This window comes from Gluconobacter kondonii, from assembly GCF_002723995.1.
GTDB classification, from domain to species: domain Bacteria; phylum Pseudomonadota; class Alphaproteobacteria; order Acetobacterales; family Acetobacteraceae; genus Gluconobacter; species Gluconobacter kondonii.
This window is the reverse complement of the sequence record NZ_BEWP01000006.1, coordinates 1-222669: the sequence shown is the minus strand read 5'-3', so window position 1 is coordinate 222669 and position 222669 is coordinate 1. Positions and strand designations below refer to the sequence as shown.

General features: G+C 57.6%; 248 protein-coding genes and 4 tRNA genes (1 of these 252 only partly in view). 140 read left to right on the top strand and 112 right to left on the bottom strand.

What is annotated here, in order from left to right; translation table 11 throughout:
• From rocF to GKO01_RS09015, 4 genes are all read right to left on the bottom strand, one after another.
• A protein-coding gene (gene rocF, locus GKO01_RS09030; RefSeq protein WP_099286786.1) for an arginase crosses the window boundary here: on the bottom strand, positions 1 to 909 show its 5' portion. 15 nt of this gene lie to the left of the window's left edge; the window shows 909 of its 924 coding nt (coding positions 1–909); its start codon is at positions 907 to 909; its stop codon lies beyond the left edge, outside the window.
• Positions 910 to 1072: 163 nt separating this feature from the next.
• Positions 1073 to 1978: a delta(1)-pyrroline-2-carboxylate reductase family protein gene (locus tag GKO01_RS09025; protein WP_099286785.1), complete on the bottom strand. Its 906-nt coding sequence runs from the start codon at positions 1976 to 1978 to the stop codon at positions 1073 to 1075.
• Between the two features lie 37 nt (positions 1979 to 2015).
• Positions 2016 to 2369: a RidA family protein gene (locus GKO01_RS09020; RefSeq protein WP_099286784.1), complete on the bottom strand. Its 354-nt coding sequence runs from the start codon at positions 2367 to 2369 to the stop codon at positions 2016 to 2018.
• 33 nt (positions 2370 to 2402) lie between these two features.
• Complete coding sequence (locus GKO01_RS09015; RefSeq protein WP_218017430.1) at positions 2403 to 3278, bottom strand: D-amino-acid transaminase; 876 nt, start codon at positions 3276 to 3278, stop codon at positions 2403 to 2405.
• Positions 3279 to 3478: 200 nt separating this feature from the next.
• On the opposite strand from GKO01_RS09015, the gene GKO01_RS09010 reads away from it, so the two are divergent.
• The 6 genes from GKO01_RS09010 (at position 3479) to GKO01_RS08990 (ending at position 8065) form a co-directional block, all read left to right on the top strand.
• Positions 3479 to 3766, top strand: a complete 288-nt coding sequence (locus GKO01_RS09010; protein ID WP_099286782.1) for a hypothetical protein — start codon at positions 3479 to 3481, stop codon at positions 3764 to 3766.
• 26 nt (positions 3767 to 3792) lie between these two features.
• Positions 3793 to 4943 (top strand): IS3 family transposase gene (locus GKO01_RS09005; protein WP_099286781.1). Its coding sequence is split into 2 segments (ribosomal slippage): positions 3793 to 4051 and positions 4051 to 4943, totalling 1152 coding nucleotides; the frame shifts between segments, so codons are not numbered across the junction.
• Positions 4879 to 5118 carry a helix-turn-helix domain-containing protein gene (locus tag GKO01_RS16535; RefSeq protein WP_369690478.1) on the top strand — a complete coding sequence of 80 codons (240 nt, stop codon included), beginning with the start codon at positions 4879 to 4881 and terminating at the stop codon, positions 5116 to 5118. The genes GKO01_RS09005 and GKO01_RS16535 overlap by 65 nt, the downstream gene beginning before the upstream one ends.
• 547 nt (positions 5119 to 5665) lie before the next feature.
• The gene (locus tag GKO01_RS09000; protein ID WP_145994750.1) at positions 5666 to 6523 is read left to right on the top strand and encodes a phosphoribosyltransferase-like protein; all 858 of its coding nucleotides are present in this window, start codon (positions 5666 to 5668) and stop codon (positions 6521 to 6523) included.
• Positions 6524 to 6525: 2 nt separating this feature from the next.
• Positions 6526 to 6873 carry a hypothetical protein gene (locus GKO01_RS08995; RefSeq protein ID WP_099286779.1) on the top strand — a complete coding sequence of 116 codons (348 nt, stop codon included), beginning with the start codon at positions 6526 to 6528 and terminating at the stop codon, positions 6871 to 6873.
• A 154-nt stretch (positions 6874 to 7027) separates the two neighbouring features.
• On the top strand, positions 7028 to 8065 hold the full coding sequence (locus tag GKO01_RS08990) for a reverse transcriptase family protein (RefSeq protein ID WP_099286778.1): 1038 nt from the start codon (positions 7028 to 7030) through the stop codon (positions 8063 to 8065).
• A 103-nt stretch (positions 8066 to 8168) separates the two neighbouring features.
• Here the strand turns inward: GKO01_RS08990 and GKO01_RS08985 are convergent, their stop codons facing one another.
• From GKO01_RS08985 to GKO01_RS08930, 12 genes are all read right to left on the bottom strand, one after another.
• Complete coding sequence (locus GKO01_RS08985) at positions 8169 to 9029, bottom strand: HNH endonuclease (protein ID WP_099286777.1); 861 nt, start codon at positions 9027 to 9029, stop codon at positions 8169 to 8171.
• A 45-nt stretch (positions 9030 to 9074) separates the two neighbouring features.
• Positions 9075 to 11858 carry a MobF family relaxase gene (mobF, locus tag GKO01_RS08980; RefSeq protein ID WP_099286776.1) on the bottom strand — a complete coding sequence of 928 codons (2784 nt, stop codon included), beginning with the start codon at positions 11856 to 11858 and terminating at the stop codon, positions 9075 to 9077.
• The gene (locus GKO01_RS08975; RefSeq protein WP_244901395.1) at positions 11858 to 13753 is read right to left on the bottom strand and encodes a type IV secretion system DNA-binding domain-containing protein; all 1896 of its coding nucleotides are present in this window, start codon (positions 13751 to 13753) and stop codon (positions 11858 to 11860) included. The genes mobF and GKO01_RS08975 overlap by 1 nt, the downstream gene beginning before the upstream one ends.
• Positions 13750 to 14115 (bottom strand): hypothetical protein, encoded by a 366-nt coding sequence (locus GKO01_RS08970; RefSeq protein ID WP_244901394.1) that lies wholly within the window; start codon positions 14113 to 14115, stop codon positions 13750 to 13752. The genes GKO01_RS08975 and GKO01_RS08970 overlap by 4 nt, the downstream gene beginning before the upstream one ends.
• A 207-nt stretch (positions 14116 to 14322) precedes the next feature.
• On the bottom strand, positions 14323 to 14904 hold the full coding sequence (locus GKO01_RS08965; protein WP_099286775.1) for a hypothetical protein: 582 nt from the start codon (positions 14902 to 14904) through the stop codon (positions 14323 to 14325).
• Between the two features lie 106 nt (positions 14905 to 15010).
• Positions 15011 to 15205: a helix-turn-helix transcriptional regulator gene (locus tag GKO01_RS08960; protein ID WP_244901393.1), complete on the bottom strand. Its 195-nt coding sequence runs from the start codon at positions 15203 to 15205 to the stop codon at positions 15011 to 15013.
• Positions 15206 to 15340: 135 nt separating this feature from the next.
• Positions 15341 to 16456, bottom strand: a complete 1116-nt coding sequence (locus GKO01_RS08955) for a hypothetical protein (RefSeq protein WP_145994749.1) — start codon at positions 16454 to 16456, stop codon at positions 15341 to 15343.
• Complete coding sequence (locus tag GKO01_RS08950) at positions 16449 to 17588, bottom strand: tyrosine-type recombinase/integrase (protein ID WP_099286772.1); 1140 nt, start codon at positions 17586 to 17588, stop codon at positions 16449 to 16451. The genes GKO01_RS08955 and GKO01_RS08950 overlap by 8 nt, the downstream gene beginning before the upstream one ends.
• A gap of 136 nt (positions 17589 to 17724) precedes the next feature.
• Positions 17725 to 17815, bottom strand: a tRNA-Ser gene (locus GKO01_RS08945).
• A gap of 18 nt (positions 17816 to 17833) precedes the next feature.
• Positions 17834 to 18490 carry a phosphoribosylanthranilate isomerase gene (locus GKO01_RS08940; protein ID WP_099286771.1) on the bottom strand — a complete coding sequence of 219 codons (657 nt, stop codon included), beginning with the start codon at positions 18488 to 18490 and terminating at the stop codon, positions 17834 to 17836.
• On the bottom strand, positions 18487 to 19197 hold the full coding sequence (gene pyrF / locus GKO01_RS08935) for an orotidine-5'-phosphate decarboxylase (protein ID WP_099286770.1): 711 nt from the start codon (positions 19195 to 19197) through the stop codon (positions 18487 to 18489). Before pyrF ends, GKO01_RS08940 begins: the two co-directional genes overlap by 4 nt.
• An 8-nt stretch (positions 19198 to 19205) precedes the next feature.
• A complete protein-coding gene (locus GKO01_RS08930; protein ID WP_099286769.1) occupies positions 19206 to 19538 on the bottom strand; it encodes a LapA family protein in 333 nt (110 codons plus the stop codon).
• Positions 19539 to 19867: 329 nt separating this feature from the next.
• On the opposite strand from GKO01_RS08930, the gene GKO01_RS08925 reads away from it, so the two are divergent.
• The gene (locus tag GKO01_RS08925; protein ID WP_099286768.1) at positions 19868 to 20389 is read left to right on the top strand and encodes a protein-export chaperone SecB; all 522 of its coding nucleotides are present in this window, start codon (positions 19868 to 19870) and stop codon (positions 20387 to 20389) included.
• Between the two features lie 107 nt (positions 20390 to 20496).
• On the opposite strand, the gene GKO01_RS16285 is transcribed toward GKO01_RS08925, so the two are convergent.
• Positions 20497 to 20970 carry a hypothetical protein gene (locus GKO01_RS16285; protein WP_244901392.1) on the bottom strand — a complete coding sequence of 158 codons (474 nt, stop codon included), beginning with the start codon at positions 20968 to 20970 and terminating at the stop codon, positions 20497 to 20499.
• Between the two features lie 12 nt (positions 20971 to 20982).
• Here GKO01_RS16285 and GKO01_RS08920 point away from each other — a divergent pair, with 12 nt between their 5' ends.
• From GKO01_RS08920 to GKO01_RS08905, 4 genes are read left to right on the top strand one after another with little or no spacing between them, the layout of a single operon-like run.
• Complete coding sequence (locus GKO01_RS08920) at positions 20983 to 23535, top strand: glycosyltransferase (RefSeq protein ID WP_244901391.1); 2553 nt, start codon at positions 20983 to 20985, stop codon at positions 23533 to 23535.
• A 59-nt stretch (positions 23536 to 23594) separates the two neighbouring features.
• A complete protein-coding gene (locus tag GKO01_RS08915) occupies positions 23595 to 25019 on the top strand; it encodes a M20/M25/M40 family metallo-hydrolase (RefSeq protein WP_167383456.1) in 1425 nt (474 codons plus the stop codon).
• Positions 25019 to 26026, top strand: coding sequence for a 4-hydroxythreonine-4-phosphate dehydrogenase PdxA (gene pdxA / locus GKO01_RS08910; RefSeq protein ID WP_167383455.1), 1008 nt, complete (start codon positions 25019 to 25021; stop codon positions 26024 to 26026). Before GKO01_RS08915 ends, pdxA begins: the two co-directional genes overlap by 1 nt.
• Complete coding sequence (locus tag GKO01_RS08905; protein ID WP_099286765.1) at positions 26023 to 26721, top strand: pyridoxine 5'-phosphate synthase; 699 nt, start codon at positions 26023 to 26025, stop codon at positions 26719 to 26721. The genes pdxA and GKO01_RS08905 overlap by 4 nt, the downstream gene beginning before the upstream one ends.
• A gap of 44 nt (positions 26722 to 26765) precedes the next feature.
• Here GKO01_RS08905 and GKO01_RS08900 read toward each other — a convergent pair whose 3' ends face one another.
• On the bottom strand, positions 26766 to 27365 hold the full coding sequence (locus GKO01_RS08900) for a hypothetical protein (RefSeq protein ID WP_174694273.1): 600 nt from the start codon (positions 27363 to 27365) through the stop codon (positions 26766 to 26768).
• A gap of 188 nt (positions 27366 to 27553) precedes the next feature.
• Here GKO01_RS08900 and GKO01_RS08895 point away from each other — a divergent pair, with 188 nt between their 5' ends.
• Positions 27554 to 27778, top strand: a complete 225-nt coding sequence (locus GKO01_RS08895; protein WP_099286764.1) for a DUF3126 family protein — start codon at positions 27554 to 27556, stop codon at positions 27776 to 27778.
• 4 nt (positions 27779 to 27782) lie between these two features.
• Here the strand turns inward: GKO01_RS08895 and GKO01_RS08890 are convergent, their stop codons facing one another.
• A complete protein-coding gene (locus GKO01_RS08890) occupies positions 27783 to 28280 on the bottom strand; it encodes a DUF2939 domain-containing protein (protein WP_244901390.1) in 498 nt (165 codons plus the stop codon).
• Positions 28281 to 28406: 126 nt separating this feature from the next.
• Between GKO01_RS08890 and GKO01_RS08885 the strand changes: the two genes are divergently transcribed.
• The 4 genes from GKO01_RS08885 (at position 28407) to pyk (ending at position 32019) form a co-directional block, all read left to right on the top strand.
• A complete protein-coding gene (locus GKO01_RS08885) occupies positions 28407 to 29177 on the top strand; it encodes a HesA/MoeB/ThiF family protein (RefSeq protein ID WP_099286762.1) in 771 nt (256 codons plus the stop codon).
• Entirely contained in the window at positions 29174 to 29551 is a 378-nt protein-coding gene (locus GKO01_RS08880) for a DsrE family protein (RefSeq protein ID WP_099286761.1), read from the top strand. Before GKO01_RS08885 ends, GKO01_RS08880 begins: the two co-directional genes overlap by 4 nt.
• A 91-nt stretch (positions 29552 to 29642) precedes the next feature.
• Positions 29643 to 30563, top strand: coding sequence for an SH3 domain-containing protein (locus GKO01_RS08875; protein ID WP_373319089.1), 921 nt, complete (start codon positions 29643 to 29645; stop codon positions 30561 to 30563).
• A 25-nt stretch (positions 30564 to 30588) separates the two neighbouring features.
• Positions 30589 to 32019 (top strand): pyruvate kinase, encoded by a 1431-nt coding sequence (gene pyk, locus GKO01_RS08870; protein ID WP_099286759.1) that lies wholly within the window; start codon positions 30589 to 30591, stop codon positions 32017 to 32019.
• A gap of 58 nt (positions 32020 to 32077) precedes the next feature.
• On the opposite strand, the gene GKO01_RS08865 is transcribed toward pyk, so the two are convergent.
• Together GKO01_RS08865 and GKO01_RS08860 are read right to left on the bottom strand one after the other, a co-directional pair.
• The gene (locus GKO01_RS08865; RefSeq protein ID WP_099286758.1) at positions 32078 to 32959 is read right to left on the bottom strand and encodes a prephenate dehydrogenase/arogenate dehydrogenase family protein; all 882 of its coding nucleotides are present in this window, start codon (positions 32957 to 32959) and stop codon (positions 32078 to 32080) included.
• Entirely contained in the window at positions 32956 to 34107 is a 1152-nt protein-coding gene (locus GKO01_RS08860; protein WP_099286800.1) for an HpnL family protein, read from the bottom strand. Before GKO01_RS08860 ends, GKO01_RS08865 begins: the two co-directional genes overlap by 4 nt.
• A gap of 134 nt (positions 34108 to 34241) precedes the next feature.
• Here GKO01_RS08860 and hpnA point away from each other — a divergent pair, with 134 nt between their 5' ends.
• Genes hpnA through hpnC form a run of 3 tightly spaced genes read left to right on the top strand, consistent with a single transcriptional unit; the run spans position 34242 to position 37239 of the window.
• Positions 34242 to 35237, top strand: coding sequence for a hopanoid-associated sugar epimerase (gene hpnA, locus GKO01_RS08855; RefSeq protein WP_099286757.1), 996 nt, complete (start codon positions 34242 to 34244; stop codon positions 35235 to 35237).
• Positions 35237 to 36379 (top strand): glycosyltransferase, encoded by a 1143-nt coding sequence (locus tag GKO01_RS08850; RefSeq protein WP_099286756.1) that lies wholly within the window; start codon positions 35237 to 35239, stop codon positions 36377 to 36379. Before hpnA ends, GKO01_RS08850 begins: the two co-directional genes overlap by 1 nt.
• Positions 36376 to 37239, top strand: a complete 864-nt coding sequence (hpnC, locus tag GKO01_RS08845; protein ID WP_099286755.1) for a squalene synthase HpnC — start codon at positions 36376 to 36378, stop codon at positions 37237 to 37239. Before GKO01_RS08850 ends, hpnC begins: the two co-directional genes overlap by 4 nt.
• Positions 37240 to 37268: 29 nt before the next feature.
• Here hpnC and GKO01_RS08840 read toward each other — a convergent pair whose 3' ends face one another.
• Positions 37269 to 38438: a pyridoxal phosphate-dependent aminotransferase gene (locus GKO01_RS08840; protein WP_099286754.1), complete on the bottom strand. Its 1170-nt coding sequence runs from the start codon at positions 38436 to 38438 to the stop codon at positions 37269 to 37271.
• Between the two features lie 80 nt (positions 38439 to 38518).
• Positions 38519 to 38977 (bottom strand): cupin domain-containing protein, encoded by a 459-nt coding sequence (locus GKO01_RS08835; protein WP_099286753.1) that lies wholly within the window; start codon positions 38975 to 38977, stop codon positions 38519 to 38521.
• 136 nt (positions 38978 to 39113) lie between these two features.
• Here GKO01_RS08835 and hpnD point away from each other — a divergent pair, with 136 nt between their 5' ends.
• From hpnD to GKO01_RS08815, 4 genes are all read left to right on the top strand, one after another.
• Positions 39114 to 39989, top strand: a complete 876-nt coding sequence (gene hpnD / locus GKO01_RS08830; RefSeq protein ID WP_099286752.1) for a presqualene diphosphate synthase HpnD — start codon at positions 39114 to 39116, stop codon at positions 39987 to 39989.
• A gap of 3 nt (positions 39990 to 39992) precedes the next feature.
• The gene (gene hpnE, locus GKO01_RS08825) at positions 39993 to 41288 is read left to right on the top strand and encodes a hydroxysqualene dehydroxylase HpnE (RefSeq protein ID WP_099286751.1); all 1296 of its coding nucleotides are present in this window, start codon (positions 39993 to 39995) and stop codon (positions 41286 to 41288) included.
• Positions 41289 to 41361: 73 nt separating this feature from the next.
• Positions 41362 to 43356 carry a squalene--hopene cyclase gene (gene shc / locus GKO01_RS08820; RefSeq protein WP_099286750.1) on the top strand — a complete coding sequence of 665 codons (1995 nt, stop codon included), beginning with the start codon at positions 41362 to 41364 and terminating at the stop codon, positions 43354 to 43356.
• On the top strand, positions 43356 to 43988 hold the full coding sequence (locus GKO01_RS08815; protein WP_099286749.1) for a phosphorylase family protein: 633 nt from the start codon (positions 43356 to 43358) through the stop codon (positions 43986 to 43988). The genes shc and GKO01_RS08815 overlap by 1 nt, the downstream gene beginning before the upstream one ends.
• Here the strand turns inward: GKO01_RS08815 and GKO01_RS08810 are convergent.
• From GKO01_RS08810 to GKO01_RS08800, 3 genes are all read right to left on the bottom strand, one after another.
• Complete coding sequence (locus GKO01_RS08810; protein ID WP_099286748.1) at positions 43956 to 45317, bottom strand: sodium:solute symporter family transporter; 1362 nt, start codon at positions 45315 to 45317, stop codon at positions 43956 to 43958. The two genes, GKO01_RS08815 and GKO01_RS08810, sit on opposite strands and share 33 nt — an antisense overlap.
• Positions 45318 to 45400: 83 nt before the next feature.
• Entirely contained in the window at positions 45401 to 46207 is an 807-nt protein-coding gene (locus tag GKO01_RS08805) for an RlmE family RNA methyltransferase (protein ID WP_099286747.1), read from the bottom strand.
• Entirely contained in the window at positions 46204 to 47325 is a 1122-nt protein-coding gene (locus GKO01_RS08800; protein WP_099286746.1) for a Ppx/GppA phosphatase family protein, read from the bottom strand. Before GKO01_RS08800 ends, GKO01_RS08805 begins: the two co-directional genes overlap by 4 nt.
• A 157-nt stretch (positions 47326 to 47482) precedes the next feature.
• On the opposite strand from GKO01_RS08800, the gene GKO01_RS08795 reads away from it, so the two are divergent.
• From GKO01_RS08795 to GKO01_RS08785, 3 genes are all read left to right on the top strand, one after another.
• Positions 47483 to 47556, top strand: a tRNA-Gln gene (locus tag GKO01_RS08795).
• A 153-nt stretch (positions 47557 to 47709) separates the two neighbouring features.
• Complete coding sequence (guaB, locus tag GKO01_RS08790) at positions 47710 to 49203, top strand: IMP dehydrogenase (protein ID WP_099286745.1); 1494 nt, start codon at positions 47710 to 47712, stop codon at positions 49201 to 49203.
• Positions 49204 to 49259: 56 nt separating this feature from the next.
• On the top strand, positions 49260 to 50621 hold the full coding sequence (locus tag GKO01_RS08785) for an RsmB/NOP family class I SAM-dependent RNA methyltransferase (RefSeq protein ID WP_099286744.1): 1362 nt from the start codon (positions 49260 to 49262) through the stop codon (positions 50619 to 50621).
• Here the strand turns inward: GKO01_RS08785 and GKO01_RS08780 are convergent.
• Positions 50587 to 51111, bottom strand: a complete 525-nt coding sequence (locus tag GKO01_RS08780; RefSeq protein WP_099286743.1) for a GNAT family N-acetyltransferase — start codon at positions 51109 to 51111, stop codon at positions 50587 to 50589. The genes GKO01_RS08785 and GKO01_RS08780 overlap by 35 nt on opposite strands.
• Before the next feature lie 92 nt (positions 51112 to 51203).
• Here GKO01_RS08780 and GKO01_RS08775 point away from each other — a divergent pair, with 92 nt between their 5' ends.
• Together GKO01_RS08775 and GKO01_RS08770 are read left to right on the top strand one after the other, a co-directional pair.
• Positions 51204 to 53006 carry a cation:proton antiporter gene (locus GKO01_RS08775; RefSeq protein WP_099286742.1) on the top strand — a complete coding sequence of 601 codons (1803 nt, stop codon included), beginning with the start codon at positions 51204 to 51206 and terminating at the stop codon, positions 53004 to 53006.
• Between the two features lie 153 nt (positions 53007 to 53159).
• The gene (locus tag GKO01_RS08770) at positions 53160 to 54119 is read left to right on the top strand and encodes a glycosyltransferase family 8 protein (protein ID WP_167383454.1); all 960 of its coding nucleotides are present in this window, start codon (positions 53160 to 53162) and stop codon (positions 54117 to 54119) included.
• 23 nt (positions 54120 to 54142) lie between these two features.
• Here the strand turns inward: GKO01_RS08770 and GKO01_RS08765 are convergent, their stop codons facing one another.
• On the bottom strand, positions 54143 to 54655 hold the full coding sequence (locus tag GKO01_RS08765; protein ID WP_099286799.1) for a L,D-transpeptidase family protein: 513 nt from the start codon (positions 54653 to 54655) through the stop codon (positions 54143 to 54145).
• Positions 54656 to 54818: 163 nt separating this feature from the next.
• Here GKO01_RS08765 and GKO01_RS08760 point away from each other — a divergent pair, with 163 nt between their 5' ends.
• Positions 54819 to 55553 (top strand): response regulator transcription factor, encoded by a 735-nt coding sequence (locus tag GKO01_RS08760; protein WP_099286798.1) that lies wholly within the window; start codon positions 54819 to 54821, stop codon positions 55551 to 55553.
• Between the two features lie 23 nt (positions 55554 to 55576).
• Here GKO01_RS08760 and xth read toward each other — a convergent pair whose 3' ends face one another.
• The gene (gene xth / locus GKO01_RS08755) at positions 55577 to 56374 is read right to left on the bottom strand and encodes an exodeoxyribonuclease III (RefSeq protein ID WP_174694272.1); all 798 of its coding nucleotides are present in this window, start codon (positions 56372 to 56374) and stop codon (positions 55577 to 55579) included.
• 81 nt (positions 56375 to 56455) lie between these two features.
• On the opposite strand from xth, the gene GKO01_RS08750 reads away from it, so the two are divergent.
• The 4 genes from GKO01_RS08750 to GKO01_RS08735 all read left to right on the top strand — a co-directional run bounded on the left by GKO01_RS08750 (position 56456) and on the right by GKO01_RS08735 (position 61120).
• Complete coding sequence (locus GKO01_RS08750; RefSeq protein ID WP_099286739.1) at positions 56456 to 57463, top strand: dipeptidase; 1008 nt, start codon at positions 56456 to 56458, stop codon at positions 57461 to 57463.
• Between the two features lie 315 nt (positions 57464 to 57778).
• Positions 57779 to 59716, top strand: a complete 1938-nt coding sequence (gene uvrC, locus GKO01_RS08745; RefSeq protein WP_099286738.1) for an excinuclease ABC subunit UvrC — start codon at positions 57779 to 57781, stop codon at positions 59714 to 59716.
• A gap of 90 nt (positions 59717 to 59806) precedes the next feature.
• Complete coding sequence (gene pgsA, locus GKO01_RS08740; RefSeq protein WP_099286737.1) at positions 59807 to 60409, top strand: CDP-diacylglycerol--glycerol-3-phosphate 3-phosphatidyltransferase; 603 nt, start codon at positions 59807 to 59809, stop codon at positions 60407 to 60409.
• A 102-nt stretch (positions 60410 to 60511) separates the two neighbouring features.
• Positions 60512 to 61120 carry a hypothetical protein gene (locus GKO01_RS08735; RefSeq protein ID WP_099286736.1) on the top strand — a complete coding sequence of 203 codons (609 nt, stop codon included), beginning with the start codon at positions 60512 to 60514 and terminating at the stop codon, positions 61118 to 61120.
• Between the two features lie 56 nt (positions 61121 to 61176).
• Here the strand turns inward: GKO01_RS08735 and lexA are convergent, their stop codons facing one another.
• Positions 61177 to 61896, bottom strand: coding sequence for a transcriptional repressor LexA (lexA, locus tag GKO01_RS08730; protein ID WP_099286735.1), 720 nt, complete (start codon positions 61894 to 61896; stop codon positions 61177 to 61179).
• 303 nt (positions 61897 to 62199) lie between these two features.
• Between lexA and rpmG the strand changes: the two genes are divergently transcribed.
• A complete protein-coding gene (gene rpmG / locus GKO01_RS08725) occupies positions 62200 to 62367 on the top strand; it encodes a 50S ribosomal protein L33 (RefSeq protein WP_011253780.1) in 168 nt (55 codons plus the stop codon).
• A gap of 83 nt (positions 62368 to 62450) precedes the next feature.
• Here the strand turns inward: rpmG and GKO01_RS08720 are convergent, their stop codons facing one another.
• Both GKO01_RS08720 and eno read right to left on the bottom strand, forming a co-directional pair.
• On the bottom strand, positions 62451 to 62780 hold the full coding sequence (locus GKO01_RS08720) for an FtsB family cell division protein (protein ID WP_099286734.1): 330 nt from the start codon (positions 62778 to 62780) through the stop codon (positions 62451 to 62453).
• A gap of 137 nt (positions 62781 to 62917) precedes the next feature.
• Positions 62918 to 64198 (bottom strand): phosphopyruvate hydratase, encoded by a 1281-nt coding sequence (gene eno, locus GKO01_RS08715; protein ID WP_099286733.1) that lies wholly within the window; start codon positions 64196 to 64198, stop codon positions 62918 to 62920.
• Positions 64199 to 64299: 101 nt separating this feature from the next.
• Here eno and GKO01_RS08710 point away from each other — a divergent pair, with 101 nt between their 5' ends.
• A complete protein-coding gene (locus GKO01_RS08710; protein WP_244901388.1) occupies positions 64300 to 64776 on the top strand; it encodes a DUF3429 domain-containing protein in 477 nt (158 codons plus the stop codon).
• Here GKO01_RS08710 and kdsA read toward each other — a convergent pair.
• The 4 genes from kdsA to tpiA form a co-directional block, all read right to left on the bottom strand.
• Positions 64773 to 65597 (bottom strand): 3-deoxy-8-phosphooctulonate synthase, encoded by an 825-nt coding sequence (kdsA, locus tag GKO01_RS08705; protein WP_099286731.1) that lies wholly within the window; start codon positions 65595 to 65597, stop codon positions 64773 to 64775. The two genes, GKO01_RS08710 and kdsA, sit on opposite strands and share 4 nt — an antisense overlap.
• Positions 65594 to 67225, bottom strand: a complete 1632-nt coding sequence (locus GKO01_RS08700) for a CTP synthase (RefSeq protein WP_099286730.1) — start codon at positions 67223 to 67225, stop codon at positions 65594 to 65596. The genes kdsA and GKO01_RS08700 overlap by 4 nt, the downstream gene beginning before the upstream one ends.
• 103 nt (positions 67226 to 67328) lie before the next feature.
• Positions 67329 to 67652, bottom strand: coding sequence for a preprotein translocase subunit SecG (secG, locus tag GKO01_RS08695; protein ID WP_099286729.1), 324 nt, complete (start codon positions 67650 to 67652; stop codon positions 67329 to 67331).
• On the bottom strand, positions 67649 to 68449 hold the full coding sequence (tpiA, locus tag GKO01_RS08690; protein ID WP_099286728.1) for a triose-phosphate isomerase: 801 nt from the start codon (positions 68447 to 68449) through the stop codon (positions 67649 to 67651). Before tpiA ends, secG begins: the two co-directional genes overlap by 4 nt.
• A 190-nt stretch (positions 68450 to 68639) precedes the next feature.
• Here tpiA and GKO01_RS08685 point away from each other — a divergent pair, with 190 nt between their 5' ends.
• The 12 genes from GKO01_RS08685 to GKO01_RS08630 all read left to right on the top strand — a co-directional run bounded on the left by GKO01_RS08685 (position 68640) and on the right by GKO01_RS08630 (position 81684).
• Positions 68640 to 70589, top strand: coding sequence for a peptidyl-prolyl cis-trans isomerase (locus GKO01_RS08685; protein ID WP_099286727.1), 1950 nt, complete (start codon positions 68640 to 68642; stop codon positions 70587 to 70589).
• On the top strand, positions 70589 to 72001 hold the full coding sequence (gene trpE / locus GKO01_RS08680; protein WP_099286726.1) for an anthranilate synthase component I: 1413 nt from the start codon (positions 70589 to 70591) through the stop codon (positions 71999 to 72001). The genes GKO01_RS08685 and trpE overlap by 1 nt, the downstream gene beginning before the upstream one ends.
• 61 nt (positions 72002 to 72062) lie before the next feature.
• Positions 72063 to 72659 carry an anthranilate synthase component II gene (locus GKO01_RS08675; RefSeq protein WP_099286797.1) on the top strand — a complete coding sequence of 199 codons (597 nt, stop codon included), beginning with the start codon at positions 72063 to 72065 and terminating at the stop codon, positions 72657 to 72659.
• The gene (gene trpD / locus GKO01_RS08670) at positions 72656 to 73747 is read left to right on the top strand and encodes an anthranilate phosphoribosyltransferase (protein WP_099286725.1); all 1092 of its coding nucleotides are present in this window, start codon (positions 72656 to 72658) and stop codon (positions 73745 to 73747) included. The genes GKO01_RS08675 and trpD overlap by 4 nt, the downstream gene beginning before the upstream one ends.
• On the top strand, positions 73744 to 74670 hold the full coding sequence (trpC, locus tag GKO01_RS08665; RefSeq protein ID WP_099286724.1) for an indole-3-glycerol phosphate synthase TrpC: 927 nt from the start codon (positions 73744 to 73746) through the stop codon (positions 74668 to 74670). The genes trpD and trpC overlap by 4 nt, the downstream gene beginning before the upstream one ends.
• Positions 74671 to 74823: 153 nt before the next feature.
• On the top strand, positions 74824 to 75828 hold the full coding sequence (gene pdhA, locus GKO01_RS08660) for a pyruvate dehydrogenase (acetyl-transferring) E1 component subunit alpha (protein ID WP_099286723.1): 1005 nt from the start codon (positions 74824 to 74826) through the stop codon (positions 75826 to 75828).
• A 3-nt stretch (positions 75829 to 75831) separates the two neighbouring features.
• Positions 75832 to 77199 carry a pyruvate dehydrogenase complex E1 component subunit beta gene (locus tag GKO01_RS08655; RefSeq protein ID WP_099286722.1) on the top strand — a complete coding sequence of 456 codons (1368 nt, stop codon included), beginning with the start codon at positions 75832 to 75834 and terminating at the stop codon, positions 77197 to 77199.
• 5 nt (positions 77200 to 77204) lie between these two features.
• Positions 77205 to 78434: a pyruvate dehydrogenase complex dihydrolipoamide acetyltransferase gene (locus GKO01_RS08650; RefSeq protein ID WP_099286721.1), complete on the top strand. Its 1230-nt coding sequence runs from the start codon at positions 77205 to 77207 to the stop codon at positions 78432 to 78434.
• 3 nt (positions 78435 to 78437) lie between these two features.
• A complete protein-coding gene (lpdA, locus tag GKO01_RS08645; protein ID WP_099286720.1) occupies positions 78438 to 79844 on the top strand; it encodes a dihydrolipoyl dehydrogenase in 1407 nt (468 codons plus the stop codon).
• A 5-nt stretch (positions 79845 to 79849) separates the two neighbouring features.
• On the top strand, positions 79850 to 80818 hold the full coding sequence (gene lipA / locus GKO01_RS08640) for a lipoyl synthase (protein ID WP_099286719.1): 969 nt from the start codon (positions 79850 to 79852) through the stop codon (positions 80816 to 80818).
• On the top strand, positions 80818 to 81297 hold the full coding sequence (locus tag GKO01_RS08635) for a type II toxin-antitoxin system RatA family toxin (RefSeq protein WP_099286718.1): 480 nt from the start codon (positions 80818 to 80820) through the stop codon (positions 81295 to 81297). Before lipA ends, GKO01_RS08635 begins: the two co-directional genes overlap by 1 nt.
• Positions 81298 to 81381: 84 nt before the next feature.
• On the top strand, positions 81382 to 81684 hold the full coding sequence (locus GKO01_RS08630) for a hypothetical protein (protein WP_099286717.1): 303 nt from the start codon (positions 81382 to 81384) through the stop codon (positions 81682 to 81684).
• A 78-nt stretch (positions 81685 to 81762) separates the two neighbouring features.
• On the opposite strand, the gene GKO01_RS08625 is transcribed toward GKO01_RS08630, so the two are convergent.
• Genes GKO01_RS08625 through GKO01_RS08615 form a run of 3 tightly spaced genes read right to left on the bottom strand, consistent with a single transcriptional unit; the run spans position 81763 to position 84713 of the window.
• On the bottom strand, positions 81763 to 82248 hold the full coding sequence (locus GKO01_RS08625; RefSeq protein WP_099286716.1) for a CinA family protein: 486 nt from the start codon (positions 82246 to 82248) through the stop codon (positions 81763 to 81765).
• On the bottom strand, positions 82238 to 84127 hold the full coding sequence (locus GKO01_RS08620; RefSeq protein WP_099286715.1) for a lytic transglycosylase domain-containing protein: 1890 nt from the start codon (positions 84125 to 84127) through the stop codon (positions 82238 to 82240). Before GKO01_RS08620 ends, GKO01_RS08625 begins: the two co-directional genes overlap by 11 nt.
• On the bottom strand, positions 84111 to 84713 hold the full coding sequence (locus tag GKO01_RS08615) for a YjbE family putative metal transport protein (protein WP_099286714.1): 603 nt from the start codon (positions 84711 to 84713) through the stop codon (positions 84111 to 84113). The genes GKO01_RS08620 and GKO01_RS08615 overlap by 17 nt, the downstream gene beginning before the upstream one ends.
• 91 nt (positions 84714 to 84804) lie before the next feature.
• On the opposite strand from GKO01_RS08615, the gene purB reads away from it, so the two are divergent.
• The 9 genes from purB (at position 84805) to GKO01_RS08570 (ending at position 91777) form a co-directional block, all read left to right on the top strand.
• Positions 84805 to 86136, top strand: a complete 1332-nt coding sequence (gene purB / locus GKO01_RS08610; protein WP_099286713.1) for an adenylosuccinate lyase — start codon at positions 84805 to 84807, stop codon at positions 86134 to 86136.
• A gap of 145 nt (positions 86137 to 86281) precedes the next feature.
• The gene (purC, locus tag GKO01_RS08605; RefSeq protein ID WP_099286712.1) at positions 86282 to 87046 is read left to right on the top strand and encodes a phosphoribosylaminoimidazolesuccinocarboxamide synthase; all 765 of its coding nucleotides are present in this window, start codon (positions 86282 to 86284) and stop codon (positions 87044 to 87046) included.
• Positions 87043 to 87285 (top strand): phosphoribosylformylglycinamidine synthase subunit PurS, encoded by a 243-nt coding sequence (gene purS, locus GKO01_RS08600; RefSeq protein WP_099286711.1) that lies wholly within the window; start codon positions 87043 to 87045, stop codon positions 87283 to 87285. The genes purC and purS overlap by 4 nt, the downstream gene beginning before the upstream one ends.
• On the top strand, positions 87282 to 87686 hold the full coding sequence (locus tag GKO01_RS08595) for a Rap1a/Tai family immunity protein (protein ID WP_099286710.1): 405 nt from the start codon (positions 87282 to 87284) through the stop codon (positions 87684 to 87686). Before purS ends, GKO01_RS08595 begins: the two co-directional genes overlap by 4 nt.
• Positions 87683 to 88384, top strand: a complete 702-nt coding sequence (purQ, locus tag GKO01_RS08590) for a phosphoribosylformylglycinamidine synthase subunit PurQ (RefSeq protein WP_099286709.1) — start codon at positions 87683 to 87685, stop codon at positions 88382 to 88384. Before GKO01_RS08595 ends, purQ begins: the two co-directional genes overlap by 4 nt.
• Positions 88381 to 90585: a phosphoribosylformylglycinamidine synthase subunit PurL gene (gene purL / locus GKO01_RS08585; protein WP_099286708.1), complete on the top strand. Its 2205-nt coding sequence runs from the start codon at positions 88381 to 88383 to the stop codon at positions 90583 to 90585. The genes purQ and purL overlap by 4 nt, the downstream gene beginning before the upstream one ends.
• A gap of 5 nt (positions 90586 to 90590) precedes the next feature.
• Positions 90591 to 90821, top strand: a complete 231-nt coding sequence (locus tag GKO01_RS08580; protein WP_062032111.1) for a BolA/IbaG family iron-sulfur metabolism protein — start codon at positions 90591 to 90593, stop codon at positions 90819 to 90821.
• Between the two features lie 87 nt (positions 90822 to 90908).
• Positions 90909 to 91244: a Grx4 family monothiol glutaredoxin gene (grxD, locus tag GKO01_RS08575; protein WP_099286707.1), complete on the top strand. Its 336-nt coding sequence runs from the start codon at positions 90909 to 90911 to the stop codon at positions 91242 to 91244.
• 206 nt (positions 91245 to 91450) lie between these two features.
• Positions 91451 to 91777: a hypothetical protein gene (locus GKO01_RS08570; protein WP_099286706.1), complete on the top strand. Its 327-nt coding sequence runs from the start codon at positions 91451 to 91453 to the stop codon at positions 91775 to 91777.
• Positions 91778 to 91781: 4 nt separating this feature from the next.
• On the opposite strand, the gene GKO01_RS08565 is transcribed toward GKO01_RS08570, so the two are convergent.
• From GKO01_RS08565 to GKO01_RS08555, 3 genes are read right to left on the bottom strand one after another with little or no spacing between them, the layout of a single operon-like run.
• Positions 91782 to 92093 (bottom strand): YraN family protein, encoded by a 312-nt coding sequence (locus tag GKO01_RS08565; RefSeq protein WP_099286705.1) that lies wholly within the window; start codon positions 92091 to 92093, stop codon positions 91782 to 91784.
• A gap of 56 nt (positions 92094 to 92149) precedes the next feature.
• Positions 92150 to 93160, bottom strand: coding sequence for a porphobilinogen synthase (gene hemB / locus GKO01_RS08560; RefSeq protein WP_099286704.1), 1011 nt, complete (start codon positions 93158 to 93160; stop codon positions 92150 to 92152).
• Between the two features lie 10 nt (positions 93161 to 93170).
• Positions 93171 to 94607, bottom strand: coding sequence for an amino acid permease (locus tag GKO01_RS08555; protein WP_099286703.1), 1437 nt, complete (start codon positions 94605 to 94607; stop codon positions 93171 to 93173).
• A 92-nt stretch (positions 94608 to 94699) separates the two neighbouring features.
• Between GKO01_RS08555 and glyA the strand changes: the two genes are divergently transcribed.
• The gene (gene glyA / locus GKO01_RS08550) at positions 94700 to 96004 is read left to right on the top strand and encodes a serine hydroxymethyltransferase (RefSeq protein WP_099286702.1); all 1305 of its coding nucleotides are present in this window, start codon (positions 94700 to 94702) and stop codon (positions 96002 to 96004) included.
• Here glyA and GKO01_RS08545 read toward each other — a convergent pair.
• A complete protein-coding gene (locus GKO01_RS08545) occupies positions 96001 to 97143 on the bottom strand; it encodes a M14 family metallopeptidase (protein ID WP_244901386.1) in 1143 nt (380 codons plus the stop codon). The two genes, glyA and GKO01_RS08545, sit on opposite strands and share 4 nt — an antisense overlap.
• A 207-nt stretch (positions 97144 to 97350) precedes the next feature.
• Here GKO01_RS08545 and GKO01_RS08540 point away from each other — a divergent pair, with 207 nt between their 5' ends.
• Entirely contained in the window at positions 97351 to 98544 is a 1194-nt protein-coding gene (locus GKO01_RS08540; RefSeq protein ID WP_099286700.1) for a glycosyltransferase family 4 protein, read from the top strand.
• Entirely contained in the window at positions 98541 to 99629 is a 1089-nt protein-coding gene (locus GKO01_RS08535) for a glycosyltransferase family 4 protein (RefSeq protein ID WP_099286699.1), read from the top strand. Before GKO01_RS08540 ends, GKO01_RS08535 begins: the two co-directional genes overlap by 4 nt.
• Here the strand turns inward: GKO01_RS08535 and GKO01_RS08530 are convergent.
• Positions 99626 to 100807, bottom strand: coding sequence for a DEAD/DEAH box helicase (locus GKO01_RS08530; RefSeq protein ID WP_099286698.1), 1182 nt, complete (start codon positions 100805 to 100807; stop codon positions 99626 to 99628). The two genes, GKO01_RS08535 and GKO01_RS08530, sit on opposite strands and share 4 nt — an antisense overlap.
• A 62-nt stretch (positions 100808 to 100869) precedes the next feature.
• On the opposite strand from GKO01_RS08530, the gene GKO01_RS08525 reads away from it, so the two are divergent.
• The 3 genes from GKO01_RS08525 to GKO01_RS08515 all read left to right on the top strand — a co-directional run bounded on the left by GKO01_RS08525 (position 100870) and on the right by GKO01_RS08515 (position 103873).
• Positions 100870 to 101802: a mitochondrial fission ELM1 family protein gene (locus GKO01_RS08525; protein ID WP_099286697.1), complete on the top strand. Its 933-nt coding sequence runs from the start codon at positions 100870 to 100872 to the stop codon at positions 101800 to 101802.
• Positions 101803 to 101815: 13 nt separating this feature from the next.
• Complete coding sequence (locus GKO01_RS08520; protein ID WP_099286696.1) at positions 101816 to 103702, top strand: hypothetical protein; 1887 nt, start codon at positions 101816 to 101818, stop codon at positions 103700 to 103702.
• Between the two features lie 96 nt (positions 103703 to 103798).
• Positions 103799 to 103873 (top strand) — tRNA-Val (locus GKO01_RS08515).
• Positions 103874 to 104112: 239 nt separating this feature from the next.
• Here GKO01_RS08515 and GKO01_RS08510 read toward each other — a convergent pair.
• From GKO01_RS08510 to GKO01_RS08485, 6 genes are all read right to left on the bottom strand, one after another.
• Positions 104113 to 104718 (bottom strand): hypothetical protein, encoded by a 606-nt coding sequence (locus GKO01_RS08510; protein ID WP_174694270.1) that lies wholly within the window; start codon positions 104716 to 104718, stop codon positions 104113 to 104115.
• Positions 104715 to 105464 carry a C1 family peptidase gene (locus GKO01_RS08505; RefSeq protein WP_099286695.1) on the bottom strand — a complete coding sequence of 250 codons (750 nt, stop codon included), beginning with the start codon at positions 105462 to 105464 and terminating at the stop codon, positions 104715 to 104717. Before GKO01_RS08505 ends, GKO01_RS08510 begins: the two co-directional genes overlap by 4 nt.
• A 73-nt stretch (positions 105465 to 105537) precedes the next feature.
• Complete coding sequence (locus tag GKO01_RS08500; protein ID WP_099286694.1) at positions 105538 to 106038, bottom strand: hypothetical protein; 501 nt, start codon at positions 106036 to 106038, stop codon at positions 105538 to 105540.
• 84 nt (positions 106039 to 106122) lie between these two features.
• Positions 106123 to 106458, bottom strand: coding sequence for a hypothetical protein (locus tag GKO01_RS08495; protein WP_099286693.1), 336 nt, complete (start codon positions 106456 to 106458; stop codon positions 106123 to 106125).
• A gap of 64 nt (positions 106459 to 106522) precedes the next feature.
• On the bottom strand, positions 106523 to 108232 hold the full coding sequence (locus GKO01_RS08490; protein ID WP_099286692.1) for an autotransporter outer membrane beta-barrel domain-containing protein: 1710 nt from the start codon (positions 108230 to 108232) through the stop codon (positions 106523 to 106525).
• Positions 108232 to 108735 carry a lysozyme gene (locus tag GKO01_RS08485; RefSeq protein ID WP_099286691.1) on the bottom strand — a complete coding sequence of 168 codons (504 nt, stop codon included), beginning with the start codon at positions 108733 to 108735 and terminating at the stop codon, positions 108232 to 108234. The genes GKO01_RS08490 and GKO01_RS08485 overlap by 1 nt, the downstream gene beginning before the upstream one ends.
• A gap of 285 nt (positions 108736 to 109020) precedes the next feature.
• On the opposite strand from GKO01_RS08485, the gene GKO01_RS08480 reads away from it, so the two are divergent.
• Positions 109021 to 109692 (top strand): hypothetical protein, encoded by a 672-nt coding sequence (locus GKO01_RS08480; RefSeq protein WP_145994748.1) that lies wholly within the window; start codon positions 109021 to 109023, stop codon positions 109690 to 109692.
• Positions 109685 to 110740, top strand: a complete 1056-nt coding sequence (locus GKO01_RS08475) for a hypothetical protein (protein ID WP_145994747.1) — start codon at positions 109685 to 109687, stop codon at positions 110738 to 110740. The genes GKO01_RS08480 and GKO01_RS08475 overlap by 8 nt, the downstream gene beginning before the upstream one ends.
• 352 nt (positions 110741 to 111092) lie before the next feature.
• Here the strand turns inward: GKO01_RS08475 and GKO01_RS08470 are convergent, their stop codons facing one another.
• The 18 genes from GKO01_RS08470 to GKO01_RS08385 form a co-directional block, all read right to left on the bottom strand.
• Positions 111093 to 111422 (bottom strand): hypothetical protein, encoded by a 330-nt coding sequence (locus GKO01_RS08470; protein WP_099286688.1) that lies wholly within the window; start codon positions 111420 to 111422, stop codon positions 111093 to 111095.
• Positions 111423 to 111489: 67 nt separating this feature from the next.
• Positions 111490 to 112572: a hypothetical protein gene (locus tag GKO01_RS08465; protein ID WP_145994746.1), complete on the bottom strand. Its 1083-nt coding sequence runs from the start codon at positions 112570 to 112572 to the stop codon at positions 111490 to 111492.
• The gene (locus GKO01_RS08460; RefSeq protein ID WP_099286686.1) at positions 112569 to 113324 is read right to left on the bottom strand and encodes a hypothetical protein; all 756 of its coding nucleotides are present in this window, start codon (positions 113322 to 113324) and stop codon (positions 112569 to 112571) included. Before GKO01_RS08460 ends, GKO01_RS08465 begins: the two co-directional genes overlap by 4 nt.
• 6 nt (positions 113325 to 113330) lie before the next feature.
• Complete coding sequence (locus tag GKO01_RS08455) at positions 113331 to 115007, bottom strand: hypothetical protein (RefSeq protein WP_099286685.1); 1677 nt, start codon at positions 115005 to 115007, stop codon at positions 113331 to 113333.
• 1 nt (position 115008) lies between these two features.
• Entirely contained in the window at positions 115009 to 119679 is a 4671-nt protein-coding gene (locus tag GKO01_RS08450; RefSeq protein WP_099286684.1) for a phage tail length tape measure family protein, read from the bottom strand.
• Positions 119680 to 119691: 12 nt separating this feature from the next.
• A complete protein-coding gene (locus GKO01_RS08445) occupies positions 119692 to 120336 on the bottom strand; it encodes a hypothetical protein (RefSeq protein ID WP_099286683.1) in 645 nt (214 codons plus the stop codon).
• A gap of 1 nt (position 120337) precedes the next feature.
• The gene (locus GKO01_RS08440; protein WP_099286682.1) at positions 120338 to 120532 is read right to left on the bottom strand and encodes a hypothetical protein; all 195 of its coding nucleotides are present in this window, start codon (positions 120530 to 120532) and stop codon (positions 120338 to 120340) included.
• Positions 120533 to 120714: 182 nt separating this feature from the next.
• Positions 120715 to 121152: a hypothetical protein gene (locus tag GKO01_RS08435; protein WP_099286681.1), complete on the bottom strand. Its 438-nt coding sequence runs from the start codon at positions 121150 to 121152 to the stop codon at positions 120715 to 120717.
• Positions 121153 to 121203: 51 nt separating this feature from the next.
• Positions 121204 to 122172, bottom strand: a complete 969-nt coding sequence (locus tag GKO01_RS08430; RefSeq protein WP_244901385.1) for a phage tail tube protein — start codon at positions 122170 to 122172, stop codon at positions 121204 to 121206.
• A gap of 48 nt (positions 122173 to 122220) precedes the next feature.
• The gene (locus tag GKO01_RS08425) at positions 122221 to 122643 is read right to left on the bottom strand and encodes a hypothetical protein (protein ID WP_099286680.1); all 423 of its coding nucleotides are present in this window, start codon (positions 122641 to 122643) and stop codon (positions 122221 to 122223) included.
• Positions 122640 to 122912 carry a hypothetical protein gene (locus GKO01_RS08420; RefSeq protein ID WP_306417186.1) on the bottom strand — a complete coding sequence of 91 codons (273 nt, stop codon included), beginning with the start codon at positions 122910 to 122912 and terminating at the stop codon, positions 122640 to 122642. The genes GKO01_RS08425 and GKO01_RS08420 overlap by 4 nt, the downstream gene beginning before the upstream one ends.
• A gap of 53 nt (positions 122913 to 122965) precedes the next feature.
• Entirely contained in the window at positions 122966 to 123616 is a 651-nt protein-coding gene (locus GKO01_RS08415) for a hypothetical protein (RefSeq protein ID WP_099286678.1), read from the bottom strand.
• A 21-nt stretch (positions 123617 to 123637) separates the two neighbouring features.
• The gene (locus GKO01_RS08410) at positions 123638 to 124882 is read right to left on the bottom strand and encodes a phage major capsid protein (protein ID WP_099286677.1); all 1245 of its coding nucleotides are present in this window, start codon (positions 124880 to 124882) and stop codon (positions 123638 to 123640) included.
• A 104-nt stretch (positions 124883 to 124986) separates the two neighbouring features.
• Entirely contained in the window at positions 124987 to 125721 is a 735-nt protein-coding gene (locus GKO01_RS08405) for a head maturation protease, ClpP-related (RefSeq protein WP_099286676.1), read from the bottom strand.
• Complete coding sequence (locus GKO01_RS08400) at positions 125718 to 127043, bottom strand: phage portal protein (protein WP_099286675.1); 1326 nt, start codon at positions 127041 to 127043, stop codon at positions 125718 to 125720. The genes GKO01_RS08405 and GKO01_RS08400 overlap by 4 nt, the downstream gene beginning before the upstream one ends.
• A complete protein-coding gene (locus GKO01_RS08395; protein WP_244901384.1) occupies positions 127031 to 128746 on the bottom strand; it encodes a terminase large subunit in 1716 nt (571 codons plus the stop codon). Before GKO01_RS08395 ends, GKO01_RS08400 begins: the two co-directional genes overlap by 13 nt.
• A gap of 43 nt (positions 128747 to 128789) precedes the next feature.
• A complete protein-coding gene (locus GKO01_RS08390) occupies positions 128790 to 129389 on the bottom strand; it encodes a terminase (protein WP_099286673.1) in 600 nt (199 codons plus the stop codon).
• 188 nt (positions 129390 to 129577) lie between these two features.
• Positions 129578 to 129892: an HNH endonuclease gene (locus GKO01_RS08385; RefSeq protein WP_099286672.1), complete on the bottom strand. Its 315-nt coding sequence runs from the start codon at positions 129890 to 129892 to the stop codon at positions 129578 to 129580.
• A 72-nt stretch (positions 129893 to 129964) separates the two neighbouring features.
• Here GKO01_RS08385 and GKO01_RS08380 point away from each other — a divergent pair, with 72 nt between their 5' ends.
• Genes GKO01_RS08380 through GKO01_RS08370 form a run of 3 tightly spaced genes read left to right on the top strand, consistent with a single transcriptional unit; the run spans position 129965 to position 130769 of the window.
• A complete protein-coding gene (locus tag GKO01_RS08380; protein ID WP_099286671.1) occupies positions 129965 to 130237 on the top strand; it encodes a BrnT family toxin in 273 nt (90 codons plus the stop codon).
• Complete coding sequence (locus GKO01_RS08375) at positions 130197 to 130454, top strand: BrnA antitoxin family protein (RefSeq protein ID WP_099286670.1); 258 nt, start codon at positions 130197 to 130199, stop codon at positions 130452 to 130454. The genes GKO01_RS08380 and GKO01_RS08375 overlap by 41 nt, the downstream gene beginning before the upstream one ends.
• 9 nt (positions 130455 to 130463) lie before the next feature.
• Entirely contained in the window at positions 130464 to 130769 is a 306-nt protein-coding gene (locus tag GKO01_RS08370; protein ID WP_099286669.1) for a type II toxin-antitoxin system HicB family antitoxin, read from the top strand.
• Positions 130770 to 130828: 59 nt separating this feature from the next.
• Here the strand turns inward: GKO01_RS08370 and GKO01_RS08365 are convergent, their stop codons facing one another.
• The 8 genes from GKO01_RS08365 to GKO01_RS08330 all read right to left on the bottom strand — a co-directional run bounded on the left by GKO01_RS08365 (position 130829) and on the right by GKO01_RS08330 (position 136527).
• Positions 130829 to 131440, bottom strand: coding sequence for a DUF3164 family protein (locus tag GKO01_RS08365; protein ID WP_099286668.1), 612 nt, complete (start codon positions 131438 to 131440; stop codon positions 130829 to 130831).
• Complete coding sequence (locus GKO01_RS08360) at positions 131437 to 131634, bottom strand: hypothetical protein (RefSeq protein WP_099286667.1); 198 nt, start codon at positions 131632 to 131634, stop codon at positions 131437 to 131439. Before GKO01_RS08360 ends, GKO01_RS08365 begins: the two co-directional genes overlap by 4 nt.
• Positions 131635 to 131676: 42 nt before the next feature.
• Positions 131677 to 132528 carry a tyrosine-type recombinase/integrase gene (locus GKO01_RS08355; protein WP_099286666.1) on the bottom strand — a complete coding sequence of 284 codons (852 nt, stop codon included), beginning with the start codon at positions 132526 to 132528 and terminating at the stop codon, positions 131677 to 131679.
• A 228-nt stretch (positions 132529 to 132756) separates the two neighbouring features.
• A complete protein-coding gene (locus GKO01_RS08350; RefSeq protein ID WP_167383452.1) occupies positions 132757 to 133770 on the bottom strand; it encodes a CatB-related O-acetyltransferase in 1014 nt (337 codons plus the stop codon).
• Between the two features lie 385 nt (positions 133771 to 134155).
• Complete coding sequence (locus GKO01_RS08345; protein WP_167383451.1) at positions 134156 to 134656, bottom strand: hypothetical protein; 501 nt, start codon at positions 134654 to 134656, stop codon at positions 134156 to 134158.
• Between the two features lie 13 nt (positions 134657 to 134669).
• Entirely contained in the window at positions 134670 to 134882 is a 213-nt protein-coding gene (locus tag GKO01_RS08340; RefSeq protein ID WP_099286664.1) for a hypothetical protein, read from the bottom strand.
• The gene (locus GKO01_RS08335) at positions 134879 to 136081 is read right to left on the bottom strand and encodes a hypothetical protein (protein WP_099286663.1); all 1203 of its coding nucleotides are present in this window, start codon (positions 136079 to 136081) and stop codon (positions 134879 to 134881) included. The genes GKO01_RS08340 and GKO01_RS08335 overlap by 4 nt, the downstream gene beginning before the upstream one ends.
• Positions 136078 to 136527 carry a hypothetical protein gene (locus GKO01_RS08330; protein ID WP_228118374.1) on the bottom strand — a complete coding sequence of 150 codons (450 nt, stop codon included), beginning with the start codon at positions 136525 to 136527 and terminating at the stop codon, positions 136078 to 136080. The genes GKO01_RS08335 and GKO01_RS08330 overlap by 4 nt, the downstream gene beginning before the upstream one ends.
• Before the next feature lie 64 nt (positions 136528 to 136591).
• Here GKO01_RS08330 and GKO01_RS08325 point away from each other — a divergent pair, with 64 nt between their 5' ends.
• Positions 136592 to 136843: a hypothetical protein gene (locus GKO01_RS08325; RefSeq protein WP_099286661.1), complete on the top strand. Its 252-nt coding sequence runs from the start codon at positions 136592 to 136594 to the stop codon at positions 136841 to 136843.
• Positions 136844 to 136930: 87 nt separating this feature from the next.
• On the opposite strand, the gene GKO01_RS16530 is transcribed toward GKO01_RS08325, so the two are convergent.
• On the bottom strand, positions 136931 to 137170 hold the full coding sequence (locus GKO01_RS16530; protein ID WP_099286660.1) for a helix-turn-helix domain-containing protein: 240 nt from the start codon (positions 137168 to 137170) through the stop codon (positions 136931 to 136933).
• On the opposite strand from GKO01_RS16530, the gene GKO01_RS08315 reads away from it, so the two are divergent.
• From GKO01_RS08315 to GKO01_RS08290, 7 genes are all read left to right on the top strand, one after another.
• On the top strand, positions 137169 to 137612 hold the full coding sequence (locus tag GKO01_RS08315; protein ID WP_167383450.1) for a helix-turn-helix domain-containing protein: 444 nt from the start codon (positions 137169 to 137171) through the stop codon (positions 137610 to 137612). The genes GKO01_RS16530 and GKO01_RS08315 overlap by 2 nt on opposite strands.
• 87 nt (positions 137613 to 137699) lie before the next feature.
• Entirely contained in the window at positions 137700 to 138164 is a 465-nt protein-coding gene (locus GKO01_RS08310; protein ID WP_244901383.1) for a hypothetical protein, read from the top strand.
• Between the two features lie 123 nt (positions 138165 to 138287).
• The gene (locus GKO01_RS08305) at positions 138288 to 138536 is read left to right on the top strand and encodes a hypothetical protein (RefSeq protein ID WP_167383449.1); all 249 of its coding nucleotides are present in this window, start codon (positions 138288 to 138290) and stop codon (positions 138534 to 138536) included.
• Positions 138533 to 138709, top strand: coding sequence for a hypothetical protein (locus GKO01_RS15955; RefSeq protein ID WP_167383448.1), 177 nt, complete (start codon positions 138533 to 138535; stop codon positions 138707 to 138709). Before GKO01_RS08305 ends, GKO01_RS15955 begins: the two co-directional genes overlap by 4 nt.
• Positions 138710 to 138899: 190 nt before the next feature.
• A complete protein-coding gene (locus tag GKO01_RS08300; RefSeq protein WP_099286658.1) occupies positions 138900 to 140027 on the top strand; it encodes a tyrosine-type recombinase/integrase in 1128 nt (375 codons plus the stop codon).
• Positions 140028 to 140423: 396 nt separating this feature from the next.
• On the top strand, positions 140424 to 141335 hold the full coding sequence (locus GKO01_RS08295; RefSeq protein WP_099286657.1) for a hypothetical protein: 912 nt from the start codon (positions 140424 to 140426) through the stop codon (positions 141333 to 141335).
• An 8-nt stretch (positions 141336 to 141343) separates the two neighbouring features.
• Positions 141344 to 141862, top strand: coding sequence for a hypothetical protein (locus tag GKO01_RS08290; protein ID WP_218017429.1), 519 nt, complete (start codon positions 141344 to 141346; stop codon positions 141860 to 141862).
• 3 nt (positions 141863 to 141865) lie between these two features.
• On the opposite strand, the gene GKO01_RS08285 is transcribed toward GKO01_RS08290, so the two are convergent.
• The 9 genes from GKO01_RS08285 to GKO01_RS16525 form a co-directional block, all read right to left on the bottom strand.
• On the bottom strand, positions 141866 to 142975 hold the full coding sequence (locus tag GKO01_RS08285) for a tyrosine-type recombinase/integrase (RefSeq protein WP_099286656.1): 1110 nt from the start codon (positions 142973 to 142975) through the stop codon (positions 141866 to 141868).
• 318 nt (positions 142976 to 143293) lie between these two features.
• Positions 143294 to 143848, bottom strand: coding sequence for a hypothetical protein (locus tag GKO01_RS08280; protein ID WP_099286655.1), 555 nt, complete (start codon positions 143846 to 143848; stop codon positions 143294 to 143296).
• On the bottom strand, positions 143845 to 144057 hold the full coding sequence (locus GKO01_RS08275) for a hypothetical protein (RefSeq protein ID WP_099286654.1): 213 nt from the start codon (positions 144055 to 144057) through the stop codon (positions 143845 to 143847). The genes GKO01_RS08280 and GKO01_RS08275 overlap by 4 nt, the downstream gene beginning before the upstream one ends.
• Positions 144054 to 144734 (bottom strand): hypothetical protein, encoded by a 681-nt coding sequence (locus GKO01_RS08270; protein ID WP_099286653.1) that lies wholly within the window; start codon positions 144732 to 144734, stop codon positions 144054 to 144056. The genes GKO01_RS08275 and GKO01_RS08270 overlap by 4 nt, the downstream gene beginning before the upstream one ends.
• Position 144735: 1 nt before the next feature.
• Positions 144736 to 145206: a helix-turn-helix domain-containing protein gene (locus GKO01_RS08265; protein WP_099286652.1), complete on the bottom strand. Its 471-nt coding sequence runs from the start codon at positions 145204 to 145206 to the stop codon at positions 144736 to 144738.
• Positions 145203 to 145436: a hypothetical protein gene (locus GKO01_RS08260; protein ID WP_062108528.1), complete on the bottom strand. Its 234-nt coding sequence runs from the start codon at positions 145434 to 145436 to the stop codon at positions 145203 to 145205. The genes GKO01_RS08265 and GKO01_RS08260 overlap by 4 nt, the downstream gene beginning before the upstream one ends.
• Positions 145436 to 145861 (bottom strand): hypothetical protein, encoded by a 426-nt coding sequence (locus GKO01_RS08255; protein WP_099286651.1) that lies wholly within the window; start codon positions 145859 to 145861, stop codon positions 145436 to 145438. The genes GKO01_RS08260 and GKO01_RS08255 overlap by 1 nt, the downstream gene beginning before the upstream one ends.
• Entirely contained in the window at positions 145858 to 146148 is a 291-nt protein-coding gene (locus tag GKO01_RS08250) for a hypothetical protein (RefSeq protein ID WP_099286650.1), read from the bottom strand. Before GKO01_RS08250 ends, GKO01_RS08255 begins: the two co-directional genes overlap by 4 nt.
• Before the next feature lie 93 nt (positions 146149 to 146241).
• Positions 146242 to 146553, bottom strand: a complete 312-nt coding sequence (locus tag GKO01_RS16525) for a helix-turn-helix domain-containing protein (RefSeq protein WP_369690479.1) — start codon at positions 146551 to 146553, stop codon at positions 146242 to 146244.
• A 59-nt stretch (positions 146554 to 146612) separates the two neighbouring features.
• Here GKO01_RS16525 and GKO01_RS16520 point away from each other — a divergent pair, with 59 nt between their 5' ends.
• From GKO01_RS16520 to GKO01_RS08230, 3 genes are all read left to right on the top strand, one after another.
• A complete protein-coding gene (locus GKO01_RS16520) occupies positions 146613 to 146873 on the top strand; it encodes a YdaS family helix-turn-helix protein (RefSeq protein ID WP_099286648.1) in 261 nt (86 codons plus the stop codon).
• A complete protein-coding gene (locus tag GKO01_RS15780; protein ID WP_145994745.1) occupies positions 146870 to 147520 on the top strand; it encodes a hypothetical protein in 651 nt (216 codons plus the stop codon). Before GKO01_RS16520 ends, GKO01_RS15780 begins: the two co-directional genes overlap by 4 nt.
• A gap of 65 nt (positions 147521 to 147585) precedes the next feature.
• Complete coding sequence (locus tag GKO01_RS08230) at positions 147586 to 147990, top strand: hypothetical protein (protein WP_145994744.1); 405 nt, start codon at positions 147586 to 147588, stop codon at positions 147988 to 147990.
• Here GKO01_RS08230 and GKO01_RS08225 read toward each other — a convergent pair.
• Entirely contained in the window at positions 147965 to 148210 is a 246-nt protein-coding gene (locus GKO01_RS08225; RefSeq protein WP_145994743.1) for a hypothetical protein, read from the bottom strand. The genes GKO01_RS08230 and GKO01_RS08225 overlap by 26 nt on opposite strands.
• A gap of 209 nt (positions 148211 to 148419) precedes the next feature.
• On the opposite strand from GKO01_RS08225, the gene GKO01_RS08220 reads away from it, so the two are divergent.
• From GKO01_RS08220 to GKO01_RS08030, 38 genes are all read left to right on the top strand, one after another.
• The gene (locus GKO01_RS08220; protein ID WP_099286644.1) at positions 148420 to 148749 is read left to right on the top strand and encodes a hypothetical protein; all 330 of its coding nucleotides are present in this window, start codon (positions 148420 to 148422) and stop codon (positions 148747 to 148749) included.
• Positions 148746 to 148937, top strand: coding sequence for a hypothetical protein (locus tag GKO01_RS08215; protein WP_062108512.1), 192 nt, complete (start codon positions 148746 to 148748; stop codon positions 148935 to 148937). The genes GKO01_RS08220 and GKO01_RS08215 overlap by 4 nt, the downstream gene beginning before the upstream one ends.
• Positions 148938 to 148941: 4 nt before the next feature.
• Entirely contained in the window at positions 148942 to 149184 is a 243-nt protein-coding gene (locus GKO01_RS08210; RefSeq protein ID WP_145994742.1) for a hypothetical protein, read from the top strand.
• Positions 149177 to 149455, top strand: a complete 279-nt coding sequence (locus tag GKO01_RS08205) for a hypothetical protein (RefSeq protein ID WP_099286642.1) — start codon at positions 149177 to 149179, stop codon at positions 149453 to 149455. The genes GKO01_RS08210 and GKO01_RS08205 overlap by 8 nt, the downstream gene beginning before the upstream one ends.
• Positions 149448 to 149897, top strand: coding sequence for a helix-turn-helix domain-containing protein (locus tag GKO01_RS08200; protein ID WP_099286641.1), 450 nt, complete (start codon positions 149448 to 149450; stop codon positions 149895 to 149897). Before GKO01_RS08205 ends, GKO01_RS08200 begins: the two co-directional genes overlap by 8 nt.
• Positions 149894 to 151444, top strand: a complete 1551-nt coding sequence (locus tag GKO01_RS08195) for a DnaB-like helicase C-terminal domain-containing protein (RefSeq protein WP_099286640.1) — start codon at positions 149894 to 149896, stop codon at positions 151442 to 151444. The genes GKO01_RS08200 and GKO01_RS08195 overlap by 4 nt, the downstream gene beginning before the upstream one ends.
• The gene (locus GKO01_RS08190) at positions 151444 to 151725 is read left to right on the top strand and encodes a hypothetical protein (RefSeq protein ID WP_228125654.1); all 282 of its coding nucleotides are present in this window, start codon (positions 151444 to 151446) and stop codon (positions 151723 to 151725) included. Before GKO01_RS08195 ends, GKO01_RS08190 begins: the two co-directional genes overlap by 1 nt.
• 51 nt (positions 151726 to 151776) lie before the next feature.
• Complete coding sequence (locus tag GKO01_RS08185; protein ID WP_099286639.1) at positions 151777 to 152721, top strand: hypothetical protein; 945 nt, start codon at positions 151777 to 151779, stop codon at positions 152719 to 152721.
• The gene (locus tag GKO01_RS08180; protein WP_099286638.1) at positions 152718 to 153191 is read left to right on the top strand and encodes a DUF6362 family protein; all 474 of its coding nucleotides are present in this window, start codon (positions 152718 to 152720) and stop codon (positions 153189 to 153191) included. The genes GKO01_RS08185 and GKO01_RS08180 overlap by 4 nt, the downstream gene beginning before the upstream one ends.
• 239 nt (positions 153192 to 153430) lie before the next feature.
• Complete coding sequence (locus GKO01_RS08175; RefSeq protein ID WP_099286793.1) at positions 153431 to 154033, top strand: DNA packaging protein; 603 nt, start codon at positions 153431 to 153433, stop codon at positions 154031 to 154033.
• Complete coding sequence (locus GKO01_RS08170; RefSeq protein ID WP_099286637.1) at positions 154008 to 156161, top strand: phage terminase large subunit family protein; 2154 nt, start codon at positions 154008 to 154010, stop codon at positions 156159 to 156161. The genes GKO01_RS08175 and GKO01_RS08170 overlap by 26 nt, the downstream gene beginning before the upstream one ends.
• A 10-nt stretch (positions 156162 to 156171) precedes the next feature.
• On the top strand, positions 156172 to 156924 hold the full coding sequence (locus GKO01_RS08165; protein WP_099286636.1) for a hypothetical protein: 753 nt from the start codon (positions 156172 to 156174) through the stop codon (positions 156922 to 156924).
• Positions 156921 to 157208 (top strand): gpW family head-tail joining protein, encoded by a 288-nt coding sequence (gene gpW, locus GKO01_RS08160; RefSeq protein ID WP_099286635.1) that lies wholly within the window; start codon positions 156921 to 156923, stop codon positions 157206 to 157208. Before GKO01_RS08165 ends, gpW begins: the two co-directional genes overlap by 4 nt.
• Positions 157209 to 157249: 41 nt before the next feature.
• Positions 157250 to 158893, top strand: coding sequence for a phage portal protein (locus GKO01_RS08155; protein ID WP_244901382.1), 1644 nt, complete (start codon positions 157250 to 157252; stop codon positions 158891 to 158893).
• Complete coding sequence (locus GKO01_RS08150; protein WP_099286633.1) at positions 158890 to 159687, top strand: S49 family peptidase; 798 nt, start codon at positions 158890 to 158892, stop codon at positions 159685 to 159687. Before GKO01_RS08155 ends, GKO01_RS08150 begins: the two co-directional genes overlap by 4 nt.
• Before the next feature lie 51 nt (positions 159688 to 159738).
• Positions 159739 to 160416: a hypothetical protein gene (locus tag GKO01_RS15950; protein ID WP_167383446.1), complete on the top strand. Its 678-nt coding sequence runs from the start codon at positions 159739 to 159741 to the stop codon at positions 160414 to 160416.
• A gap of 5 nt (positions 160417 to 160421) precedes the next feature.
• Positions 160422 to 160844: a head decoration protein gene (locus tag GKO01_RS08135; protein WP_099286631.1), complete on the top strand. Its 423-nt coding sequence runs from the start codon at positions 160422 to 160424 to the stop codon at positions 160842 to 160844.
• An 11-nt stretch (positions 160845 to 160855) separates the two neighbouring features.
• Positions 160856 to 161935: a major capsid protein gene (locus GKO01_RS08130; protein WP_099286630.1), complete on the top strand. Its 1080-nt coding sequence runs from the start codon at positions 160856 to 160858 to the stop codon at positions 161933 to 161935.
• A gap of 2 nt (positions 161936 to 161937) precedes the next feature.
• Positions 161938 to 162252, top strand: coding sequence for a hypothetical protein (locus tag GKO01_RS08125; protein WP_099286629.1), 315 nt, complete (start codon positions 161938 to 161940; stop codon positions 162250 to 162252).
• A 24-nt stretch (positions 162253 to 162276) separates the two neighbouring features.
• Positions 162277 to 162642 carry a head-tail joining protein gene (locus GKO01_RS08120; protein WP_099286628.1) on the top strand — a complete coding sequence of 122 codons (366 nt, stop codon included), beginning with the start codon at positions 162277 to 162279 and terminating at the stop codon, positions 162640 to 162642.
• Positions 162617 to 163138 carry a hypothetical protein gene (locus tag GKO01_RS15945; RefSeq protein ID WP_099286627.1) on the top strand — a complete coding sequence of 174 codons (522 nt, stop codon included), beginning with the start codon at positions 162617 to 162619 and terminating at the stop codon, positions 163136 to 163138. The genes GKO01_RS08120 and GKO01_RS15945 overlap by 26 nt, the downstream gene beginning before the upstream one ends.
• Before the next feature lie 8 nt (positions 163139 to 163146).
• Positions 163147 to 163362, top strand: coding sequence for a DUF2635 domain-containing protein (locus GKO01_RS08110; RefSeq protein WP_099286626.1), 216 nt, complete (start codon positions 163147 to 163149; stop codon positions 163360 to 163362).
• Positions 163359 to 164837, top strand: a complete 1479-nt coding sequence (locus tag GKO01_RS08105; protein WP_099286625.1) for a phage tail sheath subtilisin-like domain-containing protein — start codon at positions 163359 to 163361, stop codon at positions 164835 to 164837. The genes GKO01_RS08110 and GKO01_RS08105 overlap by 4 nt, the downstream gene beginning before the upstream one ends.
• Positions 164838 to 164846: 9 nt before the next feature.
• A complete protein-coding gene (locus tag GKO01_RS08100; protein WP_099286624.1) occupies positions 164847 to 165233 on the top strand; it encodes a phage tail tube protein in 387 nt (128 codons plus the stop codon).
• 8 nt (positions 165234 to 165241) lie between these two features.
• Positions 165242 to 165916 (top strand): phage tail assembly protein, encoded by a 675-nt coding sequence (locus GKO01_RS08095; RefSeq protein WP_244901381.1) that lies wholly within the window; start codon positions 165242 to 165244, stop codon positions 165914 to 165916.
• A 120-nt stretch (positions 165917 to 166036) separates the two neighbouring features.
• Positions 166037 to 167899, top strand: a complete 1863-nt coding sequence (locus tag GKO01_RS08090; protein WP_099286622.1) for a phage tail tip lysozyme — start codon at positions 166037 to 166039, stop codon at positions 167897 to 167899.
• 27 nt (positions 167900 to 167926) lie between these two features.
• Positions 167927 to 169225 carry a DNA circularization protein gene (locus tag GKO01_RS08085; protein WP_099286621.1) on the top strand — a complete coding sequence of 433 codons (1299 nt, stop codon included), beginning with the start codon at positions 167927 to 167929 and terminating at the stop codon, positions 169223 to 169225.
• Positions 169222 to 170409 (top strand): phage baseplate assembly protein, encoded by a 1188-nt coding sequence (locus tag GKO01_RS08080; RefSeq protein WP_099286620.1) that lies wholly within the window; start codon positions 169222 to 169224, stop codon positions 170407 to 170409. The genes GKO01_RS08085 and GKO01_RS08080 overlap by 4 nt, the downstream gene beginning before the upstream one ends.
• Positions 170410 to 170418: 9 nt before the next feature.
• Positions 170419 to 170931 carry a phage baseplate assembly protein domain-containing protein gene (locus GKO01_RS08075; protein ID WP_099286619.1) on the top strand — a complete coding sequence of 171 codons (513 nt, stop codon included), beginning with the start codon at positions 170419 to 170421 and terminating at the stop codon, positions 170929 to 170931.
• 8 nt (positions 170932 to 170939) lie between these two features.
• Entirely contained in the window at positions 170940 to 171443 is a 504-nt protein-coding gene (locus GKO01_RS08070; protein ID WP_099286618.1) for a phage GP46 family protein, read from the top strand.
• Positions 171443 to 172558, top strand: coding sequence for a baseplate J/gp47 family protein (locus GKO01_RS08065; protein ID WP_099286617.1), 1116 nt, complete (start codon positions 171443 to 171445; stop codon positions 172556 to 172558). Before GKO01_RS08070 ends, GKO01_RS08065 begins: the two co-directional genes overlap by 1 nt.
• A 2-nt stretch (positions 172559 to 172560) precedes the next feature.
• On the top strand, positions 172561 to 173196 hold the full coding sequence (locus tag GKO01_RS08060; RefSeq protein ID WP_099286616.1) for a YmfQ family protein: 636 nt from the start codon (positions 172561 to 172563) through the stop codon (positions 173194 to 173196).
• Between the two features lie 15 nt (positions 173197 to 173211).
• A complete protein-coding gene (locus GKO01_RS08055) occupies positions 173212 to 174105 on the top strand; it encodes a hypothetical protein (protein ID WP_099286615.1) in 894 nt (297 codons plus the stop codon).
• A gap of 9 nt (positions 174106 to 174114) precedes the next feature.
• Positions 174115 to 174441: a hypothetical protein gene (locus tag GKO01_RS08050; protein WP_099286614.1), complete on the top strand. Its 327-nt coding sequence runs from the start codon at positions 174115 to 174117 to the stop codon at positions 174439 to 174441.
• On the top strand, positions 174438 to 174887 hold the full coding sequence (locus GKO01_RS08045; protein ID WP_099286613.1) for a hypothetical protein: 450 nt from the start codon (positions 174438 to 174440) through the stop codon (positions 174885 to 174887). The genes GKO01_RS08050 and GKO01_RS08045 overlap by 4 nt, the downstream gene beginning before the upstream one ends.
• 5 nt (positions 174888 to 174892) lie before the next feature.
• The gene (locus GKO01_RS08040; RefSeq protein ID WP_099286612.1) at positions 174893 to 175303 is read left to right on the top strand and encodes a hypothetical protein; all 411 of its coding nucleotides are present in this window, start codon (positions 174893 to 174895) and stop codon (positions 175301 to 175303) included.
• Positions 175300 to 177666 (top strand): autotransporter outer membrane beta-barrel domain-containing protein, encoded by a 2367-nt coding sequence (locus tag GKO01_RS08035; RefSeq protein ID WP_099286611.1) that lies wholly within the window; start codon positions 175300 to 175302, stop codon positions 177664 to 177666. The genes GKO01_RS08040 and GKO01_RS08035 overlap by 4 nt, the downstream gene beginning before the upstream one ends.
• A gap of 96 nt (positions 177667 to 177762) precedes the next feature.
• A complete protein-coding gene (locus GKO01_RS08030) occupies positions 177763 to 178101 on the top strand; it encodes a hypothetical protein (RefSeq protein WP_145994740.1) in 339 nt (112 codons plus the stop codon).
• A 58-nt stretch (positions 178102 to 178159) separates the two neighbouring features.
• Here GKO01_RS08030 and GKO01_RS08025 read toward each other — a convergent pair whose 3' ends face one another.
• A complete protein-coding gene (locus GKO01_RS08025) occupies positions 178160 to 178441 on the bottom strand; it encodes a type V toxin-antitoxin system endoribonuclease antitoxin GhoS (protein ID WP_099286609.1) in 282 nt (93 codons plus the stop codon).
• A 199-nt stretch (positions 178442 to 178640) separates the two neighbouring features.
• Here GKO01_RS08025 and GKO01_RS08020 point away from each other — a divergent pair, with 199 nt between their 5' ends.
• The 6 genes from GKO01_RS08020 (at position 178641) to GKO01_RS07995 (ending at position 183317) form a co-directional block, all read left to right on the top strand.
• Positions 178641 to 179144, top strand: a complete 504-nt coding sequence (locus GKO01_RS08020) for a lysozyme (protein ID WP_099286608.1) — start codon at positions 178641 to 178643, stop codon at positions 179142 to 179144.
• A gap of 50 nt (positions 179145 to 179194) precedes the next feature.
• The gene (locus tag GKO01_RS08015; RefSeq protein ID WP_099286607.1) at positions 179195 to 179530 is read left to right on the top strand and encodes a hypothetical protein; all 336 of its coding nucleotides are present in this window, start codon (positions 179195 to 179197) and stop codon (positions 179528 to 179530) included.
• An 83-nt stretch (positions 179531 to 179613) separates the two neighbouring features.
• On the top strand, positions 179614 to 180114 hold the full coding sequence (locus GKO01_RS08010; RefSeq protein WP_099286606.1) for a hypothetical protein: 501 nt from the start codon (positions 179614 to 179616) through the stop codon (positions 180112 to 180114).
• 72 nt (positions 180115 to 180186) lie between these two features.
• Positions 180187 to 180936 (top strand): C1 family peptidase, encoded by a 750-nt coding sequence (locus tag GKO01_RS08005; protein ID WP_099286605.1) that lies wholly within the window; start codon positions 180187 to 180189, stop codon positions 180934 to 180936.
• Positions 180933 to 181532: a hypothetical protein gene (locus GKO01_RS08000; protein WP_174694269.1), complete on the top strand. Its 600-nt coding sequence runs from the start codon at positions 180933 to 180935 to the stop codon at positions 181530 to 181532. The genes GKO01_RS08005 and GKO01_RS08000 overlap by 4 nt, the downstream gene beginning before the upstream one ends.
• Before the next feature lie 153 nt (positions 181533 to 181685).
• Positions 181686 to 183317: an ATP-dependent nuclease gene (locus GKO01_RS07995; RefSeq protein WP_145994739.1), complete on the top strand. Its 1632-nt coding sequence runs from the start codon at positions 181686 to 181688 to the stop codon at positions 183315 to 183317.
• Between the two features lie 120 nt (positions 183318 to 183437).
• On the opposite strand, the gene GKO01_RS07990 is transcribed toward GKO01_RS07995, so the two are convergent.
• Complete coding sequence (locus GKO01_RS07990) at positions 183438 to 184697, bottom strand: Y-family DNA polymerase (RefSeq protein ID WP_099286603.1); 1260 nt, start codon at positions 184695 to 184697, stop codon at positions 183438 to 183440.
• A complete protein-coding gene (locus tag GKO01_RS07985) occupies positions 184697 to 185077 on the bottom strand; it encodes a LexA family protein (RefSeq protein WP_099286602.1) in 381 nt (126 codons plus the stop codon). Before GKO01_RS07985 ends, GKO01_RS07990 begins: the two co-directional genes overlap by 1 nt.
• Before the next feature lie 326 nt (positions 185078 to 185403).
• On the opposite strand from GKO01_RS07985, the gene GKO01_RS07980 reads away from it, so the two are divergent.
• Positions 185404 to 186009, top strand: a complete 606-nt coding sequence (locus GKO01_RS07980; RefSeq protein WP_099286601.1) for a nucleoside 2-deoxyribosyltransferase — start codon at positions 185404 to 185406, stop codon at positions 186007 to 186009.
• A gap of 9 nt (positions 186010 to 186018) precedes the next feature.
• On the opposite strand, the gene GKO01_RS07975 is transcribed toward GKO01_RS07980, so the two are convergent.
• The 6 genes from GKO01_RS07975 to gatC all read right to left on the bottom strand — a co-directional run bounded on the left by GKO01_RS07975 (position 186019) and on the right by gatC (position 190966).
• Positions 186019 to 186327, bottom strand: a complete 309-nt coding sequence (locus tag GKO01_RS07975) for a hypothetical protein (RefSeq protein ID WP_099286600.1) — start codon at positions 186325 to 186327, stop codon at positions 186019 to 186021.
• A 154-nt stretch (positions 186328 to 186481) separates the two neighbouring features.
• Positions 186482 to 187324 carry an SDR family NAD(P)-dependent oxidoreductase gene (locus tag GKO01_RS07970; protein ID WP_099286599.1) on the bottom strand — a complete coding sequence of 281 codons (843 nt, stop codon included), beginning with the start codon at positions 187322 to 187324 and terminating at the stop codon, positions 186482 to 186484.
• 231 nt (positions 187325 to 187555) lie between these two features.
• Positions 187556 to 187647, bottom strand: a tRNA-Ser gene (locus GKO01_RS07965).
• Between the two features lie 90 nt (positions 187648 to 187737).
• Positions 187738 to 189195, bottom strand: a complete 1458-nt coding sequence (gene gatB / locus GKO01_RS07960) for an Asp-tRNA(Asn)/Glu-tRNA(Gln) amidotransferase subunit GatB (protein WP_099286598.1) — start codon at positions 189193 to 189195, stop codon at positions 187738 to 187740.
• Complete coding sequence (gene gatA, locus GKO01_RS07955; RefSeq protein ID WP_099286597.1) at positions 189192 to 190679, bottom strand: Asp-tRNA(Asn)/Glu-tRNA(Gln) amidotransferase subunit GatA; 1488 nt, start codon at positions 190677 to 190679, stop codon at positions 189192 to 189194. Before gatA ends, gatB begins: the two co-directional genes overlap by 4 nt.
• Positions 190679 to 190966 (bottom strand): Asp-tRNA(Asn)/Glu-tRNA(Gln) amidotransferase subunit GatC, encoded by a 288-nt coding sequence (gatC, locus tag GKO01_RS07950; RefSeq protein WP_099286596.1) that lies wholly within the window; start codon positions 190964 to 190966, stop codon positions 190679 to 190681. Before gatC ends, gatA begins: the two co-directional genes overlap by 1 nt.
• A 69-nt stretch (positions 190967 to 191035) precedes the next feature.
• Between gatC and ruvX the strand changes: the two genes are divergently transcribed.
• On the top strand, positions 191036 to 191518 hold the full coding sequence (ruvX, locus tag GKO01_RS07945; RefSeq protein ID WP_099286595.1) for a Holliday junction resolvase RuvX: 483 nt from the start codon (positions 191036 to 191038) through the stop codon (positions 191516 to 191518).
• 349 nt (positions 191519 to 191867) lie between these two features.
• Here ruvX and GKO01_RS07940 read toward each other — a convergent pair whose 3' ends face one another.
• Genes GKO01_RS07940 through GKO01_RS07920 form a run of 5 tightly spaced genes read right to left on the bottom strand, consistent with a single transcriptional unit; the run spans position 191868 to position 198204 of the window.
• Positions 191868 to 192704 carry a lytic transglycosylase domain-containing protein gene (locus GKO01_RS07940; protein WP_099286594.1) on the bottom strand — a complete coding sequence of 279 codons (837 nt, stop codon included), beginning with the start codon at positions 192702 to 192704 and terminating at the stop codon, positions 191868 to 191870.
• A 49-nt stretch (positions 192705 to 192753) separates the two neighbouring features.
• A complete protein-coding gene (locus tag GKO01_RS07935) occupies positions 192754 to 194535 on the bottom strand; it encodes an aminopeptidase P family protein (RefSeq protein WP_099286593.1) in 1782 nt (593 codons plus the stop codon).
• On the bottom strand, positions 194532 to 195077 hold the full coding sequence (locus GKO01_RS07930) for a GNAT family N-acetyltransferase (RefSeq protein ID WP_099286592.1): 546 nt from the start codon (positions 195075 to 195077) through the stop codon (positions 194532 to 194534). The genes GKO01_RS07935 and GKO01_RS07930 overlap by 4 nt, the downstream gene beginning before the upstream one ends.
• Entirely contained in the window at positions 195077 to 195982 is a 906-nt protein-coding gene (locus GKO01_RS07925; protein ID WP_099286591.1) for a 50S ribosomal protein L11 methyltransferase, read from the bottom strand. The genes GKO01_RS07930 and GKO01_RS07925 overlap by 1 nt, the downstream gene beginning before the upstream one ends.
• Positions 195982 to 198204, bottom strand: a complete 2223-nt coding sequence (locus tag GKO01_RS07920) for an ATP-dependent helicase (RefSeq protein ID WP_099286590.1) — start codon at positions 198202 to 198204, stop codon at positions 195982 to 195984. Before GKO01_RS07920 ends, GKO01_RS07925 begins: the two co-directional genes overlap by 1 nt.
• A 27-nt stretch (positions 198205 to 198231) precedes the next feature.
• On the opposite strand from GKO01_RS07920, the gene GKO01_RS07915 reads away from it, so the two are divergent.
• On the top strand, positions 198232 to 198921 hold the full coding sequence (locus GKO01_RS07915) for a JAB domain-containing protein (protein ID WP_099286589.1): 690 nt from the start codon (positions 198232 to 198234) through the stop codon (positions 198919 to 198921).
• A 1-nt stretch (position 198922) separates the two neighbouring features.
• Positions 198923 to 199669: a RadC family protein gene (gene radC, locus GKO01_RS07910; protein WP_244901380.1), complete on the top strand. Its 747-nt coding sequence runs from the start codon at positions 198923 to 198925 to the stop codon at positions 199667 to 199669.
• Positions 199670 to 199673: 4 nt separating this feature from the next.
• Here radC and GKO01_RS07905 read toward each other — a convergent pair whose 3' ends face one another.
• The 6 genes from GKO01_RS07905 to rpmE all read right to left on the bottom strand — a co-directional run bounded on the left by GKO01_RS07905 (position 199674) and on the right by rpmE (position 203280).
• Positions 199674 to 200798, bottom strand: coding sequence for a 5-(carboxyamino)imidazole ribonucleotide synthase (locus GKO01_RS07905; RefSeq protein ID WP_099286588.1), 1125 nt, complete (start codon positions 200796 to 200798; stop codon positions 199674 to 199676).
• Positions 200795 to 201319: a 5-(carboxyamino)imidazole ribonucleotide mutase gene (gene purE, locus GKO01_RS07900; protein WP_099286587.1), complete on the bottom strand. Its 525-nt coding sequence runs from the start codon at positions 201317 to 201319 to the stop codon at positions 200795 to 200797. The genes GKO01_RS07905 and purE overlap by 4 nt, the downstream gene beginning before the upstream one ends.
• Positions 201320 to 201520 carry a YdcH family protein gene (locus GKO01_RS07895; protein ID WP_099286586.1) on the bottom strand — a complete coding sequence of 67 codons (201 nt, stop codon included), beginning with the start codon at positions 201518 to 201520 and terminating at the stop codon, positions 201320 to 201322.
• Positions 201521 to 201639: 119 nt separating this feature from the next.
• Complete coding sequence (locus GKO01_RS07890) at positions 201640 to 202224, bottom strand: DUF1013 domain-containing protein (RefSeq protein WP_099286585.1); 585 nt, start codon at positions 202222 to 202224, stop codon at positions 201640 to 201642.
• Positions 202225 to 202437: 213 nt separating this feature from the next.
• Positions 202438 to 202896 carry an Hsp20 family protein gene (locus tag GKO01_RS07885; RefSeq protein WP_244901379.1) on the bottom strand — a complete coding sequence of 153 codons (459 nt, stop codon included), beginning with the start codon at positions 202894 to 202896 and terminating at the stop codon, positions 202438 to 202440.
• A 156-nt stretch (positions 202897 to 203052) separates the two neighbouring features.
• Positions 203053 to 203280, bottom strand: coding sequence for a 50S ribosomal protein L31 (rpmE, locus tag GKO01_RS07880; RefSeq protein WP_062028708.1), 228 nt, complete (start codon positions 203278 to 203280; stop codon positions 203053 to 203055).
• A gap of 189 nt (positions 203281 to 203469) precedes the next feature.
• Here rpmE and mscL point away from each other — a divergent pair, with 189 nt between their 5' ends.
• On the top strand, positions 203470 to 203928 hold the full coding sequence (gene mscL, locus GKO01_RS07875; RefSeq protein ID WP_099286584.1) for a large-conductance mechanosensitive channel protein MscL: 459 nt from the start codon (positions 203470 to 203472) through the stop codon (positions 203926 to 203928).
• A complete protein-coding gene (locus GKO01_RS07870) occupies positions 203928 to 204320 on the top strand; it encodes a hypothetical protein (RefSeq protein WP_099286583.1) in 393 nt (130 codons plus the stop codon). The genes mscL and GKO01_RS07870 overlap by 1 nt, the downstream gene beginning before the upstream one ends.
• A gap of 37 nt (positions 204321 to 204357) precedes the next feature.
• Here GKO01_RS07870 and secF read toward each other — a convergent pair whose 3' ends face one another.
• Both secF and secD read right to left on the bottom strand, forming a co-directional pair.
• Complete coding sequence (secF, locus tag GKO01_RS07865; RefSeq protein ID WP_099286582.1) at positions 204358 to 205296, bottom strand: protein translocase subunit SecF; 939 nt, start codon at positions 205294 to 205296, stop codon at positions 204358 to 204360.
• Between the two features lie 5 nt (positions 205297 to 205301).
• Positions 205302 to 206843, bottom strand: a complete 1542-nt coding sequence (gene secD / locus GKO01_RS07860) for a protein translocase subunit SecD (RefSeq protein WP_099286790.1) — start codon at positions 206841 to 206843, stop codon at positions 205302 to 205304.
• 159 nt (positions 206844 to 207002) lie between these two features.
• On the opposite strand from secD, the gene GKO01_RS07855 reads away from it, so the two are divergent.
• The gene (locus tag GKO01_RS07855; RefSeq protein WP_099286581.1) at positions 207003 to 207998 is read left to right on the top strand and encodes a Gfo/Idh/MocA family protein; all 996 of its coding nucleotides are present in this window, start codon (positions 207003 to 207005) and stop codon (positions 207996 to 207998) included.
• A 15-nt stretch (positions 207999 to 208013) separates the two neighbouring features.
• Here GKO01_RS07855 and GKO01_RS07850 read toward each other — a convergent pair whose 3' ends face one another.
• Positions 208014 to 209822: an ABC-F family ATP-binding cassette domain-containing protein gene (locus tag GKO01_RS07850; protein ID WP_099286580.1), complete on the bottom strand. Its 1809-nt coding sequence runs from the start codon at positions 209820 to 209822 to the stop codon at positions 208014 to 208016.
• Positions 209823 to 209882: 60 nt separating this feature from the next.
• Entirely contained in the window at positions 209883 to 210623 is a 741-nt protein-coding gene (locus tag GKO01_RS07845; protein WP_099286579.1) for a response regulator, read from the bottom strand.
• Positions 210624 to 210842: 219 nt separating this feature from the next.
• On the opposite strand from GKO01_RS07845, the gene GKO01_RS07840 reads away from it, so the two are divergent.
• The 8 genes from GKO01_RS07840 to recQ all read left to right on the top strand — a co-directional run bounded on the left by GKO01_RS07840 (position 210843) and on the right by recQ (position 220070).
• Positions 210843 to 211364: a sigma-70 family RNA polymerase sigma factor gene (locus tag GKO01_RS07840; protein ID WP_244901396.1), complete on the top strand. Its 522-nt coding sequence runs from the start codon at positions 210843 to 210845 to the stop codon at positions 211362 to 211364.
• Between the two features lie 102 nt (positions 211365 to 211466).
• Positions 211467 to 212042 (top strand): sigma-70 family RNA polymerase sigma factor, encoded by a 576-nt coding sequence (locus GKO01_RS07835; protein WP_099286578.1) that lies wholly within the window; start codon positions 211467 to 211469, stop codon positions 212040 to 212042.
• A gap of 167 nt (positions 212043 to 212209) precedes the next feature.
• Positions 212210 to 212383 (top strand): NepR family anti-sigma factor, encoded by a 174-nt coding sequence (locus tag GKO01_RS15940; RefSeq protein WP_167383445.1) that lies wholly within the window; start codon positions 212210 to 212212, stop codon positions 212381 to 212383.
• Complete coding sequence (locus tag GKO01_RS07830; RefSeq protein WP_244901378.1) at positions 212380 to 214254, top strand: sensor histidine kinase; 1875 nt, start codon at positions 212380 to 212382, stop codon at positions 214252 to 214254. The genes GKO01_RS15940 and GKO01_RS07830 overlap by 4 nt, the downstream gene beginning before the upstream one ends.
• 112 nt (positions 214255 to 214366) lie before the next feature.
• Entirely contained in the window at positions 214367 to 216052 is a 1686-nt protein-coding gene (cydD, locus tag GKO01_RS07825) for a thiol reductant ABC exporter subunit CydD (RefSeq protein WP_099286577.1), read from the top strand.
• The gene (gene cydC / locus GKO01_RS07820; protein WP_099286576.1) at positions 216049 to 217725 is read left to right on the top strand and encodes a thiol reductant ABC exporter subunit CydC; all 1677 of its coding nucleotides are present in this window, start codon (positions 216049 to 216051) and stop codon (positions 217723 to 217725) included. Before cydD ends, cydC begins: the two co-directional genes overlap by 4 nt.
• A 55-nt stretch (positions 217726 to 217780) precedes the next feature.
• A complete protein-coding gene (locus GKO01_RS07815; RefSeq protein WP_099286575.1) occupies positions 217781 to 218188 on the top strand; it encodes an OmpA family protein in 408 nt (135 codons plus the stop codon).
• Positions 218189 to 218201: 13 nt separating this feature from the next.
• Positions 218202 to 220070, top strand: coding sequence for a DNA helicase RecQ (gene recQ / locus GKO01_RS07810; RefSeq protein WP_099286574.1), 1869 nt, complete (start codon positions 218202 to 218204; stop codon positions 220068 to 220070).
• Positions 220071 to 220074: 4 nt separating this feature from the next.
• Here the strand turns inward: recQ and GKO01_RS07805 are convergent, their stop codons facing one another.
• A complete protein-coding gene (locus tag GKO01_RS07805) occupies positions 220075 to 220566 on the bottom strand; it encodes a copper chaperone PCu(A)C (protein WP_099286573.1) in 492 nt (163 codons plus the stop codon).
• 122 nt (positions 220567 to 220688) lie between these two features.
• On the opposite strand from GKO01_RS07805, the gene nrdR reads away from it, so the two are divergent.
• From nrdR to thiL, 3 genes are read left to right on the top strand one after another with little or no spacing between them, the layout of a single operon-like run.
• Positions 220689 to 221189: a transcriptional regulator NrdR gene (gene nrdR / locus GKO01_RS07800; protein ID WP_099286572.1), complete on the top strand. Its 501-nt coding sequence runs from the start codon at positions 220689 to 220691 to the stop codon at positions 221187 to 221189.
• The gene (gene nusB, locus GKO01_RS07795; protein WP_099286571.1) at positions 221186 to 221671 is read left to right on the top strand and encodes a transcription antitermination factor NusB; all 486 of its coding nucleotides are present in this window, start codon (positions 221186 to 221188) and stop codon (positions 221669 to 221671) included. The genes nrdR and nusB overlap by 4 nt, the downstream gene beginning before the upstream one ends.
• Positions 221672 to 221674: 3 nt before the next feature.
• Entirely contained in the window at positions 221675 to 222652 is a 978-nt protein-coding gene (thiL, locus tag GKO01_RS07790; RefSeq protein WP_099286570.1) for a thiamine-phosphate kinase, read from the top strand.
• Positions 222653 to 222669: the final 17 nt, after the last annotated feature.

Sequence of the window (222669 nt, the reverse complement as noted above, 5' to 3'; positions counted from 1 at the left end):
TTTGCGTTCGAGAACACGGCGTCCAAAGAGACTGGCAGTCAGATCGGTCATAAGCAATGCAGTTTTGGCGCGCACATCAAGAAAGGGATTGAGTTCTGCCAGATCCAATGATGTCACGAGGCCGCTATCGTGAAGCATCTCCATGATAAGATGCGCCTCACGGAATGTTGCGCCACCGCAAACAGTTGTTCCGACGGCAGGAGCAATATCCGGGTCCAGAAAATCCACATCCAGACTGACATGTAATCGACCATTAGCTGCTCGGACCCGTTCCAGAAAGCTGTTGAGTGGCGCAACAATTCCCTGTTCATCAATCGCGCGCATATCGAAGACCGTAATGCCGATTTCCGAGACATGGCGTTTTTCCGCCTGATCGACTGAGCGAATACCCATCATACATATATTACGAGGATCCACAGGAGCAAGTGGTGGTGGAAAGCCCTCGAAACCCGTTTGGCCAGTGAAATAAGCAACAGGCGTGCCGTGCAGATTTCCACTGGTCGTTGTGTGAAGAGTATGCAGATCTGTATGTGCATCCAACCACAGGACGAACTGGGGGCACCCCAGATCCTGTGAATGACGGGCAACGCCGGAGACTGTTCCCGCGGACATGGAGTGATCGCCACCGAGGAAAATCGGGAAGTCACAGGCTCGGGCCATTTCGTATGCCCGCTCGCTGAGACTTTTTGTCCAGGCGATGATTGCATCCAGATTTCGCACGGCGGGGTTGGAATGACTTATGTCCGGCATTTCTGTCGGCACGGCATCTCCGACATCCGTTACCGCCCATCCCAGACCTCGCAGGATTTCTGGCAGTTCGGCTATGCGAAAAGCTGTCGGACCCATGATGCATCCTCTTTCGGATGTTCCACTTTGTGTGGGAACTCCGAGGATATGGCATGTTTTCACCTCAGCTCCTTTCAGGTAAACGGCTTACTGATCACATAAGATTCTGTATTCGGTTATCCGGTATCTTTCTAGTGAAGCTTCTTGTGAATGACGCATCCCATGCAAAATGTAACGGTCGTCATTGATGTCGGGAATCCTGAGCTCGACAGCAAAATCAAATGGGTTAATGCTTCTGACCCTGCAACAAGGATTTTGAGGCAAGTCTACAGGCTGCGAGATCCCACGCAGCACACCCGACGCTTTTGAAAAAGATCGGTTGTACTTCAGGCGGCCTGTTTTGAAGGAAATCCGCCAGAGATCTGACTTCGGACCAGTTCTTTCCGGCCTGTAGAATATCTCCTGCTTCGTGTGGTGCGCCAATAGGATCATCGACGACGCAAAGGCTTTTCAAGACGATTTCGGGACCGATCTCGATCATGTCTGGGCGATACGCTCCCACGCCAATAACCAGCGTTTTCGATGAAGCACTTGCATCAAACAGAATGTTACGGCTGCTGGTTACGGTAATGACGGCGTCGTACTGATACGCAGTATCCTGTTCGACCTCGATCCGTAAAGCAGGGTAGGGGCCTTCAACCAGAAAACCTATGCGCTTCTTGTTCCTTCCTCGTATTGAAACTGACAGACCCGGATAGAGTTCATTCAAGGCTTCAAGATGAACGGCAGCCTGAGCCCCGGTTCCAATGAGTAGAACGTGGTGGAGGTTTGCAGGACGCAAGCAGGACAGTCCCAGCAGTGAAACTGCGGCGGTACGGCGTTCGGTCGCGGTAATGCCGTCCATGGCAAACAGAAATCGTCCGTCTGCTCCGTCCAGGCACGTTACCTGTCCCTGGAGTGTTGGCAGGTCTGTATTCTCCGGGAAAATAGTCAATAGTTTGTGGGCGATCAGATCCGGGCTACAGGCCACCATCGACAGCACGGTTCCGCGTTGATCGGCCGTTGGAACGACGAGGCGTTCCGGGCAGATGATTGTCCCGTCCCGGTATTCTGTGATGGCTGCCCTGAGCGCTGTGATCAGCGGCTGAAAGGGCAGAGCCTGTCGTGTTTCATCGGCTGAAAGAATGCGCATGGAAGCTCCGGGACGGTGTCAGGGAATCAGAATTTTTTCAGGATCCGAGGCGTGCAACCAGAGTCATTTCGACTTTCCAGGCCGGGTCCGCCAGACGTGCCTCTACCGTGGCACGGGCAGGCTTGGCACCTTGATCGAGCCATGCGTCCCATGCCTTGTTCATCTCGCCAATCTCGGAAATATCCGTCAGAAAGATCTGTACAGAGACGATGTCGCTTTTCCGGCTTCCGGCTTGTGCCAGAAGGCTATCAATCTGATGGAGGACGTTGGCAGTCTGCCCTTCCGTGTCCAAAGTTTCGTCGGTTGTCACCTGACCCGCGAAATGGATCATGCCATTGCAGATGACGGCGCCGCTGAGGCGCTCATGAGGATCCAGACGTGTGATCGACATTGCTGATGGTCCTTGTTCTTGGAGAAGGAAATTTCAGGAAATGATTGCGGGCTGCGTCATGATGTCCTGCAAATAGGCGTCATACAGACTGCGAAATACCGGACCGGGAGCACCGCCACCGACACTCACACCATCCATTTCGATAACGGGAACGGCGATCGTCGAGGCGCTCGTGTAAAAGGCTTCTGTCGCACTCAGAACTTCCGCCTTTGAAAATGGCCGCTCCACGATTGTCAGACCATGACGTTTGGCAATTTCAATGATCGTCCGGCGCGTAATGCCCGGCAGGATATCCTGGGAAAGATTGCGCGTAATCAGTTCGTTGCTCGCACTGACGATGAATGCAGTTGAGGAAGCGCCTTCGGTAATCTCGTCGCCATCCAGCATCCATGCTTCGTTGACCCCAGCCTGCTTCACGGCGTGCTTGGCCATGACCTGCGCCAGAAGCGATGTGGACTTGATGTCCCGCCGCGCCCAGCGCAGATCGGGCACGGTGATGATCCGCCCACCGGTTTCGATGAGCGGATTGGACTGGACCCGTGAGAATTGTGGAAACATCACAACGGTCGGTTCAAGGCCTTCGGCATATTGGAAAGCCCGCTCCGCCACGCCGCGACTGACCTGAATATAGATCAGCCCGTTGCGCAGTTCATTGCGCCGCATGAGTTCGGTTTCAATCTCGGTCCATGCTGCAATGCTGAACGGATTGGCAATCCCGATCTCCGCCAGAGAGCGCTCCAGACGCTGGAGATGGTGGTCGTTATCCACAAGACGCCCCTCGATGACAGCCGTCACTTCATAGACGCCATCACCGAAAAGAAATCCGCGATCCATGACAGGAATGACGGCATCCCGAAGAGGAACGAATTCCCCCCGTACGAACCCGATACGGTTGTCGACAGTCGACACGATCCCTCCATTGCAAGCCGGTCTGTTGAGATCCTGTATAAAAGAAGTTTCCTGCACTGGCATATCGGATATCCGGATCTGCTATTCACCAGTGTGATACTGCCCAGCAACTGGCGATAGAGCAGACACTGGACGTACCAGCGCATGCCATGGAGTATTTTTCGACCCGATATCACTCGTAGAACAGGCAGGCGATCCTTATGGAGCATTTTGATCTCATTCTGAAAAACGGGACTGTCGTTACTTCATCGCAGGAACGTGCCGATATCGGCTGTCGAAACGGCAGGATCGTCGCCATCGGAAATCTCGGCCGCGCAGAGGCAACCGAAGTCATCGATTGTACCGGCCTGCACGTATTGCCGGGTGTCATTGACCCCCATGTCCATCTGCGCGAACCGGGCAATCCCAGCGTCGAGACCATCCATGACGGAACGAAAGGTGCCATTCTTGGTGACGTGCTCCCCGGAAATGTCACCATTTTAAAGTAGAGTCCGATCGAGAAGGATACGGACGAATGAAACGCAGTCGTTTTACGGAAGAGCAGATCATAGGGGTGCTGAAGGAACAGGAGGCTGGGCTCAAGGTCTCTGATCTTTGCCGCAGACACGGGATCAGTGATGCGACGTTTTACAAATGGAAGACCCGCTATGGTGGCCTTGAAATATCGGAAGCCAAACGGTTGAAGGCATTGGAAGATGAAAACAGTCGTCTGAAGCGTCTCCTGGCGGATGCGATGCTGGATAATGCGGCGTTGAAGGAAATTGTTGGAAAAAAGTGGTGACGCCTGTCGCAAAGCGGCAGGCGGTCCTACACCTTCAAAAGGGTCTGGAACTGAGTGAGCGTCGCGCCTGTGCCCTTGTTGGTCTTGCCAGGCGTGTTGCGCGGTATGTTTCCACCCGGGCAGATGATGCCGCCCTGCGCCAGCGCCTGCGGGATCTGGCGAGCCAGAGACGCCGCTTTGGCTATCGCCGCCTGGGTTATCTTCTGGCTTGGGAAGGGTTTAGCCCCAATCACAAGAAGCTGTTCCGCCTTTACAAGGAGGAAGGGCTGAAAGTCCGCCATCGGGGTGGCCGCAAGAGGGCACTGGGGACGCGTTCTCCCATGACCATCCCTCAGGAACCCGGGCAGCGCTGGAGCCTGGATTTTGTCTCGGATGCCCTGATCTGTGGCCGCCGGTTCCGCATTCTAGCTGTTATCGACGATTTCAGTCGCAAGAACCTGACATTGGTTGCCGACACGTCATTATCAGGTGGACGGGTGGCGCGGGAACTGACGGTCCTGGTAGAACGATATGGCAAACCCTTCATGATTGTCAGCGACAACGGTACGGAGTTCACATCCCATGCCATCCTGAAATGGGCGGATGAGATGAAGATTGAATGGCACTATATCGCCCCCGGTAAACCGCAGCAGAACGGCTTTGTCGAAAGTTTCAACGGCCGGCTGAGGGATGAATGCCTCAACGAAACGCTGTTCACCTCCCTCAGCCATGCCCGACAGGTTCTGGCTGACTGGCGGGAAGACTACAACACGGTGCGTCCCCATTCCCAGCTGGGTGGCAGGACACCGGATCAGGTCGCCAGACAAGTGTCTCGGGGGCATGCCCCCGAGACACTTGTCATCCCACCAACCCCAAGCCATAAAAAACGAAAACTCTCCTTTTGAGTGGATACAAAAAGGGGGGCACGTCAGCAGGAAAGCCGATTGGGACAGGATTGAGCAGGTGTTCAATCTCAACCGTCAGGGCATCTCTAATACTGAAATCGGTAAGCGTCTCGGGATATCACGCTCTTACGTCTGGAAAGTGATTCGCAGGCAAGGAGAGCTTTTTGCTTCTTGATAGGTGTGGGTTGCTTTCTCCAAAAGACTACTCCAAAATCGTTCTCCAACCCATAATCTTGGGTTGATAAAACATAACGATTTCAAGGAGTTATCTAATGCACTGGCGGAGAGAGTGTCTTCCGCAAATATTATATAATACATTGATAATAATTCATTTTATTTAAGATTTTAATTTTAATCCCACATAAAATACCTACCAAGAGATCCTTAATAAGAGCAATACGGTATGCCTCCTAACGCCTTCATATCTGCCGGTCCAGTAACCAATCCGCTTTTCAAAAAGCAGTCATTCCTTATACAAATCCGTGTAAATAGTGACCGTCATGAAGGTAAGGTCGGGTTCCACTCGAACCCAGAAGAGATGAGACCCGCTTCAGCCTAAGCTGTTAATTAATAAATTTTTTCCAAAGAAAAATCAGAACCTGATGTGACGCAGGCGAAAGATCTATCGTTCTGAAAGTTCCTAGTATATAATCTTTGCATTTAAGAGATGGGGTTAAGGAGAGCGACGACAATGTATATTTTGAGCGGCAGATGTGCATCTGATGACTAATGCAGCTCAGACGCCGACTCCCTTTCCTCGAGGAGTATTTGAGGCGTCTATGAATTTGCTGGAAAAGCAGTTGTGGCTTTTTAAGAAGGCGCCGGAATTTACAGCCCTTCTTGCTGAATGTCCCAGCGACCAGCATCGGCAGATGATTATTGATCTGCTTGCGCGGACAACCTATGTTTCCGCGGTACAATATTTTGATATTATCGATCAGATGCGCGAACATGTGGAAACAGTTTGGAAACTGACACCTGCCGAGACTCTGTTCGTCAGCTCGAACAATAAGCATCATATTGACAGTTCGAAAGAGGTACTGAACCAACTCAAATCGAGCGCTTGGAAGAACTCAGCGTGGAATAGGCAACAATTCCACGTCGCGTTCTCGAGCGCGATAAACGCCGCCAAGGATGGTTATACCCTTGTGATCACAGATGACTTTGTTGGGTCTGGCGGCAGCATGCTTAAGGCATTGGATTGGTTCGTGAGAGAATCTAATAAGAAGAACATATCAATAGACTTGCGCGTCCTGACGGCTGGCGGTTGCCAAGAAGGTATCTCGAATATCCGCAGCAACGGATATACAGTAGAGTGCATGCTCACGATAAAAAAAGGGCTATCCGATTACCTGTCGGGTCAATCGCTTTCCGACGCGCTCAGTCAGATGACGGACCTCGAGAATGCTTTGGCGAAAATTAGTATAAATAGTTTCTGCAATTACCGGCTTGGTTGGGGGCAGCAGGAAGCTATCTACGTACGGCAAGGTGGTAACACACCTAATAACGTGTTCCCAATATTCTGGTGGAGGCGACTGAAACACGGTAAGGTCCGCGGCTCCATCATGCACCGGACCTGATCATGCGCTCTTCGATCAGAGAACTAGCGCGCGTCATATATTTTTCTGAGGGTGAGGTCGATTTATATAAGCTCCACTTGGAGTATCGGCTTTCGCCGTTCGAGGTGTCATTTGCTGCCCGATTTTTTGTAAAAGTTGGCATCGCAGAGCTCGATGGTATCAGTTTGGTGTTGCGCACGAGTGCCAAAGAATGGCTTTTCGAACGTCGTCAACGGTTCTTTATGCAGGCGAAGCGGCCGTGGGCAAATGACTTAAGGGATGGGGTTGATCCGTCAGAGCCTTATCTACCAGAACTTTCTCGTGTGGACCGGGATTTTTTCTATCGCAAGTTGCGTCATTTGGAGCTGTGAGTTATAAAATGAATAGCGATGGTGTGGTTAGACAAAGAGGCGGGTTCGCCTCGGTTGCAAAGGGCTTCGTTAGGCGCTCGGTAATCGTTCGATTACCGAAACGCGCTTTCAGCGCTCTTAGAACTACATATAATAGTAGTTCTAGCAAATCTCTATGATCGATAGTATCCGCACCATCGCGTCAAACTTCCGCATTGACGTGAATGATTGGAGGTCTTTTTTTGAGATCCATGGCGGTCGTCAGAAGCGTCTGATTGCGGGGTACCTCGCTTTTGTCGAGGAAATGGCGACGCACGGCTTGCCGCCAATTTTCGAAGGTCGGCATCTGCGAAAGCTCCTCGGCGCAACGCAAGCTGAATTCGGTAGTATGACCAGTAATCCGGAAAGCCACTACCGGTCCTTCACCATTCCGAAACGCAATGGTGGTGAACGAACAATTCTCACTCCCACCCCGCTTTTGCTTTACTGTCAACGGTGGATTGACTTGTTTATCCTCCGCAAAATTCCAGTACACGATGCCGCGCATGGTTATATCGCCGGCCGGTCTAATATTTCTAATGCGAAAATTCACTTGGGCAGCGCCCAACTCCTTTCGGTGGATATTTCCAATTTTTTTGAGAATGTAAATGCTGGGAAGGTTGCTTATGTCTTTCAATCGGCGGGCTACCCTCCAGCCGTTGTCTTCTTGCTCACGAGACTGTGCACCTACAAGGGACATTTACCGCAGGGAGCTGCATCCAGTCCGCAGCTCAGCAACCTCGTGATGCGAGGTTTTGACGAAACGCTCCAATCTTATGCAAACGTACGAGGACTTCGTTATTCTCGCTATGTTGATGACATTGTTTTGTCCGGGCGACATATTGGACCAAACGATGTCAATGCTGTGGAGGAAGCGCTTAAGCAAGTCGGTCTAGCCCTCAACCCAAAAAAAATCCATTTCCAGCGCGGTCGAAAAAAAATTGTCACTGGAATCTCAATCGGTTCAGGTCGACTGCTTTTGCCACGCGAGTTACGTCGGCGCTATAGGAATGAAACATTTTTGACGTTGAAGAATATTACCGCTGCTACCGAAAGAGATCCTATTGCGTTGGAACGGCACCTCGGACAACTTGCGTATTGGACAAATATCGAACCCGGAAATGAGCGTGCTCTGCATTTGCTCAAACAGGTCCGGAGCGTGTCGACTTGCTAAAACCGGATCTAGAGCCCTTTTGGAAATTCGTTATCTGACGCTAAATCATTCTTACCGAGCGCGTATGGTGTCAGAAAATAGCAAATTTCCGTTATTCTCATGGCTATATGGCGTTCTTCTCTCTACCCATTTTTGCCTCGCTAGCCTTTTCAAAAGGGGCTCTTACTCGCTCGAGTAATTTGTTGTTTAAGATCGCCTGATCCGCTCCAAAATGAGCCTGTCGGTGGCAATTGGGGCAAAGTGCGGCAACCGATGCTGGGTGATCCGGACCGCCATCACTGAGTTTGTGGATGTGGTGAGCTTCTAGATAAGGCTGCCCTGAGGACGTCAAAAACGGAGCCGGACTTCTGCAAGCCTCACACAACCCCGCAGCACGGGCCAAAACGTAGTCTCGCACGGCCTTGCTGCGTGCTCTGACATTCGCAAGCGCGACACGTGAGCTTGCCGCTGTGGGGGCAAGAGCCGCTTTCAATGCTCGTCTTTTCAGTTCTGCTAAAGGCAGATCGGTCGGAGCCTCTGCCGCAAGATCTTCAGCCTCGATGGAGAGCCCGTTCTGAGGCACCAACGTAAAGACAATCGCCTGCCGCGGTTGGCCGTTCATATCGGGCTGCTGTTCCATTTCCCAACCACCACAGACATAGAGTCCTTCAAACCGAACTGGGCCGCCTTTCTTGGTTTGCTGAAACAACAACAGGTCTTTGCCATTCTGCACATGGTCGCAGATGGCTCGATTTCCCGAGATCATCTGCATATCGCCAAGCTGGCCTTGCCCCGTATATCGGAAGCTCCCATCCGCCTCGAAAACGTCTTGGTAGCCGACATGGCCGGCACCATGCCCAGTAAAAATGAAGATCCCAGGTGCGTTAGCAGGCGTTGAGATACCGCCCTGTTGTTGCCCACCAAAGCGCGCATGAATGTCATTGCGACGATGATAGGATCGATGAAGTTCGAACGGCCAAAGCATGGCTCAATTGGTTCCATAAGATTGCAGCAGGCACAATGGCGTGCCTCACAGAGCGAGACTGGCGTCCTGAGCCTTTTCTCGCGCCTTGTGCTCTCCCACCTGCATATCGGCTCCGCGTTCCTTAAGCGCACGAGCCGCCATTCCTGCACGCTCCTGGAGCCCAACTTGCATCTTCGAGCGGTTATCCGTGTAAAGCACGCTCTCAGCCTTGGCCCGCGAAAGGGCCACATAGAAGCTCTTCTGCTCCAAAAGATGCGTGGCCGAGCTCTCGGCGTTGGCAAACACCCGATCTGCCGTTCGTCCTTGAGCTGCAAACGCGGTGGACACATAAGCATGAGAGAGATGTCGGTCTCGTGTGCTCTCCAGGACGATCGTCTCAATCCGATTTCCTTGGAGTTTGACGCGGGCAAAGCCTTGGGCTGCATCGATTGCGACCACCTCTCCAAGCTGCCCATTCACGCGCTTCGCCGCTTTATCGTTCCGCGTAAACTGCACCCGATCCCCAACGCGAAGCTCTAGCGCTTCCTCGCGATAGACTTGGGCCTGCGCCGCCCCCCATTGCTTCGGATGCCAGGCAAGCTCTCGCCCGCGCTCATCCTGAAGCATGAGCACATTCCTGGCCTCATCGATTTGAATGACCCGATACGCGCCATGCCGAGAGACGCCCTTATCGGCGTAATCCTTCGCAAAGCGCACAATATCGCCGAGCTCATAACTCTCCGCCCGCTTGGCCTCCGCTTTGGTGAGGTCCTTGGACACGAACTTCGTCGCGTTGAGAGCCTCAGCGCCAAGCTGACCGCGTTCGATGAGTTTGTTCCGAATATCCTGGGTCAGAGCATCCCGTCCTTCGCGTGAGGGCTCAATGACCAATGTTTTCTGGCGCTCCTCGGTGCTGAGAGCGGCATAGTCCGCAGCAATCTGCGCAAAGCGGGCTTCACGACCGGCAATCTCCACCACACGCCCGCCGCCACGATCCAGGGCCTCCAAAGCCTTTTTGGCGTTCCCCTCCAAGCTGGCCTCAACGGCAGCCTTTGTGTGCTCATTGGTCTGGCGCAAGATCGTTGTCAGCTTAGCCGTTTCCATGCCCGCTTCTTGGAGTTGCTCAAAGGCGGCTCCGGCTTCAATGGAGCCAAGCTGCTTGATATCGCCTACCAAAAGCACCCGCGCCCGATGGCTCTGGGCGGTGCTCATGAGCTTCGCCATGTCCTTGGCAGAGACAAGCGACGCTTCATCGACAATCCAGAGCTGACGCTGCGAGCTGGGGCGCCCTGGTGCCAGAAGATGACGCGCCAAAGTATCGGCTCGACTGTCGAGCGCATTCCCCAGCACCTGCGCGGCTGAGGCGGTCGGGGCCAGGGCTGTGACGCGATAGCCTTGCGCTTCCGCGCTTTTCGCAACAGTCGCCAAGACCGTCGATGTCTTGGCCGTGCCTGCATAGCCTTGGAGGCCAACGATCTGATTGCTGTTTGTGAGGATCTGCGCGGTCGCGGCACGCTGCTCCTCATTCCAGACGTACCCTTTGAGAGCTGAGCGCTGCTCAGCCTGAGCCACGGTTTTGCCCGCCTCAAGGGGTGAGAGGATGGGCGCAACTTTGTGCCGTCCGTTCTCTTCCAACCGCAAGAGCGTCATCTCATGGGCGATATTGGCCGACGTCGTCATGCCCTCAAAAGCCGCACCCCGATAATCAAGATAGGCCCGCCTTTCCAGGCTGCCAGCCGTCTCAGCCCGCGTGATCGCCTCGGCAATGTCGGTCTGACTGACCGCACCAAGCGCAAAGCGTCCTGCCGCCTCATGCAGCGCTGTCGTGGCAAAGACAGAATTGCGCTCGCCCAGCATCGCCGCCCCTTGAGCAACAACCTGATCCGCTAACAGCTCCCGGCCAAACGTGTTAGGGCTCTCTTGGCCGGCTTGCGCCGCAAGGCGCCCCTGAGCCTCTGCCACAAGCTGACGGCGCTTTTCCTCTGTCAGTCCGGCTGAGTCTGCGGCCTCTCTCCAAGCCTGCACGAGTTCAGCCTGGGGCACGGCCTCTTTGGCTTGGCGAGTATCCAGCGTGATCGTCTGTTTTTCGGCGGCACTCGCCTGAGCGCGCGACTTCCCACGCTCCGCCAGCTGCGCCTCGATCGCCTGCGCTCTTTGACTGAATGTCTCCAAGCTCTCAGGAGAGAGACCGGCAATCTCAAAGCTCGAATCTTTGCCTTTGGTGATCTCGTAGCCCAGCTGTGTCACCTCATGCGCTAACTCTTGGCGATAAAGCGCACCCAGCTGCTTTTGGAGTTGATACAGAGCCCGTGGTTCCAAGCTCCGCCAATGGCCGTCTTGGTCCTGGGTCATGTTCAAAATGACGTTGTGGCTATGGAGCTGCGGATCGAGCGCGCGGCTGGTCCCGTGTCGGAAGCTTGCAATCACAAGGTTCTGCGTGACCTCACGGCGGACCTCGCCATCTTCCCGAATGCGGGTTGCCGCCAAATGCTGCTCGGCAAGGGCCAGTGTGCGCTGTACCGCTGCCTCATGGGCTTCAATCAGACGACGATCGCCTGCTACTTCCGCCATGACCGATACCGACTTCGGCGCACTAAAAGTGAGATCCCATCCAGGGCGATGGCTCCATTCTCCATCGCGCTGTGTGCCCAGACGCTGATCCGCAGAAATCTGTCCGTGGAGGAGGCGTGTAAACGCCTCCTGATCGACCTCACCAGAGAGGCCGAGTTCGGCCGCACCTTTGCCCAACCAGACAGAGGGCGCATGGCCGTCCTCCGAATAATAGTCGTCGGCCTCATAATAGGCGCTGGCTTGCGCCGCATTGGTCAGCCCGGAAACGGTCGCCACCATCAGACTGGCCCCCGATCACGTGCGGGTTTGGGTGGAACGGCTGATGTCGGTTTTTGCGCCGTCTTGGATGGCGTTTTCTCAAGGGCGGCGTCTTCACGTACAGCATTCTGCCTGTCTTGTTTGCCCCAGAATGTTTTGGCGGGGTCGATCGCTTCAAAAGCTGCGGCTTTTGGAGCGCCACGGGCCGAAATGTGGTCTGTGCTGAGTGCGATTTGAGCCACTGGCAAGCCATCCGGGAGGAGCAGATAACCGCGTCCTGGAGGGAGGCGGAACTGGCTCTCCATCACAGCAGGCCGGACTTCCCGCCGAGAGCTCACGGTGATTTGGGGTTTGCGGGTCTTGGTATCCATCACGCCCGAGACAGTTTGGATCTCCACCTCGACCTTGCCGATCGTGCCAGAGGCGCGCTCGCGGCTTTCCGTATCTGAAAGCTGAAGAAACAGCTTCGTGTTACAGTTACCCAAAATGGCCTGGGCATCTTGCTCGCCGTAACGGCTGCGCATCTGACCGATGCTCTGAAAGGTCAGAATGACCGCCGCCCCGAACTGTCGGCCTTGCGGCAAGAGGCGCGTCATATTGTCAACGCGAGGAAGATCAGGGAATTCGTCGAGCACAAACCACAGGCGCCGCGTGTTTGAGGGTGGTAACGCTAGAGTGGCGGAGGCCGCGCATTCGAGCCAAAGCGCCATGAGCGGTTTGACGGCCTCGAAGTAATCTTCCTTGCGCGGCACAAAGACCCACGGGGCGCGTGTTCCGTTTTTGTGCTGATCCAAGATTTTGAAGAAGGCAGCAAAAGAGAAGCTCTTCGCGCCCGGTTCCGGCTCGGCCCGCAGGAACATCAGCAGATTGACGGCCTTGGCGAGCATGAAGAGCACGCTGGCTGTGGCGCGTTCTGCATCTTGGGCAAAGGTGCGTGCTGAGGAGGTATGCGCCAGCCATCGGCCCAGCTCCTCGCTCGTCATATATTGCAGGGCCTCAATCAGCGCGGTCGGTGTTCCGCGTTGTTCTTCCCAAAGCTGGCGCAAGATATTGGCGACCAGGATGCGCGCTGTCTCCAACCAGACATCCCGATCCCGGTCACCAGTTTCATTGATCAGATAGCGCGCAAGCCGCGCTGCATCCGCCGGATGCTGGATCTCGTCGAAGAGATTCCAATAAGCTCCGCGGGCATCAAAGGGGCTGAGAATGATGTCGCCCCGCACGGGGTTATAATACTGAGCGACGAAGGTGCCGGAGATGTCATAGACAATCGCAGGCTCGCCACGGGCTTCGATGCCGTCGAGAATCTGACGCATGGCTGTGGTCTTGCCGGACCCCGTCGAGCCATCCAGCTCAAAATGGCGGGTTTCAAAACCGCGCGGGATCGGCACTGATCCGATGAAGAGTGGCGCAGGGTCATCAGGGTTGGCCGTGGCCTTGGCGAGCGTTTGGGCTGAGACCAGTTGCGTTCCGCTGATATAGCGGTCTGCTAGCTCAGCAGCGGCTTTGCGCTGTCGTTTGTCTTTGGTGAGCCAAAGACCCGCAATTGCGGCACCGCAACCCAGGATCAGGCCGATTGCGACGCGCTCAAAAAGGCCAAACATGCGCCCCCGGAGCCAAGGCTCGCTCAGAACCTCCTGCGCGGCGGTGTCGTAGGTTTTGCCTTCAATACTTACGTGCATGGGCACGTCTTTGCCCGTCATCGCCATGACGGGGCGTTGCGCCTCTGCATAGAGAAAAGGACCTGCCAGGCGCAGCGTCTCCTGTGGTGTCGTGGCAAGACCTGCCAGCAGGCCAGTCACGAGGGCCGCGAAGAGGACGATGAGTAGAGCCTGACGCGCACGGGCGCCGCTCTCGGAGCGTCGAAGGGCGCGCAAAGCTTGAGCATGAGCGCGTTGGTCGAGATCATTGCTCATGAGGCGTCTCCGGCATGAGAAAGCTGGCGCTGAAAGGCGGCCATGATGTCATCGCTGAGTTGGGTGTCATCGACACGGGCCGGTGCGGCGGCGCGGGCATAGACATAGGCTGCACAGGCCACATAGAGCGTGCGTTCTGTGAGACGCTCGACATGGGCAACGCGGGCGCTGAGCGCTCCCAGTTCTTGCGCGACCTCGTTGAGGAGCGGGGTTTGGCCGCGCTCTTCGATCACGCTCGCGAGTCCGCTACGCACGCAGAGCTGTAAGAGCGCATAAGGGGTCAGTTCACGAGCTGCCGCGTGCTTGCGTAGAGCCTGATCGAGCGCCCTTGGCAGGCGCAGAGTGTGCTGGACCGTGCTCATGGCTGCACCTGCCCGTGTAGGCCATCCGCACTCTCGAAAAAATTAGGCGCGCCAAGGTGTCGACCAGAACCGCTGGATGTGTAGGCGGATCGCACGCGCTGAAAAGCGCAGCCCCAAGCCGCAGGCCAGTGCGTGGGGTGTGTTCTTCTTTCTGTGGCCCGAGACGAAGTCTCGGGTCGGTCGAACGGGAGAGAGACAGACTGTCGTTTAGACATGCTGACCTCCTCTGGATGAGGAGGTCGAACGGCGCCGTTTCTGTGTTTTGGCGGGTGTAGGCCGTGTCTCTAATGAGTCTGGATGAAACACTGAGGCCGTATCGTCAAGAAGCGCGTCGAGATCGACTGTTGGGCCTGGCGGATGGCGAGGCTCAGGGGCAGGCTCGCGCTCTTGATACTCCGCGACCCAATCGACGATCGTGCTTTCGATGGCGATCTGGATCTGTTGGTCCAGGTCGTACGCGTCTTCTGGCGGGAGGCGAACATCGAAGCCGGGTGTCTCAATGATTGCGCCTGTCGGGCGGTAGGCTTTGCCGTGCTCCAGCAACGGACCAGAGATGACACAGGTCGATGTGGAGCCATGATAATAGGCCAGAGGGGGCATGTCGTAGCGAAACCAATGCGACGTGGCGCAGCGGTAGCTCTCGCCAATTTTGTCATCAGTGATGAGCTTCTCGATGATGGGGCCAACCCCCCGTAGAATACGGGCTGGCGCTTTGACCGAGAGGGTCTGGTCAGAGGCGGGCGATAGCCAGGACTGAAGGCGTGCAAAAGCACTCAGGAACACGGGCATGCGAGATCCTTTTCGCGTTCGAGGACGCAAATTCGTGGAAGGGTGAGAATGTTCGAGAGGTCTGAGGCGGTGTGGCGCTTAACGACGCAGGCGCCGCCTCAGACCGCTAGCGGTAGGATTGGGTCGGGAGGCTCTTGAGCCAGTGCTCAATGTCGCCAGAGCGCCATCGGACGCGGCCTCCGCCAACCATGATCGGGAGCGGGATTTGGGAGCGCTTCATCAGGCGGTAAATGCTCGACCGGCTGCGATAGCCCGTCATACGGAGCACATCATCAATCGTGAGAAGAAGAGTGTTTGGCATCAAACTGTCCATGTGTGTGCAATCCCATTTCAAGTTGCACCACCACGTTGGACGCGTTGAAACCAAACGATAATGTCGTTGATGAATTATGATTAAGGATGACTATTTTTGAAAAAAATGAGGTTCTTAAGAACCTCATTTTTTTTGCGACGGTGTGGAAAAATAAGGCCGGATATCTTTTGTGCCTCTTTTTCCGAGAAGCAGGTTAGTGAGAGTTGTGCGGCCAAAACCGTGAATTTCACGGGTCTTCATCTGAAGCTTGTTTCTGATCTCATCCTCGATACGTTCCTTTATTTTTTCGAGTGTGCCTCTGGCACCGCCTCGTCTTAACTCGCGTCTCGCGGCAGTGAGCGCCGTTTTATAAATTGTTGACTTATGAGGCGGTATCTCGCCCAGAAGGAACGCGTCTAGACATGTTTCGAACGATGGCTCATCGCCTTGGCAGAGCCAATCGTAATCGGGATTCTTATTGCGATTAGGTTCTTCTTGAGAAATGAGAGGCTGGTCGTCGTTGTGGCTTGGATTGACGCTATCTTGGGTGAGTTCTGCTACGTGGTCTTCAGTAGGCAACTGTCGTGAGGTCTCTGAGGCGCCACTTTCAGCATTCCTGATTGTTTCGGGTTGAATGAGTTCAGGTTGCCTTAAAACGTATACTGGTCTCTCAAACCCCGTCCCAAAACGAGAGACTGAAACATATGACCAAAGTTTCTTGCGTTGCGAAGCAAGCAGGGGAGAATATCGATTACGATAAAAATCAGGAGAGATCCTCTTATCGAGACAGATATTGTTTTTTGAGATTTTGGTATCGAGCGAAACCTTGCCGGGTAACGCACGATAGAAACTTTCCAGCTGGCCACTAAGTAAATCGTCAAAAATCTCAGAGAGATAATTTTCCAAAGGATCAGCCGGGGTGAATTTATTCTCGTTTGTGCCATGGTTTTGATAAAAATGTATGAATGGTATTATTCCGATCGCTGCTAAAATGCTTGCAGGTAACAATAAAAGACTAATGGCATGATAAATTTTATGCTGAGTGTTTATCGTTGAAAAAACACCAGAAGAAGAAATTATAAAAACAATTATACATGCAACAAAAACTGTAGAGGATAAATTATTCAGCCTCTTGGCTCGATAGAAAATAGGTTTTATATCCTTCTCAATATCGTTTTCGCTTTTTTGGCTTTTGTCGGTAATATATTGATTGAGTGTTACTGCTTCTAACTCGTGTATCTTGTTGAGCATATTAGACACAGTACTGCCCCCACGCATCCATCATCACCCGCCGTTTCTCCAACAGGTTTCCTCGGCGATAAGCGGCTTCGACCTTGTTCCCAATCGCATGGGCCAAGGCCATTTCGGCGATATCACCATCAAAGGTGGTTTCTTCTGCCACCCAGTCCCGGAACGACGATCGAAAGCCATGTGGGACGGCTTCGATTTTGGCGTCTCGACAGATTTTAGTTAGCGTCATGTCTGATAAGGGCTTCGCACCTCGCTGTCCTGGAAAGACGAGAGGGCTCCGTGCCTCCCGATAAGTCGCAGCTTTACGCAGTAGGGCAAGTGTGGGTGGTGAGAGAGGGATGACATGCTCTCGACCAGCTTTCATACGTTCCGCCGGTATCGTCCAGAGGGCAGTCTCAAAGTCGATCTCATCCCACGTTGCGCCCCGGACCTCGCCAGAGCGTGTTGCCGTGAGGATTAGCACCGAAAGAGCCAAGCGACCGATCGAATCACTGTCTTGGAGGTAAGCGAGAAATTGCGGCACGTTTGCATAGGGTAACGCTGCGTGATGAACGGGCTTGGCTTTGATCCGAGGCAGAGACTTGTCCATGGCGGCCAAAGGGAGCGGCAGGGTTCGGTAGCCTTTGCCGATAGCCCAATCGACGACGCTACCAATGCGCTGACGGACCCGGCGCGCGGTTTCCGGCTTCTCCGACCAAATGGGGGCGACAACATCGCGCGCGTGGTGCCCCTCGAGTTCGGCGATCGAAAGATCGCCAATGATTGGAAACGCATAGCGTTCAAGGGTAGAAAGCCACTGAGCGCGGTGCTTCTGATTTTTCCAGCTCGCTTTGTTCTCAGCAAAGACCAGAGAGACGGCTTCTCGAAATGTGGGAATGCCTGCTTCTTTGCGGCGCTCAGAGACTGGGTCGATTCCGACCTCGACCTGCATCCGTGTTTTTACGGCGCGCTCTCTTGCAAGCGCTAAGGGCACCTTTTTGATGCTGCCTAAGCCGATATCCCGCCGTTTGCCGTTCTTCTGAACCCGGCAAACCCAGGACTTGCTTCCCGAGGCGGTCACAACAAGATAGAGCCCGTCTCCATCTCCGTAGCGTCCAGGCTCTTTGGTGGCTTTCACAGAGGTCGCTGATAACCGGCCCATCTATTCCCACACTCCATACCACGCGTGATGTGGGATAGAGTGCAATTCAGTGAGTCCGGATGCAACACCAAATGTGAAGATATCCGCAGAAATCCGCCATTTTTGGGACTATTTAAAACTGGATTGTAAGGGTGGCTGGCGGAGAGAGTGGGATTCGAACCCACGGTACGCTATTAACGTACACACGCTTTCCAAGCGTGCGCCTTAAGCCGCTCGGCCATCTCTCCTGTCGAGCGAGGCGGTGTTTACGAAAGGTTTGACGTCAGATCAAGCCCCTTTCGGGCATTTGCTACAAATTTTTCAATCAGTTCAGCAGATTTATAGCCCGGGGAGGATTCAACCCCTGAGGAAACGTCTACTGCCGGGGCCTGACTTTCCTGAATTGCGTTTCGGACATTCTGAGGGGTCAGACCGCCTGCAAGCATCCAGAATGAAGGGGAAGCCCAGTTTTGCGTTAAGGACCAGTCAAAGGTTCGACCAAGCCCTCCCGGACGGCTGTCCTGTGCCTGTTTCGGGGCTTCGATAACATATCCTGACATTTGTGGATCTGTCGGTAAGTCAGCACGTGAGGCGATGCCACAGGCCCGCCAGACAGGACGTCCAAAGCGGGACTGAATTTCGAGCGCGCGGTCAGCAGTATCGTAAATCTGCAGGATATCCAGCGGAACTGCCTTCAGAACCTGTTCTATCGATCTGTCATCTGCTTTGACAAAGAGGCCAACCCGAAGGGGGCCGTTTTCCTGCGCGGATGGTGCGCTATCGTGCAGCCGTGATGCCTGATCGGCCATCACGACTCTGGGGGAGGTTTCGCAGAACACGAACCCGACCCAGTCCACTCTCAGGCGGGCACAGAGCGCCATCGTCTGAACGTCCCGGATGCCGCAGATCTTGACGCCCGTCATACGCTGGCAAGGTCTTCCATGATCGCTCTGGCAGCCTGAACAGGATTGGTGGCTTTCGTGATGGGCCTGCCGACAACGATCCAATCTGCGCCCGCCTTAGCAGCCTGAACAGGGGTCATGATCCGTTTCTGATCGTCAGCCGCGCTGCCAGCAGGACGAATGCCAGGAACGACCAGAATGGGATCGTCACCCAGAGCATCGCGCAGAGGGGCTATTTCATGTGCAGAGCAGATCAGACCATCTGCGCCGGCCTGAACAGCCAGTTTCCCAAGCCTGAGCACCTGCTCCTGAGGCGTTGCATTCACACCGGTCTCAAGCAGCCCTTCAGCATTCATGCTGGTCAGGACAGTAACTGCCAGCAGTTTGGGGCGCTGCGTCTGTTCGGGAAAGGCAGCTTCAAGAGCTTCTCTGGATCGCGAAATCATTTCCGTGCCGCCACTGGCATGGATGGTCGTCAGGGTCGGCTTCAGCGGGGCGAGGGCGGCAAGACCCGATGCAACTGTATGGGGAATATCGTGCAGTTTCAGATCCAGAAACAGTCGATGCCCCTTGGACACCGTTTTCACGGCATCCAGTCCGCAGGCATAAGTAAATTCAAGCCCCAGTTTGATGGCGTCGACGTCATTTTTCAGACTGTCTGCCCAATGCTGGGCCTGAGTACGCGAAGCGGTATCAAGAGCTACGATCAGTCGTGTGCGGCGCGACATGCTGGAAGTCAGACCTTTGTTTCTGGAGAAGCAACGGAAGAGGAGAGGGGAGATGTCGGGTTTTGCAGGCGGTCGAGACGCTGGTGAAGTTCCACAAGCTGGCTCTCCAGCGTGCGGACATGCTGCTCGGCCCGACGTGCACGTGAACGCTGCTGCATGTCACCGATCAGGCCGATCAGGAACCCGAACAGAAGCGCCACCACGCCAACCCCCAAAACCAGCGTACCAATCGACACATGCCAGCCGAAGGAAACCAGCCAAATGGGTTCCAGATCCGTATTGCTCAAGGCAAAAACGATCAGGACCGCAAGAAGAATAACGAGGATGAGCAATCTGAGCATGAACATGGTCCTATCGTGCTGTCTGCAGCGCAACAAGTCGTGCGGACAAGAAGAATGTTTTCCTGTCAGCACTGACGCAGGATGGCGATATCATTCCCAACGTATCGCAGAAGATCCATCACTGCACGAGTGAGGAAATAGAGCATGTCATTTTTTCCGAAAAACCGGATTTTCGACCAGAAACCGAGATATTGGACAACAGGCACATCTCAAACTGTCCCGCTGGTCAAAGCTGAAACATCGTGACAGAGTGCCGCGCGCCACATTTGATTGCATTTCAATGCAATACGAAATGGACGGGGTTAATGACCGCATGAGGAAGCAAACCAATGGATCAGACATACACCGATACCGTGACGGGCAGCCCTGCCAGCCTTGATGTATCAGATTCCCTGCCTTCTTCCTCATCACTGATCGTCGGATCGCAATATCTGCGTACTTTGTTAATCGACATTCAGAACACCCCAGATGTCTACCGCGATCTTCCATCTCAACCCCATATCGGCATGACAGTGGACGTTACGGGGCGGCAGCTTGGGGATCAGCCGACGTTTGAAGTCAGCCTGGCCATCCGGGCGCAGGGCCTCGAGAGCGCACCGGCGCAGGACGCACCAGCACCTAAAGTGCTATACGAAATCAGTCTGGCTTATGCTGGCCTTTTCGGGCTCACAGGCCGCATCCCACAAGAGGCGGTTGAGCCCCTGTTACTGGTTGAGGCGCCACGTTTCCTGTTTCCACCTGCACGAAGCGTCATGCTCAATATTATCCGCGAGGCCGGGTTTCCGTCTCCGAACATCCAGCCCATAGATTTTCATGCTCTTTGGCAGAGCCGGCGCGCTCAACAGCGATAAAAAGCAAAGTCATGGCTTAGGTGCTCAAAAGGTGGTTCCGGAGGATATCAGTGTCAACGAAAGATCATATTCTTGAATCCCCGGCTTTTGCGGGTGACCGACCACCTTTATGGGCCGCATTTGACGCGGAATGGTATCGTACGCGCTATGGACAGCGGCTTCGGCAGGAAGCCCGAGAAGAAGAGAGCGCATCCGAACTTGATCTGAGTGACGAGGGCCTCGAGCGCCACTGGAAAACCCGCGGAGCCAGAGCGGGACTTTCTCCTAACCGCTTCTTCGACGAAGAATGGTATCTTCGTCAGAACCCGGATGTCCGGGAAGGGATCCGTCTGGGGATTTTTGACAGCGGCTTCCTTCATTACTGCGAAAGCGGTTTTCGGAGCCGCTCTCCCCACTGGCTGTTTTCCGAAGAAAATTATTTCAGCTGCAATCCTGACCTGAGCCCTCATGTTCTCACAGCACAGGGCTTTTGTAATGGTTATGACCATTACCTTGCGATAGGCGATCAGGAGCACCGCAAATCTCACGCTTTTTTTGATCCTGAAGTTTTCCGCGCAGCCAGTATGGCCGAGCGGCAACATTATGATTTCAGCATGGGGGACTTCTTCCAGTTCATCAGATTTTCATCTGCTGGCCGCCGACGGAGTTCATGGTATTTTGATCCCAAATGGTATCTGGACCATTACCCCGACGTGGTCGAAGATCTGAAAAACAACAGGTATCAGAGCCCGCTTCATCATTACCTGACCAATGGAAATCCGACAGCTTACGATCCCAATCCATGGTTCAGCGAAGCCTTCTATGCCGCACAGTATCCTGATGTCAGCGCCGTTGTGGAACAAGGGCGCTTCCGCAACAGCTATGAACACTTCATCCGCTTTGGTATCTCAGAAAAACGTCAGCCTCAGGCGGATGTCGATCTCGCAGACTTCTTGAGACAAAGCGGGATGCAACGCATGTTGCGTCAGCCCAATATCCCCGACACCTTTGCGCTATGGATTCAGTCACAGGGCAGCCCTGTTCAGGACGAAACCGTAGAAGCATCAGAAGAACAGTGTCAATTACTTGATCTTCAGCGAGCCCAGACGCTTATTCCGTCAATGGTTCGTGCGCCATTGAATTTTCAACCTATAACAATCCCTGATATAACAGTTATCCTGCCTGTTTCGAATCAGTTTCAGGAAACGCTTTCTACTCTTGCAGCGCTTCACGCCAATAATGACCGTAGTCTGCAGGTTATTCTGATTGATTCAGGTTCCACGGATGAAACCTCAGAAATCGAGAGATTCGTTCGCGGCATCCATATTATCCGCCCCCCTTACCGTACCACCCACGCAGAACAGCTGGGGCTTGGTCTCGAACTGGCACGGGCCGAGATCGTCCTGCTGCTTTCCGCCGGGACCCAGCCATTTCCCGGATCTTTGAAAATTGCTCTTGAAGCCTTTACAGATCCGCAGGTCTGGGCCGTTGGTGGACAGTCTCTGGGATTGAACGGCAAAGTCCGGGAGGCTGGAAGCATCGTGTGGAGAAATGCGAGCTTTACGCCTTTCGGCAGTGGAATGCGGGCGAACGAACCTGAGATCGCATTCCGGCGATGGGTGGATGGTTTCACCGGCGGACTCCTGTTTTGCCGGCGCTCTGCTTTGCGGGAGCATAATCGCCTGACACTGGAGTGCATCGGTCCGGAAGCGGAGATGTTGGCGATCTGCCTTTCCTTGCGTCAGGCAGGCGGTAAAATCCTCTACGACCCGGACGTGATCGACAGATCAGCTTCTGAGCCGGCAATTGCGCCAGATCTTCGGGCTCGCAACGAAGCCTGGCTGAAACGTCGTTTTGCAGGATTGCTCTCCCGACAGATGTTGCCTGGAAGCAGCATCATGCGAGCCCGCTCCACGGTCGAAACATCGGGCATACTGTTCCTGTGCCAGCAATTGCCCCATACTATACTGGGCACTACCTACCTGCGTCATCGGGATATGATGATCGGCCTGAGCCAGCTCGGGTATCAGGTGACTGTTTTCCCCCTGGACGGCACGCTTCATGACTGTGTTGCAACAGCGCTTGATTTTCCGCCTGATATCGAACTGATGGATGACTGTGATCTGTCGGAATTACCGGGTTTTCTAAAAGATCGGGCAGAATGCTTCGACACTGTCTGGGTGGGCGGGACACAAACCCTTCAGCAAGTCGCGCTGATTTTGCAACAGCATTCCCGATCATTGCCAAAACTTGGAATAGTGGTGGATGTGCATGCAAGTCCTGCCAGAGAATCTCATCTCCGCAGACGTGTAGGAGCCGTCAACAACCATGAACTGTTTCTCGATGACCTGGAACTCGATACTGATCAGGTCTGGCTGGCACAGGCTGTTGTTGTCGGCAACGAAGACGAAAAAACGGATCTGGAAGCTCTCGGTCTGACCAATATCCGTGTTATCGGGTCGCCCCCAATTCCCCCCACACTCTCCCCGCCCTTTGAAGAACGTTCAGGTATTCTTCTGGCTCTTCCTGTTCACGCCAGCGGAGATTCAGTTCATGATGGCCTGCATTTTTTCATCCATGATGTTCTTTCAAAACTGGACCGGGATCTTCCGCCTGAAGCAACAGTTCTGCTGGCAGGCTACCGATCTGATCTGATCGATCTCTCTGCCTATACAAGATATCGTCGACTGGAAGCCTTTATGGAAAACAGCGATCTGGCCACTCTCTACAGATCCCGGCGTATTCTTGTAGAACCAGCCCGTGTCCTGACATCAGCCCCGCGCGAAATTCTGGACGCCGCCGCCGCCGGACTGCCAGCAGTTCTCTCGGAGACAGTCTGCCACACCTTGGGGCTGGAAGACGGAAAGACCTGTCTGTCAGGTGGATTTTGTGATCCCGAAAGGTTCGCTCAGGCCGTAATACGATTATATACAGACAGAGACCTGTGGAACACGATCAGCCGGCAGGCACAGGCCAGAATGGAGGAGGACGCGATCCATTCGACCTTTTATGATGACTTGAAGGGCATTATTTCCGTTGCCGCAGGAGACACGCCTTTGGCAGCTTCGACCGTACCACTGCGGCCGCATAAAAATTATGAACCACAAACGGCCTTCGCTCCTGCGCCGATCCGGTTGCAGCCGCGCCGCCTCACCACCACGTCCTGAAGAGACGGCCCGTCTGTACCGCTCTGAAAAGATCAATAAGCCTGAACATGGAACACAAGATGACTGCCTATTCCGAAAAACTTGATGCCGTTCTCCAGAATGTCGACACCCATCTGGAGGCGTCGGTATCACGTCTTTTCGAGATCCTGCGTATTCCGAGCATTTCAACCCAGCCCACACATGCCGCCGATTGCCGCAAGGCCGCCAACTGGATGCAGAACGAACTCGAAAAGCTGGGCATGACGGCGGATGTTCGCGACGTTCATTGGGCAGCCCCCGGTCATCCGATGGTTGTCGGGCATGATCAAGGCTCAGCCGAAGGCGACAGTCGCCCGCATGTTCTGTTCTATGGACACTATGATGTTCAGCCGACAGATCCGGAATCGCTCTGGACGGCACCTCCCTTCGAGCCACGCCTGATCGAAGAACCATCGGGCCGCAAGGTGATCGTTGCCCGTGGCGCCAGCGACGACAAAGGACAGGTCATGACCTTCCTTGAAGCGTGCCGGGCATGGAAGCAGGTTACGGGATCACTGCCAGTCCGGGTTAGCGTTCTGCTGGAAGGCGAAGAGGAGTGTGGGGGTGCCAACCTATTCCCATTCCTCAAGGAAAACGCTGCAGAACTGAAAGCAGATGTCGCGCTCGTCTGTGATACGTCCATGGCCGACCGGCAAACACCGGGTATCACCACGTCCCTGCGCGGCATGATGGCTGATGAAGTGGTCATCCAGTGCGCCAGCCATGACCTTCATTCCGGGCTGTACGGCAATGCAGCCGCCAACCCGATTACCGTTCTGTGTCAGGCTCTGGCCACATTACGGAACGCGGATGGCAGCGTGACGCTTGCAGGGTTCTATGACGGTATTCAGGATCCGGCTCCCGCAACACGCGCGCAGTGGAGCAAACTCTTTCCAGACGACAGTTCTCTGCTTGACGAAGCGGGTCTGTCGGTGGCCGCTGGCGAAAAGAACTATAGTGCGATCGAGCAGACATGGTGCCGTCCGAGCTGCGAAATCAACGGGATTTCGGGGGGCTATGAAGGCGAGGGCTTCAAGACCGTCCTGCCTGCCAAAGCCATGGCAAAAGTCTCGTTCCGTCTGGTGCCGGGTCAGAACCCGGACCGCATCCGTGAGGCTTTTCGCGCGCATATCCGAGCAGCCCTGCCAGCAGACGCCCGTGTGACCTTTACGGCGCATGGTGGCTCTCCGGGCTTCGAGGTTTCCCGTGACAGCCGTTTCCTGACACCGGCGCTTCAGGCCCTGAGCGATGAGTGGGGCGTTCCGGCCGCCATGGTCGGATCGGGTGGCTCCATTCCCGTGGCTGGAGAAGTCCGGGATGCTCTGGGGCTGGATGCGCTCATGATCGGCTTTGCCCAGAATGACGATCGGATCCATTCTCCGAACGAACAATACGGGCTGGACTCCTTCCACAAAGGAATCCGTTCCTGGGTTCGGGTGCTCGCCGCTCTCGCTGAAGCAGGCTGATGATGCCCCCCTCCAGACCATTGGCACTGACGCTGGGAGATCCTGCGGGTATCGGCCCGCAGCTTGCGGCGGAAGCATGGCGCAGGTTGCGGCATTCAGGGGAGGGGGCGTTCTTCTGGCTGGGCGATCCGCATCTGGTCGAGGCCGCAGTGCCCGTCACTCTGATCGAAACGCCGGAAGAAGCAGGCGCGGTTTTCGCCGACAGCCTGCCCATCCTGCCAGTTCTCTGTGAAGCCGACGTGATTCCGGGCCAGCCCGATCCGCGTAATGCCGCAGCCACGATCAGCAGCATCCGTCTGGCCGTTGAATACGCACTTGCGGCCCGGGCTGGCGGCGTCGTCACCAACCCAATCGCCAAACATGTTCTGGCGACGGCAGGTTTTCCGTATCCGGGGCATACGGAGTTTCTGGCAGCACTCTGTGGAATGACAGGGGAGGAGATCATGATGCTCGTCTCGCCCCAACTCAGGGTCGTGCCGGTAACGGTGCATGTTTCGCTGCGAAAGGCGCTGGAAACGCTGACGACCGATCGCATCGTGAGCATAGCGGAAACGGCATATACAGCCCTGAAACGCGATTTCGGAATTGAAGCTCCGCGTCTGGCAATTGCGGGGCTCAACCCTCATGCCGGGGAACAGGGGTTGATGGGCGAGGAGGAAATCACGATCATCCGCCCTGCAATCGAGCGCCTGCGCGCACGAGGGATCGACTGTCAGGGACCGTTCCCCCCGGATACGATGTTCAGCGCCACGGCCCGACCAAACTATGATGCCGCCATCTGCATGTACCACGATCAGGCTCTCATCCCGCTCAAAACGATCGATATGGCCGAAGGCGTTAATGTGACGCTGGGGCTGCCCATTATCCGCACATCGCCCGATCACGGCACCGCCTTCGATATCGCGGGCCCTGTAACGGAGACATGCCGCGCCGACGTCTCAAGTCTTCTGGCCGCCATCCGTCTGGCAGACGGGATGAGCGCCTATCGGGAAGGAAAAAGATCATGATCCGTCTTGGTGTAAACATCGACCACGTCGCCACGTTGCGGAATGCCAGAGGCGGCACGTTTCCCGATCCTATCGCCGCAGCGGAACTGGCGATTGTCTCAGGAGCGGACGGAATCACGGCGCATCTGCGGGAAGACCGTCGCCATATCCGCGACGCTGACATGCCGCGTCTGAAGGCACTTTCCGCGCCACTGAACTTCGAAATGGCCGCGACGGACGAAATGGTCCGGCTCGCCTGTGAACTGCGTCCGCATGCCTGCTGTCTGGTCCCGGAAAAACGGCAGGAAGTCACAACCGAAGGCGGGCTTGATGTCGTCGGGCAGCGTGAAGCCCTGAGTTCCAAAATCAACCGCCTGAAAGACGCAGGAATACGGGTTTCCCTGTTCATCGATCCCGATACGCGACAAATCGAGACGGCAGCAGCTTTGGGAGCGCCCGTCGTGGAGCTTCATACGGGCGCCTATGCGCTGGGAGGCTCGCATGAGCTGGAACGTCTGCAAAAAGCCGCACATACGGCTTTAACCTGTGGGCTGGAACTTCATGCAGGGCACGGGCTGACCTACGACAACGTCGAAGCCATTGCCGCCCTGAAAGGTCTTGCCGAACTCAATATCGGCCATTTCCTGATCGGACAGGCCATTTTCGACGGCCTGGGACCAGCCGTGCAGAAAATGAAGCGTCTCATAAACTCCTGAACAACAAAGGGCCGGGACAAACTCTGTCCCGGCCCTTTTTTAACTCACTTGACCGGCTGAATAACCGGCTGGGTGTCGTCCTTGCTGAACTTCGGAACGTATTTGCCGGACTGATCGGAATAGGTGGCCGTAGCGCTCTGGGGCGGTGTGCGCGGCGGATGGAAAGCCGACACTGGACCGAACGGCCCCGCATTTACACGGCGCATCGTCGATTCACGCTGACGAGCACAGCCTCGCGTAATGATGGAGCAGATACCATCCGTTCCGATATATTCATCGTCATTGCCGGTATAATGAACTTCCGAAACCCGATCATGATCCACGCGGACCAGCATCCGGCAGGTCGTGCCACCGCCACCCAGAGCGGACTGGTAAATGCTGATTGCGGACTGGACGGGAATGAAGCCGGAATCAGCAGGCATGGTCGGCAGCGCCATGCTTCCGTCATACTGCCAGAGCTCGGTCGTATCGTTCAGCTTCTTCGTGCTGGCTGGAATACCAGCGCAGGACTGAAGATCGTAGCTGGTCATCCCGATCATTTCGTACTGCGCCTTATGGGCGTTCCGGGAGTCAAAATATCCACATCCCGAAAGGGCGGCGGTGGAAGTCAGGGCAACGATTATTCGGAGGAAAACCGGGCGCATCATGTCTCCTTTGCGCGGAAGGGGAAACAGACTGCGGACCCTGAACGATTCATGGCGAACAGGACACAATCACATGTGAAGTGCCCGATTTCTACAACAGCATCCCTGAGGGGGATAGAGGAGGCGGGTTCCTTTGTACGTGTCGATGGGTTACAGGGCAGTTCCCTTGCAGCACAGGAATGCCACCAATGGCCGATATGACCCCATCCGAGGTGACACGCCTCCAGACCACGCTCCAGCGCCTGCTGGGCTCTCCGAAACTGACCGTCAACAAGCCCAGCCGCAAGGGCATGAGCGTTGAACTGGCTGTATCGGGAGAAGTGATCGGAACGGTTCACCGTGACGAAGACGAAGGCGAAGTTTCCTACGCCATTCACATCACGGTTCTGGAAGAAGACCTTCCCGCAGCCTGAAACGTCAGGCTGCGTGTGCCGGAGCAGGCATCTCGAATCGCGTGATCTTCCAGCCCCAGTGCTCGAATTTCATATGCAGGACGAATGGTGTCTGCCCCGGCTGATCCAGACTGGCCTCGAACTTTCCCGCACTTACGAAATGGGCATGCACGCTATGCCAGACCCCGAGCCAGCCGGAGGTTGATACGTCATGCGGCATAACCTGGTGGGCTGTGCTCATCAGCGTCGCAGGCGTTAGATGTGTGTCAATTGCGTTGGACACGACCTGTCCGGCAAAGGAACTCCCAAAACCAGGCAGGTCATCATCGGCAGGAACGGCCGGTGTGAATTGTTCCTTAAGACAATGGCTCAGCGACGACCAGTCCACATGCGGCGCCAGACGTGACGCATTGTTGCCGTGCAAGGCCCGATCAATGTCCCACAGGGCAAGATAAGGGGATACGGCATAGGCGGCCAGAACGGCACCGGCCGTAACGCCCAGACCTTGCCATGCACGGGGCATGGCTCTGCGAAATCCTTTTCTCATGACATTTCCCTGCCTCGGGTCCCGCTAATGCAACCCCACGGTGACGGACGATTATCACGCTAACGTCTTTCAAGAGCGAAAGTCAGCAATTATCATCGTTCCATGGACATGAATTTTTCCGACCAGGAACTGGAACGGTATTCCCGCCACATCCTGCTGCCTCAGGTGGGCGCGACCGGACAGGCGCAGCTTCGACAGACTTCCGTGCTCGTCGTCGGCGCAGGTGGCCTCGGAGCGCCGCTGCTCCAGCAGCTTGCGGCTTCGGGCATTGGGCATATCGGGATTATGGATCATGACCATCTGGAACTCAGCAACTTCCAGCGGCAGGTTCTTTACGGAACAGACGATCTTGGACTGCTTAAGGTCGAAGCCGCAGTCCGACGCCTGAAAGCGCTCAATCCACTGGTCAAAATCAGTCCCTACGCGGTTCGCGCAACGGAGGCGACGCTGGACGATCTTGTACCGCAATACGATCTCATCTGTGACGGCACCGATAATTTTCCAACCCGGCTTGCAGTTTCCGATGCCTGCGTCCGGCACGGTCGCTCTCTGGTTTCTGGCGCTGTACAAGGATTTTCGGGGCAACTCGCCGTCTTTCGGTCTCAGAAGGGCGGTCCCTGTTATCGCTGTCTGTTCCCCGAAGCCGAACAGACAGCGGCACCGGACTGCGGAATGTCGGGTGTGCTGGGCGCCGCCACAGGCGTTATGGGAAGTCTGATGGCCGTCGAAGTCATGCGTGAAATCATCGGCCTCGAAGGGCGTGACGAAACGCGGGTGAGTATGTGGGACGCGCTGTCGGGAACGATGACCGGTTTTACGCTCAGACGCGATCCCCGCTGTCCGGCACATCATGAGGACACCGTCAAACCATGAGCCGTCCCCTGTTTCTGACGCTGGCAGATGATTCGTGGCAACGCGCCCATTATGCGATGGTGGTCGCGGCAGGGGCGCTCTCGCTCGGGCGTGACGTCACAATTTTCGCAGGCGGACGCAGCGTGCTGGCCCTGACGCTGGATTGGTCAGGGCTTCAGGGCTTCATCACTGATAACGTGCTTGAGACCCGGGGAATTGCAGGGTTCGGCGAATTGCGAGCGGCGGTGCTCGATTTTGGCGCTACTGTCATGGCCTGCGAAACCGGTCTGACGATGGCAGGGCTGGTTCCGGAAGAGCTTTTGGAAGGCGTGATGGTGAAAGGAATTGTCAGCTTTCTCGAACTGGCGGGAGACAATCCGCTCCTTGCGCTGTAAGTTTTCCTTAAAGATTACGGGTTCAGGATGTCTTTCCCGTTTTGATGACTTGCCCAAACCGTCGGCCCTTGGCAGGGATGCGCTCATGAGAATGTCAGTCTTCCTTTCGCGTTCCGCCACAGGCCCATCCGCTTTTCTGCGTGTGCTTCTGGCTGGTACGATCCTGCTTGCCGCTCACGGCGCGCAGGCGGCCCACCATCATAAGAAACATACAGAAAGCGCCGCAAAACCCGCGGAAAAACACGCTTCTGCGAAAAAACACCACAAGGCCGACGCAGCAAAGCCGACATCTCCGGCGCCGCATCACAAAGCAGCCCATCATGCTGCCCTGAAACATGCGGCTCCCGTAGTCGCCGGGGCGGCTGTGGCAGGAGCTGCGGCTTCAACGGCAGCCACCCCGGATCAGGCTGTGCCTCCAGCAGTTCCTCCCGCGCCCGAAAATGCGGACAAAGGCAGCAATACCGGTCTGCCCCTGCCGCGCTACGCCGCGCTTCGGGCCGACAAGGTCTATATGCGTCGCGGCCCCGGAGATCGTTATCCCATCGACTGGGTCTATCATCGACGCGGGCTTCCCGTTCAGATCGAGCGTGAGTTCGATGTCTGGCGGCTCGTGGAGGACTCCGACGGTCAGAAGGGCTGGGTTCATCAGGCAACGCTGTATGGAAGCCGCACATTCGTGATTCCAGGCCTCCCTCCCGAAGGTGTGAAAGCCCAGACGGGCGAGGCAAGCGCGCAGGAAGGCGACCATATCGGCAAGGCTGATGCCCGGATCCTCGCCCGTGTAGCAACGCAGGAGGAGGCGAGGGCACATAAAAATGATGTGCTTCTCATGAGCCATCCGGAGGAAGATAGCACTGTGGTTGCGGTTCTGGAGCAGGGAACGGTGGGCAACATCAAGCTGTGCCCGCAGAACTCCCAATGGTGCCATGTTAGCGTGAAGGGCTACGACGGCTGGCTGCCACGCCGTCTTTTCTGGGGCCTGCTCCCGGGCGAGACGATTCAACCCAACTGATTTTTTCCGATCGAGGACGCCGTATATGACATCGAGTTCCCATCACCGCCGCACGCGGATCGTCGCCACACTGGGGCCGGCTTCATCGTCCCCCGAGATGATCCTTTCTCTGGCGCAGGCCGGTGTGAATGTCTTCCGGCTCAATTTCTCCCATGGCGCGCATGAAGATCATGGCGAGCGTCATGCCGCCATTCGTGCCGCCGAAGAGAAGGTCGGCCATCCGCTGGCGATCCTTGCAGATCTTCAGGGCCCCAAACTGCGCGTTGGCGTGTTTGAAAACGGCCCGGTGATTCTGGAGGAAGGCAAGCCGTTCCGTCTGGATCTGGACCGCACGCCGGGCACAATTTCGCGGGTTTGCCTGCCACATCCGGAAATCATTTCCGCCGCAAAGCAGGGAAGTCATCTTCTGCTGGATGATGGCAAGCTCAAGCTCCGTGTCGTGACGGTTGGGGAAGGCTTTCTGGAAACCGTCGTAGTGGTCGGAGGCAAGTTGTCTGAACGCAAGGGCGTCAATGTCCCTGATGTGACACTTCCCATTCCAGCACTGACCGAAAAAGACCGTCGCGACTTTGATTTCGCCCTGTCGCTAGGCGTTGATTTCGTGGCTCTGTCTTTTGTGCAACGCCCGGAAGACGTTCAGGAAGCCCGCGATATTGCGAACGGTCGCGCAGCAATCGTCACAAAGCTCGAAAAACCTCAGGCGATGGAAGATCTGGAAGCCATCGTGCATCTTTCGGATGCGATCATGGTGGCGCGTGGCGATCTCGGCGTGGAGCTGCCGCCGGAGGAAGTTCCAGTTGCACAGAAGCGTGCGGTTGCCGAAGCGCGCAAACAGTGTCGTCCGGTCATCGTGGCAACACAGATGCTCGAAAGCATGATTGAAAGTCCGACCCCGACACGGGCCGAGGTCTCCGACGTATCCAACGCTGTCTATGATGGTGCGGACGCGGTCATGCTATCTGCGGAAAGCGCTGCCGGCAAATACCCGCTCGAAGCCGTGTCAATGATGGTGCGGATCGCCGAGCGGGTCGAGCAGGATCATGAATGGCGGCTCCGCATGGACCGTCTGCGCCCCACGCCGGACGAGACCGTTCAATGCGCAATCGTTCAGGCGGCCTGGCAGGTCAGTCGTACGCTTCATGCCGGTGTGATTGCGTCCCATACCCGTGGTGGTGGCGGCGCAATGCGCATGGCACGTGAGCGGCCGCATTGTCCGATCATTGCCCTGACGCCGGAACTCGACGTCGCACGTCGCCTCTGCATCGTGTGGGGGACATTCCCGCATGTCGTGGATCGCGAACAGACAGCTCATGGCATTGAGGATCTGGCTGGCCCTGCCGCAGAACTCGCTCGCAGCATGAACTTCTGCAAACCCGGCGACCGGGTTCTGGTTCTGGCTGGACTGCCTTACGGCCATTCCGGCAGCACGAATACCCTGCGTGTTGTCACCGCCTGAAGAAACAACCTGCTGCCGGGACATAGCCCGGCAGCAGGTTCATACATCTTAAAAAATCTCAGGCCTGACGGTTTTCGATCAGAGTTCGGCGGATCGTGCGCCCACGTTCGATCTTGCTGGTTATGGTCGCCTCGTCGCCATTGCGGATCGCATCCGCCATGGCCTGCGTATCGGCTACGAACCTGTCGAGCGTGCCCAGAAGCGCCTCACGATTGGCGAGGAAAATATCCCGCCACATAACAGGATCTGACGCCGCGATCCGGGTAAAATCCCGAAATCCCGAAGCCGCATAATCCAGCACCGCTGCGCGGATTTCGTCCGACAGATTGTCGGCCGTATCGCAGATCGTGAAGGCCAGAAGATGCGGAAGGTGACTCACCATGGCGCAGATCTGATCGTGCTGTTCGTCAGACAGGGTTTTCGTTCGGGCGCCACAAAGGTTCCAGAGCGCTTCAATCTTGGAAATACCTACCGGATCGGCTCCGTCAGGAGGGACAAGCAGTGCCCAACGGTCCTCAAACAGGGTTGCAAAACCGGCATCCGGCCCCGAATGCTCCGTTCCAGCCATGGGATGACCCGGCACATAGGACACACCTTGGGGGAGGATCGCGTGAATCTTCGGTCCAAGTTGTCCCCGCACAGAAGCGACATCCGTGAGAATACTTCCGGGCTTCATGTATGGAAGAACCTGTCGTGCGACGTTTTCCACCGCACCAACAGGAACACAGATCATGACGCACTCCGCCTGAGCGAAAACGGCAGGATCAGACGTCGTGATGTCCGCGATATCCAGTTCACGAACCCGTTCAAGCACTCGAGGGTTTGAATCCGCTGCGATCAGTGTTCCGGCAATTGCATGTGTTTCTTTGGCTCGACGAAGAACAGAAGAGCCAATCAGCCCCGGTCCAACGACACAAAGGGATCCGAAAAGTGGTGTCATAGTCCGCGGGGTGCCGTTGCGAAGGAAGTGTCCTCGGACGTCTTTCCGTCACGGGACGCCCCCTCATTCTTGATGTTGCCCGCAATGGCTGTCACCGCCGGGGAGATAACTTTCTTGCGACGAGACCCAGGTGTGGAGCGTTCATGACGAAGACGCCGCATCTCAACGAACTGCCAGATCAGCAGAACCGGAATACCAATCAAAATATCCCGTCCGCGCCGCAGGAGCGAAAGGCTGAGAGACACTTCCGCATCCACGCCAAAAATCATCCCAAGCGCGACATAAGCGGCTTCCTGAACCCCCAGCGCGCCAGGAACCAGAAAACCTGCCGACATAATGCCACAGACTACACCTTCAATGGCGACGGACGAGAAAAATCCGATATGCGCGCCCAGAAGCTGAAGTCCCAGCCACGTCATGGCAGCACTGCCTGTCCAGCATATCAGATGACAAAGTGCGCCCAAAGAAATCCGGTCCGGACGGCTCCAGAGTTCTTCCAAGCGAGACTGGAAAGCAGCGGTATTTCCGATCAGCGAGTCACGCCATTCGGCAGCGATGTGCCGCCCCAGAAATGTCGCAACCTTACTGACCGTCGCTCCACCGCGCTGCTGGGTCCAGATGAAACCGGCAATTCCGAGGCTAAGCAGCGCCATTCCGCCAATGAGCGGCCAGACAAATCTTGCAGCGTCGTGATGGCCGATAAGGCAAAGCAGGGCGATCAGCACGAAGGCAATCTGCCCCAGAACTTCTGTTGTGATGTCCACCAGATTGGCGGCGACAGCTTCTGGCCAGTGCAGTTCTTCGCCCTGTTCAGTTCTTGGGTCCACACCTGCCATTGTTGCACGAACACCAATGACCATTCCGCCAAGCTGGGAGAACGGCAGACAGGCTCCAGCACTGTCACGAACAAGGCGTGCGGCCATCAGGCGTTTGACGCTGAGAATGGGAACGGCTGCATGCCAGGCAATCCCCAAGCCCACATCCACCACAAGCTGACAGGCCGCAAGGAGCAGGAAGCCGCCAAGCCCGACTTTGGAGAGCGCTTCCATGACAGGATGGATACCGGCTCTGGCCGCAATGAAGGTGAACAGGGCCACCCCGAGAAGGGAAAGGAGAACAGGGAGAGTTTTTTTCAACGTCTTCGTCACATGCCGTTTGCACACGATCTATCGCAGGTATCGTTAATATTCCACCCTCACAGACGCTTTCCCCGAAAAGCCGGGAGGATTATGCTGTCATAAATTGCAACCATCTGCTGATGAACCAAGGAGACACTGCCACCATGAACGATGTCACACTCGTGACGGGGGCTACCGGGTTTGTCGGCTCTGCCGTCGCCCGCGTCCTTGAAGAACGCGGACACCGCCTGAGGCTTTTCGTCCGCCCGACATCCGACCGTTCAAATATTGCGGAGCTTGACGCGGAAATCGTTGTCGGAGATCTCGCCGATCCGGACACGCTCGCTCCAGCACTGAAAAACGTTAAAACCCTTTTCCACGTCGCTGCCGATTACCGACTCTGGGTTCCGGATCCGGAAATCATGATGAAGGCCAATGTGGAGGGGACACGCAATCTGATGCTGGCCGCTCTGGAGGCCGGGGTAGAAAAAATCATCTACTGTTCCTCAGTGGCTGCACTCGGCCTGTGCAAAAATGGCGAATCAGCTGACGAGAACACCCCTGTTACGGAAAGTCAGGTCATCGGGATCTACAAGCTTTCGAAATATCGTGCGGAACAGGAAGTCCTGCGGCTGATCCGCGAGAAGAACCTGCCTGCGATTATCGTTAATCCGTCGACCCCCGTTGGCCCCCGGGACATCAGGCCGACACCGACGGGCCAGATGGTTCTCGACTGTGCCAGCGGAAACATGCCGGCCTATGTCGAGACGGGTCTAAACATCGTGCATGTCGATGATGTCGCGGAAGGACATGCTCTGGCTCTGGAACGGGGCAAGATCGGCGAGAAATACATCCTTGGCGGCGAGAACATCATGCTGGGAGATCTTTTCCGCATGGTCAGTCAGATTGCCGGGGTGAAGCCGCCGGGAATCAAACTCAAGCAGTCCTGGCTCTATCCCGTGGCCCTTGTCTCCGAATGGCTGGCACGCGGGTTCGGCATTGAACCGCGGGTGACGCGTGAAACACTGGCCATGTCCAAGAAACTGATGTTCTTCTCATCCGACAAGGCCAAGAGAGAACTCGGATACACCCCGCGCCCGGCCCGCGATGCCGTGACAGATGCGATCGTCTGGTTCCGTCAGCATGGGCGGATGAAATAATGCTGTTCGGAAGCGCACTGACCAGCCTGGGAGCCTGGATCTATCTTTCGCTGTTTCATGGAAATTTCTGGCAGAAAGGCCCCATTCTTGAGCCAAAATCCACCCCAGATGCAGCTCCGGATGTGGCCATCGTTATTCCCGCACGGGACGAAGCCGAGTCCATCGCAGCCTGCCTGACGTCTCTTCTGGAACAGGATTATGATGGTAAGCTGTCCATTATCCTGATCGATGACGAGAGCACGGATGGAACGGCCGATATTGCTCGCTCCCTGCCTGATCCGCATGAGCGCCTGACGGTCATCACAGGCGCTAAACGTCCCGCAGGATGGAGCGGCAAGCTCTGGGCCGTCCATCAGGGAGAACAGGAAGCGCTGACGCGGATCGGCCCCTATGGATACGTCCTCCTGACCGATGCCGACATCATGCACGCGCCAGAGCATCTGGCCTCTCTGGTCGCCAAGGCACGGGAAGACGATCTGGATCTTGTCTCGGAAATGGTGGCGCTGAACTGCGAAAGTAATGCGGAGCGCTTTCTGGTCCCGGCGTTCGTCTATTTCTTTGCCATGCTCTACCCGTTTTCGCGGATCGCCAGCGAACGCTCTCGCATTGCCGGGGCTGCGGGAGGAACTATTCTCCTGCGCCGCCGGGCCTTGGAGCGGATCGGCGGAATTAAGGCACTGCGCGGGGCCTTGATCGACGACTGCACTCTGGCCGCTCATGTCAAACGGTCCGGTGGACGGCTCTATCTGGGACACAGTGCGCTGGCATGGTCGATCAGGCCATATCGCGGCATGAAGGATGTCTGGCACATGATTGCCCGCACGGCCTATGTGCAACTTCGGCACTCGCCGCTCCTTCTGTTTGCGACAATTTTGGGAATGGCCATGATATGGCTGCTTCCAATCGGGCTAACACTGTTTGGCAAGGGACGGGAACGGCGGATCGGACTTCTGACCTATCTCCTGTCGTGCCTGACCTTTGTCCCCACACTCCGCCGTTTCGGCCTGCCGCTGTGGCGTGCCATTCCTCTTCCACTTGTTGCGGCTTTTTACATGGCAGCAACCATCGGATCGGCCATCGATCACCATCGTGGCGTTGGTGTGCGGTGGAAAAATCGTTCCTACACGGATGAAGCATCGTGACAGACACCATCTGGGGGACGAAAGACGTCACCTCCGCCAAAGGCAAATCCGACGAAAATTTTCCCGTTGGATCATTTCTGATCGCCCCGCGTCTGCGACCTTACGTTCACAACTACTATAATTTCGCGCGTGTCGCGGATGATATGGTGGACACGACTGAGCTGACGCCTCCCGAAAAGATTGCACGCCTCAAGGGCATGGCAGCCGTTATCCGAGGCGAAATCACAGCCCCTCAGCGCGCCGACGCACAAACAGCAGTCAAACTTCGCGACGTCCTTCTCCAGACGGGTGTGCCGCTGGAAACGGCAACGGATCTTCTCGAAGCGTTCTGCATGGATGCCGAAAAGAACCGCTACGAAAGCTGGGACGAACTGCTGCATTACTGCAAATATTCCGCCAACCCTGTAGGGCGCTTTCTGCTCCTGCTACACGGCGAGGCGGAAGAAACGCTCGCGCCATCCGATGCGCTCTGTTCCGCACTTCAGGTCATCAATCATCTTCAGGATGTCGCGGGCGATCTGAAGGATCTGGACCGGTGCTATGTCCCGCTACCCTGGCTGGAAGAAGAAGGCGTCTGTCTGGATGACCTGCGCCTGGTCCGCAGCAAGCCGGGGGTGCGTCGCGTGTTCAATCGGATGCTGGATGGTGTGGATGTTCTTAACAGGAACGCAAGGACCCTGCCGCTGCTCGTTCGGGATCGCCGGATGCGACTGGAAGCTGCTGTGATTGTGGAATTATGCCACATCCTGACGGCACGTCTGCGTCGTCAGGACCCGCTTCTGGAACGCGTGGCCCTGACAAAAGCAGATGGGGCAAAGGCCCTGTTCCGAGCCCTGTGCTATTTCCCTGCCGTCGGTTGAATCGCAACGGCAGGGTTATCTGGACCAGATCAGGTGTAAATCTGGTCCAGTGCGGTACAGAAGGTCTTCATTTCATCCATGGAGCCAACCGTAATCCGCGAAGCATTTGGCCAGATAGGCCATGAGCGACCGATCAGAACATTCTGCTTCAGGAAGGCATCCTGAATGGGTTTTGCAGGCTTCTTCCAGTCGATGATGAACATGTTTGCATCAGACGGAATGAAATGAATGCCCCGCTTGCGAAGATGCTGGAACGTCATGTTGCGCGCCGCAATCATCTCCTCCTTGCGGGCCGCGATCGCGGACTTCATGGTGAGGCTCATCGTGCCACAGGCCATGGCCGGAACCGGAAGCATCGAAGTGGCGCTTTTCCCATCATAGCGCATCATGCTCTCATGAAGATCGGGCCTTGCAAATGACAGGCCAAGGCGCATTCCAGCCATAGCGAACATTTTCGAGAAAGTCCTGAGAACGACGACATCCTTGTTGTTGGCCACCAATTCCACAGCACTCGGGGCATTCGCAAAATGGATGTAAGCCTCATCCACCAGTACAATCGAACCCTTGGGCTTGTTCTCAACCAGCCACGCGATATCTCGCAGCGGCGTCAGAGTGCCCGTCGGATTGTTCGGAGAACAAATATAGTAGACGCCTGCATTGGGATCAGCCGCCAGCATGGCCCGGACATCCGTCTTGTATCCGTTTTTCGCCGTCAGTGGCACACGGGCCAGAGGAATTTTCAACCAGTCCGCAGCGACCCATCCAGCTTCATAGCTGGGGTCAGCCGTCACAAGCCCGCGGGTGGGCGAACAGAACGTGACGATGGCACGGGCGAGGGGATCGGACGAACCACACCACGTCATGACGTGGGTCTGGGGAAGTCCTTCGACATCGGAAACCGTCTTGATAAGGTCATCACGCATGTGACCGGTCGGATCGTAGCGATTGCTCTGAAAAACCGAGGATGCGCCAGCCTGTGCAGCTTCCGGGAAGGGACCAGTCCAGCATTCATTGCTACCAAGACGGGTAACGCCCTCGAAATTGATCCCCGACGGAAGAATATCCGCGCGGGCTGAGTTTGTCAGGGCCTTTACGGTCGCACCTGCGGCCAGAAGTGTAGCAATTCGCCCAAAGCTGCGCCGGGAATATCCCCGGGCAAGAAGGTCGCTACGGGCGGCAGAAGAGAGGGGACTGGTCATTGTGGGCCATACTCCAGACTAGGTCCGGAACATGTTAGTTCCGAAACGTTTTCCCTGTCAAAGCACACCCGAAGATATTTTCAGTATTCTTTCTGCTGGCCGGGCAGAGGGATGGACGTCGGCTTTCCGGGCGACCCCGCATAGGTCAGCAGAAGAACCGTCTGGCCGTCGCCCGTGACGCCACGATGAACATCATTGACCGATTCCGCAAAGGCTTCGCCTTGATGGAACGTCCGCTTTTTGCCGCTTTGCCGATCCTCGATCGTGAGCGTTCCTTCTAGGACATAACCCGCATTCGGATACGGATGAACATGCCAGGGAAGGGCGGAATGCGCAGGAATGGTCAGCTTAATCATACTGAGCATCGGTCGCGTGGTCGGGTAGCGGTCGTAGGGCGTGCCATTCCAGGAATGATCGTCCGCAAGGAGATGCTCCGCGTGCCCGCTGGCCGTTGTGGGAGGCGTTGTCTGGGCAGAGGCGAGGGGAGCGATCAGCACTGCGGCGAGAAAGGCGGCGTTTTTCATAGAGAGAAGGCGCATGACGAAAGACTCCTTTTCAGGTGTTGCCTTTTGGCATCACATTAACACAGGGCGGCCCTTTCGGTTCAGGTCATCTTTGTCTCGCCGGGATTTGGGTCTAGAACCCTGATCTTCTGAAACGAGACAGGGGACAGACATGGTTTTCAGCAGGATGCGCGCTTCTTCAGGTCTTCCCTGCGCGCAGGCCGATCTGGATCATGTCGAAAGGATCGTCACCGCCTCGGGAACATCCTTTGCCCGTGGAATGCGTATCCTTCCGGCGGATCGCCGTCAGGCGATGTTCGCGGTATATGCGTTCTGTCGTCAGGTGGACGATATCGCCGATGGCGATGCGGGCGTTGCAGATCCTATGGCCGCTCTTCAGGACTGGCATCGTCGCGTTGACGGCCTCTATGAAGGGATCGCAACGGATGCACTCGACCGAGTTCTGATCGTGGCGATCCACCGTTACCAGCTTCAGCCTCAGGATTTTCACGACGTCATTGACGGCATGGCCATGGATTGTGGAGCGCCGATCGTCGCACCGGACGAGGCGACGCTGGATCTGTACTGCGATCGTGTGGCGTCGGCTGTCGGGCGCCTGTCGGTCTGCGTGTTCGGAGATTCTTCCGACAATGCGCGGCGCGTTGCCTATCATCTGGGGCGCGCGCTTCAGCTGACGAATATTCTGCGCGATATCGCCGAAGATGCGGGCCGCGACCGGCTGTATCTTCCATCCGAACTCCTGACCCGGTTCGATGTCCCGAAAAATCCTCACGAAGCGCTTTACGCTCACGGTCTAGATCAGGTGGGGCGCATCCTCGCCCAGCGTGCGCGGGACCATTTTCGGGAAGCGCGGAAGGCCATGCAACTGTGCGACAGCACCGCAATGCGTCCGGCACGCATGATGGCCGCGTCCTACGCGCCCATCCTGTCGGCCCTGCAAAAGCGCGGCTGGAAAACACCCGACATCGCCCCGAAAGTCTCCAAACCATTGAGACAGCTTCGTACCCTCGCAGCGTATGTGAAGTAACCGATGAGCCACGTCCACATCATTGGCGGTGGTCTGGCAGGCCTCTCCGCCGCAATCGAACTGGCGGCGCAGGCCCGCGTCACCGTTTACGAAGCAGGCCCGGCCTGCGGCGGCCGGGCGCGTTCCTTTCACGACCGCTCCCTCGACGCCCGGATCGATAACGGCAACCATCTGATCCTGTCATCGAACGATCTGACCTTCCGTTATCTGGACATTATCGGTTCGCGTCATACCCTGACTGGGCCGGGACTGCCGATCTTCCCCTATTACGATCTGGAAGACAGCCTCGCTTGGACGCTGCGCCTGTCGAAGGGAAAGCTCCCTTTCTGGGCGCTTCCGGGCGGCCGGCGCGTTCCGGGCATGAAACTGTCCGAACTGGCCTCTCTCGGACGTTTCCTGCGCGCAGGAGACAGAACGACCGTAGAGAGCTGCCTCAGTTCCGGCCAACTGAGTCGCAGACTGCTGATCCCGTTCGCCATCTCGGTTCTCAATACAGACATCCATACAGGCAGCGCCAAACTCCTTGGCAACGTGATCCGTAAGTCTCTTGCCAAGGGAGGCATGGCCTGCTGTCCGTGGTTTCCAGCCGTCGGTCTGTCCGAAACCCTGATCGACCCAGCAATAGCCTATCTCAAACGCTTTCATGGCGACGTGCGCACAGGCGTCCGTGTGAGTGCCATCGAACAGCAGAACGGTCGCGCCACGGCATTGGAAACCGGGGAAGGGCGGATTGAACTCGGCCCTGAAGATCAGATCATTCTGGCCGTTCCGGGGCCAGTAGCACAGTCCCTGCTACCAGGACTGACAGCGCCTGACGCCTTTGAAAGCATTGCCAACGCACATTTCCGTCTGCCTGCAAAAGTTCAGGCCCGGGGCGTTGTGGCGCAGGCCGGTTTCGTAGGACTGGTCGGGGGCATTTCGGAATGGATCTTCCTGAAAGGGGATATCCTCTCCGTGACCGTCAGCGCAGCCAACCGCTACGCAGATCGCAGCAACAACGAACTGCTGGCCACGATCTGGTCAGAGATCCGACGTGCGCTCGATCCCGTTCTGTCGCAGCCGCTGCCGGTCGCCATCCCACCGTCGCGTTTGGTATGGGAAAAGCGGGCGACGTTTGCTGCAACGCCGGAACAGAACCTCCTGCGTCCGGGAGCCAGAACCGACCTCGTCAATCTGGCACTGGCCGGAGACTGGACGGAGACCGGACTGCCCTCCACGATCGAAGGCTCCATCCAGTCCGGACTTCAGGCCGTCGCTGCTCTGGGCTTCCGGTCAGCCGTAGAAAACACAGGATCGTGATGAGCGGTCGTCCTGTCATGATTGTAACACAGCTCCCGCCTTTGAGGACTGCCTGTGTCGGAAGAGCCGAACAATGCTGATCTATTCTGATATTCTGGAAAAGGAGGATCGCGTGAGCGAAACCTTGTCCCGTCAATCGGTCGAACCCGATGAGATCAACCATGCCATCGAAAGCGCACAGGACGCGCTGGGCGGGAAACAGAAATCAGACGGTCACTGGGTTTACGAACTCGAAGCAGATGCGACGATCCCAGCAGAATATGTCCTGCTCGAACACTATCTCGACCGGATCGATCCGGAAAAACAGACCAAGATCGGCGTCTATCTGCGCCGGATTCAAGGCGAACACGGGGGGTGGCCACTCTATCACGATGGCGGCTTCGATCTATCGGCGAGCGTAAAAGCTTACTTCGCGCTCAAAGCGATCGGGGATGACATCAATGCGCCCCACATGCGTATTGCCCGAGAGGCCATTCTCGATCACGGCGGAGCCGCACGCACCAACGTGTTCACGCGGATCCAGCTTGCCTTGTTCGGGGAGGTCCCCTGGAATGCAACGCCTGTCATGCCCGTTGAGCTGATGCTCCTGCCACGCAAGGCGTTCTTCTCGGTCTGGAACATGTCCTACTGGTCCCGGGCTGTGATCGCACCGCTGCTGATCCTCAATGCGCTTCGTCCCAAAGCCATCAATCCGCATGGCATCCATGTGCAGGAACTCTTCGTCAAACCGCCTTCCGAAGTCACAGACTGGATCCGCGGCCCGTACCGCTCGGTCTGGGGGCGGTTTTTCAAACATCTTGATTCCGCCCTGCGCCCCGTCCTGCCGCTCATTCCACAGAGCGTGCACAACAAAGCCCTGAAAGCCGCTAGCGATTTCATCGAGCCGCGTCTGAGCAGGGGAGGGCTGGGTGCCATCTATCCCGCGATGGCGAATGTCGTGATGATGTATCGCGCGCAGGGCGTCCCCGATAGCGACCCACGCGCCCAAACCGCATGGGAGGCCGTGCAGGACCTGCTGGTGGATCATGGCGACGAAATTTATTGCCAGCCCTGCGTCTCGCCGGTTTGGGATACCGGCCTGTCCGGTCTTGCGATGATCGAAGCCGCTTCTGGCCCCGCTGGCACCAAGCATGAAGAAACGCTCGCTTCCCTGAAAAAGAGCGCCGAATGGCTTCGGGAACGCCAGATCCTGAACGTCAAGGGCGACTGGGCCATCAACACACCGGACCTGCGTCCTGGTGGCTGGGCGTTCCAGTACGAAAATGACTACTACCCGGACGTCGATGATACCGCCGTCGTCGGAATGCTGCTGCATCGTGTTGATCCCGAAGGCAGCCGCGAGGCGATCGCACGTGCGCGGGAATGGATCATTGGCATGCAGAGCACCAATGGTGGCTGGGGTGCGTTCGATATCGACAACGATCTCGAACTGCTCAACCACATCCCGTTCTCTGATCATGGCGCGCTTCTGGACCCGCCGACGGCCGACGTTTCGGCCCGCTGCATTTCTTTTCTGGCCCAGCTTGGCGATCCGGACGACCGTCCTGTCATTCTCAAGGCACTGGAGTATCTGCGCTCCGAGCAGGAGCCGGAAGGCAGCTGGTTCGGTCGTTGGGGCACCAACTACATCTATGGCACATGGTCTGTCCTGTGCGCGCTGAACGTCGCTGGTGTGCCGCATGACGATCCGATGGTTTTGCGCGCTGTAAACTGGCTCGAAGGCGTCCAGCGTCCTGATGGCGGCTGGGGTGAAGACTGTGCGACCTATGAAGGGGGCACTGCGGGCGAATACAACAAGAGTCTGCCCTCCCAGACGGCCTGGGCTGTTCTGGCCCTCATGGCCGTCGGGCGCCGCGAGAGCGACGCCGTCAAGCGCGGTGTTGCGTATCTGGTCACTCAACAGAACGACAAGGGGGAGTGGCAGGAAGACGCCTATAATGCCGTTGGTTTCCCGAAAGTCTTTTACCTGCGCTACCACGGCTATAAGCAGTTCTTCCCGCTGACCGCACTGGCCCGCTACCGTAACCTCGGCGCAAGTAACAGCGGCAAGGTGGAGTACGGGTTCTGATGCTGGGCATTCTCGCAGGCCTGAAACAGGAAGCCCGTCTGATCCGGCGTTTTCTGCCGGATGCTCCTCTTGCCCTTAGCCATGCGACGCCTGAGGGCGCACGACAGGGCGTAGAGCGCCTGCTTCGCGCGGGCGTTACAGAACTCCTGTCTTTCGGCTGTGCGGGAAGTCTTTCGCCAGAAGCGCCTCCCGGTACGGTCATCGTGGCCGATCATGTGCATCATGAGAACCGAAATATTCCCTGCGATCCCGCTCTGAGCCAAATGTTTGGCTCTGCCTTCGCACGCCGGGGCGGCATTCTGCATAGCGATGCGCTGGTTGAATTCGCCTCTGAAAAGGCACGCTATTTTACCGAAACGCACTGTCTTGCAGTGGATATGGAAAGCGGCGTCGTGGCACAGAGCGGCCTTCCGTTTGCCGTCCTCAGGGTTGTTTGCGACGACGCCACACAGGACCTGCCTCCCGCTGTGAAGACCAGCGTCAAGGAAGGTGCGGTGTATATCCCCGGACTGATCGGCTCGCTTGTCCGGCATCCGTTGCAGATCGGCGGTTTGATCCGCCTCGGCAAAGAAGCGGCCCTCGCGCAGCGCGCGATGGCATCATTTCTTCAGGCCAATCCGCCGCAGACCTGAAAACACCTTCGCTCCAGCGAAAGTGGCCGTCACTCCCGCAGGAACGAGCCAGGGAAAAGCGATGGCATGTCCTTCGATCCTGACGAAAGACATGAGACCCAGCGCGCCAACCGCCGAGACAAAGCCGAAAATTGCCGCCTTCTCATCCCGCGAGCGACCGATCATCGCCAACAGGAATACCCCAAGCGTCGCACCATAGCTGTAGGATGCAATGGAAAGTCCAAAAACGACTGCCGATCCATTGGGCCGCGAAAACAGCAACGCGGTCAGTACAAGAAGGCCGGCCCAGATAACCGTCAGACCCCGCAGGGAAAATTTCGCGTGCGACAGGAAATCGGCCTTGGTCGCAGCCGCCATGGCATTCATCGCGCTCGACAGAGATCCCATGGTCGCAGCCAGGATACCCGCAACCAGCAAACCGCTCAGAACAGGAGGCAGCGTCAGGATGAACTGCGGAAACAGAGCGTCCGGCCTCGCACCCTGACCCGGCATGAGATCACGCAACGCAACCCCGATGCATGATAGCAGAGCGAACAGCAGCCCCACGATAAAGACACTGCCGATCATGGCAGCCCGTGCGCCGTTCAGTGTTTTTGCCGCAAGACAGCGTTGCAGCATCAACTGGTCTGTCCCATGCGATGCCAGAGCCAGAATAGCTCCTCCGATCACAGCACCAGCTATGGAAAACGGATCCGTAAAAGGTGGCATCCCATGGCTGAAAACAGGCGCCCAGTAAAAGGGTGCCACGCCTGCACGAGACCAGATCACGGCCAGACAGGCGATGCTCCCGCCCAGATAAAGTCCCAGTTGCAGGCTGTCAGACCAGACAACCGCCCTCAACCCACCTGCCACGGTATAAGCCAGCGTCAACAAAACAATCAGAACTAACAGAAGCAGATCTGGGACGGCGTAGCCCATGCTGACAAACAGCATCGATACGGGAAGCATTCCAGCGTAAAGCCGAACACCTTCGGCAACGAGACGGGTTGCAAGGAATGTTCCTGAAAGAACTTTCTGAAGTTTTGTGCCAAATCTCTGACCGATATAGCGATAGATCGACGTTGCACCGCGTTCGTGTAACGGCAGGAACCAGATCGCAACCGCGATACGTCCGACGAGATAACCCGCAGCCAGACCAACGAAAACATACCCTTTAAGGTAAGCAACCCCCGGAACGCTGACGATGGTCAGGGTAGATGTTTCGGTCGCGACAAGGGAAAGACAGATCGCCCAGGGAGGAAGATCCTTGCGCGGCTGGCGGGCCAGCGTAATCGAAATGACGGGCAGCAGGCAGAGATACAGGAGAATAACAAACAGGCTTGCAGTCATCAGAAATTATTGCTTTTTCGGAATAGTGTTCCCGTAAGAAAAGGGAGGCAAATACCTCCCTTTTCTCATTCCTGCTCCGGCCATCAGGAAGGGTCGGTCACGCCTGTCAGGCGTTCAGGACGAAACCCCGTTGCCACAACATAAAGCTCGCTTGATTCCTTGCGCGAGGCAGGGGGTTTGACATGCCTTACACTGGCAAAGGCAGTTTTCATTGTCGCCAGCATGTCTTTTTCCGAACCGCCCTGAAAAACCTTGGCGATAAAGCTGCCACCTTCGGCCAGAACCTGAAACGCAAAATCCAACGCGCCCTCTGCAAGGCCCATGATCCGCATATGATCTGTCGCAGCATGACCAGTCGTGTTGGGCGCCATGTCGGACATGACCAGATCAGCAGGACCGCCCAGCATCTCTTTCAGCCGATCAGGCATCTCGGGATCCGTGAAGTCTCCCTCAATGATCTCTGCTCCGGCAACAGGATCAACCGGAAGCAGATCAAGCCCGACCACATGCTTTGCCCCCCGCTTGACCGCAACCTGCGTCCAGCCGCCCGGAGCAGCACCCAGATCGATGATGCGGGTTCCTTCTTCAATCAGCTTGAAGCGGTCGTCGATCTCAATCAGCTTGAAAGCCGCACGAGACCGCCAACCCTGCTTGCGGGCTGCCGCGACATAGGGATCGTTGAGCTGACGGTTCAGCCAGCGCTGCTGGGCCGTCGTCCGTCCACGGGCCGTTTTGAGCGAAACGGTCTTGTTGCGAGCCGTTTTTGACGTTGCGGAATCACGTGTTGCGTCGTTTTCACCGGGATTGGAGGCACTTTTCAGAGCCTTTCCCGGAATACGCTTCGGTCCCGTATCCTTACTGGAACCGGAACGGGATCTTGGCGGCTTCATAGTGTGGCATATGTCCCGAATGGGCCCCTTGAACGGGGCGTGGCATGACGACTGGTCGTGTGACGTCCCTTGCCGGAACGCTGACCATGATCGCGGGCCATACGCAGCAACATCCCATCGCGCAACCCCCGGTCTGCAATCGTGACGTCTTCGACCGGCCATAAACGATGGATGGCTTCGAAGATTGCGCAGCCCGGCAAGACGAACTTCATGCGCTCAGATCCCACGCAGGGATGATCCGCCAGTTCTTCATTGTTGAGACGCCGCAAACTTCCAATAGCATCCACCATGCTCGACCCCGGAAGCGTCAGTCCATCAATCGCCGCACGATTATAGCGGGGCAGGGAGAGGGCCACTCCGGCCAGAGTTGTTACGGTTCCAGACGTCCCGATCAGACGCGTCTTTCCGTGCGTAACCTCACGCCGGATGCGATGTACGTTCTCAAAGCCATTCAGATACTCCTGAACATGGCTGACCATCGTCTCATAAGAAGGGCCATGACCTTCACCGAACATTTCCTGAAGCGTAATCACGCCAACAGGAACACTCGTCGTGCCAATGAGTGTCTGCGTCTGCCGTTCGGGGTCAATCCGCACCCATGCGACTTCAGTGGACCCACCGCCGATATCGAAAAGAACGCCCCGATCGGCGCGAACGGGTCGATGTTCCGGCTGACGGAAAAGGGGAGAACAACTCTCAAGAGCCAGCTCCGCTTCTTCACGGGCCGTGATAATGTCGATCGTCAGACCCGTCTCATGCTGAACACGCGCCAGAAACTCGCGCCCATTGACAGCCTGACGACAAGCTTCCGTCGCAACCGCACGAACATGGACCAGAGGCCACTGCCTCATACGCTCCGCACAGACCCGCAGGGCATCGAGCGCGCGCTTCATGGAATCTTCAGCAAGCCGCCCGCTGGCACGCAGACCTTCCCCAAGTCGGACAGACCGGTTGAAACTGTCCACGACGCGAAAACCGGTCGGCGTTCCCGCAGCAATCATGAGGCGGCAGTTATTGGTACCAAGATCAATGGCGCCAAAGAACGGACCCGTACGTCTTGCAGACGCATGAACAGGCATCGGGCCTGACAGGTTGTGATCCGTTCCGTACCTCATCATGTATTTCGGCTCCCGCTTGCCCGTGATCTGGGACCTTGGAAAAGCAGCATGGCGCCCGGGGGACCCTGCTCGCAAGAAAAATATGTGTTTTTTCAAAAAAATGTCCTGATCGCTCTTGCGCCCCACGGGGTCGGTTGATAAACACCCTCTCACCGCTTGGGAGATAGTTTAGCGGTAGAACTACCGGCTCTGACCCGGTCAGCCCTGGTTCGAATCCAGGTCTCCCAGCCAAGAAAACCCTCAGAAAATACCGCAAAAAAGAGACTTCCCCTCGGGGGGTAAAGTGCTCTATGAGGACCCGCCAACGGCCGGTCGGCCTTCTGGCCTCCGGTTCACACACATCGCGTCTTTCACGACGCATGACGTAACGGGGGCACGCGGCTCATGACTTCATCTTCCCACACAACAAATCTGAATGAGCGCATCCGCGAGGCGCTGGCTTTCGACGATGTTCTCGTCGAACCGGCAGAATCGTCGGTCCTTCCAGCCCAGACCTCGACGCGCACACGCCTGACACGCTCCATCGAGTTGAACATCCCCTTGATGTCTTCCGCAATGGACACCGTGACTGAAGACGGCATGGCCATCGCCATGGCGCAGCAGGGCGGCATGGGCGTTATTCACAAGAACCTCTCGATTGAAGAGCAGGCCGAGCAGGTCCGTCGCGTCAAGCGCTTCGAATCAGGCATGGTCGTCAATCCCGTCACGGTCGGCCCCGACCAGACGCTGGCAGAAGTGCAGGCCATCATGGCGCGTCACGGCGTCTCCGGCCTTCCGGTTATTGAAGACGGCAGCGGCGTTCTGGTCGGTATCCTGACGAACCGCGACATGCGCTTCACGACCGATCCAAACACCCGCGTCCGTGACCTGATGACGCACGAGAACCTCGTGACGGTCCTCAACGGCGCAGCACCGGACGAAGCCCGCACACTTCTGCACCGCCACCGCATCGAAAAACTGCTGGTGGTTGACGAAGCACAGCGCTGCATCGGACTGATCACCGTCAAAGACATGGACAAGGCCATTGCCCATCCGTTGGCCATCAAGGACTCGCAGGGACGCCTGCGCTGCGCCGCTGCTGTCGGTGTGGGCGAAGACGGCTTCCGCCGCGCCGCCGCACTCGCTGAAGCTGGTGTGGATGTCATCGTCGTAGATACGGCCCACGGCCATTCACACGGCGTTCTGAGTGCCGTCGAAACCCTCAAGAGCCGTCATGGCGGGTTGCAGGTCATTGCGGGCAACGTTGCCACCCCACAGGCCGCCCGCGCCCTGATCGCCGCCGGTGCCGACTGCGTGAAGATCGGTATTGGACCGGGCTCCATCTGCACCACGCGCGTCGTCGCCGGTGTGGGTGTGCCGCAGTTCTCGGCTGTTATGGAAACAGCCGCAGCCTGTCATGAACTGGACATCCCGGCCATTGCGGACGGTGGCGTTCGGACGTCCGGCGATATCGTGAAGGCTCTGGGTGCAGGTGCTGATGTAGTTATGGTTGGCTCACTTCTGGCGGGCACCGACGAGAGCCCGGGTGAGACGTTCCTGTATCAAGGCCGCTCGTATAAGGCCTATCGCGGCATGGGATCGCTCGGCGCCATGGCCCGCGGTTCCGCAGACCGGTATTTCCAGGCGGAAGTCCGCGATACACTCAAGCTGGTCCCGGAAGGCATTGAAGGTCAGGTTCCCTACAAGGGGGGCATGTCCGCCGTCATTCACCAACTCGTCGGTGGTCTGAAAGCAGGGATGGGTTATACGGGATCGGCCACGATTGCCGATCTTCAGGTCCGCACCATGTTCCGTCGCATCACGAATGCAGGCCTGCGTGAGAGCCATGTCCATGACGTGACGATCACCCGCGAAGCCCCGAACTACCGCCGGGACTGAACCTCCCTGCATCAAAGTCTCTCGCATTGAGAGGCTAAACGGGCTACGGGGGCGCTATGACCCCCGCAGCCCGTCTTTCAGGCGCCATCGATCTGCTCTGTGCGATCCAGAATGCGCCCCGCCGTCCCGCCGACGCCACAGCCAACGCCTTTTTCCGCGAACGCCGTTATATTGGTGGCGGAGACCGTCGGGCCATTTCCACGATCGTCTGGGATGTCCTGCGTGGCTGGAGACGGCTGCAATGGAATCTCAGAGATATTTCCGGCGATATTTCCCCACGACTGATCTGTGCGGCATCGCTCCTGCTTGGCGGAGAGACGATGGAGAATGTCCGTCGGCTTTTCTCCGGGGAGCGTTACGCGCAGAACCCTCTGACCTCCCGTGAGGATGTGGCCCTCAAGGGCTTGGAGGGAAAAGAACTTTCCACCCAGAAGCAGCCGTTGGCCGTGCGGCTTGAATACCCGGACTGGCTGGACAGCGCGCTCCGGGAAACGTTTGGCAACCGGCTGCCAGACGAAATGGAAGCGATGTTGGGTACGCCGACGCTCGACCTTCGCGTCAACCTGCTCAAGGGAAGCCGCGAGCAGGCCGCGCGGGAACTGCGTCGCGAATCGCTTCCGGCAGAAATGACGAAACTGTCTCCGTGGGGTCTGCGTCTTGATGGGCGCCAGCCCGTCACGGCAACACAAGCCTTTAAAGACGGTCTGGTTGAAATTCAGGACGAAGGCAGTCAGCTTGTGGTCGCGGCCGCCGATGCGCGTGGTGAGCACCGAGTTCTGGATTATTGCGCTGGGGCAGGCGGTAAAACGCTGGCACTGGCGATGACCATGGAAAACCGTGGACATATCGTGGCCTGTGACGTGCATGAAAAACGTCTGGATGGGGCGGTCAAGCGGCTGCGTCGTGCAGGCGTTCATAACGTAGAACGGCACCTTCTCGTATCCGGAGACAAATGGGCGAAGCGTCGGGCTGGCAGCTTTGATCGCGTGCTTGTCGATGCGCCTTGCTCGGGAACCGGGACATGGCGGCGCAACCCGGATGCACGTCTGCGCCTGACGCCCGAAGACATTCAGGAACTCGTCATCAAACAGGCGCAGATCCTTGATCGTGCAGCATCTTTGGTGAAGCCAGGCGGACGTATGATCTATGCGACGTGCTCGCTTCTGGCCTGTGAGAACGGCCAACAGATCGACGCCTTCCTCAAGCGTCGCGATGACTTCAGACGCCTGCCGAAGGAGCAGATGTCCGAACTTCTGCCCGCCGAGCTGCGGAGCAAGGCCCAGTTCTCGCTGACGCCGTTGCGGGATAGCACGGACGGATTCTTCGCCTGCGTTCTCGAACGCGTCGTAACGGAAGCGAAAACGCAAGAGGAAGACGTGGCCATTACGCTCCCGGTGACAGAAGATCCTTCCACATAACAAGAGCGTCCACATATCCTTCCGAAGGGTGATCGAAGGCGCCTGGCAGCGTTCCGATCACCCGAAACCCCAGTGATTTCCACAGATCTACGGCACGCAGATTGGTACTGACGACGAAATTGAACTGCATGGCGCGAAAGCCGAGTTTCGTCGCTTCAGCAAGCGCTTCTTCGGCCATTGCCCGACCAGCACCGAAACCGGGACGTGCAACGAATCCCGCATTGGCGATGTGACTTCCACCGCCTTTCTGGTTGGCCTGAAGATAGAATGTGCCCACGATTTCATGATCGTGGGTCTGAGCGACATAAACGCGATGCTCAACAGCCATCCAGTATGCCAGAGTCTGCTGCCGCCCCCAGTGTCGGGGCAGTGCGTAAGTTTCGCCTTTACGCAATACAGGAGACAGAAGACGCCAGATTCCTTCCCGATCCAGAGACTGGGCGGGACGAATCAGGAGGTTGCTTCCGGTTTGAGCTGAAGACGATGGCATAACAGGGCTTTCTTCCGTGTTTTAGGTGCGCGACGGCATTTGAGGTATGATAACGCTTCATATCCATCATGCGGAGCCCGTGCCGAACATCCATGCAGTATGACATTCTTATCGGCATTGCCTCGACTTTTGGCGCGGGAATGCTGGCCCAGTGGGTCGCCTGGCGCTTTCGGCTTCCGGCCATTGTCCTTCTCTTCTCGCTGGGTCTGATTTTTGGGCCGGGGCTGGGTATTCTTCATCCTTCCGAAACGATGGGATGGATGTTCCGGCCTCTGGTGTCACTGCTGGTGGCGCTTGTCGTGTTCGAAGGCGGCATGGCGCTCGATTTCCGCCAGTTGCGCGAAGCCGGGGAGGGGGTCGCACGCCTGACGATGCTCGCACTGCCCATCAACTGGGTGCTGGGCTCTCTGGCGGCGCATTATGTCGCGCATCTGGAATGGGGCACCTCCATGCTGTTCGGGGCGATCGTCGTCGTGACGGGCCCGACGGTGGTGCTGCCACTTTTGCGAAGTGCCAAACTGCAACCGCGTGTAGCGGCGTTCCTGCGGTGGGAAGCCATCGTCAACGATCCGTTAGGCGCCATTCTGGCCGCAGTCGTGCTTCAGCTCATGCTTCTGCGGGCAGACGTTCATGCGGGTGTCTTCTTCACCCACACACTACCTGATCTGCTGGGCGCAATTGCCGTCGCGCTCTCTGCGGGCATCCTGCCAGCCTATCTGATCCGGTATCTGTTCACCCGCGATCTGATGCCGGAAATTCTCAAGACGCCCATGCTGATTTCGATGGCACTGGTCGTTTTCTCGTTATGCAACCTCGAAATGGGTGGCGCGGGGCTGATGGCGGTCACGATCTTTGGAATGGCGCTGGCGAACCTCCAGATCCCCGGTTTGACAGAACTGCGACGCATGAAGGAATCGCTGGTCGTTCTGGTCGTATCAGTGCTGTTCATCATGCTGACCGCAGATCTGCACCGGGACGTTCTGGCGCAACTTTCAATCCCGATTTTCGCATTGACCGTTGTGGTTCTGTTTGTCGTGCGTCCTTTGGGTATTTTCCTTTCAACTCTCGGCACGAGCATGCCGTGGAAGGAAAAATTGTTTGTCGGATGGATTGCCCCACGCGGTATCGTCGCTGCTGCTGTGGCAGGTGAGGCCGGGGTCAGTCTTAAAGAAGCAGGGTATCAGTCTGCTGACCTGATCATGCCTGCAGTATTCGCGGTCATCGCGGTCACGATGATCCTGCACGGCTTTTCGCTTGGCCCCCTTGCACGACGCCTCAAACTCACGCTCTCCAACGATCCGGCCATCGCAATTCTGGGAGCGAGCGGCTGGTCCATCAACCTTGCATCCTGCCTGCGCAAAGCAGGGGTGCCGGTCTTGCTGGTGGATAATCGATCCAGCGCACTTCTGCCTGCAACCCGGCAGGATATTCCGGTACTGCGCGCGGAACTCCTGTCACAACACGGACAGGAGTCTCTTGAGGAGCGCCCTGCCGATTATCTGATCGCAACAACAGCTGACGGCATTTATAACGGTATGGTCTGCGGGCATCTGGCCCCGACCATGGGGCGACAGCGCGTCTATCAGATCAGTCCCGGCGTAGCGCGGCTGGATTTCTATCATGGCCTGTCACGCGATGCGCGTGGCAAGGTTCTGGGCGAACCGGCGTGGAATTATACGCTGTTCGATACGCTATTCGATCAAGGCTGGCGTTTCAGCGCCAGAGAAGCAACCGAAGAGAGCGCATCAATGTTCGGGAATGACGAAAACAGGCTTGATATTCTTGTAGTGCGTCGTGACGGAGGCATCCTGATCCGCTCGGCTGAAGACAATGACAAAGCCGTGCCCCAACCGGGAGACTACATGATCTCTATGGCCCCACCAGAGGCGGTATAAATATTGAACAACCAATGTAATATTCTGGCATGACGGCTATAAAATGAAAGACAAACTCTAAAAATAACGTCTAATTCTTTATATAGAACTTCCTCTTTTTCCTCTTCCCTTGCTTACATGGCGCCGCCATCATATAGAAAACGGAGAACTCGCATGGACGTACAGACTTGCGTTTGTTATTGCACTGATCGCTCATATCTTTTTCCAACTCTTGTTAGTGCACTTCAGGCGCGCGCTCATGCAACACCGCAAGTTACAGACATTATCATTGTCTGTTTTGACGTTGATGCAGCGACGATTTCCATCGCTCAATCAATATGCAATAAAAACAATATTATTCTCTTCTCAAAATCCGGGGCAGACATAGACAACACGCCCGCTATGCTCGGAAGACTGTATCTTGATGAGATTTTACCTGAAAATTATAAAAATATCCTTTATATCGATGGCGATACACAGATCAAATCATCGCTGAACGAATTTCTGTCCTGCACTCCGCCTGAAGGACGCTTTTTCGCTTCAGCCGATCCTATGGTCTTCCTGCTTGAAGATCATTCAAAAGAAGGGGAAGCAGTCCGGAAGCATTTTCAGGAAATCGGCCTCACTCCTGAGCAATCCAGGCAATATTTCAATACAGGAGTTCTCTACTTCAATCGCTCAGCCTGGGCTGTTATCGCGGAGAAGGCGCGGACAATTATTCGGTCTCAGAACACAATGTCCAGATTTCCGGATCAGGATATTCTTAATATTGTCGGCATTGAACGTGCGCTGCCGATGTCGCTATCGTGGAATTTTCCCGTCTTTCTACACAATGCCCGGCTTGAGAGCACGATTCAACCCAAAATTGTCCACTATATGTCCCAGCCAAAGCCATGGGACGGGATCTTTCAGCCATGGCAGGCAAGTGACTATGCGCCATACCCGGCATTTGTTGCGGCTTATCCCGAATTTTCCGGACTTTGGAAAAGAAGTTCGCTCTCTCGAAAGTTAAGATATTTCGCGCAACAGCATTACAAACGCTTCTGCGAGACCCGGAAATGGGGGCATGGTGCTGTGCATGCCCTTGTTCTGGATTACGAAGCCAAATGCCGTAATGACGCGAAACAGGTTTAACGACTATAATTTTAATAGGACCCTCAAGATGGCTCTTCGACTGTAATATGCGATAAACCGGCTTCAAGAAGCGCACGGAGGTCCTTTTCCTCAACGGCAATACAGCCCTCCGTGTATCCACTGACAGGCGGTAGGTGCAGGAAAATCGCCGATCCGCATCCCGACTTGGCTGGCGCATCATTCCACCCCAGAACGATACAGAGATCGTAAACATGATCGTCACGCCACAGGTTTTCGCATGAGGCGGGATGAGGGAGCGTTACGGCGCAATTATAGTCGGAATGGGCGGGATCGTCGCACCAGCCATCATTAGGAGCAATAGGCTCGATAGGGAGGCCTGCTGTGCAGACCGGACGCGATAGACGGTCCGCACGGTAGAAAACGCGCCGAAGTGGCAGCCCCCCGACGGGAGTACGAAGGTCTCCTTCCCTTTTGTCAAGAGACAGGCCGCGTTGTCCGATCAAAGCCGGAATGATTTTCCCCTGAAAGTGAAGAAAAGCGCGGTCTCCAGCGGTTCTCAAAATAGCTTTAGCCATAATGCTGTTTCCTTTTCCGGCTGTACTTGCCATAGTCTGATGCGAAAGCATGCTGCTTTCTTCCCGTTTACCGGGAATGGTAAGTCCGGATGTGCAAGTTACGAACACCGAATTTTTGCGGATGTATCGTTTCTTCCGTCGCGAGAGAACGAGACAGGTTATTATGGCAGGTCCACGCCCCATCCTGGTTGTTGACGATGATGATACGCTCCGTCGTCTTCTGGCGGAGCAGCTTCAGCACGGCGGCGAACTGGAAGCGGTTGAGGCGACGTCCGTTGCCGCAGCACGCGAACTCCTCGCCAAGCCTGGTGCCCGGTATGACGCCATGCTGCTGGACATTACCCTTCCCGATGGTGACGGACGCGATTTCTGCGCGGAACTGCGACGCGCCGGCGTCCGCATGCCAATCATCATCCTGACAGGCTCCGACGACGAACACGACGTGGTGCGCGGCCTTGATGCAGGGGCCAACGACTACGTTGCCAAGCCCTTCCGGATTGGTGAGCTTCTGGCCCGTCTACGCGCCCAGTTGCGGATTTTCGAGAACAGCGAAGACGCCGTATTTGAAATCGGCCCTTATGCGTTCCGCCCGTCCGCAAAACTGCTGCTCGAAACCGCTCGAAACCGCCGGATCCGTCTGACGGAGAAGGAAGCGGCGATCCTGAAATATCTCTATCGTGCAGGTCAGCGTCCGGTGGCACGTCAGGTTCTTCTGAACGAGGTCTGGGGTTATAACGCCGCCGTCACCACCCATACGCTTGAGACGCATATCTATCGCCTGCGTCAGAAAATTGAGCCCGATCCGACACGCACGTCGCTTCTGATTACAGAAGGCGGCGGATACCGTCTTGATCCTGAAGGACGTGGCGTTATTGGCTCCGACAGCCTGTCAGCCTGAAGGCTGACAGGAGCGGTGAGGGGTCAGGCTGGATCGAAGTCCAGCACGACCGGGACGTGATCGGAGGGGCTTTCCCAGTCCCGTACGTCCTGTAAGACCCTGATATCCCGCAGGCCCGGCATAAGATCGGGCGTCATCCAGACATGATCCAGCCGCCGTCCGCGGTTGGATTTTTTCCAGTCCTTGTTGCGGTATGACCACCATGTGTAGAGCTTTTCCGGCTCCGGTGTGATCTTCCGCATGGCATCCTGAAATCCTGTCGCCATCCAGGCCTTCAGACGTTCGATTTCGGGCGGTGTGTGGCTAACGATTTTCAGGAGCTGTTTGTGGCTCCAGACGTCATGTTCCAGCGGCGCGATATTGAGGTCTCCGACCAGAATGCTGCGGGCAGGGGGCATATTGCTGAACCAGCCCGTGGCTTCATCCACAAAAGCGAGTTTGTGGGCGAATTTTTCATTTTCCACCGGATCAGGGATATCGCCTCCTGCCGGCACATAGAAATCATGCAGCAGGATCGGGCCGGCGGCGGTCGCAATGCTTGCTGCGATATGCCGACAATCGGAGCGGGTGCACCAGTCGGGCGTGCCCGCCACACTCTGCAGCGGGTGTCGCGACAGGATCGCCACACCATTATAGCTCTTCATGCCTTTATAGACCTGATGAGGCAGGCCCATTTCAGCCAGAGCCTGAGCGGGAAAGAGCGGATCCGGGACTTTCGTTTCCTGTAGACAGACGATGTCCGGGGCTTCCTGTTCGACGATCTGCTTCAGCAGAGGCAGTCTGAGTCGAAGGGAATTGATGTTCCAGGTGATGAGACGCATGAAGACTGGATCGACCGGATCAGGTGTTTTGACAAGCACCCTCTTGCACACAAAGCTTTCCCGTCCGATCTAGAACGAACCATGACTGATCTGCACAACACGCTCCTGACGCTTGATTCCCATATCGATATTCCCTGGCCGGACCGGCAGGATGCCTGGGCGGAAGATACGCCGAGGCAGGTAAATGTCCCCAAGACACGCAAAGGTGGCCTGAAAGCCGTATGCCTTGCAGCCTATATTCCGCAGGGTTCGCGTGATGAGGCGGGACATGCCGAAGCCTGGGAGCGGGTTCAGGGCATGCTGGATGTCATTTCCGGGATCGAAGGACGTCAGGGCGATCACAGCGCACGCGTCTGCCGAACGGCTGCGGATGTGCGTGCAGCCTATGAAGCAGGCGACCTTGCCGTCATTCCGGCGATCGAAAACGGCCATGGGCTGGGCGGTCAGCCAGAGCGTATCGCGGAACTCGCTCGTCGTTATGGTGTGCGCTACATGACGCTGACCCATAACGGGCATAATGCGCTGGCGGATGCTGCCATTCCGCGCAAGGATCTGGTGGACAGCGAAACGCTTCACGGCGGACTGTCAGATCTCGGGCGTGAGGCAATCGCACACATGAATCGCTCCGGCGTTCTGGTGGACGTCTCCCATGCCGCAAAATCGACCATGATGAAGGCCAGTGAAGTCTCCGCCACACCGATTTTCGCAAGCCACTCCTGTGCCCGCGCCCTGTGCGATCACCCGCGCAATCTGGACGATGAGCAGCTTGATCGCCTGAAAGAAACGGGCGGCCTGATTCAGGTGACGGCGATGGGGTCATTCCTGAAGAAAGGTGGCGGCGGGACGGTCGAAGATCTGGTGCGCCACGTTTCGTATATTGCGAACCGGATCGGTGTCGAACATGTGGGCATCTCCTCGGACTTCGATGGCGGCGGCGGCATTCCGGGTTGGAAAGATGCAACCGAAACCGCAAATGTGACGCATGCCCTTCAGGCGGCCGGGTTCAGTGATGCGGACATTTCTGCCATCTGGGGTGGTAACATGCTGCGCCTTCTGGAAACGGCTGAAAAAGCCGCAATAGCATTCTGAAACTAGCATTGAAAACTCGTTTCGACAGACCGACAAAGAACAGAACATGATCATAGTGGACAAAACAGACGCCGCTTCGTCCACCATGATCTGTTGCGGCACCTAAAAGCCTCCTGCCGATCCTTTCCTTCCTTCCAGAAATGCTTCTTGGAATGCAGAAGGAAAGTAAGAAGCGATTGTTTTCAATGACTTACAAAATATGATTAAAAATTAGGCAATCCGAAGGCAGGTCTGGCAAACCGTGGCTTTCATGATTCTGTCACAGACCAGCCCACAGACTTTTCCACAGGTTCAGTGGATGACTGAAGAAGCCCGATGACCGACCTTCCTCCCCAGAACTCCAACCGGCCCGACGACCATGACGAACCCACTGTTTCTTCGGAAAAAAGACAAGGTGTGGAGGCGATCCGCGAGGCCCTGAAGACCATTCCCTACAGCCCTGGCGTGTATCGCATGCTGAGTGCGAAAGGGGAGGTGCTGTATGTCGGCAAGGCGCTGAGCCTGAAAAAACGCGTCTCATCCTATACCCGCATCAACCAACTCCCGGAGCGGCTGCGGCGTATGGTGTCGATGACGGTTTCAATGGAAATTGTCATTACGAAAACAGAAGCGGACGCCCTGCTTCTGGAAGCGAACTACATCAAGCGCATGAAGCCGCGCTTCAACATCCTGCTGCGCGACGACAAGAGCTATCCGTGGTTGATGCTGACTGAAAGCCACGAGTTTCCGCAAATCACCAAACAGCGCGGCAAACCCGTAAAAGGCGCGACCTACTGGGGCCCGTTTGCCAATGCCTGGGCCGTCAACCAGACGCTCAATCTGGTACAGCGCAGCTTTCTGCTCCGCTCCTGTTCGGATGCCGTGCTGAACAGCAGAACGCGGCCGTGCCTGCTGTACCAGATCAAACGCTGTTCGGCGCCTTGTGTGGACCGTATCTCCGGACCTGATTATGCGAAACTGGTTGACGAGGCCCGGCAGTTCCTTTCGGGACACAGCACGGACCTGCAACAGCGTCTGGCTGCCGAGATGGAGCAGGCCTCGCAGGACATGGATTACGAGCGGGCTGCGTCGATCCGAGACAGGATCCGGGGCTTCGCCAGCATTCAGGGCTCCAGCACCGTTAACCCTGCGTCGATCAATGACGCCGATATCATGACTATCTGGCAGGAAGCCGGTCAGAGCTGCATTCAGGTCTTCTTCATCCGGGGCAGCCGCAATAACGGCAATCGGGCATTCTATCCGGCTCATGCAGAGGAAGAGACCGCAGCGGATGTGCTGTCGGCATTTATGATCCAGTTCTACGACAACAAACCGCCCCCGCCCACAATTCTGGTGAACTGCGAGATTCCTGAACTGAATCTGGTCGAAGAGGCGCTCAGCATCCGACGCGGACAGAAGGTCGAAATTCTCAGACCACAACGGGGGGAGAAAAAGGACGTCGTCGAGCATGCCGCGCTGAACGCCCGGGAGGCGCTGGAGCGCAAGCTGGCCGAGAATACCGGACAGCGCAAACTCCTCGAAGGGGTTGCGGAGGTCTTCGGTCTTCCGGAAACGCCACAGCGCATCGAGACCTACGACAATTCCCACATCATGGGGCAGGCGCCTTATGGTGTAATGGTCGTCGGCGGCCCTGAAGGCTTCAACAAACGCGCTTACCGCAAATACGGTATCAAGGGTCCGATCGCGCCGGGAGATGATTTCGGCATGATGCGTGAAGTCATGGAACGCCGGTTCGGGAAACGACCGGAAAACGGAGAGCGGCCGGAGGACTGGCCGGATCTGCTTCTTATCGACGGCGGTCTTGGACAGTTCAATGCCGTGCGGAAGGTATTGGCCGATATCGGCGTCACCGGAATTCCGATCGTGGCCATCGCCAAAGGGCCGGATCGGGATGCCGGACGGGAGTGGTTCTTCACTGAGACGAAAGCGCCCTTCCAACTCCCTCCGAGAGATCCAGTTCTCTATTATCTGCAAAGACTGCGTGACGAAGCCCACAGATTCGCGATCACCACACACCGGACAGGACGCTCGAAGGGCTTACGCAGCTCCGAACTGGATAATGTGCCGGGAATCGGAGCCGCGCGGAAAAAGGCTCTTCTCAATTATTTCGGCTCGGCAAAATCGGTCAGACAGGCGAGTCTTGAGGAGCTGGAAAATGCGCCCGGCATAAGTTCGAGCACGGCAACTGCCATATACGGGCATTTCCATCCCGAATGGGTCCAGAAAGCCTCAACCGATCATCGCAGCCCCTGAGACCCGTTCGACGATTTACACGAAAAATACATCTTTCGCGGACACATTGGCGCATACCGGTATGAGGGAAACTGTTCTAGACTGATCGTGATGCTGACAGATCTGCCAAACATTCTGACACTGCTGCGTATCGCGTCCATTCCCGTACTGGTCGTGCTGCTCTCCGTGCATTCACCGACCGCGAATGTGATCGCCTGCGTGGTCTATACGGCTGCCTGCATCACAGACTATCTGGACGGCGCACTGGCCCGTCGCTGGCAACAGCTGTCCGAGCTGGGTCGGATGATGGACCCAATCGCGGACAAGCTGCTAGTCGGATCACTTCTGCTGGCTCTGGCAGGACTGACGCAACTGCCTGTCTATTCGCTCTATGCAGCGATCATCATCATGATCCGGGAAATTCTGGTCAGCGGCCTGCGGGAATATATGGCGTCCCAGCGCGAAACACTGCCATCGACCCGGCTGGCGAAATGGAAGACCGGCATCCAGATGGTGGCAATCGGTTTTCTGATCGGTGGCGATGGAGCCGCAGGAATGCTGGGACTTTCCTTCCTGCCGGCAACGCTGATTGGCGGGATCCTCCTCTGGTTCTCAGTCATTCCGACCGTGATCAGCGGTTGGGGCTATCTGACCGCAGGTCTCACTCGCATAATGGCTGGCCAATCCCGCAAATCGTCCAAAATCAGCTTCTGACGTCACAAGTCGAAAGAATTGTAGCGTTCTTCGACTGTCTTCATCTGGCGCTCCGTTACAAGGACCGCTAAAGGTCATGGATTGACCTCGTGGGAGTAAGAAATGCGGAAGACCGCTCTGCTGGCACTACCTCTCGCTCTGAGCGGCTGTTCAGGCATGGGCAAGTATATCCGCGACACGATGGTCTGGACGGCGCTCGATAATCCGAACGGCCCTCATGGAGACAGCGAGAATATTCATCGCGCCCGTGGTGAAAAATATTCTGAAACTCCCATTTTTCCTGAAAGCGGCAATATCTGGCCCGGAGCTCCACAACCGCTCCCGACGCTTAAGGATGTCGAAAACCCCAACAGTACGTTCAGTCATGCTTTGGGAGATCCGGCGACCTACTTTGGCGGTGCTGCGCTCGACGAGAGCTTCATGGGTGGAATCGCTGGTAAGGGGGCTCTTGGAGCGTCCGGTCCGCAGCTCATGCAGGGCCAGAGCCTATCAGTCGGTGAGGGTGCCGATACGCATCAAGGTGTGTCCCGGGACCATACCCACCTTATTCCGACACTTCCTTCATCAGTTCCCGATAGTGCGGCCCGCTTTCTGAACAAAAGCCCCAGCAAGGCCATCATCATTCCTAATGGAGATGGCACCAGCACGGTTATCGGCCCGGACGGAAGTGTGAAGGTCATTCATGGAACGACCTTACCCCCCACCAAATAAGGATTTGCTGATAGGCCGTAACCGCATCAGCATCCTATTACTCCAGACGCCTATCTTTAATACTGACGAAAAAGGGCGATCAGCCGTCCCTGAATGTTCACACGCTCTGCTGGAAAAATGCGCGTTTCGTAATCCCGGTTCGCAGCTTCCAGTGCAATCATTGATCCGCGACGGCGCAGCTTTTTGAGCGTCACTTCCTGCCCGTCAATGAGAGCAACAATAATCTGTCCATTTTCGGCCGTCTCACGTCGCCGGATAATGGCGATGTCTCCATCCAAGATTCCAGCCTCGATCATCGAATCGCCAGCTACGGTAAGGGCGTAATGCTCTCCGGTGCCCAGAAGCGAAATGGGGACTTCGATCCTGTCGCTGTCGTCCTGCATGGCTTCAATCGGCAGACCCGCTGCGATACGTCCATAAAGAGGAATGCTGACGGTCTGACGATCATTAGCAACACTGGCTTCGGAGAAGGCTCCATCAAGGCCAGTCTCACCCTGGCTCAGAACAGCCGGGACGAAACCTGTTTCGGAGGCGAGAGCGGCGACAGGAGCTTCCGTACCCATATGGGGCAGACGCAGTACCTCGAGCGCTCGTGCGCGATGATGGTGACGACGAAGAAAGCCACGCTCTTCCAAAGCGGAGATCAGACGATGAATGCCCGATTTGGAACGCAGCTCGAGAGCATCTTTCATCTCATCGAAAGAGGGCGAATATCCCGTGCGGCGGAGATGATCGTCGATATACAGCAAAAGCTGGTGCTGCTTACGGGTCAGCATACAGGCGCTCCCATGCGCCTCGGCGGAGGCAGGTCAGAACAGGACACAGAATGACGGGCATCCTGCATTTGTTCCTTATAGGTTCCCACCTGTTGCCCTTCAAGCAAAGAGACGCACCGACAGAGTTATGCAGCAAGAATTTTTAAGCTTCAAACTCCTTGAAACTACAGGAAAACCGCTAAATCGTGCGCAAAGGTCTTGACCTACGGGCCACAAATCAGCATGGTGCGCCAAATCTAGAGATCAACATGCTGCATCGACACCTTCGAGCGGCATAAGTTATGGCGAAAGCCCGAGGGTATCATGGGAAAGAGCAACGTTATTCAGATCCGGCTCGTTTCGTCAGCTGAAACCGGCTACTTCTACGTCACGAAGAAGAATGCCCGTTCTGCTACGGGAAAGATGGAAGTACGCAAGTACGATCCGGTCGCACGCAAGCACGTCGTGTTCCGCGAAGCCAAGATCAAGTAAGACTGCTCCAACAGTCTTCATAAAAAAAGCGGCCTTCGGGCCGCTTTTTTTATGCTCCGAGAGCTGTTCGTTTTAACTACTGCTTAGAACAGCTTGTCATGCGGTCCGTAGGGAACAACCAGATCGCCGCTGCGCGTCAGGTTCATCGTGGCACGGGCACGCTCATCCAGCATGTCAGCGTCCAGCGCTTTCTCCTTGAGAGCAACAACACGGCGACGCCAGACATTCTGCTCATCATCAGCGTCCTGCCGGGCCTGAAGCGCATCCTTTTGAAGCTGGGTCTGCTCCTGATAAGCGTGAATCCCGTGCGCTCCATGCAGAGCGTTCCAGCCGAAATAGGCGGTAAGCGACAGGAAAAAAGCCGGAGGAGCTACGGCGCGGACACCACGCTTGATAAGTCGGATCAGTGTCACGTCGTGCAAACTCCGTTCTGAGAGACTGTATCAGTCTATATCAGTCATTTGTGACCAGACAATGAATGATACGGACATCAATCATATTCAGGCACAAAAAGGCCTCATTCCGGGGAGGAATGAGGCCTGGCTCAGTCTCAGGAGCTTCTGAGAATGTTGCGACCGGCATAACGGGCCGCACTGCCGAGCTGCTGCTCGATGCGAATAAGCTGATTGTACTTGGCCGTACGGTCAGAGCGGGAGAGGGAACCCGTCTTGATCTGACCGCAATTCGTGGCGACCGCGAGATCAGCAATGACGGAGTCTTCCGTCTCGCCCGAACGGTGGCTCATGACGCAGGCATAGCCAGCCTTGTGGGCGGTTTCCACAGCTTCCAGAGTCTCGGTCAGCGTGCCGATCTGGTTGACCTTCACGAGCAGGGCGTTACCGGTTCCAGCCTTGATGCCACGACGCAGACGCTCGGGATTGGTGACGAACAGATCGTCTCCGACCAGCTGGAGCTTCTTGCCCAAACGGGTCGTCAGCTCAGCCCAGCCTTCCCAGTCATCTTCCGCCAGACCGTCTTCGATGGAGACGATCGGATAGCGGTTGGCCAGATCTTCAAGGTAGGAAATCATGCCCGACGCATCAAATTCCTTGCCTTCACCCTTCAGATTGTAGCGTCCGTCGGCATAGAATTCGGTGGCGGCGCAGTCGAGAGCGAAGGTCACGTCCTCACCCAGGCGGTAGCCAGCAGCCTCCACAGATTTTGCAATAAAACCAAGAGCTTCATCCGCAGACTTCAGGTTCGGTGCGAAACCGCCTTCATCGCCGACATTGGTGTTATGACCGGCTTCGGACAGACCTTTCTTCAGGCGTGCGAAGATTTCGGAGCCCATACGGATGGCATCCGCGATCGTCGGCGCGCCGACCGGCTGGATCATGAACTCCTGAATGTCGATCGGATTGTCGGCATGCTCGCCACCATTGACGATGTTCATCATCGGCACGGGAAGAAGGTGGGAATAGGCGCCACCGACATAGCGGTACAGCGGCAGTTCCAGTTCCTCGGCGGTCGCCTTGGCAACAGCAAGCGAGACGCCGAGAATGGCATTGGCGCCCAGACGGGACTTGTTGGACGTTCCGTCCAGATCGATCATCGCATTGTCGATAGCGATCTGATCTTCGGATTCGGCTCCCTGAAGCACTTCAAGGATGTCGTTCTCGACGTGACTACAGGCCTTCAGGACGCCTTTGCCGCCATAACGGGACTTGTCACCATCACGCAGTTCCACGGCTTCATGTGCGCCTGTGGAAGCACCGGACGGGACGGCTGCACGGCCGCGGGCACCGGAGGACAGCTCGACTTCGACCTCGACAGTGGGATTGCCGCGGCTGTCCAGGATTTCGCGGGCGATGATATCAACGATAGCGCTCAATGGAAGCTCTCCTGGGATGCGTGAACCGGGTTGGCTCGTGACCGTTCTGAATGGAACAGCTATTTCAAGTCTCAAAATCACGCCGTGAGGTCAACGACGACATGCGCCTTCCTTTTCCCATTTTCGTGCTTGGCATTGCCGGACTGATCCCCTTCATGACGCTTGGAGGGTGGATCTTCCTTGCTGGACTGTTTACGCAGCTGCCGCACCTGAAGATCATTCTGCTGGCTTATGGTGCCTGCATCCTGTCATTTCTGGGGGCCGTACACTGGGGGCTGGCCATGGAACGGCCGGACATCATTACGGTCGGCGGCACGTCACAGCAGGACCGGCAGCGCCTTGTGCTGGGTGTCTGCCCTGCGCTCTGGGCATGGCTTGCCCTCTGCATCGGTGTTCTCGGTCATATCCGGGCCGGGTTCGGGCTGGAAATCATCGGTTTTGTCGGGACGTTCCTGGTGGAACGAGAGGCCTGGAGGAAGGGTGCGCTTCCCCCAGGTTATCTGCCGCTGAGAGCCGGACTGACGGCTATTGCGGTACTGAGCCTGTTTCTGGCTGCTCTGGCACCGTCCGGGAGTTAGGCCGGAAAAGATTTCGCCAGAGAATCAAAGGCTTTCAGGCGCGTCAGCAGACTGCGCATTTCATGAAGCGGCACCATGGTCGGACCATCGCTTGGAGCATGGTCCGGATCCTGATGTGTCTCAATGAAAACAGCCGCCACACCAATGGAGAGGGCTGCACGAGCGAGGGGTTCTACGAATTCACGCTGGCCACCCGTTGACGCTCCGAGGCCACCCGGCTGCTGCACGGAATGCGTCGCATCGAACACGACAGGATAGCCCGTCTGCGCCATGATCGGCAGACCGCGCATATCGCTGACAAGCGTGTTGTAGCCGAAGCTCGTTCCACGATCGCAGAGCGTGATGCGCTTATTGCCGGTCGAAGCAATCTTGGCCGCGACGTTCGCCATGTCCCACGGTGCGAGGAACTGGCCCTTCTTGATGTTGATGGCACGACCGGTTTCCCCAGCCGCCAGTAACAAGTCCGTCTGGCGGCACAGGAATGCTGGGATCTGCAGAACATCCACGGCCTGAGCGGCAGGTGCGCACTGCTCGGCAGTATGCACATCCGTCAGGACGGGAACGCCGAATCGTTCACGAATGCTGGCAAGGATCTCCAGACCGGCATCCATGCCCACACCACGCGCAGCATTGACAGAACTCCGATTGGCTTTGTCGAAGCTGCTTTTATAGATCAGCCCGATTCCGAGTTCGCGGCAGATGGCGGAGATGGCATCGGCCATCTCCGTTGCATGCTCGCGGGATTCGATCTGGCAGGGGCCAGCGATCAGCGTGAAAGGCTGATCCTGACCGACCGTGAGGTCTCCAATCCGGAAGCTCACTTGCTGTGAGCCTCCTTGACGGCGGCTCCAATAAAGCCCGCGAACAGGGGATGCGGGTCGAAGGGTTTGGACAGCAGTTCCGGATGGTACTGCACGGCCACGAACCATGCGTGATCCGGGTATTCGACCACTTCCGGCAGCACGCCGTCAGGCGAGAGGCCAGAGAACCGCAGACCTGTCTTTTCCAGACGATCCTTGTAATGCGCGTTGACTTCCCAGCGATGACGATGGCGCTCGCGGATTTCCGTACGGCCATAAATCTCGGCCACACGGGAACCCGGAACCAGCTTTGCCGGATAGGCACCAAGACGCATCGTGCCGCCCAGATCGCCGCCTTCACGACGACGGAGCAGCTCGCCCCCACGCGCCCATTCCGTCATCAGACCAACCACAGGCTCGTCCGTCGGACCGAATTCGGTGGAGGACGCTTTGGGGAGACCCGCAAGTGAGCGCGCGCACTCGACCACAGCCATCTGCATGCCAAAGCAGATCCCGAGGAACGGAATGTTGTTCTCGCGGGCATAACGAACGGCCTGAATCTTGCCCTCGGCACCGCGTTCACCAAAGCCGCCGGGAACAAGGATCGCGTCTGCATCCTTCAGGCGCTCGGCGATATTGCCATTCTTTTCGAACTCTTCCGATTCGATCCAGTCGAGATTGACCTTCACATGGTTGGCGATACCACCATGCAGCAGGGCTTCAGCGAGCGATTTATAGCTATCGAGCAGAGCTGTGTACTTACCGACAACAGCCACACGGACTTCGGCTTCGGGTTCGCGAATCGCATGAACGATTTTTTCCCAACGCGAGAGGTCCGGCTTGCTGGCATAGGGCAGGCCGAAATAGCGCAGGACTTCCTGATCCATTCCCTCGTTGTGGTAGGAAATGGGGCACGCATAGATCGTGTCCACATCGAGCGCCGCAATGACAGCTTCCGGGCGGACATTACAGAAATTGGCGATCTTGCGACGCTCGTTGTCCGGAATGGGACGGTCCGAGCGGCACAGGAGCATCTGCGGCTGGATACCGACATTCTGCAGTTCCTTGACGGAATGCTGCGTCGGCTTGGTCTTGAGTTCGCCCGCTGCCGGAATATAGGGCAGAAGGGTCAGATGCACGCACATGGTCTGGGCATGGCCCAGATCATTGCGGAGCTGACGGATGGCTTCAAGGAAGGGCAGACTCTCGATATCGCCAACCGTGCCGCCGATCTCCACCAGCACGAAATCGTAATCGTCCGTGCCCGTGACCACCACGTCCTTAATGGCGTCCGTGATATGCGGAATGACCTGCACAGTCCCGCCCAGATAGTCGCCGCGACGTTCGCGCGCGATCACATCCGAATAGATCCGCCCTGTCGTGGTATTATCAGCCCGGGAGGCATGAACGCCCGTGAAGCGCTCATAATGACCGAGATCGAGGTCGGTTTCCGCCCCGTCATCGGTAATGAACACCTCGCCGTGCTGATACGGGCTCATGGTGCCCGGATCCACGTTGAGATAGGGGTCCAGTTTGCGCATGCGGACCTTGTATCCGCGCGCCTGGAGGAGAGCAGCGAGGGCCGCGGAAGCGATGCCCTTGCCGAGAGAAGATACCACACCGCCGGTGATGAATACGAAACGCGTCATGGGCGGTCTTCATACACTGCCGACATGGGGCAGGGGAAGCGAAGAGACGCGTCTGTGTGAAAGATCCCCGTTAAAAAATCTGAACGGGGATTTTCAGGGGCGGTCAGTGAGCGGGCGTGGACGCCGGAGCAGCAGGCGTTGCCGGTGCTGTAGCGGCGGGCGGCTGGGCCAGAATGTCACGCGAGCCGACGCCCGAGGAAGCGCCACGGTTCATGACGGCCAGCACCAGACACAGCAGCATGAAAATTCCGGCAAGAACCGACGTGGCCCGCGTAAGAAGCGTCGCCGTTCCACGACCGCTCATGAACGAGCCCATCCCCTGGCCGCTGCCGATGCCGAGGCCACCGCCTTCGCTACGCTGGATGAGGATCACCCCGATCAGCGCCAGTGTGACCAGCAGGTTGAGAGCAAGCAGAAGAGTGGTCATGAACGATAGGGTCCGGACAATGGTTGGGCAGACAGGCGGACGGAAGCTGATTCGGCAATGCGCAGAAAGCTCTTCGCTTCCAGACTGGCACTGCCCACCAGCACCCCTCCGAGCGACCCGATGGAAAAAATGGTCGGCGCCTGAGCCGGTGTTACGGAGCCGCCATACAGGATCGGGACACGAATGTCATCCATCTTGAGACGCGACTGCAACAGTCCGTGAAGCAAAGAAAGGGTCCGTTCAAGCTCCTCAATCGGCGGAACGGAGCCGCTTCCGATGGCCCAGACCGGCTCATAGGCCAGTACGCCATTGAAATTGTCCGTCAACGACCCTTCGACCTGCGTTGCCAGAACGGTGGTCGTCCGCCCTTCGAGGCGCTCCTCCATTGTCTCGCCGATACAGACGATGGGAATAAGCCCGGCAGCCTCGGCCGCTTCGACCTTCCGGCGGATCAATGCATCGGTTTCGCCATGGGCCTGACGACGCTCGGAATGACCGAGGATGACATACTGCACCCCCAGATCGGACAGCATATCCGCCGAGATATCGCCGGTATGTGGACCGGACGAAGTCGTATGGCAGTCCTGCGCACCAAGGTGCAGTAGCGTATCCGGGCCTGCGGCATTGATGATGCCGTGAACGCTCGCAAGCTGGGTGAAGGGCGGGCAAAGGACGAGCCGCACATCATCGGGAAGGGCCTCTGCGCCCTCGGCGACGGCACGGGCCAGACGGGTGGACTGCTCGCGCAGCCCGTGCATCTTCCAGTTACCAACGACAAGTCTTGGGGATGGGATCACTCTTCCTCCTTCGTGGCGATAGCCGCGGGATAACCGCTCAATCGGGGCTTAAGGACCGGACGGGGGCTAAAAGGATGCTTTCCGTTCCGGTCTGCTTCTGGTCAAGCCGTTCTCACGACATTATGGTGCGGCAAGTTTAGCGGGCCTACCGTGTCCGCACCATCCCGTCATCCGGATCTGCCCTGACCCCATGATTATCTCGCTCCGCCACCTGTTTGTTGACTCCTGGATTGGCCGTGCCGCCGCTCTTCTGATCTTTCTGGCCTTTATCGGCTGGGGCGTGGGAGATGTTTACTCCAATCTGGGCGCGACAGGGTCCAACGAAATCGTGCGCATCTATGATCGCAGCATCACTCCGGACGATTTCAGCCGAGCACTTTCAGCCCAGCTTCCGGCCGTCGCCAAGCAGATCGGACTTGCCGATCCCTCCAAGCTACCCAAGAGCGAAGTGGAGCAGATCGCCCGACAGACGCTTCAAAATCTCGTGATGCAGAACGAGATTCAGCTTGCGGCCGAGCGCGCGGGCATGATGGTGCCCGACGATCTGGTGCGACAGGACATCTTCGCGATCCCCGCTTTCCATGACGCGGCCGGAAAATTTGACCGAAGCATCTTCAACGACCGTCTGACCCGGATGGGCCTGACAGAAGGCAAGCTGATTCAGGTCATCCGCGAAGACATCGCGTCCCGCGGCCTGCTGCAGGGGATCGGTCAGGCCGTAGTCGCCCCCCCGTCGCTGACGGAACGCATGTTGTCTTTCGATGCGAACCAGCGCGTTTTTGATATGGTGGAAATCCCGTTTGCGAGCGGCACCGTGACGGCAGCCCCCACAGACGAGCAGCTTCACCGCTTCTATGACAACCATCCGCAGATGTTCCGCACGACGGAATACCGTCATGCCAAAATGGTCGTCATGACGGCGGACAGCGTTGCCAAGACAATCGAGGTTCCGGACGACGTTCTTCACCGCCTGTATGATTTTCAGGCACGTACCTATGATATGCCCGAGACCCGGACGCTTCAGGTCCTGACCTTCACGGATCAGGCGAAAGCCGCTGCGGCAGCGACCGCATGGAAAGGCGGACTGTCTTGGGACGACATCCAGAAGAAGTTCCCCGAAGCCGCTGCCGTTGCCCTGCCATCGGTTAGGCAGAGCGATATTCCCAACCCCGAACTCGCCAAGGCCGCTTTCGCTGCACAGCCTGACCGCATTTCCGGCCCGGAAAAGACCGGAATGGGATGGGTCGTTTTCAACATCACGGCTGTGGTGGCGCCTCACAAAACGACATTCGAGCAGGCAAAAGGCGATCTGAAAAAGCAGGTCCAGACGCAGGAATCTGCCGAGGCTCTTCAGGCACGCCAGAAGCAGTTTCAGGACGCGGTTGCCGGTTCTTCGACGCTGGAACAGATCCCGGGCGATCTCGGCGCGGTTCCGGCTGCGGGAACGCTGGACTCCAATGGCATGACGCAGAACGGTCTGCCCGCGCCCATTCCGGGCGATGAGGCTCTGCGTCAGGCCATCGTTCATCAGGTCTTCACGCAGTCCAAAGGTGCCCAACCGACGGTCGTGAATGGCCCGAATGGCACGTTCTTTTCAGTACTGGTTGACGAGGTCCACCCCGGAACCCTCAAGCCATTCGACAGCGTGCGCGATCAAGTCGTTCAGGCGTGGACGGCAGAACAGAAGCGCCGCGCCGCCAATCTGCGCGCAACAGCCCTGTTCGGTACCGCAAAGTCCGGCACGCTTCGCAAGGCCATGGACGGACAGCCGGAAGCTTCGGCCCTGCGTCAGGACGTGAGCGTCTCGCGTGTTCATCCCGATCAAAGCCTGCCCCAGAACATCCTGCGCGGGATCTTTGATCTCAAGCCGGGTACGACCGGGATGTTTGAAAGTCCGGATGCGTTCTGGCTCGTTAACGTGACGGCCGATCGCCCTGCCTCGGCAGAAGACCTGAAATCCCTCGGCACCCGTCTTGTGGCCGATTATCGTCAGTCCATGCAGTCCGATATTCCGATGGTCCTGAGTGCTGCGATGGAAAAGGCTTTTCCGCCCTCGCATATCAATATGGCGCTCTACAATCAGGTCGTAGCGGCCGCGGCTCCGGCCAGCGCACCCGCAGCAGAAAACGGGGCACACTGATGGGCATCGTCTACAGCATTGAGGCCGCCGATCTCCTGACGCCCGTTTCGGCGTTTCTCAGGCTGTCGAACCTGTCGGATGATCCGTATCGGCTTCTGTTTGAAAGCGTCGAAGGTGGTGCTGCACGCGGGCGTTATTCTGTCATAGCTCTACTGCCGGATCTGGTCTGGAAGTCCCGGGACGGGAAGGTCACGCTCGACGGCAAGTCCATCGACGGGGTTCCGCTCGAGACGCTCAAGACCATCGTGGACGACAGCCAGATGGATCTTCCGAGCGGAATGCCTCCCATGATCGGGGGCGTGTTCGGCGTGCTGGGCTACGACATGGTGCGTCAGATGGAGCGTCTGCCGAATGTTCCGGTCAACGATCTGGAACTACCGGAAGGGATCATGATCCGTCCGCGCCTGTTCGCAGTCTTTGATTCCGTGCGGGACGAACTGACGCTGGCCGTGCCGGTCCGTGGAGACACGACGGACGCGGAAGCTCACGCGCTTCTGGACAGGGCACGCGCTGCTCTGGCCGCTCCGTTAGGAGACGCGCGCGAGACACTGCCTGCCGGTACGGAACTGGCAGCGCCCATCTCCAACATGACGCAGCAGCAGTTCGAAGACCATGTCCGCAAGGCGCAGGACTATATTGCGGCGGGAGATGCCTTCCAGATCGTGCCGAGCCAGCGCTTCACGACACCATTCCCCCTCTCACCGCTCTCGCTCTATCGCAGCCTGCGGCGAGTCAATCCGGCGCCGTTCCTGTTCGTAATGGAGCTTGAGGATTACGCTCTCGTGGGTTCCTCGCCGGAAATTCTGGTTCGACTGCGGGATGGCGAAGTCACGGTTCGGCCGCTGGCAGGCACCCGCCCGCGCGGTGCAGACCGCGATGAGGATCTGGCTCTGGAAAAAGAGCTTCTGGCCGACCGCAAGGAACTGGCCGAGCATCTGATGCTAATCGATCTGGGACGCAATGACGTAGGCCGCGTCTCGAAGCTTGGGACCGTCGCGGTGCCGGAGCAGTTCGTCGTGGAGCGCTACAGCCATGTGATGCATATTTCCTCGACCGTCACGGGTCAGATCAAGGATGGCAACACGGCGATGGACGCGCTTGTGGCCGCGTTCCCTGCAGGAACCCTGACAGGCGCGCCCAAGATCCGCGCCATGGAGATCATCGACGAACTGGAGCCGACACGACGCGGGCCGTATTCCGGCTGCGTCGGATATTTCGGCGCGGACGGCGAGATGGACACTTGCATCGGGCTGCGCATGGCCGTTCTCAAGGACGGTAACATGTATGTGCAGGCCGGATGCGGCGTGGTGGCAGACAGTGATCCCAACGCCGAATTCCGGGAAACCCAGGCCAAGGCCCGTGCCCTTTTCCGCGCCGCTGAAATCGCGGTTGCGACTGCGGCTAAAGCCTAACGGAGGGCCGAAACACGATGTGTTGTTTGACGAAAAGAGACGCGAAGGTCATTCTGTCGCCATGATCCTTCTCATCGACAATTACGACAGCTTCACGTTCAACATCGTGCATCATCTGGGCGCGCTTGGAACAGCATGTGATGTGCGTCGCAACGATGCGCTGAGCGTTGAAGAGGCTCTGGCGCTTGATCCGGCTGCTATCGTAATTTCACCCGGTCCCGGTGCCCCTGCGGAAGCAGGGATCTGCTGTGATCTGATCCGCGCGGCCGCGGGACGTGTGCCGGTTTTCGGTGTCTGCCTTGGTCATCAGGCCATCGGGCAAGTCTTCGGTGCAGAAGTCGTGCGGGCGCCCGTGCCGATGCACGGCAAGATCAGCGCCGTTCACCATGACGGAACGGGGGTTTTTGCCGGATTGCCCGATCCGGTAGATGTGGTGCGTTATCACAGCTTGACGCTTCAGCCCGACAGCATTCCCGAGACTCTGGTCGTCAATGCGCGGACGGAAGATGGGGTCATCATGGGTGTGCGCCATCGCGACTATCCCATACATGGCGTACAGTTCCATCCTGAGAGCATCGCTTCCGTCGCCGGACGCGAACTCCTGGCTAATTTCCTGACGATTGCCGGGATTCCGGTCGTGACCTCGCAGGCCGCCTGACGGTGGGAATTGAGTTTACAACGCTTTTGCACAAAGCTGCTTCGGGACAGGTTCTCAGCAATCAGGAGGCAGAGACTGCTTTCCACGCCATCATGGCAGGGACAGTTGATCCGGTTCATCTCTCGGCTTTTCTGACGGCTCTGAAACTCCGTGGAGAAACTCTGGCCGAACTGACGGGTGCCGTGAAAGCCGTCCGGCATCACATGACGCTCCTGCCGGATGTTCCGGCTGGGGCGATTGATGTGTGTGGAACCGGCGGGGATGGCCTGAAGACGCTGAACGTCTCGACGGCTGTGGCCTTCGTGCTGGCCGGTCTGGGCGTTCCCGTCGCCAAACACGGCAACCGCGCGCTCTCGTCAGCCACGGGTGCAACGGATGTTCTGGAGGTTTTGGGAATTCCGCCTACCGATGATCTGGCCCTGCAAGGCAGGCGTCTGCGCGAAGACGGTCTGGTCTTTCTGGCAGCCCCCCAGCATCATCCTGCGATGCGTCATGCGGCGCCGGTGCGTAAGACGCTGGGTTTTCGGACATTATTCAATCTGCTCGGACCACTCTGCAATCCCGCTCAGGTGCGCCATCAGCTGATCGGCGTGTTTGATGGACGCTGGTGCGAGCCGGTTGCAAAAGCCCTTGGCGCATTGGGGAGCCTGTCCGTCTGGGTTGTGCATGGCGCGACCCCGGAAGGTGGCAGTGACGAACTGACCCTCGCTGGCCCCTCTCAGGTCTCAGCATGGGAGAAAGACGCTCTTTTTTCGTTTGAGATCGAACCGGATATGGCAAGCCTGCAGGCAGCTCCGATCTCCGCCATCCGGGGCGGTGATGCCCAGACCAACGCGACCGCACTGCTTTCCCTACTGGAAGGCGCCGGCGGTGCTTACCGTGATACAGTTCTTCTCAACGCCGCCGCGGCCCTGCATGTGGCAGGACGCGGCAATATCGTGAAGGGCGGGACGATTGACGTTCCGGCTTTCCGTCGCAATGTAGGTCTGGCGGCAGAGTCCATCGACCGTGGGCTCGCCCGCGCCGCGCTTGAGCGGGCGCGTCTGTCAGCTCATTCCATTACTTCCACAGACGCAGGACGATCATGACATTCATGCACCATCGACCGGCGATGACATATTCGCCCGAGGGAACAGAACAGTTTCCGGACCCGGAAGTTCCGGAAACGACGACCCCTCCGATCAAAAATCCGGAAGCGGAAACCGCTGCCGACCGGAGTGATGTTCTGGCACGCATCTGCGCGCGTACGCGGGTGGACATCGAACAGCGCTCGCAGATCATGTCTCTCAAGGATATCACGGCGCGGGCGCGGGAAGTCACCACCCCCACACGGGGGTTCGGGCAGGCGCTTCAGCATCTGACGGCAGACCGTCAGGTCGGGCTGATTGCCGAAATCAAGAAGGCATCTCCTTCCGCAGGGATCCTGCGTCCGGACTACGATCCAGTGAAGATCGCGCAGGACTATCAGGCCGCCGGCGCCACCTGCCTGTCCGTTCTGACGGAAGGCTCGTGCTTTCATGGCAGCACGGAAGATATCCGCGTTGTTCGCGAAGCCTGCAGTCTGCCGATTTTGCGCAAGGACTTCATCCTTGACCCCTGGCAGGTTCATGAGAGCCGTCTGATCGGGGCGGACTGCATTCTGCTGATCATGGCGGTTCTGACGGAAACGCAGGCTGCCGAACTGATCGCAATTGCGCGCGGACTGGACATGGATGTCCTGCTGGAAGTCCATGATGAAGCCGAACTGAACCGGGCGCTGGCACTTGATACGTTCCTGATCGGGATCAACAACCGTAACCTGCGCACTCTGAAAACCGATATCCAGACGACGATCGATCTGGCGCCGATGGTGCCGCCGGATCGTCTGGTCGTCTCTGAAAGTGGCATCCGGACGCAGGATGACATGATGAAGGTTGGTGCAGTTGGCGCGAGCGCCGTGCTGGTCGGTGAGAGCCTGCTGCGTGAGCCCGATCCGGGCGTGGCGGCACGTCGACTGCTCGGTTTCATTTGATCTCCGGCCGCCTTTCGGGGCGGTCAGAGCCGTTTTTTCACGGCATATCCCCCAGATCGGGGCATTCCGCGCAAGCGGAACGTGGTCTGGCCTTTGGTGGCTTCTGCCGCTAAGAGCATGCGGGATTTTATGCATTTCCATCAGGAGACCGTCATGGACGAGACACCGTCCGCTTCAGGCCGGAGCAACGGTCCGGCCCTTTCGCCGGAGACCATGAAGCGCGCTTACAGGGACATGCTTCTTGTCCGGCGTTTCGAGGAAAAAGCCGGACAGCTTTACGGCATGGGTCTGATCGGCGGCTTCTGCCATCTCTATATCGGGCAGGAAGCCGTTGTGGTCGGGATCGGCCTCAACATGAAGCAGGGCGACAAGTCCATCACGTCCTATCGTGACCACGGACAGATGCTCGTGGCGGGTATGACGCCGCGCGGTGTCATGGCGGAACTGACGGGCCGGTCCGGCGGGTATTCCCGCGGCAAGGGCGGCTCCATGCACATGTTCTCCCGTGAAAAGGAGTTCTATGGCGGTCATGGTATCGTCGGCGCGCAGGTCGCACTGGGCACGGGTCTGGCTTTCGCGAACAAGTATCGCGGTACGGATGAAGTCTCGATCGTGTATTTCGGCGAAGGCGCATCGGCACAGGGCCAGGTCTATGAGAGCTTCAATCTCGCGGCCCTGCACAAGCTGCCCTGCATCTATGTGATCGAGAACAACCGCTACGGCATGGGCACGTCCATTGAGCGCGCCTCGGCTTCCAAAGATCTGTCGCGCAATGGCGAGCCTTGGGGCATTGCCAGCCGCAAGGTCGACGGCATGGACATTTTCGCAGTTCATGAAGCCGCGCAGGAAGCTGTGGAATACTGCCGTGCGGGTAAGGGGCCGTTCCTACTGGAAATGGAAACCTATCGCTATCGTGGGCACTCCATGTCGGACCCGGCGAAGTATCGCCAGCGTTCGGAAGTCGAGGAGATGCGCCGGACGCGCGACCCGATCGAGACGCTGAAGGCCGAGATGCTGCGCAGCGGGATCGAAGAGAGTGTGTTCAAGGACATTGAGACGGACGTGAAAGCCATTGTCGCTGACGCGGCCGAATTTGCACAGACGAGCCCGGAGCCGGATCATTCCGAACTCTGGACTGATATTCTGGTGGAGGCCTGATCCATGGCATCTCTGATTCTGATGCCGGCCCTCTCGCCGACGATGACCGAAGGGACGCTTGCGCGCTGGGTCAAGACGGCAGGTGAGGCCGTTTCCGCCGGAGACGTGATTGCCGAAATCGAGACCGACAAGGCGACCATGGAAGTGGAAGCCGTGGACGAAGGCGTGATCGGCAAGACGCTGGTTGCCGAAGGTACGCAGAACATTGCAGTCAACACGACGATCGCCGTGCTTCTGGCGGAAGGCGAGGACGCTTCGGCTGTGGACACCGTGACCCGTTCTGCCGATCCGGCTGCGGGCGCTTCTGTCGCGATTGAAACACCGGCTGATCCGGGGATCGTGGAAGCACCGGAAGTCGCACAGGCCGAGAATGACCGGGACTGGGGCGAGACCAGCGAAATAACCGTCCGTCAGGCTCTGCGAGATGCGATGGCAGCCGAACTTCGTCGTGATGAGGACGTGTTCCTGATTGGTGAGGAAGTGGCGCAGTATCAGGGTGCCTACAAGGTCAGTCAGGGCCTGCTGGATGAGTTCGGCGAGAAGCGCGTCATCGATACGCCGATCACGGAACATGGCTTCACGGGCATGGCCGTAGGTGCGGCGCTGACTGGGCTCAAGCCGATCGTGGAGTTCATGACCATGAATTTCTCGCTGCAAGCCGTTGATCATATTATCAACTCTGCCGCCAAGACGCTCTACATGTCCGGCGGTCAAATGGGCTGTCCCATCGTGTTCCGTGGCCCGAATGGTGCAGCGGCGCGTGTCGGCGCACAGCACTCGCAGTGTTTCGCAAGCTGGTTTGCCCATATTCCGGGCCTGAAGGTGGTCGCCCCCTGGTCGTCTGCAGATGCGAAGGGATTGCTACGGGCCGCCATTCGCGATCCGAACCCGGTCATCGTTCTGGAAAACGAGATCCTCTACGGCCAGAAGTTTCCGTGCCCCGTGGATGAAGACTTCATCCTGCCGATCGGTCGCGCGAAGATCGAACGGGAAGGGACGGACGTAACGCTCGTGGCCTTCTCCATCATGGTCGGCGTGGCGCTGGAAGCCGCAGCTCTTCTGGCAGAAGAAGGCATTTCGGCCGAAGTCATCAACCTGCGCTCGATCCGTCCTCTGGATACCGAGACAATCGTACGCAGTGTGAAGAAGACGAACCGCATCGTCTCCGTCGAAGAAGGCTGGCCGGTCGCAGGCATCGGGGCGGAAATCTGCACCGTGGCCGTCGAGCAGGCTTTTGACTGGCTCGATGCTCCGCCCGCGCGTGTCTGCGGGCTTGACCTGCCGATGCCCTATGCGGCCAATCTCGAAAAACTGGCGCTTCCGAAACCCGAATGGGTTGTGGATGCGGTTCGCAAGCAGCTGCGGGACTGACAACGATGGCTACCGATATTCTGATGCCGGCGCTGTCGCCGACCATGACCGAGGGCAAACTGGCCCGCTGGCTCAAAGCCGAGGGTGATACCGTCGCCGCCGGTGACGTGATTGCCGAAATCGAGACCGACAAGGCGACCATGGAAGTGGAAGCCGTGGACGAGGGCATCCTTGGTCGCATCCTGATTCAGGAAGGCGTTGAGGGGATTCCCGTCAACACGCCGATTGCGATTCTTGTGGAAGAGGGCGAGGCCGTGCCTGACGCTTCTGCCTCGCAGGCCCCAGCGGCTCCGAAAGCTGAGACGGTAAGCGCAGAAACAACACCTGCTGCTCCGGCATCCAAAGCTTCGGCTGAGGCCAAGGGAGAGCGGATTTTCGTCTCTCCACTGGCCAAGCGTATGGCGCGTGAGCGGGGCATTGCCCTTGACGCCCTGACGGGAAGTGGTCCGAACGGGCGTATTCTCAAGCGCGACGTTGAGAAAGGCCCTGCTGCGCCCAAAACGGCTCCGAAAGCTGCTGCTACGCCCGTCATCACCGCATCGGAAGAGACGGTCCGTCGGGTGCCGAACTCGACGATGCGCAAGGTGATCGCGCGTCGTCTGACAGAATCCAAGACGCAGGTTCCGCATTTCTATGTCTCGGTCGATATTGAGCTGGATGCGCTGCTGGCCCTGCGCTCGAAGCTGAATGCGACGGCGCAGGAAAACAGCTTCAAGATCTCGGTCAATGACATGATGATCAAAGCCGTAGCGCTGGCACTAAAGAAAGTTCCGGGCGTGAACGTCCAGTTCAGGGATGCCGAGACGCTGCATTTCGAGAATGTTGATATCTCGATGGCCGTCTCAATTCCGGACGGGCTGATCACTCCGATCATCCGTAATGCCGATCGCAAATCCCTGCGTGACATCAGCGTCGAAGCCAAGGATCTGGCCAAGCGCGCCCGTGCCGGAAAGCTCAAGCCCGAGGAATTCCAAGGCGGGACGTTCTCCGTTTCCAATATGGGGATGTTCGGCGTGCGTGACTTCGCTGCGATCATCAATCCGCCGCAGGCCGGGATTCTGGCGATTGCCTCAGGCGAAAAACGGGCCGTGGTCCGTGGCTCGGAAATTGCGATTGCGACCGTAATGACTGCGACGTTATCGGTCGATCATCGTGCGGTTGATGGTGCTCTAGGCGCCGAGTGGCTGAATGCGCTGCGCGATATCGTGCAGAATCCTTACTTTCTGGTGGTCTGAACCATGTCCGATACATTCGATCTGATTGTTGTTGGTGGCGGCCCCGGCGGCTATGTGGCGGCGCTGCGGGCCAGCCAGCTCGGCATGAGCGTGGCGCTCGTGGAAAGCACGCATTTTGGTGGCGTCTGCCTGAACTGGGGCTGTATTCCGACCAAGGCGCTTCTGCGCTCTTCGGAAATCCATCATCTTCTGCATGAACTGGGCACGTTCGGCCTGTCCGCAGACAATATCTCGTTCGACCTGTCCAAGATCGTGGGCCGCTCACGCAGCATTGCGCGCCGGATGGGCGGCGGGATTGCCCATCTTCTGAAGAAAGCCAAGGTCACGACCTTTGACGGCCGCGCCAAACTAGCTGGGCGTTCGGGCGAGGCGCATCAGGTTGCCATCACGAAGGATGGCGCGGCGGTTGCGACCATCAAGGCGCCGCATGTCATTCTGGCAACAGGTGCGCGGGGGCGTCAGCTTCCGGGACTGGAGACGGATGGCACCCTGATCTGGGGGGCACGGGAGGCCATGACGCCGAAGGAGCTGCCTAAGCGTCTTCTGGTCATCGGATCGGGTGCGATCGGTATCGAGTTTGCGTCGTTCTACCGGAACATGGGTAGTGAGGTCACGATCGCCGAAGTGGCGGATCGGATCCTGATCGCCGAAGATCCAGAAATCAGTGCAGCAGCCCGCAAGGCTTTCGAAAAGCAGGGGATGACGATCATCACCAGCGCGAAGGTCGGCCCGCTAAATAAGACTGAAAACGAGGTTTCCACGACGATCGAAAGTCCGACGGGCAAGATCGATCTGACGGTAGACCGCGTCATCTGTGCGGTTGGCATTGTGGGCAATGTCGAGGATCTGGGGCTTGAGGGCACCAAGGTTCAGGTGGACCGGACCCATATCGTCACGGACGGCTTCTGCCGGACAGGCGAGCCAGGGGTCTATGCAATCGGTGATGTGGCCGGGGCACCCTGGCTGGCCCATAAGGCGAGCCACGAAGCCATCCTCTGCGTTGAAAAGATCGCCGGACGTTCGCCGCAGCCTTTGCATCCGCTGAACATTCCGGGCTGCACCTATTCGCGTCCGCAGATCGCATCTGTCGGTCTTAGCGAAGAAAAGGCCATTGCCGCAGGACATAAGGTCAAGGTCGGCCGTTTCCCATTCATCGCCAACGGCAAGGCTGTCGCGATGGGTGAGACGGACGGCATGGTCAAGACCGTGTTCGACGCGACAAGTGGCGAACTTCTGGGCGCGCACATGATCGGCGCGGAAGTTACAGAAATGATTCAGGGTTATGTCATTGCCCGGACCGGGGAACTGACAGAGGCGGAACTGATCGAAACGGTCTTCCCGCATCCGACCATTTCCGAGACCATGCACGAGGCAACACTGGCGGCCTTCGACGGCCCGTTGCATATCTGAGCATCATGTCCCAGCGCATCACCATCGACCATCGCGCCACCCCCGCGCTCCGGCACCCGGAGAAGGCGCACCGGCCTGACAATCCTATCCAGCGCAAACCATCCTGGATCCGGGTCAAGGCGCCGAACCATCCCGTGTATCACGAGACGCGGGCGCTGATGCGCGATGCAGGCCTCGTGACGGTCTGCGAAGAAGCGGCATGTCCCAATATCGGGGAATGCTGGTCGCAGCGTCATGCCACGATGATGATCATGGGCGAGATCTGCACCCGGGCTTGTGCGTTCTGCAACGTCACGACCGGGATGCCGAAGCATCTAGATGCGGACGAACCCCGACGCGTCGGCGAGGCTGTGGCAAAACTCGGGCTGCGACATGTCGTCATCACATCCGTGGACCGTGACGATCTGGCCGATGGCGGTGCGGAGCATTTCGCGCAGGTCATCCGTTCTATCCGGCAGACCTCTCCAGAGACCACGATTGAAATCCTCACTCCTGATTTCCTTCGTAAAGATGGAGCGCTGGAGGTTGTCGTGGCTGCACGGCCCGACGTGTTCAATCACAATATCGAGACCGTACCCCGACTTTATCCCACCATCCGGCCGGGTGCGCGTTACTATCAATCCGTCCGGCTTCTGGATGGCGTCAAGAGACTCGATCCTTCCATTTTCACCAAGTCCGGCCTGATGCTTGGGCTTGGCGAGGAACGTATGGAAGTGGCTCAGGTCATGGATGATTTCAGGATCGCAGACGTCGATTTCCTGACACTGGGGCAATATCTCCAACCTTCCGCAAAACATGCGGCCGTTGAAAAGTTTATTACCCCCGACGAGTTTGACGGCTATGCTGCGGCTGCCCGTTCAAAAGGATTTCTTCAGGTCAGTGCCAGTCCGCTGACCCGGTCCTCCTATCATGCGGACAGTGATTTCGCGAAGCTTCAGGCTGCGCGGAAAAGCCGTCTGAAAGAAAGTCTCTGATGCCGACACATGCCGAGCAAAGGTTGATCGCCTACACTCCGGACCAGCTCTTTGATCTTGTGGCGGATGTCGAGAAATATCCGCAGTTTCTGCCCTGGTGCGTGAAGGCGAGCATCCGCACCCAGACTGAACAGGAGCTTGTAGCGGATCTGACGATCGGGTTTGGCCCGTTCCGCGAGACCTTCACGAGCCGTGTGACGTTGGAGAGACCGTCGCGCATCCGGGTGCGTTATGAAAAAGGGCCTTTCCGCTATCTGAACAATGTGTGGACGTTCAGCCCGGATCCTCGCGGCTGTCTGGTCGATTTCTTTGTGGATTTCGAGTTTAAGTCTCGACTTCTGCAAAACGCGATGGGCGTGGTGTTCAATGAAGGTGTGCGTCTTATGGTGTCCGCCTTCATCAAGCGCGCGCGGGATATTTACGGAACGCAGGGGGCGAAGGTTACTCCTCCGACACCCGGTTTTTCCCAAAGGACATAAAATTTCATAGTGTTGCCAGAACCATTCGCGGGCTGAGTCGTTACAGCGTCAAGCACCGCGATGGTGACAGGAAAGGATTACGTTATGAAAAAGATTTCTTTTGGCGCATTCGCCTTGACTGCTCTGGTTGCTGCGGCCTCTCCGGCAATGGCCGCTCATCATCACGGCAAGCATCATGAAAAGGCTGCTCACGCTGCAAAAGCCAGTGGTGCCACCACGACGGAAGACCTGAACGCACGTTCGCTGCAGCAGGCCCAAACGCCGGTTTCTCCGACCGCTCCGACGGCAGCAGTTCCGCCCGCTGCTCCGACCGCGATCCCGACTGCCCCCAGCCTTCAGGCAGCTCCGGCAGCCTCGACGATGCCAGCTCCGACGCAGGGCAACTGAGTCCGCAAACAGGCCGGTGGTCTGTTGCAGGTTCGCAGAAAAGGGCGGCTCCGTTCATTCGGAGCCGCCCTTTTTACGTCAGGCGTTCAGAACCATCTGAAGCGCTTGCTGTACAGCCTGAGAACGAATGCTGGTGCGATCTCCGGCGAAGTGACACTGAACGACCGAAGACAATCCGGTGCGACCAGCCAGTCCGAAACAAACGGTCCCGACCGGCTTGGCAACGCTACCACCGCCCGGGCCTGCGATGCCTGTCACGGAAACGGCAATATCAGCGTCCGGAGCGTTCAGAAGGCCGCCTTCAGCCATGGCCTGAGCCGTCTGGAGGCTGACGGCTCCGTATTGTGCGAGAACCGCTTCTGGAACGCTCACGGCGCTCATTTTCAAGGCATTGGAATAGGTTATGAAACCGCCTTCCAAAACGTCCGACGAACCGGGAATATCACTGAGAGCCGCACCGATCAGGCCGCCTGTGCAGCTTTCCACTGTCACCAGTCTACGACCGGACCGGCGGAGATGCTCCAGAACCCGTCCGGCGAGGGCGGCAATGTCGTTATCCGGCATGAAGATTCCTGACACGATAGACCATCATTCCTGCTTCGATGTTCTCGATATAAAGGCGGGTTTCCCGGTAGGGCAGGCGTTCGATCCAGTCCAAAACACCGTCTTCTGACAGCGGGTCCGAAGGTGGGTTTGCTTTGAGCCAGAGGTCCACCCGATGCGGGCCTGCGTTATAGGCAGCCAGCGCGTAGGGGATCACATTCCCGAAGCGTTCGAGAAGCTGAGAGATATAGGCGTTGCCGATTTTCAGGTTTATCTGCGGATCGGTTAGGGACGCGGGAGAGACGTTGATCGGCCCCAGATGCCCCTTACGCACCACATCTCTGGCTGCGGCGGGTAGGAGTTGCAGCAGGCCCACGGCCTTGGCGCCGCTTAGTGCGTTCGGATCGAAACCACTTTCCTGCCGGATGATGGCGGGAAGCAAGCCGTCCGGAACAGTTGATGCGGCTGGGTAGGGGTCGGGGAAGCCCTGCGGGTAAAGGGCAATGCCCTTGCGGGCCAAGGCATAGGAGGCAAAGACTTCCGGCGCAGGTAACCCAAGGCGGGACGCAGCATCGGCGACGGCTTTCTGACCTTCCGGAGACGGATTGACGGCTTCCAGCATCATGAGGAAATCCCGTGCATGATCGGGATCACCTGCCTGTACGAGGTCCGTGGCGGCTTCGAGCAGATCGGGGCGGCTGAGCGTTCCGGCGGGCGGAGTGGGCAGAGACTGAAGGGCCTGTAACAGGGCGTCGTCAAAGGCCGATGACGACTGACCTGAGACCAGAATGGCGTTGTTCTGCGTCAGGGATGCCAGAGCGAGCTGACCCGGAAACGTCGTGGGGAAGGTCGCGGCTTTTTGAAAAGCAGCTTGGGCATCCTGATGTTTTTCAGCGGCCTGAAGGGCGCGGCCTGTCCAGTAATAGCCGCGAGCCTGCATCTGAAGCGAGGTTGCGCTCTGGAGAAGAGCAAAGAACTTTTCCGCGCGCGCCGGGTCATGAAGCTCTCTAAGCGCAATGAAGCCGCTGAGAAGAGCCGCTTCCTGACGGTCTGTCGTGTCCGGGGGCAGGGTGGTGTCGTCTGCGAGGTCTGCCGCCTCTTTCGGACGACCGGCCAGAAGCAGGGCGCGGGCGAGGCTGATCCGCTCTGAAGACCAGTCATGGGATGGGTTCGCCCGCTGCAGAGCCGCGCCCTGCGTGGTCCAGAGAGACAGCGCTTCATCCAGCCGATCCCCGCGACGCAGCGCACGCAGACGATAGCGGATTAGGGTTGGGTCGGATTGCAGGTCCGATGGCAGGGAGGCGAACAAGGAATCGGCATCGGGAGAGGCGAGACGTTCGGCCAGTCTGGCGCGAGCAAGAAGCTGCTGATCGGCTGAAAGACGCTCGATCTGTCTGGCCGCCGCCGAAAACTGCCCTCGCAGTTCGAGCGCTTCATAGCGGCTCCACTGATCGGCAGGCGTGAAGGCCTGACCAAACCGCGTGAGCAGGGTCTGCTCTTCGGCAGTGGTCAGGGCGCTTCCGAAGAGCCAGAGACGGCGCGCTGTGGAGGCCGGGTCCGGGAGATGGTCTGCACAGGCTGTAAACGCCGCGGGTAATGTGAGCGGATAAAGCGGGCAGAGAGCGTTCAGGGTCTGGGGATCGGATGTCTGAGAGAGTGCGTTCTGAAAACGCCACAGAATACGCACTCTCTGCGGCCATTGCGGCATCTGTGCGAGGAAACTGGCATAACGCTGTGCCGAGAAACTGCTTCCTTCCGGCCCGACGAGGATCAGCCACTCCGCCAGCCGTTCCTGAACAGGTGAGGGGGTAATCTCCATCGGGGGTGCAGCGAGGGCTGATGACGTGACAAGCAGCGTCATCAGCCCCGCAAAAAGAGTTTTGTCAGCTCGGAAGAACATGCGTCCAGACCTCCCCGCCGCCGCGGATGATGAGTTCGATTGCAACGCCCAGAACCACCAGCAGACCGATCCATGCAATCCAGCGATATCTGGCCAGAAGATTGGCGACGACCGATGCAGCAAGCCCCATCAACAGCACCGATAGCACGAGCCCCGCAACAAGAATCCACGGATGCCCGACAGCCGCTCCGGCAACCGCCAGCACGTTGTCGAGGCTCATGGACAGATCGGCCACAACAATTTTGAGCACGGCAGGGCCGAGCCGGGGCGGGGCGGCCTCGACGTCCTCATGATGCTCGCCGCCTCGAAGCTCACGATACATCTTCCAGCAGACCCACAGAAGCAGAAACCCACCCGCCAGCGTCAGACCGACCACGGCGAGCAGCGTGGTCGCCAGCAGGGCCAGCCCTACACGCAGAATGGCAGCAAACCCGGTTCCAAACAGAATGGCGAGACGACGCTGCCGCCCTTCCAGATTGCGCACGGCCATCCCGATGACGACCGCATTGTCACCGGCGAGGGTGATGTCGATCAGGGTGATCTGGCCGAGGGCGATGAGGGCGTGAAGCAGAGAGTCAGGGGCCAAGGTGTCATTCTTCCGAAAAGGGGTCCGTGCAATGTCTTCGTATTTGGTCTAAGGAGCCTCCGTAAAGCCCCACCTCGCATCCGGAGTTCCCATGGTACCCCGCTACAGCCGTCCGCAGATGACTGCCATCTGGTCTCCCGCCAACCGTTTTCGCATCTGGTTCGAGATCGAAGCCCTTGCCTGCGAAGCCATGGCACAACGGGGTGACATTCCCGCCGAATCAGCAAAGACCATCCGCGAAAAGGGTGACGTCGCCATGGCGGCCTTTTCCGACGCGGATCTGGCCCGCATCGACGAGATCGAAGCCGAAACGCGCCATGACGTCATCGCGTTCCTGACCTGGCTTGCGGAAAAGGTCGGTCCGGATAGCCGTTTCGTGCATCTGGGCATGACGTCTTCGGACGTTCTGGACACCTGCCTGTCCGTGCAGATGACGCAGGCCGCCGATCTGCTGCTGGAAGATCTGGACCGCGTTCTGGCCGCACTCAAAGATCGCGCCTACGAGCATCGCAACACGGTGACGATCGGCCGCAGCCATGCGATCCACGCCGAGCCGACCAGCTTTGGCCTGAAGATTGCCGGCCACTACGCCGAGTTCGCCCGCAACCGCGAGCGTCTGGTGCAGGCCCGCAAGGAAATTGCGGTCTGCGCGATTTCCGGCGCTGTCGGAACCTACGCCCATATCGACCCGGAAATCGAGGAATACGTCGCCGACAAGCTGGGCTTGGCTGTCGAGAGCGTGTCGACGCAGGTCATTCCGCGTGACCGCCATGCCGCCTTCTTCTGCACGCTCGGCGTGATCGCCAGCGGTATCGAACGTCTGGCGATCGAGGTCCGTCATCTTCAGCGTTCGGAAGTCCGGGAAGCGGAAGAATTTTTCCACAAGGGGCAGAAGGGCAGTTCGGCCATGCCGCACAAGCGCAACCCTGTCCTGTCGGAAAACCTGACCGGTCTGGCGCGCCTCATCCGCTCGCATGTTGTCCCGGCGCTGGAAAACGTCGCATTGTGGCACGAGCGGGACATCAGCCACTCCGCTGTCGAACGGAATATCTGCCCCGACGCCACGATCGGACTGGATTTTGCGCTGATGCGTCTGGCCGGAATGATGGAAAAGCTGGTCGTCTATCCCGAGCAGATGATCGCCAACATGGAAAGCCTCGGCGGCGTCGTCCATTCCGGCGAAGTCCTGCTGACGCTGGCTCGTGCCGGAATTTCCCGCGAGGACGCCTATCGGATCGTACAGCGCAACGCCATGGAAACATGGACCAAGCTGAACAAACCGGGCTTCAAGACCTTCCGTGAAAACCTTGAATCCGATCCGGAAGTGGCCGGTCGTGTCAGCAAGGAGATTCTCGATCAGGCGTTCGACCCGGCCCAGCATCTGCGCGCCGTAGATCGCATCTTCGCCCGTATCTTTGACTGAGAGGCGTGCGGAACGCAGACTTCCTGCGATTTCCTGCGTTCCGCATACTCGCAGTTCCGGTTCCGCAATGCTATGGAACCACAATTCGTCGCTGCTCCAGCCGTCCGCATTTTCTGTCAGGACGGCGCAACGCTAAGGATTGCTCATGGCTCGCCGCCGCCAGCTCTATGAGGGCAAAGCCAAGGTTCTTTTTGAAGGCCCAGAACCCGGCACACTCGTTCAGTACTTCAAGGATGACGCCACCGCCGGAAACGGCGCGAAGAGCGGCATCATCACCGGTAAGGGTGTCCTGAACAACCGCATCAGCGAATACCTGATGCTCAAGCTTCACGAGATTAACATCCCGACCCACTTCATCCGTCGGCTGAACATGCGCGAGCAGCTCATCCGCGAAGTGGAGATCATCCCGCTTGAAGTTGTGGTACGCAACGTGGCGGCGGGCTCGCTGGCCAAGCGGCTTGGCATCCCCGAGGGGACGCGCCTGCCGCGCACGATTATTGAATATTACTACAAGAACGACGCGCTCAACGACCCGATGGTGTCGGAAGAACATATCGCAGCGTTCAACTGGGCCGCACCGCAGGACATGGACGACATGAACCAGCTTGCGCTCAGAACAAATGATTTCCTGATGGGCATGTTCACGGCTGTCGGCATCACGCTTGTCGATTTCAAGCTGGAATTCGGACGGATCTGGGAAGGCGAGGAGATGCGCATTCTTCTGGCCGACGAAATCTCGCCGGATAACTGCCGTCTGTGGGATTCTAAGACGAACGAGAAGTTGGACAAGGACCGTTTCCGCCGCGACATGGGTCGCGTCGAAGAAGCGTATCAGGAAGTGGCAAAGCGTCTCGGGATTCTGCCCGAGTCCGGGAATGGTGACCTCAAGGGTCCGGAGGCAGTTCAGTGAAAATCCGTGTTTTTGTTTCCCTGAAAGACGGCGTTCTCGATCCGCAGGGCAAGGCCGTGGGCCATGCTCTTGAAACCCTTGGCTTCAAGGGTCTGGGCGAAGTCCGCATCAATCGCGTCGTTGAACTCGATGTTCCGGCCGACAATGCCGCCGACGCACTCGCACAGGGCGAGGCCATGGCGCGCGCGCTTCTGGCCAATGAGGTCATTGAGGATTTCAGCGTCGAGGTGGCCGGATGACCCGTCTTTCCACGATCTTCCTGCTGGCTGGTCTCGCGGCGGCTCCGGTTCTTGTTTCGGCCCCGGCTCACGCACAGCGCGTGTCCAAGGTTTCGGGCAAGGCTCTGGGCCAGATGTGCTCCAGCAAGTCCTCCATCGGGATGTGCGACGCCTATCTGTCCGGCCTGATGGACGGTGAGGCTTGGGCTAAGAAGTACGACACCTTCGCCCATGATGAATCTGCTCCGGTTGCATTCTGCGTTCCAGCCCAGCAGACTGCGCCGCAAATCCGCGGTCTGGTTGTCGCCTGGCTGCATGCCCACAACGACGCGCTGACGGAGCCTGCGGGCAAGGCTGTCTATCGCGCGCTGCATGACACCTATCCGTGCCATGCGTCCGCTCCGGCGGAGGGCCAGAAATGAAGGCAGGTATCGTCGTATTTCCCGGCACGAACCGGGAGCGCGACATGGTCCATGCCCTGAAGCTGGTCACGGGGCAGACGCCGCGTCTGATCTGGCACAGGGAAACCTCTCTGGGGGATCTGGACCTCGTGGTGCTTCCGGGCGGTTTCAGCTTCGGGGATTATCTGCGTAGTGGCGCCATGGCAGCGCATTCTCCGATCATGCGTGACGTCAAGGCATTCGCTGGCAAGGGTGGTCATGTTCTGGGTGTCTGCAATGGCTTCCAGATCCTGACGGAATCCCATCTGCTGCCGGGCGCACTGCTTCGCAACGCAGGGCTGCGCTTCCTGTCGCAGGATTGCCACCTGAAGGTTGAAAACGCGTCGTCGCCCTATACGCAGGGCTGGGCGCGAGGTGATGTGTTCCGCGCGCCGCTCGCTCATGGTGACGGGAACTACACGGCCTCTCCCGAGACGCTGAAGCGTCTTGAAGGCGAAGGCCGCGTGGCGTTCCGTTATTGTGGGGTAGATGGTGTGGTTTCGGACGATGATCGTGCGACCAACCCCAACGGGAGCACGCGCTCCATCGCCGGGATTCTGAGCGAAAACGGCCGTGTCTGTGGCCTGATGCCGCACCCGGAGAACCTGACTGACCCCGAAATCGGCGCAACCGACGGCGTGCCGCTTTTCAAAGGCCTTGTGGAGGCTCTTGTCGGATGAGTGTGACGATTGATGCCCAGCTTGCCCAGTCTTTCGGACTGACCGGCGAGGAATACGACAAGCTTGTCACGATCATGGGACGGACACCGAGCTTTACGGAGCTTGGAATTTTCTCCGTCATGTGGTCCGAGCACTGCTCCTACAAATCATCGCGCATTCATCTCAAGACGCTGCCCACCAAGGCACCGTGGGTCATTCACGGACCGGGCGAGAACGCAGGCGTCGTGGATATCGGTGAGGGTCTGGCCGCCGTCTTCAAGATGGAAAGCCACAACCATCCGTCTTTCATCGAGCCCTATCAGGGCGCGGCGACGGGCGTGGGCGGCATTCTGCGTGACGTATTCACGATGGGCGCGCGTCCGGTTGCGAACCTCAACGCCCTGCGCTTCGGTGACCCGAAACATGCGGGCACGCGTCGCATCGTCGATGGTGTCGTGCGTGGTGTTGGCGGCTACGGTAACTGCGTCGGTGTTCCGACAGTGGGTGGCGAGGTCAACTTCCACAAGGCGTATGACGGCAATCCGCTCGTCAACGCCATGACGGTGGGTGTGGCCAAGCAGGACAAGATCTTCCTGTCGGCTGCGGCGGGCGTAGGCAATCCTGTTGTCTATGTCGGCTCCAAGACGGGCCGTGATGGCATTCATGGCGCGACCATGTCCTCGGCAGAGTTCGACGAGGAAGCGGCGTCCAAGCGTCCGACGGTTCAGGTTGGCGATCCGTTTATCGAGAAGCTGCTGATCGAGGCCTGCCTCGAACTGATGGCCACCGATGCAATCGTCGCCATTCAGGACATGGGCGCGGCCGGTCTGACGTCTTCTGCCGTTGAAATGGCCGGCAAAGGCGGCGTTGGCATCGAGCTGAATCTTGATGCTGTTCCGCAGCGCGAGCCGAACATGTCGGCTTACGAGATGATGCTCTCCGAGAGCCAGGAGCGTATGCTCATGGTCCTCAAGCCCGAGCGGACCGAAGTCGCGCGCGCGATCTTCGCGAAGTGGGAGCTGGATTTCGCCATCATCGGTGTGCTGACCGATACGGGCCGCATCACGATCCGTCATCATGGCGAAATCGAAGCCGATATTCCGCTGGCCCCGCTGGCAGATGAAGCTCCGCTCTATAACCGTCCGACCGTGCCGCTGACGGCACCTGCACGGATTGAAACGCCTGCTGACCCGGAAGGGATCGAGAAGGCGCTGCTGACGTTGATCGGCTGTCCGGATCTGGCGTCCCGCGCCTGGGTCTGGAACCAGTATGACGGCTCGGTCGGTGGCAACACGGCGCGTCGTCCGGGTGCAGCCGATGCGGCAGTCGTCCGCGTTGACGATACGCGTCTGGGTCTCGCCCTGACGACGGACTGCACGCCACGTTACTGTCAGGCCGATCCCAAGACGGGTGGCGCTCAAGCAGTCGCCGAAGCATGGCGGAACCTGACGGCAACCGGTGCAACGCCGCTGGCCGTGACGGACAATCTGAACTTCGGCAATCCGGAACGGCCGGAAATCATGGCGCAGTTCGCCGATGCCATCAAAGGCATGGGGGATGCCTGTCGCGCGCTCGACTTCCCGGTCGTGAGCGGCAACGTCTCGCTGTATAACGAGACGCGCTCGCCGTCCGGTGAAGCTCAGGCAATTCTGCCGACGCCTGCGATCGGCGCGCTTGGCGTACTTGCGGATGCATCCAAGTCCATCGGGCTTGCGATGCCGGATGCCCACGATCTGGTGCTGGTCGGCTCTATCCGGGGCGAACTCGGACAGTCTTTGTGGCTTCGCGAAATCTGCCAGCGTGAAGACGGAGCGCCGCCGGTCGTCGATCTTGCGGTGGAGCGTCGTAACGGAGACTTCGTACGCAGCCAGATTACGGCAGGCGCAGTTGCGGCCTGTCATGATATCGCCGATGGCGGTCTGCTGGTGACGGTCGCGGAAATGGTCATGGCAAGCGGCGTCGGATGCACGCTTGAAGCCGCTCCGACGGACATTGCCGCGCACGCATTCTGGTTCGGTGAGGATCAGGGCTGCTACGTCATTGCAACGTCCGATGGCGCAGCCCTTGTCGAAGCAGCAGGGAAGGCCAATGTTCCGGCAATCCGTCTGGGACGTTCGGGCGGCAAGGATCTGGTCGTGCCGGGAACCGTCAGTGTCAGCGCGGAGCGTCTCGGCGAGATCAATGCCGCGTTCTTCCCGCAGTTCATGGGTGAGGGAGCCTGATTTTTATGCCGATGGCAGCTTCTGAAATCGAACGCACGATCCTCGCCGCCATCCCTGACGCCCGGATCGAGATCGAAGATCTCGCCGGGGACGGGGATCATTACGCCTGCCAGGTTACAAGCGAAGCCTTCCGCGGGCTTTCGCGTGTACGCCAGCACAAACTGGTTTATGATGCGTTCGGAACCCGCATGGGCACCGAACTGCATGCGATGGCCCTCAAGACGCTCACCCCTTAAGAGCCGGGGCTGACGTCTTTTTTTCCAGACGAGCACTGACAGCAGGAGCGGACGTTCTGTCCGCCCTGCCGAACCAAGGAAAATCCAATGTCCGAAACCGTGTTCCAGCATATCCAGACCCTGATCGACGCCAATCCGGTCATGCTGTTCATGAAGGGTGACAAGCTCTTCCCGCAGTGCGGCTTTTCCGCGCGCGTGGTCCAGATTCTCAACCATCTTGGCGTCCCGTTTGCGACCTGCAACATCCTTGAGAGCGCCGAACTGCGTCAGGGCATCAAGGACTTCTCGCAGTGGCCGACCGTGCCGCAGCTTTACATCAAGGGCGAGTTCGTGGGCGGCTGCGATATCGTGACCGACATGTACCAGAGCGGCGAGCTTGAGACTCTGCTGACCGAAAAAGGCATTACGACTGCCAACGCCTGACCGACACGCGCCTGATTCGGGCGCGATTGTGACGAAAAGTGCTGAATTCAGCACTTTTTAAGCATTGCTCCTGCCACAATTCAGCCATGAAACGACGAAAAGTGGCAGGACCTTGATTTTTTCGGAAACTTTCCCATCAGGGGTTGCCGGACCCCGAGTTCAGCGCATAGGCTGTTTCCATCAGAACGGGATGGGACACAACGTCAATGGCGCGCAACTGGGTCGGCAGAATTGCTCTGGGTATCATGGGTGTTGGTATCTGCATGGGGGCAGGCAAGGCCTATGCCCGTCCAGCCATCACCGATTACGAAGCCAGCAAGCTGACCTTTGACGCATTGACTGCAACGCCGGTCTATCACCGCGCCGTTTTCCATCATGCGTTTGCGCGCCGCACAACTTCGCATAACACAGCCGTTGCCTGGAGCAGCTCACACGCTGTCATCCGCAACGTCGCTTACCGCCCGCATGCAGTCGCTCATGCCCATATTGCGGTTGCATCCGCTCATCATCACGCCCGCGTCCGTCGCACCTGATTTTTCAGAACTGGCGCAGCGCATCCTGAATGCGTCGCGCCTGACCTGACGGGTCCACGACGATCAGATCAAACCGTGTGTTGGGTCGCTGCCACTCCGGTTTCGTCAGCAGGATATACTCGAAGGCTTCCATCAGCCTTTGGGACTGTCTGACAGTCAGGCATAACGCACTTTCCCGCAGGCTGCGTCTCTGCTTGACTTCAACAGCAATCAGCCATTCCGAATCTGCTGCCAGAAGATCGATTTCGCCATAGGGCGTTCGTAATCTGCGCGCCATAATTGTCAGCCCGCGCTCTTCAAGGAGGCGGGCTGCAATATTTTCAGCGTTCAGCCCCGTATAATAGGATTGAACGCCTCGGGTCTGTGGGCTTTTCAGTGTTCGTCCCGCAGAAGACGGGCGGCGTCCAGAGCGAAATAGGTAAGGATGCCGTTACAGCCGGCACGCTTGAAAGCGATCAGGCTTTCCATGATCGTACGATCGCGGTCGAGCCAGCCGTTCTGGATGGCCCCCATAAGCATCGCGTATTCCCCCGACACCTGATAGGCGAAAGTCGGAACTTCGAAGCGTTCGCGCACGCGGCGGATGATATCGAGATACGGCATGCCCGGCTTGACCATGATCATGTCCGCACCTTCGCGCAGATCCTGCTCAACTTCGCGCATGGCTTCGTCGGAATTGGCCGGGTCCATCTGGTAAGTTTTCTTGTCTCCGTGCAGCAGGCTGCCGGACCCCAAGGCATCGCGGAACGGACCGTAGAAGGCGGACGCATATTTTGCCGTGTAGGCCATGATGCGCGTCGTGTCGTAGCCATTGCCGTCGAGCGTTTCGCGAATGGCTTTCACGCGGCCATCCATCATGTCGGACGGGGCGATGATGTCATTGCCCGCACGGGCCTGATTGAGGGCCTGGCGGCGGAGGATTTCCACGGAGGCGTCGTTAAGGATCCGGCCATTCTCGATCACGCCGTCATGGCCGTGATCGGTATACGGATCCAGCGCCACGTCTCCGATAATGCCCAGATCGGGGAAGGCGTCCTTGATGGTGCGCGAAGCGCGACACATCAGGTTATCCGGATTCAGGGCCTCTGTGCCCGTGGCGTCGCGGACGCTCATGGGCGTTACGGGGAAAATGGCGACGGCCGGGATGCCGAGGTCCACAGCCTGCCGGACGTGTTCGACGACATTGTCCACGCTGACGCGTTCTGCGCCCGGCATGGAGTCGACCTTCTGGCGCTGGTTTTCACCTTCACAGACGAAAATCGGCCAGATCAGGTTGTCGACATGCAGGCGATGTTCCTGCACCAGACGACGGGTGAAAGCATCGTGGCGATTACGCCGCGGACGGGAGAGGGGGTATGCTGCATTGCTCATACCCCCGATCATGCGCCTAACTTCAGTCCCTGCAAAGTCGACTGTTGCGGATGCCGTAGACGAAATAAATGACAAGCCCAATGATGAGCCAGACGATGAGCCTGATCCATGTCAGGCGATCAAGCGATACCATCACGGCCCCACAGGACAGAACGCCGAGGACGGGAATGATAGCGCCACCCGGTACGCGGAACTGACGGGGCGCATCGGGCTGGGTTCGGCGCAGGACGGGAACGCTCGCACAGACGATGATGAAGGCAAGAAGCGTTCCGATCGAGGTCATGTTCCCAAGCACGCCAATCGGCACAAGAGCCGCGAGAAGGCTTGTCAGAACCGCGAACAGAAGATGAGACGTCCAAGGTGTGCGGGTACGGGTGTTCAGCCGTGCGAACAGCGGAGGAAGCAGCCCGTCATGGGACATGACGAGAAAGATCCGTGCCTGTCCCAGAAGCATTCCGAACAGAACCGAGACGTACCCCGACGTAATGCCAAGCTTCACAAGGCTTGCGACCCAAGGGAGATGCGCGGTGTCGATGGCGGTCGCCACCGGGCTCGGGTCATTGGCCATGAGGCGATAATTGACCACCCCGGTCAGAACCAGCGAGAAAATGACATAAACCACGGAACAGACCAGTAGACTTCCGATGATCCCGATTGGGATGTTCCGTGCCGGGTTCCGGCTGTCCTGCGCGGCGGTCGAGACGATATCGAAGCCGAGATAGGCAAAGAAGGCCATCCCGGCCGCACGCATAACACCGGAAAACCCGAAAGAGCCGAACGTGCCGGTATTTTCAGGGATGAACGGATGATAGTTCGCCATATGGACATGCGGCGCACAGACCACGATCACGATAGCGACGACCGCCAGCTTGATGACGACGACGGCCGTATTCACCTTCGCGGATTCGCTAACACCGCGCATCAGGAGCGCCGTCACGATCCACAGGGCACAGGCTGCTGGCAGATTGAACCAAGCGGTCGTGATGGTGCCGTCTGACAGCGTCACAGGCGTGAGTGGCGGAGCAAGAAGCCTCGGGTCGATGGGAAGCCCCCATCCGCCCAGAAGCGATGCCAGATAGCCGGACCAGCTTGAGGCAACGGTTGCGGCTCCCACCGTATATTCGAGCACGAGATCCCAGCCGATCATCCAAGCAATCAGCTCTCCCATGGAGGCATAGGCATAGGAATAGGCCGAACCGCCGGAGGGAATCATCCCGGCCAGTTCGCCGTAACACAAACCTGCAAACCCACAGGCCACGGCTGCGATAACAAAAGACAGCGTCACGGCTGGACCGGCGTTCTGGCCAGCAGCGACACCTGTAAGAGAGAAAAGACCAGCACCGATCGTCACGCCGATACCGAGGGCGACGAGCTGCCAGGGACCGAGAACACGCCTGAGGCCAGTCTGGCTGTCGGCTGCGGATGATACGGGTTTGGTCCGCCAGAGCGGAGTGGTCATGAAGGATCCTCGTTTGTTAGGCGGATTGTTTTTGCCGAGGCAGGCAATCTGGGCTAGTCACATGCCGAACTCACCCTGGAGAATGGACCACGATGTCGGAACACGCCAGCCAGTCCACGCTGAATCGTTTCTTTCATGCCCCCCTCAAGGAGGTTGATGCCGAAGTTGCCACCATCCTGAACGAGGAGCTGACGCGCCAGCAGGACGGCATCGAGCTCATCGCTTCGGAGAACATGGCCTCTTTCGCAGTCATGGAAGCACAGGGTTCGGTGCTGACGAACAAGTATGCGGAAGGCCTTCCGGGCAAGCGCTATTACGGCGGCTGCGTGGACGTGGACCGTGTTGAGAACCTCGCTATCGAGCGTCTGAAAAAGATGTTCGGCGCGGAATTCGCAAACGTGCAGCCGCATTCGGGCGCCAATGCCAATCAGGCGGCGTTCATGGCGCTGGCCAAGCCGGGCGATACGATTCTCGGCCTGAGCCTTGCCGCTGGTGGACACCTGACGCATGGCGCGGCTCCGAACTATTCGGGCAAGTGGTTCAACTCCGTACAGTATGGTGTGCGCGCCGAAGATGGTCTGATCGATTACGACCAGATGGAAGCGCTGGCCCGCGAGCACAAGCCGAAGATCATCGTGGCTGGCAGCTCCGCCTATCCGCGCGTCATCGACTTCGCCCGTTTCCGCCAGATTGCTGATGAAGTCGGCGCGTATCTGATGGTGGACATGGCTCATTTCGCCGGTCTGGTGGCAGCTGGTCTGTATCCGAACCCGGTTCCGGTTGCGGACATTACGACGTCCACGACGCACAAGACGCTGCGTGGCCCGCGTGGCGGCATTATCCTGACGAACGATCCGGAACTGGCGAAGAAGGTGAACTCCGCCGTGTTCCCCGGTCTGCAGGGTGGCCCGCTCATGCATGTCATCGCGGGCAAGGCGGTTGCGTTCGGTGAAGCACTGTCGGACGAGTTCAAGGACTATCAGAAGCGTGTTCTCGCCAATGCGCGTGCGCTGGCGGACGAGCTTCAGAACCGTGGCTTCGACATCGTCACAGGCGGCACGGACAGCCATCTGATCCTCGTGGATCTGCGTCCGAAGAAAGTGACGGGCAAACTGGCCGAAGCTATTCTGGAACATGCCGGCATCACGGCGAACAAGAACGCTATCCCATTCGATCCGGAAAAGCCGTTTGTGACCTCCGGCATCCGTCTGGGCAGCCCGGCGGCAACCGCGCGCGGTTTCGGAGAAGCCGAGTTCCGCGAAGTCGGCCGCATGATCGACGAAGTGCTGACGGCGGCTCTTGAGGAAGAAAACTCCGAAGCCGTCACGGCGCGCGTGCATGAAGAAGTGAAGGCCCTGTGCCGTCGCTTCCCGATCTATGACCGCGCTTCGGCCTAAGATCTGAACGGCGCTGCGGTCCGTCTGGCCAAGCGGACCGCGAGCTGTCCCCGACGGGGACGCAGATTGGGCATGATCAGCAGGCATTCGTCATAGGGTGTGTAAATCAGATCATGTCCGTCATGGGCGAGGGGCGTTCCCGCCTTAGGAATCGTGACTCCGCCCTCCCACGGCCTGACGAAACTGAAATCCGAATGCCGGGCAATGATGTTGTCGGTCACGACAGCCATTTCGGGCTCGCAGGCTTCCTGCGTGGCATGTCCACGAAGGTGGATGGCCTCAGCCTGCGCGAGAAGACGCTCGATGGCGCTTTCCATGACCGTGACAGTTGCAGGCTCCCAGTGAGACCCCGCTTCCAACAAACAACTTCGCCCGGTTCCGCCCGGCGACATGAAATGCGCGTGTTCGATCAGGCGTGAACCACCCTGATGCCCCAGATCCGTCAGAACCGTCTGAGGCAGATTTCGACCTGCCGCCAGAGCGCAGGCCAGCTCTGCCGACCGCTGACGGGGAGAGGCGATGAACAGGGGCTCGGATGGCCAGAGCGTGGAATGCAGATCCAGCAACAGGTCCGCACGGGCGATATAGGGCTGAAGCTGTCTGGCCCGTTCAAGCTCGCTGGAGTGGTCGCGCCCATCCAGGCGTGTGCTGTGCCACAGGCGGTTCAGATCTTCGTCGACATGGCGGGCCATGACGGGATTTCTGATATCAAACCTGTCGAAGGCTTCCAGATTGGCCACAATGAAGGTCAGACGCCCCGATGTCAGGGACACGCCCCGTTGGCGAAAATTCTCAAGCGCCCACCCCCCGGCATATTCGTTGCCATGGACCATGGCGGTGATAACGATTTCAGGGCCGGAGCGCCCCGAATCGAATATCCATACGCCGGGCACGCCTGAAGGCGGCAGACGCCACATGGCAAGATCGGGCGGGGGAAGGGTCACTCTAAAGACGGGCGGGGGCTGTCCGAAACCGGGCAGCGTTTCCGACAGACGGGGCTGACGGATCCGCACAGGGTGATGCCGCTGTCCCGCCTTGCAACTCATGCCATCCCCCTCCGTCGCGGACTGACGCGACAACGGGCACCCTCCGTCCGGCAGCCCGGCGAAGCCATACCTGCACCACAGAGCGTAGGACATGGATCGGTCATGGATTGTAGTGTAAGCACGTTGGGCGCAGGTCGCCAGAGAGGGAACATCGCCTTTCTTTCCTTCCATAGCAGAAAGAAATCACATTTTTCCGAGGCCGGTCTGATAGTATCGTTTCCTGTTTTCCGCCCGGCTTTCCAGAGATTTCGGCTCCTTGCCCATGCTTGCGACCAAGGACAGACGCCCCATGAACGGACGATGAAACAGTCTCTCTCCATTTTTCACAAAGTATGGCAGCGCTTCCCTGCGGACGCCCGACGACGCTTTTTCGTCTGGGCTACCGCTCTGGCCGTGCCTCCAGTCAGACCGCGGAAACCTGTTGCGGCACACGGGATGATCGTTGCTGGCGAATTCAGTCGCAGCTCCGGGCTGGGCGAAGGCGCGCGGCTGATGGTCCGGGCGCTGCGGGAGATGGGGATTCCCTGCGCAACATGGGATATTGACCGTCGCGTCCTCGAAGGAGACAGGACGGGACCGGGAGCGCCGCTGGTGATGCATGTGAATGCTCCAATGCTGCCTTATGCCCAGTTCTTCATGCCACGCGCACTGCGGACAGGACGCCGGATTGTCGGATACTGGGCGTGGGAACTCCCGGTCGTCCCGGAAATATGGCGCATCGCCCGGCGGCATGTGCATGAAATCTGGGCGCCCTCACAGTTTACCGCTGGTGCCCTGCGCTCTCTTGGACGTCCGGTGCGGATTGTGGAACATCCAGTCGGACTTGCAGAAGAAAAATCTTCCGGACGGGATCGGACGTCTTTCGGGCTACCGGAGAATTGCGTCATTGTTCTTGTTTCGTTCAGCTTGTCGTCCAGTATGGTCCGCAAAAGCCCGATCGAGACAATCCACGCCTTCAGGAAAGCCTTTGGAGACCGCACGGACCGGCTTCTGCTCCTGAAAATTGGTCATACCGCGCATTACCCCGAAGATCTGGCGACGATCCAGGCGGCCATCGGAGGAGCTCCCAATATCCGGATCGAAACCGGACAGCTTGATGGTGCCGACAGGCTCGCTCTGACGGAATGTGCGGATATCGTGCTGTCTCTGCATCGCAGCGAAGGCTTCGGACTTGTCGTGGCGGAAGCCATGGCGCTCGGGCGGTGCGTAATTGCAACGGACTGGTCCGCAACAGCCGAGTTTATGGACGAAACCTGTGGTCTGCCGGTTTCCTATACGCTCGTTCCTGCCCGTGATCCTCGCGGGATCTGGGACATGCCCGATACGCAGTGGGCACTGCCTGACATGGAAGCTGCCGTGCAGGCCCTTCGGACAGCGGCTGATGATCCGGATTTGCGAGCCCGTCTGGGCGCGCATGCTAGACACAGAATTGCGACACGCCTGAATGGTGCGACATTGCGCGAAGCCGCGCAGGCCGTTGGAGCGCGACCGTGAGCAGACGTTCCGAAGGCAGTTCGGCCAGACGCATTCTCGTCTGGCAGTGGGGACGGCGGGGCGCAGGGCCACGCATTGCAGTGGATCTGGCGGATGGCCTTAAAAGACTGCCAGAGACGGAGGTTCTGCTCTGCCTGTCAGAACGGGCCGAAATCCTACGAAGCAAAAATGCCCCGGAAGCCGTGGTCAAGGTCGCGACATACAGCTCGGTGCGCGGATTGCTAAAACGACTTCTGACGGCTCCCTGGCTTCGCAGGCAGCTTGCACGGGTCGTGCGGGATTTCCGCCCGGATGTCGCCATCTGTGCCATGCCGGGGCCACTGGACATGCTGATGACGCAGGTACTCCACAGAGCAGGCGTCTGGACCGTTGTTATCGTGCATGATGCACAGCCGCATCCGGGAGATGGATATCCGTTGCAGGCCCTGTTGCAGCGCCGGTTGATCCGGCACGCCGATCAGATCGTCACGTTCAGCCGTCATGTTGCCGACGGGCTGACGTCAGGGCCACATGCCGTGCTGTGTCCCGTAACGGCGCTTGCACATCCACCCTTTATCGGCGGGACTGGCACTGTGCCATTTGCCCATGGAGGTGCGCCCCGCATTCTCATGTTCGGACGCCTTCTGCCTTACAAGGGGCTGGATCTTCTAGCGGAGGCTCTGCCCCACGTCTGTCATGCCTTTGAATGCCGAGTTGTCGGACATGGCCCGCAAAGCCCCGAACTCCACAGGCTTGCGACGCTCGAAAATGTCAGCGTCGAGAACCGCTGGGTTGAGGAAGACGCTCTGCCCGCGCTTGTCGAATGGGCCGATATCGTGGTTCTGCCCTATCGTGAGGCGTCCCAGAGTGGCGTAGGAGCCATGGCGATTGCCAGCGGACGCTACGTGGTTGCAACGCGTGTGGGTGGTCTTGTCGAGCAGTTTGCCGACGATCCGCAGGCTGTACTGTGCGATCCGGACCCCGCAGCGATCGCACGGGCGCTGGAGACACTCCTTAAAGCACCTCCGCCCATACGACCCCGCGTTGATAATGCACAGGAATGGGAAAATCTGGCGAGGGACATTCTCGCCAACCGCAACGCTTAACGGTCCAGCGAGTCTTCCGTCGCGATCCGGACGCGGTAGCCGATATGTTTCTCGACATCGCGCAGAAAAGTCCGTTCATCAATATTGATCAGCGAAAACGCCACGCCTTTGCGTCCGGCACGGGCTGTCCGGCCGATACGATGGACATAAGCCTCCGGCGTTTCAGGCATATCCATGTTGATGACGAGATCCACGTCCGGGATATCGAGACCGCGCGAGGCGATGTCGGTCGTCACCAGAATGGGAACGCGCCCCTGACGGAACAGGTCAAGCGCCTTGTTGCGAGCACCCTGCGTGCGATCGCCATGCAGGGTCTCGATCCGCAAATTGTGTCGACGCAGGATTTTTGCGAGCGCGTCCACTGTGTTCTTCGTCCGCGCAAAGACGATGCTCCGGCCTTCGAAATGCTTCAGCAGACGAGCCACGGTTTCGGGCTTGTCGTCTTTTTCCACGAAGATCGCCCGCTGGCGGATATTTTTAGGCGTGAAAGACTCCGCCGCGATTTCCACACGAACAGGATCGCGCGTCACCCGCTTGGCCAGATCCATCACAGGCTCAGGCAATGTCGCCGAGCAGAAAACGGTCTGAGGAGGGTGGTCCGGGAAATAAGGCGTGAGAGCCGTCATGCTAGCCGAAAAATCTTCGTCCAGCAGGCGGTCAGCTTCGTCCAGAACGAGATAGGTCAGATGTTCCAGAACAAGATCGGCCTGCATAACCAGATCCAGAAGACGGCCATGCGTGGCAACGATGATATCCACGCCATCGCTGACAGACTGGACCTGCTGCTCACGGGAAGTTCCACCGCATACAACGCGTGTTTTCAGGGAAAGCCTGCGCCCAAGCTGCCGACATACGGCGGCGGTCTGGGCGGCGAGTTCGCGTGTCGGCTCAAGAATAAGCGCGCGAGGGCCGGGCGCCGGGCCCGCTTCTTCAAGCTTCTGGAGCATGGGCAGCACGAAAGCCGCCGTCTTGCCACTGCCGGTCTGGGAACCGACCAGAACGTCCTTGCCTTCAAGCAGGGGAGGAATGGCCTGTGCCTGAATCAGGCTTGGGCGTTTGTGTCCGGCCTGAGCGAGAGTTGCCAGCAGGGGCGCAATCAGCCCAAGCTCCTCAAATCCGGGAGCAGGAGCGGCTGGGGTTGTATTCGAGGAGGCAGGGGGCGTCTGGGACGTTGTCATATGCGCTTCTTGCCAAATTTCTCGCCGTTCGGGAAACACCTTCTTTTTTGCGGAGTTCCGTCATGAAAGCCATCATCATCGCGGAGGACTTCGCTGGCATGCGCGCGCAGGGTGCGGGACTGGCCGAAAAGGCTGGTCTGGAATGGGATTTCCGACCGGTCCGCATCCAGCCGTTCTGGTCGCGCTTTCCTGCACGGTACTGGCCGTTTCCCTTAAAACGGGTCGATCCGATCAGGATTCCCGAAGACACACGCCTCATCATCTGCATCGGAGGGACCGGAGGCGTTGTCGGAAGAGCCGTTGCAAGGCGCGAAGGGCTGCCCGTCGTACAGATCCAGAACCCACGCATGCCGGTCCGGAAGTTCGATCTGGTGATTGCCAATACGCATGATGGCATCACTGGGCCGAACGTCTTGATCTCGCGCAATGCGCTTCATCCCGTAACGCAGCAGAAGCTCGATCTGGCGCGTGCCCAGTGGGAAGAGCGGCTGAAACGGGATGACCGTCCGCTTCTGTCTGTTCTGATAGGGGGCGCCAACGGCCGTTTCACACTGGGTGCGGCCGAAGCGGAGCGGATAGCGGAAGGGATCATCGCTTTTACCATGCGCAACACCATGCAGGCCGTCCTTACCCCATCGCGCCGAACTGATCCGGCAGCCGTGGATATTTTTCGCAAACGGCTGGAGCCGCACGACATCGCGGTTCTAACGGGGAGCGGCGGCGACAATCCCTATATGGGGATGCTGGCCTGTGCTGACGTCATTGCCGTGACAACCGACAGCGTTTCCATGATGTCCGAAGCTGTGGCGACATCAGCGCCCGTTCTGGTTTTTCCGTTGCCCGGGCGTTCAAAACGGATTTCACGTTTTGTGAAAACCCTCGAAGACGCCGGGCGCGTGAAAATGTTCGATCCGGAACAAACCCCGTGGGACGTGACCCCGCTTGACGATACCCCCCTCGTGGCGAGAGAAATGCGCCGACATCTGAAGCTCTGAAAGGGCCCCCTGTATGCTCGATATCCGCACCTTTGGTTCGCAGGGTGGCAATATTCTGTACAAGGCACTGGCACATCCGCTGGCCGCTGAAGCTCTCGTTCGCATGGAAGCCGAATTCTCGGGCCGGACACTGGCATTCTATGATCCGGATGATGCCGCCCGCACACTGGCTGCTCTCTATCCGGGTCTGAAACCGGCGCATGTCTATGTTCATGATACCGAACAGGTCGGAAAACCGGACGGGTTTGGCGGTACCCTACGGGCACTGGTAGATCTTCCCACGACGGAAGCGGATGTCATTTTCGCGCTGTCATTTGAAGATGCGAAAATGCGAACGCGCCTGAAGAGACTTCTGAACGGACGTGAACTCCAGACCCTCGCACCAGCCCGTTTGCCGGATGATATGCTCGTCAAGGGGCGTCCCTATCTGGACAAGCTGAACTTCGCGACCAATTTTGCCTTTTTTCGCGAAACGGAGCGCTTTTCCTGCCGGATCGTGACGGCCAACTACTGGTCCAGCTATGCCGCCGAAAACCTGCGTTACTGGATGCGGCTTTATGACGAAACCGGCAAGATTCTGGCGCAGTGGGAACAGCCGGTGACGGAAGCAGGTGCGGGAATTACGGTCGATAGCGCTGAAGTGCGGAGGCGGTTTGATCTGCTTGAGTTTACGGGACAGCTTTTCATTCACGTTCTGGGCGCACGCGGTCATGACGTCGTGAAATATGCGCTCGATAGCTGGGGCAAGAACGGCGATCCGAGCCTGTCCGTCACGCACGACGCCAATTCGTGGCCTTCGGTCCGTTATGCGACCCTTCCGGCACCGGAACCTGACGAGACGCTGATCGTGTGGGTCCAGAACAGTCACGCGACGACAATCCCGGCTGGCGCGATTACCTTCAACCGTATGGGAGAAGACGCCCCACGCGCGCTCGATCGCTCCGTAAAGCCGTTTGAAACGGTCGCTGTAAATGTCGGCGCACTTTTTCCTGACCTGCACTGGCCCGCACAGCTTGAACTACGTTCCGGCCGACATCTGGTCCGTCCGCGCTATGAAATCACCCAACGTGGTCGAACCCGCATTGCGCATCTGAACGTGGAGCGGGACAACCTGCGCCCAGATCCCGCCATCCGTCAGTTCCCACCGTCGCTGGGCCGTGGCTTCCTGCTGCCGTTTCCGATTCTCGATCCACAGCGTTTCGAGACTTTTCTTCAACCCAATCCGATGTCCGAAGCACTGGAAACGCTGCCTGTCAGACTGGATCTGTTTGATGAATCCGGCGAAAAAACCGGCTCGCATTTTCTGGGAAACCTTCCTCGCAATCATGACACGGCCGTTGCTCTGCACGACCTGACGGACCGCCCCGGCCATGCGGATCTGGTCTATGATTTCCGCGATGGTGGCGAGGCGGATGGATGGCTGCACGCCATGATGCGATACCGCCACCGTGAGAGCGACCATGCCGCCGAAACCAGCTTCGGGGCCCATATCTTCAATACGCTCATGACATGGCGTTCGGAGCCACAATCCTATTCTGGGCCGCCGCCGGGCCTGACAACACGGCTGTTCCTGAAACTGGGTCAGAAAACTGCTCGGGACACACTCCGCAGCTTCTGTTGCCTGATCCATCCGGCTTCCGTTGAAGGAACTGATACCTCCGAAACAGTCCTGCTGCTTCACGCAGCAAATGGTGCGTTGCTGGCCCAGACGACAATCAGGATCGCTCCCAATGGCTCTTTCATAGTGCGGCCACAGGAGTTGTTTGAAGCGTCGCATCTCGATCACGCAGGGGAGGGAGGCTACGTCCTCATCCGTGATCTGACATGCCGTCTTTTCGGCTATCACGGACTGGAAAACGGGGAGGGAGCTTTCTCCCTCGACCATATGTTCGGTTTCTGAGCGCCCGAAAAGGGAAGCCGGAGCGGACAAACCGGCTTCCTGAGAAAAAGATCTTGTCAGAAAAACAACATCTTGCTAGAAGCCCGTCCAACGGATGGGCGCGTAGCTCAGCGGTAGAGCACTGCCTTCACACGGCAGGGGTCACAGGTTCAATCCCTGTCGCGCCCACCATCTTAAATGGCGGATTTCAGCCATTTCATCCATCACAAAATCAATAAGATTAAGCTCGTTTTAGTACGAACTAAAATTCGGATATTCGAGTCGCGGCACCCCAATCCGTGCCAAATCCGTGCCATGAAATTCCGAGTCGACGAAGAGTGAGTTCCGATCTTCTGAACTCTTGGGAAACCGTCAAAAGTTTGATCTCATTTGAGTAAACACGCCTGCACCTGACCCCGCAGGCCCCGAGTTTACGTAGCACGGCGTATCCCAACGAAAGAATGACCTAATCCGGTCGGGCAGGAAGCGGCATATTTTCTGATCAGAGATCCAATATGCGCTGCCAGCGCCATCCGATCGGCCTCGATCCGTGCTGCCACAGCCTGTCGCACCTGATCATTCTGCACCAAGAGCGCTCCGGCATAACCGACTTCCCGTCCAGCCTCGGCATCAGCCAATGCAGAGAGCGGCACGAACTGGACAGGAACACTCATCGTCTGTGCTTTCGTTCGGCTGGCATCGGCTTGAAGCCCGAAGACGGGCAGGGCGGATGACGCCGAGACGGAGAACGACCCTGACTGGCTGAATGTCCCGGACAGATCCATTGTGACCGGCCCGGCAATCATCGCTACAACCGGATCTGACGTGTGCTGCGCGCATTGGAGTGCTCGGACGTTGGCATCGAACCGGGCAGCCTGATCTGCTGTCCAGTGCTGCACGCCCGAGACACTGACGACACCAGCTTTCGTCAGATCTGCCTGAACACCAGCAATGGCCTGACTGATGGTGACGGGCGCGACCGATCCGGCCGAGCAGGCCGCGAGGGCCAGAAGCGCGCAGAGTGCGAGGATCCTCATGCCGCCCTCACTTCTGCCAGCAGCGCCTCGAAATCCTCCCCGGTCGGCGCCGTGCCGGGAATGCCCAGCCAGTTCTCCCGTGACAGCAGGCCGTAAGCCTCATCCGCGATCCGCACGAACGTGCCCCACGGCATGAAAGTCCGCGTGCCCCAGGTGTTGAAGAACACGCCTTCTGGATTGTAGCCGACAAGCGCGATGGCATGGCCTCCACGGGGCGTATGGTCACTGATCGCCTCCCAGTCCCAGGTCTCGCCCAGACCCAGATCGAGGAAGCCTTGCGACACCTGCACACCCGCCAGCACGCCGCCGAGATAGGCAATGGCACGACGGATGCCCACGACGTCAGTCGGCGCAATCGATCCATAGGCGGTCAGGTAATCGCGGGTCTGTCCCGGTCGCAGCAGTCCGTTACGGCGCCAGGCGTTGAGTTCGTCCAGCAGGATGGTGCCCGGATCGTACCCGGTTTCGGCATTAAAGCCCGTCAGCGCCGCATAGTTGGCCAGCACGGTTTCGGTCGAGAGCATGACCAGAGACTGCGCAGCTTTGGTCCAGGTCGCCACCAGCGCGGCGTGAGCGGCGAAAGCGCAGCAGCCGAAGCGGTCATTGCCCCACATCTGATAAGGCACGTTCTGCGACCAGTCGCGCGCGTCAGGCACGGCCGGCAGGCGCACGGCCAGCACCCGGCCGAGGCGATAGGTGCGCGGATCGTGTTTCGGGGCGCGCTTGCCCAGTCTTCTGTCCTGCATAAGATCTCCGGAAACAAAAAAAGAGGGGAGCGGCCAAAAGCCGCTCCCCCTGATGCTGGTCAGGATCGAAAGATCAGACGCCCTGATAGATCCGGGCGCGGATCAGCTCCGGCGACTGGAGAGGTGCGGCATAGGGCGCGGCCGTGACACCAGCCAGCGCCTCGACCAGCGGAATCATCGCCTGGACGGTCTGCATGTAGGTCGCAGCCGAGGGCGAATAGACCTTCACGATCGGCGTTGCGATCGCCAGCAGAGTTTCGAGATCCGTGCCGAGTGACTTGGCCCAGTCTTTGCCGGTCGCGACCGCAATCGAGCCATTGGAGTTGGCCGCCACCTGCGCTGTCACGCTGCGGATCTGCGCGATCAGGTTGTCGAACTTGGCCTTGTCGGAGGCGGAGAGATGGCTTTCCAGTTCGGGAATGCCCTCGATCGCCTGGACCGCATAAGCGATGGCCGTAGCGTCATTATTGAGTGCGGTTGTGTTGAAGCTGGCCATGTTGGCGGTCGTGGTGCAGGCCGCCGTGGAGCCGAGAAGAAGGGCACCGAGGCTGAGAGCGAGGAAGCGATTGCGCATGATGTCTCCAGACATAAAAAAACCGCCTCAGAGGGCGGCGGAAGAAAGAGCGGTCTGACAGGCGGGGGGCCTGCCTCCTTCGGGTCAGGCGGTCGGTTTGGGAGGCGCGCCCGCCTTGGGATGGGTGGAAGCCGGATCGAGCCCCAGCTTTGCCGCCTCGATCGTGCGGCTGGCCTCGGCCGGGATCATCAGCGCCTTGGCATCGGGCTGATAGGCGTTGGTGTTCCAGCCCTTCGACTGTGCCAGGCTGGAAACGACCTTGTAGAGCAGCGCCAGCCTGCTACCCGAGGCGGGCGGCTTCCAGAAGCGCATGGCCAGAGCGGCCGCCGCGATCAGGAAGGTCAGGATCGAGACGATGTCGCTCGCATACCGCGCAGGCAGGTACGGCAGGACCGTCTGGCACAGGGTGGTCCAGTCCATGGGCGTTCTCCAGATATGAAAAAACCGCCCGGAGGCGGTTAATTTAAGGGGGATGTTCTTCCGTTTACTGAAGGGCGGGTCCGAGTGTCATCGGATACCAGTGCCCATTTTCGTAAACGACCGGCACGTGATCGTCACTGTCGTTTACGATAGTGCCTTCAACTGGTGAAGAAATACCGAGAATTTGAGTTTTAGTGAGTCTTTGGATATTCAGAACTCCGTTAATACTGATTCTCGAAGCTGTGAGAGCCAGATTCCCTTGGCCGTTATTTCCTGATCGACCATCTCCACCGCTCGAAGCGATCTGTGCATCATATGTATTGGAAGATCCGCTAGTATGAAAGTTTAGTGCGCTGCTCTGCGCTGTAGTTGTGGAGCCTATTTCTACGTCAGTCGTGTCTGCGGAACTTGTAGAAGTATTGTAAACCTGAAACACACTCGTCGCTGCGGTGATGTGCGCTGGGGCAATTGCAGTAATGCTACCTGCACCTAAGCCACCAGAGAAGTACAAACGCTCATCGTAATCGTTGGAAATGCCAGAAGTATGCTCGTCAATAACGAGATCTTTCATTGTTTTTTGTGAGCCAATTTCAAAGTCTGTCGTAGTGGTTTTATCAACATTAAAGTAGAAGCTATTATTGCTATCGAAAAACAGAGCGCCGGCACCACCGCCTCCAGATATGGATGCGGTAAATTTTGGGTCTCCGGTAATGGTCGCGGTTGGTGTTGTAGTCCAGAACATGCCCTGTGTAGTTGGTAAATTGGGTGTGGATGACCCGATATCTGCCAGCATTATGGCTGAATTCCAGAATTTAGCGTTAGAGAAGTCAATACCTGCATAATGACCATTTAATGCCTTCAAGGTCGTAGGAGCCGCTGTGTTGTCAAGGAATACGGTATCCCGAATGGAGTTCGCTTCAGCAGCAAAGCCATCCGCCCATAGAGGAGCATGCGTGCCAGTACCACTCATGGTGGCATAGTATGCAGCACCGCCTGTAGTGCCAGAAGCATTGATACCTGTTGCCCAAAAGCCGGTCATTGATGAACAACCGTTTGCAGCTCCCACATCGACATCTAACGGAACTGAGCAACCAGTTATCGATCGGTTCATATCCAATTCAATACCAGATTCAAACGCTGCATTCTGAGCTTGATTCATCACGATGTTAAATGCCCAGAGCGGCTGTGTAGTGCTGTAATTTATGGTTCCAATGAACTGACCAACTGAAGCACCTACTGCGTTATCCAGCTGAACTACGTTTATATTACTTCCGACAGGTCCACTTGTTGTATTAAAGATTGATCCATCGTTTAGTAACGTTGTACATGCGCCACTTCGCCCATTAGGCCCTGTTATTCCAGGACAAGTGACCGTATTGGTCGGTAATCGCATCTGGTTTTCGAGGGATTGATACGACTTTCCAGAGACAGCAGCAAAATTTGAGAAGGTGTTGGCGATCAGGTTTTTATCATGATCCAAGCCTGCTACCCCGTTAGGCCGATTGATTGAACTAACGTCAACTTTCTTTCCTAGCCACGCTGCAACTGAATTGTCGTTTCCCGCCGACTGTACAAGATCCCTGACGTTTCCCGTCTGGGTGGCAGATTTCCAGGACGGCATGCTTTGACCAAAAGCCGACGGAGCAGTCAGAAACGCCAGAGCAAGCGTCAGATGTAATAGTCGCATTTTCATGACTCCGGCCATGCCGAGCTGAGGGAAGGGCTGCCGTCTATCGATGGCGGACTTTTGGGTCGGTGTAAAATTCCGGGCCATCAGACGGTCCTGTCCTTCGGTGTTGGGGGAGGAATGAGGCCCAGAAAGAGCGCGCGCTCACGGGCGCGGCGGCTCTTCAGGCCGGGCAGTTCGACCAGATGTCCGTGCACGGTGGTCCTGTCCCAGCGCAGCAGCTCGTCGGCCGCGCCAGCATAGTCACCGGCATTCAGCTTGCGCAGCAGGGTTGAGCTTTCGACGGCGGCGGTTCCGACATTGTATTGCCAGGACAGCAGGGCTACGCGCTGGACGTCTGACAGCGCCACCCGGACCAGGCGGGACAGTGCCACATCGAGCGCCGTTACGGTCTGGAGTAGAAGGCTGCCTGCGTCTGCCTGATCGATGGGGACGGTCCGGTCCGTGACGGGCTGTCCATTGGCCAGCCAACGGCTGCCATACCCGATTGTCCAGTATCCTGCGGGGCAGACATAGGGCTTCGACCGGAATCCTTCGAACCCGGGCAGCCGCAGCAGCGCTGTGGCCAACACGATGGCAGTGTTATTCATGGGGATTTTCCATAAAAAAGCCGCCCGGTTGGGGCGGCTTTGGCAGGGGGAGCTTCAGACAGGATGGCGGCTTTCGCCTCATCCCGGTCGCTCTGGCCGTGATATTGATTTCCGCATAGCGGACATAATCTGACTTAAAGACATGTGGTTGAATCGGGTTATCAGATAATTAGCAGCGGTGAGGCATTTTCGTCTATTATTTGAGTTTCATGCTATGGAAAAAATTAGTCTCATCGTAGCTATTTATGTAGTCTCTTAGACTCCGAGGCAGGAGAAAATACATTGTTGTCAAAGACTTTGGAAGCGCTCGTTAAGGCAGTTAAGGAGCACTATGAGGAGCAGGACCCAAAGCCGTTGCTGCTGTCCAGATTTGGGCAGAGCAACAAAGAATTGCTCGCTCAATTGAAGTCAGATTACGGTTCCTTGGCTGCCGCTGTTCGGGCCGCAGGAGAAGAAAATCTTCGTTTTGTTGATACAACAATTGGTCGCGAAACCATAGCGCCGACGGGAATTGCAGGCAGCGTCGGACTAGAAATCAAACAAGAGAGCGCCAGCCAACATCAGGCTGCAAACTTTTTCGATGGTTTGCCTAGCTCAGTGAAACTCGCATTCTGTATACGAACCGAAGCCGCCGAGCATGTTGCACTCGATATAGTCCGACCATTCCGCTACTCTAAAGTCACAGTGCCAGATCTTATTCGCCCAACCCAGCGCATTATCCCTAACTCGTTGCGCCGACCCGGCCTCCCGCTCCGTAATGCTTCAGTTCAGGAGCGTGCCATACTTTGGGGATTATTTCTCACTTGGACGCAAGAGATTGGCATTGATATAGAAACGTTTCGCAATGGCGAAACCAGTAACGCGCTTGCCCGGCTAATCGCCGCTCAATCCCCTGATATCATGTCGGGATTAATTATTCCTGCCGACATTGCTCAGATTTTGCTCAAGCATGCCTAAGAATATGGGAAAGAGAAATAAATCGACTCAGCCAGGTCGATCCCAGAATCGTGGCTCGCCTGGTCCGTCTCCTTTGCTTGTAATTGCGGGCCTTCCTGAGACCACAGCCCAAGCTGCTGCAGCGACGATTGACAACGACGATACTATTAAGTGGCGAGCGATTGCAGTTCCTTTCTCGAATGGAAACGATCGTATTTACGCAAAAGACCGTGCCATTCTCGACCTCGGAATACAGGTTTGCAGTTTTGCTATGAAGGCCCGGCCAGGCGCCGACAAAGTTCCAACTCCGAGCCGGATCGTGGTTGCCTATGTCCCGGCCCCTCAATCCGAGCGCTTGTGGCATGTATTCGGTCATGCAGTGTGGCCGCTCCGCCTTGAGCATCCTGACTGGTCTTGGCCGAAAGGTATGCATTGGCGTCACAACATCGAAACAGTAACCCAGCTGTTGCGGCATGCGATCGACACAGCGGATGCTGAGCCTGCCCGGGATCTGCGCCTACGACTTGAAGCTCGGCGGACGGATGACGTTTTGCTGCTCCCTGGCCGAAACTTTCACTTGGATGGGCAAGAACAGTTGATCGGACGCTTTCGCGCATTCATGGAAAATCAACTTGGGATTGCTCAGATCGAAGAAGGTATCATCATTGAAAAATTTTGTTACGAACGTTTGAAAGCGTTTTACAAGCGTGTGGGAGGGCGTGGGAAAAGCTTCGCGATTGATGCACGTGGTATTGTGTTTGCCAAAAGTAACGTTGGTCAGGACGGCGGCGTTCACGAGATTGAATACGAAGCAACTATCAAAGCCTGCGCTGAGCCGGACGAGACGCTAGAGGTCCGCTCCATGTTGCTTAACCACACGCTAGAGAGTCGCTATAGGTTTGGCACCCCCCTAACACCGGCGGGTTTTCAGCATGATGCACAATTCGAGGATGGAAGGCTGTTTGACCGTCAAGTGTTTTCATGCAGAACAAAAGGCAATATCAACATTAGTGGTGACCATACTAATATCTTCCCCAGCGATGTCGTAACAGGAAATATTGTAAAATAAAAAAGTAAAGGGCGGCCTTTACTGGCCGCCCTTTACATATGCTGCGTTACCTTCGTTTTCCATCGATAAGTTGGTGGTACCAACTTTAAGATCACCAAAGTCCCAAAACTCAAAGTTTTAGTTACCCGGTTTCCACAGATCAAATGACCATCGATAATATGACTTACAAGCCACTGAGCGTTCCACCGCGTGTACGGCTAAGGCCCGAATTAGGATAACGCAAAAACTGTAGCTGTCTTTAATCAGCTTAGGTGTATGATAGTCATTAATGTGCGCATATGCAAGCGCCTTGTCCGCTTTCTCAACATCTTACTCTTATAACCGACATTCGGCTTACCCCCCATTCCTGACCTTACTTCCCAATCGAGACCACTAGATGCACGACCCCGGATCCAAGAATTGAAGTCAGCAGGGTGATGGCAGCCGTGACGACAGAGCGGGCACCGAACAGGCGGTCCAGCTTCGTGTTGATCTGCTTGTTCGCCGTTTCCATCTTCGTTTCCAGACTGGCGATCTGGTTGCGGAGAGAGGCGATTTCCGTGCGGACTTCACTTCGCAGAGTGTCGTGCTTGTCGTTCAGGCCGTCCGCGTAGGTTTCGAGCTTGAGGGTCCGATCCTGAAGGGTGCGGATTTCGGCCCGCAGGCTGGACAGAGTGTCTTCGGTGGCTTGGGAAACAGGCATCGTTTTTCCATAAAAAAAGCCACCCTGAAGGCGGCAGACAGAAGAATTCAGAAGAGCAGGGGGACGCTTATTTCGGACCCTTGGCGATGTAGGTGATATCCGTCGTCCCGCCATTGTTGATGTGGAGCGAGAAGCCATTCTTGTCTGGTGCATAGGCGTGGCAGTTCACGTCACCATTCCCGAAATTCTGGGCCATGACCCTCGGCGTATCCGAAAACGGCACAGCAAAGGTCACACGGCCGCCTGAAGAAACGCCTGTCGCGACGTCCATGACGATTTTCTGTCCCGGATCCGTGGGCAGGTCTTCCGTGAAGACAAAGTCGTGGCCGTTCCAATTAATGGAAGACGTGCTGACAGCGAAAAAAGCATTGATGCCGGCATAGAGAACGAAATTTCCGTCCCCCTGAAAGGAGGCCTTGTTCGGCCCGTATGAGACACTCAGAACCGTGGCTTGCCCGTTATTGGCATCGAGCTTGGTGCTGTTCGCAGTGTTCGCAGCTGCCAACGCAGCGTTCCCTGTGCCCTGGGCAGAATTTGCTGCCGACAGCGCCGTATTCACCTGAACCGTGGTCGCATAATTATCAGAAACCCAACCTTTGAGCGCAAAGGTTCCGATATCTGTCTGATCCACACCCAGGCCAAGACCGGATCCGTCATTGCGCCAGCCTACGTAGATTGCATTGCCGCCGAAATTACTGAAACTCCAGCCCTGTTTGACGAACCAGCCCTTCGCATCTGCCGCCCTGACAGCCTGATTGCTGTTCCAGTCCGAGACCTGCGGGACCAGAAGCTCGGAGAGCACGGTCAGCGATTTGAGGCTCACAGCTCCGTTTTCATCCAGCTGAACCAGGAACTCGGCCGGGATCTCGTTATAGACCTGCACACCTCCGGAGAAGCGCATCAGGTCCGTGCCATTCTGCGTGTTGCCGATCACCCGGCTGCGGGCCAGCGTGCAGGGATTGCCGATCGTCAGCGTTCCCACGCCCCATTCCGCCTGCGTTCCGTCATCCGCGAAATAGAAGATCCGGCCGCCATCCGGAAACGCCTGGGAAAATGCCCTCCGATCTGCGACCGCGCCGTTCAGCACGAAACTGCTGACGCCCGGACTGCTGGCAGTCTCCAGAACAAAATTGGCCAGCATGGTCATCACAATCGCTCCGTCAGGGTAAAGGTCCAGCTCCGCCGATCGGCAGAGCCGTAAGGGTTGCCAATGTCGCCGCCACTCAGGCGACCGAAGAGGGTTTCTTCCTGCGCCGCAGCCCCTGGGTCCGGAAGGAAGAGAATATTCTCCCCAGATGCCGCGACCCGCTGGATCTGCCGCAGGATCGCGGTCTCCGCCGCGCCATAAGACTGATGCGCGATCGAGGCCTTTCTCTGGATCCAGCGCATCTGCGGAAACTCTGCGCCAGACAGCGCCGTCACTTCATCGACCCCGAAATTGAAGCCTGAGCTGCTGTCGGTGGAGAAATTGCGGACTGGCTGCCAGAGCGGCCCGACATAGGCCAGGGGGATCGAGAGATACCCATCTGGATTGTCTGGATCCGCGATCGTGATCGCTACGACGTCACATTGCAGCTCGGCAGGCAGGACGAAGACAGCCTGACCCGCCACGGCCGTCATGGGCTGGGTCGTATCGTGCAGGACGTTGCCTACATTGCTGACGACGATCCGCCAGTTGGCCTGCGCCGTCAGGTTGGTGCGATGCACCGAGATAACCCGAACGCCCCCGCGCTGCGACAGCGCCACTGTCAGGCTGGCTGTCGTGACATCAGCTCGCCAGGCATAGGCCGGATTACCCTGCGGGGAGGTCAGGTTTGTGACAGGCAGCGCGGCTGCGGCGCTGTCGGCCGACAGGACGGCGGAGAGCACGGCGTTCTGATAGCCAAGTCCACAGTTTTCCATGAAGTCTCACATAATATCCGGCCCGAAATCACCGTCGTCCATGTCTTGCGGGACGGTCCACAGGGTCAGGATCTGAAGGGTTGCCGTCGCGTCGCCGCCGCGGACATGCTCCGCGACAATCACGCCCAGGCAGCCATTGGACAGCCCAGGAACGGGCGCCTGAATCCAGACGGTATCGCCAAGGTCGACCTGCCAGCTCAGGTCCACAGGAATCGTGATGGCCCAGAGGGTCCGATAAGCCCCCCAGAGCTGCCCATGTGAATTCGCAACACTCTGAGCATCTTCTGATGACGCCAAGGCTGTGACGATCGGCGTGGGATCATTCGGTACTCGCCAGCGCATCCGAAGGCTTGCATCCGACCAGACGGCATTGCGATCGGCCATGGCGATGAAGGCTTGCCGGTCAGCCGGGGCTTGCGGATGCAGACCCGAGCCCGCCGTCTGGACTGTGAAATTATGCTGCCAGCCCATGCGCCAGCGCCATGTCGGAGGACTGAGCGAAGCATCGAGGGAGACAGGCTCGATTTCGGTGATGACGTTCGTATCAAGCGTTAGGGTCGATGCGGCCAGGTCATCCACTGATTCCAGAAGGATAGGCCGTAAGGTGCCCGACCGTGTCGGAACGATCGAGATTGCCAGCCCGGAAAGCAGTGTGCGGACCACGTCCTGCCCTGTGACTGTTTCTGTTCCATCCCAGAACCACCCCGCTCGCCAAGGAGCCAGGGGGCTTTGCGCGGGCCATTGCGCGTCGATGTAGGTTTCCGGGAGAATAAAATCCTCCAGAAGCATCATGCGCAGGATGTCTAGGACGTTCTGCGGCGCGGCTCCGGAAGGGAACGATCCGACCGCGTCCACGGTAATGCCGTAGACGGGCCGTGTGCCCAGCCGGATCCATGTTCCGTTACCGCCCCTCTGGATCTGATAGGTGCCAGGGGCAGGGGACTGGGCATAGAGATCCGCGACCAGGCCACTGAAGGCGATGCCCCCCGCAAAGCCGCCCTCATAGAGCGCGGAGATCTCGGCCGGCGCGTCACTGACCTGATAGACATAATTCACGGCATCGATCAGGACGGGCGTGATGTTGCAGGCCGTGCCCCGCAGAGTCGGCATGACGCGGCCGGAGACGTTGGCATCCCCGTCCAGACGACCTGTTCCACCATAGATCCGGCCCGTCATGGTCACATCGAGCCAGGACAGTGCTCCGAGCAGGGGAACGGTCAGGGTCCGTCGCCCCGCCTGCCAGAGCGTTCCCAGACCCGCAAAGACCGGTTGAAGATCCGCACGCTTTGGATCCCGCCAGATCCCCCGGTCCCGATCGAGCGTCTTGCGCCCGCTCAGGATCCGCACCGGCAGATGGTCGTTCGTGCGGCTGGCGACGAGCGCATCAAGAGAGCCGTCATTGATCAGCGTGACCGATCCGAATGACGACGTGCCCCCTAGCGCGTCCGAAGTCAGGGAAATGCCGCGGTCCAGATCAAACGCCTGGGTGACGATCGGGACATAGGGGACGTGGTTTTCATCAACGTAACCCATGTCGGAGAAGCGCAGGGTCTCGACCGTCTCCAGCGACCCCGCGTTCCGCCGCAGCGTTCCGCGTGGCCGACTGCCATGGGCTGGAAGGTCATCGACCTGGACAGCCAGGGTATCGACCAGGTCGATCTCGACTGCCCGGATCACTGTCATGTCATGCTGCCTTTCCAGTGGTGGATTTCATGCTCTGCATGCGGGTCTCACTCAGTTGCTTCGTGGCCAGCTCGACCAGCTGCGCCAGCGTCGTGTTGAGCGTGTCGGTGGACGTCTTCAGCGCCTCTTTCATGACGGAGGCCGTCAGATCATCCGTGCCGATGCTGCCCAGACTCTGGAGCGCCTGCATGACACGGGCATAGTCCTGGGCGTAGGCCGTGCCCGACCCGTTGAAGGTCTTGCTCTGGGCCAGCAGGGTCTGCATGTCGCCCTGCATCGCCTGAAGCGCCGTGAAGCTGCCGCCCTGGGCAGCCGTCAGATCGGTCGTGAAGTTGTCATTCGCGACCTTGTACTGATCGGCGGCCGACAGCGGAGAGGCATCCGACGTGGCCAGACCCGCACCATAGGTTTCCAGGCTCGACATAACGCTTTCAGCGCTTTGTAGCGCCTGATCATTGTACTGCTGCTGGATCTTCAGACGCTCCGCCGACAGCGTCTTTTCGAGGTCGGCCGACTGGCTGATATATTCCTGCTGGGACGTGTAGGCGTCCCCGAGGAAGTTCTTCCAGTTGTCCGCCAGCTGCTGCCTCTGCTGATCCGCGCTGAGGTCGAAGTTCGTCAGCGCCGCCCCTTCATCATTGCCCGTCGCCGTCTGGTACCGCGCCTGAACCGACAGATCGCTCTGCCGCAGCGTGTCCAGCTGTGAGGCAAAGCCCTGGTCATAAAGCGACTGGTACTTCGCATTCAGCTGGGTGCCGTCCAGTCCGTACTGATTGGCCTGCGAGGCTGCTGCCTCATAGGTCTGTTTCAGTGCGGCCATCTGACCCACCCAGGACTGCTGCCCAGAGACCGTGGCCTTGAGCAGCCCTGGCATCGTCGTGTCGACGAAGGTCGTGATGGTGGAGATCTGGGTCTGAAGATCAGAGGTCGACAGCGACTTGCCATCGAGCGCCGTATCCAGAGCGGTTTTCAGATCGCCGGTGGCTTTCGTGAAGCTGCCGACCGTGACCGTGCCGTCCGAATTGAACTTCGAGACGGCCACGCCCAGCTGGTCGACCGTGTCGGCCATGGTTTTCAGGTTGGCGATCGCCGTTGCATAATCCGAGACGGATGTTGCATCGCTTGGCAGCCCCTGTTGCAGAGCCTGCTGGAACGTGGCGTCCGACGTGCTGTAGGTCGCCTGTTTCAGAAGATCCGTGAGCGAGACGGACTGAAGCGACTTGTCCTTGTTGTTCTTGTCATCGCGGACCGTTCCCAGCAGTCCGCCATCGCCGCCGCCGATCGTGACCCCATCCGTGGACAGAACCTTGTTGAACGACGCGATGTCGGATTTGAGCTGCTCCGTGATCTGATCGGTCTGGGCCTGATTCCATGTCTTGCCAAGCGAGAGCGAGCCTCCCGTCGTCATGACCTGGTCGATCGTGTACGGGTTTTTCTTGTGTCCGAAGAGGCCCCCCAGAAGCCCGCCCAGACCGCCGCCAATCAGACCGCCCAGCATGGTGCCAACCACCGGGATGAACGATCCGGCCGCAGCGCCAGCGGCCGCTCCAACGCCGCTGCCGATCATGCCATTGGTCTTTGTCCCACCGCCGATTCCGGACAGGGCCGACCCGATCCCGAAACCCCCGCCGATCCCGCCCAGGAGGTTGCCCACCGTGGCCGTGCCGAACAGGTTGGTCTTGAGACCAGAAGACAGCCAGGACGTGGAGCCACCAGATCCGCCCGTTGCTGTCAGAGGATTCCATCCCCAACCACCGGAATCCTGACTGATCGCAGCCGCGCCATCACTGATCGAAGGCGATGAGGCTCCCGACAGAATGGACGAGACATCCCCCAGCGTTGTCCGGCTTCTGCCATCGATCGCACTCAGGAGCGGATTGATCAGCGCCAACTTGGCAATCACGGAGATCAGCTGGCTTTCCACACCCTGCATGGCGGACTTGAACGTCACCCCGCCATTCGAGGCGTTGACCAAAGCCTGCGTGAAGCTGCTCGACAACGTGTCGGCCGCCGAGGAGATATCGTTGGTCAGTTCGTTCAGCGTGTCCTGTTGCTTCTGATAGGCGTTCGTGGCCGTCTGGATCGCCGCGACGTTCTCCAGATCGGTCTGCGAGGCCTTGGACGTCAGATCTGCACCGTTCTCCAGAAGCGCATTGCGCTCTTTCAGGACGGCCATCTGGACCGAGACAGCATCGGAATCCTGTCCGATCGCAGTGGCTTCGGCTTTGATCGTCTCCAGATCAAGGCTCTGGCCATACGCCTTGCGGGCGGTCGTAATGTCCACCTGCGCCTCGGCCTGCCGCTTGAGCGCGTCCGTGAGAACTGCCGTCTGTCGGGCCTGTTCCTGCGTACCCGCGATCGAGGTGGCCTGAACCGTGTCTGAGGCTTCCACGGAGCGCAGATAATCGTCCAGGCTGCCCTTGGAGGCATCATAGGACGACAGCAGCGTATTCTGGGCTGATGTCTTGCGGTCCATCGCATCGATCGCGCTGTTGAACTGGCCCGTCAGGACCTGCTGCTCGTTTGATTCCGCCTTCAGGAGTTGGGCTGCCGTTGCATGGGACTGACCCATCTTGCGGGCTGCTTCCTCGACCTGCTGGTCGACCTGCACCATGGCCTTCTGCGCAGCCGTGCCCGCCCAGGCCGCATCCGTTAACTGCTGCTGCTGATGCGCCAGTTCCTGCATCGGATCTCGCAGATCGTTCAGCGCGCCCTTATGCGTCATCAGACGCTGCGTCAGATCCTGTGTTCGGGCCGCATAATCGGCATCCGACACAGCACCGGCCTTATGCAGCGTATCCAGCGCCTCCTGAGCCGAGGTCAGCTGCTTAATGGCATTGGTCTGATCCGTCACCTGAGACGCCGTCGAACCATCCGAAGTCTTCAGAGCGTCATCGACCTTGCCCTGCATGGTGGCGAGCGTTGTCGCACCATACATCTGGCCGCCTGTAACTTTCTGGGCATAGTCCTGCACGGACTGCGGGACCGTGGTGTTCCCCTGAAGGTATTTGTCGACGTTCCCTTCGCCCCAGTTATAGGCCATGGCGACCAGCTGCTCATTGCCGCTGTATTTGGAATATAGCCGCACCAGCAGGCGCTCTGCCGCAGTGACGTTTCCGGTCGGATCCGTCAGATCGTTGCCGGCAGCGTTTGCCGGCATGACCTGCATGCCGCCAATCGCACCGGCCGAGGACGTCACGACCGCGCCATTGCGGTCATACTGCCCTGTCGAGCTTTCGACCGGCTGGATCCGGTGTGCCAGGGAAATGACTTCGGAATTCGCGCCGATTTGCTGCCCGACCGTATCAATCAGCCCCGACATGCCAGAGCTGCTGCCCTGCTGGGCCTGCCGCTGCCGGGTTTCATAGGCGACATGCTCTGGCTGGAAACTGTCCATCCAGCCCTTGAGTTCTTTGACCTTGTTGATCAGGTTCGTCAGGCCGTCGATCGTTTTGGCGGTCTGCGCGACCAGGAAGTCCCCGATCTTGTTGCCAAAGTTCTCGACGCCTTCCATCGGGCCGGCCCAGGCATCCTTGAGATTGCGGACCGACTGCTGAAACGGCGTCAGACCCTGATCGACAGCGCCGCGCGTGGCGGATTCCAGCTGGCCCATAAGCAGCTGCCAGGCCTGCATCCGGTTGCCGCTGTCCTGAAGATCCTTGACCTGGCTGACCAGTCCCTGATGCACGCCCAGAAGACCCTTGTCGGCGAAGTCCTGTGCGGCCTTGGCGGGGTCGGCATAAGCGCTCGCCATGTCCTTGGCAGCTTCCGGCACGGTCTCGCCCATGACTTCGGCCAGATCCCGTGCTTCCTGCGTCAGGGACGTCAGGCTGGAACTGTCGATCGTCGGTATGGCTGCAAAGGTCGTGGTGACGCTGCGGCTGTCATCGAGCGACAGGCCGCTGCCGGCGGAAAGCTGACGCGCCGCACCTTCAGCCGCGCTGGCCATGGACGTGTAGTCATCACGAGTGGCCCGTAGATGCTGCGACAGTGTGGCAAGCTGTTCCTGTTCGGCTTCGGCAGCAGACCCAAGTTTGTAAACGGAGACCGCTGCCGCCCCAGCTGCGAGCGCCACACCGGCAGGCCCGACCATCCAGCCTGCGACGGTTTCAAGAGCACTGCCAAAACCGCCCATGATCTGGACCATGTTCGGCACCTGATAAAAGGCGGCCTGAAACGCAGATCCGCCCGCCATGACCTGGTCAAAGAACTTGTGCGCTTCATCCGCCAGAATACCCATCTGCTGGCTGGAAAGACGTGCGGTCTCTGTCGTCTCGGCCACAGCGACTGTGACGCCTTTTGACGCCTGCACAGCCGCTTCATGGGCCTGCGTCAGCTTCTGGACCTTGGCGGCCTGCGCATCGATCGTGCGTGCTGCCTCTGCCTGTGTAATCTCACCACGGCGCACACTGTCAGACACGGCTTGCGCGACCTCGGTCAGCTTGTTCTGGGCGCTCTGTAGGGCATTGGTCGACTTCGTGACCGCATCAAGGCTGTTGCGAAATCCGACACCGCTTTTGGTGCTGCGCTGAATCTTTGCGTCTGTGACCTCGACGCTATCGGCAACCTTATCCAGGCCATCCGCGACCGCATCGAGCGCTGCTGCATCCGCCTGAGCTGGCGATGCGATCTGGCTACGGTACGAAACTTCAATCTCTTCAACCGTTGCCATGGTCGCGTTCCTTCAGAGGCGTTTTGTCAGGATCATTGCCGGATAGGTCAGGGCCGTTCCGGCGGCTCGGCTTTTGCTGCGGCCCTTGCTGCGCCGCAGGATGTAGGGAGCATTTTCCATCAGGCCGGAGGGAATGCTCACAAAGGCGCGGGCTGCGTTCACGGTCGGGAATTTGCGCTGCACCAGCTTGCGCACGGCATCGACGATGCCCGGAGGCACAGACATGTTCTTCATCGCGCCCGTATCGATCTTGCGTGCATAGGGCTGCGGGTTGACGATCATGACGGATGTGCCTTCCGGAATGTCCGCCACGTCCTGCGTCCAGGGCTTGCCGTCGACGACAACCATCCAGCTGTCGCGATAGCGGCCCGATCGTACCGGAGAGCGATCCTTGCACAGCTGAAGCGCAGCCTTGGCCGCCAGCCCCATGACGTTGAACTTGTAGAGAATGAAACCGTCCGGCCTCACGTCCGTCTCTGGCACGCCCTGCCGACCATCCACGATCGTCACCCAGTGCGGCGGCGCGTCTCCGCTGCTGACCGCCTGATCCCGCGCCTTGATGGCGACAGCTGCAAGCCTTGCGGACTGCGCGGCCGGAGATAGCGCCTGGTCCCGAAACAGACGAATATTGCGGGCCACACTACGCGCAGAGGCCATGTCATTTCCTCATGAGGGTCTGGATGTCCTGAGTGATTGCGTTGTTGCGATGTTTCAGGAAGACGACATCGAGGGCGCGGATCAGGTCGAAGACATAAACCCGCTCATCATCCGTCACCCGGTTGGCTTCACACCAGCGATCGATGGCGAGCCAGGAAATCGGCCCAGGCCTTGAGGCAACGCGGATCATGCCCATGGATGCGCCGACCCCATCAGTGGTCCAGACGCGGTCATGCTGGAGTTCATGCCACGCCCGCCAGGGGACTTCGTTCCAAGGATCGGGAAGAACCCGGTATTGCAGGGCCGTTTCCCGGATTTCGGGGATTTCATTCTCCCCGGTAAAGGCACCCCATTCCAGTTCCCACTGGAGTGCTGCAATCAGTTTCCCGCTGCGGCCTTGGCTTGTTCGGCGCGGTCGCTGCCGACACGGCCGGCTGCCATGATGGCGAGCGTAGTCAGAGCCGGGTAGTTGCCGCTTTCCAGCATGCCGCGGAAGTCATCGACAGAGACGGGCTGATCATCCGTACCCTCCAGACCACGCACACCCTGGACGCATTCACGGGCAATCGCCTTGCCCTGACAGACATCATCCGTGGTCGGGGGCAGGGCATCCGGAGCGTAGAAACCAGCACCGGCACGCTGGGAGCGGTTCAGCTCACGGGCTGCTTCCAGACGCAGCGCATAGAGCGTGTCGCGGTACGCCGGCGTGAAGCCGCGCGTGGTGATGAAGAAGGTATTCCCTTCCGGACCGACTTCGATCTCCTCGCCGGAAGACACCTTGCTGAGGTCGCGCGAAAAGGCAGAGAGCTTGGCCATGTTAATTTTTCCAGTCTGAAATGAGGGATAAAAAGTTCGGAGCTCCGGGGATCAGCCGCCAGAAGGCGCGGCTGGCGGTGCGGCCGGGATGCGCTGGATCTTGAAGGTGCCACCGCCGGCCTGCGGATTGCCCTCGATGTCGAAGGTGGCGATGATCGAGGTGTTTTTGCTGCCGACATCGATCACCGGATTGCGCAGCGCCGCATTCAGGAAGGTCAGGACATAGCTGTTGCCGTCCGCATCCTTGACCGTAACGGCGATCGGTCCCTGCGTTCCATTGGCCCAGACCTGATACAGATCCCAGGTCTTGAAAAAGATCTGCGTCGATCCGGAGGCGAGGATCTGGCCGGGGCGGATCCCGCAGGCATCGGCATGGCCCATGCCATAGTCCGACCCCGAGCCGTCGCGGGCCAGCGTAATCTGGACCTGCTTGACGCAGCCATCCGGAGCCACGCCGTTCACGGTCATGCCGACGAAGTTGTCGACCGTGTTGAACACACGCCCTGTGGGCGCGTCCGTGTAGGTCGTGGCCGGATCGGCATCCGCGAGCGTCTGCTGCTTGCAGGAGAAGTCGAAAGACGTAGAGGCAAAGCTGCCCTGGGCAAAAGTCAGCTGTGCCTGTGTGCAGTAGCTGCCTGGACGCACCAGCCATTTGGCGTTCATCTTTTCGATGAGCGTCCAGGTCTTCACGACCGCACCGTTCTGCACGACGTTGTCAGCCCAGTCTGCACCCAGCACGGCCGCCAGCATGTCGTCATAGGTGCCATAAGACAGCGCGCCCGACAGTGTGCCGGCCACAGAGGTCTGCGTCAGGACAGCCTGCGCCGCTTCGATGTCAGCGTTGATCTCGTCCGGGCGCTGGGTCGTGTCCGTCGGTTTGAAGTTTTCACCCGTAAAGCGGGTGCGCTGGTAGTTTCCCGTGGCCGGGACGCCGTAGTTCGGCTCCATGGCATAGGAAATGGCGGTATCGTTCGCCTGCGCGGCGGCCTGATAGCCTGCCGTGGCACCGGTAAAGGCCATGTCTCACCTCATAAAAAAAGCCACCCGGAGGTGGCTGTGTCAGGAATTTCAGGATGCCGGCAGGACGATGTCCTGGTAGCGATAGTCCACCATCAGGGAGAAGCGGACCCAGTTGCCGGTCTGGTCGTCGTCGGGCGGATCAAAGCCCTGATCATCGTAGAACAGACCGGCAGGGAGCGGCGCGACCGGCACCCGAAACGCGACGGACAGAGCCTTGCGTTTCGTGATGGCGTCGATCGCGCCCGTTCCGCGCCGCACCATTAGGTGCAGCCAGATCTGGCCGGTTTCTTCGTCGACGATCTCACCCATGCCCAGGCGGCCGGCAGAGGCACTGGCTGTCTCGAAATAGACCCATGGGGCCGTGTTCTGATCGAGGTTCTGAGCAAGAATGTCCTTGACCGCCAGCCCCAGCGGAGCAGCAGCGGCCGTGGCACGGTCAAAGGCATCCTGCCAGACGATGGGAGAGGTCATGTTCCACCTGCTGCAATGAGTTTCCAGCCGCAGATTTCACTACCGTCATAAACGGGCGTGGCGTCTGTCAGCGCGTATTGACGACCGCCATCCGTTAGGATGTCAGCATTCCGGGGCTGGCCGTAACCCGCTGCCGCCAGCTCGTCATTCAGGGTCTCGGCCACAAACGGCATGACGGACACGCCTGATTCCAGTGCGGCTGTCGCGGGCGGTGCGGCATAGGCCATCAGCGTGACCGGGCTGCTCTCGCTCGGCCGTGACAGTGTCATCAGCCGGCCTTTCTTGCGGATCTGCCGACGACGGCAGTCTGCCTGATATCCCATCACGCCGTCCCCGGAGACTGGTAGCGCTGGACGAGGCCAGCCGCTTCAGGTGTCAGGCCACCCAGGGCTGGGTCAGGTGTGACCCAGCTGGTCGAGCCAATGCCCTGGGCACTTTCGGACTTCAGGGAGGGGTCACGACCTTCTGCATAGTAGGCCGCTGCCGCAACCCTGCGGACAGCGAGCTGGATCGGCCGAGGAATGTTCCCAGGAAGCGCCGTGCCATCGTCCTGCGTGGCCGGAAGCTGATATCCGGCCTGATAGGTGATTTCATAGCGTCCTGGATGCCAGAACGGACGCTCTGCATCCGGACGGAAGATCTCGCCGGTTTCATCCGCGATGACGAGACCGTCAATTTCATCCTGAGACAACGCTGTCCCGTTGCGGACGATCCCCAGAACCTTCTGGACGGGGTAGGCCGCAACCAGAAGGGACAAGGTCCGGGGGAAGTGTCGGACAAAGACCTGATCCTGCCAGGTCTGGGACAGGATCGGCCGGCCGATGAACGCCAGAACGGCCTCGGTTGCATCCAGAAGATGCTGCTCAAGCGTATCTGAGGCCTGGGCATCCGTGATGCCCAGATCCGTCATCAGATCCTGCACGGATGCCAGGGGAACCGTTACAGGAGCTGATCCGATAGGAATGCTTCTCACTGATCAGCCTCCTGCGTGTCATTAGCCGCCTGAGCCGCCACTGGCAGCGGCACCAGTGACGAGAGCCTGGATGGCAGCACCAGGCGTCGGCATGCCGCCGCCATAACGGCCATATCCGAAGAAAGCCGTCTGCAAAGCGTCCGCGTAACGCTCATTGAGGCGCACCACGGACATGCCTTTTACGTTGCGGAACTTGTAGTTCTTGAAGCTGCCGAACAGCATGGCTTTATTGCCAGCTGCAACGCTTGGCATGCTCTGATTGATATTCATGGCATAGCCGGCAAACGTATCAGGCGCGCCGACTGCGACCGCGGGCGACCAAAGCGGGCGACCTTCATTATCCTTCATCTTGCGCAGGACTTTGAGGGTCGTGTCGTTGAACATAAACGTCGCACCCTGGCGATAAGCCGGGTCCACGCTATGGATCAGTTCGATGATATCGTCATAGCCGATATCCACGGCCGCTGTCGTAAAACCAACGCCAGCCGCAGTGCAGACACCCTGTGGCATGTTCGTGCCCGTGCCATTCGTCAAATCGTCAGCCAACGTACGTCCAAAACGGGTGGACAGAGCAGAGGTGAGGAAGGTGTCCAGATCCAGGAAGGAATCCTGCATCAACGTCCAGGGCACCAGAACGGCGTCTGTGGCGTACAGATAGGCCAAGACGTTGGACAGCCCGAATTTCAGGTCGCTTGTGCCGATCGTCGTGTTCTCGCCGATGATCTTGGCGCGGGCGGCCGTGTCATCATTGGTAGGCCAGGGCAGGGGAGCGCCTGTTGCGGTCGGGATTTCGTCAAACAGATCCAAAGCCGTGAAGTAAGCCTTCAGAGCTGTCAGGATCTGGTCTGCGAAAAGGGGCGGAACGAGATAGCCACCAGCAGGACCCGTTTGTGTGCTCTGAGCGGCGCGGAATTCGCTACCACGCTGCGCTTGCAGAGCAGCAAAAGCCCGATCCTCACCAGAGAGGCTATCCATGCCGCCACGAAGCCACGCACCGAAAACGCGGACTTCCTGCGTCTCACGATCGCGCTGTTCATCAGCGCCACGACCGTCGTTTTCGCCACGAGCCGCGATCTGGCCAGCCAGTTCCGCTTCAGCCGCTTCTGCGCTCTCAATGCGGTCAATTCGCGCCTTGAGCTCGTCCGCTTCGGCCATCATGGCATCGAACTGGGCAGTCTGTTCGGCAGTGACGGTCTCGCCGTTGATCAGGGCGCTGGCGTCAGAAATCAGCTTTGCACGCTTGGCGCGCAGTTCCTTGGAACGCATGGATATTCCTGTTTTTGCAATGAAAGGGGGGCTGCCACGCTCTATCGGCGGCATCCCAAAAGGGTCATGACCTGATCTTGCCTCGCAGGGAGGTCAGGGCATGGTCAGAGAGTGTTTTCGGCTTCAGCCAGACGGGCCATACGCCGGCGCGACGCAAGGGCGATTTCCCCAGCCTGAGCGAGCAGATCCTCAGGCGGAGACTGCGTCGCCTTGGCGGAAGGAGCACTGCCTCCGGAGCGGTCATCATCGACAATGACATCCGCCAGACCTGCATCCAGGGCTTCTTGGGCCGTGAACCAGGTCTCGGCATCCATCTGGGCCGAAATGGCGTCGACGCTCTGGCCTGTCTTGCCCGAATAGAGCGCCGCCATCTGGCCGTCGATCTTGGACATGACACCTGCCGTTGCCGTCATGTCGGCCTTGTTGCCGATCACAAGCCCCCAGGCGTTGTGGATCATCATAAACGCATTGGGCGCAATCGAGACCGTATCGCCGGCAAGAGCGATATAGGAGGCCGCCGAGGCCGCCAGGCCGTCGATGATGACGTTGACTGCGCCATCATGCTGCTTGAGCGACGAATAGATGGCGAGGCCGTCAAAGACATCCCCGCCTGGACTGTTGATCCGTAGATTAATTGGCCCGGGACCGACCTGCGCCAGCTGGCCGGCAAAGTCCTTGGCCGTCACGCCCCAGAAGCCGATTTCGTCATAGAGCAGGATCTCGGCCGGCTTGCCGTCAGCCCGTGGCCGGCTGCTCAGGGTCTGCGGGAGCCCTGCCTGCGTGAAGGCCAGAAGGGCTCGGTTCGAAAACCGGCCCGCCTGGGCATCATAGCGTTTCATTCCTGTTGCCCTGGTGAAGGTGGAGGAACAGGCGCGGGCTGGTCTGGCCCTTTCGCCGCCTGTGTCGTCAACGGCACGTTGGTGCTGTTGATCAGCGGGGTATCGCCGCCCGGTACGGGAGGACGATTTTTCTTCCGGCGTGCCTCGTTGATCGTGCTGACACCGCTGGAGATCTCGCTCTGCATGACCGTTGCGGTCTTTTCCGGATCCATAGACAGCAAGCCATCACGGTCAAATTCCACGAAAAGAGGACTGTTGGAGAACAGCTTGTAATTCAGCTCACTTTCGATCCGGCGCAGGTCTGCATCGAGCGAGAAGATCAGGTAAGCCAGCGTGTTCTCGGACAGACCGGTCCCCCAGGACGATGTCTTGTCCGTTTCGTTCAGAAGATGCAGGGGCACACCGAAGAAACGCGAGATATCGGCGACTTGGTAGCGTCTGGCTTCGATCGTCTGGAGATCCTGTGGAGACAGCTGAAAGGGCGTGTATTTCGACCCTTCATCCGCGATGACAGTCTTTCCCCAGTTGGCAACGCCGGAATGGGCTTCCTGAAGTTGGCGTCTTAGACGACGAAAGCCGTCATCTGACATTTTGCCCTGCACCTGCATGATGCCGCTCGGCATCGAGGCGTTCTGATGGACCCGACCCGTGCGCTCTTCCATAGAGCGCGCCAGCCCGACAGAGCCGCGTGCGAAAGACTGGATCCGGGAGAGCCCCTTGATCCCGTCAAAACCCGGACCAGGAATGTGCAGCATGTCTTCCTGATGAAGGGTTTCAACGCTGCCATCCTCATGCGTCAGGACATAGAAGTTCACGCCTGGCTTACTTGGAAGACGCACCACACGAACCTGCCACGGCATAAAGGCTTCAAAGCCAATCACACGACCTGCGCCGTCATATCGGATGGCGCTGTAGTGGTTGCCCCAGAGCAGGACATTCACCCCCCAGAGTTCCCGCCATGAGAAGGCCGTCAGAGAACGTCCTGGAAACGGCGCTGTCTGAAGGAGCGGTATCAGTCGATGGTTCGGCAGTTCTTCGCGCTGCCCATCGGCCGAGAGACGATAAATCTTCAGAGGCAGTCCGGCGATAACGCCGGCTTCCAGCGTGACGCAGCGATAGACGGCCGAGCAGGCCATGGCTGTGCGCTCACTGGTGGGTGGTATCCAGTCATCACTGCTCCCCGGTAGTCCTAGAAACTCGCTCCAGTTGCCAATCTCAGACAGAGGCGTGCTGGGGTTTTCGAGGCTCTGCGCCAGAACAGGCTCTCTGCGCTCCGAAGGAGGACGCTGAGAGCCGCCGAAAATACTCTTCAGGAATCCCATAGGTCCTCACGGTCAAAAATGCTTTTCGGTCCGGGTGGCTCCGGGTTTTTGGACATGCAGGCCACGGCATCGAACAGCGCCATCAGGGGATCGATCTTCTTTCCGCCCGCCAGCTGCTTGGTAATTTCGATGTTGTTGCCTTTGGCCTGGGCTTTCGCATTGCCAACGGCCCAGGCCATGATCGGCCGGCCGCCATGGTGGAAAGACCCATCTGCCAGTTTGCGTTCAAGCGTTTTGATCGGGCCGGTGAGCTTCCAGCCCTGACTGACACCGACGATCTGGCTTTCCTCGATCCCCTGCCGACGCAGCTCGAAGACGATCTCCGCCACGCCGGCTGGGTCGAGCCCAATTAGCGCCAACTTGCCCGATCGGTTGAGATCCGCGGCGATTTCGCCCAGCTCGATGATATCGTCCGCCATGGTCGTGACGAGCACGAGGTCCTGCTGTTTCTCGAAATCGAGATACCGAGGCGCTTCTTCCTTTCGGGTCTTCAGCACATCGCAATAGACCCAGCTGCGCTGCCAGTGCAGCCACTCATCGGTCTCGGCATCGCAGCCCAGAACGGCCATGGACAGAAAGTCGTCCAGGCCGCCACCGTCGATTCCCACGACCAGGACACTGGAGCGTCTGACCACATCGTCCAGGGTGAGGTTGGGATCCCCTCGCTGCTCCCAATATTTCGCACCCGCCCAGGCTTTCTCTCCCAGGGAGAGCCCGACCTGCACATTGAGGTGCTTGGCCATCCAGACCCGCAACGGGCCTTCGCCGGCTTCCTTCTGCTGGTCATACTGGCTGGTCAGGAACTCGGTCCCGACCGACAGGCCGAGGTTTGGGTTGGGGACGTACCAGTAGTCCGGATCCTTGTGTTTCTCAGCCTCGATCAGCGCGGCCGGAAACTCGTAGATGACAGGAAAGAACTTCTTATTCTGGATCTTCCCGTCCCGAATGGAGCGGGCATATTCCAGCTTCGACTTGAAGACGCCGGCTGGCTCTTCATCCGACTGGGTGGAAAGATAGATGACGAAGCCTTCAGGACGGGACGAAATGCCGCCCATGGCTTCCATGAGCATGTTCTCGCCTGTCGGCTTTTTGCCAAACTCCCAGAGTTCGTCGACCAGAATGCCGGTCGCCTTCTTGCCGACCACCGACTGGCCGTCAGCAGCCACGACCTTGAGCGTGGCCCCGGTCTGGCGATGCTCGATGACGCGGTTGTACTTCTGGACGTGAAAGATCGCATCCAGGTCCGGGTCGTTCAGGACCATGTCCCGGGCGGGTTTGAAGGCGTTGTCGGCCGCTTCCTTGGTCGGTGCCAGGATCAGGAATTCAGCAGAACGGCGCCAGTTCAGAACCAGCTGGGTCAGCATGACGCCAGCCGCGATGGTCGACTTGGTGTTCTTCTTGCTGACCAGCAGGAAGAACTCGCTGATGTGCCGGACACCGGTATCCGGATCGTAGGACCCGAAGAAGGATTCCGCGAAGTCCTTCAGCCAGGATCGGCAGGACTCACCGATCGTCGGTTCGCCCATCACATCGACGAGCTTCAGAGCATTGAAGACATCCATGCCCTGCTTGGCTGCTGCCGGGAAAAGCGGCGGGCAGGGGATGATGCTTTCGCGGGCAACAATCCGTTTTTCCCAGGTGTGGCACGCCGTTGACCATGTGAGCGCAGGAGGGACGGGAGCTTGCTTGAGAGCCTTGCGCATTCCAGTCCGGCTGGATGCAGTTTTCCGCCCCCGAGAGCTAACTTTAACTGTCCCGTCGCTTGCCATTGTTCACTACCAGTTTCGGTTGAGTCATGGGCGCAAATTTCCCAGAGGATGCCGTGTCAGCAGCATCCTTGAGCTGCTCTTTCTTACCTTTTTTGCCCGCAGCTTTTCCGCCCAGCAGCGCGACGGACTGCGCAAGCGTCTTGAGCGAATTGGCTCGGACTGGATGGCTGATGGCTTTCTGCATTGCCTCACGGCGTCGCGGGTTTTCGTCGTCCATCGTCTCAATTTCGATGGCTTCCGTAATCTCGCCATGGTGCGCCGTGATCTGCTCCAGTTCGTCGGTCATGCGTTCTGCCAGGCAGAGCAGGCGGCCCTCGATGTCGTCCGGGATGGCTTCGGCGACGATCGGGGAGGGACGTTTTTGCGCAGGCTGCTCTGAGTGCGCAGCGGTGCGCACTTTTGGAGTGCGAGTGCGCACCTTTTGCGCACCTGCTTTCTCCCATCCTTCAGACGCGATACGCTTGCGCAGGGTGCTTTCCGCAATCCCGAATTTCTTAGCAATCTGGCGGTTTGACAGGCTTTCTGCGCAGTAGGCGCTGGCAATATCCTCCCAGTTTGCGGGCGGTTTTTTCGACATTCTGGACCGTCCTGCGCAGGATGGTGCGCACCTCATTTCGTAATTGCAGGAAAATTTTTCACGCGTGGAACTGGCGCGGTTACGCCCCCGCGGTCGGGCCGAAGATTTGACCCGCCCCCCTCAATCCGGACCGTTTTGGTCAGCTTTTGGGTCGAAAACGTGAGAAAATGGCTGTTTTCCGCTGTTTTTCACCAGTTTTTCGCAGCGCGCTGTGCTTTTGCCCGTGCCGTCTTGGCCGTGTGGCACGAGCCGCAGAGCAGCTGGACGTTCTTGGGGTCCAGCTTCGCGCCACCGTCTTTCAGTTCGACGATGTGGTCACCGAAGATCCGGCAGCCTGAGCGGCCGCAACGCTCGCAGACGCGTCCACGCTGCTTCAGGATGGTGCCCATCAGGGCGCGCCATTCCTTCGAGACGTAGAACGCGTCCGCGCGCTTGGGGGGTTCGCGGGCGATGCTGGTGTCCAGCACTGTCAGCCCGCTGTTGATGCAACGCAGCAGTGCCATGATGCTTCTCGCTATTATTTGTAACTACATTATATCCTTGCTTTATGGATTATTCGTAGCTACATCAAGTTCATGAAAGTCGAGTTCGATAACGCCAAGCGCGATAAAACCTTGTCTGAACGCGGTCTCGACTTCGCCGACGCTGCTGCCGTTTTCGAAGGGATGACAGCAACCGCGCCGGACTTACGAAAAGACTATGGCGAAGAGCGTTTCATTACGGCCGGGATGTTGAATGAACGCCTTGTCGTGATGGTCTGGACACCACGTGGCGATGCTCGCCGCATTATCTCCATGAGGCATGCACATGAACGCGAAGAACAAGAGTGGAAAGCCAGAATGGGTTGATCCGGACGATGCTCCGGAACTCACCGATGCTTTCTTTGAAGCCGCAACCGTTCGGAACGGTGAAACGGTCGTGCGTCGCGGACGTCCGACTAATCCGCATCGAAAGCAGCAGGTCACGTTGCGACTGGATGCTGACGTCCTGGACGCTTTCAAGCGGCAAGGTGCTGGTTGGCAGACAAGAATTAACGAGGCGCTTAAAGCCTCATTGTCTCATTGAGACGGTGTAATGACTGAATACCTTGGTCTCGTTCACAAAGATCCCGATAGCGATTTCGGTGTCAGTTTCCCAGACTTTCCGGGCTGCATAACAGTTGGTGATACATTGGCTGAAGCACACGTCATGGCCTACGAGGCTTTGGCTTTTCACATTGAAGGAATGATCGAGGAAGGATGTGACATGCCAGCTCCGTCATCCTTCAAAACTATTATGCAGGATCCGAATAACGAATCGGGTATGGCATTCATCGTCAGAGTAAGGCTGCCTGAAGGCGATACTCAGTCCGTATGTCAGCTCAGAGACTATGCCTGTTGATTCTGAAACGTGACCAAGCGCCGTTAACTGCGAAAGGTCGGACATTGTTCCGGCCTTTTTTATGCTTTGGCAATATCCAAGGGTACCTGAACGAACGCGCTGTCCGGTGATGCGCGTTCGTGAAACCGGATGTAGCTGCGCGATGCGTTCACCTTCACCGCGTCGGTGATGGCCTGCATGGCGCGTTTCCATTCATCATCGTCGATCGAAAGACGGCGCAGTCCGAGGATCTTGGACACGTTCAGCTTGCCTTCCTTGCCGACGTCAAAGGCATCGGTGACGACGGCGCGGATGTTGGCGTTGCCGCCTTCCGTCCAGCGCGTCAGGCAGCTGTCCACCAGTTCCTTGGCGATCTGAAGTTCCGGGCCGAAGGTGATGGTGTCGCTGATGGCGATAGTCACGCGCTCGCAGCCGTCGTAGGTCGCCAGCGTCAGATTGCCCTTGGCACCACCTTTCTTGGCTCCGTACTGTTCCGCCAGAAGATCCAGAAAAGCGCGAATGTCGCTGTCTGCATCCTCACGAAACTGGCGCATGATCTCACGAATGGAGCGCGCACGCTCGAACAGCTTGCGCACCAGCTCGTCCTGCAACAGGTCTTCCGGCTTCACGTTCGCCCGTGGCACCAGACGGCCAGCGGAATCCTTCATGTAATCGTCGGGATTGTGGCTCATGCCTGTTCTCGCTTGCGATCGGCTTCGATTGCGCGGGCGCGGCGTGCTTCAGCTGCGGCCCAGATCTTCATTCCCGGCATCCGCGCATGTTGCGCCGTGCGTTCGTAACGCTCGGCAGTCCGGGTCCAGAAATCGATGTGCTCGGCCCGGATCTGCTCAGGCGTTTCAGGTCGGCGTCGGTATCGAGTGCTCATTTCGCTCTCCACTAATGGCCGACGCCGCCTTTTCGTGAGGCGTCAGTCTTTCAGGTAATTGCCGCCACCGTCGCCTTCGCGGACGTGGGCGTATCGTGTCGTGGTCTTCAGGTCGGAATGTCCCAAAGTCTGCTGGACGACATGCGCGGGCGCGCCATTGTCCAGGGCGTGTGAGGCGTGGGCGTGCCGGAACCAGTGCGCCGAGGCATCTGGCAATCCGGCACGCTTCGCCGCCCGCTTCACGAGGCGATGTGCAGCTCTCAAGTGAAGCGGGCTCCCATCGTGGCCGGGGACAACAGGCGTTTCAGGACGCCAGTCGTCAGCTCTCACAGCCACGATCTCTTTCCACAGCTTTGCGGGCACAAGCACATGACGTGTCTTGTTTCCCTTGCCGAACACGGAGGCCACGCCTCCCTGCTGACGCCGTGTCATATCTCGCCAAGTGAGGGCGCACATTTCAGAAATGCGCAGCCCCATGAAGTACAGAACCCGGAGCGCGACCCGCTTTCGTGGGCACGGCTCCTGGTCGATAATGCGCCGCACATCCTCTTCCGTGAGAATGCGCTCACTGAGACGATCTCGCCCGCGCTCGAGGCGCAGCGCTGCGCCAACGTCCACATCCAGAAAACCAACGCGGACCCCGAAGGCCAGAGCCGATTTGACGGAGGCCAGCTTTCTGCGGCGTGTGGCATCCGATCCCGTGAGGCTATCAAACCAGCCTTGCAGGTCGTCCAGCACGACATCTGCCAGAGGCTTGCCAGCCCACTGGCGGAAGGCGTCCACGTCCGCACGATAGGCGCGGGCGGTGTTCACTGAGCGATTATGAAGCCACATATTCACGAGGCGATCGTCATCAGAGATACGGGGCGTTTTCGCGACCGCTGCTGGTGCCATTGGCCCAGGTCTCCGACAAGTCATTGAATTATAAAGGTTTCCGATCCTGCGGAGACCCTGAAAAACCGTCAGATAACTGTAATTATCTGACGGGTTCCGAACCCTTTCGGTGGGTTATCTGACAGTCTGTCCTTTCGGGCTTGTCAGATAACTCCGAGTTATCGTGTCGGGCTAAAGCACTCTAATTGTCATTTCTAAAGGGTATGGAGACCCTCATTCAGACAAACGTCAGATCTTTTCGGCTTTATCCAAAAAACCTTGCAAATCGGTCATCATCATTCCGCAGTATCGGTCAATTTTCCATTCTGGCCACTCCCACCATTTGAGCGCCAACAGGCGAGAGGTGGTTTGGGCATCAAATCGTGGTTTCAAAACATACCCCGGATTACCCAGATATATTGAGTAAGGCTCGACTTTTCCTCGAACCACAGATTCAGCGCCAACGATGCAGCCGTCTCCTATAACTGCACCAGGAAGAATGGTAACCCCACGACCAATCCAAACATCATTGCCGATCACCACCCCCGAGGAGATACTATCTTCAAATTTTCCGATGTCTGCGTGCCGCGAAGGCCACCGAAAAGCCTCGTCCTGAAACGGAAACGTGGTTGCGGCTTTGGTTAGATGGTTTCCGAGCACAACTGTGACGTCTTCAGCAATCGAGCAAAACGCACTAACCTTCAGCCGTGCTGGCGGGTATGGAAGGATACGTGGAAAACCGTAGGAATATTTTCCTACATCGACGAAATCACCGCCGCCCCACGCGTAATGAGCATGAAAATTTCGTCCGCTGCCTGCAAACTCAGATTTCATCAATAATTGAATCGACGGGAAGATAAACTCGTAACTTGGGAGCTCTTTGATTTGATCGATAACATGTGAATAGGATGAAAAACTCTCAAGCCGTGTTATCGCATAGGCCATATCAGCCATCTCGACGAATGGTGACATTTTCGATAGAGAAATAAGATTATTTTCGAGGGTATTTGAAAGTATTTTCTGGTATTTTATACGTATCTCATTCGGAGAAATATTAATGGATTCTTCAAAAAATATTTTATCTAATCCGCCATTTTCTCCATCAATGTAGATCCGTCCATCATCCGAAGCCCTGAATATTTTTGCGTTGCTGGGATGTTCGATTGCTATTCCACCACCAACTTGGCGACGAATTTTAAACGAAAATATCGCCCTCTGCCCGAAATCACCCATGATCCAGAATGGCTCTCCAGATGCAGCCATTAGGTAGATTACATCACTGTTAGCTTCCGCGCGCCAAGCATAAACAGGGTCTACGACTTCGGTCGGGCTAGCGTGACCGAGAACGCCTTCGGATACATGTAAGAGCGATTTGCTGGACGTAATAAGGGTTGAGTACATTGCCATCTCGGACAGTAATTATTATTTTACAATAATTCTGAAATATCCCGTTACGTCAATGAATTTGTGATTTTACCTAAATTTAGGGAGTAAGCGCCATAGCCATGCTTTGTTTGAGAGAGCTACGATATTGCCCATTAAAAGAAGGCAGAACATCAACAAAAAAGGGCGCAGGCTTATTCCAGCCACACGCCCATCGATAATCATATACTATTACTGTCCAAATCTGTTTCAGGTCAACAGGTTTTTAATGGATTTGGCTTCCTTCATAATAATCGGTCAGTTGCTCAAGAAGCAGTTCGATTGCGCCAGTCATCCCTTGACGGTTTTTACCGTACATTTCAGAGATCCTTGCTACCGAAAGACCGTCCAAAACTAACAGCACGAGAAGGTCGCCAGCATATCGGCCTAGTGTCCTCCGGACGCCTTCACATCGGGCGACGGCAAAAGACCTCGCTAGAAGAGAGTCCTCCAGACTTCCTTGCCCCGTTGACCGAATCTCGGGATTGGAAGCACCCATAATTCCCGTCTCGAAATCACATGCCCAACGTTGGGCGGCGTCGACGTGACGTTGGGTGATCGTGCCGGAACGTAGCAAGCCGTAGAGGCCAGCTCCACGGCGTAGGACTTCGATTGGTGGCCTGTCTTTTCCCTGGTCCAGTTCAGCCAGAGCGATGCGGTTTTTCCAAGCCCCCTGCATGGGGACGGCTTCTTCAATTGGTCGAGTTGCCTCAGCGGCAGTAGTCATTTGCATTCCACGTTCATGTGGGGTTGCGCTTCATAAATCGGCCGTCGGCATCCCGGTTCGAGGTGAGCCGAGCCAGACGGGCCTGGAGCGTGACAATCTCCAGGGCTTGATCCGCAACAGTCCGCTCCAGTGCCAGAGCAGCATGCTGCGCCTGGTCACGTTCGGAGCGAACCGTGAGGAATTCAGAATGGGTGAAAGAGGCGAGGGCTCTGCGCAGCGCCTTCATGCGGCCTGAGCCTGCGGGCGATACCAGTCCAGATACGCAGCGCGCTCGACGGGGCAGGTGGGTAGGTCATGGGCTTGCGCCAGCTCCGGCCAGTCCCGCTTAACAGCCGAGAAATCTCGCTTCAGGCGGAAGGCTTCGCTCCAGACCTCTTGTGCCTTGGCATAGACTCCCAGCGCGCGTTCTTCCCAGTCTTCCCGAGCCACTGGCTCTGGAGCCGGTGCGGTTGAGACGCCGGCTTGATGATCTGCCCAGAACCGCTCGATCGGCTTGCGGAAAGCGCCCATTTTGTAGGCTGTGTCGCCGTTCAGAGCCATTTTCTCGGCATGCTGCTTCACAGCCTCGACCAACACATCGGCTGGAACGCCGTCCCGAAGGAAACGACCGCAGATGCTCTTGGCGAACCCGGCCTGACCGTCTGGCAGACGTCCAACCTTGAGGACGCGGGCGACGGTCTGGGAGATCAGGGCTTCCGAAATCTCCAAGGCCGGTTTGTCGGTTTCGGTTTCTGCCGGTTTCGTAGAATTAGAATCAGAAGGGGATATATCTTTCTCTAATTCTAGATCTACGGAAAACCCAGAAACCGGTTTTGAAACCGAAACCCCGGAAACCAAAACCGCTTTTGAAAACTGGTTTTGGTTTTCGGTTTCCGAAATCGCCCCACCGTCGATAGACGACAGCAAGCGCATTTCACGCTGCTCGACGGCTTCGCGCTGCCGACGCACATAAGCGTCTTCTGCTTTCTCCCCCTTGCGCGGGCGGCCGCCCTTGGAGGCATTCGCCCGAGAGGTCATAGCCTTCACGCCGGCTTCTGGTGCGAACTCTCCGGCCTCCTGACGGGCCTGAAACTCTTCCAGACGACGCTGCCGCTCAGCACGAGCCTGAGCGCGTTCCTCACGGCGGATCTGCCGTTCCACGAGGTGAGGGCTGTAGAGCGCGCCGTCTTCATCACGAAGGATAAACCGCGTGAACTCGAGTTCCGGCAGGACGCGGCGCAACACCTCGACGTTTTCACACGCCATCTGCGCCACTTGGACGTCATCGAGCGCACGGCCGCCGACACGGAACACCACGTCGCGGGCAGATTTCAGAGCGTCCATCAGGGAATGGAAAACGCCACGCAGCTCGGCCGGCAGAACCTTTAGAAAGGCCATAGACGGAACGTCGTCCCGATCGAAGGTGGTGGGGATCTGGAGCATCATGCCGAGGCTCCTGTCTTTTCTATCCCGCGCACGATCTTGAGGGCATGATCCACAACGCGGCGTAGCTTGGTCAGCTCATGGCCAAGGCTGTGGGCTTCCTCGACCGTCACAATGCCATCCGCCAGAACGCGGATCGTCATCTTCATGGTGTCGTTGGCCTTGTCCGCCACGTCTTCCATGATCTCGGCCACATCGCCATGACCCAACTGGATCGGCGTCAGGTTGTAGCCAAGCTCATGCGCCATGGTCTGGAGAATGAAAGGCTCCTGGGCGAACTCGTCCAGCACAATGGCGATATCTACCGGGGCTGTCGTTGTGGAGTTTCGGTTTTGATATTCCGAAATCCGAGCCCGACCGACGCGGGTAACGGCTGCCGCGGCATCAATGCCGCCAATCGCCCGAACAGCCATTTGCGTGGCCGTCTTGAGGGCAGGGACGTGATTCATGGCTTCACCCACGCACGACGATCAGCCATCTTGCGCGCATCTAAAGCGAACGGAGTGACGGCACATGGCTGATGAATGGAAACTGAAGGAAGACGGCAATCTCGATATTTCGAGCCTGACAGGCTTCCGCACGGTGGTGATTCAGGACGGCGCTGTCGTGCTGCAGGTGAAGGCCGCAACCGCGCCAGAGCACTTCCCGGAAGGCGATAAGCTCGAACAGTTCTCACTGTCTCCGCAGACGGCCGCCGAACTGGGGCGTGATCTGCTCGATGCTGCGGAAATTCTTCTTCAGAAGCCGCAAGGCGAGATCCACTAAGCCCCGTTAAGAACGGGCAAGGCTGCAAGACATCATCTTGCTGACGGCAGCATGAGCGTTGCTTACCTTCGGGTTTATGAAGGATGCTCATACTGCTGTCTCACTAATCGAACCGTGCTGTGAGGCGTTATTGGATCTTGCCGAACGAAGCGGCACGAGAGCGTCCAGTGACACATTTAGCGCTGACGCGACTTCTCTCAGCTTGTGCGTAGGGATGCACGAAGCCCCTTTCACCCACCGAGATACGGTCGGCTCGCTCATTTGCACTTGTGCAGCCAGTTGAGTCTGGGTGATCCCGCGCTCGATGAGGATAGCTTTCAACGACATGCAGAAAATTTATTCTGATGAAACTTTCAGGTCAAGAAAGTTTTCATGTGGAGGCATCCCGCTTTTACGCTTTAGCCGCCAAAATGGCAGCATGATCGAGAAAGAGCTCTCCCCTCAAGAAGTCGCCAAAAACCGACATACTCTGCGGTTTGTTAAGGCATGGATGAAGCTCAAGGGATATACGCAACGGAAATTGGCTGAAGCATTAGATATGTCCGAACCATCAGTCTCTAAATGGCTGAATGGCAAGGTTAATATGACGTTATCGCAATTCGTGCGGGTGGCAGAAATTCTTGAAACTACCCCAGAATCTCTTCTTTTCGATCCTTCTGAGCTTGATATGTCACAGCGATATAAAGAGGCTGCTGCATTGGCAGCCAGCTTGGACGCCGGAGCATTTGATGCGTGGATCAATGCTGGAAAAGCAATGAAAGGAAAGTAAGAAATTTCTTCTGATGAAATTTTTTATTGACCAATAAGTTTCTTCTGGTGAAACTATCTCCATCGCACCAACGCGATGGAGATCGATATGTCATTGCCCGCAGGTGAGACGCGCCAGTCTCACGCAACCATCAGCCTCAGGGCTGCCGCTTCCGTTCCCTTACTGCGCCCGCTTCACCCTCTGCTGCGGGGTCATACGGATCGCACGTTCACAGAATATCTGTCCGACCGGTCTGTCGCCGTTCAGGGCAAGGCACGTGAGAAACGTGTCTGCCTGATCTATGCGCGGGAACGGGCCAAAGATGCGCCCAACGCAGGCATCGCCAAGGCCTATGCCCAGACCGCGAACGAAGTAGAGAACGAACTGATCGCTCTACTGCACGCAACGCGCCCGGCCGATCCGGTGCCGTTTCCCGAGCCGCCTGTTGTGATCGGCCCGCAGACGCTGGACGAGCTGCTGGAGCATTCCGCCCCGCAAGTCCGCGGTCTTCGCATCGCGAGCTTCCTGCGCTTCTGCACGGATCTTCTTCCGGGAGGGCGCGATGTCCACTGAAGTCATAGACGTGCTCCTCCCGTGCGCGCTGGTTGCCGGGTTGTATGGGGCAGGGATCATCACCGGGCTTGTCATCGCCAAGGCTGACGCGTGGATGCAGGGGCTCGGCCCGAAGGAGGCGCCATGAGAGCGTCATCCCGATCGCCGGACCTCTTTCGCGTCACTCTGCTGGGAATGCGGCCCAGCCCACAGCGGGATCAGGGCTTTGCCGAATACCGGGACGCCGAACGCCGCGCCAAAGAAGACACGCGCCGCACGATCTGCGCTCACGACATCTATCTCGGCAGCCGTCTGGTCGCCACCGTCAGCGCCCCGTCTTTCGCCGGGAAGATCTCGGTGGACCTGACGGACTTCGGGAGCCGTTACGCATGAGCGAGCGCACAGACACAGAACTGCTCGATTGGTTTGATCAGAACTGCGCGCGGGCCCGATCAAGATGGAATGATTCCACCAAAGGTGTGGAGTGGGACGTCCGAGGCGGTAATTGGCGCGCTTCATTCCGCGCCGCCATCGACGCAGCTATGGACGCGGAGGAACGGGCATGAGTGATCGCATAGTTCTCCGAAGCATGGCTTCAGTTCTCGCTGATGACCTACAGGGCGTCATCGGGCGCACGAAACTGTTGCATCACCTCAAACAAGTGCCCGAGTTTAACGGAGCACCGACCCACCGCCGTATCGGCATCAAAATCATGTTTCGTCCTGAAGACATCCGAACCCTTATCGAAAGCCTAGAATGCCCCTGTCAGTCGTCAAGCGGAAAGGCCGCGAATCGCTTTACATCCGCGGAACCGTCCGAGGACAAAGCATATACGAATGCGCTGGCACACCTGACCCGCAGCAGGCAGAGGCTTTCAGAGCAAAACGGGAAGCGGAACTCTGGGAAGAATCAGTCTACGGCAAACGCGCGGTCGTAACTTTTGCATCCGCCGTTTCAGCTTATCTGGAGGCTGAACAGCGGAGCGAGACGACGTTGTTTCATATCGAACGGCTACTGCGGCATTTTGGTACGCGCAAGCTGAATGCCATCAAGCAAGAAGACGTCGACCAGGCATATAAAGCCATTCTCTCGAAGGGAGCGGCAGCAGCTCCGGCCACAAAGCTCCGGGGCGTTTTAACTCCCCTTCGGGCCATTCTAGAATTTGCAGCGCTGAGAGACTGGTGCGACAAGCCAGCCTTCGCAAGCCCGAAGATCCCCCGTACGAAAATGCAGTTCCTGAGACCAAACGAGGCAACGGACCTGGTAAATGAGGCCGCGCCCCATGTACGGCCGCTGCTCGTATTCCTGATCGGCACTGGCGCTCGCATGTCTGAAGCGTTGGAATTGGATTGGCGAGACGTGGATCTGCCAGCCGCACGCGTCGTAGTATGGCAAAAACAGGATACAGAACGTCACATTGATTTGCCGCCCGTTGTCGTGCTGGCTTTAAGTGGACTACCACACAGAGAGGGAAGGGTATTTAGGCCATATCGCGGCCAAGCGATGGGCGACGCGTACCATGACACCGGACGCAATGGTGGCGGTCAGATCAAGAATGCTTGGGCTTACGCCTGCAAGAGATCTGGTCTGCCCGGCCGAGAGAGAATCTGGATACCCAAAGGATCTCTCACAGAGAAACGGACTTTCGTGCCCGACCTCACACCGCATTGCCTGCGCCATACATGGGCGACGTGGCACTACTGCATTCATCGAGATCTATTACGACTAAAGGAAGAGGGGGGCTGGCAGACGATTGGGATCGTGACACGCTATGCCAAGAAGATGCCTGACTATCATCGGGAAGGCGTGATCCGCTGGCTTGCACACACGGACTGGCCTGATATTGTCCTGACGTGCCAAATCGGTGCCCGCAAAGGAAATTAGAACTAAAATATCTGTTTATCAGATACTTACAGAAGGCCTCCTTCGCCTTCACACGGCAGGGGTCACAGGTTCAATCCCTGTCGCGCCCACCATCCTAACTCCTTAAAAATACATATAATTCATCATCAGTGATGATGTTCAGACTTTATCTATATGTCGTTTCAGATTGAATCTGCCTGTTTGAATCGGCGATGAATCTGGAGAAAATCCGGATACCCCTGAAGACTTGTGCGCTCTAAGGCGATTCTTATCGCGTCCAATTCATTTCATATTCCTGAAATGAATTTAGCCATAAACCAAAGAAGTCAGAGAAAAATTTGGTTTGCGATTCATATAGTCTTAGTTTGAAACATGAGTTAGCCTCGGCGAACACTTCGAGGGATTTGGAAATAGACTATGCCCGCATCAATTGGTCTACGCATTTATGCTATAAGCGTTTACGAGGAATCCAGTAACCCAGTAGAAAAAGTAAAATACAAAAAGAACAACGAGCTGGTGAATTTTGTTAGTGAATTCATTCAGGGACAAAATACTCATGTTGCAGACCACAAAACTGAGAGAAGCTGGGTAATTGAAAAACTTAATAATGATCCAAATAGAATATATGGATATATAGATTATGGCACCTTTGGATATGAGAGCACTATAAAAGACCTTAGAACCAAGACTAAAAAATATGCTAGAAAGTCATCAGACGTCGAAGAAATACCTCTTTTCTATGATTTTTGGATGCCTGATGATAGAAACATATTTCTATCTCTACAAACTTTTTCGGGCAAATCGTGCGTGTCATTGACTTGGACTGTATTGCGAGAGTGGTTCGAAAGGACTCATCCCGGATACAAACTATGGTTCCAAAGAGTAATTCCTCAGGATTTTACAGATGGTGTTCTAAAGGACTCTCCTGTCAAAAAAGTTACTTTCATAAAAAGAAACACAAGCACGGATATCGCTGATCTTCTTGTAAACACAATGCCAGAGTCAGTAGACATTGAACTAACCATCTCAGCTAGACGAAAGCAGAAAATAGGCATTCTTGGAGAAGTAGTAGAAAAGTTCAGGCACTCTGAAGGATCTCTAATAACTTGCTCCGGAATAGATTTTAACGAGGCTGATGCAAGCATAAATATTGGTGGAAAAACACGTAAAGTTTCTATTTTTGGAATCAATAAAGATGCTGGCCTGATAGATATTTCAGAAGATGTTGATTTTTCGCCTAATGGCCATCCGACCTTGCAGAGTCTAGTTCAACAATCTGCCGAGATACAAAGGAGCATCTCTCATAGATTTATAGGTAAAAAAGAATGAAAATCTCCATGACAGATATTGTTATAGACCACTTTAATACCTTGCGAGATGAAAATAAAAAAATTAACAATTTTGATGTTTTTATTTTCTTTGTGGTGCCAATAATATTTGGGGTAATTATAAATTTATTACATATTCGCTTTGACAAAGATTTTTATAATACATCAATAACATTCTTTGGGATTTTTATAGCACTGCTATTGAACATACAAGTTGCAATCTTTGGCATATTTACTAGGAAGTGGTCAAAAAATTCAGATGAGAATATCATAGTAGAGTATAAGTTTGAAATCAGAAATAAGCTTATAAACGAAGTGGATTGTAATATATCTTATCTTGTTTTTATATGTATAATATCTCTTGTTTATTTTATTCTGGTGTATTCCATATTAACTCAAACAAAAATGTCTAATAGAATTTTATATTCCGACATATCCGCATTTATTTATTCTCATTTCCTACTTAATTTACTTATGGTAACAAAAAGATCACATGCACTTTTTAGTGAGGAGTATAAGAATGATTAACTGTCACTTATAAGATGATATAAATTCTTTGACTTCAGCAATATAGACAATAGACATCTGCTTCGCATACCGCGTCACCATATTGATCGTGCTCCAGCCTCCTTCGTCTTTCAGACGGAGGAGATCTTTGTGTAGACAGTAATGCCAGGTGGCCCAGGTATGGCGGAGATCGTGAGGAGTGATGTCAGGGACGAAGACGCGGCGCTCTGTGGTTTCGCCTTTGGGGATCCAGACCCGGAATTTTCCTGGCAGCTTAGCTTTGCGACATGCGGCCGCCCAACCTGATTTAATCTGCCCACCGCTAGTGCGGCCGTTGTTATGGTAGCGCTCGCCAATAATCCTCTCCGGATCGGCTCCCTTGAATCGTCTACGGATCTGGACCGGACGGAAAACGTGGCCGTGTCGGTGGGGCAGGGCTTTAAGCGCTTCCATCACTACTGGCACAAGCTCCAGTCTGCGTTCATTCCCCTGCTTTTGCCAGACGACAGCCTGTTTCCCGCGCAGATCAACGTCCTTCCATTCCAGATCCAACGCTTCGGACATCCTGACGCCTGTTCCGACCAAGAACGTCAGCAGCGGCTTCAGGTGAGGGGCGGCGGCGTCAATCAGACGCCTGACCTCGGCCGGCTTCAGATAGGTTGTTCGACCGCGTTGAATGCGGGGCGTGTCGAAAGCCGGTCGATCGCACCATTGGCGAATCGCGGCGAACTCTAGAACAGCGCGCAATGGTGTCAGCACGCCGCGCATTTTTGTGGCGGAGCTGGCGGCAATACCGTCCCGTAGAATCTTGCGATAGGCATCGTCCAGCTGAGGCTGTGCAATCTCGATCAGTCGCGTGGTGCCGAAATAGTTCAGAAGGCGGCGGAGGTGGAACTTGGTCGTCTCTGATCGTTCCTCTGCCTCCAGATAGGCCGCTACGGCATGGGCGAATGTGACGGTTGCCTTCTTGCCATAGATGCTCTCGGTCCAGAGTTCGGCCTCGCGCTTGGCACGGAATTCTTCCGCCCGCGTGGGGTCAGAAGTTCCAGTGCTTTCGCATACGCTCGTGCCCCGGATGGTGCCGCGGATATAGAGGTTGTTCGTGTTGTGGCGTTTGACGATTTTAAGGGACATTCGAGGCTCGACAGCAGACGGGTAATATCTTCGGGATAAAAAACGATCCGGTTGGACCAGCGACGGTGCGTGGGGCCATCGCCGAACTCAGGGACTTGAGAAAGGTGCTGCATCAGTTTTCCCCGACCGATACGACCCTTCAGGTGATCCAGAAGATCGTTGACGGTGTAGACTTTAGGAATTTCATCAATCTTCATCAGTCACGAACTCACCAGTTATCCATATGAATGTCGCTGCCCTGATATTCGTCTTCAGCCCACCGCTTAGGCAGCGCGAGCTTCGCGCTAAAGACGCGCCAGATTTGCTTCAGGAAGCTCTTCATGACAGATCCTCCGTGAATGAGCTGAAGGACGTGGGGTGCCATTCGGCTTTCGCCTCCACGATCATGGCGCGGAGATCTCCAAGCTTCGCGCGCCTGACATGCTTCTCTGGGCCAGAATCTGCGGGGATGAGTTCCAGAAGTGTGTGCCTGGGAACGTGTGTCAGGACGTCCTCAGTCGCCATGTTCGGCAGATAGGTGTCGGCGTTGACGATCGCACCGATCAGTTCGCCGACCTGACAGGATTCATCCGGTCGGCCAGCGCTTGTGCGCTTGTACGGAGGAATGATCTGCGTGAGACGCTGGATCGTCTCTATCGCTATGTCCTCGACGTCGACCTGCTCCATGCGACGAAATCCGCCGTCACCATCCTGGCCCGTGATGCGGTCCAGTATGACCTTGTAGTCATATTTTCCGCCAATCAGCAGGACCACCAGAGAGATCATGATCTCTTCAGTCGTCCGAGGCCCCTCCAGCAATGCTGTATCAAGGGCGTGCTTCATTTTCCGGGCCAGAACGTCCTGACCGGCCTTTGTGATCAGGATCTTGCTCATGATGCCTGTGCTTTCAGCGCGGGAGTGGAGCGCTTCAATTGTGCCAGAGTGTTTTTGCGTGAACGGCAATCACTTGGGGTGGACGGGGCGAATACAATTGCACCGCACGCATGACGCCAGCGGATGTGGCCGCCATTGGTCTTTGATGGCTTCCAGCCCATGCAGGCCGCTTGGGCGCGCAGGCTTCGGAAATCAGAAGACGTCCTCATGCTGCATCCTCCACGACCGGGTCTTTGGCTGCCTCTCCGTTCTGTGGCTCCAGCATCGTCCAGTCAGGGAAAACGATCTCCATGCCTTGCTCGCATGAGACGGGGACGATCAGGCCGCCGACTCCTGGCGTGGCGGGCAGAACGGCAACAATCGGTTGTCCCGGACCTGGGGAGGCCAGACGGAGTGTGCAGGCAACGTCACCTTGATAATTATCGACGGCGCGGCAGAGCCAGCGTATCGGCTTGTGCCAGACATCGATCGGCATTGGTGAGACAGGAACAGGACTACGAGGCAGAAGGGCCCGCCATTCGGGAAACTGATCTTCAGCATCCAGCAATTCAACGAACCCGCGTTCGATCACGGTGCCGTTCATGCGCTCGATTGCCCAGACCGCCTCTCCATCCGGACCGATAGTGATTGAGACCATGGGACCCATCTTGCGCGCGCAGACGAACAGGCGCCCGCTCTTGCGAAAATTCAGGGTGAATGGCTCGAACGGATCCGTCTGGAAGGAAGACCGCGCAAACAGCAGCATGAGGCCATCAGTGGCAATACAGACGGCATGACCGGCATGATGCTCAATCCGCACTCCACGCAGATGGTAGCGATTGCTGTCGGGGTTAACGGCAAATGAAGCAAACGCCAGTGCGCGAGCCTCAATGAGAATTCGAGACATGTCAGGGTTTCCTGAATTTTGAGACCGGGAGAAGGCTGGCGTCCTCGAATTTCCGGCGACGCGTCGAGACCGTGGCGGTCGTCACGTTCAGCATTCGGGAGACTTCGGCGGTACCGCGCCCTTCTTTAAGGAGGCGGAGCATTTCCTGGTGAAGAGGGCTCATCTTTGAAGGGTCGGAACTGTGGCTGGGCACCGGCCGTCCGCCTTTTGGGCGTCCAGTAGGGGGCGGATCGCCTTTTCGCCGTGGCTTGGCGGGCGGCAGTTCAGTGATGCCTTCTGGCGGGCTCGTTTCGACGACGGCGGGTTCGGTAACCTCGGCCGGATACACCGTCGCGGCAGCAATCCCGCACTCGAACAGATTATCCCACACCTCGTGGACGGCTGTTTCTGGGATTTCAAAGAAAGCCGCTACAGCAACAGGCTCCTTCCTGCGACGAAGCGCCTGAAGGATGTCGACGATCGTGACGGTCATAGCGCCAGCTCCTGGGCATCGCCCCAGTCGAGCGTGACGCGACCGCCCTCGATGGGGCGCGCAATGGCGACGATCTTGCATCCCTTGCGGACAGGGACGGAGACGCGCTTCTGCCGACACCATGCGGAAGCAGCCATATGGGCATGCCAGAGGGTGCTGTAGCGGGCAGCAATCTGTCCTCGACCATCACAGATCGAGAATGGCTTGTTGCTGCGACGTTTGCCGGCCATCACAAGCCCTCCCGCGGTGCAGCGTAGGCGAGCACTCTCAGATTGCGGACAGCCTTGTCGCACCACGTCCGCAGGCGCGCTCTTTCGTGAGAGGACTGACGTGCCACAGGAGGCGTGCTCTGAACGGCATGGGCGGGGACGGGCGGAATGCCCGGGACAGGATCCGGAAGCCGGTTCGCATAAAGGAGCAGTATGAGCTGCTCTTCCAGACTGTCGGCTGACTCGCTCCACGTTTTCGCCATGACAGTGAACCGTTCAGTTCGCGGCTCAATGGAGCCGTAGTCATTGGCCAACATATGGCACCAGTCCATGCGCGTCCGAAGGTCGCGGGCCTGCTCACGGATGTCCGGATGATATCCGCGCAGGAAGTCGTCGAAGCTTTCCTGCGTGTGTCCACCAACGGCGGGATGAGGCTTGCGGATCATGCCGCACCTCGATCATGCGCGATCTGGCGTGACGGGGCGCGGCAGCGCCATCTGTCGGCGAGATCGCGGAACAGGACGGCGAGGGGATTGCCAGCAGGGGCGGTGCCATAGAACTGGGCGAGTTTGTCGTAGCTGTCTGCCTGGGCGAGGAACGCCTCGGTCGGAAGCGCGGCTATACGGGCAAGACTGCGACTGCGGTGATAGCTACGGAATATCTTTGGGAAAAAGCACTGGACCGTGTCCAGGGCGGACCGCAAGTGATGTCCGCGGGTCGACTGAAACGACATGAAACCTCTCCATCGCGGGTGGCGATGGGAGGAATGTGCATTTCGTGCACATTGTCTGTCAACCTAAATTGTGCGCACCATGCACATATAAATTTATGAACTGAGCTTCTTGCCGATTTCGAGCCAGTGCCTAAGCGTCTCAGGGCTCATGTTCCGGACTATTTCATATGTTTCATGCAGGACTCGGACGGAGGCTGCGTCAGGTGGCGCGACAAGAAGTTCAGCTGGAGAAACCTCGAAAATCCGGGCCAAATGCTCGAATTGGTCGGACGTAAGTGGCACTTCTCCACGCTCCCATCGGCCTACAGTTGTATGCGCGACATCCATTTTGTTCCCTAATTGTTCTTGTGACAACCCTACTTGTTTGCGCCATGCGCGTAGGTGGGACTGAAGGGAGAGGTTCATCTTAGGCATATCGCAGTCTCACGCCCCTTTCAGGGAGATGCCACGCCGCCTCACGCACAATGTGCTTGACATGCACAGTGCATGGGGTGCACATAAATTACATGAAGCTCGAAGCATGGATGACGGCCAACAGAGAAAACCAAATGTCGCTCGCGCGGCGTTTGGGTGTGTCGCATACGACTGTTTCACGGTGGATTTCGCGGCAAACCATTCCCTCGCCACGAATGCTGGGAGCAATACACAGAGCCACCGACGGGCAAGTTACGGCGAGTGATCTCATTCACGAGATTTCTATTGAAGAGCCGGGGCAAGCCGCATGATTTACTCATCGCTGCCGGTCCCACAGGTACAATCCCAAATTATCAATGATCTCGCCCGTAATGGGATCATACGCATTCATAATGCGACGATAGCGAAATGTTCGCATTTCCTTTCGAAGCTCACAGTAGGCCTCAATCGCGGTCGGGACAGTGATACCCTTGCGGTCGACGAAATAATGCATCTCGTAGGGAACAATCGTTCGCGACGTAACAATTCCGCGCCCGCTACCCCAAGCGCTGAACTGGATCGTAACGCGGACATGTTCAATGCGGATCGAATCTGTGTGGGCAGCGTCTTCCCGGCGACGCGTGTTGGGTGGTTCGATCTGCGTTCCGGGGGCATTCTTCCCTCTGAATCGCTGTTTCTGGGCTGTAGGCAACCGGTCGCCAAGCGGCGTGAATACCATAACCGCCGAGGTAATAATCCACGTGATCCACAGAACAACTATCGTTCCGATAGTGTATTCGGTGACTTTGATAAAATTTATGCCAGTGAAGTAGGCGATAAGACCCGCAAGGGCGATCACGCCAACAATAAACTGCATATCAACTTCTCTTTAATGATGGGGCCAATCGGGAAAAGCATCATGGCGTTTTTCCGCCCTGATGTTTTCGGCCCCGAACAGAACCGGGAGCAGGCAGCGTGATGCGTTCGATCATACAGAAAATCCGGCAGCGACTTTCACGGCGGAATGATCGAGATGAGAATCTCATGAATCTGCAATTCGATTTCTCCAATCTTTTTAAGGGCGAAGAGGAATCCCGCGACAGCACGCCAGAGACCGGCTCCGAATACTGGCTCGAAGCAATGACTCAGCGCCGTGAGGAAATGAAGCGGTTCATGGCGCTTGGTGTAGTCGGGGCGGCTGATGAACGGGCAGAACTTCTTCGCGCGCTGAATCATGCACGTCGTGCGATCGATGCCTGTGCGCCGTATGCCGAGACCGTTGAGGCGATGAGTGCTCCTGAGTTTCGGGACCAGATCAATCGCCTCATGGTGAGCTTTGCCGAGGTTGCACGAAAGCGTCCGGACTCTCACGAAAGCGTTTGGGACGTCGCTGGACGCCACCAGCCATATTTGCGCGCAGTCTCTAACGAAGGCCGCGAAGGCGCATGATTGCGGTATCGACGTCTTGCCCCAGACGCTCCAGTGCATTTGCGAGCATTTGTCGGTTGGGTTCCCCAATGCCGCTGCCAAGAACGGGAATGGCGAGGGTGAGTTCATGGCCGACGTATGCCGGGTCCGAAGGCGGCAGATACACTTTTACCTTCAGGTTTCCTCCTTCTTTCAGTTTCATGCTCATGATGACGGGAAGTGCCGACTGGGTTTCTGACATCAGAATCTCCATGGGTTTGGTTGGTCCCTTCCATGGTGATCCGAAATGGCCGGGGTGTCGAATCCCCGGCCATTACTGGAAAATTCGCAATCCTGAACCGGGCTTCACAATATCCCACGTAAAGGCTGCTCTTCGTCATTTGGTCTCCTTCTTCCCGTCAACTGTTCCGGCACTCAACACCCAGAACAATGACAGGAAGGACGCCCAAGATGTTGGGTATTTCACCCAAGCGCGCGGGTATTTCACCCAAGGCCCGGTTCAGTGCCATGTCTGATGCGCTGACCGAACGCTTCCAGGACATGGTGAATGAGGAGGTCCGCGATCGGCGCGGCCTCGGGCTGAAGGGCGCATTCCGTGAGGTTGCGCGCCTGTTCGGCCTGACGGAGCGCCGCGTTCGCGCCTGCTGGCACCATGAGATCCGTTCGGTCACGGCTGGCGAATGGGAAGCCGTTCGCGAGGCCCGCATTCAGACACTTCAGGCGCGGCAGCTCCGGCTCCAGCAGCAGCTGGACAGCCTCAATGACAGGGGCGCCGCATGACAGTTCTCGTTTTTCTGTTCGGTCCCATTGCTGAAAACTGGCTGATTTATGCGCGCTTCAGGGCGCGCGGCGTCGTCATTTTCATTGTGCAGTGGTGGATCGGACGGGAGATCCAATCAATCCAGCGTCGAGACAGGCGCATCCGCAAAGTGATGCGTCTCCTCGAAGGCTGGATCCAGACCCTCTGAGGAAATGATGGCCCGACCCTCCCATGATTACACTCGTCTCGAACCTATGGTGCGTCGCCTTCACGCGGACGGCCATGGTGTGCAGCGCATCGCGCGCCAGGCGGGGATCTCCGTTGGCAGCGCTCATGGCCTGATTGGCCGTCTGGGGCTGACGCGACAGGTCGTCGCGACCACGACGCGGCGGCGCCCAGTTCGTCGACCGATGCCGGTTGGAATGGGTCTCGTGCTGGGAGGCGTCAATGCTTGATCGCGTAGGCATGACCGAGGCTGTGGCAGAAAGCTTGGTTCAGGGCGAGTGCGCGCTGCCTGTTGAGGGTTCGCGCCATGAGAAATGGCCGGTCGGAGGGAAGGGAGCTTACGTTCGGTTCCCCGAACCTCTCGATGCCAAAGCGATCCGCGAGAGTGCGCGCATCAGGCCCGATCTGCACAATCAGGTGCGGCGCTTCTCGTCCGGCATGACGCTCGTCGAGGGTGGGCGCATGAAGATGCCGGCGCAGTGGGGTTCAGGGCGTGGCTGACATTCTGGATTTCATTGGATTTTGTGCGGAACTGGAAACAGACGTCAGCGCGGCTGGAAATCAGGTTCGATATGCCGAGCAGATCGGCATGTCGCATACGACGGTTTCGCAGATCCTGAACGGCAGACGGCTCCCGTCGGCTGCTTTCTTGGATGCAGCTGGTTTTGATTGCTTTCCACGCTATCGCGCGGTCGGCGGCGGGAAAGATGCTTCGCTGATCAATAACTTCCAGTTTTTTACAAAAGTGGAAACACGCATTCGCACTGTGGGCTCGTTGCGCGGCTTTTGTCGGGTGAACGGCCTCAACGCTTCGAGCGTCTCCAAATTCCTCAATGATGAAGCCAAGGCGACGGACGATCTGCTCCGCGTCATGGGCTATGTGCGGCTGACCTGCTACCGGCGTCGCTCCACGAAACCGGCCGGGGAGGCCGTCGCGGCATGAGTATTCATAAACCCGTTGATCCCGGCCTGTTCGGTGGCGCTTTGCGGTCGGTGCCGCAGAACCTTGGGTGTGAGCATGGTTTGCTGGGTTCGGTTCTGGTCGACTCAAAGAAGACACTGGAAGCCGTGGAAGAGATCCTGCGGCCTGAACATTTCTCGGATCCGGTGAACGCCCAGATCTATGAGAAGGCTCTCCTCATGTACAATGAGGCGCGCAAGGTCGATATCCTGACGATCATCAGGCATTTCGAGCATCCGGACGAACTGGTCTGGGGCAAACTGAACCCCCGAGAATATCTCGCCAAGCTGATGAATGCCTATGTCAGCCCGCTGGTCGCGCTGGATTATGCCCGTGAGATCCGCGACGCTGCAATGCGTCGTGAGTTAATGACGCTGTGTCAGCAGACATCAGATCTGTGCAGTCGGCCGGAAGATCAGCGTGCGGAAGATATTGTCGAAGGGCACGAATCAGCTCTGCTGCACATTGCCATGGGCATGTCTGACAGTCAGCCGAACGTCACGTTCCACGAGGCTCTGTGCAATGCCCTGATCTCGGCCCGTGAAGCCGTCGAACGCGGTTCCGCGCTGGCCGGTCTGTCCTGGGGTTATCGGTCGCTCGATCGGCTGACGAACGGTCTGGTCGGCGGGAATATGTATGTGATCGGGGCACGGCCAGCGATGGGCAAGACATCTCTTGGCCTCGGGATCGCGTTGCGCATCGCATCGGGTGGCAAGAGGACGTTGTTCTGGTCCGGTGAAATGACGGCCGAACAGGTCGGTGCTCGTGGTGGGGCCGCAAGGGCTGGCCTGAATCTGCGCTCTGTTTTTTCGGGCCGTCGCTGGGATGTACCCGAGGACGCAGAAACCGGTCAGCAGCCGGAACTCGAAGCGTGGCAATGGAATGCTCTTCAAGGAGCCTGTGACGAAGCCCAGAAGCTTCCGCTCGAGATCGACTCCCGTGGAGGTCTAACCGTCGGACAACTTCGCTCGCGTGCGCGCCGCATGAAGAGATCCAAACGCGGACTGGACGCGATTGTGCTGGATTATGTGCAACTGATGAAGGGCTCGTCGCGTGTCCAAGGGCGCATGCGCCATGAGGAGCTATCGGAAGTCAGTAGAGAATTAAAATCGCTCGCCATGGAATTAGGGGTACCCCTTGTCGTTTTGGCTCAGCTCAACCGTGAATCGGAAAAGCGGGAGAACAAGCGGCCAATGATGTCGGATTTAGGAGATACAGGCTCTCTTGAGAAGGATGCGGATGCGGTAGCCCTGATCCATCGCGAACATTACTACATTCAGAAAGAGGCGTCCTCGGGCGGTCTGGTCAAACGGGACAAGGAAACCCACGACGCATTCAATGTGCGCTGTCAGGAGTTTCAGGAGCGTCTTGATGCCGCGCGCGGTAAGGGCGACGTGTTCGTCGTGAAAAACCGGCACGGACCTGAAGGTCGCTGCCGGATGCTGTTCGACAATGAAACGACATGGTTCCGCGATGCGGGCGAGGACATGCGCAGCCCGGCATGGGGTGCAGGTCTGGAGTTCGCCTGATGTCGCGCCGCGAGCGTCCGGGAAAGCACGCGCGGGCCGTCATGTCCGATCGACGCTGGCAGCCCCTGTCGCTCGCGGCGCGGGCAATCTGGCTGGGGCTGACGGATGTCGGCGACGTCGTGCCGAGCATCCGCGCGCCTGGCCGCACCGGTGCCACGTCAGACGACATCGCCCGCTATCTGGCGGCGGATGCCGGTGCGGTTCGCGATGCTCTGCCCTCACTCGTCCAGTGTGGCGTGCTTGAGCCCGTCGGATCCGGATACCGGCTCGCATCCTATTAGGTTTTCTAGGTTTTCAATCCCGCCACGCTGGCGGGTGCAGGAGTTTCTGACGTGAAGGTCAGTGCAACACATCGCGACCAGCTGTCCCGGATCGCCCTGATGCAGGTCGAAAATCTGGCGCTCAATGCCCTAGAGGCCGTTCAGGTGCTGTCCTGGGTACGTCTGGTCACATATCTGATCCTCAACACGGCAGACGGCGTGCTGGACGTGTCGTTTCCGGGCGCGCTGGCGGCGTTGGCGCGGACAAAGGTTTTCTGTGACGCAAACCTGATCGAAACCTACCTCGAAACCTACGCCAAAACCCAGCTGATAACCTGGAACCGCGATGCGCAGACCATTGGCCTCCCGGCTGGCCTCGGGATGACAGCACGGCAGATTGCGTCCCGTGCGAATGGCGCAAAGGGCGGAAGACCGCGAAAAACACCGAAAACAGGCGTCGTGGCGGATCAGCGCCAGGGCAACATTGTTCTACCCATTTCCGGAGGCAAAGACGTGGCACGCGAAAACCCAGCGAAAACCCACCTCACGGGTGCGCGCGATAAGCTTAGCTTAGCTTCTAAATCTTCTTCCGAAGATAAGCTTAGGCTGGACGCGATGTTCAAACGCATTGGACCTAAGGCGTTTACGGCGGCTGGCTTCGATGACGCGAAGGATATGCCGAACTACGGCATCACTCGGACCTGGTGCGCTGCGGCGGTCGCGAAAGGCCTGACGGACGATCAGACTGAACTGCTGGTGACATCCGTCGTGACAGCAGTGGCAGAGAGGCAGCGGGAACGCGGCGCTCCGGTTTCGCATCTGGGCTACTTCACGAAGGCGGTCGAGCAGGCGATTGCTCAAGGCGATATCCCTGAAGCGCCGAAAACTGCAGAACAGCGCAAGGCAGAGCGTGCATGGGAGCAGGCCATGCAGGACTATTCCAGCGCCATCGCAAGCGGTGAAATCGGCCTGCGTCGTCCGGAACTGGCTGACTTCCTTGTCCAGGTTGCGGCATGAAGGGCGTCAAGCGGATCGATCTTGGGCGCGACGTGCCAGAACAGGTGGCGGACTGGCTGACTGATGCAGCCTTCACGCTAGCGGCCATGCCGGCGAACGGATGCTGGCCTGGCGGAATGCGATCCTACTGGCCTGACATTGTCGCCGACCGTGATGATCTCGACTGGCCAATGGAGAGCGACATTCGACCACCCACGCCGACGTCAGATGAAGTGAGCCGCATGGATCTTGCGCTGTCATGGGTGCCGATGCTGACTGATCGCGGGCAAAAGGCCGTGGTCAACATGCGATTGATCGTTCATCCGATTTCAGGTCAGCACAGGTGGACGTGGCGCAAAATCGGCGGGAAACTGGGGATCAACCATGAGACTGCCAAAGACTGGCATGCAGAGGCATGCGCGGCGGTAGGAAAAAAAATCAGCCGTAGTGAATTTTTCTCTCGCCACATCCGCCATTTTGAACATATGTAGTTGGCATGATGAGGGGACGTATGCTCGCAAGGGCTGCGTCCCCTTTCTCGTTGGGTCGCTCTGATGCGCGACCGGGCGGTCGGGGCGGGGTCGTGTGGCCAGAAAGCCACAGAATTCGTGGGTCCCTCCTGGAGGGGTAGCCGTCCGGGGGTAATTCGCACCCCGGTAAGAGGCACTTTTCGAGCAAATCTGAAAATGGGTTGGTGTTGTTGTTGTTGTCGTCTCATGAGGAACCGGCAATGGAGGCGCATGAGGCAGTCACGCTGAACAAAGCCCAGATGGCCAAGCGACTGAAGGTCTCGCTGCCGACCCTCACCAATTGGATCGACCGGTGGCCAGACTTCCCTGCCGATCATCGAGGCACCAACGGCAAGAGCTGGAGCTTCAATCCTCACGCCGTCTTCGACTTTCTTGCCGCGAGGCGGGAAGAGGAAGAAAAGGCGACCATCGGCCGCGACGAAAAACTCATGGAACTGCAGTTGCAGTTCGATGATCTCTTCGCGGAAGAGGAACAGCCTGCACGGTCTGGCTTCGTCTCCACCAAAGAGCAGATCGATATCTGGCGCCTTCGCGATTTAAAGCGGAAAGAGGCCGAGCGATGCGGCAAGCTGGTCATCGCAGATCAGATGCAGGACATGATGGCCACGGCCTTCGCAATGCTGGCTCGGGACACCGGAGCGTTTCTGCGTCAGCTGGCCCGGGATCAGAGTTGGCCTGACGCAGTCCTGCGACAGGCTGAGAGCCGCCTAAAGGACGTACAGCTAAAGTCAGTCAACAGCGTTCTGACCATGCTCAAACAGGATACAGACACCGAACATGAGCGACAGCTTCATCTCACCTGAGGAAGTCCTGTTCGCTGATCCACGCTCCATCATCGCCCAGGCGATCGAATCATACCGTCCTGCCGAAGAGATCAATGTTGCCGACTATGCTGCGAAGCATCGGATTCTGGACAACAGGGGCGGCGGCTTCGTGGGTCGTTGGAGCCATGATGAGGCCCCCTACCTCGTAGGGCCCATGGAAGCCCTGACAGAGCAGCAATACCTCACGACGGCCGTGGTCGGACCTGCGCGGTCGGGCAAGACGACGATTGGGCAGAACTGGCTTCTTCAATCAGTGGACGTCGACCCTGCAGACTTCTTGGTCTATGCCCAGACCGACGACGTCATCGAAAGTTACGTCAAGCGCGAAATCGCGCCCATGATCGATGCCCATCTTTCTATGAAGGAAAAGCTGGGTACGCGTCCGGTCGACAATTCACTCAAGTTCAAGCGCTTCCGGTCCATGTGGATCGAGTTTCTGGCGGCCGCCTACAACAACCTGATCAATAAGTCCGCACCGCGGATCATCATGACCGAAATCGATGCCTATCCGGCCAATCTTGGTGATGCTTACGCTCTGGCGTCCATCAGGCGTGAGACCTTCGGACAAGAGAGCATGGTGCTTGCCGAGAGTCATCCTGACGCTGCTCTCGGCAGCGACCCGTCCAGGTGGACAAACGGGATCATGAAGCTCTATCGGGACAGCGATCGCCGCATCTGGTGGTGGCCATGCCCGCATTGCAACGGCTTCTCCAGTCCGAACCCGACGTCATCTGTGCCGATGACACTGCACTGGAATGCAGACGCGCCGCTCGATGAGATCCGCGACAACGCGGCGCTCCTGTGCCCGCATTGTGGAACACTGATCGAAGACAAGTGGCGTCGCGCCATGAACCGGGACGGGGTCTGGGTCGGCAGAGGTCAGGACATCAGTCATGATGGTGAGGTGTCTGGCGAACTGGTGGCGAGCACCACGGCCGGTTTCTGGATCACAGGCCTTATGTCGCCTTTCATTATCGGCGGCATGGGATCGCTCGCCTATGACATGGTCAAAGCGCAGCGTGACTTCGAGACAACAGGTGATGACAAGGATCTCCGGGCCGTCACGGTCAAGCGCTGGGGACTTCCATACCAGCCGCCTAGGGCGGCTGGATCATTGGACTCACAGGCAATTGCCAACCGGGCAGAACCGGGGCTTCGTCTCGGCTTTATCCCTGAGGGTGTCCGGTTCCTGACGGCTGCCGTGGACGTTCAGGCTAATCGCTTCGAGTACATGGTGCGTGGTTGGGGGGTCGACGGAGAAAGCTGGATCATCGATTACCAGAAGGTCGCTGCAGATCCTGCGACGAGCCAGAAGGACTGGGACGATCTACTGACCTCTCTCGAGGAGGCAAGATATCCCCTTGCTGATGGCTCAAGCCGCGCCATGAAGATCCTCGCGGTCGGATATGACAGCGGCGGTCAGGACGGCGTGACCCTACAGGCCTATGGCGCATGGAGGAGGGCACGCAGGCGGCGGAGCGCAAAACGGATGGGGCGGTTTGACGGGCGGGATGGCTGGACCATCCTCCCGCTCAAGGGTGCGAGTACAATCAACGCTCCGGCGCTGGTGGTCACCTATCCGGACACTCAGAGAAAAGATCGTTCGGCAGCGGCACGAGGCGAGATCCCGGTTGGGTTCTTCAACCCGAACCGCTTCAAGGATGATGCTTCGACCCAGTTACAGGTCGCTGACATCGGGGCCTGGCGCGTTCATTTTCCGGCAGGCTTGCTGGCGAATGAACCTCCGCATCCCTTTTTCGAGCAGCTAGTGGCGGAACAGAGGCGTCCAGACGGACGGTGGGCGAAAGTCACACCATCGGCCCGGAATGAGGCGCTGGATCTGATGGTTATGACGAACGTCCTGGCTTTCCTGTTCGGAATTGCCCGGATGCCATGGAACTCTCCGCCTGTCTGGGCAGCTCCGTGGGACGAGAACAGTAATGTGGTCTCATCGACAGAAATCCTCGTGGAAAACCTGTCGAAAATTACGCAGGTCGTAAGCGGCTGGAGCAACGAGAAAAGGGCGGAAGCACCGAAACCCGTCGAGACAGCTCGCCAGTCTCGACAGGAGCGGTTGCGCCGCCTGGTTAAGCGTCTACCGGGATAGGAAATTCAAGATGCCGATGGATCTTAAAGTCGGCCTCGATGCCAAGGCGCTCCAGAGAGATCTGAGCGCCTTGGCAGAAAACGAAATTCCCAAGGCTGCAGCTTCTGCACTGAACCGCTTGGCTACTGGAGCCCGTATGAAGGTCGTTGACCGGATGAAAGAGGTTTTTGACCGGCCCAATGCCTTCACGCTGAACGGGTTCTTTACGAGGCCTGCGACCGGGAAAAATCTGGAAGCCTGGGTGGCGACCCGGGATTTTGCGCGGCGCGGGACGCCTGCGATTACTTATCTTGGGCCACAGATCCATGGCGGCGAGCGCGACATGAAACGGTTTGAAAAGGCGCTTCGAACGGTATCGGGCGGTCAATATGTTGTTCCAGGAAAAGACTGTCCGCTGGACGAAAACGGAAACATCAAGCGGGGCATCATCATCCAGATCCTGAGTCGTCTGAACCTCATGCTTGACCCGACATCAAACATGGGCGACCGGACGGCGCGACGGATTGCAAAACAGCTCAAAAATGCTCGCGGATCGCACAGCGAATTCTTTGTGGGTTACGAGCGCGGAAACCGACGTCCGCGTGGGATTTTCAAGCTGATTGGGCCGGGTAAGATCGGAGAAATTCTCCGGTTCGTGTCACAGCCTCACTACAAGGCGCGTCTGCCAGTAGAGCAGATCGTGAATGAGACAATCGCGCGCCGTCAGGACCGGGTCGTCAATGAAGAGATCATCAAAGTTTTCCGCAGAAGAGGTTTGCGATGACATCCCTTACCGGACGCGGGCAGTATGTCCGCAGGCCTCCCCAAACCAGCATGTCTGGGGTCACGACAGCGCAGCTTCAGGCCAATCTGGCTGCAGCACAACAGGCCTATAACGACCTGATGATCGGCGGAAAGCCGGTTGCGGTCTCGTACTCGCAGGTAAACGGGTCCCGATCCGTCACCTATACCGCAGCCAATAAGACGGACCTTCTTCAGTATATCCAGCTCCTTCAGAAGCAGCTGGGGATCTCTCGCAGGCGTCCAGTAAGGTTTGTATTCCGATGACAGATCGCAGCGCAGTCATTCTCGGGCCTGATGGAAAAGGGATGCCCCGGACGCCTGCGCTGCCACGTCGTCGTCGCGCGATGGGACTGGCGGGTGGTTGGGGGCAGACCCCTTATGATGCCGCGGACATCACCGGGCCTCACATGGAGGCCTGGAATCCGCTGCTGTGGTCGCCGGACGTTGAGCTGAATGTCTATCGCGACCGAATCGTCTCCCGCATCAGGGACCTGGTTCGAAACGATGGCTGGGCTTCGGGCACAATCACCCGTGTTCTGGACAACGCAATCGGCGGCTCCTTTCGCGCAATCAGCAAGCCAGACTATCGTGCATTGCGCGTGAAGACCGGCCTGTCATTCGATGCGGTATGGGCGGACGAATGGGGGAGGGCTGTCGACAGCCACTGGCGGGGGTTCGCTGAAGACGAAAATCGATATTGCGATGTCGGCCGCAGGCTCAGCTTTACGCAAATGTGCTGGACAGGCTTGCGGCACGACCTGGTGGATGGCGACAGCCTTGCCCAAGTCTGCTGGCTTCCAGAGCGGATCGGGGAAGGGCGGGCCGAATATGCAACCTGTTTCAACCTGATCGATCCGGACAGACTGTCTGTCCCCCAGAATAACTGGGATCTGAAATACTGCCGCGGCGGCGTCCAGATCGACGAATGGGGTGCACCACTCGGATACCATATTCGGCGGGCTCATCAGGGAGACTGGTTCTCGGCGGCAGAAACGCAGGAATGGGATTATATCGAGCGTGAGACCGAATGGGGCCGCGCAAGTATGGTGCACCATTTCCAGACTGAGCGTGCAGGCCAGCATCGCGGCGGAGCGGGAATTCTCGCCCCAGTCGTTCAACGGCTGAAGATGCTCATCAAGTATGATGGAACAGAACTGGACGCCGCGATCGTCAATTCCATTTTCGGGGCGTACGTCGAATCTCCTTACGATCAGGAGATGGTGGCAGACGCTCTGGGTGCGGGTGGGGGTGACGGTGTCATGGCTTATCAGGACGTCCGGACGGCGTTCCATGATGAAAACCGGGTCATGCTGGGTGGGGTTCGCATGCCAATGTTGGCTCCGGGCGAGAAGATCAACACTGTTGATGCAGCGCGGCCGAATTCCAACTTTGCAGCGTTCGAGAGCGCCGTTTTGCGGAATGTTGCCTCCGGCGCGGGGGTCTCGTCCATGCAGGTCAGTAATAACTGGTCAGACGTGAACTATTCTTCTGCTCGTGCGGCCATGCTCGAGGCATGGAAGACGATGGATCGTCGGCGAAAGAACTTCGCTCAGGGCTACGCTTCTCCCATGCGAACCGCATGGCTTGAAGAATGCGTAGCTCTTTATGACGAACTGCCATTGCCGGCAGGTGCGCCGCGCGGGTTTCTGGCCAAGTATTTCCCCCGCCTGCGAACGCCGCTTTCACGGTGTAACTGGCTTGGACCCGGACGTGGCTGGATCGATCCTGTGGCCGAACGGAAAGGTTCGATCATGGGCATCGATGCCGGCCTGACAACGCTCGAGGACGAGATCGCCGAGAACAGTGGGGCGGACTGGGAAGAAAAGGTCGATCAACGTGCTGTCGAGGTCAATCGTTTCAGGGAACTGGGGCTCACACCTCCGGAATGGGCGCTCAGCGGTGTTGCGGCAGAGGATGCCGCTCAACCAAAGGAGGAGGACGCGAAATGACACAGGCCGCATCTCTTTTCCTGAATCGGCCACTGATGCTGTCGAACGCTCGATCAGCATTGCTGAAGCGGTCGTTTGAGGCCGGAGCGGGGGCTGAGGCCTTCTTTGGTGAGCGTGACACTGAGGCCCAGTCATATGAAGTCGTGCAGGGCGTCGCTCTGATCCCGGTCTCCGGAATTCTTCTTCCGGGAACCGGATGGAGCTGGTCTGGGGCAACATATTATCAGGACATCCGAAAAGCCCTGAATGCGGCGCTTGACGACGCATCCGTCAGCCGGATTGCACTGATGGTGAATTCTCCAGGCGGGACCGTAAGTGAATGCTTTGATACTGCCGAGATGATTTATCGGGCGCGGGGGGAAAAGCCGATCTGGGCGATCCTGAATGATGCAGCCTTCTCGGCGGCCTATGCCGTCGCTTCAGCAGCTGATTTCATCACGGTTCCGCAGATGGGTGGAACCGGATCGATCGGTTGCGTCGGCATGCATGTCGACATCACGGATGCGCTGGACAAGGCTGGCATCAAGGTGACGACATTCCAGTACGGCGCCCGAAAGACTGATGGTTATCCAACCACGCCGATGACGGATCCTGCTCGTGAGCGGGCGCAGGCAGAAATCGATGAAATGGGCGATTTCTTTGTGCAGACAGTCGCGCGTAATCGCGGGATTGAAGCGGACGTGGTGAGAAATACCCAGGCCGGTACCTATTTGGGGCGGCATGGGGTGGAGATCGGCCTGGCAGACGAGATCGCCACGCCGGAAGAGGCCATAGCCGCCTTTCTCAAGCTCTGAACTTCAAAAACCGGCCCCTCTGGGGCCTTTTTCATGTCTGGGAGACAGTCTATGGCCAAGCCTTCCCGGTTTGCCCACCTTTTCCGCGCGCCCGCACGGGCTGCGGAAGACGATGAGAACAACACCGATGATCACAACGCCAACTCGTCTGAAAACGAGGGCGGTGAGGACGAGGGTGAAGACGAGAAGCCCAAGAACCGTAAGGCGCGTCGCGCTGACAAGTCCAAGAAAGCCAAAAAGGCCAAGAAGGCGGGTCGCGCCGATGATGACGGCGACGAGGATTCGGACGGACAGGACGATGAGGTCGCTGAAGAAGAGGGCGATGATGCTTCCGACGAAGAGGATGAAGACGACGGGGAGAAGGCCTCTGCCCGCGCCCGTGAGCGTGGCCGTGGAGCGGCAATCTTCTCCGCGCCTGGTGCTGCCGCAAACCCTGCGCTCGCGGCGGAGCTGGCCTTCACGACAAATCTGCCGCGCAGCAAGGCCATCAGCATTCTGAATGGATCGATGGCGTCTGGTGTTCGTGCGCCAGCAAAGGCGTCTGCGGTCGAGGCAGAATTTGAGGAAGAGAATCAATCTTCCGCAATCAGCGCCCTCGATCAGCGCATGTCGCGCTCTCGCCGCGCCCCAATCCCTGCGCAGGAAGAGCGGCAGGGGCGCCCTGATCCGTCATCACCGAGATCCGTCGCGGCCCGTATGGTCGAACGCGCTCGCGCCTTCAGGAAGTAAGCATCATGAGTGATACCAACTCCGTAAACGGCATCTATCCCCAGACGCCAGCCATGTTCGATGCCACGTATCAGCCCGATCAGCTGATCGCCGGCGTCTACCCTCGGGTCACCGACAACGTCACACTTGCGGGCGGAAATGGCATTGTGGCGCGTGGAACAGCCCTTGGGCTCGTGACGGCCTCCGGCAAGTATATTCCGTCCGCATCGGCAGCCACCGATGGCAGTCAGGCCCCGGTGGTGATCCTGGCCGACACCTATGACACGACCGCCGGAGACGTTGTCGGGGCGGGTGTCTATCTGACAGGCGAGTTCAATGAAAACGCCGTCACCATGGGTACCGGCTGGGCAGCTGCCACCCTGAAAGCCGCCTTCCGCCCGAACAACATCTACCTGAAGTCTGCCGTAAGCGCGGCTGACCCGACCTGAGGAATAGCGTTGTGACTCAAGCGATCTCCATCTTTGACACAAACGTCCTGATTCAGGTTGTTGCCAACCTCAAGGTGGCCCAGACCTTTCTGCTGGACGGTTTCTTTCCGAACATCGTGGAAAGCGACACTCAGTACGTGTCGATCGATGTCGACGTCGGCAAGCGCCGGATGTCGCCGTTCGTCAGTCCGCTCGTAGAGGGCAGACTTGTCGAAGCACGTCGTATCCAGACGAACGTCTTCGAGCCGCCTTACATCAAGGACAAGCGCGCTCCGGATCTGATGCGTCCCGTCCGCCGTATGCTTGGCGAGCGCATCGCGGGCGGTGAGCTGATCAACGGCGGCGCTCCCCTGACGGCTGGCGAGCGTATGGAGGCCAATCTGGTCTTCGAGCTGGCCGATCAGGTCGACATGCTCAAGCGTCGTCAGGAATGGATGGCAGCCCAGGCGCTCGTTACGGGCAAGCTGACGGTCTCGGGAGATGGTTTCCCGACCTCGACCATCGATTTCCAGCGCGACCCGAGCCTGACAATCGTCGAAACTGGCACAAGCCTGTGGGACGCTGCGGGCACCGTAGCCAACCCGACGAACAGCGTCCGGGAGTGGTCGGTTCAGATGCTGAAGGCCAGTGGAGCCCAGATTACCGACCTGATCTTCACCAATTCGCCTTACAACGCCCTCATCAAGGATGATGAGGTCAAGAACGCCATCCTGAACTCGGCGGTACGCGCCAACGACGACACCCGTCTCATGCAGGGGCCTGTAGCCGCTCCTGGTGCAGTCCTGATGGGATACTGGGGCACCTATCGCGTCTGGCTGTATAACGACTGGTACGTCGACGACGACAATAAGGAACTGCCGATGATCCCGGATGGGACTGTTCTGGCTGTTTCTGACCAGCTCAACGGAAGCCGCGCTTATGGCGCCATCAAGGATCCTGCTCTGGGTTATGTGGCGACAGCCTATGCGCCGAAGTCCTGGATGCAGGAAGACCCGGCTCAGCGTTTCCTGATGATGCAGTCTGCGCCGCTCGTTATCCCCAGCCGGGTTAATGCCTGTCTGGCAGCCACTGTCACCAGCGCGGCGACCTGATCATGGCCCGGAAAGATCGCAAACTCGCAGTTGAAGTCGCCTCTGGGCGCCGTTTTCGGCATGACGGTGAACTCCTCGAGGAGGGGGACATTGTCGTGCTCGCCGCGAAAGAAGCCCGACAGATGGTGGCTTGTGGACACTGTCTGCCGGCACGCATGCCGACGACGGACGAAGACATGACAGGCCCTGATCTCGATCCTGATGATCAGGATGAGGAAAACGAGGGCGACAAGGATCTGGGCGACCCTGTTTCGGGGGGTAAGGCCATGCCGCCTCCTATTGATCCTCCCCCACCAAAACCGCCTGTCGTGGCCTGATTCATCTTGAAAGCAGGGCCATCAATGATTGATTTCGACAAGCTGGCGCTTGGGCCCTGCATGACGACTTTTGCAGAGTCTGCAAGGTGGCAGTCCGGCCGCCTGGGCGATTGGGTAGCGATGACGGGCGTATACGATGACGCTTATTATCCTCTGGATCCGCTTGGTGGGGATGATGGGATGGGTGGTGTTCACGTCACGACATCCCGTCCGGTTCTCGGGATTCAGTTGAGCGCGCTGGCAGTTGAGCCTGATCAGGGGGACCTGATCGAGATGCGCGGCAAAATGTATCGCATTCATGAGGTACAGCCTGACGGGCGAGGAGGGGCTCTGCTCATTCTGAATGATGCGACCGGAGAAAACGATGCTCTACCGGGTGATTATCCGTGATCTCGCGGTCTCGGCGCTCAAGTGTGCCGGCACAATGGCTGGTGAGAATGTCTTCGTAGGCCGGTCTTTGCCAATCGGGGAGCGGAACCTCCCAGCATTATACCTGCAGATTTATGAGGATCGTGGGGAAAGCCCGGGTCCTGCCCAAGTCCAGTTCGAACGTACGTCCACGATGGGAATCAGGGGATACGTTTCAGCGGGGACGCCTTCGAAAGTCGAAGCTTTACTCGACAGGTTCGCTGAAGAAATCGAACTCGCTCTGATGCGGGATGTGCCTCTGCAGGCCGCAATCAGTCAGGTTTCCGAATTTTCCACCGCGACGGAAATCAGCAGCGAGGGAAACGCGCACATCGGCGAGTTCAAGATGATCCTCGGTTTCCAGTATATCGAGACCTACCCGCCTGATGGCGTACCGCTCACCGAAATTGATGCAACTCTCAGGACGGCAGACCAGCCCGTATTCGCGGGCATGACGGTTAAGTTTCCGTCCGAATAGGGGAATCCATGTTTGTAAAACCTGCTGACGGGCGAGCGGTGCGCTGGCCCGGATCCATGCGGCTGCTCAAGTCGGATGGTGAGAAAGTGCCTGAAACCTCTTTCTGGCTTCTCGCCCTGAAGCACGGCGATATCGAAGAGGTCAAAGAGCAGGCCTCCCCCGCCGCGCCGGAAGTGGCTGCGTCTCCTGCAATCCCTGAGCCCGAAAAGGAACCCGCGGCATGAGCGGATCCATCACGGTACCGAATTACTCGGACACGAACCGGGTTCCGGGTCTCTACTTTGCTCTGGATAACTCCAAGGCCAATACGGCTGCTGTCGCTCGTCGCGTGCTGATCATTGGTCAGATGGTCGCAGGCAGCGGTGTTGCTGGCGTTGCCACGCTCTCGGGCGGTTATTCGGATGCGGTCAGCAAATATGGCGCGGCTTCTCAGTGCGCGCGTTTGGTCAAGGCCTACCGGGCTATCGACACGCAAGGTGAGATCTGGGTTCTTCCGCTGACCGATGATTCATCGGCTACTGCTGCCACAGGCACATTCACGATTTCCGGGGCCGCGACAGAAGCGGGAACGCTTCCGCTGTACGTCGGCGATCAGCTGATCAGTGTCGCGGTCAATGCGGGTGATACTGCCGCGACGGTCGCTTCTGGTGTCGCTACCGCTGCGGCGGCCGTCTCGGCTCTGCCGGTATCTGTGACCTCGTCAACGGGGACGGTGACGCTGACTGCGATTAACAAGGGAATGTCTGGCAATGATATTCTTCTGGGAGTTGCTGTACTCGGAACTGCCGGTGGTCAGTCGGTTCCGTCTGGTCTGACGGTTGCTCTGGGTCAGATGTCCGGAGGCAAGACGAACCCGACCACGCTGGCGACGTCTCTCGCGACACAGGGCGAACGCGTTTATGACCTGATCAGCCACCCCTATACGGATAGCGGCTCTCTGGTCGCGCTGAAGGCATGGCTGAACGATACGGCTGGTCGGTGGTCGCCGATGCTTCAGCTCTACGGGCATGCCATCACGGCCTATCGTGGAACATACGGGCAGGCGACAGCTTTCGGGCTGACACAGAATGATCAGCACGCGACGGTCATGCCGATCGGGGACAGTCCGTCTGATCCTCTTTCCTGGGCGGCTCAGGTGGCAGCGCGAACGGCGATGAGCATGCGGAGCAATCCGGCGCTGCCGATCACGGCACTGTCCCTGACTGTCATGCCGCCGACCGATGCTGGCCGCTACTCAACAGAGCAGCGCAACAGCCTCCTGTATGATGGCCTCTCGACCTTCACCGTCGACGACAGCGGCACGGTCAATATCGAGCGCCTGGTGACAACCTACCAGACCAACGCCTCGGGTCTACCGGATAACAGCTATCTCGATATCGAGACCATGCTGACGGCAGAGATCTGCATGCAAGACATGCGGATCTTCCTCGGAAGCCAGTATGGCGGGTGCATCCTTGTCGCTGACGGGACCAAGATCCCGGCTGGTGCCAAAGCGACCACGGCGAAGCTGATCGGCAAGGCCTGTGCATCGCGGTACCGCTGGCAGGCAACACAGCTCTGGGTTCAGAATGCAGATACATTCGCCGCCAATATCGTTGCGGAGAATACGGGCAACGGCGTCGTCAAGCTGCTGATGCCGTACGACTTCGCCAATCAGCTCCGGATCATCGCCGGCAGCGTCCAGTTCGTAAAATCCTAAGGAGGGCCCATGTCGGGATCCGTATATCGTGGCCCCCTTGCGGGTACCGCGACCGCGACCATTAACGGCGTCGTCTATAACGTCGTGGGGGAGTGCCAGTATCAGGCGGCAGGGATGCAGAACGAAACCCTCAAGGGGCAGTCCGCTGTCGAGGGTTTCTCGCAGATGCCGACGCAGGGTTTCGCTCAGATGACCCTGCGTGACCGTCGTGACACGAACCCGCTGGATTTCCAGGGCGCAAGCGGCCTGACGATCATTATCGAACAGGCCAACGGCAAAGTCGTGACCGTCGATAATGGTTGGCAGACCGAGAATATCAATATCAACACTCAGGAAGGCACGTTCGAGCTGCACGTTGAAAGCGACAGCGTGACCGTGGATGTGGTGTCGGGATGAGCCGAGGGTTGTCTGACGCGGAACTCCTCGAGCTCTATTCTCCGAGTGGTTTCCAGGGCGTCGAGAGCGACGAAGAGGACAATAGTGTCGTCGTACTCGATACTCCGATCCTGCATCAGGGGAAGGAATATGACCGGCTCAATCTGTGTGAGCCTTCATTGTATGACGTCCTTGGCGCAGCTCAGGTAATTGGCAAGCGTCCGTCGCTCCAGTCCATCTATGACAGCCAGATTGTCCTTGTCGCCAAAGCGGCTGGGGTGCCGCAGGTGGTTATCCAGAAACTGCCGTCGCGCGCGCTGGATCGTGCTGTTGAATACGTCACAGCCTTTGAGCGTGGCGCACGGCGGGAAATGAACGATCCCGATCTACAGGGCAGCCTCGATCTCCGGCCTGAAAAGGTCCTGATCTTTAGGGACGCTATTCCAGGCGGCGGCAAAGAATTTAGCGAAATGAGGCTGCGTGAGCCTTCTGTAGCTGAACGCCGGCGGTTCAAATCGGGGGAAGGTGCCGGCACCATTGAGGCTGCGCTCCGGGCTGAAATGGCCTTGGTAGAGGAAATCAGCGAATGGCATCGCGCTGCGTTGCTGCGGCTGCCGATCAGTAAGTTTGCGGAGGCGGCAGACTACGTGACGGGTTTTTTTATACCTGGCCCGCCAACTGGGACAGCCTACCAGGAGATCTGAGCCAGTTCTTCTCGGGTTGGTCCAGGTCAGAAACTGAAGATCTGACCGGAACAGATCTTTGGCGATACGTCGAAGAAGCGAACCGGATCTCAGAACAGCACCAAAAGGACGCCAAGCGGAATGGCCAACAAAGGCGTTAAGGTAACGATCTCGGCTGTCGATCGGGCGTCTCAGACGCTTGAGCGCATCAATGCCAGGATCGCGGCTATTCAGGCTCCTGTTCGGCGGACAATGGCTGCCGTCAATCGCTTTTCAAGCGTTACAGGTCTGACACGCCTCCAAAGCGGTGTCGGCAAGGTTGCCCGCGCTGGTCTTGGCATGTTCCGTTCGCTTTCGCAGATCGTTCCTGTTCTCGGGACGATTACGGGAGCAGCGTCCATAGCGGGCATCTATAAGCTGGCAAGTGCCTGGGGCCAGTTCGGAACGAACCTGAGAACCGCGGCAAATTCCATGGGGATGGCGCCTAATCGTCTCATGGCGATGCAAAACGCGGCGCGTCTGTCAGGTGGCTCTGAAGAGGCGATGTCCAGCGCTTTGCAGGGACTTTCGCAGACCCGTTGGGAAGCTACGCACGGCTTTGCTCCGGAAGCTATTGTCCAGTTCAAAGCTCTTGGAATCAGTCTGCAGGAACTGCAGCGGATGAAGCCCGATGACATGTTTGAACGGGTCGCCAAGCGTATCCGTTCGATCCGTGACCCGGCCGCCAAGGTGATCGCTGCAACGCAGATCTTTGGTGGGGCGGCGCAAGGGTTGATGCCAATCCTGCAACAAACCGAAGAGCAGTATCAGGCCAACGTAAAGGAAGCTGAACGACTGGGCGTCATGAACCGGGCCGGAGCTGACGCCGCTGATCGGCTTCGTCAGGCTCAGACAGGACTTACGGAAGCAGTTGAAGGGTTTGGGTATTCGCTGGCTCAGGCTGTTGAGCCAGTGATCACGCCTGTCGTCAATGAGATGCGGGACTGGATTTCGGCAAACCGAGAGTGGATTGCCCAGGATATCGCCGGATATGTTCACCGCTTCATCACCTGGCTTCGGACAGGCGGATGGAGCCAAATCAAGGGTGATATCAGGGGCGTATATGACGAAGTTCTGCTCGTCGTTGATGGTTTGGGTGGCTGGAGAACTGCCGGGAAAATCGCTCTTGGAGGGATTGCGGTGCTGTATGCGGCGCCAGTGTTGGCTGGGGTCGCAACTCTTGCGACGGCAATACTTGGTATCTCAACGGCGATCGGGGGGATTGGCCTTGCTGCAACCGGTGCAATAGCAGGACTTGGGGCGCTCTATCTTGCGTGGGAGCACTACAAAGATCCTAAAACCGCTCCGCCGTCTGCCAGTAACCACATCGGCCGCGGCATCTGGCGTCTGTCCGGAGGCGAAAAAGGGCAGGCGCAGGCGGCTTATAACTATTTTCGGTCGCAAGGTCGCTCTCGCACTGAATCGCTTGGCATGGTCGCGAATATCGACCGTGAAAGCCAGTTCCTTCCTGACAGCGTTGGAGACAATGGATCGGCTTACGGGATTGGACAATGGCATCCGGACCGGCAGAAGCTTTTCGAAAAGCACATGGGTAAGAATATCCGGGACTCAACTTTTGCTGAGCAGCTTCAGTTCTATGACTGGGAGTTGAAGAACAAGTACCCCCTCGCGGACGCTAATCTCCGGATGGCCCGAAACCCTCAAGAGGCGGCGCAGGCCGTTTCGTATGGGTATGAAGTTCCCGCCAATTTGGCAGACGAAGGTTCTATTCGTGGTGAGATGGCGGATCACTGGGCCAGCAAACTCAGTGATGCCAAGTTATCCCTGCCGCCGGCGCTGCAAAGTATTGATCAAAAAACTGCCCAACTGCGCGTCGAAATCGACCACCGGAATGCTCCGCCCGGATCATCGGTACAGGTGAAAAGCACGACACCGGGGCTGAAAGTCCATGCCATCAGCCAGCATCGGGCGATGGATCCGGCGCTGACCGCTGTGGGGAATTAACCTTCAAATCAGGGATGAAAAATTAACATGAGCGGCACTCTCGCCAGAACGGCGGCTGAATACCTTCAGTGCTCGTTCCGTGGAGTGCCGTTTGTCGTGATCGGCAGCGGCGGCTCCAGTGGGCGCAAACAGGCTGAGCATGCTTATCCCGGACGCGCAGGTGTCTGGGTTGAAGACCTTGGCAAGAAGGCGCGGCGATATCGGATCCTTGGCTTTGTGGTCGGTGATCTGGCTTATGTGCAAAGGGACGCTCTGGTAGCGGTCGTGGAAAGACCGGGGAATGGCCTGCTGGTGCATCCGTCCATCGGGGCAATTCAGGCAGCATGTACCCGCTTTGACTGGCGGGAACGGGACGGACGGCTGAATGTCGTGGATCTCGAGTTCGAGTTTGTCGAACAGAAGAACCTGCTGGGCACTCTGGTCGTCACAGCACTTCATGCGGCCGTCGCGGTCGCACGCATTGCGCTCTCATCTGCATCATCCTCCAGTTACTCCAGCCGCATATCGTCAGCATTTGCGACTGGCGGGTCTGCCATTGCCGCAGCCCGATCAGTAGGGGCCGGTTGGAGTGGCGGTGCTCTTTCCGCGATTGGCTCTTCAGAAGCGATGCAGTCTGCTGCCTCGGTTCTTCCTGGCAATAATGGCCGGTATGCTTCCGGGGCAGGGGCCGAAACGGATGCGACGGCTACGGAAGACAGTGTTCTGACGACCCTCAGCGGCTCGCGGGATGCAATCGAGCAAGCAACTGCAGCACTCGCGAGCCTTACAACGGCAGCAGCGATTTCTTCGGCCGTGCAAGCTTTGACAGAGACGCTTCGGGAGGCAATCGCAGACCCAGGCGTGCAAATCTCGCTTCTGTGGCCAATGGCTTCATGTTCAGTCGACGTCATCAACTCAACTGCCCCGATCGGCGCCGCGCTGGCCACGGCCCAGACCGAAACCGCTGCCCTGTGTCGGCGTGCTGCTTTAGCTTCGATTGCTCAAGCCTGCTCGGACTGGACCCCCGCCTCGTCAGAGGATGCAGAGACAATGTGCAGCCGCGTGGTCGCGCTGTTCGAGGCTGAAGAGTTGGTCGCCGCCGATGCACAGGATGACGCCAGTTGGGCGGCTCTGAAGGCTTTGCGGGTTCAGGTGTCGCAGGATCTGATGAAGCGGGCGGCAAAACTGCCTGACATCGTCACGATCCAGCGAAACGCGCCGCTGCCGGCACTGACACTGGCCCAACAGCTCTATGCGGACGGTACCCGATCCGATGATCTGGTGAATCGAGCTGATCCCGTTCACCCGGCATTCATGCCAACTGAGTTTGAGGCGTTGTCTTCATGAGCGGCATCATTGATCAGATTGAGCAGATCCTCGGCTATGACGAGGATGCTCAGAAGACGGCTTCTGTTCTGATCAATGGTAGGCTCCTTACCGGCTGGACTGACGTCACGGTAAGATGTGGTGTCGATTTGATGCCGTGGGTTGCCGATCTGGGAATGACAGAGTACCAGCCCGCAAAAAGTGCATCAGAGAGTAATGAGAACTGGCTGGGCGATCTCAATAATCCAGCTGGCGTTCCTTTGGTGAATGAGGGGGACGTTGCTGAAGTCCGGATTGGAACAGATCTTCTGATCACCGGCTATGTCGTCACAGTCGTCGAGGCTGTCAGCCCGGAAAGGCATGAATTCCGCCTGCAGATCGCCAGCAAGAGCATGGATCTGGTGGACTGTTCGGCCGAGTTCTCCACGTATCAGATGAACTCGACCAATGCCTTGGCCCTTGCAAAAAGGGTAGCAAAATTCGCAGAGATCGACGTCGTCCAGATCAACGGGGCAGGGAACATTGACCTCCAGCAGTTCAGCGTCATCCTGACCGAAACGGCCTATGAGATCATCGAACGAGTGGCACGCCTGGCAGGTGTGCTGTTCTATGACCTGCCAGACGGGAACGTAGCTTTCGCAGCTGTCGGAAGTCAGCGCATGGCCAGCGGTCTGATCTACGGCGAAAATGTCGAGCAGATGACCACCGTTCGAAGCACGGCAGGGCGGTTCTCGAGTATCACCGCCGTTCTGATGACAACGGCTCTCCTGTTCAGTGAGCCTGGGGATGCTGACTACATTGGACAGATGGATGCCGTCACGTCCGGGGCGGTGGCAGAAGATCCGGGTATTGTCCGGACCCGGCCGCTTCTGATCCCGGCTGAGCTTGGCGATCAGGACTATGCAGTCACAACCAAGCGGGTTCAATGGGAGGTTGCGCGCCGATATGGGCGGGCGAACACGGTAACTGTGACGTGCGACAGTTGGCGCGATACCTCAGGCAACTTGTGGGCCGTCAATCACATGGCTCCTGTCCGCCTCAAGAGCGGAGAGGAAATGGATCTCGTGATTGCCGAGATTGTCTTCCGGCAAGGCGAGGATGGGACGCGTGCGGATCTCGTGCTGATACCGCCTGAAGGTCTGATGCCTGAGCCACTGCTCCTGCCGGCTCTCTCCAATGAGGGAATCCAAGCGATCAACAGCTAGGAAACTGATATGTCCTCACTCGCCCGTCTGGCGCGTCGTGTCGCAATGGCCTTCGGCCTGGGGCGGCAGACGGCGGACACCGATGAGTCACGTTCGACATCAACGGTTCAGGTTGCACTGGCGAGCGGTGAGCTGAGATCAGACGTGCCGGTAATGCAGCTCTACGGCTTTGCAAGCCGCTCGGTACCAGGTAGCGATCTGGCGCTGATGTTTATCTCCGGTGATCGTACCCGGGCGGTAGCTGTAGCGTCCGGGGATCAGCGGGGACGTCCGTCCGATCTCGAGCCCGGTGACGTCGCGGTCTATCACCCCCGGACGGGCAGTCGGATCTGGCTGAAAAGCGACGGCTCAATCGAGATTAATCCGGCTGAGAAAAAGCTGATGATCAATGCGGATGTGATCATCAATGGCGATCTCAACGCATCTGGTGATGTGAAGGCCGGAGAGATCTCTCTTCAGAATCATCTGACAACGGATGTTGAGCCTGGTTCCGGAAAATCGGGGCCGCCGGCATCCTCCTGAGGTAATTCGTGGATATTGCGATCATCTGGAACGCCCGGGAATGCAGGGGCGACTGGACCATTGTGTCCGGTGATTTGGCTCTCGATAACCCGCTGCGCTCAGCCGTGATGGTCAGCATCTTCACGGACCGGGTCGCTCCGGAGCAGCCTTCGCCAGCGGATTCCGCAGTCGCTATTCAAGCGCCTGGAAATGCAGCCATGAGCGGCTTGAACGACCGGCGCGGCTGGTGGGGGGATGCTTATGAGCAGGACAAGCTGCCGGTTGGCTCGAGGCTCTGGCAATTACGTCGCGCCATCAAGGTCGGCGACAAGATTGTCCTCCTCGAGCTCAAGGACATTCTCAAGGAGTGTCTCCAGTGGCTCATCGATGACGGTGTGGCGACCAGTATTTCCATCCGAACTGCATGGAGCGCGGTTAGCGCCAATACGGCTGAATTTGCGATCGGCGTGTACGAACCCGGGGCGGCGGCGCCTCAGACATTTCTGTTTTCATGGGCCTGGGAGGGGCTGTAATGGCATTCAGTCGTCCAACGCTTACAGATCTGCGGCAGCAGGCGCTTCAGGACATCCAGAATGGGGGGATCGCCGGGGTTACTGCACTCCTTCGATTTTCAGTCCTCTATGTTCTTGCAATGGTCCTCGCAGGCCTTGCGCATCTTCATTATGGTTATCTTGACTGGATCGCGAAGCAGGCCGTTCCCTGGACTGCAACAGGCGTCTTTCTTGAGGCGTGGGGCGGCCTGAAAAAGATTACGCGCAAGCCGGCTACTACGGCATACGGGCAGGTCTCTTTCGGTGTGACGGGCGCGAAAACCGTTCCTACTGGCACGACCATCCAGATAACCGGCGCCCTTACTGCCATATCGACCGATAATAGTGTAACGGCCAATGGCGTTACGGTCGTCTCATGCGCTGTACAGGCGGCAGGGGCGGCAGGAAATGCTCCGGTCGGGGCTACCGCGACTTTAGGTAGCCCGGTTGACGGGATACAGACGACGGGTTCTGTAACTCTCGCTTTTACGGGTGGAGCTGACATTGAAAATGACAGCGACCTCCGCGGGCGTGTTCTTGATGCCTTCGCAGAAGGCGGCGAGAACGGAAATGCAGCTGATTATGTCAGGTGGGCCAAAGAGGTCAGCGGCGTAACGCGTGCCTGGGTCAATGCTAATGGGTTCGGGGCAGGGACCGTTGTTGTCTATTTTGCTATGGACAATGTCAGGTCTGCTCAAGGTGGGCTTCCTCAGGGCACCGACGGCGCGGCAAGCGCTGAAGCGAGATACAATACAGCTACGGGCGATCAGTTGCTTTTGGCAAACGCGCTTTATCTGCAGAGACCTGTCACCGCACTTGTTATTGTGTGCGCACCAGTCGCTCAGCCAGTCAATTTCGTGGTTTCAGACCTTGGAGATGGAAACACGACGGCCAATCAAATCCTGATTATTAACGCGTTGCAGGACATGTTTACGCGCCTGTCTGCTCCTGGGACGACGCTGTATCAGAGCGCATGGACAGAGGCCATTGGTGCGCTGGATCTCGATCGGTTCGCTGTAATCTCGCCCGCGGAATCAATTGTCGCCGCAAATATCGGGGCCATGCCGGTCTTGGGCACAGTTAGTTTTGCGTCCTGACGGTGGGGGCGCCTGTTTTCTCGGCGGAGAATTTCCGCCAGGCGTTCCTGCAGCTTTTGCCTCGGGGCGCAATTTGGTCACGCGAGCGCGATGCTCTTCCATCTATGCTCGCCACTGTATGGGGCAAGACTTTTGCCAGAAATAGTGAAAGGGCCTCGGATCTTCTTACGGAAATCTTTCCAGAAACGACTATCGAGCTTCTTGAAGAATGGGAAAAAACAACCGGTCTTCCAGATCCCTGTGCAGGTGAAAGCCCTACGCTCTCCTTGCGAAGATCTCAGGTTGTAGCGCGTCTGACAGATAGTGGCGGATCTTCCATCTCTTATTATGCCGCTTTCGCGGCAGCGCTCGGCTTTGAAATAACGATCAGTGAGCATGCGCCTGCTCGTGCGGATATCTTTCGTGCGGGGGAACCCGTTTACGGATCCGACTGGGCCTTCGTGTGGACGGTGAATGCGCCCGGCTACACGGAGCAGTATTTTCTCGCAAACTCAGGTTCTGCAGGGGAACCGTTAATATCTTGGGGAAATGCAGTTCTCAATTGCGAAATCATAAGTCGTTGCCCCGCCCATACGCGCGTGCTGTTCGCGCAGAGCGGCGAAGACCTACTCGGCAATTTTGGTGGCGACAGTAAATGAAAGCGAGAAGTGGAAATGTACGCAATCGATAACGCGACGGCTGCTACATCAATGCCCGCCGTGTCGGCGGCAGGCGTTCCTGGATTTTTCACGGGGGGAAATCCAGGAGCAGGATTGGCCGCTACAGTTGTCACAGCTGATTGGCTGAATATCGTTCAGCAGGAGTTGTTGGGTGTATTGGCTGAGGCGGGAATTGCGCCATCTAAAAATCAGCTCAATCAGATTGCCTTGGGTGCTCAAAAGCTGGGACTGGTCCGTCCTTTTTCTGCAGATTTTGCAATGGCCGTTGGGGGCTACCCTCTCAATGCCATCGTTGCCGACGCTGCAACGGTCGGGCTGTTGTGGATTTCAACCGCAGGCAGCAATACCACGACCCCGAACACCGACGGTGCAGCTTGGCAGATATTTGGCTGGAATCAGTTCATCAAACAGGGGTTGTCTGACGGAGCTCTGGCAACGGGAAACCAAGTCTATATCGGTCTGCGCGAGGGGGTTACTTCAGGAGCGGCGCGTATCGGGGCGAAGGTTGACGAAACTGACTTTGGCAACTTCGCCATGACCGGCAACAAGACGCTGGGTCTCGGAGATTGGACCGAGCAATATTATACGCTCGCGTCCGGTGGCTCGAAAACCATTTCTCTTGAATTCGATGCGCCTCTCGACGGTTATGTGCTTGTCGTCGGCTCTGCGAACTATTCGGTGCAGAACACCAATCAGACAAACCTGACGATCAGCGTTAACGGCACCAATCTCAGCGCAGACCAGGTAACGGGTTCAACGTCGATGACCAACCATTCATGCGTGAAGGTTTCGGCTGGCCCTGTAACTGTGGGGTCATATTGCGGCACATCGGCGACCAATCCGCCGAATGTCGGCCACACCCTCAGCTATCTCTACATCCCGGCATAAGGCGGCATCATGACGATCTATGCACTCCAGAAAAACGCATCAGGCACCGTCACCGGGCTCGCCAGTTGGGGAAACAGCACGACGATCCCGGACGGTTATGTGTCATGCACGGCGGACGAATACGCGGCGGCCAAATCAACCTTCATGAACTCCCTGAAAGATCAGGCGATCGGTGCGCTAACCTCGGTAAGAGGAGAGGCAGCGCTGGCCATTGCGATGGGGAATACATTCGGCCCCCAGATGCGGGCATATGTCTCGACACTTCAAGGTATTGCGGAAGGGACGGACACCGCCAGTGCAGTTCTGCCTGCGGTCCCGGCCTCTGTAACTTCATGACGTGGGTTCCGGCTCGGCGTATCTTACGCGCAGAAGTCCCGCGATCTTTTCAAGTTCGCGGGACTTCCCCTCCCATCTGGCTTTGCTGGCCCGAAACATCACTGAACGAATCTGCAGATTACAGCATTGATTTCTCGCATCTTCTGGGGCGCTCCGACCGGATCGTGGAAGTTGAAGCCATGTGCAGCGGCGGCGTGATCGCATGGACCAGCACTTTCGGAACCCTGGCCACTATGTGGGTGCAATGGCTGTGCTCAGGCGCGCAAACAGCAACGCTTTCCGTTCGCACGGCCACAGGCGCAGTCTTCACGGCTACCGCCTCCATCATAGTCCGCTGCGCGCCCCAGCTGATTACCTGTGACGCCCCGGCCTATGCCCCGAATGCCTTTTTCCTTGGCTCGGCGATCGTGCCTGATGCCTCCGGAAACCCCCTGATCTTCGGATAGACCCCATGCCTCAACTCGCGTCTGACCCCGCACTCACGCAAACGAGCGTGCAGGCGACGGATCTGCTTGTCTTCCTCCGGCCTGTTCTCAATGCCCAGAATACTGTCACCGGCTATGAGCCTTGCAACATCACCGCAAACAATTTTGCGGTGTCGATCGTAGCTCTGGGCCTTCTCCAGCTTGGGCAGACGCTTCCAACAAAAGCGCCGGAGGGCGGCGGTCTGTGGATGAACGGTGACGTATTTGCATATTCGGCCATGACAGGCACGGCGTCTGGCATGCCCTTGTCGCCTCAGGCTCTCGCCGCGTCTCTCGCTGCACTCCTGGCCGCAAGTCCGACCATGGGAGCTGGCACCAATTTCAACGGCTTTCAGAACAATGCCGGTGTCGCAACCCAGGTGGATGACGGCAAATGAAAAAACTCATTCTGACGCTGGCTCTCCTGCCGTCGCTGGCAGGCGCCGCGCCTATTACCAGCCAGTGGATTGCTCCGGGCAACGGTATCAGCGGTGCTTCGATCATCAATGCCCCCAATACACTCTGGGATCGGCAGACTATCGCCGCAGTGATGGCCGCGCTCCAGAAGAATGTGCCAGGGGGTGTGGCGGGACTGAATATGAATGGTGCCATGACGGCGCCGCTTTTAAGCGCGTCTGGAACATTTGGCGTCCAGTCGCAGACGGCTTACCCGTCAATGTATGTCGGGCAGGACATGACCGCCGTTCTCGGCAGCCCATTGGTCGGGAACAACACGCTCCAGATGGGCGGCACGCCCCTTGGGACTGTCGCAAACTCCCCGATGGGATCACCCGGGTTGCCTCAGAGCCTGGTCATTTCCAGCCACCCCGACGGACCATTCAATAATGGGTGCGGCCTTTGCCTCTTCACGACGGGTGGCCAGCAGAACACTATGCTGGCTGAACTGGGCGGTGACGATTACGAAGGGGATAGCCGGATCGTTCCCATCAGCTTTGACACGGCTGGGATCTACTGGGAGGCCGGGTCACGTCAGGCGCGACTGGTTCTGCCCGTAACGGCTTACACCACCACAACGGCGACCTTAAGCGTATCCCTGACGCCGCAGCAGCTCCTGTTGATCCATCAGGGCCAGTACATCATCACCAATTCCGCCGATCCCGCCGCATCAGATGTTGAAACATGGGACAATCCCCATTTCCTGGCAGGCATCGTCAGAAGCGTGGACAATACGGGGCCGACTGCCGTTATCACGGTCTGGGCCTGGAACCGGATGGGACGTTCAGGAGCCAGCCAAACCCCGAGCCTTACTGGTCTGGATACGTTCTATTTCCCGAAAACTCCCGCTCCTGTCGTGTTCGTGGGATCTCCGACGAAAGTCTTCGGGTTCAATACGATGATGCAGTACGACGGCGCGTTCACGGGCGCAGGTACGCGCGACACGTCGTCAGTTCATCAGCTCGAATGGGGCGAGGTGGACGTCAACGTGCAGAACGAGACGCGGGCGGGAGCCTTGAGCTATCACGGTCTGACGTTTGGCGGAGGCCAGTCTGTCCCGGCAGGAGCGTCCATCACTCCGGGTCAGGTGTTTACGTCGGAAAGCTACGAATTGATGCTGGCGAATGACATGCCACATCATCTGGAGATTGCCGATGCCTGCGGAAACATGGCGATCGACACCAATCAGCTCTATCTCCCTTCCGCCTGCTCTCTGTTCGCTCTCACTCCCGTTGGAGCCGTCTATGATTTCGATATGACGGAACTGCATCAGATCGTCGCAGGGTATAATGAGCGGCTGGTAACGCATCTCACCAGCGACGGCACGGGAACGGGAAGCTACACCAACGCGACCCTGCGCTTCGGGCCACGTATCAATGGTACGAAGGGCAACACGTCCAGCACGGATACCGCCTCTCTGCTGGGCGAGATCGACTTCCCGGGCAGCACAGGCGGCGTGGCGCTGTGCGGATATGGCGTGAATTGCGGCCTGTCAGTAGCTGGCAACGGTGATGTATCGTTGGCGGGCGCGCTCAATGTTGCCGGGGGTGCAACATTCAAAAATCAGGTGAGCGTGAATGCAAACCTCGTGACGACCGGGACGACCTACTACCAGAATACGGCGGGCGACAACATCGTCGCAGTAGCGGCATCCACGGATGCATCGAAGAATAACGTACTGGCGTATTCAAGCTTGGCATCTGGTGGCGCGTCCGTTCTGTTTAACCTGCCAACGACTGTTGGTAATGACCTGACTGTCACCGGGGGGCTGGAAACACATGGGAATGCTGTTATCGGTGGGTATGGCGGTAGCACCCTGTTCAAGGATGGGGTGACGTTCAATCAGCAAATCACGGCCAAATCCAATATCGTTCTTCAAGGAACGCAGTTTTTCCAGAGTCCCAGCGGATCCAACATTGCACAGCTCTTAGAGCAAACCGATGCCAGCACTGGCGACACGTCGGTCGTGCTCTCCGGTCTTGGGCAGAATACGCATTTCGATATCGACATCCCGACAAACCTGAACAGTAACCTGCTCATCACAGGAGGTCTGACGTCCCATGGGAATACAGTTCTGGGAGGCTTTGGCGGCTCCATTAGCATGAAGGATGCCACGACAATCAGTGCCGATATGACTGTCACGGGATCAGGCACAATTCAAGGCAACCTGACTGTCGGGGGTAATGGAGGCACGACTGTTATGAAGGATGGGGTGGTTCTTACCAGTCTGAACGGAGCCGGGAACGCTTACGCCTGCCTGAACTCATCAGGGCAGCTCTATCGTAGTGCAACGGCATGCAACTAGGAGGTTAATACTCAGAGCAATAACCCAACAAAATGACCTGATGAACAACCTGACAGACAGCCGCCGCCCATGAGGCGGTTTTTTTATGGAAAAACCATGCCTGATACCGCCATGACTGCCCCGATCGACAAAGCACTCTCTGACAAGGACATCATCATCCGTGCTCTGGAAGATCGGGTTCTCAAACTGGAAACGCTGGTCTCGGCCCTGGGAGACAATCAGTCTGATCTGCGCGCCGAGATGCGCTCGGAAATCGCGTCCCTGCGCACCCAGATCAAAGACCTGAAAGAAGAACTGGAGGCAGGGATCAAAGCCCTCGGATCCAAGTTTGATCGCGTCATGGGCGGCAAGGCCGTGGTCACGGCACTCGTTACTCTGGCGACGTCAATCCTTGGGTCCGGGGTGGTTCATTTGGTGGTGTCGATTGGAAGATGATAGTAGATAAAGATAAAATTATAGTGTTATATAATTATAAATAAGGAAAATAATTACCTTATTCTTCATCAAGATTAATCCAAAATATTCCATCAGATTTGGTTACCAATACAGATGCATACTTCCCAATATTTTTAGTTGCTTGAAATGCATTTGAACGAACCTCTTCGCCAGTATCGGCGCTAATTATATTGTATTCGGCGGTTGGTAATTTATAGATCGTTCCATCGGTACCCTCAATGGTTCTCTTAAAATGAAATTTTAGCATTTCTTCATGCAGAAGTTCGTAATCTTGGGGTTGGGCATTATGAAGTTCGACACGAACAGTGAATCTAGGCATGTATTTTTATCCTAACCTCATTTTGGTCATAAACATCCTACGACAAAAAATGATTTCCTTTAAGGAAAAATAAAAACCATTGCATTCCACTATTCCGCAAAATTTTATGTATTTCGTTATTATAATAACCGTTTCGTACCTATTTTCTTAGGCGCAACATACCGCTAATCGGGCGGCTTTTTTTTATGGAAAATCCCCCATGTATGACACTGCCATCGTTCTGGCCACGGCGCTGCTGCGGCTGCCTGGGTTCGAAGGTTTTCGGTCGAAGCCCTATGTCTGTCCCGCCGGATACTGGACGATCGGGTATGGCAGCCGCTGGCTGGCCAACGGACAGCCAATCACGGCCCGGACTGCACCCATCGATAAGGCAGCCGCTGACAGTCTCCTGCTTCTGGCCGTGACGACGTTTGATGCAGCGCTGTCCCGCTTGGTTCAGGTGCCGCTGTCGGACGTCCAGCGCGCCGCCCTGCTGTCTTGGCAGTACAATGTCGGGACCGTTGCCGTCGAAAGCTCGACTCTGCTGCGCAAGCTGAATGCCGGAGATTATACCGGGGCGGCCGACGAACTGCTGCGCTGGGACAAGGCCACCGTTCGGGGTCATCTGGTTGAGCTGCCCGGCCTCGCCAAACGTCGCGCCTATGAGCGGGATGTCTTCCTCGGGAGGCAATCCGTACCAACGGACACGCTCCTCTCTGCCTGAAAATTCTGATGCCGCCCTCGAGGCGGTTTTTTCATATCTGGAGAACACCCATGGACTGGACAACTCTGTTCCAGACGGTCCTGCCGTACCTGCCTGCGCGGTATGCGGGAGACATCGTCTCGATCCTGACCTTCCTGATCGCAGCGGCCGCTCTGGTCATGCGCTTCTGGAAACCTCCTGCGGCCGGAAGCAGGCTGTCGCTGCTCTACAAGGTTGTTTCCAGCCTGGCACAGTCGAAGGGCTGGAACACGAACGCCTATCAGCCCGATGCCAAGGCGCTGATGATCCCGGCCGAGGCCAGCCGCACGATCGAGGCGGCCAAGCTGGGCCTCGATCCGGCGTCCACCCATCCCAAGGCAGGCGAGCCGCCCAAATCGACCGCCTGACCCGAAGGAGGCAGGCTCCCGCCTGTCAGACCGCTCTTTCTTCCGCCGCCCTCTGAGGCGGTTTTTTTATGTCTGGAGACATCATGCGTAATCGCTTTCTCGCCCTCAGCCTCGGTGCCCTTCTTCTCGGCTCCACGGCGGCCTGCACCACGACCGCAAACACGGCGACCTTCAACACGGCCGCGCTCAACAATGACGCCGCAGCCATCGCCTATGCCGTCCAGGCGATCGAGGGCATTCCCGAACTGGAAAGCCATCTCTCCGCCTCTGACAAGGCGAAGTTCGACAACCTGGTCGCGCAGATCCGCAGCGTGTCCGCACAGGTGGCCGCCAACTCCAATGGCTCGATTACAGTCGCGACCGGCAAGGACTGGGCCAAGTCACTCGGCGCGGATCTCGAAACTCTGCTGGCGATCGCAACGCCGATCGTGAAGGTCTACTCGCCCTCGGCTGCCACCTACATGCAGACCGTCCAGGCGATGATTCCGCTGGTCGAGTCTTTGGCCGGTGTCACGGCTGCGTCCTATGCCGCACCTCTCCAGTCGCCGGAGCTGGTCCGCGCCCGGATCTATCAGGGCGTCTGATCTTTCGATCCTGACCAGCCCCAAGGGGAGCGGCTTCAGCTGCTCCCCTCTTTTTTTGTTTCCGGAGATCCCATGCAGGACAGAAAACTGGGCAAGCGCGCCCCGAAACATGACCCGCGGACCTATCGCCTCGGCCGGGTGCTGGCCGTGCGTCTGCCGGCCGTGCCTGCCGCGCGGGACTGGTCGCAAAATGTCCCCTATCAGATGTGGGGCAATGACCGCTTCGGCTGCTGTGCCTTTGCTGCCCATGCTGCTCTGGTGGCGACCTGGACGAAAGCCGCGCAGAGCCTTGTGATGCTCTCGACCGAAACGGTTCTGGCGAATTATGCGGCGCTGACAGGCTTCAATGCCGAAACCGGGTACGATCCGGGCACCATCCTTCTAGACGAACTCAACGCCTGGCGCCGCAATGGATTACTCCGGCCGGGACAGACCCGCGATTACCTGACCGCCTATGGATCGATTGCGCCGACTGACGTCTTGGGCATCCGTCGTGCCATTGCCTATCTGGGCGGCGTGCTGGCGGGTGTGCAGGTGCCGCAAGGCTTCCTTGAGCTGGGTCTGGGCGAGACATGGGACTGGGATGCGCTTTCAGACCATACACCTGCGGGCGGCCATGCCATCGCGCTTGTCGGCTACAATCCAGAAGGCGTGTTCTTCAACACCTGGGGCACGCGGACTTTCATGCCGTGGGACACCTTCACGCGGATTGCGGATGAGGCTTACGGCCTGCTGTCGCGCGAGAACTGGCTGGGCATTCCCGGCACGGCGCCGACCGGGGAGGATTTCGAGGCGCTGCTGGCAGAAGTGAGGGCGGCATGAGGATCCTCGCACTCTGCGCGCTTCTGGCCCTTTCCGCGTGCTCGGCCGGATCCGTGTCGTCCGTCACGATCAGCCAGGCCATTGCGGGTGTTCAGGCCGATCTGACGAAGGCAGGCGTGGTCAGCGTCTCGGGTGTGCAGCACTGGACCGCCGATCAGGCCGCCCGGTTCGATGCGAACGTCCGTGCGCTTCAGTGTGCGCAGAACACGTCCGATCCGGTCGTGGCGATGATTGCCGGGCCGGTGACGATGGATCTGTCTGGCACGTTCAGCCAGTCGGGATCCTTCTCCGTCTCGGCGTCCTCGGCCCTGCCTGTCTTCGGATTGCAGGCGGATGCCAGTCGGACGAAAGGCCAAACCCTGAACGTGCCAGTGCAGTTTGTGCCGCTGTCGGCGCTGGCTGATGCCGAGGCAGGACGAGGGGTCGGTTATGCCGGGGCGTTGCTAGGGCAGAATGATGCTGTGCGGGAGCGCGTGGCTGAGCGGGTTGAAGCAGACCGGACAGCCCTGGCAGCGCATATCGAGTTTCTAATCGCGGCTATCCCGTCCTCTTGCGAAACGAATACCAGACCGTTTTTAGGGTTCAGCAAGGAGTAGGAACGTATGTGTTAAGCCAAGAACTTCCAAGATATACCTGCAATTCCTTGCAGTTGAGAGCGTGCGACACGACAGCATTGACAGGCCAATCAATTTCTCTTGTCTAGAGATCAATATTGAAAGGGACTTGCGGTGCTTATTAAGGAATTAAGATTGCGTTTTGGTGCTAGCCAAGGGGCTGAGCCACTGGTGTTGAATGAGCCTGGCATTACCATTTTTGTTGGGCCAAACAACTCAGGAAAAAGTATGATCCTAAGCGAAATTGCTGAATTCAGTAAATCAGGAATTCCTAGAGGCTCAATTCTTGCTGATCTCAAATTTAACGGACAGTCAACTGAAGAAATCGAAACGATTCTTAAAGAATTAATAGATCACACCCACACTTTGACAAACCAGAAATCACCTGGCTGGGAATATATCAGCATTGGAAATCATAGGAGATTAGTAGATATCTCTGCCTTCCGTCAAGCACTACATGATCCTGATGTGGATATAAATTGTTTCGCTCAAAACTATGCAGCTGATCGTGTACTCATTCTCAACGGAGAGAATAGAATTCGTTTGATAACAGCACAAGACAGGGGCGACCTAAAGAATCCGCAAAGTGATTTTGCTAAACTGCTAACGGACGATGCTTGTCGGCAGTCGCTGCGGGATGTTCTCTTCGAAGCGTTCGGCCTTTATCTTGGCCTCGACATTTCTGAAGGAGCGCTAATCAAATTGCGGTATGGAAATACACCGCCCCCAAACGAGCGTTCCGTCGAGAAGGCCACACTCGAATGGATGGCTAAGGCTCGTACCATCGATGAGACGAGTGATGGAATAAAGGCCTTTACAGGCATGTTGTTAGCGTTACGTGTCGGCGACCCGAAGATCGTGATTATCGACGAGCCGGAAGCCTTTTTGCATCCCGCGTTGGCCTACAATCTTGGTCGCGAACTTGCTCAGGCTGCGAGCAAAGGTGACAAGCAGGTTTTTGTATCGACCCACAGCAGCCAGTTTTTGATGGGAGCAATCCAGTCTGGCGTGAACGCAAATGTTGTGCGCCTGACCTATCAGCAAGGCAGTGCTACCGCTCGGATGCTTTCGAACGACGACATACGTGCCATGATGCAAGAGCCACTTCTACGGTCTGCAAATGCTTTGTCCGGCGTCTTCTACGAAGGCGTCGTGGTTGCCGAAGCGGATTCGGATCGCGCTTTCTACCAAGAGCTTAACGAGAGGCTTCTAGAAACGGGATCTGGGCGAGGAGCACCGAATACCCTTTTCTTAAACGCCAACGGTAAGGATTCAGTTAATAAAATCGTGGGTCCGCTTCGGGCGCTTGGAATACCTGTTGCGATCATAGTTGACATCGACGCCCTCAATCCTAAAACCAATTTTTCCGTTCTTTTGGATGCCACATACTATCCAAAACCGCATGACTCCATAAGATCGCAGCGCAAAGTCGTCTGGGATGATCTTACCTCAGCCGGCAAGGACCCCAAATCAGGTGGAGGAATTCTTCTCCTTGAAAATGTTGCGAGGGAGCGGGCTGAGAATCTTTTTGAGACACTGGACAAATATGGTTTCTTTGTCCTGCAAAACGGGGAAGTCGAACACTGGCTGCCGAAATTAAAAATCAATAGAACCAAAAAAAGGTGGTTGCGCAATATATTCGAGGCGCTGGGAAGCGATCCCAAAGATGAGAATTATGTTCTTCCCTCTAACGACGACGTCTGGGTATTCCTCGACAAAGTTGCGTCTTGGATTAAAGATAAATCAAGACGCGGAATTCCTCTTTGAGGCTTCGCGAACGAAGGCGGATTTCATTTTATTGTGATTTAAAATTATAAGTAATAATTTAATTCTTGCTTAAAAACCCCAGTATATAATTTAAAACTACGAATAACACAGAAGATGAAGCTACCAACTCCTTGCCCTCACGATCTCCTCCAACCGGGTCGTGTAACGGGCTGACAACAGGGACTGTCGCGGCGACCATGTCCGCTTCAGTCCCGTTGATCCCGGGCGGAGTGTCCCACTTCCAAAACGGGCATTCACTGCATCCATTGCGGCCATGACCGTGGCAGACTGGACCGGATCCCGGAATGCGAACATCAGGCCCTGACTACCAGCAGGGCGCAAGTCCGACAGAACGACGCCAGCCTTGAAATACCGATAGCCCGGAAGCCAGATGGCACGTCCGAGTGCTGTGGCATGCCGGATCAGATCTCGAGCATCAGACGTCGGCTCGATCGTGACGGCCGCGTGCTTGGCGTACCAGGGGTCGCCATTATGCGGATTGGTCTGCATCAGGACGGACAGATGTGCCGCTTCCAGTCCATCTTCTCTCAGTTTCTCCGCAGCCCTGTTCGCATAGTGTGCAATAGCCTCCCGGATCTCCTCCCATTTTAGAAGCAGGCGGCCGAACGTCCGGGTCGAGGCGATGCTTTTGCGGGTGGCGGCGATATCTGACAGAGGCAGACACGACTGGCCGCGCAGTTCAGCCTGAACTCGGGCGCCCACGACTGTCAGCATCTGGCGCACGGTCTTTGCGTCGAGGGCCACGAAGTCGGCGATCGTCTTGATGCCTGCTCCCAACAGCTTTTGCTTCGTCTGTCGGCCGATACCCCAGACTTCATCGATGCTTGTCCGGCAATACCAGTCCTTGCGCACGGCCGGGTCTGTTAGGTCGCACAGACCGTCCAGTTCTACGTGATCCTTGGCGAGACCATTCGCCAGCTTGGCGATCGTCTTGGTCGGTCCCCAGCCGATACAGGTGGGAATCTTCGCGTGATCGGCCACGTCCTGGCGGATCTGCCGGCAGCGCTCATGCAGATCTCCGGGCAGGTCACTCAGATCAAGAAACATCTCATCGATCGAATATGGCTCTACGGCTGGCAGTCGCTCTGCCAGGACCTGATACATCCGCCGCGACATGTCGGCATACAGCGCATAGTTCGAGGAGTACCAGACGATCGACTGGCTCTCGGGACGTTTGCGGGCGATGTGCCAGGCGTCTCCCATTTTGACACCAAGCGCCTTGGCCTCGCGGGTCCGCGCAATGGCGCAACCGTCATTGTTGCTGAGCACCACAACGGGCCTGTGCTTCAGGCGAGGCTCAAACGCGCGCTGGCAGGAGCAGTAGAACGAATTGCCGTCGATCAGCCCGTAGACACGCATCACACGTCCGTTCGGACCAGGCCGGTGGCCACGGCCCAGATGGCGACATCCGTATCGTCATCGACCTGAATGGACGACGCCTGGGGAGAAGACGACCGCAGCCACCATTCTCCAGCTCGCTGGGTCAGTTCACAGACTCGCAGTTCGTCACCGACGCTGGCAACCACCACGACTCCAGCCCGGGGCGCCACGGCCGAGTCCACGACCAGGATGTCGCCATGCCGGATGGAGCGTCCAAGAAGGGCATCGCCTTCCACGCGAACCGGGTACCGGCTTGGCTGTCGCAGATCGAGGGCGGCCGACATCAGGTCGATCGTGCCTTCGATATTGTCACCTGCAGGGGATGCGAAGCCGGTCGTGCGGTCGCCTTGGTAGTTCATATTTCTGGCCTCCATAATGAGAACAGAAGAAGAACAGAACGGACCGCGTCAATGATTTTCTGATGACACGACGCACACATAGGTGAGGGCAGGGAACGCTGCGTCATCAGGGCGGGGGTCTTGAGATGAAGCTTATGTGCAAAAAACAGGCAATACCGCCCGATATTGATCGATAAAATGATTGCTTTTCAGTTTCTTAGGGATAGGCTTAGCCTGCCTTCACACGGCAGGGGTCACAGGTTCAATCCCTGTCGCGCCCACCATCCTAAATCCTTTCAGAGCGAAAACTTTTTTTATGGCATGGAAGTGTGTAAAGGCTTCCGCCTATGTTAGCAGATCTTATTCCCGTATATCTGGCAGGTGATTTGGTATTCCGCCCTGAAGCCCTCACCCTTTTTGCCAAACTAAAATCAATCTGCACAGAATACGGCTTAGAAGGCATTGCACCTTTTGACGGCCAGGCCGAGGCTCGGCTCCTGCCTCCAGGGCGAGAGACCATTCTTGCTTTCGTCCGCGCCGATCGTGATCTGATGGATCGTTGCGCCGGAGGCCTGTTCTGTATTGATCCTTTTCGACGCTCTCCTGAAATGGATCCAGGCACGGCAGTTGAAATCGGCTACATGATGGGCCTCGGCAAACCAATGAGCGCTTATACCGTAGATGGGCGCCTTTATTCAGAAAAAGTAGAAACCTACTGGAGCGGGGCGTGGAATAAAAATCTGCGCGAAAGACCTGCGAGTGATGCCCCGTCTTCCGGCTGCATGGAAGATCCGGATGGTATGCTCGTACACTCCGATGGCATGCTTCAAAATGGAATGGTTGAAGGTTTTATCGGTATGGCTGGCGGCAGTGTCGCAGTTGATCAGGATTTCTTTCAGGCTTTTCGCAAAGCTGCCTCAAGCCTTTCTGAGCGGCTCTATGCACGCAAATAGGACGCAGACTCAGTGTTTCGCGTAAATGCCCTGACCACAGCGAGGAGCAAGGCCACAAACATTGCATACGACGGTTATTGAAGGATCTTCATTAAAAGCGCAGCCTGCAGGACGCTCCATGGCATATCCACGAGGGGGATGTTCCGTCTGGAATGCCGTTACAATGCGCGCCATCCATTCCTGAAGCTGATGCGGCAGCTCATTATCGTGATGAGTCCACCACAGGATATCATCTGTTGTTCGGCCAATCTGGCGAGCAAGCTGATCAGGCGACCATTGAGTCACTTGCAGAAAATCAGTCAACGTTACACTGGGCACGTCACAGCCTTCCGAAAGCGTAAAACAGAAATGGATTTTTAGATTGCTCGCTCTTTTTCGTCAATAAAACATTAAAGCGTTTTTTTGCGGTATTGTGCAACTTATTAAAATTCTGTTTTTAGTTCAAAATAATCAAAGAATTTAAAAGAAACCATTATTGACTGGAAGTGACCTTATGTTTCTGAAAGCGTTTCAATCCAATACGACCTACCTTCTCAAGAATAGGTGTCGTTATTCTTAAAAGCCAAGGCATAATCAAACAAGCATGCGCAAAAACACCGTCCAATCTTGGCATGAAGACTTCGCGCCCGCTTCCAGCGCTAGTCCGAACAATAATGCTGGCTACATGTCGTGCTGATAGAGGCTTATTAACAAAATTCAATATTGATCCACCATCTCTTGTTTCCTGCTCGAGCATTGGGGTATCAACAGCGCCAAGAAAAATGGACGAAATTCGTATAGTTTTTGGTTTAAATTCCAGCGCGAGCGAGCGGGCAAACCCCCTGAGACCAAACTTGGTTGCACTATAAACTGAGCTTCCCTGTAGCGGCATAATGCCAGCAATGGAATTGACAAACACAATATGTGCGTTGGAAGACAAAGCCGGAAGCAATTGGCTGGTCATAAGTATTGGAGATGTCAAGTTGATTGTTGTCTGCTCTTCCAAGCTAACCCGTGTGATATTTCGAGCCGACTCAGGCTGAATCTTTCCAGCACAATGAATCAATAAACCAATAGGTTTTTTTCTTTTAATAATTGCATCACTCACAGCTTCCAGATCCACAGGCCGCGTAAGATCACAGAAAACTGCCTCAAACCGTCCGTTTTTACTTGAAATCTGTTCCTCAACCTTGCTGGGCCGTCGAGTCAGTAGAAGAACATCCCACCCTTGTTCCAGAAGAATCTCTGCAACCTCACACCCAATTCCACCCGTTCCGCCGGTCATAACGGCAAACGATGGTCTTAACGCTCTCTTTTTGAAGGAAAAAAAATTCACGTATTATGCAAACCGGTCAGAATTGAGAGAAGCAGGAAATGCATGATGAGCTTTTCTGAAAGAAACAATCAGGTACTCATAACGCGATAGCTGCATGTGTCCTATGATTTTCTCATAACACAAAACATTGACACCCAATCTGTCAGAATAATCTATCCCGCGACAAGCATTATTCGGATGCAGATTCTATGATGCGGGTGTATTTTTATTCACCCTGTTTTTTGAAAGATTTGGCGGAGGGGATGGGATTCGAACCCACGATACGACTTACATCGTATAACGGATTAGCAATCCGCCGCCTTCAGCCTCTCGGCCACCCCTCCGCACTTTACGCGGTTTGCACTGCGTAAGCAGGAGTGTTCTTAGGGGGTAACCGCGTCGTGGTCAAACCCCCTAAGAACATTTTTTTCGCCTTACTCTGAAAGAAGTTTCTTCAGGGTTTCATTAACGAGAGCAGGGTTACCCTTGCCCTTCATGGCCTTCATCGTCTGACCGACAAAAAAGCCGAAAAGCTTATCCTTACCGCTTTTATATTCTTCGACTTTATCGGTGTTCGCCGCAAGGATATCGCGAATGGCGCTTTCAATGGCCCCTGTGTCCGTAACCTGACGGAGGCCCTTACGCTCAACGATAGCGGAGGCAGAATCACCCGTCTCGACCATGTCTTCCAAGACTTCCTTGGCGATCTTGCCATTGATCGTGGAATTGGAAATCAAGCCAAGAAGTTCCCGCAAGCCTTCGGCGCTGACAGGACTGTCTTCAATGGAACGGCCAGTACGGTTCAGAGCTGCGAAAAAATCACCCAGCATCCAGTTTGCTGCCAGACGGGCATCGGCGCCACGCGCCACGGTTTCATAGAAATCCGCAATAGCCTGTTCAACGCACAGAACAGAAGACTCATAACGGCTGACGCCGTATTCCGCCTCCAGACGAGCGCGCTTGGCTTCAGGCAACTCAGGCAAGGCCGCTTTGAGTTCGTCAACCCAGGACTGTTCGATGACCAACGGCAGAAGGTCAGGGTCAGGGAAGTAGCGATAGTCGTGCGCATCTTCCTTGCTACGCAGAGAACGTGTTTCGCTCCGGACGTGATCGAACAGACGAGTCTCCTGATCGACGGTGCCGCCAGCTTCCCAGACTTCAATCTGCCGCTGCGCCTCGACTTCGATGGCCATCATGACAAAGCGGATTGAGTTGACGTTCTTGATCTCGCAGCGCGTGCGATATTCCGTCTCGCCCGGCTTACGAACCGACACGTTCACGTCGGCACGCATGGAACCTTCTTCCATATTGCCGTCACAAGTCCCGATATAACGCAGGATCTGACGCAGCTTGCGCAGATAGGCGCCAGCTTCTTCAGGCGAACGGATATCCGGCTCACTGACGATTTCCATCAGCGCCACACCGGCACGGTTCAGGTCGATGAAAGAGCGCGTCGGGTCCTGATCATGAATCGACTTGCCAGCGTCCTGCTCCAGATGCAGACGCGTCACACCGATTTCGCGCGTGCTGCCATCGGCCAGATCAACGAGAACCTTGCCCTTACCGATGATCGGATGGGCAAACTGGCTGATCTGATAGCCGGTGGGCAGATCTGCATAGAAGTAGTTCTTGCGGTCGAAGCGGCTGAACAGGTTGATCTCAGCTTCGAGCCCCAGACCTGTACGGACAGCCTGCGCAACGCATTCCTGATTCAGAACTGGAAGCATGCCTGGAAAACCGGCGTCAACAAGACTGACATGCGTGTTCGGCTCACCGCCATATTCCGCTGAAGCGCCGGAAAAGAGCTTGGCTTCGCTAACGACCTGAGCATGAACTTCAAGGCCGACAACAATTTCCCATTCGCCGGTGCTGCCGGTAATACGATAGCTCATGCCGACACTCCTGCATGAAGGGTGGGTCTGTGATGGAATGCCGCCGCCTGTTCGATGGCATGACCGGCAGCAATCAGCGTCTCTTCATCGAAGAACTTACCGATAAGCTGCAACCCAAGCGGGACACCACGGGCATCCAGACCAGCCGGAACGGATAGGGCAGGGACGCCCGCCATGCTCGCAGGGACCGTAAAGACGTCATTCAGATACATCTGCACCGGATCGGTCGGCTTTTCGTCCTGCGCAAAAGCACCCGATGGTGCGGTCGGCGTCAGAAGAACGTCGACATTCTCGAAAGCTTTCAGGAAGTCCTGCTGAATCAGCGTCCGGACCTTCTGCGCGCGCAGGTAATAGGCATCGTAATAACCCGAAGACAGCACATGCGTGCCGATCAGGATACGACGCTTGACCTCTTCACCAAAACCAGCAGCACGGCTGGCTTCATAGAGACCATCCAGCGAAGGCGCACTCACACGCTCACCAAAACGGACACCATCGTAGCGCGCAAGATTCGAAGACGCTTCGGCCAGAGCCGCGATGTAATAGGTGGGAAGGCCGTATTTCGTATGAGGCAGGGAAACCTCAACAATTTCCGCACCAGCATCCCGTAGCCAGGTCATGCCTTGCTGCCACAGTGCTTCGATTTCCGCGTGCATGCCGTCCACATGATATTCCTTGGGAATACCAACACGCAGTCCTTTGACGCCACGCTTCAGAGCAGCTTCGTAGTTCGGAACGGGCGTATCAACACTCGTGGAATCGCGCGGATCGAAACCAGCCATCGATTCGAGCAGAATGGCGCAATCCTGAAGATTACGGGCCATTGGGCCAGCCTGATCGAGCGAGCTTGCAAAAGCAATCGTCCCGAAACGCGAGCAGCGACCATAGGTCGGCTTAATCCCGGCAATACCCGTAAAGGCCGCCGGCTGACGGATGGAACCGCCCGTATCCGTCCCCGTCGCACCCAGAACAAGTCCGGCCGCAACTGCTGCGGCTGATCCACCGGAAGACCCACCCGGAACCAGCTTGGCCTCAGAATCCTTACGCTTCCATGGATTTTCGACTGGCCCGAACGCGGAGGTCAGATTGGCCGACCCCATGGCAAATTCATCAAGGTTCAGCTTGCCCAGAAAAACTGCGCCGTCTTTGAGCAGATTGGCTGTGACCGTGCTTTCATAAGGCGGTACGAAATTGCCAAGGATCTTGCTGGCGGCCGTAGTGCGAACGCCATTCGTGCAGAACAGATCCTTGATGCCCAGCGGAATACCGCAAAGGTTCCCGCCTTCGCCCTTGGCCAGAGCCGCGTCCGCAGCCTTGGCTCCTTCGCGGGCCTGATCAGGCGTGCGGGTGATGAAGCTGTTGAGCTGACCGTCCAGACGCTCGATCGCGTCAATATGGGCGTTCGTCAGTTCGACTGCGGATATTTTGCGCGCCTTGAGCGCGTCCCGGGCCGAAGCCAGCGTGAAATCATGAATGCCGGACATTATTCAACCACCTTCGGTACCGTGAAGAACGGACCTTCCCGTTCGGGAGCATTGGCCAGAACCTTGTCACGGCAATCGCCATCCGTGACCCGATCTTCCCGCAGGCGGGGCTTTGCCAAACCCGTGCCAATCATCGGGTCAACGCCCGTGACATCCACTTCCTTGAGCTGTTCCACCCAGTCGATGATGGAGCCCATATCTTGACCGAGAGTTTCAACCTCTTCGGGTCTGAGACCGATCCTCGCCAGTCTGGCGATGCGCGTAACCGTTTTCGCGTCGAGCGACATGAATATTCCTGAGCAAGAGGAAATTTTATGGTGGCTTTTCAGCCTTCGAGGGGATCATAACGCCGTGCTATGCCCCTGTTCAATCCACATGATCTCCGTAATCTCGTTCAATCCGGCCAGCGTATCCTTGGGCTGGACCCCGGATCGAAGACCATCGGCGTCGCGCTGACGGATGTTTCTCTCATGCTGGCCTCCCCATTGCTCGGCCTCAAGCGCAGAAAACTGGGAGAAAACGCTCAAGAACTTTCCAAGATCGTCCGCACGCAGGACGTTGGTGCCCTTGTTGTCGGACTGCCGCTTTCGCTGGATGGATCTTTTGGCCCCGCAGCCCGTGCAGCCTCTGACTGGACGCAGGCTTTGTCCGAACGTCTCGGGATTCCCGCAGGACTATGGGACGAACGGCTGTCTTCCAGTGCCGTCAACCGTTTCCTGATCCAGGATGCCGATATGACACGAGGGCGGCGTGCCGAAGTCGTCGACAAGATGGCCGCCGCCTATATGCTTCAAGGCTGGCTGGATGCCTCACGCCCTGAAGCCCCGGAGTTTTTCTAATCAGATCGTCCTGCTTTTCGCCAACGCGGAACGCCATGATTTATTAGCCAGAACACGGAACCACATCCGGGCCGTAAGTGCGCCTATGAACAGGCAAAACACGAACTTCATGCTTCTTCTCCTCTCGTGAAGCATAAAACGAACCGTATTAGTCCAAGTTCTCTAACGAAGCATTTCAAAATGTTAAGGTGTGCTGAAAATGATGTTTCGCGCGTCGATCTTGATCTTTTTTCTGGGAGTATCAGCCTGCGCTCACACGCCCGATGACGACAGTGCCTCAATCACCCGATATCACTCATCCCGTCATGGAGCATATGCAGGAGCAGGGGGTGGCTGGTCCGGGTTCTGATCAGCGCTGACGCCACGCAAGCCGGACCGGCATGGCGCGGTACGACGCAAGATCCCGCCCGCCATGCACAGGCAGAGCGCTTCCGGCCTGACCGACAGCGTGGTGGATGATCCGAGGCGGTGGCGCGTAAGACACCATGTGAACAGACGGCATGACTTCCACCCGCGGCGTCGGACGTTCGGAAAATCCGGATTGCCGGTTAAGCGCAAAATAAGGTGCAGGTCGGGCGGCTGGAAGCATGGCCTGAAGACCTGACGCTGTCATAACAACCTGTGGCAGAAAATCAGGCGGCCGGTAGCTGTCGGGCCGTCCGTTCCAGATGGCCAGAACATGTCGAGCGTAATCCGCACCAAGGGCCGGGGTGAGGGAGTGATAGGCTGCCGTCGCCGCGGGCCAGCCTTGAAGCTGGTTATGCAATCCAGACAGGAAACGGGCACCGTAGCGGGCATTACTGAACGGATCGAAAGCATCTTCAAGCGAAAAAAAGGCGTCCGGATGATGATGCAGGTTGATCTGCATGCAGCCCACATCAATCGAAACGATGCCGTGCGCCTGAAAATCTCGCACCGCCGCAATGGCTTCGTCCTTGCTCTCGTAGAAATACCCTTTTCCAGCCGCATTGACGGTCCAGGGCCAGGCAACGGCCGCCGAACCATTCGGGTCCCGCCGCCCGCTCTCCACACGACTGATGGCATCTAAAAGACGAGGCGGGATTCCTGCCTGCTGTTCGGCAGCCTGCACCGCCGTTTTACAGACAGATGAAACATCAAAAGCCTTCGCAACCGGCACACCGGAGAGCGTCATGGCAGCAGCAAGAAAACGAACTTTCCCGATCATTTTTCTATCTATGATCGGGAAAGGTAAAAAAACGGTTATGTCCGCAACTTTACCGAACGAGCGGTTTGCAGACCTCCGCCAGCCACTCTGCGACTTCTGGTTCGACATGCGGCGAAACCCGCGCCTGAACCTCCGCATGATATGCATTCAGCCAGTTCAACTCGGCATCATTCAGTAGCGCTACATCAATCAACTTACGATCAATCGGCGTGTAGCTGAGGATCTCGAACTCCAGAAACGCGCCCTTGCTGCCCTTGAACGAAGACGGGCGCACCAGCATCAGGTTCTCGATCCGGATTCCATATTGCCCCGGTTCGTAATATCCCGGCTCGTTGGAAACGATCATGCCTGCTTCAAGCGCAACAGGACGCGGCGCAGGGGAGATGTTCTGCGGGCCTTCATGAACGGACAGATAACTTCCGATGCCATGTCCGGTCCCATGATCGTAGTCCATCCCAACCTGCCACAGGGCAGCGCGTGCCAGAACATCCAGCCTGTGACCGGTCGTGCCGGGCGGAAAACGAATGCGAGAGAGGGCGATATTGCCCTTCAGGACACGTGTGAATGATTCTCGCACATTGGCTGGCGGCTCCTGATCGCCGACCCAAAGCGTGCGGGTAATATCCGTCGTGCCGAACGGATACTGACCACCACTGTCGATCAGATAGACGCTGCCTGCTTCCAGAACCCGATCATGACCGACCTGCGCCCGATAATGAGGGAAAGCACCATTCGGTCCGACTGCGGAAATGGCGTCAAAGCTCTGCTCCCGATAATCATTGGAGCGGGCACGCAGGCTGTCCAGACGGGTAACTAGATCCGTCTCGTGCTGGCCGATTCCTGACACCGTCAGGGAATACAGAAAGCGGGCCATTGCAACGCCGTCATGGGCATGGGCCTGACGCGCGCCCTCCTGCTCAACACTGTTCTTGATCGCTTTTGGAAGCGTGCAAGGGTCCGTTCCGTCCACAACCGTCGCACCGCCAGCCTGAAGCGTGGTATCGAACCACACGGCCGTCGAAACCGGGTCCACGCGCACCGTTCTACCCTTAAGAGCTTCAAGACGCGTTGCCAGTTCCGCAGGGGCATGAACTGTCACACCCGAACCACAGACATCCATCACGTCTGCCGACAGACGCGCCGATGAAACGAACCATTCGGCCGTTCCGTCAGCGTGCAGGATGGCATAGCCATGTGCGACAGGAGTCAGAGGAACATCGCTGCCACGAATGTTCAGCAGCCATGCCAGCGAGGTGCAGTCTGCGATGATGGCAGCATCGTGCCCGGCCCGGCTCAGAGCCCGTCCCAGACGCAGGCGCTTGTCGGCACTGCTTTCACCAGAAAACTCCAAAGGCTGCGGCATGACCTGACTGGCAGGGGCCTCTGGACGGTCTGCCCAGGCCTGATCGATCGGATTATGCGCCAGCGCGACAAGTTCAACACCCGGCGTCTGCCATGACGCCAGCATGGACTGGCTGACCAGACGCGGATCATACCCGATTCTCAGCCCGTTCGCATGCTCCGCCAGCCAGTCAGCCAGCGGTTCCAACGAAATATGCCGACGCTCCCACAGATCATGCGGAACCTGTTCTTCCAGCTGCACCGTATAACGCCCGTCGGAAAACACGGCGGCCACGTCCGGCAGAATGGCGGCAAGACCGGCACTCCCTGTAAAGCCCGTTAGCCACGCCAGACGCTCGGCACAGGGGGCGACATACTCGCCCAGATATTCATCCCCACGCGGAATGATGAAACCGTCAACACCCAGAGCTTTGCAGGCTGCGCGAACGAGGGCAGGGCGCTCGTTGAGCGGGATGGAGGACAGGGTCATGAAAAGTCCTTTTCCACAGAAGACATATCGTCGAGGCAGAGTGTCATGAACAGCAGATCAAGCCAGCGGTCACGCTTGCGCCCCACTTGTGGGAGTATGCCGCAGGTCTGGAAGCCAAAATCGCGATGCATCGCAACGGACGCAACATTATCCGCCGTGATCCCAGCCACCATGACGTGAAATCCAGCATGTTTTGCATGCTCAATCAGAGCAAGCAGAAGAGCGCGGCCAATGCCCCGACGCTGATACAGAGGTGAAACGTAAACCGAGTGTTCAACTGTACGGGCATAGCCTTCATAAGATCTGAAAGACCCGTAAGAGCCATATCCCATCACTTCGCCAGCCGTATCGACGGCAACAAGAACGGGATATCCGTGCGCCAGCCTATCCTCGAACCACTGACGCCTCTGGTCCAGCGTAAAGGGTGTCGTGATCCAGAGCGCATCGGTGTGCTCGATGGCATCATTGGTAATCCGCAGAATTGCCGGAAGGTCGTCCTGACCGGCGCTTCGGATCACCGGTAATGCACGCGGTGGATTCATCAGGCGCGGCGGCGCAGGATCAGCGTGGCCCAGTCGCCCTCACGCAGAATACGCTCCAGCACAAGACCCTGACGCTGATGCGCTACCAGAACCATCCGCGCCTGACTATAAAGCAGCCCCGCCAGAATGGCCGTTCCGTTCGGCGCAAGATTCAGCGCCAGAGACTGCGCCATCCGACACAGCGGGCGCGCAAGGATGTTGGCGAAAACCAGATCATACGGCGCTTTGGCGCGTACGGCCTCGGTCTGCCAGCCATTACCAAAACGGCAGTCCAGCAGATTCCCCTGACCGTTCAGCCGCGCGTTGAGCTTGGCCGTCCGGACGGACCAAGGCTCGATATCGACCGCCAGAACCGGACGATGCAGCAACTTCGCCGCCGCCATGGCCAGAATGCCGGACCCACAACCCATATCCAGAATACGCTGCGGTTTGCGATACGCCACCATCTCCAGAGCCCGCAGACAGCCGCGCGTCGACCCATGCTCGCCCGAACCAAACGCAATCCCGGCATCCAGCGTAATCGTCAGGCGGGACTGGTCGGGGGCGCCATGCAGATGGGTGCCACGAATGGCAAAACGCTTGCCGACATTCTGCTGCGGAAAAGACTCATAAGTCCGGGCCAGCCAGCCTTCAGATTCGGTCGGGGTGCGTTCAAGCTCCGCTTCACAGCCGGTCAGCATCCGTGCAACTGCCAGAGCGTTTTCGAGCTCGTCTTCCTTGAAGCCCGTATCCTTCACGCCTTCCACACGCCAGTATTTCTGCGCGTCATCGGCTTCGAAAATGCCTACCGTTTCGCAGGCACACATCAGGGCCTGCTCGAACAGGGGAACGAAAGGCTCTTCAACCGTGATGGACAGGGTTTCGAGCGCACTGGCATGGCGACGGCCAATGCTGCGGGGTGCCATCACGATCTGATCTCCACAAAGTTTGACATGACGCGCTTGACGCCACCGTTTTCAAAATTGATGTGCAACTGCGGTCCGTCAGCACCGATAACCGTGCCTTCACCGAACCTGTGATGAAAAACCGTCGCCCCGATCGCAACGGTCGGCTCCGGCTTCACATCATGAAGCTTCGGGCGCGGGGCACGGAACCCTGAAGGGCGCGTGCTGGTGAGTGGCCCCGACGCGAACATGGACGGGGACGCCGCAGCCTGACGCCGCGTCTCGAACGCCTGCCCATTCATCTGGACATGTTCGGACGGAATTTCCTCGATGAAACGGCTCGGCATCGAGGACTGCCAGTTCGCATAGATCCGGCGGCTCGCTGCATGCAGCACGATGGCCCGACGTCGCGCCCGCGTCAGCCCGACATAAGCCAGTCGCCGCTCTTCCTCCAGCGCCCTGTTTCCACCTTCGTCAAGCGACCGCTGGGACGGAAACACACCTTCCTCCCAGCCCGGCAGAAACACCGTGTCAAACTCCAGCCCCTTGGCGCCGTGCAGTGTCATGAGACTGACCTTGTCGTCGGACGTCTCACTCTCCGTATCCATGACGAGCGCCACATGCTCCAGAAAGCCCTGAAGCGTTCCGAATTCGCCAATCGCGCGCAGAAGTTCGCGGATATTGTCCAAACGGCCCGGAGCCTCGACGGAACGGTCGTCCCGCCACATCTGAAGATAACCGCTGTCTTCAAGAAGCTGTTCAGCCGCAACGACGTGACCTTCAGTCTCCAACGTGGCCTTGGCCCGCTGGAACGCGGCCATCAGCCCGTCCAACGCCTCTTTCGATTTACCTTTGAGCAGTCCTTCCTGAATCTGCCAACTCACTGCCGCCGTCAGCGGGCCGGGGAGGGCGCGTGCCTGAACATGCAGCTTCTGCACCGCCACCGCACCCACACCACGCTTGGGCACATTGATGATCCGCTCGAACGCCAAATCATCCGCAGGCTGCGACAGGACGCGCAGATAGGCCAGACAATCCCGGATCTCAGCACGTTCGTAAAATCGCAGCCCGCCCACAACGCGATACGGAATCCCGATCAGCATCAGCCGCTCTTCAAACGGTCGCGTCTGGAACCCGGCCCGCATCAGGATGGCGATTTCAGAAAGCGGGTGCCCGTCAGCGCGCAGACGCTCAATCGCCCCACTTACGATTCGCGCTTCCTCATCCGAATCACGAACACCGATGATCTGGACCTTCTCGCCATCCGCGTCTTCGCGGCCTGGACGCAGCGTCTTGCCAAGCCGCCCCTCATTATGGGCGATCAGGCCAGCGGCGGCCGCGAGGATCTGTGCTGTGGAGCGGTAATTGCGTTCCAGACGCACCACTTCAGCTCCGGGAAAATCTTTTTCGAATCGCAGGATGTTTTCAACTTCCGCTCCACGCCAGGAATAGATGGACTGATCGTCGTCCCCCACGCAGGCAATGTTGGACGGTCCATGCTCGCGTTTGGCCAGCAGACGCAGCCACAGATACTGAACGGTATTGGTATCCTGATACTCGTCCACGAGAATATAGCGGAAAATTCGGTGATACTGCGCCAGAACATTCGGCTGGTTCCGCAGAATCTCCGTCATATGCAACATCAGATCGCCGAAATCGCACGTATTGAGCGCAATCAGACGCTCCTGATATGCCCGGTAAATCGCCAGCGCATGCCCATTCGCAAAATCTGTATCCTCAGCCGGTGTCACCCGGTCGGGCGTCAGTCCGCGATCTTTCCAGCGCTGGATGATGCCCATGAGCTGGTTCGGCGGCCAGCGTTTGGTATCGATCTTCCACGGCTCCATGATCTGCTTGAGCAGGCGGATCTGATCGTCTGTATCGAGAATATTGAAGCTGCTGGTCAGACCAACATATTCCGCATGACGCCGCAGCATCCGCGCACAGATTGCATGAAACGTCCCGAGCCACAGCCCTTCCGCAGGCTCACCCAGAATCGCGCTGACACGTTCGCGCATTTCGCGAGCGGCCTTGTTCGTGAAGGTCACGGCCAGAATCTGGCTCGGATAAGCACGTCCGGTCAGGAGAATATGTGCAAAGCGCGTCGTCAGAACGCGCGTTTTGCCCGTTCCCGCACCCGCGAGAATGAGGAGCGGGCCTTCGGTCGTCTCGATGGCGCGTCTCTGCTCCGGGTTCAGGCGGGAGAGATATTCTGGTGTGGGGGAAGGGAGGTCTTGCGGCACCCTCCCGATATAGAGTGAGATACCGTCATGGCCAACACCTATCCCAGGATCGATCTGACACGCGGCACCGGTCCACAGGGACATCGGGCCAGAATGCGCGCGCGCGTACTGAACACGGGTGCAAGCACGCTGGCAGACTATGAAATTCTGGAAATGCTTCTTTTTGCCGGTGTACCGCGCAAGGACACGAAGCCGCTCGCCAAAGGGCTGATCGGACATTTCGGCAGTCTGGTCGAGGTCTTTCGCGCTCCAACGCAGGCCTTACGGGCAGCGGGCCTGAAAGACGACGCCATCCGTGTCCTGCGCCTCCCCGGCGTTGCGGCGGAACGGCTGGCGTCTTCGGAGCAGCGCGAACGTCCGACACTGAGCAACTGGGATCAGCTCGTAACCTATCTCGATCAGGCGCTTGAAGGCGGCATCCCGGGACAGTTCCGGCTGCTATATCTCGACAACCGCAACCGTCTTCTAGCGGACGAAACAGCGCCCGACGCCGATACGCCGACCGAACGCAACCGCGCCATTGCCATCCGGGCGCTCGCATTGCACGCAACGGCCCTAATCGGGTTCTACGTCCGCCCGACAGAACGTCCCGCAGATCTGTCACAGGCGGCCAGACAGCTGGATTTTGCAATGCGCCCCCTGTCCATCACGCTGCATGACGTGCTCGTCACAGGAAACGGACTACCATCCAGCCTGCGTCAGGAAGGATTGCTATAGGATGGACAGTGAAACGAGCGGCTTCTCGGATGGCATGACGGGCCTGTCATCGGCCGATCTGAGACAGATCACAGCCCTGACCGAGGCCCCTTCGAAACTAGAACCGCCACTCGCCCTTCTGACGGGCCGGGGGCGCCATCTCGATGATGCGACCCTGCTGCATCTGATGACCGCCCTGTTCACAGGACGTGAGGAGGGCAGCGCCGAACTTTCACATACGCTCTCTACGCGTTTCGGGTCACTGGCCGCAGTTCTTTCCGCCAGCAGCCGCGAACTTGAAAGCATCACGAATATGGGCACGCACATGGTGCCGATGATCCGCCTCCTTCAGGAAGCAGCCCTGCGCTACAACAGGGCGCGCCTTCCACCTGAAGATGTTCTTGATAGCGAACAGAAGCTGCTCGATTACCTCACGGCCCGTCTGGCCCGGGAAAATATCGAGCAGTTCCGGATCCTGTTTCTGAACGAGAAGAACAGCCTGATCGCCGACGAAGCTCAGGCCAGAGGTACCGTAAACCACACGCCCGTCTATCCGCGCGAGGTTGCCAGACGCGCCGTAGAAGTCGGGGCGAGTGCTCTGGTTCTGGTCCATAATCATCCGAGTGGCGACCCCACCCCCTCAGAAGCCGATCTTCAGATGACCATGCAGGTTCAAGCCGCGCTGGATGTCGTCGGCGTCACGATTGCGGACCATTTCATCATCGGCAACGGCCGCCACACCAGTTTCCGGCGCAGCAACCTGCTCTGAACCTTCACCCCCGAGGCGGCAGAAGTCCTTCGAGGGCCAGTTCTCCAGGAAGAGCGCCACGCGGAAAAATGGTGTTCACATGACCCATTTTTCGGCCCTCACGCGCCTCCGACTTGCCATACAGATGGAGCGACGCCCCATCCGTAGCCAGAATGGCCGGAACCCGCGCCATGTCCTCCGGGCCGATCAGATTGTGCATAACCGCATCGGAATGGCGACGCGCAGGAGGGAGCGGCAGCCCCGTAACCGCACGAATATGCATCTCAAACTGATCTACCAGACACGCATCCATGGTCCAGTGACCGGAATTGTGCGGACGGGGTGCAATCTCGTTCACCATGAGGCTTCCATCAGCCGCATGGAACATTTCCACGCCCATAATCCCGACCAACCCCAGCGCTTCTGCGATCTGTGCCGCCATATCCTGCGCCTGTCGGGCAATATCAGGCATGACGCGGGCAGGAGCGAGCGTCACATCCAGAATGCCGTTCCGATGGCGATTTTCGACCGTATCGAAACAGCGCACGGTCCCGTCCAGAGCCCGCACAACCATCACACTGAGCTCACGCTCGAAGTCGATCATCTTCTCCGCAACGAGCGGGTAGGGCAGATCGTTCAAGGCGGTCAAAGCTTCGGCATCCGGCACGCGGAACTGACCCTTGCCATCGTAACCAAAGCGCGTGGTCTTGAGAATCAGCGGAAAACCCAGCGTTTCCAGCCCAGACAAATCTTCCGGACCATTAACCGCACGCCAAGGCGCAAGACTGACACCAATTTCGGAAAGACGCGTCTTTTCAGCAATCCGATCCTGACTGATCCGAAGAATGTCGCCTCCCGGGCGTACCGGACGGCGTTTTTCCAGAAGCGCCAGACCCTCGGCATTGATATTCTCGAATTCGAACGTCACCACATCGCAACGCGAGGCAAAATCCTCAAGCGTGACAGGGTCGTCATAGGCCCCAACAGTAACGGAAGCAGCGACTTCTGTGGCCGGGCTCGGGAATTCCGGGCTCAGAACATGCACATGATAGCCGAGTTTTGATGCAGCGACGGCAGACATGCGACCAAGCTGTCCACCGCCAATAATCCCGATCGTACTGCCGGGCGCAAAAATGTCCTGTGTGTTCATTCGACAGGAACGTCCGCCACCGCAGCCGTCTGCGTCGCCCGCCAGGCATCCAGACGCGCCATGACCTGCCCATCGGAAACCGAGAGGATCGACGCTGCCAGAAGCCCCGCATTGATCGCACCAGCCTTGCCGATCGCCAGCGTACCCACCGGGACGCCACCGGGCATCTGCACGATGGAAAGCAGACTGTCCTGACCATTCAGCGCCCGACTCTGGACTGGAACGCCAAGCACAGGAACACTCGTCCATGCCGCGCACATTCCCGGAAGATGTGCAGCCCCGCCAGCGCCCGCAATAATGACATGCAACCCACGCCGACGCGCCGTCTTGGCGTATTCCACCAGACGGTCAGGAGTGCGGTGTGCAGACACAATCCGTCGCTCATGGGCAATGCCCAGATCGTCAAGGATGTCGCAGGCATGGCGCATGGTATCCCAGTCGGACTGGCTTCCCATGATAACGCCAACGCGGATCGGCATGTCACCCTGAAGGGTTTCGTCGGCGGAGAGGATCTGGCTCATTCAGGCAATATTATCCGGGATGAGACGAGTCTCGATCCACGAAATCTCATCTTTAAGCTGAAGCTTGCGCTTTTTGAGGCGATGAAGCTGAAGCTGGTTGAGGGGATGATGGACGAGACGCTCGATGACGGTATCCAGATCGCGATGCTCGCTGCGCAGTTCGTGCAGACGTTTCAGCATGGCATTGTCGTCAGTCATCATGGCATCCGGTCCCGGAGAACAGTCAGGCATTGTGGAGAGACTGATTCTTTCCACTCTCTCCAATGCAGTATCATGCCTGAAGGGCACCGGACCAGTACCCGTCAGGCATTCATCCCGGATCAGGCGTGACTGTCGCTGTCCGGCACATAGGCTTCCACGATCGGCAGGGCATGACCCTCGCGCGCCAGACGGTCATTCGCAGCCGTGACGGCAGCATGAAGATCGGTCTGGGTGCACAGACCAAGGATCACCGGGTCGCGCGGCTTGATGTTGGCGCTGTTCCAATGCTGGCGATCACGGACCTTGATGATGGTATCCTTGGTCGTGCCAAGCAGCTTGACGATCTGGGCCTCGGAAAGCTGCGGGAACTGGCGCAGAACGAACGCAATGGCATCCGGACGGTCATTGCGCTTGGCAACCGGCGTATAGCGCGCACCCTTGGCGCGACGCTTCACAGGGCTGGCCGTCGGCATGATCTTCAGGCGTGCGTTGGTATCTTTTTCGCAGCGCTTGATTTCGGCTTCGGCAAGCTGGTGGTTCTTGACCGGGTCGTAGCCGTTGATTCCGGCCGCAACTTCGCCGTCTGCAATCGCCTGAACTTCAAGCGGGTGCATGCCACAGAATTCTGCAATCTGGGTGAAGGTCAGGCCGGTTTTTTCGATCAGCCAGACGGCCGTCGCCTTGGGCATCAAAGGCAGGGTCATGTCGATGCGTTCCTTGCTGGGACACGGAGGGAGCCAGCTTCCGCAGGCACCGATCAGGCGTATCCGGCGAGGAAACAATCCCGCCCGGGATATGATCGCGGCACCTGCTGGATGCTCTGCGATAATGTAAACGGGTATGGGGCACCAGAGCCGCGATGGTCAAGCACCAAAACGGAGAGGCGCGCTTTTAATAAGGCACGCCTCTCCTGTAGCTTATGCTGTGTAAATAGTTCCTACCGGCGCGGTCTGCCCCGTTCCGCTCCGAACCGGAATACGGCGCGGCCTAGCAGCCTCCGGCACAACCTGCCGAACCATGATGGATAGCAGGCCATTCACCAGATCCGCCTGATCAATTTCCGTATGATCAGCCAGCACGAAACGACGCTCGAAAGCCCGCGTGGCGATGCCGCGATGCAGCCATTCCCGGTCACGGCTGTTTTCCGGAACGCTGCCACGCACGACAAGCGTGTTGTCTTCCTGAACAACATCAACATCTTCAGGCCGAAAGCCCGCAAGAGCCATCGTCAGGACGTAGTTCGTCTCACCGGTTTTTTCGATATTGTAGGGGGGATAGCTTGGAAGGGCCTGAGCATTGGCAACATTGCCAGCCATCGTGGCCAGTCGGTCGAAACCGATCGCGCTGCGAAACAGCGGTGTAAAGTCGTAAGTCACTGAAACCTCCTTCTGGCAGGAATCATCTGGCGCATTTCCCGATATGGCAAAATGCTGTGGTCAAACCAGCCACGACCCGAACGGCATCGCGGCTGATTCTCCAGATAGGTTCTGACCTGTCCGCCTTCAAGAGGAGGCGGGAGGAGGGGCGCCGAATTACTTCGTGCGCGTACCAATGCCTGCAAAGCGCTTGTTGAACTTTGCAACCTGGCCTCCGGTATCCATCATACGCTGGACGCCCGTCCAGGCCGGATGGGACTTCGGATCAACGTCGAGACGCAGCGTCGCGCCCGGCTCACCGTAGCAGGAATGCGTCTTGTATTCGGTCCCGTCGGTCATGATGACGGTGATCTCGTGGTAGTCAGGATGGATGCCGGATTTCATGAATATCTACTCCATAAAGAAAGCTCCGATGCCGACCGGAGCGAATCATCAGGCGCGTATAACGGAAACCGCCTCCAGATGAAAGTAGCCTTTACTGGATCATGTGAGTCCGTTTATCCCTTGCAATGAAAGCGGGCTCGAATGTCAGGCCTGCAACCGTGACATCACGGATCTCAAGAAAGGTTTGATATGAGCGAGACCAAACACGCCCTGCACGCCCCGGGCTGGATGAGCGATTTTCAGAAGTTCATCATGCGCGGCAATGTTCTCGACCTCGCCGTCGGTGTCGTGATCGGTGCGTCGTTCAGTGCGATTGTCGGCAGCGCGGTCAAGGATATCATGACGCCGTTTATCGGTCTGCTCACAGGTGGCGTCGACTTCTCGAACCTGTTCATCACCCTCAAGGGACCGGTAAAGGACACACTCGCCGAAGCCCAGAAGGCTGGCGCAGTGACCGTGAATATCGGTCTGTTCCTCAATTCCGTGATCCAGTTCCTGATCGTTGCGTTCTTCATCTTCTGGCTGACCCGCATCCTCAGCAAACTGAGCCGCAAGCAGGCAGAAGCGCCCGCCGCTCCACCAGCACCAACCAAAGAAGAAGTTCTCCTCACGGAAATCCGCGACCTGCTGGCCCAGAAAAACTCCTGATGACACCCCAGAAAGCCTCACGTTCCGTAGTCTGGCGCTCTGCGACGGCTCTGCTTGTAGCGGGGGGCTTTCTGGCCGGATGCGCGGCACGCCCTGAAATGACGGGACTGCCGCCATCCCCCAATTCCCGGCTTTATGCGTATCTGATCGCGCATGGCATGGCGCGGGGAGCTGTCATGACCGGGCAGATCAGTCCCGATGGACTGACCCGACTGGTCACTCTGGACAAGGCCGCACAACAAGCAACCCTGAACGCCCTGAAGCTGCAAAGTTCATCTGCGAACCGTCAGGCCGATCAGGCGCTCTCCAACCTTCTCGCGGACCTTCCGCAGAAAACTCCTCTCAGGATGACCCATCCGTCAGAGCAGGCACAAAAAAACCGGCTCCCCTAAGGGACGCCGGTTTTTTTGTGTTCGAGCGCAGACCGTATCAACCTGCGTCCGTCTCTTTGCGCAACCGCTTCTCGCCCATCAGAAGCAGAAGCGGCGCTGCGATGAAGATGGACGAGGACGTTCCTACGACGATCCCGAACAGCATGACCGTGGCAAAGCCGGTCAGAGTGCTTCCTCCGAACAGTGCCAGGGGCAGGGCTGCCAGAAAGACCGTCATAGACGTACCAAGTGTCCGGTTCAGGGTTTCGTTGATGGACAGATCCAGCAACTCCCGCAGCGGCATCGTCCGATACTTGCGCAGGTTTTCCCGGATGCGGTCGTAAACGACAACCTTGTCGTTCGTGGAATAGCCCAGGATCGTCAGAAGAGCCGCAACCATCACCAGATCGAATTCAAAACGCGTGATGGCCAGAAAACCGATCGTTTTGGTCAGATCCAGAATAAGCGTCACCACAGCACTGATGGCGAACTCACGCTCGAAACGCACCCAGATATAGACCAGAATCATCGCAAGGCTGAAGCCAAGCGCCAGCAGGCCGTCGCGGAACAGTTCAGACGATACTGAAGCCCCCACGGCATCAGCACGCAGAACCTGCGTGCCCGGTTCAGCAGCCGATATGGCGTTCTTGACGCCGTCGACCAGCTTCTGGGTCTGCGCTTCGCGATCCGCACCTTCGGGAGCGTTGATCGAAATTCGAACATCGCGCGGCGACCCGAACGCCTGAACTGCGTCCGGATGAATACCGGCATGGTCCAGCGCGGCGCGGAGCTTGCCGAAATCGGCAGGGCCGGGGGTCTGGGCTTCCACGATGATGCCACCACGGAAATCCAGCCCAAGCTTCAGACCGGGCTGGAAGAACAGGATGACGGAAGCAATGGAGAGGACCGCCGAAACGATCAGCCCCATGTGACGGCCGCGCATGAAATTGATGCGCTGATCGTCACGGACAAAACGGAAAAGAGGACGTGACAGCATGACGATCAGACCGGAAGTTCTTTGGGACGGGCGAGGGCGTACCACCGCACGACCAGAAGGCGTGACAGCAGGAGGGTCGTGAAGAGGGTCGTGACGATACCGATGGTGATCGTCAGGGCAAAGTTGCGCACCGGCCCTGTTCCGAACACGAACAGCATGACATGCGCCAGAAATGCCGTGGCGTTACTGTCGATGATCGTGCCGGTCGCGCGGTCGAAACCTGCCTGCAGAGCCTGAAGCGGACCCCGGCCGCGCTTCACTTCCTCGCGGATACGCTCGTTGATCAGGATGTTGGCATCAACGGCCATACCCAAAGTCAGCAGCATACCGGCCATACCCGGCAGGGTCAGCGTCGCCTGAAACAGCGACAGGATCCCAACCATCAGGATCAGGTTCGCAAACAGCGCGATATCGGCATACAGACCGAAACGCCCGTAAAACAGCACCATAAACACGATGACCAGAAGCAGACCGGTCAGCAGGCTGATGATACCGGCACGAATGGACGCAGCACCAAGGCTCGGGCCGATCGTGCGCTGTTCAACCACCGACAGCGGAGCAGGCAGCGCACCGGCGCGCAGTAGCAATGCCAGATCCGACGCACTGCGCGCATTAAAGCCACCCGTGATCTGACCGTTTCCAGCCGTGATCGGGCTGATGATGTTCGGGGCCTCAATAACCTTGTTGTCCAGAACGATCGCAAAGCGCTTGCCAACATTGGCCCGTGTGACGTTCGCAAACGCCGTCGCACCCGCGCTGTTGAGCTGGAACGTCACCGCCCAGCCACCACTCTGCTGATCGATTACCGCACCGGCATTCGTCAGATCCGTGCCGTCAACGTCAACATGATCCTGAACCGCGACCTGTGTATGCATGCTCTCGTCTTCCAGCATCGTCGAGCCGGGGCTCGCAACGCTCGGGTTCGGAGCGAGCAGGCGGAACGTCAGGCGCGCCGTCGTACCCAGCAGGCTCTTGATCCGCTCGGGATCGCTGACCCCCGGGAGCTCGACAACAATCCGGTCGTCGCCTTCACGCGCAATGCTCGGATCAATCGCACCCGTGGCATCAATACGACGGCGAACGATCTCAATGGACTGCGCCACAGCTTCACGGGCCCGAGCCAACATCGCCTCATGCTGAAGTGTCAGAACGATCCGCCCGTCTTTTTCAGACGTCGTGAATTCGTTCGGCACCACAGGCGGCAGGGACTGCATGGCCTTGAACGCTGCATCACGCTCGGCATCCGAACGCGGCATAAAGCTCAGGCTTGCGGTCGCATCATCACGGACGAAATCCCGGTATCCGAGAGAGTGATCCAGAAGGGTCTGGCGCACCTGATCCTGAAGGGATTGCAGACGATCATGCTCAAGGGATTTCAGATCGAGCTGAAGGAGAAGGTAGGACCCACCCCGCAGATCGAGCCCCAGATGGATCTGCCGCCAGGGCAGGGACGGTGCGGGAGAACGCAGGAAATTGGGCAGACACAGGAGCACGCCAATCAGGCAGATGCCTGCGACGCCCAGCAGTCTGAGCCGGCTATAATACATCATATCAGGTCGAGACGTCCTCGGCGGATTTGGACAGATCGTTTTTCAGATCATTTTCTGGCCGGGACCATGCCGTTTCCGCCATGCCGATGCAACCTTTTGCCTGTTTGAGCGCGCACGACCTTCCCGGAAAACAGCGCGCCTGATAAGCGTACCTGCATGAATACAGCGCAGCAGCTTCGTGTCGGTATCGTCGGGGCCGGTCATTTCGGACGGTTTCACGCCCTCAAATCCGCAGCAAACCCGGCCGAACAGCTTGTCGCTCTTTATGATCCCGATCCAGCCCGCGCAGCCGTTGTGGCAGCAGAAGTTCGTTGCGGAATTGCCACAAGCTACGAAAATCTTCTTGAACAGGTCGATGCCGTCATTATCGCGGCCCCGGCGGAATATCATTTTCCTCTGACCAGTCAGGCTCTTAGAGCCGGGCGACACGTTCTGGTCGAAAAACCCATCGCCGCGACGCTGGAAGAGGCATATGCCCTCGCTAAACTGGCAGAACAGACCGGAAAAATCCTTCAGGTTGGACACCTGCTGCGCTACTCCGCCGAACATCGCGCCATCACCGAACGGATCAAGGCGCCACTCTACATTGAGGCAACCCGCATTGCTCCATACAAACCCCGCGGGACGGATGTTTCGGTCATTCTCGACCTGATGATCCATGACCTTGATCTCGTTCTAGCGATCGTAGACAGCCCCATCGCGGAAATCGACGCACTGGGCGCGGCTGTTTCGAGCGCGCATGAAGATATTGCCAACGCCCGCGTCAGGTTTGAAAACGGATGCGTGGCTACCATCACGGCAAGCCGGATTTCGCTGAAAACAGAACGCCGTATGCGACTGTTCTCACAGGACGGATATCTTTCTGCCGACTTTATGGAGCGCAAGCTGAGCTTCATCGGCCGTGAACGGGGCCTTCCCCTTCCGGGCACCGGAGGCTTCCGCCGTGAAGCCATCAGCTGGAAAGACCATGACAATCTGGCAGCTGAACATGAGGCTTTCGCCGCTTCGTGCCTTCACGGCGCTCCGGTTCTGGTCGATGCACAGGCCGGGATCAGAGCGTTGGACGCTGCCATCCGTGTCACGGACAGCATCAAGCGATCCAGAGAGATCATGGAGCTTTCCGGCCTGATCCCATCCTCACCAGAAAGCTAAAGAATTTCTTTCAAATTACTGATTTTCAAGAAGTTCTTTTTTCATTTCCAGCTCAAGCCATTCTTCTTCCGACTGGGTTAGTTCCCTCTCAGAAATTTCCAGAAGCTGCGTGGTCTTCTCGAATTTTGCATAATCCCGGCTATAGAGTTCCGGGTCTGCGAGAACGTCGCGATAGGCTTGAATCTTCTTCTCCAGATCAGCCATTTTCTTAGGCAGCAGATCCAGAGCACGCTTGTCATTATAACTGAGCTTTTTCGTCTTTTTGTCTGCTTTCAAAGCAGATTTTGGTGCAATTTCTTCTGCTCCAGAAGAGGAAATTGCACGACCTGCCGGAGCCTCTCCACGCTGAATCAGCATGTCCGAGTAGCCGCCCGCATATTCGATCCACTCACCACCGCCATCTGACACCAAAACCGAACTTGCCACTCGATCCAGAAAGTCACGATCATGGCTTACCAGCAGAACCGTACCCGCATAGTCGGCCAGCATATCCTGAAGAAGATCCAGCGTTTCCAGATCGAGATCGTTCGTCGGCTCATCAAGAACCATGAGGCTCGACGGCTTGGCCAGAGCACACGCCAGCGCCAGCCGACCGCGCTCTCCCCCTGAGAGTTTTCCAACCGGGGTGCGAGCCTGTTCAGGACGGAACAGGAAGTCTTTCATATACCCGATGACATGGCGCTTTTCGTCGCCGACCTGCACCATATCTCCACTGCCACCCGCAAGGGTCTCGGCCAGCGTCTTCGTCGGATCGAGGCTTTCCCTCTGCTGATCCAGCGTCACCATAGCCACGGACGGCCCCATCTTGATGGCGCCGGATTGCGGCTCCATCTTCCCGGTTAAAAGACGCAGAAGCGTTGTTTTTCCTGCGCCGTTCGCTCCCACCAGACCCAGCCGATCACCACGCAGAATTCTCAGATCGAGATCCCTGACGATGGCCCGATCCTCATAGGCCCAGTTGACGCCTTCTGCTGCAATCGTGATCTTGCCTGCGCTTTCGGCATCTGTCGCAGCCATCCGCAGCGTCCCCTTGTTGCGGGAAGCAAGCTCACGACGCTGCGCCCGAAGCGCTGCCAGCTCTCCGACACGGCGGACATTGCGCTTGCGGCGTGCCGTGACGCCGTAAATCATCCAGTCTTCTTCCCGCGCGATCTGGCGATCCAGCTTGTGAGCATCACGCTCCTGCTGCTCCAGAACCTCATCGCGCCAGGTTTCATAGCGGGCAAACCCCTGATCGAGCCGTCGCGTCACGCCATTTTCCAACCAGACGACACTGCGAGACAAAGTCTCCAGCAGCCGACGGTCATGACTGATAACGATCATCGCGCAACGGGAGGCAGACAGTTCTTTTTCCAGCCATGTGATAGACGGAAGGTCCAGATGGTTGGTCGGCTCGTCCAGCAGCAGCAGATCAGGCTCAGCAGCAAGAGCGCGGGCGAGGGCGCAGCGTCGCACTTCACCGCCCGAAAGACTTTGGCAACTTTCCTCGCCCGTCATCCCGAGTTCCGCCAACATGGAGCGCGCACGGTAAGATTCGGTCTCATCAAGACCTTCAGAGGCATAATCGAAAGTCGTGGCGTAGCGCGAAAGATCCGGCTCCTGCGCGAGGTAATGGACCTTTGTGCCGGGCTGCACGAAACGCTTGCCGGAATCCGTTACGATATCGCCCGAAGCAATCTTCAGCAGCGTGGATTTTCCGGAGCCATTGCGTCCGACAAGGCAGATACGCTCACCGGGCAGAACAGCAAGCTCCGCGCCATCAAGCAGCGGTCGTCCGCCAAGAGTATAGGTAATATTCTGAAGAGAGAGGATGGGTGCCGACATGGCTCCTTATGTGTCGCAGCGGAGCACCCGCCGCAAGCCACCCCTCTCCAAATTATGCCATCAGACGGGCGTAACCCCACCAGTGACAACCTGATAGGTCGCAACAGCCAGCGTCATTGGCTCGAATGGCTTGGTGATGACGAAAGACGGCTCTTGCGTTTCACCCGTTAGCAGGCGCTCCGGATAGGCCGTAACAAAAATGACCGGTGCGTCGTGCGTCCGCAGGATACGCCCTACGGCCTGCATACCGTCCCCACCCCCACCAAGATTAATATCCGCAAGAATGAGGCCGGGTTTCGTTTTCGCAGCTAATGCGACAGCATCAGCCTCTGTATGCGCTACACCTGCAATTTTATGGCCACAGCGCTCGACCAGATCCTGAATGTCCATGGCGATGATCGGCTCATCTTCAATAATCAGAACGCTGGTTTGCGCGATTTCCTGAAGTCCTTCACGCGCTTTATTGAGTTCAGCTGCTGCCTGCTCGTCGGTCAGACCCAAAGCATGAGCACTGGAAGACAGAGACTGCTCTTCGAGAGACGTTAACAGAAGAAGAGCACGCTGGCGCAGGGGCATGCCGACCTTGGCATCCGCACCGTGCCGTTCCATGAATGCACTCACCAGCAGACCATAGAGAGCCTGCCGTGCGGAAAGATCACTCCTGCGTGAACTTTCCACCAGCTCCTTTAGGGCAATCGCTACGAGTTGATCGCCCGTTTTCTGATCACCGACCAAGGCGCGGGCAAAGCGACGGGCGTAGGGAAGCGCTTTGACGAGTTCCTGACGTGCCGGGTCGGTCATGTATCGCTGGCCCCCTGAAAAGATATTATGGATCCACCCTGATCGGGTGCGTCCCGTTATGAAGGTTGAATAACCATGACACGATGCCCAATCTCCGTATAGTCTCTGTGGCTGCGCGGCCATCTGGAATGTCGCGTGAAGGATCTTCTTCTGACCACATCCGCATCCGACGGGCATTCGTCAGGCCCACCGTCCCCAAAAACCGACTTTCATCGCGACCTGCTTCAGGCCCTCCCGGATCTAAGAGGTTTCGCACGTTTTCTGACGCGTGATGTAAGCGCAGCCGATGATCTGGTTCAGGACACAATTGTCCGCGCACTGGCCTCTCAGAATCAGTTCCAACAAGGAACCGTCCTTAAAGCATGGCTCTTCACAATTCAGAGAAATGCTTTTTACGAGCAGACGCGTCGACGCAGTCGTGAACAGGAAATCATGCTCGATATCGAACTTGATATGCAGCCATCAACAGCCGCACCATCACGTCAGAGTGCCCGCGATGCTGTTCAGGATCTTGGAGAACTTTTGTGGAAGCTGCCAGATTTACTCCGTGAGGCATTGATCCTCGTTGGGGGGCAGGAACTCTCTTATGAAGATGCCGCCCGAGTCTGCGATGTGCCTGCTGGAACAATGAAAGCGCGCGTTTCCCGCGCACGCGCCCAACTCGCGGAGTTGGCTGCCATCTCTTCCTCGATTTCAGGGGAAGATGCCGAAAAAACATCGGCTGAATCTGGGGGTTTTTGAAGCGATTTCTTTATTTTCAAAAATTTCTTTCGTCTGGATGCAACATTTTCGATCCGTCATTCATTGGTCTCCTGAAAACAGACGAAATCAGGAGTCAGTTCCATGACGTTCCACGATCAGGTCATCGCCATTCTTCCAAAGCTGCGTGTTCAGGCTCTGTCCCTGACCCGCAACCGAGCCGCTGCAGAAGATCTCGTACAGGACGCCGTGTGCAACGCTCTGGCCGCACAGAACAGCTTCATACCTGGGACGAATTTTTCAGCCTGGATGCATCGTATTCTGCGCAACCGGTTTATTTCTGATCTTCGCAAGCGTCGCGAGACAACTGATATTGACGATGTACCTGCTTCGTCTTTCGCCAGTCCGGCAACCCATGAAGACAATCTCGCTCTGAAAGACCTGTCGATGGCGTTGTCACGCCTTCCGTCCGACCAGCGTGAAGCGCTCGTCATGGTCGTGATTCAGGGTATGAGCTACGAAGAATTGGCAGAAGCAACGGATTGCGCCGTTGGTACGGCAAAAAGCCGTGTCTTCCGGGCACGTCGTCAGTTGGAAGCCTGGATGAGCGGGGATCTTCCCACCAATGACAAGCTGCGCGTCAAGGTCAAAGCACTGCGGGACGCCATGGATGCCCGAAGCCGCGCTGGCCGTCCGTGCGACGATCTCATGCTGTCCTGATCCTGATATCCGCAATAAAAGATCCTAATCCATTGCGGATTGGAAGCAATTGCAGAAAACGCTCTGTTTTCGTAAGACTGTTTCTGGCAGTTCATCCCGCAACGGTTTCTTAAAAGAAAACCGTAGTTCGCGCCATAATCAGTATCAGGAAGGTTCGGGACCAGCCCATGACCGCAGGAGACAAGCGGAAGTCTTCAGTCGAGGATACCAAGGCAGAGAAGCAAGAATCGCCCTTTGGTATCTGGCTGAGCCGAGGCCTACATCAACTTTTCGATGATGTTGCAAATGAGCCGATTCCCGATGAACTCCTCCGACTGATCGAGGAAGATCGAAACAAGTGACTGTTATACGGTCTGGTTCTCCAGACCTGAATCCAAAGCGCTGGCACCGTCTGTTTCGCAGACGCAGCGCTCTGCGTCATATCCGGATGCTTGATACAGTCGGTGCGCGGGTCATGGCATTGATTGTCGCCACTACCCTTCCTCTCGCAGTCATCGCGTCCATGCTGGCCTGGCACAGCTATCAGCAGAATGTCGGCAATAGCGCCCTGCGTACCGAACGCGACACACAGCTTACGATTTCGGAAATTACAACGAATCTGGATCAAACCCATACGCTACTGGATATGCTGGCTGACGGAGATATCTCCTCAGGGAATGCGCTAAGGGAATTCGCGCTCGTCCAGACCGTCTCCCAGCATCATTACTGCCTGTTGATGTTAACAGATGTAGAAGGGCGACCATCGGTTGTGTTGCCTTCTCCTTCGACACAGGACCCGGCAATTTGTCATTCTCAGGAACACACATCGTCGTCGATGATGTCAGCTTCTGCCAAGCTTCCCGTTGTCGGAGTTGACGTTCTGAAGGGAGACAGGGGCCCGCTCCTGAAATTTGTCGTTCCCATTCTCAATAACAATTCTGTTTCTGGCTACATCATTGCGATCAGAACTCTGGGTTGGCAGCAGAGTCGTCTGCCAAAAGGAGACAGCCGTCTTCTTCTTGGGACAGACAATCATTCCCAGCATTTGCTCGCCATGCCAGATGGTTCTCTTTACTCGCTTTTTCCGGATCGTCCTGCAGCAGCAAAGCTGCCCCCAAAAGCAATGACCCGCCTCGAACGGGATATCACCTCGTTAAGCCAGCATGATGTCTTTACGAGCCAAGGCATCACATATGCATTCCAAAACGCTTACGGGCCGGTCAGTTTGATTGTTGTGACCGAACGCACAGCCGAGGAAAGTCACGCTCTCAATATCTTTCTGATCCGGGTCAGCCTGATTGTCGGTCTTCTGGTGCTGGAACTGCTGGGCGTCGCACTGGGCGCAAGTGTTTTTCTGGTCGATCCTCTCGAAAAGCTGGCGCTTGCCGTCGCAGACTGGAGGAGAGGAGCACTGTTCGCTCCCAGAATCGATCACTCGATCCCCCTTGAAATTCGACATTTGGAAAAAGCTTTCCTGCGCGCCACACGACGCCTGACCCAACATGAAAAGGATCTGGAGCAGTCGGCCCGAAATCAGGACATGCTGATTCGAGAAATCCATCATCGTGTGAAGAACAACCTGCAGGTCGTGGCATCTCTACTCAACCTTCAGGCAAGCCGCATCCGCTCCCATGAAGCACGCGAAGAATTCCGCCTCGTGCGAGATCGGGTAAGAGCACTCGCAACCCTGCACCGTTATCTTTACTCGGAAAACGGCCTTTCGGCTCTGGACGTCCAGAGCTTTCTGGAAGAACTCTGTAGCCTTCTGCTGTCAGCTAACAGCATGAATGCCCAGACCCGTATCCGGCTTCGACTTGATATCGAACACGTCCTGATCTCCCCTGATCAGGCAGTTCCGATTGCGCTGATCGTGACGGAAGTTCTCAGCAATGCCCTGCGATATGCGTTTCCCGGCGAGCGGGCAGGACATATCGTCATTGCCCTGCACAAAGTTGTTCCGCCAGATCCTGACAAAGAAGGACTGGTAGAACTGAAGCTTGGTGATGACGGTATTGGCATTGATGCGTGTCAGGCCAGCGAGTCCCGGACACGCAGGGAAGGGATCGGTATGCAGCTCATTCGTGGATTTGCCCGGCAAATCAATGCGGACATGACCGTCAGCAATGAAAACGGAACCTGGTACACTCTGCGTTTCATTCCAGAACGCCCGTCCCTTACGGCACTCGCCATGGCGCGCGAGGCCATTAATCACGACGAAGACTCGGTGCGGTAATCACGTAACAGCCGCAGGTTTCGCCGCCAAAACCACAAAAAACTCTAAATAAGCTGCAAGAATTGCCTGAGGCACTGTCTTGTCGCGCTTTTGCGACCTATATGCAGGGGTCATGAAGGCCGACAAGACAATCGCAAAAGCGTGGGTAAAGGCACAGGGACGCGCCAGCCGCTCCCGAACCTCTGTCGTAGTATGTTTAGGATTGCTCTCAACCCTGCTGGGACTCCTGCAGGCCTGGGCGCTGGCACGAACGCTCGCCTCAGTGCTGACACACGACACGGACAGTATCGGTCCGGCGATTGTCGCCTTCCTTCTGGCCTGCCTCCTCAGGGTCATTCTCTCGACCGTGCAGGAAATGACGGCCATATCCGCCGGAATTCAAGGTCGCCGCCGTCTGCGAAAAGAAGTGCTGGATCGTATCCTCAATGAAGGACCAGCTCTTCTGCGCCGCCACCATAGCGCAGCCATCGCCGCAACGCTGGTTGACCGGATCGAAGCGCTCGATGGCTATTTTGCGCGCTGGCTGCCTGCCGCGTCGCTCTGGCTGGTCTCTCAATGGCTGGTCGTGATCGCAGTTTACCTAGAGAATCATCAGGCTGGCCTGATCCTCGCTGCCTGTTGCGCCGTCCTTCCCATCTTTCAGGCCGTCTTCGGAATCGCTACGGCTGTGGCGTCACGCAAACAGTTTCTGGCCATGGCGCGCCTTCAAACACGTTTTCTGGACCGTGTGAAAGGGATTGCAACCATCGTTCTCTCAGGCGGAACCGAGCGCGAAACACAGGCTCTGGCGAAAAGTGCCGACGATCTGCGCCAACGGACCATGAAAGTCCTGCGGATCGCCTTTCTTGCTTCCGCCACCACGGATGTGGCGATGGTCGTAGCCCTCGTGCTGATTGTCGTAACGCAGGCTCACACCCTCATGGGGCATCCGTCCAACGCAGTTCTGACCCGGGCGCTCTACGCCGTTCTTCTGGTTCCCGAAGCATTTGCATCATTCCGGGCACTTTCAGCAGCTTATCAGGATCGCGCGCACGCTACCGCCGCTGCCGAAGCCATGCATGAACTGGCCCCGCTAAACGAACGGACGGTCGCCACCCTAAATATCCTCCATGCCGACGGCGGCATTTCAGTCACGGCAGAGAACGTCTCTTTTGCATGGGACGAGCAGCGCGGCACGGTCATTCACGATATCAGCTTCGCTCTTGCCGCAGGCGAGACGCTGATTCTGGAAGGCGCCTCCGGAGCAGGTAAATCCACGCTTCTGGAACTGCTGCTCGGCTTCGTCTCTCCGTCCCAGGGACGCATCCTGTTTGATGGGCAGGACATGCAGGATTTTTCTCCGCGACAGATTTCCTCCCTGATCAGCTGGATCGGTCAGAAGCCGGTCCTGTTTGCCGGAACCATCCGTGAGAACATCCTGTTCGCCAAGCCCGATGCGACGGCCGACGAACTGGACGATGCCATTTCCGCGGCTGCCGTCGATCAGTACCTCTCATCCCTGCCAGATGGCCTGGAAACGCGGATCGGGGAGGGCGGCTTCGGTCTCTCAGGCGGTCAGGCGCAGCGCATTGCCATTGCCCGCGCCTATCTCAAAAACTCGCCGCTTCTGCTGCTTGATGAGCCAACCTCCCATCTTGACCCGAAAACCGAGGCCAGCATTCTCGCGAGCCTGAAAGACCTGGCAAAAGGCCGGACTGTCATTCTTTGCAGCCATTCCGCACAGGCCCGACAGTTTCAGGGACGCCATCTTGTCCTTGATGGTGGCCGCGCCATCGCCTTTACGGGAGAAGCCGCATGAGTGCCTCGCTGCCCACGAACCCGGAAACACGCAGCAAAACTGCGCTTTCCCGGATTCTTCAGGTCTGGCGTCCGCAATATACGCGGCTCATTACAGGAATCATCATTGCTGAACTGGCTGTGTGTGCGGGACTGGCCCTGATGGGGCAGGCAGGCGGCCGTCTGGCGGGGGCTGCAATCGGCGTTGGAGCCGCCTATCTTCTTCTGCGCCTGTCCGGTGCCGCCCAGATTGTCCTGCGCTATGTGGAGCGTCTGTATACTCATGACGCCATGTTCCGCGCTCTGGCGGACCTGCGGGTCTGGTTCTATCGCAAACTCGCTGGCGGCGCTGCCGCAGGTCTGGGTTTCCAGCGTTCGGGGGATCTGCTCTCCCGTCTGGTGTCCGACGTCCAGACGCTCGACAACCTCTATCTGCGCATTTTTGTCCCGCTGGTTTCAGCGCTGCTGACGTTTCCGATCGCAACGATCGTCTGGATGAAAGCAGGAACACAGGCCGGGCTGCTGACCGGCGCACTCTTTGCCGTTCTCGCTTTCGTTCTGCCCTTGATGGGCGCGCACCTGTCCAAACGTTTCGGGCCGGACATCCTGCATGCGGAATCCGAACTTCGGGTTGCTGCACTCGATCTGACCTCGGGCCTCCGCGAGGCCCGTGCGTTCGGTGCGGAAGACGTCCTCGCCGCGGTCGTTACGGAGCGTCAGGAAACCCTCTTCAAGGCCCAGCGGCGTCAGCAGACCCGTATGGCGCTCATGCAGGGTTTTGCAGGCCTGATCGCTAAAGGGGGCATCGCCATCATCCTGTGCGCGGTGGCTGGACTCCTGTTCCCCCAAGCACCGGCAGTCGCTGGCCTTACAGCGCTTTTCGTTGCCATCACAGCCCTCGAAGGTGTGACGGGTCTAGCACGGGCCGGCCTGCTGAGCGGACAGGTCAACCACGCCGCCCAGCGGATCGTTGAGATTGCCGATAAGGCTCCCCCGGCTCCAGAGGGCAACGCGCCGCTCCCGACCGGACGGGATCTGCGTCTCGAAAACGTGACGTTCAGCTGGACGCCGGATCGGGCGCCGATCTTCCACAATCTGAGCCTGACCCTGCGTCAGGGAGAGCGCGCGGCGCTGATCGGGCCTTCCGGAGCTGGAAAATCCAGTCTGGCCGCGCTGATCCTCAAGGCCGCATCTCCCGCTCAGGGCCAGATCCTGCTGGGCGGGACTGATATCAACACCCTGCGCGACAGCGATCTCCGCTCCCAGATCGCATGGCTGTCACAGGCCAGCCACCTGTTTGATGATACGGTCCGTGGCAACCTGCTTCTGGGCCGGGAAGATATTTCCGAAGAAGCCCTCTGGACAGCTCTGGAGCAGGCCCGGATCGCGGATGTCGTTCGCAGCCTGCCTGACGGACTTGAGACATGGATCGGCGAAGGCGGCTCGAAACTTTCGGGCGGGCAGGGGCGCCGTATTGCTCTGGCCCGCGTGTTGTTGTCCGATGCGCCCATTCTCGTTCTTGACGAACCGGCAACGGGGCTGGACGCCGATACCGAGCGCGCGTTTCTCGAAACGCTCAATAACGCGACCGAAGGGCGAAGTGTCCTGCTGATCGCGCATCGTCTGACAGGCGTGGAAAAACTTGACCGCATCTGGCGTCTGGAAGACAGACAGGTTATTTCCAGTGCATGCTGAACGGCCCCGCGCCGACCCAGCTTCACGCCTTTCCACCCTGACAGGACGCTACGCCATGGCACGTTTCCTTTCCCTCATCCGCATCGCGGCCCCGGTTTTCGTTCTGTCAGCTGCGCTGGCAGGATGCGCCGAACAGCCCACGCGCGACAGCTACGTCGTTTTCTTCGACCGTGAATCCGTCACACTCAGCCCTGTCGCACAGGCTGTCGTCACCAAAGCCGCAGCAGCAGCCCGCGCTGAACATGCCACGGTCGTCCGCGTTTCCGGCTCTGCCGGGGTGAATGGTGATGCTGCAGTTCTGAAGGAACTGGCCACAAGCCGCGCGCAGGTTGTTGCCACACAGCTCAGCAATGACGGTATCAACGGCGCCAAGATCGAAATGACGCCTTACACGCCAAGTCAGCTTGAAGATTCGCACGTCGCCCTGCGCCGCGTTTCCATCACTATCGTTCCGGGTCTCTGATCCGGAAGCAGAAATGACGCAATCGCAGACCACGCCTCCCGATCAGACGGGTGCCGGTACAGCGCTGTCTCCTGAGAGCGTTCTGGCTGAAATCTTCGGATTTTCGGGGTTTCGTGGCCTCCAGCAGGAGGCCGTTGAAACGGTCATGCGAGGCGAAGACGTTCTCGTCCTCATGCCGACCGGCGGCGGCAAGAGCCTGTGCTATCAGGTTCCTGCGCTCTGTCGTGAAGGCATGGGTCTCGTCATTTCACCCCTGATCGCGCTGATGGACGATCAGGTGGCCGGTTTGCAACAGCTTGGGGTTCGGGCAGCCGCCCTCCATTCCGGGCTTGAACCGGATGAACGCGAACAACTCCAGAGCGATCTGCGCAACAACCGGATCGACATCCTCTATATTTCCCCCGAACGCCTGCTTCAGCCGTCCACAGCGAATTTCCTGTCTAAGCGCCAGATTTCCCTGATCGCCATTGACGAAGCCCATTGTATCTCGGCCTGGGGGCATGAGTTCCGTCCGGAATACCGCGCACTTGCCAGCCTGCCTGAAATGTTTCCCGGCGTTCCACGCATTGCTCTGACGGCCACAGCCGATCCGCGAACACGCGACGATATCCTGAACGCCTTGGGCATGCCCGACGCAGGGGTTCTGATGGCGAGCTTCCATCGCCCCAACCTGATCGTGGAAGCCCGCGCCAAAGCCAGCGAAAGCCGTCAGCTCCTCGAAACACTCCAAAGTCACCGCGAAGGCGCCTCTATCGTTTATTGCGGCAGCCGCAACAAGACCGAGCGCGTCGCCACGATGCTGCGCGACAAAGGACTGACAGCCCTGCCGTTTCACGCAGGCCTGTCCGCCATGGAAAAGCGCGCAACCCTGATGCGTTTCCGCTCCGGCGAGGAAATGGTGATCGTCGCAACCATCGCCTTTGGCATGGGCATCGACCGGCCTGATGTGCGCTGCGTCGTCCATCTGGACATGCCTTCATCGCCGGAAGCCTATTACCAGCAGATTGGACGGGCAGGGCGCGACGGCGAGCCTTCCGACACGCTCCTGCTTTATGGCGGAGAAGATATGGCGCGGGCGCGATACTGGCTCGAACAGTCCGCCGCACCCGACCACGAAAAGCGCGTGATGCAGGCCCGGCTTGAAAGCATGATCGCGCTTACGGAAACCACAGGCTGCCGCACACAGGCGCTTCTTGCCTGTTTCGGAGAAAACCTCGCCCAACCCTGCGGGCATTGTGACAACTGCATCAACCCGGTCTCGACCTTCGACGGCACACAGGCCGCCCAGAAAGTCCTCTCCGCCATCTACCGCACCGGCCAGCGTCTTGGCGCAGTCCAACTCTCCAATATTCTCCGCGGCAAGACCAACGAGACCATCGAACGCAATGCCTACCAGCATCTTTCGGTGTTCGGGATTGGCAAAGAGCATAGCGAGCAGTGGTGGCGTGCCGTCATTCGACAACTGATCGCACGCGGCGCCATCCGGATGCATGGCGAATATGGCAGTCTGGCGCTCCAGAGCGAGATTGCCCGCCCAATTCTGCGCGGTGAGGAACGTGTCGCGCTCAGGCTTGAAGCCAAAGCCGCATTGACGGCAAGCGCAGGGTCTGACGGCAATACGGAAAACGACCGCCTCTCAGCGGATGAAAAGCCGTATTTCGATGCCTTGCGACAGTGGCGCCTGTCCGAAGCGCGGGAGCAGGAAATCCCACCTTATGTCATTTTCCACGATTCCGTCCTGCGGGATATCGCCCGCGAACAGCCAGACAGCCGGGATGGGCTGGGCTGCATCAAAGGCGTCGGCGCATCGAAACTGGACCGCTACGGAACCGCCGTCCTGACCGTGCTGCGGGAAATCCGCGAGCCTGCCTCAGCCCACTGAAGCCTCAGTCATGGGTCAGTTCGTCAGGCCCTGTCACGGTGAAACTGACGGTAATGCTGCCTGCATTCAGAATATCGAAGGTGAAGGGCACCTTGCTCCCTATGGCAGGCATCTGCCGAATACCCATGCACATCATATGATAGCCCGAGCGCGGAAAAATCATCGTGGAGTCGTGAGGCAGAGCCAGATGGGTGAAGAGGTCATTCGCCCCTTCGGTCTGCTGCTGGTTCGTATGATGTGCAACCACGTTCTGACAGAGCGGAGATGAAATCCCATTCAGGAGATGATCCACGCTATCGTCGTTGCGAATCGTAAAGTAGCCTGCCCCACGATTTGGAGAATATGCCGAAGGGCGGAATGTCCCGTCCAGAACCACAACGTGCTCCGCATCATGAGCGGCATCCGGCGGTGACGCAGTTCCTGAAAGGGACTGCTGGGCGAAGGCCTGCGACGCAGTGAGAGCAAAGAGGGCGGTCAGGACAGATACCCGTTTCAACGACAGTCTCCCGTGAGTGTAGGCAAGTCTCGCGCAAGGCCCCGTTTGGGCCAGAACGCATCATCCGGTAAAGTGCGCTCACTTACCCGGCCCCGACAAGGCCCGAACTCTCAGGATCGCGAATGCGTTGCCCTTTTTGCGGACATGACGATACCCAGGTCAAGGACAGCCGCTCTACGGAAGATGGCGTTGCCATCCGCCGCCGACGCGTCTGCTCGGCATGCACGCAGCGTTTTACGACCGTCGAGCGCGTTCAGCTCCGCGAACTTTCCGTCACCAAAGCGGACGGAAGGCGCGTTCCGTTTGATCGGGACAAGCTGGCGCGCTCCATCCGTGTTGCATTGCGCAAACGCCCGGTTCCCGAAGAACGTCAGGAGCAACTGGTCAACGGACTGGTCCGGCAGCTTGAGGCCTCGGGGGAACATGAAATTTCTTCCCATCGCATCGGCCAGCTTGCGATGGACGCATTGCGCGAAGTGGACGGTGTGGCCTATGTCCGCTTCACCAGCGTTTACCGCGACTTCCGCGAGGTCGAGGCATTCTCGAAAATCCTCGCCGACATGAAACCTATTCCCGGGGGAGCAGACATGCCGCACCCCGACGACTCCCAGGAGACACCATGACCGTTACCGACGCCCCCGCCACCAACCCGACGCGCCGCAGCCGGACGATTGCCCGCGTCGCTGCCGTTCAGGCGCTGTTCCAGTGCGAACAGTCCGGCGATACGGCGGAAACCGTCATCAGCCAGTTCATCCGCCATCGCCGCGTCAGCTCCACGGCCTTATTCGAAGACGGCCATATCCCCGATGCCGATCTGAAACTGTTTCAGGAAATCGTCCTTGGCGTCACCCGTCGACAGGACGATATCGACACAAAGCTGAGCGCCGTTCTGCCCGAACAATGGCCGCTGCCGCGTCTGGACCCCGTCCTGCGCGCATTGCTGCGTGGCGCCGTTTTTGAGCTGATCGGCACGGACACACCGGACCGAATCATCATCAACGAGTATCTGGACGTCGCTCACGGCTTCTTCTCCGGCGACGAACCCAAGATGGTCAATGGCATTCTCGATACTCTCAGCCGCAGCGGTAATGACGGCAACGCCTGATTTATGACGGGCACATCGGACCCCGAAAATGCCGGATCAGGCGAATTCAGCTTCATTGCCCGTCATTTCCGGCCACTCGCCGGAGCGGAAGCCCTCGACCTGCGGGATGACTGCGCACTGATGCGCTGTCCTGTAGGCGAGGAGTTCGCCATCTCGACCGACACCATGGTCGAAAACGTCCATTTTCTCTCCGACGATCCGCCAGAGACCCTCGGTCGCAAGCTGTTGCGGTGCAACCTGTCCGATCTGGCGGCCATGGGCGCACGGCCCCATGCCTACACACTGAACGTAACCGTCCCACGCGGAGGCCGACACGACGAAAGCTGGTTTTCCGCCTTCTCGCACGGCCTCGCAGAAGACCAGCGACGCTATGGCGTACATCTGATCGGCGGCGATACGACTTCCATCTCTGGGCCATTGGTTCTGTCCGCGACTGTATTCGGACTTCTCAAACAGAACACGGCGCTTCGCCGCAACACCGCCAGCGCAGGCGACGATATCTGGGTGACCGGCACGATCGGAGATGCCGCTCTGGGCTTGCTCGTTCTCCAAGGCAAGCTCAAGGATTCGTCGGGATTTCTGGCCACACGATACCGCCTGCCACAGCCGAGAACAGGCTTAAATCTTCACGGCATTGTCAACGCAGCCATGGATATCTCAGACGGCCTCATTCAGGATTGCGGTCACATCGCAACGGAATCAGGCGTCCAGCTCGTTATCGAATCGGAAGCCGTTCCTGCTTCGGAGGCTGCCGCATCGCTCGGGCAGAACTGGCTCATGCAACGCCTGTGTGGTGGCGACGATTACGAACTGCTTCTCACATGCCCGCCCGAACGATCACGAGCGCTTCAGTCTGCATGCCAAGATGCCGGAATCCCGGTCCATCGTATCGGTCGAGTGCAAACAGGACGCGGTGTCAGGCTTCTGGATGCAATAGGAGCTGATATTGTGCTCGAACAGGGCGGCTGGCAGCATTTCTGAAGCCACCCTGCAACAAA

Bases quoted from the DNA above. Each gene is read 5' to 3' on its own strand.
- GKO01_RS09025 (WP_099286785.1), bottom strand. From the start codon at position 1,978: ATGCGCATTCTTTCAGCCGATGAAACACGACAGGCTCTGCCCTTTCAG.
- GKO01_RS09020 (WP_099286784.1), bottom strand. From the start codon at position 2,369: ATGTCGATCACACGTCTGGATCCTCATGAGCGCCTCAGCGGCGCCGTC.
- GKO01_RS09010 (WP_099286782.1), top strand. From the start codon at position 3,479: ATGGAGCATTTTGATCTCATTCTGAAAAACGGGACTGTCGTTACTTCA.
- GKO01_RS16535 (WP_369690478.1), top strand. From the start codon at position 4,879: ATGCCCCCGAGACACTTGTCATCCCACCAACCCCAAGCCATAAAAAAC.
- GKO01_RS09000 (WP_145994750.1), top strand. From the start codon at position 5,666: ATGACTAATGCAGCTCAGACGCCGACTCCCTTTCCTCGAGGAGTATTT.
- GKO01_RS08995 (WP_099286779.1), top strand. From the start codon at position 6,526: ATGCGCTCTTCGATCAGAGAACTAGCGCGCGTCATATATTTTTCTGAG.
- GKO01_RS08990 (WP_099286778.1), top strand. From the start codon at position 7,028: ATGATCGATAGTATCCGCACCATCGCGTCAAACTTCCGCATTGACGTG.
- GKO01_RS08985 (WP_099286777.1), bottom strand. From the start codon at position 9,029: ATGCTTTGGCCGTTCGAACTTCATCGATCCTATCATCGTCGCAATGAC.
- mobF (WP_099286776.1), bottom strand. From the start codon at position 11,858: ATGGTGGCGACCGTTTCCGGGCTGACCAATGCGGCGCAAGCCAGCGCC.
- GKO01_RS08975 (WP_244901395.1), bottom strand. From the start codon at position 13,753: ATGAGCAATGATCTCGACCAACGCGCTCATGCTCAAGCTTTGCGCGCC.
- GKO01_RS08970 (WP_244901394.1), bottom strand. From the start codon at position 14,115: ATGAGCACGGTCCAGCACACTCTGCGCCTGCCAAGGGCGCTCGATCAG.
- GKO01_RS08965 (WP_099286775.1), bottom strand. From the start codon at position 14,904: ATGCCCGTGTTCCTGAGTGCTTTTGCACGCCTTCAGTCCTGGCTATCG.
- GKO01_RS08960 (WP_244901393.1), bottom strand. From the start codon at position 15,205: ATGCCAAACACTCTTCTTCTCACGATTGATGATGTGCTCCGTATGACG.
- GKO01_RS08950 (WP_099286772.1), bottom strand. From the start codon at position 17,588: ATGGGCCGGTTATCAGCGACCTCTGTGAAAGCCACCAAAGAGCCTGGA.
- GKO01_RS08940 (WP_099286771.1), bottom strand. From the start codon at position 18,490: ATGACGGGCGTCAAGATCTGCGGCATCCGGGACGTTCAGACGATGGCG.
- pyrF (WP_099286770.1), bottom strand. From the start codon at position 19,197: ATGTCGCGCCGCACACGACTGATCGTAGCTCTTGATACCGCTTCGCGT.
- GKO01_RS08930 (WP_099286769.1), bottom strand. From the start codon at position 19,538: ATGCTCAGATTGCTCATCCTCGTTATTCTTCTTGCGGTCCTGATCGTT.
- GKO01_RS08925 (WP_099286768.1), top strand. From the start codon at position 19,868: ATGGATCAGACATACACCGATACCGTGACGGGCAGCCCTGCCAGCCTT.
- GKO01_RS16285 (WP_244901392.1), bottom strand. From the start codon at position 20,970: ATGTTGCCGCTCGGCCATACTGGCTGCGCGGAAAACTTCAGGATCAAA.
- GKO01_RS08920 (WP_244901391.1), top strand. From the start codon at position 20,983: ATGGGGGACTTCTTCCAGTTCATCAGATTTTCATCTGCTGGCCGCCGA.
- GKO01_RS08915 (WP_167383456.1), top strand. From the start codon at position 23,595: ATGACTGCCTATTCCGAAAAACTTGATGCCGTTCTCCAGAATGTCGAC.
- pdxA (WP_167383455.1), top strand. From the start codon at position 25,019: ATGATGCCCCCCTCCAGACCATTGGCACTGACGCTGGGAGATCCTGCG.
- GKO01_RS08905 (WP_099286765.1), top strand. From the start codon at position 26,023: ATGATCCGTCTTGGTGTAAACATCGACCACGTCGCCACGTTGCGGAAT.
- GKO01_RS08900 (WP_174694273.1), bottom strand. From the start codon at position 27,365: ATGCGCCCGGTTTTCCTCCGAATAATCGTTGCCCTGACTTCCACCGCC.
- GKO01_RS08895 (WP_099286764.1), top strand. From the start codon at position 27,554: ATGGCCGATATGACCCCATCCGAGGTGACACGCCTCCAGACCACGCTC.
- GKO01_RS08890 (WP_244901390.1), bottom strand. From the start codon at position 28,280: ATGCCCCGTGCATGGCAAGGTCTGGGCGTTACGGCCGGTGCCGTTCTG.
- GKO01_RS08885 (WP_099286762.1), top strand. From the start codon at position 28,407: ATGGACATGAATTTTTCCGACCAGGAACTGGAACGGTATTCCCGCCAC.
- GKO01_RS08880 (WP_099286761.1), top strand. From the start codon at position 29,174: ATGAGCCGTCCCCTGTTTCTGACGCTGGCAGATGATTCGTGGCAACGC.
- GKO01_RS08875 (WP_373319089.1), top strand. From the start codon at position 29,643: ATGTCAGTCTTCCTTTCGCGTTCCGCCACAGGCCCATCCGCTTTTCTG.
- pyk (WP_099286759.1), top strand. From the start codon at position 30,589: ATGACATCGAGTTCCCATCACCGCCGCACGCGGATCGTCGCCACACTG.
- GKO01_RS08865 (WP_099286758.1), bottom strand. From the start codon at position 32,959: ATGACACCACTTTTCGGATCCCTTTGTGTCGTTGGACCGGGGCTGATT.
- hpnA (WP_099286757.1), top strand. From the start codon at position 34,242: ATGAACGATGTCACACTCGTGACGGGGGCTACCGGGTTTGTCGGCTCT.
- GKO01_RS08850 (WP_099286756.1), top strand. From the start codon at position 35,237: ATGCTGTTCGGAAGCGCACTGACCAGCCTGGGAGCCTGGATCTATCTT.
- GKO01_RS08840 (WP_099286754.1), bottom strand. From the start codon at position 38,438: ATGACCAGTCCCCTCTCTTCTGCCGCCCGTAGCGACCTTCTTGCCCGG.
- GKO01_RS08835 (WP_099286753.1), bottom strand. From the start codon at position 38,977: ATGCGCCTTCTCTCTATGAAAAACGCCGCCTTTCTCGCCGCAGTGCTG.
- hpnD (WP_099286752.1), top strand. From the start codon at position 39,114: ATGGTTTTCAGCAGGATGCGCGCTTCTTCAGGTCTTCCCTGCGCGCAG.
- hpnE (WP_099286751.1), top strand. From the start codon at position 39,993: ATGAGCCACGTCCACATCATTGGCGGTGGTCTGGCAGGCCTCTCCGCC.
- shc (WP_099286750.1), top strand. From the start codon at position 41,362: ATGCTGATCTATTCTGATATTCTGGAAAAGGAGGATCGCGTGAGCGAA.
- GKO01_RS08815 (WP_099286749.1), top strand. From the start codon at position 43,356: ATGCTGGGCATTCTCGCAGGCCTGAAACAGGAAGCCCGTCTGATCCGG.
- GKO01_RS08810 (WP_099286748.1), bottom strand. From the start codon at position 45,317: ATGACTGCAAGCCTGTTTGTTATTCTCCTGTATCTCTGCCTGCTGCCC.
- GKO01_RS08805 (WP_099286747.1), bottom strand. From the start codon at position 46,207: ATGAAGCCGCCAAGATCCCGTTCCGGTTCCAGTAAGGATACGGGACCG.
- GKO01_RS08800 (WP_099286746.1), bottom strand. From the start codon at position 47,325: ATGATGAGGTACGGAACGGATCACAACCTGTCAGGCCCGATGCCTGTT.
- guaB (WP_099286745.1), top strand. From the start codon at position 47,710: ATGACTTCATCTTCCCACACAACAAATCTGAATGAGCGCATCCGCGAG.
- GKO01_RS08785 (WP_099286744.1), top strand. From the start codon at position 49,260: ATGACCCCCGCAGCCCGTCTTTCAGGCGCCATCGATCTGCTCTGTGCG.
- GKO01_RS08780 (WP_099286743.1), bottom strand. From the start codon at position 51,111: ATGCCATCGTCTTCAGCTCAAACCGGAAGCAACCTCCTGATTCGTCCC.
- GKO01_RS08775 (WP_099286742.1), top strand. From the start codon at position 51,204: ATGCAGTATGACATTCTTATCGGCATTGCCTCGACTTTTGGCGCGGGA.
- GKO01_RS08770 (WP_167383454.1), top strand. From the start codon at position 53,160: ATGGACGTACAGACTTGCGTTTGTTATTGCACTGATCGCTCATATCTT.
- GKO01_RS08765 (WP_099286799.1), bottom strand. From the start codon at position 54,655: ATGGCTAAAGCTATTTTGAGAACCGCTGGAGACCGCGCTTTTCTTCAC.
- GKO01_RS08760 (WP_099286798.1), top strand. From the start codon at position 54,819: ATGGCAGGTCCACGCCCCATCCTGGTTGTTGACGATGATGATACGCTC.
- xth (WP_174694272.1), bottom strand. From the start codon at position 56,374: ATGCGTCTCATCACCTGGAACATCAATTCCCTTCGACTCAGACTGCCT.
- GKO01_RS08750 (WP_099286739.1), top strand. From the start codon at position 56,456: ATGACTGATCTGCACAACACGCTCCTGACGCTTGATTCCCATATCGAT.
- uvrC (WP_099286738.1), top strand. From the start codon at position 57,779: ATGACCGACCTTCCTCCCCAGAACTCCAACCGGCCCGACGACCATGAC.
- pgsA (WP_099286737.1), top strand. From the start codon at position 59,807: ATGCTGACAGATCTGCCAAACATTCTGACACTGCTGCGTATCGCGTCC.
- GKO01_RS08735 (WP_099286736.1), top strand. From the start codon at position 60,512: ATGCGGAAGACCGCTCTGCTGGCACTACCTCTCGCTCTGAGCGGCTGT.
- lexA (WP_099286735.1), bottom strand. From the start codon at position 61,896: ATGCTGACCCGTAAGCAGCACCAGCTTTTGCTGTATATCGACGATCAT.
- rpmG (WP_011253780.1), top strand. From the start codon at position 62,200: ATGGGAAAGAGCAACGTTATTCAGATCCGGCTCGTTTCGTCAGCTGAA.
- GKO01_RS08710 (WP_244901388.1), top strand. From the start codon at position 64,300: ATGCGCCTTCCTTTTCCCATTTTCGTGCTTGGCATTGCCGGACTGATC.
- GKO01_RS08700 (WP_099286730.1), bottom strand. From the start codon at position 67,225: ATGACGCGTTTCGTATTCATCACCGGCGGTGTGGTATCTTCTCTCGGC.
- secG (WP_099286729.1), bottom strand. From the start codon at position 67,652: ATGACCACTCTTCTGCTTGCTCTCAACCTGCTGGTCACACTGGCGCTG.
- GKO01_RS08685 (WP_099286727.1), top strand. From the start codon at position 68,640: ATGATTATCTCGCTCCGCCACCTGTTTGTTGACTCCTGGATTGGCCGT.
- trpE (WP_099286726.1), top strand. From the start codon at position 70,589: ATGGGCATCGTCTACAGCATTGAGGCCGCCGATCTCCTGACGCCCGTT.
- GKO01_RS08675 (WP_099286797.1), top strand. From the start codon at position 72,063: ATGATCCTTCTCATCGACAATTACGACAGCTTCACGTTCAACATCGTG.
- trpC (WP_099286724.1), top strand. From the start codon at position 73,744: ATGACATTCATGCACCATCGACCGGCGATGACATATTCGCCCGAGGGA.
- pdhA (WP_099286723.1), top strand. From the start codon at position 74,824: ATGGACGAGACACCGTCCGCTTCAGGCCGGAGCAACGGTCCGGCCCTT.
- GKO01_RS08655 (WP_099286722.1), top strand. From the start codon at position 75,832: ATGGCATCTCTGATTCTGATGCCGGCCCTCTCGCCGACGATGACCGAA.
- GKO01_RS08650 (WP_099286721.1), top strand. From the start codon at position 77,205: ATGGCTACCGATATTCTGATGCCGGCGCTGTCGCCGACCATGACCGAG.
- lpdA (WP_099286720.1), top strand. From the start codon at position 78,438: ATGTCCGATACATTCGATCTGATTGTTGTTGGTGGCGGCCCCGGCGGC.
- lipA (WP_099286719.1), top strand. From the start codon at position 79,850: ATGTCCCAGCGCATCACCATCGACCATCGCGCCACCCCCGCGCTCCGG.
- GKO01_RS08635 (WP_099286718.1), top strand. From the start codon at position 80,818: ATGCCGACACATGCCGAGCAAAGGTTGATCGCCTACACTCCGGACCAG.
- GKO01_RS08630 (WP_099286717.1), top strand. From the start codon at position 81,382: ATGAAAAAGATTTCTTTTGGCGCATTCGCCTTGACTGCTCTGGTTGCT.
- GKO01_RS08625 (WP_099286716.1), bottom strand. From the start codon at position 82,248: ATGCCGGATAACGACATTGCCGCCCTCGCCGGACGGGTTCTGGAGCAT.
- GKO01_RS08620 (WP_099286715.1), bottom strand. From the start codon at position 84,127: ATGTTCTTCCGAGCTGACAAAACTCTTTTTGCGGGGCTGATGACGCTG.
- purB (WP_099286713.1), top strand. From the start codon at position 84,805: ATGGTACCCCGCTACAGCCGTCCGCAGATGACTGCCATCTGGTCTCCC.
- purC (WP_099286712.1), top strand. From the start codon at position 86,282: ATGGCTCGCCGCCGCCAGCTCTATGAGGGCAAAGCCAAGGTTCTTTTT.
- GKO01_RS08595 (WP_099286710.1), top strand. From the start codon at position 87,282: ATGACCCGTCTTTCCACGATCTTCCTGCTGGCTGGTCTCGCGGCGGCT.
- purQ (WP_099286709.1), top strand. From the start codon at position 87,683: ATGAAGGCAGGTATCGTCGTATTTCCCGGCACGAACCGGGAGCGCGAC.
- purL (WP_099286708.1), top strand. From the start codon at position 88,381: ATGAGTGTGACGATTGATGCCCAGCTTGCCCAGTCTTTCGGACTGACC.
- GKO01_RS08580 (WP_062032111.1), top strand. From the start codon at position 90,591: ATGCCGATGGCAGCTTCTGAAATCGAACGCACGATCCTCGCCGCCATC.
- grxD (WP_099286707.1), top strand. From the start codon at position 90,909: ATGTCCGAAACCGTGTTCCAGCATATCCAGACCCTGATCGACGCCAAT.
- GKO01_RS08570 (WP_099286706.1), top strand. From the start codon at position 91,451: ATGGCGCGCAACTGGGTCGGCAGAATTGCTCTGGGTATCATGGGTGTT.
- hemB (WP_099286704.1), bottom strand. From the start codon at position 93,160: ATGATCGGGGGTATGAGCAATGCAGCATACCCCCTCTCCCGTCCGCGG.
- GKO01_RS08555 (WP_099286703.1), bottom strand. From the start codon at position 94,607: ATGACCACTCCGCTCTGGCGGACCAAACCCGTATCATCCGCAGCCGAC.
- glyA (WP_099286702.1), top strand. From the start codon at position 94,700: ATGTCGGAACACGCCAGCCAGTCCACGCTGAATCGTTTCTTTCATGCC.
- GKO01_RS08545 (WP_244901386.1), bottom strand. From the start codon at position 97,143: ATGTCCTACGCTCTGTGGTGCAGGTATGGCTTCGCCGGGCTGCCGGAC.
- GKO01_RS08540 (WP_099286700.1), top strand. From the start codon at position 97,351: ATGAAACAGTCTCTCTCCATTTTTCACAAAGTATGGCAGCGCTTCCCT.
- GKO01_RS08530 (WP_099286698.1), bottom strand. From the start codon at position 100,807: ATGACAACGTCCCAGACGCCCCCTGCCTCCTCGAATACAACCCCAGCC.
- GKO01_RS08525 (WP_099286697.1), top strand. From the start codon at position 100,870: ATGAAAGCCATCATCATCGCGGAGGACTTCGCTGGCATGCGCGCGCAG.
- GKO01_RS08520 (WP_099286696.1), top strand. From the start codon at position 101,816: ATGCTCGATATCCGCACCTTTGGTTCGCAGGGTGGCAATATTCTGTAC.
- GKO01_RS08510 (WP_174694270.1), bottom strand. From the start codon at position 104,718: ATGAGGATCCTCGCACTCTGCGCGCTTCTGGCCCTCGCGGCCTGCTCG.
- GKO01_RS08505 (WP_099286695.1), bottom strand. From the start codon at position 105,464: ATGCAGGACAGAAGACTGGGCAAGCGCGCCCCGAAACACGATCCGCGC.
- GKO01_RS08500 (WP_099286694.1), bottom strand. From the start codon at position 106,038: ATGCGCAATCGCTTCCTCGCTCTCAGCCTCGGTGCCCTTCTTCTCGGC.
- GKO01_RS08495 (WP_099286693.1), bottom strand. From the start codon at position 106,458: ATGGACTGGACCACCCTGTGCCAGACGGTCCTGCCGTACCTGCCTGCG.
- GKO01_RS08490 (WP_099286692.1), bottom strand. From the start codon at position 108,232: ATGGCCCGGAATTTTACACCGACCCAAAAGTCCGCCATCGATAGACGG.
- GKO01_RS08485 (WP_099286691.1), bottom strand. From the start codon at position 108,735: ATGAATAACACTGCCATCGTGTTGGCCACAGCGCTGCTGCGGCTGCCC.
- GKO01_RS08475 (WP_145994747.1), top strand. From the start codon at position 109,685: ATGCCTAAGAATATGGGAAAGAGAAATAAATCGACTCAGCCAGGTCGA.
- GKO01_RS08470 (WP_099286688.1), bottom strand. From the start codon at position 111,422: ATGCCTGTTTCCCAAGCCACCGAAGACACTCTGTCCAGCCTGCGGGCC.
- GKO01_RS08460 (WP_099286686.1), bottom strand. From the start codon at position 113,324: ATGGAAAACTGTGGACTTGGCTATCAGAACGCCGTGCTCTCCGCCGTC.
- GKO01_RS08455 (WP_099286685.1), bottom strand. From the start codon at position 115,007: ATGACAGTGATCCGGGCAGTCGAGATCGACCTGGTCGATACCCTGGCT.
- GKO01_RS08450 (WP_099286684.1), bottom strand. From the start codon at position 119,679: ATGGCAACGGTTGAAGAGATTGAAGTTTCGTACCGTAGCCAGATCGCA.
- GKO01_RS08445 (WP_099286683.1), bottom strand. From the start codon at position 120,336: ATGGCCTCTGCGCGTAGTGTGGCCCGCAATATTCGTCTGTTTCGGGAC.
- GKO01_RS08440 (WP_099286682.1), bottom strand. From the start codon at position 120,532: ATGGGCATGATCCGCGTTGCCTCAAGGCCTGGGCCGATTTCCTGGCTC.
- GKO01_RS08435 (WP_099286681.1), bottom strand. From the start codon at position 121,152: ATGGCCAAGCTCTCTGCCTTTTCGCGCGACCTCAGCAAGGTGTCTTCC.
- GKO01_RS08430 (WP_244901385.1), bottom strand. From the start codon at position 122,172: ATGGCCTTTACCGGTGCCACGGCAGGCTATCAGGCCGCCGCGCAGGCG.
- GKO01_RS08425 (WP_099286680.1), bottom strand. From the start codon at position 122,643: ATGACCTCTCCCATCGTCTGGCAGGATGCCTTTGACCGTGCCACGGCC.
- GKO01_RS08420 (WP_306417186.1), bottom strand. From the start codon at position 122,912: ATGACACTGTCACGGCCGAGCGAGAGCAGCCCGGTCACGCTGATGGCC.
- GKO01_RS08410 (WP_099286677.1), bottom strand. From the start codon at position 124,882: ATGCGTTCCAAGGAACTGCGCGCCAAGCGTGCAAAGCTGATTTCTGAC.
- GKO01_RS08405 (WP_099286676.1), bottom strand. From the start codon at position 125,721: ATGAAACGCTATGATGCCCAGGCGGGCCGGTTTTCGAACCGAGCCCTT.
- GKO01_RS08400 (WP_099286675.1), bottom strand. From the start codon at position 127,043: ATGGGATTCCTGAAGAGTATTTTCGGCGGCTCTCAGCGTCCTCCTTCG.
- GKO01_RS08395 (WP_244901384.1), bottom strand. From the start codon at position 128,746: ATGCGCAAGGCTCTCAAGCAAGCTCCCGTCCCTCCTGCGCTCACATGG.
- GKO01_RS08390 (WP_099286673.1), bottom strand. From the start codon at position 129,389: ATGTCGAAAAAACCGCCCGCAAACTGGGAGGATATTGCCAGCGCCTAC.
- GKO01_RS08385 (WP_099286672.1), bottom strand. From the start codon at position 129,892: ATGGCACTGCTGCGTTGCATCAACAGCGGGCTGACAGTGCTGGACACC.
- GKO01_RS08380 (WP_099286671.1), top strand. From the start codon at position 129,965: ATGAAAGTCGAGTTCGATAACGCCAAGCGCGATAAAACCTTGTCTGAA.
- GKO01_RS08375 (WP_099286670.1), top strand. From the start codon at position 130,197: ATGAACGCGAAGAACAAGAGTGGAAAGCCAGAATGGGTTGATCCGGAC.
- GKO01_RS08370 (WP_099286669.1), top strand. From the start codon at position 130,464: ATGACTGAATACCTTGGTCTCGTTCACAAAGATCCCGATAGCGATTTC.
- GKO01_RS08365 (WP_099286668.1), bottom strand. From the start codon at position 131,440: ATGAGCCACAATCCCGACGATTACATGAAGGATTCCGCTGGCCGTCTG.
- GKO01_RS08360 (WP_099286667.1), bottom strand. From the start codon at position 131,634: ATGAGCACTCGATACCGACGCCGACCTGAAACGCCTGAGCAGATCCGG.
- GKO01_RS08355 (WP_099286666.1), bottom strand. From the start codon at position 132,528: ATGGCACCAGCAGCGGTCGCGAAAACGCCCCGTATCTCTGATGACGAT.
- GKO01_RS08350 (WP_167383452.1), bottom strand. From the start codon at position 133,770: ATGGCTGCATCTGGAGAGCCATTCTGGATCATGGGTGATTTCGGGCAG.
- GKO01_RS08345 (WP_167383451.1), bottom strand. From the start codon at position 134,656: ATGACTACTGCCGCTGAGGCAACTCGACCAATTGAAGAAGCCGTCCCC.
- GKO01_RS08340 (WP_099286664.1), bottom strand. From the start codon at position 134,882: ATGAAGGCGCTGCGCAGAGCCCTCGCCTCTTTCACCCATTCTGAATTC.
- GKO01_RS08335 (WP_099286663.1), bottom strand. From the start codon at position 136,081: ATGATGCTCCAGATCCCCACCACCTTCGATCGGGACGACGTTCCGTCT.
- GKO01_RS08330 (WP_228118374.1), bottom strand. From the start codon at position 136,527: ATGAATCACGTCCCTGCCCTCAAGACGGCCACGCAAATGGCTGTTCGG.
- GKO01_RS08325 (WP_099286661.1), top strand. From the start codon at position 136,592: ATGGCTGATGAATGGAAACTGAAGGAAGACGGCAATCTCGATATTTCG.
- GKO01_RS08315 (WP_167383450.1), top strand. From the start codon at position 137,169: ATGCAGAAAATTTATTCTGATGAAACTTTCAGGTCAAGAAAGTTTTCA.
- GKO01_RS16530 (WP_099286660.1), bottom strand. From the start codon at position 137,170: ATGTCGTTGAAAGCTATCCTCATCGAGCGCGGGATCACCCAGACTCAA.
- GKO01_RS08310 (WP_244901383.1), top strand. From the start codon at position 137,700: ATGTCATTGCCCGCAGGTGAGACGCGCCAGTCTCACGCAACCATCAGC.
- GKO01_RS08305 (WP_167383449.1), top strand. From the start codon at position 138,288: ATGAGAGCGTCATCCCGATCGCCGGACCTCTTTCGCGTCACTCTGCTG.
- GKO01_RS15955 (WP_167383448.1), top strand. From the start codon at position 138,533: ATGAGCGAGCGCACAGACACAGAACTGCTCGATTGGTTTGATCAGAAC.
- GKO01_RS08300 (WP_099286658.1), top strand. From the start codon at position 138,900: ATGCCCCTGTCAGTCGTCAAGCGGAAAGGCCGCGAATCGCTTTACATC.
- GKO01_RS08295 (WP_099286657.1), top strand. From the start codon at position 140,424: ATGCCCGCATCAATTGGTCTACGCATTTATGCTATAAGCGTTTACGAG.
- GKO01_RS08290 (WP_218017429.1), top strand. From the start codon at position 141,344: ATGACAGATATTGTTATAGACCACTTTAATACCTTGCGAGATGAAAAT.
- GKO01_RS08285 (WP_099286656.1), bottom strand. From the start codon at position 142,975: ATGTCCCTTAAAATCGTCAAACGCCACAACACGAACAACCTCTATATC.
- GKO01_RS08280 (WP_099286655.1), bottom strand. From the start codon at position 143,848: ATGAGCAAGATCCTGATCACAAAGGCCGGTCAGGACGTTCTGGCCCGG.
- GKO01_RS08275 (WP_099286654.1), bottom strand. From the start codon at position 144,057: ATGAGGACGTCTTCTGATTTCCGAAGCCTGCGCGCCCAAGCGGCCTGC.
- GKO01_RS08270 (WP_099286653.1), bottom strand. From the start codon at position 144,734: ATGTCTCGAATTCTCATTGAGGCTCGCGCACTGGCGTTTGCTTCATTT.
- GKO01_RS08265 (WP_099286652.1), bottom strand. From the start codon at position 145,206: ATGACCGTCACGATCGTCGACATCCTTCAGGCGCTTCGTCGCAGGAAG.
- GKO01_RS08260 (WP_062108528.1), bottom strand. From the start codon at position 145,436: ATGGCCGGCAAACGTCGCAGCAACAAGCCATTCTCGATCTGTGATGGT.
- GKO01_RS08255 (WP_099286651.1), bottom strand. From the start codon at position 145,861: ATGATCCGCAAGCCTCATCCCGCCGTTGGTGGACACACGCAGGAAAGC.
- GKO01_RS08250 (WP_099286650.1), bottom strand. From the start codon at position 146,148: ATGTCGTTTCAGTCGACCCGCGGACATCACTTGCGGTCCGCCCTGGAC.
- GKO01_RS16525 (WP_369690479.1), bottom strand. From the start codon at position 146,553: ATGAACCTCTCCCTTCAGTCCCACCTACGCGCATGGCGCAAACAAGTA.
- GKO01_RS16520 (WP_099286648.1), top strand. From the start codon at position 146,613: ATGTGCTTGACATGCACAGTGCATGGGGTGCACATAAATTACATGAAG.
- GKO01_RS15780 (WP_145994745.1), top strand. From the start codon at position 146,870: ATGATTTACTCATCGCTGCCGGTCCCACAGGTACAATCCCAAATTATC.
- GKO01_RS08230 (WP_145994744.1), top strand. From the start codon at position 147,586: ATGAATCTGCAATTCGATTTCTCCAATCTTTTTAAGGGCGAAGAGGAA.
- GKO01_RS08225 (WP_145994743.1), bottom strand. From the start codon at position 148,210: ATGTCAGAAACCCAGTCGGCACTTCCCGTCATCATGAGCATGAAACTG.
- GKO01_RS08220 (WP_099286644.1), top strand. From the start codon at position 148,420: ATGTTGGGTATTTCACCCAAGCGCGCGGGTATTTCACCCAAGGCCCGG.
- GKO01_RS08215 (WP_062108512.1), top strand. From the start codon at position 148,746: ATGACAGTTCTCGTTTTTCTGTTCGGTCCCATTGCTGAAAACTGGCTG.
- GKO01_RS08210 (WP_145994742.1), top strand. From the start codon at position 148,942: ATGATGGCCCGACCCTCCCATGATTACACTCGTCTCGAACCTATGGTG.
- GKO01_RS08205 (WP_099286642.1), top strand. From the start codon at position 149,177: ATGCTTGATCGCGTAGGCATGACCGAGGCTGTGGCAGAAAGCTTGGTT.
- GKO01_RS08195 (WP_099286640.1), top strand. From the start codon at position 149,894: ATGAGTATTCATAAACCCGTTGATCCCGGCCTGTTCGGTGGCGCTTTG.
- GKO01_RS08190 (WP_228125654.1), top strand. From the start codon at position 151,444: ATGTCGCGCCGCGAGCGTCCGGGAAAGCACGCGCGGGCCGTCATGTCC.
- GKO01_RS08180 (WP_099286638.1), top strand. From the start codon at position 152,718: ATGAAGGGCGTCAAGCGGATCGATCTTGGGCGCGACGTGCCAGAACAG.
- GKO01_RS08175 (WP_099286793.1), top strand. From the start codon at position 153,431: ATGGAGGCGCATGAGGCAGTCACGCTGAACAAAGCCCAGATGGCCAAG.
- GKO01_RS08170 (WP_099286637.1), top strand. From the start codon at position 154,008: ATGAGCGACAGCTTCATCTCACCTGAGGAAGTCCTGTTCGCTGATCCA.
- GKO01_RS08165 (WP_099286636.1), top strand. From the start codon at position 156,172: ATGCCGATGGATCTTAAAGTCGGCCTCGATGCCAAGGCGCTCCAGAGA.
- gpW (WP_099286635.1), top strand. From the start codon at position 156,921: ATGACATCCCTTACCGGACGCGGGCAGTATGTCCGCAGGCCTCCCCAA.
- GKO01_RS08155 (WP_244901382.1), top strand. From the start codon at position 157,250: ATGCCCCGGACGCCTGCGCTGCCACGTCGTCGTCGCGCGATGGGACTG.
- GKO01_RS08150 (WP_099286633.1), top strand. From the start codon at position 158,890: ATGACACAGGCCGCATCTCTTTTCCTGAATCGGCCACTGATGCTGTCG.
- GKO01_RS15950 (WP_167383446.1), top strand. From the start codon at position 159,739: ATGGCCAAGCCTTCCCGGTTTGCCCACCTTTTCCGCGCGCCCGCACGG.
- GKO01_RS08135 (WP_099286631.1), top strand. From the start codon at position 160,422: ATGAGTGATACCAACTCCGTAAACGGCATCTATCCCCAGACGCCAGCC.
- GKO01_RS08125 (WP_099286629.1), top strand. From the start codon at position 161,938: ATGGCCCGGAAAGATCGCAAACTCGCAGTTGAAGTCGCCTCTGGGCGC.
- GKO01_RS08120 (WP_099286628.1), top strand. From the start codon at position 162,277: ATGATTGATTTCGACAAGCTGGCGCTTGGGCCCTGCATGACGACTTTT.
- GKO01_RS15945 (WP_099286627.1), top strand. From the start codon at position 162,617: ATGCTCTACCGGGTGATTATCCGTGATCTCGCGGTCTCGGCGCTCAAG.
- GKO01_RS08110 (WP_099286626.1), top strand. From the start codon at position 163,147: ATGTTTGTAAAACCTGCTGACGGGCGAGCGGTGCGCTGGCCCGGATCC.
- GKO01_RS08105 (WP_099286625.1), top strand. From the start codon at position 163,359: ATGAGCGGATCCATCACGGTACCGAATTACTCGGACACGAACCGGGTT.
- GKO01_RS08100 (WP_099286624.1), top strand. From the start codon at position 164,847: ATGTCGGGATCCGTATATCGTGGCCCCCTTGCGGGTACCGCGACCGCG.
- GKO01_RS08090 (WP_099286622.1), top strand. From the start codon at position 166,037: ATGGCCAACAAAGGCGTTAAGGTAACGATCTCGGCTGTCGATCGGGCG.
- GKO01_RS08085 (WP_099286621.1), top strand. From the start codon at position 167,927: ATGAGCGGCACTCTCGCCAGAACGGCGGCTGAATACCTTCAGTGCTCG.
- GKO01_RS08080 (WP_099286620.1), top strand. From the start codon at position 169,222: ATGAGCGGCATCATTGATCAGATTGAGCAGATCCTCGGCTATGACGAG.
- GKO01_RS08075 (WP_099286619.1), top strand. From the start codon at position 170,419: ATGTCCTCACTCGCCCGTCTGGCGCGTCGTGTCGCAATGGCCTTCGGC.
- GKO01_RS08065 (WP_099286617.1), top strand. From the start codon at position 171,443: ATGGCATTCAGTCGTCCAACGCTTACAGATCTGCGGCAGCAGGCGCTT.
- GKO01_RS08055 (WP_099286615.1), top strand. From the start codon at position 173,212: ATGTACGCAATCGATAACGCGACGGCTGCTACATCAATGCCCGCCGTG.
- GKO01_RS08050 (WP_099286614.1), top strand. From the start codon at position 174,115: ATGACGATCTATGCACTCCAGAAAAACGCATCAGGCACCGTCACCGGG.
- GKO01_RS08045 (WP_099286613.1), top strand. From the start codon at position 174,438: ATGACGTGGGTTCCGGCTCGGCGTATCTTACGCGCAGAAGTCCCGCGA.
- GKO01_RS08040 (WP_099286612.1), top strand. From the start codon at position 174,893: ATGCCTCAACTCGCGTCTGACCCCGCACTCACGCAAACGAGCGTGCAG.
- GKO01_RS08035 (WP_099286611.1), top strand. From the start codon at position 175,300: ATGAAAAAACTCATTCTGACGCTGGCTCTCCTGCCGTCGCTGGCAGGC.
- GKO01_RS08030 (WP_145994740.1), top strand. From the start codon at position 177,763: ATGCCTGATACCGCCATGACTGCCCCGATCGACAAAGCACTCTCTGAC.
- GKO01_RS08025 (WP_099286609.1), bottom strand. From the start codon at position 178,441: ATGCCTAGATTCACTGTTCGTGTCGAACTTCATAATGCCCAACCCCAA.
- GKO01_RS08020 (WP_099286608.1), top strand. From the start codon at position 178,641: ATGTATGACACTGCCATCGTTCTGGCCACGGCGCTGCTGCGGCTGCCT.
- GKO01_RS08015 (WP_099286607.1), top strand. From the start codon at position 179,195: ATGGACTGGACAACTCTGTTCCAGACGGTCCTGCCGTACCTGCCTGCG.
- GKO01_RS08010 (WP_099286606.1), top strand. From the start codon at position 179,614: ATGCGTAATCGCTTTCTCGCCCTCAGCCTCGGTGCCCTTCTTCTCGGC.
- GKO01_RS08005 (WP_099286605.1), top strand. From the start codon at position 180,187: ATGCAGGACAGAAAACTGGGCAAGCGCGCCCCGAAACATGACCCGCGG.
- GKO01_RS08000 (WP_174694269.1), top strand. From the start codon at position 180,933: ATGAGGATCCTCGCACTCTGCGCGCTTCTGGCCCTTTCCGCGTGCTCG.
- GKO01_RS07990 (WP_099286603.1), bottom strand. From the start codon at position 184,697: ATGCGTGTCTACGGGCTGATCGACGGCAATTCGTTCTACTGCTCCTGC.
- GKO01_RS07985 (WP_099286602.1), bottom strand. From the start codon at position 185,077: ATGAACTACCAAGGCGACCGCACGACCGGCTTCGCATCCCCTGCAGGT.
- GKO01_RS07980 (WP_099286601.1), top strand. From the start codon at position 185,404: ATGTTAGCAGATCTTATTCCCGTATATCTGGCAGGTGATTTGGTATTC.
- gatB (WP_099286598.1), bottom strand. From the start codon at position 189,195: ATGAGCTATCGTATTACCGGCAGCACCGGCGAATGGGAAATTGTTGTC.
- gatA (WP_099286597.1), bottom strand. From the start codon at position 190,679: ATGTCCGGCATTCATGATTTCACGCTGGCTTCGGCCCGGGACGCGCTC.
- gatC (WP_099286596.1), bottom strand. From the start codon at position 190,966: ATGTCGCTCGACGCGAAAACGGTTACGCGCATCGCCAGACTGGCGAGG.
- ruvX (WP_099286595.1), top strand. From the start codon at position 191,036: ATGCCCCTGTTCAATCCACATGATCTCCGTAATCTCGTTCAATCCGGC.
- GKO01_RS07940 (WP_099286594.1), bottom strand. From the start codon at position 192,704: ATGATCGGGAAAGTTCGTTTTCTTGCTGCTGCCATGACGCTCTCCGGT.
- GKO01_RS07935 (WP_099286593.1), bottom strand. From the start codon at position 194,535: ATGACCCTGTCCTCCATCCCGCTCAACGAGCGCCCTGCCCTCGTTCGC.
- GKO01_RS07930 (WP_099286592.1), bottom strand. From the start codon at position 195,077: ATGAATCCACCGCGTGCATTACCGGTGATCCGAAGCGCCGGTCAGGAC.
- GKO01_RS07925 (WP_099286591.1), bottom strand. From the start codon at position 195,982: ATGGCACCCCGCAGCATTGGCCGTCGCCATGCCAGTGCGCTCGAAACC.
- GKO01_RS07915 (WP_099286589.1), top strand. From the start codon at position 198,232: ATGGCCAACACCTATCCCAGGATCGATCTGACACGCGGCACCGGTCCA.
- radC (WP_244901380.1), top strand. From the start codon at position 198,923: ATGGACAGTGAAACGAGCGGCTTCTCGGATGGCATGACGGGCCTGTCA.
- GKO01_RS07905 (WP_099286588.1), bottom strand. From the start codon at position 200,798: ATGAACACACAGGACATTTTTGCGCCCGGCAGTACGATCGGGATTATT.
- purE (WP_099286587.1), bottom strand. From the start codon at position 201,319: ATGAGCCAGATCCTCTCCGCCGACGAAACCCTTCAGGGTGACATGCCG.
- GKO01_RS07895 (WP_099286586.1), bottom strand. From the start codon at position 201,520: ATGATGACTGACGACAATGCCATGCTGAAACGTCTGCACGAACTGCGC.
- GKO01_RS07890 (WP_099286585.1), bottom strand. From the start codon at position 202,224: ATGACCCTGCCTTTGATGCCCAAGGCGACGGCCGTCTGGCTGATCGAA.
- rpmE (WP_062028708.1), bottom strand. From the start codon at position 203,280: ATGAAATCCGGCATCCATCCTGACTACCACGAGATCACCGTCATCATG.
- mscL (WP_099286584.1), top strand. From the start codon at position 203,470: ATGAGCGAGACCAAACACGCCCTGCACGCCCCGGGCTGGATGAGCGAT.
- GKO01_RS07870 (WP_099286583.1), top strand. From the start codon at position 203,928: ATGACACCCCAGAAAGCCTCACGTTCCGTAGTCTGGCGCTCTGCGACG.
- secF (WP_099286582.1), bottom strand. From the start codon at position 205,296: ATGCTGTCACGTCCTCTTTTCCGTTTTGTCCGTGACGATCAGCGCATC.
- secD (WP_099286790.1), bottom strand. From the start codon at position 206,843: ATGTATTATAGCCGGCTCAGACTGCTGGGCGTCGCAGGCATCTGCCTG.
- GKO01_RS07855 (WP_099286581.1), top strand. From the start codon at position 207,003: ATGAATACAGCGCAGCAGCTTCGTGTCGGTATCGTCGGGGCCGGTCAT.
- GKO01_RS07850 (WP_099286580.1), bottom strand. From the start codon at position 209,822: ATGTCGGCACCCATCCTCTCTCTTCAGAATATTACCTATACTCTTGGC.
- GKO01_RS07845 (WP_099286579.1), bottom strand. From the start codon at position 210,623: ATGACCGACCCGGCACGTCAGGAACTCGTCAAAGCGCTTCCCTACGCC.
- GKO01_RS07835 (WP_099286578.1), top strand. From the start codon at position 211,467: ATGACGTTCCACGATCAGGTCATCGCCATTCTTCCAAAGCTGCGTGTT.
- GKO01_RS15940 (WP_167383445.1), top strand. From the start codon at position 212,210: ATGACCGCAGGAGACAAGCGGAAGTCTTCAGTCGAGGATACCAAGGCA.
- cydD (WP_099286577.1), top strand. From the start codon at position 214,367: ATGAAGGCCGACAAGACAATCGCAAAAGCGTGGGTAAAGGCACAGGGA.
- cydC (WP_099286576.1), top strand. From the start codon at position 216,049: ATGAGTGCCTCGCTGCCCACGAACCCGGAAACACGCAGCAAAACTGCG.
- GKO01_RS07815 (WP_099286575.1), top strand. From the start codon at position 217,781: ATGGCACGTTTCCTTTCCCTCATCCGCATCGCGGCCCCGGTTTTCGTT.
- recQ (WP_099286574.1), top strand. From the start codon at position 218,202: ATGACGCAATCGCAGACCACGCCTCCCGATCAGACGGGTGCCGGTACA.
- nrdR (WP_099286572.1), top strand. From the start codon at position 220,689: ATGCGTTGCCCTTTTTGCGGACATGACGATACCCAGGTCAAGGACAGC.
- nusB (WP_099286571.1), top strand. From the start codon at position 221,186: ATGACCGTTACCGACGCCCCCGCCACCAACCCGACGCGCCGCAGCCGG.
- thiL (WP_099286570.1), top strand. From the start codon at position 221,675: ATGACGGGCACATCGGACCCCGAAAATGCCGGATCAGGCGAATTCAGC.